161 protein-coding genes, 4 tRNA genes, 1 rRNA gene and 1 pseudogene (1 of these 167 cut by a window edge) are annotated in these 192,871 nt (G+C 61.1%); 83 read left to right on the forward strand and 84 right to left on the reverse strand.

Features of this window, described 5'->3' with window-relative positions; genetic code table 11:
- From QWZ03_RS00560 to QWZ03_RS00570, 3 genes are all read left to right on the forward strand, one after another.
- Positions 1–387, forward strand: the final stretch of a protein-coding gene (locus QWZ03_RS00560; protein ID WP_290330944.1) for a RelA/SpoT family protein. 1,818 nt of this gene lie to the left of the window's left edge; only the last 387 of its 2,205 coding nucleotides appear in the window; its start codon lies off the left edge, out of view; it ends in the stop codon at positions 385–387.
- A 115-nt stretch (positions 388–502) separates the two neighbouring features.
- Positions 503–1,336, forward strand: coding sequence for a substrate-binding periplasmic protein (locus QWZ03_RS00565; RefSeq protein WP_290330945.1), 834 nt, complete (start codon positions 503–505; stop codon positions 1,334–1,336).
- Positions 1,333–1,794 (forward strand): YehS family protein, encoded by a 462-nt coding sequence (locus tag QWZ03_RS00570; protein ID WP_290330946.1) that lies wholly within the window; start codon positions 1,333–1,335, stop codon positions 1,792–1,794. Before QWZ03_RS00565 ends, QWZ03_RS00570 begins: the two co-directional genes overlap by 4 nt.
- A gap of 159 nt (positions 1,795–1,953) precedes the next feature.
- Here QWZ03_RS00570 and QWZ03_RS00575 read toward each other — a convergent pair whose 3' ends face one another.
- On the reverse strand, positions 1,954–3,189 hold the full coding sequence (locus QWZ03_RS00575) for an MFS transporter (RefSeq protein ID WP_290330947.1): 1,236 nt from the start codon (positions 3,187–3,189) through the stop codon (positions 1,954–1,956).
- Positions 3,190–3,416: 227 nt separating this feature from the next.
- Here QWZ03_RS00575 and QWZ03_RS00580 point away from each other — a divergent pair, with 227 nt between their 5' ends.
- On the forward strand, positions 3,417–4,202 hold the full coding sequence (locus QWZ03_RS00580) for a substrate-binding periplasmic protein (RefSeq protein WP_290330948.1): 786 nt from the start codon (positions 3,417–3,419) through the stop codon (positions 4,200–4,202).
- A 77-nt stretch (positions 4,203–4,279) separates the two neighbouring features.
- On the opposite strand, the gene nadC is transcribed toward QWZ03_RS00580, so the two are convergent.
- The 3 genes from nadC to QWZ03_RS00595 all read right to left on the reverse strand — a co-directional run bounded on the left by nadC (position 4,280) and on the right by QWZ03_RS00595 (position 7,172).
- The gene (nadC, locus tag QWZ03_RS00585; RefSeq protein ID WP_290330949.1) at positions 4,280–5,131 is read right to left on the reverse strand and encodes a carboxylating nicotinate-nucleotide diphosphorylase; all 852 of its coding nucleotides are present in this window, start codon (positions 5,129–5,131) and stop codon (positions 4,280–4,282) included.
- 292 nt (positions 5,132–5,423) lie between these two features.
- The gene (gene pstS / locus QWZ03_RS00590; RefSeq protein WP_290330950.1) at positions 5,424–6,458 is read right to left on the reverse strand and encodes a phosphate ABC transporter substrate-binding protein PstS; all 1,035 of its coding nucleotides are present in this window, start codon (positions 6,456–6,458) and stop codon (positions 5,424–5,426) included.
- Positions 6,459–6,803: 345 nt separating this feature from the next.
- Positions 6,804–7,172 carry an Mth938-like domain-containing protein gene (locus tag QWZ03_RS00595; protein WP_284197765.1) on the reverse strand — a complete coding sequence of 123 codons (369 nt, stop codon included), beginning with the start codon at positions 7,170–7,172 and terminating at the stop codon, positions 6,804–6,806.
- Between the two features lie 137 nt (positions 7,173–7,309).
- Between QWZ03_RS00595 and QWZ03_RS00600 the strand changes: the two genes are divergently transcribed.
- The 7 genes from QWZ03_RS00600 to QWZ03_RS00630 all read left to right on the forward strand — a co-directional run bounded on the left by QWZ03_RS00600 (position 7,310) and on the right by QWZ03_RS00630 (position 13,856).
- On the forward strand, positions 7,310–8,557 hold the full coding sequence (locus QWZ03_RS00600) for a pyridoxal phosphate-dependent aminotransferase (RefSeq protein ID WP_290330951.1): 1,248 nt from the start codon (positions 7,310–7,312) through the stop codon (positions 8,555–8,557).
- Entirely contained in the window at positions 8,539–8,985 is a 447-nt protein-coding gene (locus QWZ03_RS00605) for a GNAT family N-acetyltransferase (RefSeq protein ID WP_290330952.1), read from the forward strand. Before QWZ03_RS00600 ends, QWZ03_RS00605 begins: the two co-directional genes overlap by 19 nt.
- 10 nt (positions 8,986–8,995) lie before the next feature.
- Positions 8,996–10,321 carry a homoserine dehydrogenase gene (locus QWZ03_RS00610; protein ID WP_290330953.1) on the forward strand — a complete coding sequence of 442 codons (1,326 nt, stop codon included), beginning with the start codon at positions 8,996–8,998 and terminating at the stop codon, positions 10,319–10,321.
- A 12-nt stretch (positions 10,322–10,333) separates the two neighbouring features.
- Positions 10,334–10,876 carry an MOSC domain-containing protein gene (locus tag QWZ03_RS00615; protein WP_290330954.1) on the forward strand — a complete coding sequence of 181 codons (543 nt, stop codon included), beginning with the start codon at positions 10,334–10,336 and terminating at the stop codon, positions 10,874–10,876.
- Positions 10,877–11,102: 226 nt separating this feature from the next.
- The gene (thrC, locus tag QWZ03_RS00620; RefSeq protein ID WP_290330955.1) at positions 11,103–12,515 is read left to right on the forward strand and encodes a threonine synthase; all 1,413 of its coding nucleotides are present in this window, start codon (positions 11,103–11,105) and stop codon (positions 12,513–12,515) included.
- Between the two features lie 108 nt (positions 12,516–12,623).
- The gene (locus QWZ03_RS00625; RefSeq protein WP_290330956.1) at positions 12,624–13,412 is read left to right on the forward strand and encodes a substrate-binding periplasmic protein; all 789 of its coding nucleotides are present in this window, start codon (positions 12,624–12,626) and stop codon (positions 13,410–13,412) included.
- A gap of 359 nt (positions 13,413–13,771) precedes the next feature.
- Positions 13,772–13,856 (forward strand) — tRNA-Leu (locus QWZ03_RS00630).
- A gap of 185 nt (positions 13,857–14,041) precedes the next feature.
- On the opposite strand, the gene QWZ03_RS00635 is transcribed toward QWZ03_RS00630, so the two are convergent.
- Positions 14,042–14,614: a hypothetical protein gene (locus QWZ03_RS00635; RefSeq protein WP_290330957.1), complete on the reverse strand. Its 573-nt coding sequence runs from the start codon at positions 14,612–14,614 to the stop codon at positions 14,042–14,044.
- 250 nt (positions 14,615–14,864) lie between these two features.
- On the opposite strand from QWZ03_RS00635, the gene QWZ03_RS00640 reads away from it, so the two are divergent.
- On the forward strand, positions 14,865–15,104 hold the full coding sequence (locus QWZ03_RS00640; RefSeq protein WP_290330958.1) for a hypothetical protein: 240 nt from the start codon (positions 14,865–14,867) through the stop codon (positions 15,102–15,104).
- Positions 15,105–15,424: 320 nt separating this feature from the next.
- On the opposite strand, the gene QWZ03_RS00645 is transcribed toward QWZ03_RS00640, so the two are convergent.
- From QWZ03_RS00645 to QWZ03_RS00655, 3 genes are all read right to left on the reverse strand, one after another.
- Positions 15,425–16,192 (reverse strand): SDR family NAD(P)-dependent oxidoreductase, encoded by a 768-nt coding sequence (locus QWZ03_RS00645; RefSeq protein ID WP_290330959.1) that lies wholly within the window; start codon positions 16,190–16,192, stop codon positions 15,425–15,427.
- Between the two features lie 109 nt (positions 16,193–16,301).
- Positions 16,302–17,456, reverse strand: a complete 1,155-nt coding sequence (locus QWZ03_RS00650; RefSeq protein WP_290330960.1) for a hypothetical protein — start codon at positions 17,454–17,456, stop codon at positions 16,302–16,304.
- Positions 17,457–17,608: 152 nt separating this feature from the next.
- Positions 17,609–18,490: an AraC family transcriptional regulator gene (locus QWZ03_RS00655; protein ID WP_290330961.1), complete on the reverse strand. Its 882-nt coding sequence runs from the start codon at positions 18,488–18,490 to the stop codon at positions 17,609–17,611.
- Positions 18,491–18,877: 387 nt separating this feature from the next.
- Here QWZ03_RS00655 and QWZ03_RS00660 point away from each other — a divergent pair, with 387 nt between their 5' ends.
- On the forward strand, positions 18,878–19,747 hold the full coding sequence (locus tag QWZ03_RS00660) for a CheR family methyltransferase (RefSeq protein WP_290330962.1): 870 nt from the start codon (positions 18,878–18,880) through the stop codon (positions 19,745–19,747).
- A 74-nt stretch (positions 19,748–19,821) separates the two neighbouring features.
- Here QWZ03_RS00660 and QWZ03_RS00665 read toward each other — a convergent pair whose 3' ends face one another.
- The 9 genes from QWZ03_RS00665 to QWZ03_RS00705 all read right to left on the reverse strand — a co-directional run bounded on the left by QWZ03_RS00665 (position 19,822) and on the right by QWZ03_RS00705 (position 29,048).
- The gene (locus tag QWZ03_RS00665) at positions 19,822–21,627 is read right to left on the reverse strand and encodes a peptidylprolyl isomerase (protein WP_290330963.1); all 1,806 of its coding nucleotides are present in this window, start codon (positions 21,625–21,627) and stop codon (positions 19,822–19,824) included.
- Positions 21,628–21,713: 86 nt separating this feature from the next.
- Positions 21,714–21,790, reverse strand: a tRNA-Asp gene (locus QWZ03_RS00670).
- Positions 21,791–21,854: 64 nt separating this feature from the next.
- A tRNA-Val gene (locus tag QWZ03_RS00675) sits at positions 21,855–21,930 on the reverse strand.
- A 71-nt stretch (positions 21,931–22,001) separates the two neighbouring features.
- Positions 22,002–22,274 carry an HU family DNA-binding protein gene (locus QWZ03_RS00680; protein ID WP_284197777.1) on the reverse strand — a complete coding sequence of 91 codons (273 nt, stop codon included), beginning with the start codon at positions 22,272–22,274 and terminating at the stop codon, positions 22,002–22,004.
- 455 nt (positions 22,275–22,729) lie between these two features.
- Positions 22,730–25,150, reverse strand: coding sequence for an endopeptidase La (gene lon / locus QWZ03_RS00685; RefSeq protein ID WP_290330964.1), 2,421 nt, complete (start codon positions 25,148–25,150; stop codon positions 22,730–22,732).
- A gap of 306 nt (positions 25,151–25,456) precedes the next feature.
- Positions 25,457–26,734, reverse strand: a complete 1,278-nt coding sequence (gene clpX, locus QWZ03_RS00690; protein WP_284197779.1) for an ATP-dependent Clp protease ATP-binding subunit ClpX — start codon at positions 26,732–26,734, stop codon at positions 25,457–25,459.
- 84 nt (positions 26,735–26,818) lie between these two features.
- Entirely contained in the window at positions 26,819–27,466 is a 648-nt protein-coding gene (gene clpP, locus QWZ03_RS00695) for an ATP-dependent Clp endopeptidase proteolytic subunit ClpP (RefSeq protein ID WP_284197780.1), read from the reverse strand.
- Positions 27,467–27,587: 121 nt separating this feature from the next.
- On the reverse strand, positions 27,588–28,889 hold the full coding sequence (gene tig / locus QWZ03_RS00700) for a trigger factor (protein WP_290330965.1): 1,302 nt from the start codon (positions 28,887–28,889) through the stop codon (positions 27,588–27,590).
- 74 nt (positions 28,890–28,963) lie between these two features.
- Positions 28,964–29,048 (reverse strand) — tRNA-Leu (locus QWZ03_RS00705).
- Positions 29,049–29,332: 284 nt separating this feature from the next.
- Between QWZ03_RS00705 and gspL the strand changes: the two genes are divergently transcribed.
- The 7 genes from gspL to QWZ03_RS00740 all read left to right on the forward strand — a co-directional run bounded on the left by gspL (position 29,333) and on the right by QWZ03_RS00740 (position 38,693).
- Entirely contained in the window at positions 29,333–30,499 is a 1,167-nt protein-coding gene (gene gspL / locus QWZ03_RS00710) for a type II secretion system protein GspL (protein WP_290330966.1), read from the forward strand.
- On the forward strand, positions 30,496–30,963 hold the full coding sequence (locus QWZ03_RS00715) for a type II secretion system protein M (protein ID WP_290330967.1): 468 nt from the start codon (positions 30,496–30,498) through the stop codon (positions 30,961–30,963). Before gspL ends, QWZ03_RS00715 begins: the two co-directional genes overlap by 4 nt.
- Positions 30,960–31,700 carry a type II secretion system protein N gene (gene gspN, locus QWZ03_RS00720; protein ID WP_290330968.1) on the forward strand — a complete coding sequence of 247 codons (741 nt, stop codon included), beginning with the start codon at positions 30,960–30,962 and terminating at the stop codon, positions 31,698–31,700. The genes QWZ03_RS00715 and gspN overlap by 4 nt, the downstream gene beginning before the upstream one ends.
- A gap of 138 nt (positions 31,701–31,838) precedes the next feature.
- Positions 31,839–33,242: a glutamate--tRNA ligase gene (gene gltX / locus QWZ03_RS00725; protein WP_290330969.1), complete on the forward strand. Its 1,404-nt coding sequence runs from the start codon at positions 31,839–31,841 to the stop codon at positions 33,240–33,242.
- 158 nt (positions 33,243–33,400) lie between these two features.
- Positions 33,401–37,357, forward strand: coding sequence for a phosphoribosylformylglycinamidine synthase (gene purL / locus QWZ03_RS00730; protein WP_290330970.1), 3,957 nt, complete (start codon positions 33,401–33,403; stop codon positions 37,355–37,357).
- A gap of 18 nt (positions 37,358–37,375) precedes the next feature.
- The gene (locus tag QWZ03_RS00735; RefSeq protein ID WP_290330971.1) at positions 37,376–37,900 is read left to right on the forward strand and encodes a retropepsin-like aspartic protease family protein; all 525 of its coding nucleotides are present in this window, start codon (positions 37,376–37,378) and stop codon (positions 37,898–37,900) included.
- Between the two features lie 136 nt (positions 37,901–38,036).
- Entirely contained in the window at positions 38,037–38,693 is a 657-nt protein-coding gene (locus QWZ03_RS00740; RefSeq protein ID WP_290330972.1) for a hypothetical protein, read from the forward strand.
- Positions 38,694–38,892: 199 nt separating this feature from the next.
- Here the strand turns inward: QWZ03_RS00740 and QWZ03_RS00745 are convergent, their stop codons facing one another.
- Entirely contained in the window at positions 38,893–39,213 is a 321-nt protein-coding gene (locus QWZ03_RS00745; protein WP_290330973.1) for a hypothetical protein, read from the reverse strand.
- 118 nt (positions 39,214–39,331) lie between these two features.
- Here QWZ03_RS00745 and recQ point away from each other — a divergent pair, with 118 nt between their 5' ends.
- The 3 genes from recQ (at position 39,332) to QWZ03_RS00760 (ending at position 43,169) form a co-directional block, all read left to right on the forward strand.
- Positions 39,332–41,137, forward strand: coding sequence for a DNA helicase RecQ (gene recQ / locus QWZ03_RS00750; protein WP_290330974.1), 1,806 nt, complete (start codon positions 39,332–39,334; stop codon positions 41,135–41,137).
- Positions 41,138–41,376: 239 nt separating this feature from the next.
- Complete coding sequence (locus tag QWZ03_RS00755) at positions 41,377–41,853, forward strand: pyridoxamine 5'-phosphate oxidase family protein (RefSeq protein WP_290330975.1); 477 nt, start codon at positions 41,377–41,379, stop codon at positions 41,851–41,853.
- Positions 41,850–43,169 (forward strand): GAF domain-containing protein, encoded by a 1,320-nt coding sequence (locus QWZ03_RS00760; RefSeq protein WP_290330976.1) that lies wholly within the window; start codon positions 41,850–41,852, stop codon positions 43,167–43,169. The genes QWZ03_RS00755 and QWZ03_RS00760 overlap by 4 nt, the downstream gene beginning before the upstream one ends.
- A 128-nt stretch (positions 43,170–43,297) precedes the next feature.
- On the opposite strand, the gene QWZ03_RS00765 is transcribed toward QWZ03_RS00760, so the two are convergent.
- The 4 genes from QWZ03_RS00765 to QWZ03_RS00780 form a co-directional block, all read right to left on the reverse strand.
- Positions 43,298–43,672, reverse strand: a complete 375-nt coding sequence (locus QWZ03_RS00765; protein ID WP_284197793.1) for a hypothetical protein — start codon at positions 43,670–43,672, stop codon at positions 43,298–43,300.
- A 135-nt stretch (positions 43,673–43,807) separates the two neighbouring features.
- Positions 43,808–44,488: a hemerythrin domain-containing protein gene (locus QWZ03_RS00770; protein WP_290330977.1), complete on the reverse strand. Its 681-nt coding sequence runs from the start codon at positions 44,486–44,488 to the stop codon at positions 43,808–43,810.
- A gap of 181 nt (positions 44,489–44,669) precedes the next feature.
- Positions 44,670–46,016, reverse strand: coding sequence for a hypothetical protein (locus QWZ03_RS00775; RefSeq protein WP_290330978.1), 1,347 nt, complete (start codon positions 46,014–46,016; stop codon positions 44,670–44,672).
- A gap of 84 nt (positions 46,017–46,100) precedes the next feature.
- A complete protein-coding gene (locus QWZ03_RS00780) occupies positions 46,101–46,796 on the reverse strand; it encodes a hypothetical protein (RefSeq protein ID WP_290330979.1) in 696 nt (231 codons plus the stop codon).
- Between the two features lie 308 nt (positions 46,797–47,104).
- On the opposite strand from QWZ03_RS00780, the gene QWZ03_RS00785 reads away from it, so the two are divergent.
- Positions 47,105–47,893: a substrate-binding periplasmic protein gene (locus QWZ03_RS00785; RefSeq protein WP_290330980.1), complete on the forward strand. Its 789-nt coding sequence runs from the start codon at positions 47,105–47,107 to the stop codon at positions 47,891–47,893.
- Between the two features lie 58 nt (positions 47,894–47,951).
- Here QWZ03_RS00785 and QWZ03_RS00790 read toward each other — a convergent pair whose 3' ends face one another.
- Positions 47,952–48,818 carry a DUF4198 domain-containing protein gene (locus tag QWZ03_RS00790; RefSeq protein ID WP_290330981.1) on the reverse strand — a complete coding sequence of 289 codons (867 nt, stop codon included), beginning with the start codon at positions 48,816–48,818 and terminating at the stop codon, positions 47,952–47,954.
- A 207-nt stretch (positions 48,819–49,025) separates the two neighbouring features.
- Between QWZ03_RS00790 and QWZ03_RS00795 the strand changes: the two genes are divergently transcribed.
- The 4 genes from QWZ03_RS00795 (at position 49,026) to QWZ03_RS00810 (ending at position 55,365) form a co-directional block, all read left to right on the forward strand.
- The gene (locus QWZ03_RS00795; RefSeq protein ID WP_290330982.1) at positions 49,026–50,603 is read left to right on the forward strand and encodes a DUF2271 domain-containing protein; all 1,578 of its coding nucleotides are present in this window, start codon (positions 49,026–49,028) and stop codon (positions 50,601–50,603) included.
- A gap of 229 nt (positions 50,604–50,832) precedes the next feature.
- Positions 50,833–51,450 carry a PepSY-associated TM helix domain-containing protein gene (locus tag QWZ03_RS00800; protein WP_290330983.1) on the forward strand — a complete coding sequence of 206 codons (618 nt, stop codon included), beginning with the start codon at positions 50,833–50,835 and terminating at the stop codon, positions 51,448–51,450.
- A 14-nt stretch (positions 51,451–51,464) separates the two neighbouring features.
- On the forward strand, positions 51,465–52,394 hold the full coding sequence (locus QWZ03_RS00805; protein WP_290330984.1) for a hypothetical protein: 930 nt from the start codon (positions 51,465–51,467) through the stop codon (positions 52,392–52,394).
- Positions 52,395–53,154: 760 nt separating this feature from the next.
- Positions 53,155–55,365: a TonB-dependent receptor plug domain-containing protein gene (locus QWZ03_RS00810; RefSeq protein WP_290330985.1), complete on the forward strand. Its 2,211-nt coding sequence runs from the start codon at positions 53,155–53,157 to the stop codon at positions 55,363–55,365.
- A gap of 48 nt (positions 55,366–55,413) precedes the next feature.
- On the opposite strand, the gene QWZ03_RS00815 is transcribed toward QWZ03_RS00810, so the two are convergent.
- The 9 genes from QWZ03_RS00815 to QWZ03_RS00855 all read right to left on the reverse strand — a co-directional run bounded on the left by QWZ03_RS00815 (position 55,414) and on the right by QWZ03_RS00855 (position 68,849).
- On the reverse strand, positions 55,414–56,625 hold the full coding sequence (locus QWZ03_RS00815; protein ID WP_290330986.1) for an AAA family ATPase: 1,212 nt from the start codon (positions 56,623–56,625) through the stop codon (positions 55,414–55,416).
- Positions 56,613–57,482 (reverse strand): RNA ligase family protein, encoded by an 870-nt coding sequence (locus QWZ03_RS00820; RefSeq protein WP_290330987.1) that lies wholly within the window; start codon positions 57,480–57,482, stop codon positions 56,613–56,615. The genes QWZ03_RS00815 and QWZ03_RS00820 overlap by 13 nt, the downstream gene beginning before the upstream one ends.
- Positions 57,483–57,846: 364 nt before the next feature.
- Positions 57,847–59,031, reverse strand: a complete 1,185-nt coding sequence (locus QWZ03_RS00825; RefSeq protein WP_290330988.1) for an esterase/lipase family protein — start codon at positions 59,029–59,031, stop codon at positions 57,847–57,849.
- Positions 59,032–59,275: 244 nt separating this feature from the next.
- On the reverse strand, positions 59,276–59,842 hold the full coding sequence (locus QWZ03_RS00830; protein WP_284197805.1) for a chalcone isomerase family protein: 567 nt from the start codon (positions 59,840–59,842) through the stop codon (positions 59,276–59,278).
- Between the two features lie 202 nt (positions 59,843–60,044).
- Positions 60,045–61,250, reverse strand: coding sequence for an acetyl-CoA C-acyltransferase (locus QWZ03_RS00835; protein ID WP_290330989.1), 1,206 nt, complete (start codon positions 61,248–61,250; stop codon positions 60,045–60,047).
- Between the two features lie 92 nt (positions 61,251–61,342).
- A complete protein-coding gene (locus QWZ03_RS00840) occupies positions 61,343–63,712 on the reverse strand; it encodes a 3-hydroxyacyl-CoA dehydrogenase/enoyl-CoA hydratase family protein (protein WP_284197807.1) in 2,370 nt (789 codons plus the stop codon).
- 298 nt (positions 63,713–64,010) lie between these two features.
- Entirely contained in the window at positions 64,011–65,498 is a 1,488-nt protein-coding gene (locus QWZ03_RS00845; RefSeq protein ID WP_290330990.1) for an OmpP1/FadL family transporter, read from the reverse strand.
- Positions 65,499–65,693: 195 nt separating this feature from the next.
- Positions 65,694–68,147 (reverse strand): acyl-CoA dehydrogenase, encoded by a 2,454-nt coding sequence (locus QWZ03_RS00850; protein WP_290330991.1) that lies wholly within the window; start codon positions 68,145–68,147, stop codon positions 65,694–65,696.
- A gap of 21 nt (positions 68,148–68,168) precedes the next feature.
- On the reverse strand, positions 68,169–68,849 hold the full coding sequence (locus tag QWZ03_RS00855; protein ID WP_290330992.1) for a TetR/AcrR family transcriptional regulator: 681 nt from the start codon (positions 68,847–68,849) through the stop codon (positions 68,169–68,171).
- Between the two features lie 511 nt (positions 68,850–69,360).
- Between QWZ03_RS00855 and QWZ03_RS00860 the strand changes: the two genes are divergently transcribed.
- The 3 genes from QWZ03_RS00860 (at position 69,361) to QWZ03_RS00870 (ending at position 74,348) form a co-directional block, all read left to right on the forward strand.
- Positions 69,361–70,707, forward strand: coding sequence for an SGNH/GDSL hydrolase family protein (locus QWZ03_RS00860; RefSeq protein ID WP_290330994.1), 1,347 nt, complete (start codon positions 69,361–69,363; stop codon positions 70,705–70,707).
- Between the two features lie 271 nt (positions 70,708–70,978).
- Positions 70,979–73,219, forward strand: a complete 2,241-nt coding sequence (locus QWZ03_RS00865) for a M9 family metallopeptidase (protein WP_290330995.1) — start codon at positions 70,979–70,981, stop codon at positions 73,217–73,219.
- Between the two features lie 361 nt (positions 73,220–73,580).
- Positions 73,581–74,348, forward strand: coding sequence for an AraC family transcriptional regulator (locus QWZ03_RS00870; protein WP_290330997.1), 768 nt, complete (start codon positions 73,581–73,583; stop codon positions 74,346–74,348).
- Positions 74,349–74,433: 85 nt separating this feature from the next.
- Here the strand turns inward: QWZ03_RS00870 and typA are convergent, their stop codons facing one another.
- Entirely contained in the window at positions 74,434–76,251 is a 1,818-nt protein-coding gene (gene typA / locus QWZ03_RS00875; protein ID WP_290330998.1) for a translational GTPase TypA, read from the reverse strand.
- Between the two features lie 432 nt (positions 76,252–76,683).
- On the opposite strand from typA, the gene QWZ03_RS00880 reads away from it, so the two are divergent.
- From QWZ03_RS00880 to QWZ03_RS00895, 4 genes are all read left to right on the forward strand, one after another.
- Positions 76,684–78,474 (forward strand): DEAD/DEAH box helicase, encoded by a 1,791-nt coding sequence (locus QWZ03_RS00880; protein WP_290330999.1) that lies wholly within the window; start codon positions 76,684–76,686, stop codon positions 78,472–78,474.
- Positions 78,475–78,696: 222 nt separating this feature from the next.
- Positions 78,697–80,262: a methyl-accepting chemotaxis protein gene (locus QWZ03_RS00885; RefSeq protein ID WP_290331000.1), complete on the forward strand. Its 1,566-nt coding sequence runs from the start codon at positions 78,697–78,699 to the stop codon at positions 80,260–80,262.
- A gap of 169 nt (positions 80,263–80,431) precedes the next feature.
- Positions 80,432–81,049, forward strand: coding sequence for a tetratricopeptide repeat protein (locus tag QWZ03_RS00890; protein ID WP_290331001.1), 618 nt, complete (start codon positions 80,432–80,434; stop codon positions 81,047–81,049).
- Between the two features lie 235 nt (positions 81,050–81,284).
- A complete protein-coding gene (locus QWZ03_RS00895; protein ID WP_290331002.1) occupies positions 81,285–82,904 on the forward strand; it encodes a methyl-accepting chemotaxis protein in 1,620 nt (539 codons plus the stop codon).
- Positions 82,905–82,943: 39 nt separating this feature from the next.
- Here the strand turns inward: QWZ03_RS00895 and QWZ03_RS00900 are convergent, their stop codons facing one another.
- From QWZ03_RS00900 to QWZ03_RS00920, 5 genes are all read right to left on the reverse strand, one after another.
- Positions 82,944–84,395 carry a hypothetical protein gene (locus QWZ03_RS00900; protein ID WP_290331003.1) on the reverse strand — a complete coding sequence of 484 codons (1,452 nt, stop codon included), beginning with the start codon at positions 84,393–84,395 and terminating at the stop codon, positions 82,944–82,946.
- Between the two features lie 66 nt (positions 84,396–84,461).
- Positions 84,462–85,235 carry a substrate-binding periplasmic protein gene (locus QWZ03_RS00905; protein WP_290331004.1) on the reverse strand — a complete coding sequence of 258 codons (774 nt, stop codon included), beginning with the start codon at positions 85,233–85,235 and terminating at the stop codon, positions 84,462–84,464.
- Between the two features lie 8 nt (positions 85,236–85,243).
- The gene (locus QWZ03_RS00910) at positions 85,244–86,095 is read right to left on the reverse strand and encodes an alpha/beta fold hydrolase (RefSeq protein WP_290331005.1); all 852 of its coding nucleotides are present in this window, start codon (positions 86,093–86,095) and stop codon (positions 85,244–85,246) included.
- A gap of 177 nt (positions 86,096–86,272) precedes the next feature.
- Positions 86,273–86,566 carry a hypothetical protein gene (locus tag QWZ03_RS00915; RefSeq protein WP_290331006.1) on the reverse strand — a complete coding sequence of 98 codons (294 nt, stop codon included), beginning with the start codon at positions 86,564–86,566 and terminating at the stop codon, positions 86,273–86,275.
- A 207-nt stretch (positions 86,567–86,773) separates the two neighbouring features.
- A complete protein-coding gene (locus QWZ03_RS00920) occupies positions 86,774–87,880 on the reverse strand; it encodes an NADH:flavin oxidoreductase/NADH oxidase (RefSeq protein WP_290331007.1) in 1,107 nt (368 codons plus the stop codon).
- A gap of 229 nt (positions 87,881–88,109) precedes the next feature.
- On the opposite strand from QWZ03_RS00920, the gene rarD reads away from it, so the two are divergent.
- The gene (gene rarD, locus QWZ03_RS00925; protein ID WP_284197824.1) at positions 88,110–88,988 is read left to right on the forward strand and encodes an EamA family transporter RarD; all 879 of its coding nucleotides are present in this window, start codon (positions 88,110–88,112) and stop codon (positions 88,986–88,988) included.
- Between the two features lie 149 nt (positions 88,989–89,137).
- Here the strand turns inward: rarD and QWZ03_RS00930 are convergent, their stop codons facing one another.
- Positions 89,138–89,986: a substrate-binding periplasmic protein gene (locus tag QWZ03_RS00930; protein ID WP_290331008.1), complete on the reverse strand. Its 849-nt coding sequence runs from the start codon at positions 89,984–89,986 to the stop codon at positions 89,138–89,140.
- Between the two features lie 167 nt (positions 89,987–90,153).
- Between QWZ03_RS00930 and QWZ03_RS00935 the strand changes: the two genes are divergently transcribed.
- From QWZ03_RS00935 to QWZ03_RS00950, 4 genes are all read left to right on the forward strand, one after another.
- Entirely contained in the window at positions 90,154–90,636 is a 483-nt protein-coding gene (locus tag QWZ03_RS00935; RefSeq protein ID WP_290331009.1) for an SRPBCC family protein, read from the forward strand.
- 23 nt (positions 90,637–90,659) lie between these two features.
- A complete protein-coding gene (trxC, locus tag QWZ03_RS00940) occupies positions 90,660–91,091 on the forward strand; it encodes a thioredoxin TrxC (protein WP_290331010.1) in 432 nt (143 codons plus the stop codon).
- Between the two features lie 584 nt (positions 91,092–91,675).
- Positions 91,676–93,070: a DEAD/DEAH box helicase gene (locus tag QWZ03_RS00945; RefSeq protein ID WP_290331012.1), complete on the forward strand. Its 1,395-nt coding sequence runs from the start codon at positions 91,676–91,678 to the stop codon at positions 93,068–93,070.
- 9 nt (positions 93,071–93,079) lie between these two features.
- Complete coding sequence (locus tag QWZ03_RS00950) at positions 93,080–93,241, forward strand: hypothetical protein (protein WP_284197828.1); 162 nt, start codon at positions 93,080–93,082, stop codon at positions 93,239–93,241.
- 137 nt (positions 93,242–93,378) lie between these two features.
- Here the strand turns inward: QWZ03_RS00950 and QWZ03_RS00955 are convergent, their stop codons facing one another.
- Both QWZ03_RS00955 and QWZ03_RS00960 read right to left on the reverse strand, forming a co-directional pair.
- On the reverse strand, positions 93,379–93,582 hold the full coding sequence (locus QWZ03_RS00955) for a cold-shock protein (RefSeq protein WP_284197833.1): 204 nt from the start codon (positions 93,580–93,582) through the stop codon (positions 93,379–93,381).
- A 204-nt stretch (positions 93,583–93,786) separates the two neighbouring features.
- The gene (locus QWZ03_RS00960; RefSeq protein WP_290331013.1) at positions 93,787–94,344 is read right to left on the reverse strand and encodes a DUF1415 domain-containing protein; all 558 of its coding nucleotides are present in this window, start codon (positions 94,342–94,344) and stop codon (positions 93,787–93,789) included.
- Between the two features lie 64 nt (positions 94,345–94,408).
- On the opposite strand from QWZ03_RS00960, the gene QWZ03_RS00965 reads away from it, so the two are divergent.
- The gene (locus QWZ03_RS00965; protein WP_290331014.1) at positions 94,409–95,692 is read left to right on the forward strand and encodes an HD-GYP domain-containing protein; all 1,284 of its coding nucleotides are present in this window, start codon (positions 94,409–94,411) and stop codon (positions 95,690–95,692) included.
- Here QWZ03_RS00965 and QWZ03_RS00970 read toward each other — a convergent pair.
- The 17 genes and pseudogenes from QWZ03_RS00970 to ald form a co-directional block, all read right to left on the reverse strand.
- Positions 95,680–96,015, reverse strand: coding sequence for a hypothetical protein (locus QWZ03_RS00970; RefSeq protein WP_290331015.1), 336 nt, complete (start codon positions 96,013–96,015; stop codon positions 95,680–95,682). The two genes, QWZ03_RS00965 and QWZ03_RS00970, sit on opposite strands and share 13 nt — an antisense overlap.
- Positions 96,016–96,142: 127 nt before the next feature.
- Positions 96,143–98,872 carry a chitinase C-terminal domain-containing protein gene (locus QWZ03_RS00975; RefSeq protein WP_290331016.1) on the reverse strand — a complete coding sequence of 910 codons (2,730 nt, stop codon included), beginning with the start codon at positions 98,870–98,872 and terminating at the stop codon, positions 96,143–96,145.
- 967 nt (positions 98,873–99,839) lie between these two features.
- Entirely contained in the window at positions 99,840–101,783 is a 1,944-nt protein-coding gene (locus QWZ03_RS00980; RefSeq protein WP_290331017.1) for a glycoside hydrolase family 19 protein, read from the reverse strand.
- A 58-nt stretch (positions 101,784–101,841) separates the two neighbouring features.
- On the reverse strand, positions 101,842–102,849 hold the full coding sequence (locus QWZ03_RS00985; RefSeq protein ID WP_290331018.1) for a cupin-like domain-containing protein: 1,008 nt from the start codon (positions 102,847–102,849) through the stop codon (positions 101,842–101,844).
- Between the two features lie 107 nt (positions 102,850–102,956).
- Positions 102,957–104,486, reverse strand: coding sequence for a glycosyl hydrolase family 18 protein (locus QWZ03_RS00990; RefSeq protein WP_290331019.1), 1,530 nt, complete (start codon positions 104,484–104,486; stop codon positions 102,957–102,959).
- Positions 104,437–104,754, reverse strand: coding sequence for a hypothetical protein (locus QWZ03_RS20930; RefSeq protein ID WP_290331021.1), 318 nt, complete (start codon positions 104,752–104,754; stop codon positions 104,437–104,439). The genes QWZ03_RS00990 and QWZ03_RS20930 overlap by 50 nt, the downstream gene beginning before the upstream one ends.
- Positions 104,755–104,810: 56 nt before the next feature.
- Positions 104,811–104,996, reverse strand: a pseudogene (locus tag QWZ03_RS20935) (hypothetical protein); the annotation flags it as partial.
- Between the two features lie 435 nt (positions 104,997–105,431).
- On the reverse strand, positions 105,432–106,589 hold the full coding sequence (locus tag QWZ03_RS01000; RefSeq protein WP_290331022.1) for an ABC transporter substrate-binding protein: 1,158 nt from the start codon (positions 106,587–106,589) through the stop codon (positions 105,432–105,434).
- 105 nt (positions 106,590–106,694) lie between these two features.
- Positions 106,695–106,778 (reverse strand): hypothetical protein, encoded by an 84-nt coding sequence (locus QWZ03_RS20940; protein WP_373322313.1) that lies wholly within the window; start codon positions 106,776–106,778, stop codon positions 106,695–106,697.
- Between the two features lie 278 nt (positions 106,779–107,056).
- Positions 107,057–107,947 (reverse strand): ABC transporter permease subunit, encoded by an 891-nt coding sequence (locus QWZ03_RS01005; protein WP_308447071.1) that lies wholly within the window; start codon positions 107,945–107,947, stop codon positions 107,057–107,059.
- Positions 107,944–108,915: an ABC transporter permease subunit gene (locus tag QWZ03_RS01010; protein WP_284197845.1), complete on the reverse strand. Its 972-nt coding sequence runs from the start codon at positions 108,913–108,915 to the stop codon at positions 107,944–107,946. Before QWZ03_RS01010 ends, QWZ03_RS01005 begins: the two co-directional genes overlap by 4 nt.
- On the reverse strand, positions 108,912–110,033 hold the full coding sequence (locus QWZ03_RS01015; RefSeq protein ID WP_284197846.1) for an ABC transporter ATP-binding protein: 1,122 nt from the start codon (positions 110,031–110,033) through the stop codon (positions 108,912–108,914). The genes QWZ03_RS01010 and QWZ03_RS01015 overlap by 4 nt, the downstream gene beginning before the upstream one ends.
- A 137-nt stretch (positions 110,034–110,170) precedes the next feature.
- A complete protein-coding gene (locus QWZ03_RS01020; protein ID WP_290331023.1) occupies positions 110,171–111,247 on the reverse strand; it encodes a polyamine ABC transporter substrate-binding protein in 1,077 nt (358 codons plus the stop codon).
- 164 nt (positions 111,248–111,411) lie between these two features.
- Positions 111,412–112,845, reverse strand: coding sequence for an aspartate aminotransferase family protein (locus QWZ03_RS01025; protein ID WP_290331024.1), 1,434 nt, complete (start codon positions 112,843–112,845; stop codon positions 111,412–111,414).
- 158 nt (positions 112,846–113,003) lie between these two features.
- Complete coding sequence (locus QWZ03_RS01030) at positions 113,004–114,338, reverse strand: glutamine synthetase family protein (protein WP_284197849.1); 1,335 nt, start codon at positions 114,336–114,338, stop codon at positions 113,004–113,006.
- Positions 114,339–114,458: 120 nt separating this feature from the next.
- Positions 114,459–115,211 (reverse strand): gamma-glutamyl-gamma-aminobutyrate hydrolase family protein, encoded by a 753-nt coding sequence (locus tag QWZ03_RS01035; RefSeq protein ID WP_284197850.1) that lies wholly within the window; start codon positions 115,209–115,211, stop codon positions 114,459–114,461.
- Positions 115,212–115,302: 91 nt separating this feature from the next.
- Positions 115,303–116,418 (reverse strand): alanine dehydrogenase, encoded by a 1,116-nt coding sequence (ald, locus tag QWZ03_RS01040; protein ID WP_284197851.1) that lies wholly within the window; start codon positions 116,416–116,418, stop codon positions 115,303–115,305.
- A gap of 287 nt (positions 116,419–116,705) precedes the next feature.
- Between ald and QWZ03_RS01045 the strand changes: the two genes are divergently transcribed.
- Together QWZ03_RS01045 and QWZ03_RS01050 are read left to right on the forward strand one after the other, a co-directional pair.
- Positions 116,706–117,275 (forward strand): cupin domain-containing protein, encoded by a 570-nt coding sequence (locus QWZ03_RS01045; RefSeq protein WP_284197852.1) that lies wholly within the window; start codon positions 116,706–116,708, stop codon positions 117,273–117,275.
- A gap of 165 nt (positions 117,276–117,440) precedes the next feature.
- Complete coding sequence (locus tag QWZ03_RS01050) at positions 117,441–118,856, forward strand: aldehyde dehydrogenase family protein (RefSeq protein ID WP_290331025.1); 1,416 nt, start codon at positions 117,441–117,443, stop codon at positions 118,854–118,856.
- 121 nt (positions 118,857–118,977) lie between these two features.
- Here the strand turns inward: QWZ03_RS01050 and QWZ03_RS01055 are convergent, their stop codons facing one another.
- Both QWZ03_RS01055 and QWZ03_RS01060 read right to left on the reverse strand, forming a co-directional pair.
- Entirely contained in the window at positions 118,978–119,637 is a 660-nt protein-coding gene (locus QWZ03_RS01055) for a hemerythrin domain-containing protein (RefSeq protein WP_290331026.1), read from the reverse strand.
- Positions 119,612–120,595: a hypothetical protein gene (locus tag QWZ03_RS01060; RefSeq protein WP_290331027.1), complete on the reverse strand. Its 984-nt coding sequence runs from the start codon at positions 120,593–120,595 to the stop codon at positions 119,612–119,614. The genes QWZ03_RS01055 and QWZ03_RS01060 overlap by 26 nt, the downstream gene beginning before the upstream one ends.
- Positions 120,596–121,946: 1,351 nt before the next feature.
- Here QWZ03_RS01060 and QWZ03_RS01065 point away from each other — a divergent pair.
- The 9 genes from QWZ03_RS01065 (at position 121,947) to QWZ03_RS01105 (ending at position 128,830) form a co-directional block, all read left to right on the forward strand.
- Entirely contained in the window at positions 121,947–122,312 is a 366-nt protein-coding gene (locus QWZ03_RS01065; protein ID WP_290331028.1) for an MmcQ/YjbR family DNA-binding protein, read from the forward strand.
- Positions 122,313–122,395: 83 nt separating this feature from the next.
- Positions 122,396–123,286, forward strand: coding sequence for a hypothetical protein (locus QWZ03_RS01070; protein WP_290331030.1), 891 nt, complete (start codon positions 122,396–122,398; stop codon positions 123,284–123,286).
- Positions 123,287–123,321: 35 nt separating this feature from the next.
- Positions 123,322–123,741, forward strand: coding sequence for a hypothetical protein (locus QWZ03_RS01075; RefSeq protein ID WP_290331031.1), 420 nt, complete (start codon positions 123,322–123,324; stop codon positions 123,739–123,741).
- Between the two features lie 16 nt (positions 123,742–123,757).
- Positions 123,758–124,186 carry a hypothetical protein gene (locus QWZ03_RS01080; protein WP_290331032.1) on the forward strand — a complete coding sequence of 143 codons (429 nt, stop codon included), beginning with the start codon at positions 123,758–123,760 and terminating at the stop codon, positions 124,184–124,186.
- A 259-nt stretch (positions 124,187–124,445) separates the two neighbouring features.
- Positions 124,446–125,873, forward strand: coding sequence for a circularly permuted type 2 ATP-grasp protein (locus QWZ03_RS01085; protein ID WP_290331033.1), 1,428 nt, complete (start codon positions 124,446–124,448; stop codon positions 125,871–125,873).
- On the forward strand, positions 125,874–126,452 hold the full coding sequence (locus QWZ03_RS01090) for a GNAT family N-acetyltransferase (protein WP_290331034.1): 579 nt from the start codon (positions 125,874–125,876) through the stop codon (positions 126,450–126,452).
- Complete coding sequence (locus QWZ03_RS01095) at positions 126,453–127,421, forward strand: alpha-E domain-containing protein (protein WP_284197860.1); 969 nt, start codon at positions 126,453–126,455, stop codon at positions 127,419–127,421.
- A gap of 1 nt (position 127,422) precedes the next feature.
- The gene (locus QWZ03_RS01100; RefSeq protein ID WP_290331035.1) at positions 127,423–127,920 is read left to right on the forward strand and encodes an arsinothricin resistance N-acetyltransferase ArsN1 family B; all 498 of its coding nucleotides are present in this window, start codon (positions 127,423–127,425) and stop codon (positions 127,918–127,920) included.
- A gap of 103 nt (positions 127,921–128,023) precedes the next feature.
- A complete protein-coding gene (locus tag QWZ03_RS01105) occupies positions 128,024–128,830 on the forward strand; it encodes a transglutaminase family protein (protein ID WP_284197862.1) in 807 nt (268 codons plus the stop codon).
- Positions 128,831–128,846: 16 nt separating this feature from the next.
- Here the strand turns inward: QWZ03_RS01105 and QWZ03_RS01110 are convergent, their stop codons facing one another.
- Complete coding sequence (locus QWZ03_RS01110; RefSeq protein WP_290331036.1) at positions 128,847–129,359, reverse strand: hypothetical protein; 513 nt, start codon at positions 129,357–129,359, stop codon at positions 128,847–128,849.
- A 96-nt stretch (positions 129,360–129,455) separates the two neighbouring features.
- Here QWZ03_RS01110 and QWZ03_RS01115 point away from each other — a divergent pair, with 96 nt between their 5' ends.
- The 7 genes from QWZ03_RS01115 (at position 129,456) to QWZ03_RS01145 (ending at position 137,712) form a co-directional block, all read left to right on the forward strand.
- A complete protein-coding gene (locus QWZ03_RS01115; protein WP_290331037.1) occupies positions 129,456–130,187 on the forward strand; it encodes a proteasome-type protease in 732 nt (243 codons plus the stop codon).
- A gap of 69 nt (positions 130,188–130,256) precedes the next feature.
- Positions 130,257–131,834, forward strand: a complete 1,578-nt coding sequence (locus QWZ03_RS01120; protein WP_290331038.1) for an ABC transporter substrate-binding protein — start codon at positions 130,257–130,259, stop codon at positions 131,832–131,834.
- 4 nt (positions 131,835–131,838) lie between these two features.
- Complete coding sequence (locus QWZ03_RS01125; protein WP_290331040.1) at positions 131,839–132,318, forward strand: hypothetical protein; 480 nt, start codon at positions 131,839–131,841, stop codon at positions 132,316–132,318.
- A 90-nt stretch (positions 132,319–132,408) separates the two neighbouring features.
- A complete protein-coding gene (locus QWZ03_RS01130) occupies positions 132,409–133,314 on the forward strand; it encodes an alpha/beta hydrolase (RefSeq protein WP_290331041.1) in 906 nt (301 codons plus the stop codon).
- A gap of 138 nt (positions 133,315–133,452) precedes the next feature.
- Positions 133,453–134,238 carry a dioxygenase family protein gene (locus QWZ03_RS01135; RefSeq protein WP_290331042.1) on the forward strand — a complete coding sequence of 262 codons (786 nt, stop codon included), beginning with the start codon at positions 133,453–133,455 and terminating at the stop codon, positions 134,236–134,238.
- A 275-nt stretch (positions 134,239–134,513) separates the two neighbouring features.
- Positions 134,514–136,127 carry a methyl-accepting chemotaxis protein gene (locus QWZ03_RS01140; RefSeq protein WP_290331043.1) on the forward strand — a complete coding sequence of 538 codons (1,614 nt, stop codon included), beginning with the start codon at positions 134,514–134,516 and terminating at the stop codon, positions 136,125–136,127.
- Positions 136,128–136,173: 46 nt separating this feature from the next.
- On the forward strand, positions 136,174–137,712 hold the full coding sequence (locus tag QWZ03_RS01145; RefSeq protein WP_290331044.1) for a methyl-accepting chemotaxis protein: 1,539 nt from the start codon (positions 136,174–136,176) through the stop codon (positions 137,710–137,712).
- Positions 137,713–139,045: 1,333 nt separating this feature from the next.
- Here QWZ03_RS01145 and QWZ03_RS01150 read toward each other — a convergent pair.
- From QWZ03_RS01150 to QWZ03_RS01175, 6 genes are all read right to left on the reverse strand, one after another.
- Positions 139,046–143,494, reverse strand: a complete 4,449-nt coding sequence (locus QWZ03_RS01150) for an EAL domain-containing protein (protein ID WP_290331045.1) — start codon at positions 143,492–143,494, stop codon at positions 139,046–139,048.
- Positions 143,495–143,499: 5 nt separating this feature from the next.
- Positions 143,500–144,579: an ABC transporter substrate binding protein gene (locus tag QWZ03_RS01155; RefSeq protein ID WP_290331046.1), complete on the reverse strand. Its 1,080-nt coding sequence runs from the start codon at positions 144,577–144,579 to the stop codon at positions 143,500–143,502.
- 198 nt (positions 144,580–144,777) lie between these two features.
- A complete protein-coding gene (locus tag QWZ03_RS01160) occupies positions 144,778–146,877 on the reverse strand; it encodes a TonB-dependent receptor plug domain-containing protein (protein WP_290331047.1) in 2,100 nt (699 codons plus the stop codon).
- A 73-nt stretch (positions 146,878–146,950) separates the two neighbouring features.
- The gene (locus QWZ03_RS01165; protein ID WP_290331048.1) at positions 146,951–147,754 is read right to left on the reverse strand and encodes a hypothetical protein; all 804 of its coding nucleotides are present in this window, start codon (positions 147,752–147,754) and stop codon (positions 146,951–146,953) included.
- Positions 147,751–148,554 carry a citrate synthase family protein gene (locus QWZ03_RS01170; RefSeq protein ID WP_290331049.1) on the reverse strand — a complete coding sequence of 268 codons (804 nt, stop codon included), beginning with the start codon at positions 148,552–148,554 and terminating at the stop codon, positions 147,751–147,753. Before QWZ03_RS01170 ends, QWZ03_RS01165 begins: the two co-directional genes overlap by 4 nt.
- Complete coding sequence (locus QWZ03_RS01175; RefSeq protein WP_290331050.1) at positions 148,551–150,350, reverse strand: thiamine pyrophosphate-binding protein; 1,800 nt, start codon at positions 150,348–150,350, stop codon at positions 148,551–148,553. The genes QWZ03_RS01170 and QWZ03_RS01175 overlap by 4 nt, the downstream gene beginning before the upstream one ends.
- Before the next feature lie 271 nt (positions 150,351–150,621).
- Here QWZ03_RS01175 and QWZ03_RS01180 point away from each other — a divergent pair, with 271 nt between their 5' ends.
- The 7 genes from QWZ03_RS01180 (at position 150,622) to QWZ03_RS01210 (ending at position 156,262) form a co-directional block, all read left to right on the forward strand.
- Positions 150,622–151,074, forward strand: a complete 453-nt coding sequence (locus tag QWZ03_RS01180; RefSeq protein ID WP_284197875.1) for a DUF4442 domain-containing protein — start codon at positions 150,622–150,624, stop codon at positions 151,072–151,074.
- 329 nt (positions 151,075–151,403) lie between these two features.
- Positions 151,404–151,814, forward strand: coding sequence for a DUF2141 domain-containing protein (locus tag QWZ03_RS01185; protein ID WP_290331051.1), 411 nt, complete (start codon positions 151,404–151,406; stop codon positions 151,812–151,814).
- A 28-nt stretch (positions 151,815–151,842) separates the two neighbouring features.
- Positions 151,843–152,118, forward strand: a complete 276-nt coding sequence (locus QWZ03_RS01190) for a 2TM domain-containing protein (RefSeq protein WP_290331052.1) — start codon at positions 151,843–151,845, stop codon at positions 152,116–152,118.
- Position 152,119: 1 nt separating this feature from the next.
- Entirely contained in the window at positions 152,120–153,595 is a 1,476-nt protein-coding gene (locus tag QWZ03_RS01195) for a carotenoid oxygenase family protein (protein ID WP_290331053.1), read from the forward strand.
- A gap of 2 nt (positions 153,596–153,597) precedes the next feature.
- Positions 153,598–154,167, forward strand: a complete 570-nt coding sequence (locus tag QWZ03_RS01200; RefSeq protein ID WP_290331054.1) for an NAD(P)H-dependent oxidoreductase — start codon at positions 153,598–153,600, stop codon at positions 154,165–154,167.
- Positions 154,168–154,246: 79 nt separating this feature from the next.
- The gene (locus QWZ03_RS01205) at positions 154,247–155,440 is read left to right on the forward strand and encodes a sensor histidine kinase (protein WP_290331055.1); all 1,194 of its coding nucleotides are present in this window, start codon (positions 154,247–154,249) and stop codon (positions 155,438–155,440) included.
- Positions 155,441–155,476: 36 nt separating this feature from the next.
- Positions 155,477–156,262 (forward strand): LytR/AlgR family response regulator transcription factor, encoded by a 786-nt coding sequence (locus QWZ03_RS01210; protein ID WP_290331056.1) that lies wholly within the window; start codon positions 155,477–155,479, stop codon positions 156,260–156,262.
- Positions 156,263–156,392: 130 nt separating this feature from the next.
- On the opposite strand, the gene QWZ03_RS01215 is transcribed toward QWZ03_RS01210, so the two are convergent.
- Together QWZ03_RS01215 and QWZ03_RS01220 are read right to left on the reverse strand one after the other, a co-directional pair.
- The gene (locus QWZ03_RS01215) at positions 156,393–157,589 is read right to left on the reverse strand and encodes a lytic polysaccharide monooxygenase (RefSeq protein WP_290331057.1); all 1,197 of its coding nucleotides are present in this window, start codon (positions 157,587–157,589) and stop codon (positions 156,393–156,395) included.
- An 81-nt stretch (positions 157,590–157,670) separates the two neighbouring features.
- Positions 157,671–157,889, reverse strand: a complete 219-nt coding sequence (locus QWZ03_RS01220) for a hypothetical protein (RefSeq protein ID WP_290331058.1) — start codon at positions 157,887–157,889, stop codon at positions 157,671–157,673.
- 63 nt (positions 157,890–157,952) lie between these two features.
- On the opposite strand from QWZ03_RS01220, the gene QWZ03_RS01225 reads away from it, so the two are divergent.
- From QWZ03_RS01225 to QWZ03_RS01240, 4 genes are all read left to right on the forward strand, one after another.
- The gene (locus tag QWZ03_RS01225) at positions 157,953–159,374 is read left to right on the forward strand and encodes a sensor histidine kinase (RefSeq protein WP_290331059.1); all 1,422 of its coding nucleotides are present in this window, start codon (positions 157,953–157,955) and stop codon (positions 159,372–159,374) included.
- The gene (locus tag QWZ03_RS01230; protein ID WP_290331060.1) at positions 159,364–159,885 is read left to right on the forward strand and encodes a DUF3450 domain-containing protein; all 522 of its coding nucleotides are present in this window, start codon (positions 159,364–159,366) and stop codon (positions 159,883–159,885) included. The genes QWZ03_RS01225 and QWZ03_RS01230 overlap by 11 nt, the downstream gene beginning before the upstream one ends.
- On the forward strand, positions 159,882–161,240 hold the full coding sequence (locus QWZ03_RS01235; RefSeq protein WP_290331061.1) for a sigma 54-interacting transcriptional regulator: 1,359 nt from the start codon (positions 159,882–159,884) through the stop codon (positions 161,238–161,240). Before QWZ03_RS01230 ends, QWZ03_RS01235 begins: the two co-directional genes overlap by 4 nt.
- A 244-nt stretch (positions 161,241–161,484) precedes the next feature.
- Positions 161,485–161,832, forward strand: coding sequence for a BON domain-containing protein (locus QWZ03_RS01240; RefSeq protein ID WP_290331062.1), 348 nt, complete (start codon positions 161,485–161,487; stop codon positions 161,830–161,832).
- 178 nt (positions 161,833–162,010) lie between these two features.
- Here QWZ03_RS01240 and QWZ03_RS01245 read toward each other — a convergent pair whose 3' ends face one another.
- From QWZ03_RS01245 to QWZ03_RS01275, 7 genes are all read right to left on the reverse strand, one after another.
- Positions 162,011–164,023: a sensor histidine kinase gene (locus QWZ03_RS01245; protein ID WP_290331063.1), complete on the reverse strand. Its 2,013-nt coding sequence runs from the start codon at positions 164,021–164,023 to the stop codon at positions 162,011–162,013.
- Positions 163,989–164,849 carry a transporter substrate-binding domain-containing protein gene (locus tag QWZ03_RS01250; protein ID WP_290331064.1) on the reverse strand — a complete coding sequence of 287 codons (861 nt, stop codon included), beginning with the start codon at positions 164,847–164,849 and terminating at the stop codon, positions 163,989–163,991. Before QWZ03_RS01250 ends, QWZ03_RS01245 begins: the two co-directional genes overlap by 35 nt.
- Before the next feature lie 91 nt (positions 164,850–164,940).
- A complete protein-coding gene (locus QWZ03_RS01255) occupies positions 164,941–165,648 on the reverse strand; it encodes a class I SAM-dependent methyltransferase (RefSeq protein ID WP_290331065.1) in 708 nt (235 codons plus the stop codon).
- Between the two features lie 86 nt (positions 165,649–165,734).
- Entirely contained in the window at positions 165,735–166,052 is a 318-nt protein-coding gene (locus QWZ03_RS01260) for an Hpt domain-containing protein (RefSeq protein ID WP_290331066.1), read from the reverse strand.
- 2 nt (positions 166,053–166,054) lie between these two features.
- Positions 166,055–166,444: a response regulator gene (locus QWZ03_RS01265; RefSeq protein ID WP_290331067.1), complete on the reverse strand. Its 390-nt coding sequence runs from the start codon at positions 166,442–166,444 to the stop codon at positions 166,055–166,057.
- Positions 166,441–169,674, reverse strand: coding sequence for a PAS domain S-box protein (locus QWZ03_RS01270; RefSeq protein WP_290331068.1), 3,234 nt, complete (start codon positions 169,672–169,674; stop codon positions 166,441–166,443). Before QWZ03_RS01270 ends, QWZ03_RS01265 begins: the two co-directional genes overlap by 4 nt.
- Before the next feature lie 66 nt (positions 169,675–169,740).
- The gene (locus tag QWZ03_RS01275) at positions 169,741–170,385 is read right to left on the reverse strand and encodes a response regulator (protein WP_290331070.1); all 645 of its coding nucleotides are present in this window, start codon (positions 170,383–170,385) and stop codon (positions 169,741–169,743) included.
- Between the two features lie 137 nt (positions 170,386–170,522).
- Here QWZ03_RS01275 and QWZ03_RS01280 point away from each other — a divergent pair, with 137 nt between their 5' ends.
- Genes QWZ03_RS01280 through QWZ03_RS01290 form a run of 3 tightly spaced genes read left to right on the forward strand, consistent with a single transcriptional unit; the run spans position 170,523 to position 174,252 of the window.
- Positions 170,523–171,737, forward strand: a complete 1,215-nt coding sequence (locus tag QWZ03_RS01280) for an HD-GYP domain-containing protein (RefSeq protein WP_290331071.1) — start codon at positions 170,523–170,525, stop codon at positions 171,735–171,737.
- Positions 171,738–171,769: 32 nt separating this feature from the next.
- The gene (locus QWZ03_RS01285; protein WP_290331072.1) at positions 171,770–173,806 is read left to right on the forward strand and encodes a methyl-accepting chemotaxis protein; all 2,037 of its coding nucleotides are present in this window, start codon (positions 171,770–171,772) and stop codon (positions 173,804–173,806) included.
- A 2-nt stretch (positions 173,807–173,808) separates the two neighbouring features.
- On the forward strand, positions 173,809–174,252 hold the full coding sequence (locus tag QWZ03_RS01290) for a hypothetical protein (RefSeq protein WP_290331073.1): 444 nt from the start codon (positions 173,809–173,811) through the stop codon (positions 174,250–174,252).
- A 19-nt stretch (positions 174,253–174,271) separates the two neighbouring features.
- Here the strand turns inward: QWZ03_RS01290 and QWZ03_RS01295 are convergent, their stop codons facing one another.
- Positions 174,272–175,744 carry an aminotransferase-like domain-containing protein gene (locus tag QWZ03_RS01295; protein WP_290331074.1) on the reverse strand — a complete coding sequence of 491 codons (1,473 nt, stop codon included), beginning with the start codon at positions 175,742–175,744 and terminating at the stop codon, positions 174,272–174,274.
- Between the two features lie 208 nt (positions 175,745–175,952).
- On the opposite strand from QWZ03_RS01295, the gene QWZ03_RS01300 reads away from it, so the two are divergent.
- The 8 genes from QWZ03_RS01300 (at position 175,953) to QWZ03_RS01335 (ending at position 183,693) form a co-directional block, all read left to right on the forward strand.
- On the forward strand, positions 175,953–176,237 hold the full coding sequence (locus QWZ03_RS01300) for a DUF2917 domain-containing protein (protein WP_290331075.1): 285 nt from the start codon (positions 175,953–175,955) through the stop codon (positions 176,235–176,237).
- A 93-nt stretch (positions 176,238–176,330) separates the two neighbouring features.
- Positions 176,331–176,816 (forward strand): RDD family protein, encoded by a 486-nt coding sequence (locus QWZ03_RS01305; protein ID WP_290331076.1) that lies wholly within the window; start codon positions 176,331–176,333, stop codon positions 176,814–176,816.
- Entirely contained in the window at positions 176,816–177,499 is a 684-nt protein-coding gene (locus QWZ03_RS01310; protein ID WP_290331077.1) for an RDD family protein, read from the forward strand. The genes QWZ03_RS01305 and QWZ03_RS01310 overlap by 1 nt, the downstream gene beginning before the upstream one ends.
- Positions 177,496–178,452 (forward strand): stage II sporulation protein M, encoded by a 957-nt coding sequence (locus QWZ03_RS01315; protein WP_290331078.1) that lies wholly within the window; start codon positions 177,496–177,498, stop codon positions 178,450–178,452. The genes QWZ03_RS01310 and QWZ03_RS01315 overlap by 4 nt, the downstream gene beginning before the upstream one ends.
- The gene (locus QWZ03_RS01320; RefSeq protein ID WP_290331079.1) at positions 178,442–180,031 is read left to right on the forward strand and encodes a hypothetical protein; all 1,590 of its coding nucleotides are present in this window, start codon (positions 178,442–178,444) and stop codon (positions 180,029–180,031) included. Before QWZ03_RS01315 ends, QWZ03_RS01320 begins: the two co-directional genes overlap by 11 nt.
- On the forward strand, positions 180,028–181,419 hold the full coding sequence (locus tag QWZ03_RS01325; protein ID WP_290331080.1) for a DUF4350 domain-containing protein: 1,392 nt from the start codon (positions 180,028–180,030) through the stop codon (positions 181,417–181,419). Before QWZ03_RS01320 ends, QWZ03_RS01325 begins: the two co-directional genes overlap by 4 nt.
- Complete coding sequence (locus tag QWZ03_RS01330) at positions 181,409–182,392, forward strand: AAA family ATPase (protein ID WP_290331081.1); 984 nt, start codon at positions 181,409–181,411, stop codon at positions 182,390–182,392. The genes QWZ03_RS01325 and QWZ03_RS01330 overlap by 11 nt, the downstream gene beginning before the upstream one ends.
- Complete coding sequence (locus QWZ03_RS01335; protein ID WP_284197905.1) at positions 182,389–183,693, forward strand: DUF58 domain-containing protein; 1,305 nt, start codon at positions 182,389–182,391, stop codon at positions 183,691–183,693. The genes QWZ03_RS01330 and QWZ03_RS01335 overlap by 4 nt, the downstream gene beginning before the upstream one ends.
- A gap of 262 nt (positions 183,694–183,955) precedes the next feature.
- Here the strand turns inward: QWZ03_RS01335 and QWZ03_RS01340 are convergent, their stop codons facing one another.
- From QWZ03_RS01340 to QWZ03_RS01365, 6 genes are all read right to left on the reverse strand, one after another.
- Complete coding sequence (locus tag QWZ03_RS01340; RefSeq protein ID WP_290331082.1) at positions 183,956–184,831, reverse strand: HAD family acid phosphatase; 876 nt, start codon at positions 184,829–184,831, stop codon at positions 183,956–183,958.
- Between the two features lie 200 nt (positions 184,832–185,031).
- Complete coding sequence (locus QWZ03_RS01345) at positions 185,032–185,568, reverse strand: GNAT family N-acetyltransferase (RefSeq protein WP_290331083.1); 537 nt, start codon at positions 185,566–185,568, stop codon at positions 185,032–185,034.
- Between the two features lie 269 nt (positions 185,569–185,837).
- Entirely contained in the window at positions 185,838–186,233 is a 396-nt protein-coding gene (locus tag QWZ03_RS01350) for a hypothetical protein (protein ID WP_290331084.1), read from the reverse strand.
- Between the two features lie 205 nt (positions 186,234–186,438).
- Entirely contained in the window at positions 186,439–188,001 is a 1,563-nt protein-coding gene (locus QWZ03_RS01355; protein ID WP_290331085.1) for a SpoVR family protein, read from the reverse strand.
- Positions 187,998–189,269 carry a YeaH/YhbH family protein gene (locus QWZ03_RS01360; protein WP_284197910.1) on the reverse strand — a complete coding sequence of 424 codons (1,272 nt, stop codon included), beginning with the start codon at positions 189,267–189,269 and terminating at the stop codon, positions 187,998–188,000. The genes QWZ03_RS01355 and QWZ03_RS01360 overlap by 4 nt, the downstream gene beginning before the upstream one ends.
- Positions 189,270–189,344: 75 nt before the next feature.
- Positions 189,345–191,267, reverse strand: a complete 1,923-nt coding sequence (locus QWZ03_RS01365) for a PrkA family serine protein kinase (protein ID WP_290331086.1) — start codon at positions 191,265–191,267, stop codon at positions 189,345–189,347.
- A 228-nt stretch (positions 191,268–191,495) separates the two neighbouring features.
- Here QWZ03_RS01365 and QWZ03_RS01370 point away from each other — a divergent pair, with 228 nt between their 5' ends.
- Both QWZ03_RS01370 and QWZ03_RS01375 read left to right on the forward strand, forming a co-directional pair.
- A complete protein-coding gene (locus QWZ03_RS01370; protein WP_284197912.1) occupies positions 191,496–192,083 on the forward strand; it encodes a LexA family protein in 588 nt (195 codons plus the stop codon).
- A 32-nt stretch (positions 192,084–192,115) separates the two neighbouring features.
- Positions 192,116–192,421: a cupin domain-containing protein gene (locus QWZ03_RS01375; protein ID WP_308447496.1), complete on the forward strand. Its 306-nt coding sequence runs from the start codon at positions 192,116–192,118 to the stop codon at positions 192,419–192,421.
- 353 nt (positions 192,422–192,774) lie between these two features.
- Here the strand turns inward: QWZ03_RS01375 and rrf are convergent.
- A 5S ribosomal RNA gene (gene rrf, locus QWZ03_RS21035) occupies positions 192,775–192,871 on the reverse strand; the annotation flags it as partial.

Here is a 192,871-nt window from a genome sequence, read left to right on the forward strand (position 1 = left end):
CCGCCTGATGCAGTGGTCGGCTTTGTCACCAAGGGCCGCGGCATCAGCATACACCGCAGCGATTGCGCCACCCTCAAGCGCCTGTCGGCCAATGCACCCGAGCGCCTTATCACGGCCGACTGGGGCGAGAAACTGCGTGGTGCCCAGCACGGCCAGGTATTCGCCGCCGATGTGGAAGTCGAAGCCCACGACCGCCCCAGCCTGCTGCGCGATATTTCCGACCTGTTCTCGCGCGACAAGATCAACGTGACCGCTGCGCAGACGCTCAGCCGCAACCAGATAGCCCGCATGCGCTTCACCCTGGAGATACGGGATGCCCAGGGCTTGCGCAAGGTGATGGAGCACGTCAAGCAGGTTGCTGGCGTCATTGCCGTGGTCCGGCGCTAAGAGCCTGTGCGCCCACGGTCAGGGCAGCGCACTCGTCCAGCCGGTCTAACATCAATACAGCAGGCCGCTTGCGGCCCCGGTTGCACGGTGCAGCCAGGCGAGAGAGGACAGAGCCATGACCCTACGCGTGTTATGCAGCCTGGTACTGCTGATGGTGCTGTCCGGCGCCAGGACAAGCGCGGCAGACGCGCCCATGCCCCTGCAACTGGCTTATGTCGACGTGGATTCCGCCCCGTTCCAGCTGGGGCGTGGCCCAGAAGTCGCCGACCCACCCGGCATCTCGGTGGAGATGGTCCAGCGCGCCGTCAGCGATGCCGGGCTGAAACTGCAACTGCAACGCCTGCCGCAGCTACGCATGCTGCATCTGCTGGAAACCGGCAAAATTGATGGCGCCTTCATCTTTTCGTACAACGAAGACCGGGCCAAGCGCTTTGCCTACCCCATGCTCGGTGATAAACCTAATGCCAGTCTGCGCGCCACCCATATACGCTATCGCATCTACCGCCGCGTGGGCAGCCCGGTGAACTGGGATGGCCGGCAGTTCGAGCAGCTGGACGGCCCTATTGGCGCCAACAAGGGCTGGGTCATCGTCAGCACCCTGCGCGACATGGGGCTTGCAGTAGACGACGGCGCACCGGATCATCCCGGCAACTTCGCCAAGCTGCGGCTGGGCCGGGTAGCCGCCATGGCGGCGCTGGAACCCTCGGCCGACAGCTATCTGCAGACTGAAGGCATTACCGATGTGGAGAAAGTCGGCCCACCGCTGACCTCCCGCGATTACTTCCTGCTGTTCAGCCGTGCCTTCGTGGCCAGCCACCCGGAGCTGGCCGAGCGCATATGGCAAAAACTGGCACTGATACGGGAACAGAGCGAAACCGCCCTGTACCGCAAGTACCAGACCACCCTACCACCCCGCACGGGTTCGCCCGTGCCAGAGAAGAAACCATGATCCATAACGACGTACTACGCAGCCTGCGCTACAGCCTGAATATCACCGACGGCAAGATTGCCGACATTGCCAAGCTGACCGGCTTTGAGCTGGCCAAGGCCGACGTGATTGCCTACCTGAAAAAGGACGAGGAAGAAGGCTACCTGGATTGCCCCGACGAGGTACTCGCCCATTTTCTGGATGGCCTTATCGTATTCAAGCGTGGCCGCGATGAGAGCCGCCCCCTGCCCCCGGTCACCCTGCCGCTCTACAACAATGTGGTGCTCAAGAAGCTACGCGTCGCCTTCGAGCTCAAGGAAGACGACCTGATGGAGATCATGGACAAGGCTGGCTTCAAGGTTTCCAAGCCCGAGATGAGCGCCCTGTTCCGCAACCCGGACCACAAGAACTACCGCCGCTGCGGCGACCAGTTCCTGCGTAACTTCCTCAAGGGACTGACACTGCGCCTGCGTGGTTGAAACAGGGCGTAGCTGAGGCGCGGCAGCCGTGCAGGCCACATGACTTCGGCGCAGGCCGCCTCCCACGGAGGTGCCTGTCCAACATGGCGCACATCGCCATCCCGCTCCCCTAGCTCAGCCTTCACCCCCGAACGACTAGCAACGCCCAAGGAAGCGGCGCTAAACCACCCGAGCCTCCCGCTCAATCCTACCCACCGCCCAAGCCAGCACCGCCGTTGCGGGTATGCCGGCCAGCAGCACGGCATACCATAGTGCGTCGCCACCCCAGGCGGCGTACAGCCGGCTGCCCACCAGCGGTGCCAGCAAGGTGCTGGTACTCCACATGGCAGACTGCATACCGAAATAGTGCCCACTCCGCCGCCCCTCGGCCCGGTGCATGATGATGACACCCAGCGTGGGCATCCACAGCATCTCGCCCACCGTCCAGATCACCGTAGAGGCCAGCACGCCAGTCAGGCCGCTGACCCAGGGCAGCATGCCCAGGCCCGCCACCATCAGCGCACAGCCCCAGATCACCGGCCCACGCACGCCATAGCGTTGACTCCAGGCCGTAAGGGGCAGCTGGCAAAGCGCCACCAGCAAGCCATTGATACCATGCTGCCAACCCACCCAGGCAGGGCTGAGACCATGGTGCTCCCTTAGGTAGGCGCCATACAGGCCATTGATCTGGTCGTACATCATGCCCAGCGGCAGCGCCGCCAGCAGCAGGCAAAGAAACACCCGGTCGCGATAGGGTGAAGCGCCGGGGGTATCCAATGATGGGGTGCTTTTTGCGGTAGCGGCCGCATCCACCGGCAGTGCTATCCGCGCCAAGGCATAGGCCAGCCAGGCCGCAGCGGCAAAACAGGTGGCCGCATCGGCCCAGAACACATAGCGGTAGTCCCATCCCGCCAGCATGCCGCCAAAGAAGCCCCCTACGGCAACGCCCAGATTGATGGCAACACGGTGCAGCGATTGCGCACGGGGCCGCTCTAAGGGCTCGCAGGCCTCCATGATAAGCCGCTGTACCACCGGTTTGTAGCCGGCGTCTGCCACGCCGCCCACAAACAGAAAGACCGCCAGCCAAGCCACCGAACTGGTCTGCGCCAACAGCAGCAAGCCCAGCCCTGAAGCACACAGACAGGCCACAGCCAAGCGCCTGGGCGAGACATGATCGCTCAGTACACCCAGCCCGTAGGCACCGACCAGCGTACCAGCACCATAACCGGCTAGTAGCAAACCTATAGTAGGAAGAGGCAGATGCAGGGATTCGCGCAAGTAGATGGCCATGAACAACTTGGCCATGGCGCCCATGCGATTGATGAATGCGGTGGCGGCCAGTATCCAGGCCATCGATGGCAGGCTGAACAAACGTGCCACGAGGGGAAAGCGGTGTCGCAGTGTCGTCGTCGCCATGGCTTACCCTGAGGATGTGAGGCGCCATGATGCCTGGGGTGCCTGTGCCTGCACAGGCACAGTTCACATCAAGGCGAGCAGCACAGGCCGTGGGCTGGCAACGGCGCAACCGCCGCTACGCGGCCCTGCCAAAACGTTGACCGATTTTGCAGAAAGCCGTAGGCGCAGAGTGCGGCGCCAGCAGCTATGATGTGACCAAGAACAAAGCGGGATCAGGGGGTATAAGCATGCAGCGCATACTCGGCATGGCCTTGTTGGCCTGGCTAATGCTGGCAGGCCAGGCCCAGGCGGGCCGCATCGTCAAGGTGGGTGTCGTGCTATTCCCGCCCTACATCGTCCTGCAGCAGAATGCCAATGGCTCGACCTTGCGGGTGGAATTACTGGAGCTGATGAATAGCTTCCAGCGGGACTACCGCTTCGTCCCGGTGGTCAGCGGGCCACTACGCCGCTTCCACGATTTCGACCAGGGCATGTACGACCTTTCCTTCTACGACAACCTGGCCTGGGGCTGGAAAGACCGCGCCGTGGACGCCACCAAGGTGTTCCTGCGGGGGGGCGAGGTCTATGTGGCCTTGGCCAGGCACGGCCGTGACGAAAGCTACTTCGCCGACCTGAGCGACAAGCGCATGATAGGCATGCGGGGCTATCACTATGGCTTTGCCGGCTTCAACAACGACCCTGCCTTCCTGCGGGAGCGCTTCCAGATGTCGTTCACCGATGACAACGAGGCCACCCTGCGCCTGTTGCTGATGGAGCGCGGCGATGTCGCCGTAGTGACCGAGGCCTATCTGGCCGGGTATCTGATACGCAATCCGCAGGACAAAGACCGGCTGCTGATCTCCAGGAAGAAGGACCAGCCCTACAGCCACAGCATTATTGTCCGCCGGGGCGCGCGCCCTACGGTGGACGAACTGAATCTGCTATTGGACAAGATGCAGCGAGCCGGCGTGCTCAAGCCGCTGTGGCGGAAGTATGGCGCTGATGCCGAGGGCAACTACCCCGACAAACCTTGATGCCCCTAAGCGCCTGTTCACGATGTTTTCACCACGGCGCCGGGGCGAAAAAATCGTGAACAAGCTCTATGTAAGGCTCAATCTGCAAAAGCAAAGCGCATGGACAGGTCGACGGCGCTGACATCCTTGGTCAGTTTGCCTATCGATATCCGGTCCACACCGGTTTCGGCGATGGCCCGCACGGTCGACATATCCACACCGCCGCTGGCCTCCAACACGGCCTTGCCCGAACTACGGCTTACCGCCTCGGCCATGTCGGCATGGCTCATATTGTCCAGCAATACCGATTGCGCACCGGCGGCCAGTGCCTGATCCAGCTCGGCCAGGGTCTCGACCTCGATCTGTATGCCTACCCCCGCTGGTGCCAGCTTGAAGGCCTCGCGCAATACCGCTGCAATACTGCCGGCGGCGGCAATGTGGTTTTCCTTGATCAGGATGCCATCGTACAAGCCGATGCGCTGGTTCTCGCCCCCACCCACCCTGACTGCGTATTTTTGCGCCAGCCGCAGGCCAGGCAAGGTCTTGCGGGTATCGTGTATGCGGGCGCGGGTACCGGCGATGGCGGCCACATAACGCTGGGTCTCGGTTGCTACTGCAGAGAGCGTCTGCAGAAAATTGAGTGCGCTACGTTCTGCCGTCAGCAAGGCCCGGGCCGGACCGGTGATCTCGCACAGCACCGTATCGGCCACTACCTGCGCGCCCTCGGCCACCTGCCAGCGTATAGACACGCTGGCATCCACCTGCCGAAAGCACTCCTCGAACCAGGCCTGGCCACACACCACCGCCGCCTGCCTGACCCGCACAGTTGCCCTGCCCGGCCGCTCTGCGGCTATCAGCATGGCAGTCCAGTCGGCACAGCCGATATCCTCTGCCAGCGCGGCGGCAACTTGTTGGGCAATCAGATGGGCTGGGGGAGGTGTCAAAATCATGGCAGCAGCAAATCTTGGTTAGGCAACAAGCCGCCATTGTAACCCCTGCAAGAAAAACGCCGGCCATTGCTGGCCGGCGGCAGGCTAGTCTTTCGGTGCCGATGCGGATCGCGCGAGGCAAGACCGACCACAATCAACGCATTTCAGGGGAGATCAACGTTGCAGGGCGGATACTAGTCGGAGCTTCCTGTGCCTACAGCTACCATGCGATAAACCGGCATGGGAGCAGACCAATTGCAGTCTGCCACGATGAACTGACATGCATACGCCCATACCGCGTACGCCGAAAAACTCAGAGCCCGGCCTTGTAGCCGTACTGCCGGCTCCAGGCCTTGCGTACGCCTATCTTCATGCTGTCGCTCAAGGGTACATAGCCCAGCTCGCGACTGGCGGCGTCACCATGCTTGTAGCCCCAGTAGATGAATTCCAGCACCTTTTGCGCCCCCGGCCCCGACTTGGGCACCAGGGTGAAGGTCAGCGTGGCCATGGGCCAGCCGGCATAGGTGTCGTTGTCTGCCAGCACCAGGTAGAAATCCGGGTCGGCGCTATAGAGCATCTTCTCGGCATCGAACTGGGCTGCTGCCAGTATGGCCTCCGGGCTGGCCTTCATATGGACGCCAACACGGTTGGGCAACTGGGCCATATTGAGCTTGTCGCGTAGCGCCCGCCCATACTCGGCATAGGCGATGGCGCCTGGCGTGGCCTTCACGGCCTCCACCACCGCACCGCTACCTTTGGCAGCAGTGCCAGACACCCCTTTCAACTCCTTGCTCACGCCCTGGCTTTTCTTCCAGTCCGGCGAGCGGGCGTTCAGGTAATAGCTGAATGCAAAAGTAGAGCCCGAACTATCAGCCCGGTAAACCGGCTTGATGGCCAGATCCAGCGCCTTGGCCGGTACGCCCTCGTTCAGCGCCAGTATCTCCGTATCGTTCCAGCGCTTGATCCGGCCGGTATAGATCTTGGCCAATACGTCGGCGTTGAGCTTGAGCGAGCCGGCCGGCACGCCGGGCAGATTGACCACCGGCACCACCGCGCCCATGGCGACAGGAAACTGCCGCAGGCCTTTCTCGTCTAGCTCTGCCCGCTTCAGCGGCTCGTCCGAGGCGCCAAAATCCACCTGCTTGGTGGCGATGCGCTTGACCCCCTCGCCCGAGCCGACAGCCTCGTAGTTGACCACCGAGCCGGCGCCGGCCTGCTTCTGGTATTGCTCTGCCCATTTGCGGTAGAGCGGCTCAGCAAAAGTGGAGCCCGCACCAGACAGATTGGCCGCCTGGGCGCTCAGGCCTATCAAGGCCAGCAGAAGTATCTTGAATAAAGGGGTAGGCATCACAGCAGCGCTCCTTTGCAATAACGCTTGAATCCGCTCACCACATTGCTTGGGCGTGGTTGCGCAAACTTGCCGTACTGTTTGAGTACTGCCGATTGCACACATCAATTACCCCCAAGCCAGCAGGGTTTTGTTAGCGGTTCTTTAATACGATAGATGCTGTCGCCGAGATACACGGGACAACGCAAATGAAAAAGCCAGAACCGGACGTAGCACCAATCCTTTATTAATCATGGCTTTAGTTGAGAATGAACAGGTAAACCCACCCTCCAGGGCTACCCACCGCTTGTCGGATTGTTCAAGACAAAGCCAGGTGCGCAGCCCGTTGGCGGCGGTAAATAACCCTTACTCGAAGAGTACGGCGGCAATCACCCGACGGTCTTCCGCCACCAGGATATTGAAGGTGCGGCACATGGCCGAGATATCCATGGCATCCACACCGACCTGCGCCTGCATCAGCGCACGGCTAAGGCGGGGATGCGGAAACTGCAACCGGCTGCCGGTGCCCAGCAGCACCACCTCGGGCTGAAATGCCAGCAAGGCTTCAAAATCAGCCTCGGTCAATTCTGCAAAGCTGGCAGGCCGCCAGGGATCCACGCTGGTGGGGCTGACCACCAGGCTGCCGCTGCGCCGCTGCTCGTTGACGCTGACAAAGTCGGCACCATAGCCAGTAAAGACATTGAGATGGGTAGGTTTGTCGGCGTGCAGTTTCATGGCGGGCTATCAGTCTATCCAGGCCGTATTCTACCCCTGCGGTCGTGGAATAAGTGCTAGGTGCAAAGCGAATATTGCAGGGCAACAAACTTTGCTACTATCGAACGCTCCCCATAACGCCTGCAGCCAAGAACACGATGCGCGCCGTCAAAAAGTCCCAGAAACTCGACAACGTCTGTTACGAAATCCGCGGCCCCGCCTTGGCGCGCGCCAAGCAGATGGAGGACGACGGCCAGCGCATCATCAAGCTCAATATCGGCAATCTGGCGGTTTTCGGATTCGAGCCCCCCGACGAGATCGTCCGTGACGTAATCCACAACCTGCCCCAGGCCGGTGGCTATGCAGACTCCAAGGGTATCTTCCCTGCCCGCAAGGCCGTCATGCACTATGCCCAGCAAAAAGGTATCAAGGGCGTCAGTGTCGAGGACATCTATATCGGCAACGGCGTATCGGAGCTGATCCTACTGAGCATGAACGCGCTGCTCAACAATGGCGACGAAGTGCTGGTGCCCGCACCGGACTACCCGCTGTGGACTGCAGCCGTGTCCTTGTCTGGCGGTACGGCCCGACATTATCTCTGCGACGAGGCCAATGACTGGCTGCCCGATCTGGATGATATCCGCGCCAAGATCACCGACACCACGCGCGCCATTGTGGTGATCAACCCCAACAATCCCACCGGCGCGCTGTACCCCGACGAGATATTGCAGGGCATATTGCAGATAGCCCGCGAACATGACCTGATCGTCTATGCCGATGAGATCTACGACAAGACCCTGTACGACGGCCACACCCATACCAGCATCGCCTCGCTGGCTGACGATGTGTTCTGCGTCACCTATGGCGGCCTGTCCAAGAACTATCGTGCCTGCGGCTATCGCGCCGGCTGGATGATACTGAGCGGCGACAAGCGCCATGCCCAGGACTATATCGACGGCCTCAATATCGTGGCCTCCATGCGCCTGTGCGCCAATGTGCCCAGCCAGCACGCCATCCAGACCGCCCTGGGCGGCTACCAGAGCATCAACGAGCTGGTGGCGCCGACCGGCAGGCTGACTCGCCAGCGCGATCTGGCCTGGGAGCGGCTGACCGCCATCCCCGGTGTCAGCTGTGTCAAACCCAAGGGGGCGCTGTACCTGTTCCCGCGGCTGGATCCCAAGGTCTACCCGATTGCGGATGACCAGGCCTTTATCACCGAACTGCTGGAAGAAGAAAAAGTGCTGCTGGTGCAGGGCACCGGTTTCAACTGGCACTCGCCCGACCACCTGCGGGTGGTGTTCCTGCCCCATATGGACGAGCTGGAAGAGGCCCTTGATCGCATCGAGCGCTTTTTGGCGGCCTACCGAAAACGTCACGAAAGCCATGCATGCGCGCCCTCCGCCTGACCGACGACAACCGCCAACTGATCGAACCCGCCTGGCTGGCCCGGGCGGAAGCAGTACACCGCGAACTGCGCCCGCAACTGGCGGCAGACTACGCCGCACAAATGGCCGGCATCTTTGCCGACGGTGGTGAAATGGTCGTCGCCATAGAAGGCGAGACCGTGGTGGGCGTCGCCGTCTACCGCTGCTACCGCGATACCTTTTCTGGCACCAAATTCTATGTGGATGACCTGGTCACCACCGAGGCCCAGCGCTCTCGCGGGGCCGGCAAGCTGCTGCTGGACTGGCTGCAGCAAGATGCCTGCCGCCGTGGCGCCAGCAATTTCATACTCGACTCAGGTACGCAACGTGAACGAGCCCATCGCTTTTATTTCCGCGAAGGCCTGGGCATCGCCTGTTTCAATTTCCGCAAACCTCTCTCAAACGACTAGGCAAACCCGTATGAAACCCATCCAAGTAGGCCTGTTGGGCTTCGGCACGGTCGGCTCCGGCGTCGCCAAGGTACTGGCCCGCAATGCTGAGGAAATCGGCCGTCGCGCCGGCCGCGCCATCGAAGTGAAACGTGTCGCTGTCCGCAATATTGAAAAGGCCCGTGCCGTTGCACCGGCTGCCGTGGTCGAGGGGCTGGCCTTCGGCAACGATTTCCACGCCGTGGTCGACGACCCGGAAATCAGCATCATCTGCGAACTGATAGGCGGCACCACCCTGGCCAAAGAGCTGGTACTGCGTGCCATCGCCAACGGCAAGCATGTGGTCACCGCCAACAAGGCGCTGCTGGCGCTGCATGGCAACGAGATCTTCGCCGCAGCCCAGGCGCGCGGCGTCACCGTGGCCTTTGAGGCGGCGGTAGCCGGTGGTATCCCCATCATCAAGGCGCTACGTGAGGGCCTCACCGCCAACCGTATCGAATGGATAGCCGGCATCATCAATGGCACTTCCAACTTTATCCTGACCGAGATGCGCGACAAGGGTGCCGCCTTTGCCGATGTGCTGGCCGAAGCACAGCAACTGGGCTATGCCGAAGCCGACCCGACCTTCGATATCGAAGGCCATGATGCCGCCCACAAGCTGACCATACTGTCGGCCCTGGCCTTCGGCATACCCATGCAGTTCGACAAGGCCTATCTGGAAGGCATATCCAGACTGACCCAGGAAGACATCGCCTACGCCGAACAGCTGGGCTACCGCATCAAGCTGCTGGGCATTACCCGGCGCAAGGCCAATGGCGTGGAGCTGCGGGTACACCCCACCCTGATCCCGGCCAAGCGCATCATCGCCAATGTGGACGGTGTCATGAACGCCGTGGTGGTACAGGGCGATGCCGTGGGCCAGACCCTCTACTGCGGCCGTGGCGCCGGCTCCGAGCCCACGGCGTCGGCCGTGGTGGCTGATCTGGTCGACGTGACCCGCCTGCTGACAGCCGACCCGGAACACCGCGTGCCGCACCTGGCTTTCCAGCCAGACCGGTTGGTCGACCTGCCCATCCTGCCCATCGATGCCGTGGAAACCAGCTATTACCTGCGGCTCAAGGCGCACGACAAGGCCGGCGTGATGGCGGATGTCACCCGTATCCTGGCCGACGCCGATATCTCCATCGATGCCATGATGCAGAAGGAACCGGCCGAAGGCGTGAAGGTGGTGGACATCATCATCCTCACCCATATTGCGCTGGAACGCCGGGTGGATGAGGCCATTGCCCGTATCGAAGGCCTGGCCACCATAGCCGGCAGCGTCACCAAGCTGCGCCTGGAAAACCTGGACAAGTAAGCGGGCCCGCACATGCAAGGCGAGGTGCTGGCCGTCTGCCGCCATCCGGAGCATGGCTTCAGCAAGCCATGCACGGCGCAGATCACCCTGCTGGCGGGCTTGGGCGTGGAGGGCGATGCCCATATGGGCACCACCGTGCAGCACCGCTCGCGGGTACGGCAGAATCCCGATCAACCCAATCTGCGGCAGGTACACCTGCTTGCGGCAGAACTGCTCGACGAACTGCAGCAGCAAGGGTTTGCCGTGGCGCCGGGCGCACTGGGCGAGAACCTGACCACCCGTGGGCTGGATTTGCTACACCTGCCGCGCGGTACCGTGCTGCATCTGGGTGCGCAAGCCGAAGTGGAAATCACCGGCCTGCGCAATCCCTGCACCCAGATTGAGGCCTTCCAGCCAGGCCTGCTGGCCGCCGTGCTTGGCCGGGATGAAGCAGGCAACCTGGTGCGCAAGGCGGGCATCATGGGGATAGTCCGGGCTGGCGGCGTGGTACGGCCAGGCGATACCATCCGGCTGACCTTGCCGCCCCTGCCCTACCATAAGCTGGAGCGTGTCTAGGAAACAGCCGCCAACCACAGTTTCATGGGGTGTGACCCACGCCCCGGCAACCGCACCAAAACGCAACAAAGCCCTGCCCAGCAGGTGTGATGCATGACAAGGACGCGAACAGCCAGGTCCAGCCAGAAGCGCTACCCAGGCCTATTGCGACAAGCCGGCCCACGACGCCGAAGTGATGAAACACCCAGCAAACCACTGGCAGCACAGGCACTCACAGGAAACCGACATGCAATACATCAGCACCCGCGGCGGCATGGCCCCGCAAGCCTTCAGCGACATCCTGCTCGGCGGCCTGGCACCCGATGGTGGCTTGGTCGTCCCCGATGTGTACCCCCAGGTGGACAATGCCACGCTGCAGGCCTGGCGCAGCCTGAGCTACCCGCAACTGGCCTATGAGATCGTCTCGCGCTTTGCCACCGATATCCCGGCTGCCGATGTACGGCGCCTGGTGGAAGCGGCCTATACCCGCGATGCCTTTGGCAGCGATGAGATCACCCCACTGACCGAGCTGGAACCCGGCCTGCACCTGCTGCACCTGTCCAACGGCCCCACGCTGGCCTTCAAGGACATTGCCATGCAGCTGCTGGGCCAGTTGTTCGAGTACGTCCTGGCCCGCCGTGGCGAATCGGTCAACATCGTCGGCGCAACTTCGGGCGATACCGGCTCCGCTGCCGAATACGCCATGCGCGGCAAGCAGGGCGTCAACGTCTTCATGCTCAGCCCTCATGGCCGCATGAGCCCCTTCCAGCGGGCGCAGATGTTCAGCCTGCAGGATGCCAACATCCACAACCTGGCAGTGGAAGGCACCTTTGACGACTGCCAGGATATCGTCAAGGCCATCAACAACGATGCCAGCTTCAAGGCTGGCTACAAGATCAGCGCCGTCAACTCCATCAACTGGGGCCGCATCGTTGCCCAAGTGGTGTATTACTTCCGTGCCTACCTCAAGGTAGTCGGCAAGATAGGCGACCCAGTGGACTTCGTGGTGCCCTCGGGCAACTTCGGCAATATCTGCGCCGGCCATATCGCCCGCCAGATGGGCCTGCCCATAGGCAAGCTGGTGGTCGCCACCAACGAGAACGATGTGCTGGACGAGTTCTTCAAGACCGGCCGCTACACCGTGCGCGGCTCCGCCGCCACCCATGCTACCTCCAGCCCCTCCATGGACATCTCCAAGGCCTCCAATCTGGAACGCTTTGTATTTGACCTGATAGACCGCGACAGTGCCGCGCTGGCCGGCCTGTGGCGCGAAGTGGATAGCACCGGCGGCTTCGACTTTGGCAAGACGCCCTCGTTTGCCCGCATGGTGGGCGAGTTTGGCTTCAGCTCTGGCAAGAGCACCCATGCCGACCGTATCGCCACCATACGCAGCGCCAAATCGCGCTGGAACGTGGTACTCGACCCGCACACGGCAGATGGCGTCAAGGTCGCACTGGAAAGCCGTCGTCCTGGCGTACCCATGGTCACCCTGGAAACCGCCCTGCCCGCCAAGTTCGAGGCCACCATCCTCGAAGCTCTGGGCGAACAGCCCCCGCGCCCCGCCGAGCTGGCCGATCTGGAAAGCCGCCCCCAGCGCAGCAGCGTGATGCCCAACGACGCGGATGCCATCAAGCAGTACCTGATCAGCACCTTGGGCTGATACGCCCATGCAAGAGGTAGCCGCCATCCGGCGGTTATCTCCTTGCATGCCAGCAGGCCGGCATGACAAGCACTATGCTTGAGGCAGTCCCCGTGCTGCACCTAGCCCATGCGATTGCTGCCTCTGATCCTTTCCCTGCTTGCCCCTGCCGCGCTGGCTGCCAGCCCCGCCGGTACCGAGACCCTGCGCATCTGCGATGACGGCGGCGGTTGGCCGCCCTATATCTGGCAGGATGGCAGCACGGCCGATGGCACCCCCATCCTGAAAGGCTACTCTGTCGATGTACTCAAGCGGATTGCCGACGATGCCGGGCTGGATTTCAAGATCGACATGCTGCCCTGGGAGCGTTGCCAGGCGCTGCTGAAACGCGGTATGTACGAGTTGGCCCTGGGCGCCTCCCTCAATCCCGAACGGGAACGGGATTACATGCTCAGCCACGCCTACTACCAGACCACCAGCGTCTATTTCTACAGCCGCCAGCGCTACCCCAAGGGCCTGGCTGTACAACAGCTACCCGACCTGAAAAAGTATCGCGTTTGCGGCCTGCACGGCTACAACTACGAAACCTATGGCCTGGGGCCCAAGGACGTGGATCGGGGGACCTCGCAGTTCCCGCAGCTGATTGCCAAGCTGCATGCCGGGCATTGCGACCTGTTTATCGAGAAGCGCGAAGTCATGGTGGGCTTTAGCCTGACCGACGCCAAGATGAAGCGACTGCTGAACGACACCCGCCTGGCCAGCGCTCCCGTACCCGGTGTCACCGCCACCAGCTTCCATATGATGCTATCCCGCGCCACCCCCCGCAGCCGCGCCTTACTGACCCTGCTCAACGCCGGCATCGATGCCATGGCAGAAAATGGCGAACTGGCGAAGCTGCAGAAGCGCTACTTACCCTGATGGTTAGGGTGAGGGATGGGAGCACAAGGCCGAAGTGCAGGTGATACCGCATGGGCCGGTTCGGAGCGTGCTGCGCCAGCCAGGCGACAGGGCGCTGAACGCCCCTACTACGGGTCAAATGCGCGCTCACTGATCGTGTCGGACTTACCTAAGCGACCTCCCGAAAATACAGCTGGCCTGATATACTGCGGCCCGCACAAAGTTTCAGGGGTACGCTGCTGAAAAGGTAGGAAGCTTGGAGCGCGCAGTGAGGATTTTCGCAAGTCGTTGATATCGTTAACGACGATGCAGACCGCCAATCCCGCTACATCGGTTCGATTCTTGACCCGCCTCCACAACCACCAGCAGCTTGCCTCACCGCCCGGATGGTGAAACTGGTAGACACAAGGGACTTAAAATCCCTCGGCGCAAGCCGTGCCGGTTCGATTCCGGCTCCGGGCACCAGAATACAGTCCGAGTAGTTCCAAGGAATTCCAGAAAACCCGTATCGTTGCTAGCGATGCGGGTTTTTTGTTGTCCTTGTGTGTCCATGAAGGTGTGTCCAGATCCAAGTTTTTGAGTACCTTTCTGTGTACCTACAAGCAGGCCCAAAGTACACAATCTGGTGACATCACATCCCGCTGACTGATCTAGCCATCCGGCGTTAGTGTTCGGCCAGCTTGCGTATCTCGATGCCACTGGCGGCAAGCGCTGCCTGTACCGCTGCCGTTTCGACGGCAAGCTGGTATAGCTCGCCCTGGGACGTTACCCACCGTATCCTTCTCTGCGGCCTGTGAGTGTCTATCGGTACTTGTATTCACTACTTCCTTCTGAATCCATTGGACTATATTGGTTTTCGGTTGCCGGCAAGTCTGTAGGTCGGACGAAACCAGGCAACTAGTTGATACCACAAGCAAAATGGCCGGAGGAATCAGATGAACCGAGGAGGAAGAGGCGGTGGCGGGCGTGGTGGCCGTGGTGGCGGCCCGGGCCGCGGGAATCAGGGCAATGTAGGCGATCGCCACGAGTTGCAACGGCGAGGCCAGCAGGCGGGTCAACAAGCCCAGGCCGCTGCCGATAGAGGCGATCATCGTGGTGCAGCGGCTGCTGCACAGGCTGCGGTCGACAACCTGCAGGGTGCGCGCAGAGCCCGTATTGCAGATGGCGTGCGGTATGCTGGTGTGGGAGCCGGTCAGCTTGATGCGGCTCAGGATGATGGTCATCGCGGCGCACGCCAGCACGTGAATCAAGCTCTCCGGGAGGCACGCGATCAGTTGGCAGAAGCCCAGGCCGCAGTAGCCGCCGCTCCACCTCCTAGGCCGGCTGGCCCACCGCCACCCAACGCGTGGCAACAGCGCGCCGAGCGCGAAGCGGGTCGCCAGGAAGTGATCGCCGCATTCGCCCACCCGGTCAACGCTCAGCCCGTCCAGCTACAAGGTGCATGGGGGCAACGTCATAACCTCGGCGGGGGACGTGGAGCTCCAGCTGCCGCGCCAGCGCAACACCAAGCGCCCCCTGCACCTCAGCAGGCTGGTCCCGCACAGCGCCATGCTCACGCTGCCCCCGCGCCCGCTCAACCGGCGCCACAACAAAACGGCCAGCACCAGCAGCCAGGGCCACAAGGCCAACCAGGGCCAGGCGCACCACAGAGAGGCGGTAGAGGACGGGGTCGAGGGCGTGGCTGAGCACTTCCTTCAGCTTGATGCCAGGTAGGCGGGGGAGGCATGCCCCGTTCAGGCGGTTATCGCGCGGACGCTGATGGATTGAACCAGGTGCGCACTATCTCGCAAGATGACATGGCGACCAGCCTGGCTGCTGCCCAAACCACGTTCGTCCGTCCCGGGGAAGGCGGCACCAAAACCTTACGCATGCACCTCAATGCGCTCCGCATTGTCCTTTATACGCAGAACCCAGGCGCACGTGATAGTGGCCCGGTAAGCAACAGCCCAGCGTTTCTGGCTAGGCAAGCACCACAGGCAAACAAGGGCGAGGCAAGCCCCCACAACAACGTCTGAGGGATGTTGTAAACGGCGCTAAGCCTGCAGGCCGCCATCCACCACCAAACTGTGGCCCACGACATAAGATGATTCCGGTGAGCTTAGCCACAGGATGGCGTTGGCGATTTCCTCGGCCTGGGCCAACCTGCCTATGGGGATGGCTTGGGCCAGTTGCTCTTGGTGTGCCAGCAGCGCGGTGGCGTCGAGGTGCGCGGTACGGCGTGTGCGGCGTGGCGTTTCTGTGGCCCCTGGGCAGACGGCGTTGATGCGTATGCCACGCGAGATGTATTCCTTGGCCGTGGAGCGGGTAAGGCCGATGACCGCATGCTTACCTGCGCTATACATGGCTGCAGTGGGTGCACCGGACAAGCCGTTGATGGAAGAGACATTGACGATGGTGCCACCGCCCTGACGGAGCATGGCCTCGATCTGGTATTTCATGCAGTTGAAGACACCCAGCACGTCGGTCGAGGTACTGCGGCAGGCCTCGTCGAATGCCATTTCGTGGGTGTCCATGGCTTGTACGTCGCAGGCGGCGCTATTGACTGCACAGTCCAGCTTGCCAAAACGGTCCAGGGTAAAGGCCACGAGCGCAGCGACGGAGAGTGGGTCGGTAACATCGCAGGGGTGATAAGCGGCCTCGCCCTGCGTGCGCAGCATCGACACTGCGGCCTCGCCCTGCTCCCGATTGCGTGCTGCCACGACCACCTTAGCGCCCCTGGCAATGAAGGCCTGTGCCGTTGCCAAGCCTATGCCTGTGGTGCCACCGGTAATCAGCGCTACGCTGCCTTGTAGACTATGCATGGGTTTTCCAGCCGAAAGATGAAAGAGTGCCCTGCCCCGCCACAGACCGATGGTGGCCGTGTCAGCGCTCTAATACTGTCCTCTTGATGTGGCCCGGCGCGCAGGCCCGTCAGGCCCGGCCGCTCAAACGCAGCCACGCTACCCAGGCCTGGTCTTCTATCTCGTACGCGCCGCGTGACTCCTTCCAGATGATATCGCGCTCGCGCAGGGCATCAATGGCGTTCTGGACGGTGGCGGTGCTCAGCGGCACGGTGTCGGGCAGCAGGGCCTTGTAAGCGCTCATTGAGGCCTCTCCAAAGGGGGAGAACTGCCCTTCCTTGCTGGCCATGACGCGCACCACGGCCTGCTGCAGCGGTGTCAGCGATTCGAAGTCGCTCTTGACCTCCTGCCACACCCGGTCTTGCACCAAGTAGGCATCAGCCCTCAGCCGCATACTGAGATTGGGCGACTCCTGTGCCAGGGCAATATCGGCCACCAGGCTGCGCAGTAGTTCGGGGCGATTGCCCACCATCTCGAAGGCCTCGAACACAGCGACCGGGTCGAGCTGGTTATCGGCCGCCAGTGCACGGTTGACACTGGTGGTGTACTCGTCGGTGAACTCACGCCCCAGCAAGGGGAATGGCGTCACACGGGAGCCATAGAACGGCATCTTGGCGCTCATTACCAGATGGGCCAGCTTGTCGCGGCTGGAACCGGTGAACACCAGCATCAGGTCTGGGGCATCGCCAGAGCGGTTCATGGCATCGCGGGCAGCCTTGAGTGCATACATGGCTTGCAGGCCGCTGGGTGTCGTCAGGGCATGCTGGGCTTCATCCACCACCAGCATGACGGGGCGTTTGGCGATGCCATGCAGCAGCTCCAACGCCTGATGCAGGGTCACTCCGGCTGGCAGGCCGGGAACGGTCAGGTCCAGCGAGAGGGAGCCGGCAATCGTGATCTTGGACAGGCCTATGGCCTTGGCGGCTTTGCTGACCAGACCATGGAACTCGGCGATCTTCTGCTTGATGGCATCGGCAATCAGTTCGGCCGGATCGCTGGCCCTATCCGACCACAAGTCCACGTAGACAGTGGCCCAGCCACGCGCCTCGGCGGTGGGGATAAGATCCTCCCGCAGGAAGGTGGATTTGCCCACACGGCGCTGTGCCGCCAGGAACAAGCCTGAACGGGCATCGAGCAGCCCCTCGCCTGATAAGGCTTCACAAAAGCCCACGGCCAGGCTGGGTCGTCTGAAGGTATATCTTGCAGACGCAGCAGAGACAGACACGGTTTACTCCATCCATCGGCGTTTATCTGGAATTATTCTATCAAGATAAATTATCAATACAAGATAAATATCGATAAATGCCGATGGCCGGTATCGATATCCTGCATGCCACCGCCCCGCACCTACAGGCGGGCAGCGCGTACACCTCTGCCCTATAGCAATGGCAGGAAGATATCGGTGATGGCCTCATGCTCTGCCACATCAGGAAAGAAACGGACACGCTGGCAATACAGCGGAAAATCCCGCAGCGTCTCACCACTCTGCGGTAGCCATACAGCGTAGAGATAGTGCACGCTGGCGGCCAGAGTGTCGTCAGAGCCGATATGCCGCAATACCGCACAGCGGCCTGCCGGCAAGATGATTTCAAACAAGCCCTCGCCATTGCCCGCGACTGATAACTCGGTGGCGACACCGATATCCATACGGAAATCGGCAGGTGGCGATTCTGCAGGGTCGGTATAGAGCACGTTGAAGGTGGCGTGACGATGTGGCGGCAACTGCTTGCCCTTGCGCCAGGCGATAAAGCGCCGCACGGTATTACCGATCAGGGCTGGATGTCCCTGGTGCGCCATGGCCACCAAGCGCGTTGCTGGGAACTCGATCAAGCTGACGGCTTCCTGCGGTATCAAATGCTGCATATGTCTGGCCTCCGATGCCATTATGGGGTGGTAGGCCTCGTGCCACGCCCACCATTGCGGCAAGCGCCGAAAGCCCGATGGTGTCTGACCCAGGCAACGCTTGAACGCTCGCGAGAACGCCTCGGGGCTATCGTAGCCATTGGCGATGGCGATGTCGGTAATGGGCTGCTCCAGCCGGAACGCCAGCTGAAACGCCGCCCGCTTCATACGCCGGAGCTGGATGTAGCGGTAGACGCCTATACCCAGCAGGGCCGAGAACTGCCGGTGGAAATGGTATTTGGACAAGGCCGCCACCTCGCTCAGGTGTGCCGCGGTCAATTCATCCGCCAGATGCGTATCTATGTGTCGCAGTACCTTGCGCAGCCTTGTGTAGTACGCCGCCATCCTTGTCGCCATGTCGCCTTGTCCTGATTAGCCACGCGCAGCATACCCATCCTGTGCCTGGCTGGCCTTGCAGAAGTTGCTCAAGACAGCCCTTCCCCCAGACCAACGCTGCATCAGCAACTATCGGCTGTATCGCTGTGCTCGGTGCCAACGGGGCTTTGCATCCCCAACCGGGCTGCCAAGCGCCTGTTCACGATCTTTTCGCCCCGGCGTTCCGGGCTGTGCCGGATGGCGGACAAGGCATAAGCCGTGCCGCAGTACGGGTACCGCAAGCAGCTGGTAACGCCGGTCGCTGCCGCGGCGGTCGCTACCGCGGCGGTCGCCACCGGCAATGCCCGGAACCTGGCGGGCCGGCGTCGGGGTGAAAAAATCATGAACAGGCTCTAAGATAAGAAGACGATGAAAGATACCCGCACCAGCCCTCCGCCCTTCGTCATACCGGCCATGAGTACCCCCGCCGTGCGGGAGTTCAAGTTCACCCAGCAGGATTTTGATCGGGTGAAGAAATTGATATACGACTATGCCGGCATCGCACTCAACGACAGCAAGCATGACATGGTCTATGGTCGCCTGGCCAAGCGCTTGCGGGCGCATGGTTTTGGCACCTTTCAGGAATACCTGGTACTACTGGAGAAAGGCGACGAGGCCGAGTGGGAAGCGTTCATCAACTCGCTGACTACCAACCTCACATCCTTCTTCCGCGAGACCCACCACTTCCCGGTGCTACTGGAACACCTCAAGGCCAACCGTAGTGTCGGCACCCAGCATATCTGGTGCTCAGCCGCCTCTACCGGTGAAGAACCCTGGTCACTGGCCATCACGGCAGCCGAAGCATTTGATAGCCTCAGGCCACCCGTCAAGATCATTGCCACCGATCTGGACACCAGCGTACTCAAGATTGCCCAGGCCGGCGTGTATAGCGCGGACAAGGTAGACAAACTGACACCGCAGCAACTGGGGCGTTTCTTCAACAAGCGGGCCGACGGCCATTACGAAATCAAGGCCGAGCTGCGTGAGATGATGACTTTTCGCCGGCAGAACCTGATAGACCCGCTCTGGTCAGTGCGTGGCCCATTCGACGCCATGTTCTGCCGTAACGTGATGATCTATTTCGACCGCGCTACCCAACTCAAGATACTGGAACGATTCGCCCCACTACTTAGGCCCAATGGCCTGCTGTTCGTAGGCCACTCAGAAAACCTCTATCACGCCGCGCATCTGTTCAAGCTGCGCGGCAAGACGGTGTACGAGCTGGAGAAGCCTCGCTAGCCGCCAGGCGACAGGCAACAAAAAAGCGCCCTGCAAAGACAGGGCGCTTTTCTTGGTAAGCACGGCCAGCGCGCTTACTTGGGCTGGGCGATCTCCACCTTCTGCTTTCTACGCAGTTCGGCGATATAAGCCTCTACCGTCTGGCGACCGGTCACCTGCTCCAGCGAACCCACCAGATTCTGGCGCATGGCTGGGTCCATAGGCGCAGCGGTCGCGGCGCTCACCTTGAAGACGATATAGCTGTCCTTGTTCTCTACACCAGCATAGCCAGGCAGCTTGGCGGAGAAGATGGCATTGATGGCGGGCTTGTCCAGGCCTTCGCTACGCAGGCGGCTTATGGGGCGCGACGGCGTCCATTCCAGTGCAACCGGCGTACCGGCTTGCAACGCTGCCAGGGTCTTCTTGCCTTCTGCCTGTGCCAGCTTGACTGCCTTCTCGCGCTTGAGCAGATCGCTGATCTTGCCAGCCACCTCAGTCAGCGGAGGGACGCGTGCCTTTTCATGGGCAGCCACGCGTGCCACCAGCAGCGTACCCTTGCTCACTTCAATGGCTTCGGAATTGTGCTTCTTGTTCAGCACATCATCGCCAAACACGGCTTCACGTACCTTGTCATTCAGCATCGGGTCGGCACTGGCCTCGCGGCTCACCCAGTCGCTCTGAACCAGCGGCAGCTTATAGGCATCCACCAGGGGCTGCAGACTGTTGGCCTGCTGGTAAGCCATGTCCGTGAACTTCTCGGTTTCCGCATCAAAACGCTTCTGGGCCAGCTCGGCGCGCAGCGACTGCTCAATGCCGGGCTTGAGCTCGTCGAAGCTCTTGCTCCGCACGTCCTGCAGTTGCAGGATGTGATAGCCGTATTCAGTCTCAACCACGCCACTCAGCTCGCCCTTGGCCAGCTTGAATGCAGCATCGTCAAAAGCCTTTACCATCACACCCTTGCGGTTGTATCCCAGATCACCACCCTGCACGGCCGAACCCGGATCTTCCGAATTCTGCTTGGCCAGGTCGGCAAAGCGGGCCGGGTTTTGCTTCAGCTCAGCCAGGAGCTTCTCGGCCTTTTGCTTGGCGGCCGCCTTGGCCTCCTTGCTGGCAGCGGCATCGGCCTTGATCAGGATATGACGAACCTGGCGCTCTTCCTGAGCCAGCTCAGCCTTATTCTTCTCGAAGTGTTCCTGCAACTGCTGCGGTGTCACTACCGTGGTCGGTAGCAAGGCATCGCGCGAAAACACCACATAAGACAGCTTTACCCGCTCTGGCAGGCGGTAGTCCGCCTGGTGGCTGTCGTAGTATTGCTTGACCTCGGCGTCGCTCACGACAGCCTGGGGCATGAACTTATCTGCACCAAACACCAGTGCCGTCACTTCGCGCGGCTGGGTCACCGCAGTGACCAGGCGTTCAGCAGCCAGGCGCGAGCTAAATCCGCTCGAGCCCAGGCTGTCCACCAGTGTCTGCATCCGCATGTCTTCGCCCAACAGCTGCTCGAACTGGGCCACGGTCATATTGCGGCTAGCGAGCATGCTCTTGTAGCGCTCTATGCTGAACTTGCCGTCTTCGCCCTTGAAGGCGTCGATCTTGCCGATCTGCTCGCGCAGTTGCGCATCCGCAGCCAGCACGTTCAGTTCCTTGGCCTGGTTCATCATCAACTGGCGCTGTACCAATTGTTCGACCATCTTGGGCTTTTCAGCCTCGGGCACTTGCTGGCCGCCTGCCAATGTCTGCAGATCACGCTCTGTGACCTCCACCCCATCGACCTTGGCCAGGGTGCCGGCACCGCCGTCCCCCATCAAGGTGGCGGAGCCGCCGGTCATCATCAAGCCAAGAATCACCAGGCCAAAGGCCACACCCACGAACCCACGGTGCTTTTGTACGAACTCGAACATCGGTAGACATCTCCACACCCTGCTAGGGCGATGGTTCAATGACAGGCAATAAAAAAGGGCGAACTTGCGTTCACCCTTTTTTGATTTGGCGGAGCGGACGGGACTCGAACCCGCGACCCCCGGCGTGACAGGCCGGTATTCTAACCAACTGAACTACCGCTCCAAGTTCCACTTGGCCAAGTCAGTCAGTAAAAAGCGCTGCTTGAATCAACCAAAGGCAAAAAAACTGGTGGGTGGTGACGGGGTCGAACCGCCGACATTCTGCGTGTAAGGCAGACGCTCTACCAACTGAGCTAACCACCCCTGAACCTACCAACAAACTACTCAGCAGGCCTCGTCCAAGAGAACTTCAGGGTTTGGACTAAGTAAGCCAGCTATTGTACGGAATCTTTTAGCGATTTACCAGCACGAAATTTAGGTTGTTTCGCTGCCTTGATTTTGATGGTCGCGCCGGTGCGTGGATTACGGCCACTACGGGCGCTGCGCTCCCCTACATAGAAGGTGCCAAAACCCACCAGCGTCACCATATCTCCGCCCTTGAGCGCAGCAGTCACCGAGGCGATGGTTGCATCCAGTGCTTTCCCTGCTGCGGCTTTGGATATCCCCGCTTCGGCCGCAATAGCGTCAATCAGTTCCGACTTATTCACTATATGTCCCCTTTCAGTTGGTAGGATGGAGCAACAGCAATACAGGTCAAACACAGCGATAGGCGCTGAACACGCATCAAGCTCGATACATGGGTACGGCGCCTGGCAGAGCAGATCATTTCGCGCAAAAGGCAGCAACAGCTCACACTGCCTCATTCCACCCCTGCCATTGCCGCGCCATGGCATGCTGCGGGGCATTGGATTTTGGGGGGCTCACCCCATGGCGCAATGGCACGGTCTTGCCATCTCGCACGCAGGGGCGCACGCAGGGATTCCCTAGACTTTATAGCAAGCGGATTTTTCGTGTGTCAAGCGCAAAGCCGCGTCATTGCTGGATTTGCGGGCATCCAGGCAATATAGCCGCCCCGCCAGCACCCACTCAGGTAGGCAACGCTGCCGATTCCGTGCCCACATAACAAAAAGGCTGCCTATACAGGCAGCCTCTTGTCCCAACCTTAATGCTTGGTCGGCGTGTTGCTGGGCACCGCCACCGGGGCCGCAGCGGCGGCCTCTGCCGGCGCTTCAGGCTCAATCACGCGCGGCGTGGGCTGCCTTTCCAGCGCCAAGGCCAGCACCTGGTCTATCCACTTCACCGGGTGAATCTCCAGCTTTTGCTTGATATTGTCCGGAATCTCCACCAGATCCTTGGTGTTGCCATCCGGTATCAGCACATGCTTGATGCCGCCACGGTGTGCCGCCAGCAGCTTCTCCTTCAAGCCACCAATGGGCAACACTTCGCCGCGTAGGGTGATCTCGCCGGTCATGGCCACGTCAGCGCGTACCGGTATGCCGGTCAGGATGGAAACCATGGCGGTGGTAATGGCGATACCCGCCGACGGGCCGTCCTTGGGTGTCGCGCCCTCGGGCAAGTGGATATGGATATCGTGCTTCTGGTAGAAGTCCGGATCCACCCCCAGGCTTTCGGCCCGGCTACGCACCACCGACAGCGCCGCCTGTATAGATTCCTGCATGACTTCACCCAGGGTGCCGGTGGTGATCATCTTGCCCTTGCCCGCCAACGACACCGCCTCGATGGTCAGCAATTCGCCGCCCACCTCAGTCCATGCCAGACCAGTAACCTGTCCTACCTGGTTGCTTTCCTCGGCCAGGCCATAGGTGAACTTGCGCACGCCCAGATACTTGTCCAGATTCTTGGCGTTGACCGTCACCTTCTTGTCCGATGGCTTGAGCAGCAAAGCCTTGACCACCTTGCGGCAGATGCGTGCCACTTCGCGATCCAGGCTACGCACGCCCGCTTCGCGAGTATAGAAGCGAACGATATCGCGCAGCGCCGATTCCTGAATGATCAGCTCGTTTTCCTTGAGCCCGTTGGCAGTCATCTGCTTGGGCACCAGGTACTTCTCGGCGATATTGACCTTCTCATCCTCGGTGTAACCCGCCAGGCGGATGATTTCCATCCGGTCCAGCAGGGGGGCCGGGATATTCAGCGAGTTGGCCGTCGCCACGAACATCACATCAGAGAGGTCGTAATCCACTTCCAGGTAGTGATCACTGAAAGCGTGGTTCTGCGCCGGGTCCAGCACTTCGAGCAGGGCCGAGGAAGGGTCGCCGCGGAAATCCGCCCCCATCTTGTCCACTTCGTCGAGCAGGAAAAGCGGGTTCTTCACCCCGGCCTTGCTCATGCTCTGCAATATCTTGCCGGGCATGGAGCCAATATAGGTACGGCGATGGCCGCGGATCTCGGCCTCGTCACGCACGCCGCCCAGCGCCATGCGCACGAACTTGCGGTTGGTGGCGCGGGCGATGCTCTCGCCCAGCGAGGTCTTGCCTACGCCGGGTGGGCCGACCAGGCAAAGGATAGGGGCCTTGAGCTTCTCGACCCGCTGCTGCACGGCAAGATACTCGACGATGCGTTCCTTGACCTTGTCGAGGCCATAATGATCGCTATCCAGTATCTTGTCGGCCTCGGCCAGATCCTTGCTGATCTTGGTCTTTTTCTTCCACGGCAGGCCGATCAGGGTATCGATGTAGTTGCGCACCACGGTGGCCTCGGCCGACATGGGCGACATCATCTTCAGCTTCTTCAGCTCGGCATCCGCCTTGGTCTTGGCATCCTTGGGCAGGCCTGCAGCCTTGATACGCTTCTCCAGCTCATCCAGCTCGGCGCCTTCTTCGATCTCGCCCAGCTCCTTCTGGATAGCCTTGACCTGCTCGTTCAGATAGTACTCGCGCTGGCTTTTCTCCATCTGCCGTTTCACACGGCCACGGATGCGCTTTTCCACCTGCAGGATGTCAATTTCGGCTTCCAGCTGCTTGAGCAGGTGCTCCAGCCGCTCGCCGACCTTGAACATCTCCAGAATGTCCTGTTTCTGCTCCAGCTTCAGCGGCAGATGGGCAGCAATGGTGTCGGCCAGGCGTCCGGCGCGTTCGATGCCGGACAAGGAGGTCAGCACCTCGGGGGGGATCTTCTTGTTCAGTTTGACGAACTGGTCAAACTGGCCCAACAACGCGCGACGCATGGCTTCCGTCTCGGTGTCCTCGACCGCATCCATGGGGACGGGTTGGGCAGTCACGGTAAAGTGGCCATCGTCCTCGGTGATGGTCTCCACCAGCGCGCGCTGGCTGCCCTCGACCAACACCTTGACGGTGCCGTCAGGCAGCTTGAGCATCTGCAGTATGGTGGCAACGGTGCCGACGTCGTACATATCGGTCGCTACCGGTTCGTCCTTGGACGCGTTCTTCTGAGCCAGCAGCAGTATCTGCTTGCCTGCCTCCATGGCGGCTTCCAGCGCACGTATGGATTTGGGCCGGCCGACAAACAACGGTATGACCATGAAAGGGAACACTACCACGTCGCGCAAGGGCAACAGTGGCATGTCAATAGAGTGGGCTGGCAGTTCAGTGTGCTGGGACATGGGGTATCCAGTGCGAGAGTCTATGTCTGGAAGATGGGGCGCAGAACGCAGATTTCAACGTGGTGCAAGTCCATCTTGACTGATAAAAGCCCGGCTCGGCAACCACCCGCCACAAAAAGAAACCGCCCCTAAGGGCGGTTTCTTTTGCTTTGAACGACTTAGCGCCTGCACATCAGCCTGCAACATCAGCATGATAGGGATGAAGCTGCGGCAGGAAATCCCAAAAAAACAGCGTTCATATGGATTTTCTTACCGGGCTTCGTCCAACAAGCGACCGCCAGCGATATATCGCGCAGCGGCTTGGGCTCAGGCAGCCTGCGCCTGTGACTTATCCTTGTCGCCATGCACCAGCAAGGGCTGCCCGGCGTGATCAATCACATTCTCGTCGATCACTACCTTCTGCACATCGTGTTGCGACGGCAGTTCGTACATGGTGTCGAGCAGCGCACCTTCCAGGATGGAACGCAGGCCCCGCGCACCGGTCTTGCGCGCCAGTGCCTTGCGGGCAATGGCGTTCAGCGCTTCCGGGCGCACTTCCAGCTCGGCACCTTCCAGTTCGAACAGCTTCTGGTACTGCTTGATCAGCGAGTTCTTGGGCTCGGTCAGAATGGTGATCAAGGCAGCCTCATCCAGCTCGTCCAGGGTCGCCACCACAGGCAGGCGGCCCACGAACTCGGGAATCAGGCCGAACTTGATCAAGTCTTCCGGCTCAGTCTCACGCAGGGTCTTGCCTACATCCTTGCTGGCGTCCTTGGAGTGCACCGAGGCAGCAAAACCGATACCGCCCTTCTGCGAACGCTGGCGTATCACATTGGTCAGGCCATCAAAAGCGCCACCGCAGATGAACAGGATGTTGGTGGTATCAACCTGCAGGAATTCCTGATTCGGGTGCTTGCGGCCACCCGACGGCGGTATCGACGCCACCGTACCTTCGATCAGCTTCAGCAAGGCCTGCTGCACGCCCTCACCCGAGACATCGCGGGTAATGGACGGGTTGTCGGACTTGCGCGAAATCTTGTCGATTTCATCGATATAGATAATGCCGCGCTGGGCCTTCTCGATATCCCAATCGCACTTCTGCAGCAGCTTGGCGATGATGTTTTCGACATCCTCGCCCACATAGCCGGCCTCGGTCAGCGTGGTGGCGTCCGCCATCACGAAGGGGACATCCAGCAGGCGCGCCAGGGTCTGTGCCAGCAAGGTCTTGCCCGAACCGGTGGGCCCGATCAGCAAAATATTGGACTTGGCCAGCTCGACGTCGCCGGTCTTGGCAGCCGGATTGGCCAGCCGCTTGTAGTGGTTGTACACCGCTACCGCCAGCGATTTTTTGGCCTTGTCCTGCCCGATCACATACTGGTCCAGCGAGGCACGGATTTCGGCCGGTGCTGGCAGCTTGCCGGCAGCGCCAGTCTTGGCCGCACCGGTCACTGCTGTGCCGCTCTGCAGTTCTTCACGGATGATGTCATTGCACAACTCGATACATTCGTCACAGATGAAAACCTGTGGACCAGCGATCAGTTTGCGCACTTCGTGCTGGCTCTTGCCGCAGAAGGAGCAGTAAAGGAGTTTTTCTTTTTCGGTCATGGCAACCTCGCCATCGCAAGTGGCCGCCAGGCGGCCACGTTCTATCTAATAAGGCAACCGGGAGCGAACTCCCGGCTGTCGGGTTCAGGCCAGCGCCTGGCGCGAGGAGATCACCTGGTCGACCAGGCCATAGGCCTGGGCTTCCGTCGCGGTCATGAAGTTGTCACGGTCGCTGTCACGGGTAATTTCTTCAATGCTGCGGCCAGTGTGCTGGGCCATCAGGGCATTCAATTTCTCACGCAGGCTCAGGATGTACTTGGCATGGATCTCGATATCGGTCGCCTGGCCCTGGAAACCACCCAGGGGCTGGTGAATCATCACCGTGGAGTTAGGCAGGGCAAAACGCTTACCCTTGGCACCCGCCTGCAACAGGAAGGCGCCCATGCTGGCAGCCATACCCACGCACAGTGTGGAGACATCGGGCTTGATGAACTGCATGGTGTCGTAGATGGACATGCCAGCAGAGATCGAACCGCCGGGGCTGTTGATGTAGAGGAAGATATCCTTGTCCGGATTCTCCGACTCCAGGAACAGCATCTGCGCCACAACCAGGTTGGCGGTCGCATCGTTGACCGGCCCCACCAGGAAGATCACGCGTTCCTTCAAGAGGCGCGAATAGATATCGTAGGCACGCTCGCCACGGCCGCTTTGCTCGATGACCATGGGAACATAGCCCAAGCCCTGCGGTTCGGTGTGGGTGTTGCGCCAATCGGCGGGATTGAAGTTGCTCATGCTGTCCTTCTTGTCGGCAAGTCGTATAGGGGGCCGGATAAGCCGGATAAAAAAGGGCCCGGCCGGCACTTACCTATAAAGGTAAGGCGGACGAGCCCGATTTCAAGCGTAGAACGCAAACTTAGGCTTGTTGACCCATCAGTTCGTCAAACGCCAGTTGCTTCTCAACCGTCTTGGCCTTGGAGTAGACGAACTCAACCACGTTGTCTTCCAGCGCCAGCGCCTCCGGGCCTTCGAGGCGATCACTGCTGGCATAGTACCACTTGACCACTTCTTCCGGATGCTCGTAGCTCTCGGCGAATTCAGCCACGATGGTCTGAATCTGCTCAGGCTTGGCTTGCAGATTGTTGGCGCGCACCACTTCAGCCAGGATCAGACCCAGGCTGACGCGACGCTTGGCCTGCTCTTCGAACAGCTCAGGCGGGAAAGGCATTTCCTTGGGATCGAAGCCCCGTTGCTGCATTTCCTGACGGGCGTTCTCGATCAGGCGGCCGATTTCCTGGCCAACCAGTGCACGCGGCAGTTCCAGCGGGCTGACGTCCAGCAGGGCCTGCATCACGGCTTCCTTGCCGCGAGCGGTCAGACGACGCTTCACTTCGCGCTCGACATTCTTGCGGATTTCAGCACGCAGGGCATCGATGCTGCCATCTTCCACACCCAGGGTCTTGGCAAAGGCAGCATCCAGCTCGGGCATGGTCGCACCAGCCACGTTCTTGACGGTCACTTCGAACTGGGCGGTCTTGCCGGCCACGTCCTTGCCTTGATAATCAGCCGGGAAGGCCAGGTCGAAGGTCTTGGTGTCGCCTTCCTTCATACCGACCACGGCGCTGTCGAACTCAGGCAGCATCTGGCCTTCGCCAGCCAGGAAGGCGTAGTTCTCACTGGAACCGCCAGCAAATGCCACGCCGTCGATGGTGCCCTTGAAGTCGACGATCACGCGATCGCCCTTCTCGGCAGCGCGTTCGACGCGGTCAAAACGGGTGCGCTGCTTGCGCAGGATTTCGATGGTCTTGTCTACTTCGGCGTCGGTCACGCTCAGTACCGGACGCTCCACTTCAACAGCGGTCAGGTCGCCCACGACCACTTCGGGGTAGATTTCGAAGGTGGCGCTGAACTTGAATGCATCGCCTTCGGCAGGCTTGCCTTCAAAACGGGGGAAACCCGCAACGCGCAGCTTCTGGTCTTGCACAGCGCTGGCGAAAGCGGTTTGTACCTGTTCGCCCAAGACTTCTTCGCGAACTTGCAGGCCGTAGTTGGCAGCCACGATCTTCATCGGGGCCTTGCCAGGACGGAAGCCTTGAATACGAGCGGTGCGAGCCACGCGCTTCAGGCGGGCATCCACGGCGGTTTCGATGTCGGCAGACGGGATAGCGAAGTCGAGACGACGCTCCAGTTGGCCCAGCGTTTCCAGTTGTGCTTGCATGTCAGTAATCCTGTATTGCGTGTAGACAGTTCTGTTTCAATCAATACCGACCAAGCGTCGGCGTCAGCGTATCCTGGTGCGAGAGGGGGGACTCGAACCCCCACACCTTACGGCGCTGGAACCTAAATCCAGTGCGTCTACCAATTCCGCCACTCTCGCTTCCCGGCGCTGCGTCTTTAGGTCGGACCATGCACTGGACACGACACGCGGCGCGTAACGAATCGAGGATTATAGGCGAGAGATTGGGTAAATAACAAACCCGGTCATCAAGCGGCCGTCCAGACACCCGCCGCAACCCCATCCCTCACCGCCCTCGACGGCCCTGCAGCGCGCCGTGCAAGCTGTCTGTACGCCGCCACGGTGCATACTGGCGGCGCCAACAATTCGAAACGCTGTGTCATACTCGCGCACACTTTATACAACACTCCCTACGGCCCACTGTCGTGACCACGCTACGACTCTTCTTCACCGAAGCCGCTTTACCTGCCTCGCCCGCCACCGAAGTGGAATGGCGCACCCTCAACGGCCCGCAATCCGGCCACGGCCGTTCTGCGCTAAGCGCCCTGCCAGCAGCCAGCCGGGTGGAGTTGTTCCTGCCACCGGCCCGCGTGCTGCGCACCACGGCCAGCCTGCCCAAAGGCGCAGGTAAACAGGCGAGCAAATTGCTGCCGTTTGCCTTGGATCAGGTACTACTGGCCGAGCCCACCGAGCAACACCTGGCCCACCAGCTGGTAGGCGAGCAATGCCGTGTAGCCGCAGTCCAGCGGGAGCTGCTGGCCGAACTGATGAACACCCTGACCCAAGTCGGTCGCCGCCCACGCGCCGCCTGGGCGTCCGACGCCCTGGTAGCTGCCGATGGCAGCGTATTGCTCTGGTGCGGCAACGGCTGGGCCCGCCGTACCGGCGAAACATCGCAGTGGTTTGACGCCGTCAGCCCTGCAGACCCGCCTCCGCTGCTGGTCGCCCTGCTGGGCGATGTGCCTCAGCTTGAGCTGGCCGCACCCAAGACCGCCCAGGCCGAGATTGCACTGGATCGCTGGACCGCTGCGCTCGGCCGTCCCGTTCAACTCGCCGACGGCGATGCCTACAGCAACGCCGTAGCCGGCGATGCCGTAGAGCTGCTGCAAGGCGAATTCGCCGCCGGCACCCAGTTCGATGTGGACTGGAATCGCCTCAGGCCCACCGCCTGGCTGGCTGGCAGCGCCGTGCTGCTGGCACTCCTGGTGACCACTGGCCAATGGCTGTCCTGGCGTAGCGAAGAGCAACGCCTGCGACAAGGCATAGATACGGCCTACACCAAGGCCTATCCCAAGGAACCGCTGGTGGATGCCCGCCTGCAGCTGCAAGCCAAGCTGGCCAGCAACGCCACCCCGGCACTCGCCCCGCAAGCAGGCAGTCTGGCACCGCTACTCAAGGTAGCGCCCCAGTTGCAGGCCTCCGGCGTACCGCTGGTCACGCTGGATTACCTGGAAGGCCGGGTCGAAGCGGAATACCAGGCCGCCCCAGATCAACTCGGCAACCTCGTACAGGCTCTCAGCGCCAACGGCAAGGTAGAGGTACGCCCCTCCGGCACCGATCGCACCCGGCTCATACTGACACCTCAATCATGAACAACGTCCTCGCCCAGCTCACACTATTCTGGAAGCAGCGCAATGCCCGCGAAAGAGCCATCCTGGCAGCGGGCGGCAGCATTCTGCTACTGGTCCTGATCTATAGCGCCATCGTCGCCCCCCTGCTCAGCGAGCACAGCCGCCTGCAACGCACCTTGCCGACCTTGCGCGCTGATGCCGCCCGCTTCGAGCGCGATCTGGCCCAGGCCACCGGTGGCCCCGCCGGCCCCACTGTCGCCGCTGACATCGGCGCACTGGCAGCCACAGCGGGCCTGAGCGGCGACAACGTCAGCATCAGCCGCGCCGACAACCAACGCAGCAGCCTCAGCGCCAAGGCTGTCGCCTGGAGCGCCGTCACCGCCCTGCTCGCCAGCAGCCAGGCACAGGGCTGGTCGCTCAGCAAGCTATCGGTGCGCAGCGTCGAAGGTGGCAATGTCGATGCCGACGTGGAGTGGACGCGATGAAACGCCTCTCCTGGCATTGGTGGCTGTTGCTGACCTTGCTGACTACGGCCTTCCTGGTATTGCGGCTCCCCGCCACGGTTATGGGCAGCATCATTGCGGCCCAGACCAAGGACAAGCTGCAACTGGCCGGCGCCCAAGGCAGCCTCTGGCAAGGCTCGGCCCAGCCCCTGCTACAAGGGACAGCCCTGGGCGAACGACTGGACTGGGTCTGGCAACCCAAGGCACTGCTCAAGGGCAGGCTCGCCTACCAGATCACGCTGGACGGCGGTCAAGGCCTTGTTTCCATCGGCTGGGGCGGCCTGGCCATACAGGAAGTCAACCTGGCCGTGGCCGCCGCACCCGTGTTTCAGCTCGATAAGGGTGTCAAACCCTATGGCCTGAGCGGCCAGCTGCGGCTGGCCAGCCCCGAACTACGCTACCAGGCGGGCAAGCCCACCGGCACCCTGACGCTGGACTGGCTGGGCGCCAACTCCAGCCTGGCCCCCATGGTCTCTCCCCTGGGCGACTATCGCCTGACCCTGAGCCCCGCTGGCGAGGGCCTGCGCATCCAGCTGGCCACCCTGGGTGGCCGCCTGCAACTGAACGGTGGCGGTCACTGGGAGGCGAGCCAAGGCCTGGCGGCCGAAGTTGGCCTGCAAGCCAGCCCTGGCTCCGAGGCCGTACTCAGCCCATTCCTCAATCAGGTAGGCCAGGGCAATCCTGGCGGCGAGCGCATGCTGCGCTTCAACTACCGCTAGCACCACCCATGCGCGCGCCTCGGCAGGGGCGCGCGACACCCTGGCCAGCCCCCCCGCCAACCTCGGCCGCCATAGCCGATTCGCCACCCCTCTCGTCACCGGGTAAAATGTGCGCTTTTCTCGCACACCCGGCCCATCATGACCGTCCGCACCCGCTTCGCCCCCTCGCCCACCGGCCTCCTGCATATCGGTGGCGTCCGCACCGCCCTGTTTTCCTGGGCCTACGCCCGCAAGCAGCAAGGCGTGTTCGTACTGCGCATAGAGGACACCGACCTGGAACGGTCCACCCCCGAATCCGTCAAGGCCATCATGGATGGCATGCACTGGGTGGGCCTGGACTATGACGAGGGCCCGTTCTACCAGATGCAGCGCATGGATCGCTACAAGGTGGTGATACAGGACATGCTGGCCGCAGGCACCGCCTACTATTGCTATTCCTCCAAGGAAGAGCTGGATCAGATGCGTGCCGAGGCCGAAGCGCGTGGCGAGAAGCCCCGCTACGATCGCACCTGGCGCCCCGAACGCGGCAAGACCCTACCGCCGGTACCGGAAGGCGTACAACCCGTGGTGCGCTTTCGCAACCCCATAGATGGCGTGGTGGCCTGGGACGATGCCGTCAAGGGCCGCATCGAGATCGGCAATGTGGAGCTGGACGATCTGATCATCGCCCGGCCTGACGGCACCCCCACCTATAACTTCTGCGTAGTGGTCGATGACTGGGACATGGGCATCACCCACGTTATCCGCGGCGACGACCATGTCAACAATACCCCGCGCCAGATCAATATCCTGGCAGCACTCGGCGCCCCGCTGCCGGTGTATGGCCACCTGCCCATGATCCTGAATGCCAACGGCCAGAAGATGAGCAAGCGGCGCGACGCGGTCAGCGTGGTCGATTACAGCGAGCAGGGCATCCTGCCTGAGGCCCTGCTGAACTACCTGGCCAGGCTGGGCTGGGGCCATGGTGACGAAGAGTTCTTCACCATGACCCAGTTCGTCGAGTGGTTCGACCTGAAGAACGTCAGCCCCAGCCCCTCGCGCTTCGACCGCGACAAGATGCTGTGGATCAACCAGCAGCACATGAAGGCAGCCGACAACCAGCGGCTGGCGGAGCTGACCGCACCCTTCCTGACCAAGCTGGGCTACGACAGCACCCAGGGGCCTGCACTGGCCGAGGTGATCGGCCTGCTGAAGGAACGCGTCACCAACCTGGTGGATCTGGCAGCGCAAGCCACCTATTTCTATCGTCACGATGCCGCGCCAGCCGAACTGGCCGCCCAGCATCTGAACGAGGAAGCCCGCGCCCGCCTGGCACGCTTTCACAAGGCGCTGGCCGATACCGCCTGGGATGCCCCCACCCTCTCTGCCGCCATCAAGACCTTTGTGGCCGCCGAAGGGGTAAAGATGCCCCTGGTCGGCATGCCGCTACGTGCCGCTCTTTGCGGCACCACCCAGACTCCATCAGTGGATCTGGTACTGGCCCTGCTGGGCAAGGATGAGGTGCTCAAGCGCCTGAGCCACACACTCCAGACGGCCGCCTGAGCCAGCAATACCCTGGCAGCATCAGCAAAAACGGACGAGCAATCGTCCGTTTTTGCTTTTAAATCCGCATCTTCTTCTGCCCAACGGCTCCAAGCCGCGCCACTTTTCCGGTAAAATTCGCCGCCTCATCCCCGATCAAACGGACCGGTTCGCTCCTTATGCCCACCCTCCTCAAGCTTCGCGGCGGTATCGCCCTCTCCGCTTTCCGTCTCGAAAAACTGATCAATGGCCTGAAGGACGCCGGCATCACCGGCCTGGCGCCCTATGCCGAGTTCTGGCATTTCGCCGAGCTGAGCGCAGACCTGGACGCCGACGAGGCGCATAAACTGGACCGCATCCTGTCTGATGACAATGCCGCTGACGCCAGCCGCGCCAAGGGCAGCATGGTCCTGATCACCCCCCGACTGGGCACCATATCGCCGTGGTCATCCAAGGCCACCGACATCATCGGCCTGTGCGGCCTGGAAAAAGTCATCCGCATCGAGCGTGGCATGGCGCTGTATGCCGGTCGCGACCTCGGCCCCGCCGAGCTGGCCAAGCTCACCGAACTGGCACATGACCGCATGACCGAAACCGTCTGGCCGGACTTCGACGGCATTGCCGGCCTTTTCCGCCACGTCGAACCCCAACCACTGGCCAGCGTGGACATCCTCGGTGGCGGCCGGCCGGCACTTGAAGCCGCCAACCGCGACATGGGCCTAGCGCTGTCGGCCGATGAGATCGACTACCTGGTAGAAAACTTCCAGAAACTGGGCCGCAATCCGAACGACATCGAGCTGATGATGTTCGCCCAGGCAAACTCCGAGCATTGCCGCCACAAGATATTCAATGCCGACTTCGTCATCGACGGCGAAGCCCAGGCCAAGTCCCTGTTCGGCATGATACGCGACACCCACAAGGCCCACCCGGAAGGCACCGTGGTAGCTTACTCCGACAACTCCTCGGTGATCGAAGGCGCTGGCATCCTGCGTTTCTACCCCCAGCCGGGCAGCCAGGAATATCGCTACAACGCACGCCCCACCCATATCCTGATGAAGGTGGAAACACACAACCACCCCACCGCCATCTCCCCCTTCGCTGGCGCCTCCACCGGTGCCGGCGGCGAGATACGCGACGAGGGCGCCACCGGTCGTGGCTCCCGCCCCAAGGCAGGGTTGACCGGCTTCACCGTGTCCAACCTCAATATCCCCGGGTTCAAGCAACCCTGGGAAGTGCACTCCGACACCCAGCTCGAATATGGCAAGCCCGCCCGCATCGTCTCTGCCCTGCAGATCATGCTGGACGGACCTATCGGCGGTGCGGCCTTCAATAACGAGTTCGGCCGCCCCAACCTCACCGGCTACTTCCGTACCTACGAAGAAAGCCACCTGGGTGAGATGCGCGGCTACCACAAGCCCATCATGATCGCTGGCGGCCTGGGCAATATCGACGGCGATCATGTCGGCAAGCACGATATCCCAGCCGGCGCCCTCATCATCGTGCTGGGTGGCCCTGGCATGCTCATCGGCCTCGGTGGCGGCGCCGCCTCCTCCATGGATACCGGTGCCAACGCAGCCGACCTGGACTTCGATTCTGTACAGCGTGGCAACCCCGAAATCGAGCGCCGCGCCCAGGAGGTCATCGACCGCTGCTGGCAGCTCGGCGACAAGAACCCCATCCTCAGCATTCACGATGTGGGCGCAGGCGGCCTGTCCAATGCCCTGCCCGAGCTGGTACATGGCTCGGATCGCGGCGCCCAGTTCAAGCTGCGCGATATCCATATCGAAGAAAGGGGCATGTCCCCGCTGCAGATCTGGTGCAACGAATCGCAGGAGCGGTACGTCCTGGCCATTGCAGCAGCCGACCTGCCCGCCTTCAAGGCCATGGCCGACCGCGAGCGCTGCCCCTTCGCCGTGGTGGGAACCGCCACCCTGGAAAAGCAGCTGGAACTGGCCGACAGCCACTTCGGCAACAAGCCGGTCGACATGCCGATGGACGTGCTGCTGGGCAAGCCGCCCAAGATGACGCGCGATGTACAGCGGCTCAACCCCGACCTGCCCATGTTCGACTCCAGCGGCCTGGACCTGCACGATGCCACCTACCGTGTGTTGCGCTTGCCTGCCGTCGCCGACAAGAGCTTCCTGATCACCATAGGCGACCGTTCGGTCGGTGGCATGACCGCCCGTGACCAGATGGTCGGCCCCTGGCAAGTACCGGTGGCCGATGTGGCCGTGACCACCATGGGTTACGAGACCTGCCTGGGTGAAGCCATGTCCATGGGCGAGCGTACCCCGCTGGCACTGATCTCGGCCCCCGCATCGGGCCGCATGGCGCTGGGTGAAGCCATCACCAATCTGGCAGCCGCACCGGTGGCCAAGCTGGGCGACGTCAAGCTGTCGGCCAACTGGATGGCCGCCGCCGGCCACCCCGGTGAGGATGCCCGCCTGTATGACACCGTCGAGGCCGTACGTGATCTCAGCATCGCCCTGGGTGTCAGCATACCGGTGGGCAAGGACAGTCTGTCCATGAAGACCGTATGGCAGGACAAGGGCGAGAACAAGGCCGTGGTTGCGCCACTGTCGCTGATCGTCTCCGCCTTTGCCCCAGTCAGTGACGTACGCCGCACGCTAACCCCGCAGCTGAAAACCGATCAGGGCGATACCGACCTGATCCTGATCGACCTTGGCAACGGCAAGTGCCGCCTGTCCGGCTCTGCCCTGGCCCAGGTCTACAAACAGGTAGGCAACCACGCACCAGACCTGGAAGACCCGCAGGCCCTGGCCGCCTTCTTTGGGGTAGTCCAGCAACTCAATGCCCAGGGCAAGCTGCTGGCCTACCACGACCGTGGTGATGGCGGCCTGCTGGCCACGGTGGCCGAGATGATGTTTGCCGGCCATGTCGGTGTGACGCTGGATGTGGACGAGTTGTGCATAGAGCGCCGCCGCAACGAGCGTGAATACGGCGAGATCAACCCCGAATCGGTGGCACGTGCCGAGAACGGCCGCCTGATGGGCGTGCTATTCAACGAGGAACTGGGCGCCGTGCTGCAGGTACGCCGCAGCGACACCCACGCTGTCATGGCGGCCTTCTTTGCCGTGGGCATCCGTAGCCAGCTGCACGTGATCGGTTCGCCCAACGACGACGACAAGCTCAAGATCAAGAAGCGCAATCGCCTGGTGTTCAGCGAAAGCCGTGCCGATCTGCACAAGGCCTGGTCGCAGACCAGCTGGCAGTTGCAGCGCCTGCGCGACAACCCGGCCTGTGCAGACAGCGAGTACGCCCGCCTGGACGACAAGCATGCCCGTGGCCTCTACGCCGACCTGAATTTCGATCCCAGCGAGGATGTGGCCGCACCCTATATCGCCAAGGGCATCAAGCCACGCATCGCCATCCTGCGCGAGCAAGGCGTCAACGGCCATCTCGAAATGGCTGCCGCATTCGACCGCGCCGGCTTTACAGCGCTGGATGTGCATATGTCCGACATCCTCAGCGGCCGGCTCTCGCTCCAGGATTTCCAGGGCTTTGCCGCCTGCGGTGGCTTCAGCTACGGCGATGTGCTGGGCGCGGGCGAAGGCTGGGCCAAGTCCATCCTGTTCAACAGCCTGGGCCGCGAAGAGTTCAGCCGCTTCTTCGGACGCAGCGACACCTTTGCCCTGGGCGTCTGCAATGGCTGCCAGATGATGTCCAACCTGGCCGAGATAATCCCCGGTGCGCAGGATTGGCCCAAGTTCCGTCGCAATGCATCCGAGCAGTTCGAGGCACGGCTGGTCATGGCCGAAGTCGCTAAGAGCCCCAGCCTGTTCTTTGAGGGCATGCAGGGTGCACGCATGCCGGTCGTGGTCTCGCATGGCGAAGGCCGGGCCGTATTCGCCGAAGCCAGCCAGCGCAAGCAGGTCATCACCGCGCTGCGCTACGTCGATGATCGTGGCCAGGCCACCGAGACCTACCCGCAAAACCCCAATGGATCGCCCGACGGCATTGCCGGCGTCACCACCGGCGACGGCCGTTTCAGCATCATGATGCCGCACCCCGAGCGTACCTTCCGCACGGCGACGCTCAGCTGGCATCCGGAAAGCTGGGGCGAGGATAGCGGCTGGATGCGCATGTTCCGCAATGCCCGCAAGTGGCTGGGCTGATAGGCGGATGGCGCGCGCATGCTAAGCCGGCAATGGTGGCAGCACTGGGGGCCTAATATCGGGCTCTGGCTGCTTGTCCTGGCCATGCTGTTTCTTGGCATGCGCAGCCTGCTTGAGCAGCAAGAGGTGCCTAACCGCATCAGCAACCTGTCGGGCAGAGTGCTGGAACTGCAGCGCGCCCGCGACGGCCACTATCGGCTGGAAGGCCAGATCAACGGCCAGGTCGTCAAACTGATGCTGGATACCGGCGCCACCGGCGTGGCCATGGACATGCGCCTGGCCCAGAAGCTGGGCCTGCAGCCTGGGCGCGCCATTGCCATTTCCACCGCCAATGGCGAGGTGGAGGGCTACCTCACCCGCATCGCCGAACTGCGGTTGGGAGACATCATCCTGCGCGACATCCCCGCCAATATGAGCCCCAACTTTGGCGACCCGGATGAGGTACTGCTGGGCATGAGCGCCCTCAAGCACCTGGCAGTCACCATGCAGGGGGATCGTATGCAGATCAGCGTACCAGAACAGACACAGAGCCCGTCCGAATAATCCACTGTCGCAAAAAAACCGAACCGTTCGCATTACCCCCTAACAGCCCGTCATCACGGGCTGTTTTTTATATATCCTGAGGAACCCACACCACGCATCCTGCTCTGATCGTTACGCCAACCTAGCCCAGGACACCATGAAATCCCTACTCGCCCTGCTTAGCCTGCTGTTTGCCGCCAACGCCGCCGCCAATCCCGCGCAGGATGCCCTGGCCGAACTGAAAAAACACGATAGCTATCAGTGGCATTACCGCGTGCAGGAGTCGGGGGATAGCAATCGTCTGATACGGCATGACCCGGACAACGTCGGCAAGGAATGGCTGCTGGAGCTGATAGACGGCAAGCCCGCCACGGCCGAGCAACAGGCCAGCTATCAGGAGCGCCGCAAGAAGAACAGCCGCACCCTGCGCTTTCGCGACCTGGTTGATGCCGCCTCGTTGACGCCGCTGGATGCTGGCCCCAAGCCGCTGCGCTATCGCTTCAATGTCAAACCCAATGACAGCCTCACCGAGGTCGACCCCGAGCTACTGGCAGGCACCTTGACCCTGGCACCGACCGGCGAAATAGCCAGCATCCTGCTCTACAACCCCGAGCCGTTCCGGGCCAAGCTGGTCGCCAAAATAGAGAAATTCAGTATACAGGTGGATTTCAGCCGCCACGCCAGCGGCGCCCTGCTACCTGCCCGCGCCCAGACCATACTGCAAGGCAATATAGGTGGGGTGAAGGAGCTGAAGCAGAACCTGATACAGACCTACAGCGATTACCGGCCGAGCAAACAGCTGGCCAGCCGTTGATAGCCTGTCATGGATGCAGGTCGTCGATGGTTGATGACGAACAGATCAGACGCCAGGGAGACCCTGGCGCTAAAGATGAAGGCAGCCTGATACATGGGGCTCTACCCTGATTTACCCCACTCCCCCCGCCCGCGCCGCCGCGCGGGGGCCTCGCTGAGGCTCGTTATCCCGTTGAACTGACTCCAGCGCCTGGCATGAACTAGCCGGTCAGCGTGGCGTAGAGCACCATGCCACCGATCACCAAGGCAAAGGCCAGTACTACCACCATCAGCCCCAACACACCCCGCTGCCATCCCTCCAGGCTGTCCCATGCCTCGGCAGCCTTGGTAAAAGGCAGGCCGCTCACCAGTTCAAACAAACCAACCAGTGCAAATGCACCAGGGGCGCCCATGGCTATCAAGGCAATGGGGCCGGCATGGCTGCTGCCCAAGGATTTGTGCTGCAGCACGGCATAAAAGACACCCGCAAAAGCCAATCCACTACCGGCCAGCTTCGCTCCACCGCGCTGACGTATCGACATGCCGCCCTCCCTCCGATTGAACTGCCCAGTATTGTCACCAGAATCAAACCGGTACGACAACAGGGAATGTAAGTCAGGCAACCGGTATAATCGACGCTTGCCTCCATCTGTCAGTGCCGTGTCCGCCTCTTCTGCCCTTTCCCTGCTGCAAACCATCTTCGGCTACGACCGCTTCCGTGGCCGCCAGGCCGAGATTGTCGAGCATGTTGCCCAAGGCGGCGATGCGCTGGTACTGATGCCTACCGGCGGCGGCAAGTCGCTGTGCTATCAGATTCCCGCGCTGATGCGCCCCGGCTGCGCCGTGGTGGTCTCCCCCCTGATCGCACTGATGCAGGATCAGGTCGAGGGCCTGCACCAGTTGGGGGTGGAAGCCGCCTTCCTGAATTCCACCCTGGACAACAATGCCGCCCGTGAGGTGGAGCAACGCTATCTGCGCGGCGAACTCAAGCTACTTTATGTCGCACCCGAGCGCCTGCTGACTCCCCGATTCCTGGCCTTGCTGGAGCATACGCCAGCCGCACTGTTTGCCATTGACGAGGCGCACTGCGTCAGCCAGTGGGGCCACGATTTCCGACCTGAGTACATCGGCCTCTCGCTGCTGCACGAGCGCTATCCGGCTGTACCGCGCATTGCCCTGACTGCCACGGCCGATGCGGCTACCCGGCGTGAGATCGTGCAAAGGCTGGCACTGGAAGATGCCGCCCAGTTCGTCTCCAGTTTCGACCGCCCGAATATCCGCTATCGCATTGTCGAAAAGGACAATGCCCGCAAGCAACTACTGGCCTTTATCGAACGCGAGCACGATGGCGATGCCGGTATTGTCTACTGCCTTTCGCGCAAACGGGTAGAGGAGACGGCCCAGTTCCTCTGCGCCAACGGCATCACCGCCCTGCCCTACCATGCCGGCATGAATGCCGAGCTGCGCGCCCGCAACCAGACGCGCTTCCTGCGTGAGGAAGGTATCGTCATGGTGGCCACCATTGCCTTTGGCATGGGCATAGACAAGCCGGATGTACGCTTCGTTGCCCATATCGACTTGCCCAAGAGCCTGGAAGGCTACTACCAGGAAACCGGTCGTGCCGGCCGCGACGGCCTGCCCTCCAGCGCCTGGCTGGCCTATGGCTTGAACGATGTGATGCAGCTGAAGGAAATGATAGAAAGTGGCCAGGCACCCGAAGCGCAAAAGCAGGTTGAGCGGCAAAAGCTCAATGCCATGCTGGGCCTGGCCGAGACTGTTGCCTGCCGGCGCCAGGTCATACTGGCCTATTTTGGCGAGCAATCCGCCGACTGCGGCAACTGCGACAACTGCCTGAACCCACCCACCACCTGGGATGCCACCGAAGCCGCCCGCAAGGCGCTCAGCTGCGTGTTCCGTACCGGTCAACGCTTCGGCGCGGGCCATGTGATCGACGTGCTACTGGGCAAGGCCACCGACAAGGTCAAGCAGCACTTCCATGACCGCGTCACCACCTTTGGCATAGGCACCGACATGCCCGAGGCTGGCTGGCGCTCGGTCCTGCGCCAGTTGCTGGCAGCAGGCTACCTGCAGACCGAACCCGAATTCGGCGGCCTGCAGCTGACCGACACCGCCCGGCCCTTGCTGCGCGGCGAGCAGGCATTGCGGCTACGCGGCCTGCCAGATAAGAAGCGTGACAAGACCGAGCGCGACAAGAAACGCAGTGCCGCCAGCCAGGACATTGCCCCGCAGGATGAAGCGCTGTGGCAGCGGTTGCGACAGAAGCGGCGCGAGCTGGCCGACGAGCAAAGCGTACCGGCCTACCTGATCTTTACCGACGCCACCCTCAAAGCCATGCTGGATGCCAAGCCCGGCACCCTGGCCGACATGGCCCACATCTCCGGTGTAGGCGCGCAAAAGCTGGAGCGTTACGGTCTCGCCTTTCTTGAAGCACTGCACGCCGAATGACCCCGTAGTGCTTGTCGCGTTTTTGCCGCAGGGAGGTCATCCGGCAAGGACCGCGCACCTGCGCTCACATACCTCGCCAGTACCGCCATGCTGGGTATAGTTGACGACAGCAAGCCAGATGCGCCGACCGTATGGGCTGGTTTTTCCGGCTGGCGGATCGTGCGCACCGCCAACTGTCATAGGCGGAATATACATTAGCGGTTTCGCTGCAAGCCCGCCCCCGCTATCATCCGCACGCCATGTCTGCCCACGCTACGCTCACCGACGAACTGATCGCCTTCCTGCAAGGCGGCCGCCTGCTTGCCCTGGCATCCTGCGACGCCTTCCTCTCGCCCACCATCGCACCTGCGTTGGCCTGCCTGGTCGCGGCCGACAAATGCACCGTGACAGTGCTGTTGTCGCGCAAACAGGCCGGCCGCTTGCTGGCTGATATTGCTGGCAACCCACATATCGCCTTGCTGGCCAGCCAGCCGGGGCAACCACAAAAGCTGCAACTGAAGGGCCGCGATGCCCAGGAAGTCGCCCTGCCGGACAACGCCCAAGCCTGTATAGAAGCGCAGCGGGAGGCAGTAGCCGCGGAGCTGCTGCCGCTAGGCTTCGGCACCCGTTACAGCTATGCCTTGTGCGACGATCAGCAAGATCTGGTTGGCGTGCGCTTCACCCTGGCGGAGCTGATACGCCCACTGGCCGGCATGCTGCAAAGGAGCGCAGCATGAGCCGGCTCGACGCAGAACAGGTACGTGCCTGCCTGGAAGGCAGCCTACCCGCCCAACTGGCCACCAGCTCGGCCACGGGCGTGCCCGATATCTGTGAGCTGGCGCAATTGCACTTTGTTGACGCCTACCATATCGCCCTACCTTATTGCTATACCACCACGCTACGCGAAAACCTGCTGGGTAATCCGCGCGCTGCCGCCACCGTGGTGCATCCCGATACCGCAGCACGCTACCGGCTGGCCATCGAATACCTGCGTACCGAGTCGGACGGTCCGGTCTATACCGCCATGCAGGCGCGGCTCAATGGCGTGGCCCAAGGCGTGCCCCTGCTGGGTGCCGACATCTGCCGGGTGCTCACGGTTGAAGCCCTGCCCGGTCCGCAATTGCCGCTGCCGCCCGCCCCCTGCAATCGCCTGGCGGCAGTACGGCTGCTGTCGCAGAAACTGGCCGCTGCCGATGAACTCTCGCAGGCGTTCGATCTGGTGCTGAACAGCCTGGCCGAACTGATGGGCATGGATCACGCACTGGTGCTCTGCGTGGATGAATCGGGCCGCTGGCTGTATACCGTGGCCAGCCGAGGCTACGCCCAGTCTGGCGTGGGATCGGAAGTGGAGATAGGCCGTGGCATGATAGGCAGCGTTGCCCAGTTGCGCATGCCCATACGGATCAGTGGCCTGGCCAACGATTACAATCTGCCGGCACTACAGCGCATGCCCCCCTTGCTGGGCATGGAAATCCCCATCCCCGCCCTGCATCACCCACACAGCCGCCTGGCCGTACCGATAGAGGCCGGTAGCTGGCTGGCGGGCGTACTGTATGTGGAAAGCGCCGAATCGCGCCGTTTCGATTTCGAAGACGAAGACGCCCTGGTCGCCATCGCCCAGCAACTGGGCCTAGCCATGCGCTGGCTTACGCGGCCCACCGAGATCGCCGAGCCCCTCCCCGAGCCGCCTCGCAGTGCGCCGGTTGCCATTGGTCCCACGGTCACCATACGGTATTTTGGTGCCACCCAAAGCGTCTTCCTGGACGATGACTACCTGATCAAGGGGGTGGCGGGCGCCGTGCTTTGGCTGCTGCTCAACGATCACCAGCGCGAGGGTCGCAGTGAATCCAGCAACCGTGCCCTTCGCTTGGACCCACGCCTGCGCCTGCCCGACTTCGACGACAATCTGGAAACCCGCCTGCTGCTGCTGCAGCGTCGGCTGGCAGAGCGTTGCGACTGGCTGGGCCTGGAAAAACTCGGCCGCGGCCGTTTCCGCCTGCGACTGGAACGACCGGTGCGCCTGGTAGACGGAGAAGTGACCAGCGACGCCTGAAAACCTGTTCAAGATGTGAGCGCCGGTTGTGGATGCCTACGGTTGAGCGACAGGGTCACGCGTACCGGCACAGGTAGCACTGACGTCCAACGCCAGGCTTGCCCTGGCGGCCCCGCACCGCGCGCGCACTACCCCCGGTGCCGCAGCACATTGAATACAAACAGCACCACCGCCAGCAACACCATGACGCTACCGATGGCAATCACCGGCTGAGCCGCGCCTTGGCCCCGAGCAAACAAAGCCAGGGCCACCAGCATCAAGGGTGTGCCGCTGTTGTAGAGCCAGAAATGCACATGTGCCATGCGGCTTTGCCCTGCATGGGGAAAGAAATGGTAGACCAGCCCTGTCAGCGTCAACGACACCCAACCCAGCAGATGGACATGGGTATGGACAGAGCGCAGGGCGTAATCCTGGCTTACTCCCATCTGTACCCCCAGGAAGATAGCTACCAGAAAGTAGACCAGCGCCAGGTAGACCCAGGTTTTGGCATGTGCGTGCATCACGATCGGTCCCTACAAAAGGCAGACAAAAAAATAGGCCGCAGTTGCGGCCATAAAAAACCAACCCGGTTTCTCGGCTTACGCCGGATTGGTGTTCCGCCTCGACAGGGGAGCGAGGCAGAATACGGAGCAATCGGCTCAGTTGTTGCTCAGCGCCACCGTCAGGCGGCCCCAGTCCTTGGGGGGCAACAGGGCGCGCAGCATGGCCAGCACGCCATCAAACACTTCAGCAGGGGCGCCATGCCGCAGCATTTCGCCCAGCATCAGGGCACGCTCATCGGGGGCTAGGTTGGGTACTGTCCAGCGCAGCAGGGGCAACATGCGGTCAGCCGGAACCGCCGCCATCACCTCACGCTCCAGTGCCACAATCTCGGCGTCGCTATGGGTTTCCCACAGCACCCGGTTGTTCACGCTTTCCTCAATCGCCATATGTTCAAAGTTGTCCGCCACGAACATGGCCAACTCGCGGTACAACCACTCGCCTGCACTCTCCAGGTTGTAGTTGTTGGCCGACTCCACTGTGGTCGCCACATCGTAAAGCTGCTCAATGGCATGCATATGGGCTGCAAAGTTGACTTGAGCCTGGCGGGTTGAACCCGGCTGGCGCGATTCCATGGCGGTATGGATCAGGGCATTTTCCTGTTCCAGATGGGCCGAGCAGACACCCAGCAACTCGCGCACCGCCATCAGGCTGGCACTGCGGTTGGCGATATCGCGCCAGTCGGTACGGCCAACCTCGAGCAACACATGGCTCAGGTAAGCGCGCAGCCCCTTGTGCATCAGGGCATAGATGTCGTAACGGCGATAATTGGCTTGCATGCTCTGTTCTCCCATCCCGGCTTAGGTGCCGAGTAAGTGAGATGAAGTGTGCATGCTGGGCGTCTAGCGCTTTGCTAAATCGCCGCTAATTAAGGCTTAAGAATTCCCTAAGAGCCTAACTTGAATACAGGTCATTGCTGGGGCCAAAGGGGCTGGGCATGCGCCGGGGCCTACACCCCAGTCAAGCCATGCAGTCCCCACTCTGCCGAGCCTGTAACGGTGGCGCCTGGCCAGGCAGCGCCATCGCATAGTGCAGTGACAGCAGCTGCCAGCCTTGCGGCCCCAGCTGCCACTGGCTGCTGTTGACCCCCACGCCATCTGCTTGCACCTGATCTGCGCGGCGTCGGCTTTCAACCACGCTATAGACTTCGGCATGGGCGCCATAGCGGCGAATCTCGCGGTGTACCTCGCACTCATAGAGTGCCTCTAGGGCAGGCGTTTTCAGCATGGCCAGAAACTCGCTGCCAGACCAGGCCTTGATATCAAGGTTGGCCGTGCGCAGGCTCTGCCCCCAGACTTGGGCCTGCGGGTGCAGCAATGAGCCCAGCAGCCCGATATCAGATGCCTCGCCCGCCTTGTGGCTGATCGCCCGCCACAAGGCGCTGTGCTTTTGCTCCAGCTCCAACTGGCTATGTGCCTCGACTTGCGGGCCTAGCGCCTTGAGCAGAGCGGGCCAGCTAACCCGATAGAGCTGCGACAAGCCGGCAGCTTGCGTACCCGGTCGGGTAGAGGCAAACATCAGCCACTGGCCATCGCTGCTGACAGAGGGGGTGAATTCAAAGCCTGGGCCATTGATCGGCTCAGGCAGGCGGATAGCAGGCCCAAAGCCCGCACCGACACGCTCAGCCATGAAAATATCCGCATCACCACGGTTAGCGCCGGCATGGCGGTCACTCCACCACAATGCATAGCGGCCATCAGGCGTCAGCGTAAAATCACTGTTGGATGGCCCCTCGTTCACAGGTGCCGGGAGTGCAAGCGGGGCGCCATAGCCACCATCGGCCAGCCTATCACTACGGTATACCGACAGTTTGCCCGGGCCGGCTGGACGGTAGGAGGCAAAATACAGCCTATCGCCATAGCGCTCCGGCCCCAGCTCATAAGCCTTGCTTTGCAGCGACTCGCTCAGGCGCTGTGGCACACTCCATTGCCCCTCGGACAAGGTCGATTCATACAGGTCCAACTGCCCCAGGGCTTGCTCCCCCGCCGCTGGTCGGTCAGAGATAAAGGTCAGCGTCTTGCCACTGCCGCCCAGATGCGGGTCTGAATCACGCCAACGGGCATCAGTAAACGGCATGGGCAGGGGCGCTTGCCACTGCCCATCGACCCGCTGCTGCCAAAATAGCCTGGATTGCTTGAAGCCCGCCGCAGAGCGCGCAAAAACGCGCACATCGCGCAGCTCCTGCAAGTTATAGCTTTGTGTAGCCGGGTCGCTCGGCCCCAGTTGCATGAGTTCCACAGGTAGTGCAGCAGCCTGTGCCCATCCGCAAAGGCTCAGCAGCAAGGCCCGCGTCAAGCTTGATTGCATATTAGATGCCTCCACATAGGCGGGTTTTGACAGGGCTAGACCGCGTAAGACACGCGAAACAGGCGCGGTTTCCGGCAGTTGCAATCAGTAATACACCTGCAGCTCGGTTCGCCCCTCAACGATCCAGCTCATCAGCGCCACCTTCTGGTGCCCGTAGCCTTTCTGCACACGTGACAGGCACTGCATGGCCGTATGGAACTGCCCCAGCTCCCGATTGATCTCGGCCGCCAGCAATTGCTGCAGTTCTCCGCCTATCACCAGCAGGCTCAACAAGCGCTGGGCATTGATCAGGAACAAGGGCTCTATGCGCAACCATTCACGGCCAGGCTCGGCCCGCCGCAAGTCGTTGTGGTGGCGCCATTGCTGCAGGCGTAGGTCCATTTCATCGTCGGGAACACCCTCTGCCATGGTGGCCAGCGCCGCTTCGACCTGGTCCGCCGGCAGCTCTTCGGCCAGCGGCGCCGCCATAAAGCGCTCCAGCTGTGCCAGCTCCCGCGCCTTGCCAAATCGCGGTAGCAGCCGCCAGCCATCGTTCACCTTGAAATCCAGTGCCTCTATGCTCGAAGGCAGCACGCCCACCTCGACAGCGTCGCGGCGCCGGAACAGCTCCCGGCAGACAGGGCAGGCAACGATGTCCACGGGGGTGGACCAGAAGGCGTGCCGCACGCGCAGGTCAGACCAGACCTCCGCCGACTGCCTTACTGCCAGATCCAAAGCTTGGCAGCGCAGCCAGGCACGGCAATGCGTACACGCAACAACCTTGGTGGAACCAGGCCGCATTTTTCCCCCTGAAACTGTTTTTATGGTGGCCTGCAATAAGGCACTGGCACAGCCTTGCCATCTCACTCTACGACGCACACCGTGGTGTGCCCCCTACCGATTGATGACAGCCGATAGCGCCATGAAAGAGGCCAATACTAGCCGAATCGCCCGCATCGACCCTCCCCCAAATGGATGAAAGCTCGCGAACTATTGCACGATAGTGCAAGTATCAAATACCCCCCCCCGTATCGACCAGCGGTGCTGCGCTACCCGCCAAGTTCACGCGCAACTTCTATGCTTGCAAAGGGAATAGCCAGGAGGCCCCCATGTCCAAGCTCGCCGTCATCCTGTTGCTGCTGCCGCTGCTTGCCCAGGCCGCGCAGCCCATACGGCTGGCAACCGGTGAATGGCCGCCTTATGCCGGCGCCACCCTGCCTCATGGGGGTCTGGCCGAGCAAATCATCACTAGCGCATTTGCGGCCTCCGGCCAGTCAGTCAGCTATCTGCGCCTGTCCTGGAAGCGCGGCCTGGAGATGGCACGGCAGGGCAAGGCCGACGGTGCCATCCTGTGGAGTTGCCGGGATGAAGCCTCCCAGCCCGATTACCTGGTCAGCCAGCCCGTCATCCGCAGCGAGGTCGTCCTGCTGCGGCGGGTGGGCCGGGTGCTGGATCTGAAACACCCCGACAAAGCACGTGGCTTCCGGCTTGCATACCCCGATATGTATGCCTATGAAGGCATTCCCGCCTATGCCCAGCTGCTGAAGGCCAGCGGTGTCCCGCCCCTGGTATTGAGCAGCGACCAGGCCGGCATACAAGCCCTGCTCAACGACCGCATCGACGCCTACCCGGTAGACCGGCAGGTTGGCCTGTACCTGTTGCGTCAGGCAGCGCCCGCCGTCTGGCAGGACATGGTCACCCAGCTTGCCCAGCCCCTGAGCCAGCACGATCTATGTGTATTGCTGCATCGTCGCCACCCCGACGCCGCCAACTGGCTGGCCGCCTTGAACCGGGGCCTGGCAAGGCTCAGGTCCAGCGGCCAGATTGACCGCTGGCAGGCCGAACTGGCCGCCCCACGTAATACTGCCCCGCCTGGTCATACCAGTACGGGGCAGTAGACACGGTCAGGCAACTGCCAGCGCGGCTGGAAAAGGCGCCAGGCTGGCCTTGCTGCAATCAGCGATTCACTTCGAACGTCAGCGTATAGCTATAGCTGCGGGCGGGCGGCGCCTCGCTGCGGTCGCGCTGCGGTGCCGGATAGTTGGTCAGCAGTACGTACACACCCGGTTTGTCAAAGCTCACCTTGGCACGCCCATTGGCGTCCGTCTTCAGCTCGGCGTATTCCTTCTTCTCGTCATAGAAATTACCGGCGCGGGCAATCTCCACGGCGACATTAGGCAGCGGCTTGCCATCCTCCAGCAGCTCAAACTCAAATCCCTGATCCAGATACAGGTCATTGGGGTGATTAAGCGGGCGTAGTTCAAAACCCTGGCCACTGGGCTTGGTGGTGGCCTCGCTGGGCGCACCCTTGCTGACATACACCTCGGCACGGCTGAGATTACGCACTTCGGTGATCTTGGCATCCTTGGGCACGGCAGCCTCTTCCACAAAGCGCGGCGGACGGGGCGGCTGGGCCGGCGTAGCAGGTGCCGCCGCAGGCGCGGCAGCGGGCGCAGCCGGACGCGGTGTAGCCGCATTGTTGCCCATATTGGCCGGGCGTATCACCCGCCAATTACCCTCAATCAAGGCATAGCGGCTGACTCGGGCATGCTCATCCCCCAGGGTGATCTTGTAGGTCCCTTTCTCGGTTACCGGCGCCTCTATCACGCTGTAATCCTTGAGGGTAGTCACCGTATCCAGCTTCTGGCGGGTGCCCGCAGGGCTGACCGAGTAAAAGCTCGCGCCCCGTATCGGGCCGGTAGGCACAAAAAACACCTCGTTGCCTATGGCGCCCTGTATCGATACATAGTCCCGCTTCACTTCAAAACTGGTCGGCAACAGGTAGGGGCCGCCATGCGCCAACACCGTCGGAGCCGACAGCATCGCCAACACCCCAGCCCAAACTGCCGATTGCCTGATCTGCCCGCCTGCTCGCTTCATCACGATGGTGCCCTTTCCAGATACCCGGTTTGCATTAAATTATGCATGAATGATATTGAAACGAATTCTCATTTGCAAGACAATCACGCCCTGTCGCCATTCCAAATCAGCCCAAGCCAGCGGGCATCGTCCTACAGGGAGAAACCACTCATGCAGCGCACCCCATGGCCTCTACGCCTTTCCTTGGGCAGCAAGCTCCTGGCCGCCGCCGGCCTGCTCCTGCCCCAGGCCAGCCAGGCCGCCTCCCTGCCAGCCATGCCCGCAGCCACCCCCGCCACGGCCAGCCAAACCCAGGTCGCCCCGCATTGGCGCTTTCACCGCGATCACGTACTGGGCACCTCGCTGGATCTGATCACCGTAGGCGGCAACGAGGCCACCGGCCGTGAAGCCCTGGCCGTGGCACAGGCAGAGATAGACAGGCTGGATCGGGTGCTGAGCCGCTACCGCGCCGATAGTGAACTGGCCGCGCTCAACCAGTGCGACCAGATGCAGGTATCCGAAGCCTTGTATGAGGTGGTGGCCGCCTGCGAGCAATGGCGTACCCGTACCCAGGGCGCCTTCAGCGCCCGCCTGGGTGTGGCGCTGGCGCTATGGCAGGATGCCGGCTTCAGCGGCAAGCTCGATACCGACGCCATTGTCCGCGCCGTGGCAGCCGCCGAAGCTGCAGAGGTGAAGCTGAACCCCACCAGCCGCACCATCACGCGCCCCGCTGACGTCGTGTTCGCACCAGATGCCCTGGCCAAGGGCTATATCATTGACCGCGCCCTGCAAGCCGTGCGCAACCAGGTCGAAGGCCTGGATGGCCTGCTGATCGACATCGGCGGCGACATCCGCAGCTGGGGCCGCGCACCCCAGGCCAGCGGCTGGCAACTGGGTGTAGCACAGGCAAACCAGCCACAGGACAACGCCCCACTGGTCGCCACCCTGCAACTGGGCAGCAAGGCCGTCGCCACCAGTGGCCGTGGCCAGCGCGATATTGAGATCAATGGCATGGCCCATGCCCATATCGTCTCCCCACAAACCGGCGCCGCCATCACCGAGGTCAGCAGCGTCACCGTGGTCGCCGACCGCGCCGCCGATGCCGACGCCCTGTCCACCGCCTTTGCTGTCATGCCTGCGGCGCAAAGCCTGGCCCTGGCAGACCGCCTGCCCGGCGTGGCCACCCTGCTGCAACTGGCCGATGGCAGCCAGCTGCAATCCGCCGCTTGGCAAGGCATGTCCGAAGCGCGCAGCAGCCTGGCCCCCCGCTTCATCCACACGGCCGACGCCGCAACTGCCCCATGGCCAGCCGGTTTTACTGCCATCATTGACTACGAAGTCCCCAAGATAGAAGCCGAGAACTACAAGGCCCCCTTCGTCGCCATCTGGATCACCGACCAGAATCGCGCCATCGTTCGCAACCTGACCCACCTGGGCAACCAGGAAAAGTGGATAGATTCCAACTATGTCTGGTGGCGCCGCTATGGCCGCAAGATAGAAAAGCTCGACACCGTCACCAAGCCCACGCGCAAGCCCGGCAAATACTCGCTGGCCTGGGATGGCACGGACGAAGCCGGCCGCAAGGTGGGCCAGGGTAAATACCTGGTACATATCGAGGCGGCGCGCGAACACGGCGGCCATACCTACCAGACCTTCGAAATCGAACTGGGCAGCAAGCCGCTGAGCCTGCCGCAAGCAGCCAAGGACGAACTCGGTGGCGTGGTACTACGCTACGGCAAGTCCGCCTGAATTCCTCAGAGACGCAACCCTGCCTTGCACTGCCAGGTGGCCCCCAACGCCAACCAAGCCAGACGTGCCTGGCAGAAGTCCATGCCAGCTGAGGCCGACATCATCGCCCCCGGCGGCCGCCTTACCCCTTTGCCCCACTCCTGGCGCAAAGGACTTCGGTAAGGTAGCCGCCAGCCCCCTGCTACAAGGCCATGTCCCAAGCTGGCCACTGCTTCCCTTCCCGCCCATCATGACCGACACACCTTCCCGCCCCCGCCTGGACAAAAGCTGGCTCTACCGCCAGTCGCGCATGCTGCATGCCTATCTGTCCGCCTTCGCCTTTATCGCGCTGATGCTGTTCTCACTCTCTGGCCTGTTGCTGAACCACCCGGACTGGTTCAAGGGCAAAGCAGACAGCCAAGAGCACACGCTTACCCTCACACCGGCCGAGTTGGCCGAGGCCCAGCGCAGCGACGACCCAATACGGGCCGCCGCCGCCATCGTGGCCGAACGCCTGCCGCTCAAAGGCGAATACAAAAGCGGCGAACTGATGGATAGCGAAGCCCAGGTGCGCTTCGAAGGCGTCAGCGGCAAATCCGACCTGTTCATCAACCTGCAGGATGGCCAGGTAGAAGCCACCATAGAAGCCGCCACACTGACCACCATGCTGCACGACCTGCACCGCGGCAAGAACAGCGGCGCCGCCTGGAGCTGGGTGATAGACCTGACCGCCATCCTGACGCTGCTGTTTTCGCTGCTGGGCTACGTGCTGTTCTTCAGCCTGCGCTTTCGCCTGGCCACCAGCCTTAAGCTGACGGCGGTGAGTCTGGTGATATTGGGCGGGATTATTGTGGTGTTTGTGCCTTGAGGCAGGCAGCCTATATGATGCTGCCGCTCAGTGACTGGCGCGAAAAATCACAAGGTAGCGGAGCAAAGATGGGACATTATTGGTTTTATGGCATGGTCTGGTTCGGTCTGAGCGCGTGTCTGCCCTTGCAGGCTAGTGGGCAGTCAGTACCGCCACGGCACGAAGGGGTATCGACAGCGACGCCAGTGGTTTTGATTTATGCCGGCCCGCCGGTGTGCCGGGATTGCGAAATGCCGATCCTGCAAATACTGCAGCAGCCCCAAACCCCGGCACTGAAAGCCTTGGCCCCCAAGGCACGCGTGCTGAGAAGCTGGGCGGATATTCCCCAGGCTCTGAAAACCTTGCCGCCGCGCTCGGTGCTGTTGATTCCCGGCACAGATGATGATCTGCGCGCTTGGGCGAGCGGGCCGCAACAGATGAGCCGGCCAACCATCGTAGCTATCCAACGCTGGTTGCGTGCAGGTGGCCGTTATGTCGGCATCTGTGGCGGCGCCATCGTTGCGCAGGCTGAATACGAGGACGGCCTATCCTCCTTTAAGGCGCTAAATATCGCCCCAATCACAGCTGACAATTTCGCTGATGAAGACGCCGTCGAACGGATCGAAAAGGTACGCTGGTTGCCAACAGGGCAAATCATCGGCGCCTACTTCCAGGCAGGATCGGTTTTGCAATTGTTGCCAAGTCAGGAAAGAGTAGAAGTTCTTGGCCACTACCTGCCCTCCACTGGCAAAGTCGCCCATCACGGCGGCATTGCGGCGGCACAGTTTAGTTATGGCCAGGGCAAGGTGTTTATCACTGGCGTACACCTGGAAGCGAAGCACGATTTCTGGGATAAGCCGCCTGCCGATTTTGTGCCACACACAGAGCTGCTAGAAGCGGTTTTGGTGGACTTAATCTCTCAGGGCGGCGCCATTGAGAGAGGTGGTTTGAACGACCCTGACTAAGGGATGGAGGCGCCAACTAGTGTGATAAATGGCAGCCCAGACGGGTAGAGCTAGAAGATCAGCCGCCCAAGAGGCGCCCAAAAGCAACAGCGGCAGGATAGGCTTGAGCACCGCATAGGCATAAGCGCGGTGAATGAGGTGCTCCGCGGGTGTCGTCTGCATCGCCTGTGTGGCTAGGCTTGCCAAAGTGTAGAGGAGAGCCGTCGCTGGCGACCAGGCGCAAGCCACGCCATCCCGGTATCAGCGGATCGGAGCGCCGAATGAGTCTGTCGTTGAGTTGTAGGAGTGCGTCGGCGGACAGTATAGCGCGCCCTTTTCTAACAAGGGCTTGCTCGGAGACGTGGCGTAACAGTGCAGCTTGCGTGAGCCGGTGAAGGCGGGGGGATATTCGGCTTGCCGAGCGCCATCGCGGAAGGCGTCGGAATACAGGTGTGCGGCTAGGTCGAAAAACAGCGCCTGCAGCGAGGCGGGAATCTACAATTACATTATTAATATCAATTATTTAGATTAAATATCTCACCATGAATCTGGCTTAAGTTGGGTGAGTTGCTTCGAGCACCCTCTGGGGGCCTTTCGCCCCGAGCTTTAAGGCAGCTGGAATTTACCTGCGCATCTCCCCTACGCTAGCGATGCGATACGGCGCAATATGCCCCGTATCCCCGGCCACCCACGCAGTTTTTACAAACTGTAACCTTTTGCCCAAGGTAGCCCGCCACGGCTTGAGCGATACTGGCGATGAATTCTCATTCCCATTCGAGCCATGTATACCGCACAGTCCCAGCACGCCAGCTTCGCGCTGCAACTCGCCACCCTGACCCTGGCCTGCCTAGGCGCCTGGGCAGAGGAAACCCCTCGCCCTTCTGCCGCCGCCAATGCCCAGCCCACCCCGGTGGCCGAGGAGATCAAGGTCACCGGCAAGGTCGCCAATGAGGGCGATATTCGTCGCAATCAGCCTGCCAGCAAGATCATCGTCGGCCGTGATGAACTGGATAAATACGGCGACAGCACCGTGGCCGAAGTATTGAAACGCCTGCCTGGTGTCAGTGTCGGCGGCGGGCCGGGCCGTGGTGGTGGCATACGCATGCGCGGCATGAGTGAGGGCTATACCCAGATATTGATCAACGGCGAAGCGGCTGCCCGTGGCTTCTCGTTTGACTCGCTGTCGCCCGATGCCATAGAACGCATCGAGGTCATGCGCGCGCCGACGGCCGAGCACAGTGCCCGCGCCATTGCCGGCACCATCAATATCGTCCTGCGCGAGGACTACAAGGCCAAGCAGCCCAGCCAGCTGCGCATGGCGGTGAGCGAAGAGGATGGCCGCCTGCAGGGCAGGCTGGACGTGCAGTGGGGCGCCCAGGTGGATGCGCTTAACTACAATATCGGCGGTGGCTACAACCGCAACAGCCGCAGCAACGACAGCAGCGGTAGCCGACAGGGCACGGATGGCCGGACAGGACTAGGCTACGACGAGGTCACCGCCAGCCAAAGCAGCGGTAGCGGCTACCACCTGAACTTTTCGCCCAGGCTGACCTGGCGTATCGAGCCGGGCAACACCGTCAGCCTGCAAACCTTTCTGATGCGCAATCAAAGCAGCAGCGACAGCCTCTCTACCATTACCCGGCTGAGCGGCCCGGCGGCCGATTACGCCCGCGCCGAATCCCACGGCGAATCGGAATCAACCATGTTGCGTGGCTTTGGCAACTGGAAGCGCAATCTCAGTGAAGGGGCCAAGCTCGATGTACGCTTCGGCTTCAATAGCAGCCGCTCAGATAGCGAAAACCAGCGGCAGGAGTTCCTGGGCGATGGCAGCCGCAAGGAAATCCGGCTGGACGACAGCGAGATACAGGAAACAGGCTTCAGCACCGGCGGCAAATGGTCACGCCCGCTGGGCGAGGACCATAGCATGGCCATGGGTTGGGATCTGGAACAAAGCCGCCGCGAGGAACACCGGGTAAAGCTGGTCAACGGCCTGCCCGAGGTGGCTGACGCGGGCGACCTGGTGGTGGCCCGCGTACGCAAGCTGGCGGTCTTTGCCCAGGATGAATGGAACCTGGGGCCGCAATGGTCGGCCTATGCCGGCATACGCTGGGAAGGCATCCGCACCGAGAGTGAAGACGCCCTGGGCACCACCAGCAGCAACAGCAGCGTCTGGAGCCCCATGCTGCATGCCGTCTACCGTTTACCCGGCAGCAGCAAGAATCAGTTGCGCGCCAGCCTGACCCGAAGCTACAAGGCGCCCAATACCCGCGATCTGATTACCCGCCCGGTACTGTCGGACGAAGAAAACAGCCGCAGCGACCCCGACCGCGCCGGCAACCCCAACCTGAAGCCGGAACTGGCCTGGGGCCTGGACCTCGCCTATGAACACTACTTCAGCCAAGGCGGGCTGGTCAGTGCCAGCCTGTTCAGCCGTCAGATAGAAGGATTGATACGGCGCGAGACCCAGTTCGAAACGGCGGGCAGTGGCCGCTGGGTATCCCGCCCCCGCAATGTGGGCGAAGCCACCAGCTACGGCATAGAACTGGAGGCCAAGCTGCGGCTGGCCGAGATCATGGGTGATGCCCCCCCCATCGACCTGCGCGCCAACTACAGCCGCTATTGGTCGCGGGTAGACAACATACCCGGCCCTGACAACCGCCTGGATGAGCAGGTGCCGCAGCTGTTCAACCTGGGGCTGGACTACCGCTTCAAGGCCATGCCTCTCACGGTGGGCGCCAGCCTCAACCTGGTGCCGGCCTATACCAACCGCACCGACGTCGATGAATGGCGGGACATCGATGCCAAGCGCCAGGTTGATATCTACGCCCAGTGGCGCTTCAGCCCAGCCGTCCAGCTCCGGCTGGCCGGCAACAACCTGCTGCACCAGGATTACGAGACCCGCAGCCGCCAGACGGGCACAGGTGCAGTGCAGAGCCGCAGCACGACGCCCACCTATACCCAATGGACCATGATGCTGGAACTCAAGTTCTAGCCCGGCAAGCAGCATGGCCCAAGCCCCGGAAGGGAGCTTGGGCCGGCCTCACACCGCCGTCAGGTAACGCACGCTATGCGCCTCGCTGGGCAATACCACCTCCCAGCGGTGCAGCATGCGCAGCAAGCCAGCATTGCTGAGGCTGCTGTCTCGCCGCCGGTTGCGCTCAAGCAGCGTACGCTCGGCTTGCTCCAGATAGATCACCTCTACCGTGGCGCCATAGGCAAACAGCAGGTCCAAGGTCTTGGCTCGCATCTGCCGCGACAGATGGGTGGCATTCCAGACAAAATCGCTGCGCGCACGCAGCAGGGCCTTGGCCTTGTCCACTGCATGATGCACGGCACGCCCATCGTTCTCGCCATATTTCAGGCCCAGCTCTTCCCGCGCATCGTCAAACCCCACCAGCGGCAAATCCTTGCAGTGCTGTGCCAGCCAGGTGCTCTTGCCGGTCGCGGGCAAACCGCACATCACGGTGACCCGCGATCCTGGCTCGCGGTGATAGGCATAGTCCGGATGGACATCGTCGCCATTGAAGTAGCGCATGCGGGTATGGCTGTCGGCAAAGGCCCGTGCCTGGGTGTAGCAACCCTCTTCCCGCGCTAACTCGCGGAACAGCTCGATATACAGCAGCACCTCATCCGCATCGGCGCAGTAGCGGCCGCGCATGTCGGCCTCCGCCAGGGCGGCCAGCTCAGCAATGCAGAGCTCGTGCGACAACTTGCGCACGATGAACTCGGCAGTCTGGCCGGAGCGGCTACCGCGCAAGGCGTAGAACGGTAACTGGTGTACGGCAATCAGTCGGCAAATGGCCTCGCGCAGTGCAAACGGCACGCCGCTGCGCCAGAGCAGGATGCGTGCATCCACCGCTCCCCGGCCCGAGTGCCCCGGCTGCCCTATATGGCCAGTGACAGCATCCACCGTGGTGGTCGCCGGCTTGGCCATATCGTGCAGCAAGGCCGCGTAGAACAACACGAAGCGTCGCTCGGCATCGGCCTGGGCATAGTCCTCGCCGGCACACAATGCCTGCACCACCATGCGGGTATGCGTCCACACATCGCCCTCGCCATGGTAACGAGGGTCTTGCGGGGTGCGGGCCAATGGCAGCAAACAGGGCAAGGCAGCCAATACGGCCTGCCAGTCCGGCTCGGCCCCAGCCTGTGCCACCAGTTGCAGCAGCTCGGCATAAGCCGGCCCACGCAGACTTACAGGCTGCTTGAGTGCGACCAGGTTGTCCGCCTGTATCAAGGTCAGCAAGTCCATACGGCCTCCAGTTGCCCTGCCCAGCCATGGCTTAGTTGGGGCGCGAACAGATCCACACCCGGCGCCAGCCGATTGGCAATATAGGGTTGCTCGGCATGATGGCGGCCCGAGTCCAGTATTGTCTGCACAAAATCGCGGCGTACCCATTTGTAGCGCGCCACGGTGCGCCCATCTTCCTCGACCTTGATGTAAAGCCCTTCTGCCAGATCGGAACGATCGGTCTGCCGCCAGGCCAGTGGCAGATCCAGCCCACCCAGGCGAACGTCGGCCTCGAAGGCCATACGCCAGTCCGCCGTGCGCGCCAGCGAGGGCTGCAGCAAATCCAGCAAGGTATCCAGCCTCCTTGGTGCCTCACCCGCGTACAGCACCGGCACCGGCAGCACAGGCATGCCCGCCAGCAGGGCATGGCGCTCCGCCGTAGCCAGGAAGCACTGCCGGGACCAGTCCCAGATATCAAACTCGCAAAAGTAGTGCGGCAGGCAGTCGTAGAACACTGAATGCTTTTTATGCAGCCACTCGCCGAACATCAGGTAGCGGTCTTCCAGGCCTGCCAGCAAACTTTGCTCGTGGGCTGTCGCCCAGCGCTTATAGAGATTGAATTGGCGTTCACGGCCGCCGCCGCTCAGGTAATGGCCACGGCTTTGCAGCAACAGCTCGCCACCGGCCGAGAAACTCAGGCCGGCATTGCCGCCATCGAGTTTTTCTTCCACCACGATATAGCGGCCCGCCAGCGCACTGTAGGGCACCTGGTCATGGCCTTCATCCCCGGCCTGCAGGCGCGAGCCTTGCAGATGGGGTGTACGGGGGTATTTCAGTAGGTCGAGGTTGCGTACATCGAACAGGGATTGAGTCGTCATGATCGTCTCCGTAACAAGTATCGGAGCCGACGACTGGCGCACAGGGCAATCCACTCAGGCCGGAGCCTGGCAGCGAGTGCGCGGGTTTAGCAGAGGGGAAAGAAGCTTTCCGCAGGCACAGCAGGGCGATTACGCGTAGGCGCCATCGTCACACTGCTATGCAGGGTGTCGTCGGCATCAGGCAATGATGTTGGACGTGCGGGGCACTTCGTTCTCCTTGATGGAAGGGGGTTGCGTGGTGAATGCGGTCTGTCACCGCATCAGTGCCGCGCATGGTAGCGGCATTGGCCAGCACTGCCAAGCCCTTTGGCACTGCGGCAAACCCAAAGCGTTAGGTTCGAGGGCTTACCTTCCCCCTATAGCCCTACTCCGTTAGCCACTGCCGCAGCAAGCCATAGACGCGCTCATCGTGCAGCAGGCCCATATGCCCCACCGCCCCCAGGCGTACCCGGGCAATATCGCCATGCAGACCGGTTTCGGTGGCGCTGCCCAAGGTGACCAAGCCATCACCCAGCAGGTGGCCAAGCAGATGGTTGGGATTGGTGTGCAGATTCCCGGCGATAAAGCGATAGGCGATGCCCTCCAGCAAGGGAGGGGTCTTACCCTGCCAGGCGGGGCTACGCAAGCCCTGCCCCAGGTTTTTGATGCCTATGCTGCGCGTTTGCGCTATGCGCCCCAAGGGTGCGGTAATGGGTATGGCATTGAGTGCCAAGGTAGCCAGCCTGCCCAGTTGCTCCAGCCGGGCACCTTGGTGCGGTGATCCCAGGCAGATAACCTTGCTGACCTTGGGCAACCAGGCCAGTTGCTGTTCGTGTGCATGCTGGCACGCCGCGCGCGCCAGCAAGCCCCCCATGCTGTGCCCCAGCAGCACGATCTCGTCCAGCCCGCCGGGCCAGCTAAGGCTCAGCATGGTCAGCAGCGCGGCCAGGCGCTGGCTGTTGTCATCTATCGCCAAACCGCTGTTGTAACGTACATACAAGGGAGCATAACCGAGGTCCGCCTCAAGCCGGTTGCCATAGCCCGCCGCCATGGCCGGGCCAGGCGACCAGCAAGATTCATCACAGCTGAGGCCATGTATCAACAGACACACCCGCCTGGGTGGCTTGGGCCACAAGGCGGTCAGTTCATTGGGTGCCACCGATATCGGCCTGCCATCGGCAAACAGCCCCATCTGGTAGCCCAGGCGGCTATCGCTGTCGGCCAGATGGTCACCGAACACCCCATTGACGGCACTGCGCACCCCCACGGCCAGGCGCCCGGCAGGCCCGTCGGGTGCAGGCAGCAGCCTGTCTGAGGCCAGAATGGCGCGGCTCCCTAGGCTGGCGACTGCGCCATAGACCTTGCCCGCAATGCCGTCATGCACCACCTGTACCAAGCGGGATGGCAGAGCCAGAAAAGGTATCCTGGCCAGCACCGAGAACGGTACTCGGGCAATGGCATGGTGCATTTCCGCCACTCTGGCCGTAGTCTCAGTCAAGGCCTGTGCAAGCAAGGGGGCGTAGCCGCTATCGTCTGGCTGCGAAGGCGCTTCGGCGTGGGTATTGGGCATGATCACCTTCCGGAGAGAAATTCGCGTACCCTCAAGGCATCGGTACGCAGCAGCTAATTGCGGCCAATCAGCACAACAATGGCCAGACAGTTCTTGTTCGCCGCTATTGGCACCACGCTACGCGCTTTCCAGTCCAATGCAACAAGCTTTTTTTGGGGCGATACCGATACCGCCACCACTTGCCGACCAGAGCAATAAAAAAGCTGCCCTCAGTGAAGGCAGCTCTTGTTATCGCAGGTAGCGCTTACTTGGCGCCCAGCAATTGCTTCTTCAGATCGCCGCTGACAGGATCGCTACCCAGCCAGATCTTGAGCAGCGCACTGGCGAAATCATCGCCAGCAATGACATCCTTCACTTGGCCCTTGACGGTGATCTGGGTGCCCTTGCCCGGAATGAAGTCGAGGGCGATCACGTCACCGGTATTGACCTTCTTCACAGCCTGGAAAATCGCGTTCATTTCCTGGATACGCGGCTTGAACTTGGCAAACTCGGCGCTGCTGGTATTGTCTTCCAGGCCGTCGATAAAGGACGCGTGCAGGTCTTCTGCATCCACATTTCGCAGCATGGTAATTTGCATGCGGCGCGGGGTGGCCGCGTTGATCACGGCATTGGCGTCGCCGGACTTCTGCGCCAGGTAGAGCGCGCCGACGTAGACCTTGGCCACGCCATACTTGACCCGTACCCCGCCGCCATTGAGCGCCAGGTCGCTATTGGCCACCTTGACGCCATCATCCACCTTCACGCCACCGATTTCGGCAGCGCCTACGGCCATGCTGGCCGCCATCAACATTACTGCAACCGCTTTTTTCATATTTTCTCGCTCCGTTTCGGTTTGTGCGGACTATGCCGCCAGAAGGGTGTACTGGATAGCCGTGGCAAGCACATGCTGCAATACCTGCAGACCACCCGATGGCCCTGAAAAGCGTGCCCCGTATCATAGCCGATACAGCGCGGCTGTAAAAAAGGCCGGATGGGATTATCCCGTCCGGCCCTGATTCTGGCTCAAGCTGGCTTTACAGCGCCTGAATGATGCCTGCGGCGCCCATGCCGGTGCCGATACACATGGTCACCATGCCGTACTTGCCTTGCTGGCCATGGCGACGCATGCCGTGCACCAGGGTAGCGGTACGAATTGCGCCGGTGGCGCCCAGCGGGTGGCCCAGGGCAATGGCGCCGCCCAGCGGGTTGACCTTGCTGGTATCGAGACCCAGGTCGCGAATCACGGCCAGCGCCTGTGCGGCGAAGGCTTCGTTCAGCTCCATCCAGGCAATGTCGTCCTGTTTGAGACCGGCTACCTTCAGTGCAGCGGGAATCGCTTCCTTGGGGCCGATACCCATGATCTCGGGCGGCACACCCTTGACGGCAAAGCCCACATAGCGAGCCAGCGGTACCAGGTTGAACTGCTTGAGTATCTTCTCAGACACGATCACCACGGCGGCGGCGCCATCGGACATCTGCGAGCTGTTGCCGGCAGTGACCGAACCCTTGGCGGCAAACACCGTCTTGAGCTTGGCCAGGCCTTCCATATTGGTGCCGGCACGCGGGCCCTCGTCGGTGTCGAGTATCTTCTTGATGATCTCGACTTCGCCGGTGCTCAGGTTGGGATTGCGGTAGATGGCTTCGATCGGGCTGATTTCCTGCTTGAACTCGCCACCTTCGATAGCCGCAATGGCGCGGCGGTTGGATTCCACCGCGAAGGCATCCTGATCGTCACGGCTCACCTGCCACTGCTCGGCCACCTTTTCGGCGGTCAGGCCCATGCCATAGGCAATGCCCAGATTCTCATCCCGTGCAAAGATCTCGGGGTTGAGCGACACCTTGTTGCCCATCATGGGCACCAGCGACATCGATTCGGCACCACCGGCGATCACTACATCGGCCTCACCCATGCGGATGCGGTCTGCGGCAATCTGCACGGCATTGATGCCGGACGAGCAGTAACGGTTGATGGTCAGGCCGCCGGTAGTGTGTGGCAGGCCAGCCAAGAGGGCCGAGATACGGGCCATGTTGAGGCCTTGCTCAGCCTCGGGGAAGGCACAGCCGGCGATCACGTCTTCCACCAGGGCCGGGTCCAGCGTCGGCACTTGGGCCATGGCTTCGCGGATGGTGTGAGCCAACATGTCGTCGGGGCGGATAAAGCGCATCATGCCGCGCGGGGCTTTGCCAACCGGCGTGCGCGTGGCAGCGACGATATAGGCTTCTTGAACTTGCTTGGTCATGTCAGTTCTCCAAATCTGGTACGACTCTCTGGAGAGAGAGGGCCTGCGACTGGCGCAGGCCACCCTCCCCCGTTTCGAGGGGAAGGGTCGAATTAGTTACGCAGCGGCTTGTTGTACTGGAGCATGTAGGCAATACGCTCCTGGGTCTTCTCGTTCTTGAGCAGGGACAGGAAGCCCTTGCGTTCCAGATCGAGTATCCACTGCTCGTCAACCAGCGTACCGGCTTCGACATCACCACCGGTGATGATGTCGGCGATCAGCGCGCCGATATGGTAGTCGTGCTTGGAGATAAAGCCGCCTTCCATCATGTTGATCAGCTGGCCCTTGATCGAAGCCGCGCCTGAGCGGCCTGCAACTGGGAAGCCCTTGACCTTCAGGGGGGCACGGTAGCCGGATTCGGCCATGGACAATGCCTGTTGCTTGGCCACGTGCAGCAGCTCGTACTGGTTGAACACGATCACATCCGAGTCACGGAAGAAGCCCAGATGCTTGGCCTCCTCAGCGCTCTTGGCCACATTGGCGGTGGCGATGGTCATGTAACGATCCTTCAGTGCGGCGAACACGTCACCACGGGCCTCTTGTGCGGCGCGCAGGGCGAATTCCTTGGTGCCGCCGGCGCCAGGCAGCAGGCCCACGCCCACTTCGACCAGGCCAACATAGCTTTCCAGGTGTGCCACCACGCGGTCAGAGTGCAACGCCACTTCACAGCCGCCGCCAAACACATAGCCACGGGTTGCCGACACCACCGGAATCTGGCTGTAGCGCAGACGCATGGTCATGGCCTGGAAGTCACTCAGCATCTTCTCGATGCTGGCCCAGTCACCCGCCATGAAGGCAGGCAGCATGGACGACAGATCGGCGCCGACCGAGAACGGCTCTTCCGGATGCCACACCACCACGCCCTTGAACTGGGCTTCGGCAATGTCGATGGACTTGTTGATGCCTTCCAGCACGGCCGGACCAATGGCATGGGCCTTGCTCAGGAAGGAGATCACCAGCACGCCGTCGCCCGAGGTCCAGGCACGCACGCCCTCGTTCTCGAACACGGTTTCGCCGTACACCGGTGCGGCTTCGCCGACCAGTTGCGCGGGGAACAGCTGACGCTGGTAGACATCCAGCTTGGAGCGCGGCACCAGCGCGTTCTTGCTGGCGCTGAACGAACCCTCAGGCTGATGCACGCCATCGCGCTCAAACACCCAGGCAGGCAGGGGCGAGCTGTTGATGGTCTTGCCGGCTTCGATATCGGCCTTCACCCATTCAGCAACCTGTTTCCAGCCAGCGGCCTGCCAGGTCTCGAACGGGCCTTCGTTCCAGCCAAAGCCCCAGCGTATGGCCAGGTCAACGTCGCGGGCATTGTCAGCCACGGTGTCGAGATGGAAGGCAATGTAGTGGAACACATCGCGGAAGCAGGCCCACAGGAACTGGGCTTCTGGATGCGCGGATTCGCGCAGCTTGAGCAGACGCTTGCCCGGATCCTTGATCTTCATCAGTTCCTTGACCGCGTCGTCGCCCTTCTTGTTGGCTTCGACATAGGCACCGGCAGCAGGATCCAGCACCAGCTTGGTCTTGCCTTCACGCTTGTAGATACCGACCTTGGTCTTGGCACCCAGCGCGCCTGCTTCGATCAGCTTGGCCAGCCATTGCGGCGACTGGAACAGGCTGTGCCAGGGGTCGTTGGGCAAGGTGTCCTGCATGGTCTTGACCACATGGGCGAAGGTATCCAGGCCCACCACGTCGGCAGTACGGAAGGTCGCCGACTTCGGGCGGCCCAGGCGCGGGCCGGTCAGGTCGTCAACGATGTCGAAGCGGATGCCGAACTTCTCGGCATTGTGGATAGCCGCCAGCATGGAATACACGCCGATGCGGTTGGCCACGAAATTGGGGGTATCCTTGGCGCGGATCACGCCCTTGCCCAGAGTGGTAGCCAGGAAGGCTTCCAGTTGATCCAGCATCTCGGCATCGCTGGTCACGCAGGGGATGATCTCCACCAGGTGCATGTAGCGGGGCGGGTTGAAGAAGTGGATGCCGCAGAAGCGCGCGCGCATGCTTTCAGGGCAGCCCTCGGCCAGCTTGTTGATGCTGAGGCCGGAGGTATTGGTTGCAAAAATGGTCTGTGCACCCAGGTGCGGAGCAACCTTCTCGTACAGGCCCAGCTTCCAGTCCATGCGCTCGGCGATGGCTTCGATGACCAGATCGCAATCCTTCAGCAGGTGCAGGTGCTCATCATAGTTGGCCGGGGTGATGAAATCGGCGCGGCCCTTGGAGGACAACGGCGCCGGGTTCTGCTTCTTCAAGGCTTCGATGGCCTTGAGCGCGATACCGTTCTTGGGGCCTTCCTTGGCCGGGAGGTCGAACAAGATGGCCTCCACATTGGCATTGGCGAGGTGGGCAGCGATCTGCGCGCCCATCACGCCGGCGCCGAGTACGGCCACCTTGCGGACGATGAATTTGGATTGGGACATGGTATTCCTCGATTTTGGGGAGTCGATCGGGGGCTCGCAAAATTCAACCGCGATGTTCTTGGGGGCAAAAACACCCGCCTCAGAGCCTATCCAGTTTGCTTAGTGTAGACATTAATGCAAACGTTCGTTTCTGCCAAGCGCTTGCTCGATAATTCGACAAACTTGGGCGATTGAATTTTCCCAGCCATCCGTTACAACAGGTTACACCCGGCCAGTTGGCGAGCCGGTTGGCAAGCCAGTCGGCGGGCAAAAAACACCCGCACGGGCCAACTGGCCCGTGCGGGTGTGATCATAATGCTTAGAACGCCAGGTTGTACTGAATACCCAGGATGTGCGAGTACACATCGTAGCGACCCTTGACGGTTGCGCAGCTCGAGGTGTTCTTGGTGCTGTCGCAAACGCCGGGGGCCAGGCCACCGTTATCGTAGTTGTTGATGGCCGGCTCGCCGACATGGACATAGGAATAGGCCAGGTCGAAGGAGCTGTGCTTGCTCACCGCCCAGTTGGCACCGACCGAGAACCACTTGCGATCCATGTCAGGAATGGAAGGCGTACGGTTATTGTCATTGACCGGCGATTCGTCGTAGGCCAGGCCGGCACGCAGCAACCAGCTATCATTGAGCTTGTAGCTGCCACCGAACGAGACCTTGGTGGTGTCTTTCCAATCTTCCGGCGTATTGGACGGCGCCAGACCCGTGGTGAAGTTCACGGTCAGGTCCTGGAAGCGCGAGTGACGGGTACGGGTAATGTCGCCCATCAGCGCCAGGCGGTCACCGATCTTCTTGTAGCCGGAAATGGAGATCGACTCCGGCGTATCCACCGCCAGGTTGGCTGCGCCGTTGACATAGCCACGGGCAATCAGGCCGTTGTATACGGTGCTGCCAACAGCCGGCAAGGCCTTGAGGTTGGCTTCCGGCAGCGTCCACTCAGCCGTACCGGTGAGCTTGTGCGAAATCTTGGAACGATAGGCCAGGCCAACACGGGTGCCTTCGTCGATATTGAACATCACACCCATGTTCCAGCCAAAGCCCCAGTCATCGCCCTTGATCTTGACGCGACCATCGTACTCAGGGTTACCGGGCAGCGGCCCCTTGCCCACGCCAACATTGCCCAACAGTTGCAGCATGGAGGCAGGCACTTGGCCTGCCTGCACGGCGGGCACCAACGCAGCGATGGCGCCGGTACCGAAATCAGCTGCCTTGATCAGCTTGCCTTCGATATGCTGGGCGGTGATACCTGCACCGAACGAGACCTTTTCGTTGACTTTGAGCGAGAACGATGGGTTCAGGGCTATGGTCTTGAGCTCGGTCTTGATGATGTTGTAGCGGCCTACCCAGTTGTCTTCGTATTCGGTCTTGGAACCGAACGGCACGAACAGGCCGAAGCCCAGGGTGGCGCGATCGCTGAGCTGATGCGACATATAGGCGTGGGGCACGCCGGTGGGCTCGACAAAGTCGCCACCGTTGTTGTTCTTTTGCCCATTGGCGGTGCTGCGGCCACCCTGCACCACACCCGGTATCGGGTTGGTGTGCGAGCCATCGTCGGTGAACTTGCCATTTGGCACTACCACGTTCAACACGCCCGTCATGGTCGTGCCCTTGAGGTTGCTCAGGCCGGCGGGGTTGTAGAACAGGGTGGAGGCATCTTCTGCCGCCGCACCGGAGGCATTGGCCGTGCCCTGGGCGCTGACCGACTGGGTACCGAAGTGATACCCCGAGGCGTAGGCTTGGTGGGCGAAAGCAGCGCCAACCAGCAGCGCGGTAACACGAAGTGCGTGCATCGTCATTTGTTGTCTCCGTTGTGGTAGGTAAAACAGCTCTTCGGCCGATTCAGCCAATTCATTCAAGCGCTCGGCCGAGAATGTGGCGAGCATAGCACAGCACCTGTGCGTAATTTGCTGAAAAGCCGCACCAGACTGGGCTGACGCGGCTTTTCGACTACAGTTTTCGTTGGTTTTTCACACCCACGAATAAGCTAGGTATTACACCGGAATCCGGGCACTGATTTCGGTATCGTGCTGATCCAGCATCTTGTCGAAATCATCGACCATGATGACTTCGCGCTTGAGCCGGCGGGCACGGGTCACAATCTCATGCTCGGCCTGGGTAATCTGGCCGCTGGCCAATGCTTCATCCAGGCGGCCCTGGGCATTCAGCGCCTTCAGCTTGCCGTCGCGCTGGGCGCGACGCAGCTTGCCTTCGGTGCTTTCGGCCTCGATATGGGCACTCAATGCATAGTTGAGCACACCAACGGCATCAGCCTCATTCTTGGGCACATACACATCGCGGGTCAGGCGGTCGCGGGCAGCACCAGGCTGCATCAACAGGCGGGCGATCTTGGTGCCCAGGCGGTCACGCGGCGTAGTGAAGTGGCGACCCAGCGGGAAGATGATCCACTTCAGCACGAAGGCCAGCGGACGATTGGGCAGGTTGGCCAGGAAACCGGTCAGCGCTTCCTGTGCGTCATGCAGCGCCTGCAGCACAGCCCACTTCAGCAGCGGCAGGTCTTCCTTGGGGCTACCGTCATCCGCAAAGCGCTTCAGCGACGAGGTGGCAATGTACAGGTTAGACAGCACATCACCCAGGCGCGCCGAGATCTTCTCGCGGAACTTGAGCGAGCCACCCATGCTGAACATGGCCATATCGGAGGCCAGGGCAAAGGCCGCCGACAGACGCTCGATGTCCTTGTAGTACTGGGCCAGATCACCACCCACCGGGGCGGAATTGAGCTTGGAGCCGGTCACGCCCATCACGAAGCTGCGGATGGCGTTATCGAACACGAAACCGATATGGCCGCTGAAGGCCTTGTCGAACTCGGCGCCATTGTTGGCCATGGCAGCCTTCATTTCACGCAGCACAAAAGGATGGCAGCGGATGGCGCCCTGGCCGTAGATGATCATGGAACGGGTCAGGATATTGGCACCTTCCACGGTAATGCCGACCGGAATGGTCTGGTAGGCATTGCCCAGGTAGTTGCGTGGCCCCAGCACCACTGCCTTGCCGCCGTGGATATCCATGGCATCGTTCAGCACCTTACGCATGCGCTCGGTGTTGTGATACTTCAGGATGGCGGAAATCACCGACGGCTTCTCGCCGCTGTCCAGGCCGGCCAAAGCCAGGCGCTGGGCCGAATCCATCTGGTAGGTATAACCACCGATGCGGGCCAGTGCTTCATCCACCCCCTCGAACTTGCCGATGGAGAGGCCAAACTGCTCACGCACCCGGGCATATGCACCGGTCACAAAGCTGGCGAACTTGCCCGAGGCCACCGACATGGCGGGCAGGGAAATGGCGCGGCCTACCGACAGGCACTCGACCAGCATGCGCCAGCCCTGACCGGCGTAGTCCTTGCCACCGATGATCCACTCCAGAGGAATGAACACATCCTTGCCCATGGTCGGGCCATTCATGAAGGCCGAACCCGGTGGCGCATGGCGACGACCGATCTGCACACCCTCGTGCTCGGTTGGAATCAGCGCACAGGTGATACCGATGTCTTCCTTGTCGCCCAGGATATGCTCAGGGTCATACAGCTTGAAAGCCATGCCCAGCACGGTGGCGATGGGCGCCAGGGTAATCCAGCGCTTTTCCCAGCTCAGGCGGATACCCACCACGTTTTCATGGCGCTGGCCGGTACGCGGATCGGTATACGAGCCACGGGTCACCACGCCAAAGTCGGGGATGGCACCCGCATCGGAACCGGCATAGGGGCTGGTCAGGGCAAAGCAGGGAATATCCAGGCCCTTGGCCAGGCGAGGCAGGTAGTAGTCCTTCTGCGCCTCGGTGCCATAGTGCTGCAGCAGCTCGCCCGGTCCGAGGGAGTTCGGCACCATCACCGAAACAGCGGCCGTACCACCACGGGTAGCAATCTTGGTCACAATACGGGCATGCGCGTAGTTGGAGAACTCCACGCCACCGTATTTCTTCTTGATGATCATGCCCAGGAAGCCATTGTCCTTGATGAACTGCCACACTTCGGGCGGCAGATCCTTCAGCTCATGGGTGATCTTCCAATCGTCGATCATGCTGCACAGCTGCTCGGTCGGGCCATCCAGGAAGGCCTGCTCCTCGGCACTCAGCTTGGGCGCGTTGTAGCCATGCAGTTTCTTGAAATCAGGCTTGCCCGAGAACAGCTCGGCATCCCACCAGACAGTACCGGCATTGATGGCCTCTTGCTCGGTCTGCGACATGGCAGGGGTAATCTTCTTGAAGATGCCGAAGATAGGGCCAGTCAGCAGTGCACGACGCAGCGGAACAATATTGAATATCGCTGCAATCACGCCCGCGCCGATCAGCCAGCCCAAATGCAGGCCACAGCCGCCGTATACGCCGTAAGCGATGCCGGCCAATGCCGCAATGGTCCAGGCGATCAGCGGCGCGCGCAGATAGCCTAGCGCCAGTATCGCAACGATGACGATCAGGATGGTGAGTGCCATGAGGTCTTCCTTCCCAGGAGGTTAAAAGCTTGAACCCGCACCCTTTGCAGTGACCGGCGCTGTCAGGCCGGCCACGACGAAGGGCACGAGATAAGTGGCGATCAGGCGCGGATCCCGCGCGTTGACCACCGGATCGATAACAAACAGCCGCAGAATGTTATTGCCAGCAAACGCATTGAAAATCGCCGAAAAAGCGAAATTGAGCCGCCATTGCAGCTCTATGGCATCCAGCTCAGGCAGAGCCTTGGCGGTCGCCTTGGCATAGCGCGCAACCAGTTCTTCGTAGTGCCGGGGCAGGCTCTCGCGTAGTACTGGATGCGCCTCGATAAAGGTACGGCTGAGCAGGCGCACGAAAATCACCCCGCCCCGCTTGGGGTCATGGGCGATATCGAGCGCCGCGTCCATAAAGGCACGCATGATGCGCTCCACCGACACAGGCTCACCCTGGGCCGCGGCTTCCAGCCTGTCCAGGTTCTGCACTGCCAGCTGCGTCAGCGGTGTCAGCCGACGGGTGAACACCCCCTGGAACAAGGCATCCTTACTGCCAAAGTGGTAGTTCACCGCAGCCAGGTTCACCTCGGCGCGCTGTGTGATCATGCGCATCGAAGTGGCCTCGAATCCATGCTCCACAAACAGTGCCTCGGCCGCATCGAGAATGCGTGTCGCGGTATCGAGCTGCCGTGTTTCGCCTATGCCATTCATTGTTTTTGCCGTGTTGTTCTGCGCCGCCGATTTCGCGGCTGTGTCGGGTCTGGTTTACCCATAAGCATAGCCGATTCAATCAAACGGTTGTTTGAAACATACGTCCCAGTGATTTTTTAGTCAAGCAAGCGCTCGATTGTGCGACGCAGCATGTCTCACTGCCGCATCGGCTCCGGCCTGTCCTTTGGCGCACCAGCACGGTGCATTGCACACCCGTACTGCTTTGGCGCAGCCGCCACAACCTGCAATACCTGCTTGATTTTTTGATCAACATCAAACAGTTGCAGCCATGCGACAAAATTAGAGCAATCGCTCAACAGGTAAAGTCACGCGCTATGATCCGCACCTGCCCAAGTGCTTGCTCGAATCACGCGGTACGCAACACTCGGGCACGGAGGCGGCGGTTCGCCTCCAGCCGTCACCCCCATCGGTACGACAGCTTGGCCCCGTGTTGCGACGGGTGTCGTCCCGCTATCGGGCTGGTGATTCCCCCCAGAACGAGGAGACAACAATGAAAAACAAAACCCTGCTGCTTGGCGCCCTGCTGCTGTCCTCATGGGCCCACGCATCCACCCCCACCAACGCGGCCGACATCCGCCCCGACCCCATCCTGGGCAGCTACCTGTCCCCCCACGGCCCTGCCTCCGCCGAGTCCCTGTACAAGCTCAAGCGCAACAAGCTGAGCCAGGACGGCATGACCATACGGGCATCAGGCAGCACCTATACCTATCTGCGCTGCTACTACGCCACGGGCACCAAGCTTCGGCCGACCACCAACTATGTGTGGGCGCTCAATACCGGCAACAGCGACTACTACCGTATCTACGGTAGCTGGTGGTCCAGCAGCATGCTGGCCTGGAAGAACATGTTCTACAGCGATACCAGCCAGGACACCCTCAAGTCCGTGTGCCAGAGCACACTCAGCCGCAAGGGCCTGGGTTCCAATGTGGCCATGTGGGCTGCAGCCGACAATTCGCTGTCGTTCAACTACACCGTCTGGAGCCAGGACAGTGCAGCCCAGCTGGGCGGCATCAACCGCATCGTGGCCTTTGGCGACAGCCTTTCCGACACCCAGAACATGTACAACGCCTCGCAATGGCTGCTGCCCAACCGCAATAGCTGGTTCCTGGGCCGCTTCAGCAACGGCAACAACTGGGTTGAATACCTGGCCGACAGCCTGCGCCTGCCGCTCTATAACTGGGCCGTGGGTGGTGCCGGGGTCAATACCGAGAAATATGTCATTGCCGGCGTAACCGATCAGGTGCAGTCGTATAAGGAGTACATGCAGAAGGCCGCGGCCTACCGGCCGGAGAAAACCCTGTTCACGGTCTTGATAGGTGGCAATGACTTCGTCAACTATGACCGTAGCGTGGATCAGGTCATTGCTGGCGAAACCAGCGCCCTGCAGAATCTGCTCAATACCGGTGCCCGCAATGTGCTGCTGCTGAAGCTGCCCGATGTCTCCAAGGCACCGGTGTTCAAGATCAAGGGCAACCCTGCCCAGGTGGCCGCCAAGGTGCTGGACTACAACAACCGCCTGGACAGCATGGTCGCCAGCCTGCGTGCGCAGTACGGCAGCAGCCTGAACATACGGGTATTTGATACCTATACCCTGTTCAACAGCGTGCTGAACAGCCCGGCCAGCTATGGCATGACCAACACCACCACCTCCTGCCTCAATATCAACAGCGACAGCAGCCTCAGCTACCTGAGCAGCCAGTCGCCGCGCAGCGAGTGCAGCAACCCCGACACCTTCGTGTTCTGGGACACCCTGCATCCGACCACGCGTACCCACAAGCTGCTTAGCGAGAACGTGGCGCCGTTTGTGCGGGCGGCCTACCCGGTACCCGTGTTCTAAGAGGCAGCAACAGTCTCAGCAATAGCGATCACGACTGCAGTCTCAGCAGGACCATGCCCACACAGGCCTGGTCCTGTTTTCATTTCCCCTCCCTGGCTGACTTGGTAAATATCGCTGCAGCCACAGCGCGCCAGCACAAGATTCCCCATTGCCCCTCCGCCATAGTTCGGCCTGCAACAACACGCGCCAGACAACCCGCGCAGGCCGGCCGCCAGCCGTTACTGCAAAGCAGGTGCCAAGGCTATCGTCTACGGAAAATAGGGAATGTGAGATGAATACAAAACTGCGTTGCCCACTACTGGCAGCCCTGCTGCTGGGGTGCCTGAGCCCACTGGCACAGGCTGATACCGATACCACCGAGCGCACGCTGCCCATGCCCCAGGTCAGGCAGAATCTGCCGCCCAGCACCGAGCAGAAACTGTACAACCTGAGCGAAACCCGCCGGGCCCGTACCGACCTGCGCCTGCCCAAGCAGCGTGATACCCGATTCAGCGGCCAGGTCAGCGCGCTGGCGACCACGGCGGAATGCGAGGACATGAACCGGCTGGCCAGCCATAGCGGCAATGACCTGGCAAACTACCTGGTCAGCCTGCCCGACTATGAGTGCCACTACGGCCTGTTTTCGCTCAACAGTACCCTGGCCAGCCAGATCTACAGCCCGGCCAACATGAACGCCGTGGCCAGCCGCTTTGCACAGGAAGCCGCCGCCTACAATGCCAGCAACCGCAACCTGATCAATCTGATCATCTACCTGCGCGCCGGGTACTACCTGGCAGGCTCCAACACCATACCAGAGCCTTCCAGCAGTCTGCTGGGCACGCTGCGCCCCGCCATCAAGCAACTACTGGCTTCGCCGCTGCTGTTCCAGAACAATGCGGTGGCCTCGCCCACAGCTGGCGAAACCATGAAGCTGATCACCAACCTGCATGATGAGGCCTACTACCTCAGCGATATGCAAAGCCTGGTGACCCGCTACACCAATACCGCCAGCAACCCCAATGCCGCCCAGGCACTGCTGGTACGGTCGGCAAGCGACGGTTATACCGGCGTGCTGACCGTCTATTACTATGCCAACTTCCGTCCCGAAGGCCTCGCCATACTCCGGAACGACGCCAGCCATGCCACCGCGCTCAACCAGTTCGTGCTGGCGAACAAGGCAACGCTGCTCAATACCAACTACAGCTACCAGCTGACCGACAGCGCCAACGAAGCTTTCCGCATGTTCGGTCTGCCGGAGCTGAAGCCCACCATCAAGCCCATGATCAAGCACATGCTGGCCACCACCAGCATGACCGGGCCGGACATGGGCCTGTGGCTGAAAGCCGCGCAGGCGGTGAAGTATTACGACAATGCCAACTGCGCCGAATACGGCACCTGCAATTTCGAGCAGCAACTGGCCAATGCCGCCTTGCCCATCAGCCACAACTGCAGCGCCACTATCCGCATCCGCGCCCAGGACATGACGGCAGCGCAGCTGCAGGAATCGTGCACCACCTTGCAAAGCGGCGAGACCTACTTCCACAACATGCTGCAAACCAACCGTACACCGGTCGCCAATGACCACAACACGGCACTGGAAGTCGTGGTATTCGATGACTACGCCAACTACAGCAAGTACGCTTCTGCCATCTATGATATCGACACCAACAACGGTGGCATGTACCTAGAAGGCAACCCTGCCGCGGTCGGCAACCAGGCCCGTTTCATCGCCCACGAAGCCTCCTGGATGCGCCCCAGCTTCAAGATATGGAACCTGGAGCATGAGTATGTGCACTACCTAGATGGCCGCTTCAACATGTATGGCGACTTTGGCGCAGGCACGGCCAAGCCTACGGTATGGTGGATAGAGGGCATAGGTGAGTACCTATCGCTGCGCAATAACAACCAGGCCAGCATCGATGCCGCCCGCACCGGCCAGTACAAGCTCAGCCAGATCTTCGGCAACACCTACTCCATGGGCGACTACACCAACCGGGCCTACCGCTGGGGCTATATGGCCACCCGCTTCATGATGGAACGTCATCGCAGCGATGTGGACACCGTACTGGCACGCTTCCGGGCAGGGGATTACAACGGCTACCAGAGCTATATGAGCCAGATCGGCACCCGCTATGACAGCGAGTTCGCCAGTTGGGCACAGACGGCCACTACCGCAGGCGAGCCACCCATGCCCGGCGGCATCATCCTCCCCAGTTGTAACCATCCCTATTACCTGGGCAAGGGTTGCTCCATCAGTGGCTTTGCCTCCAGCACCCGCAGCTATGCCTACATTCACCTGCCGGCAAGCGCCCGCAACCTCAAGATATGGACGACGGCTGGCAGCGGTGATGTCGATCTCTACGCGGGTTTCAACCGCTATCCGACCACCGGTAGCTATGATGCAGCTTCGATACACCCTGGTAACAATGAGAGTATCAGCCTGGCCACCCCGCCCACCGGGCAGTGGATTTACTTCCTGATGCAGGCCAAGCAACCGTTTAGCGGCGTTGCCATCAACGCCAGCTACGACTAGGCAGGTCGCCGCCCCGCTCTGAAAGCGTGAAAAGCCACTGGGTACGCCCAGTGGCTTTTCCTGTTGTTTGCTACAAAAGCAATGCGGGCGGTTCGCCCGTATTGATCAAAATATGCAAATAGCATATTTTAGAGCATTTGCACCATGCAGGGTACTACCAGAAACCATTGCCACCAAGGTTGGCGGGCGATATGGGCGCAATACCGTGGGCATCCCAAGCCCCGTACCACGTCCGCCCTCGTTTGCCAGGGCATGGTGGCGGTGACTGGCATTGCCTCGTTTGGCTGGCAAGCCCACGCCTGCGCTGCACGGACACCTGATACCGCTCGCGGCCGATCATTCGGCCCCAGGGAGTTGCCCCATGTTTGCAACCAGTACTTTGGCCGCACAACGGCCCTACATCGTCCAGCAACTGAGCGATGTACTGTTCGTCGAGTCCTTGTTCGAGCGCCTCCCCGACGTGGTGTTCTCGGTCAAGGACACACAAGGCCGCTATCTCGCCATGAGTAGCGCCTGCGTGGCGCGCTGCCGCTTGCGGCATAAGCAGGATGCCATAGGCCGCACCGCTCACGACCTGTTCCCCAGCCACATGGCCCAGCGCTATTGCGAGCAGGACGCTGTTGTCTTTGCGGCAGGCAGACCCATCGTCGACAGCCTGGACCTGACGCTCTACAACGATGGCAAGAGCGGCTGGTGCATCTCCAACAAACAACCCATACACAACGCCAGCGGCACCCTGCTGGGCCTGGTCTGCATCTCCAAGGACCTCACCGAGCTAAGCCGTGATGGTTTGATAGACGCAGGCTTTGCCCGCGTGGTGGACTACATCCAGGCGCACTACGCCCGCCATCTCAATCTGCAGGAACTGGCCGATGTGGCCGGCTTGTCCATAGCCCAGCTGGACAGGCGGATGAAACGGGTATTCCAGACCAGCACCGGTGAGTTTGTCCGCCGTACCCGGCTGGAAGCCGCCCTGTACGCCATCCGCGAAACCACCATACCGATTGCCGATATTGCCGTGGATACCGGCTTCTTCGACCAAAGCGCCCTGCACAAGCAATGCAAGCTGGCCACGGGGCTCAGCCCCAGGCAACTTAGGCTGCAACACTGCCGCGACAGCGCCGACTGAAGCAGCATCTCAAGAACTTGTTCAAAAGACGCAAGACATAAAAAAACGGCAACCCTCAGGTTGCCGTTTTTTTGCTCTGCTGCAATCAGCCTTCCGAAGCACGCTGGGCGCGCTTGCGATCATGCTCATTCAGGTGGCGCTTGCGGATACGAATGCTCACCGGGGTGATTTCCACCAGTTCGTCGTCGTCGATGAACTCCACGGCCGATTCCAGCGTCAGCTTGATCGGGGTGGTCAGGCGCACAGCCTCATCGGTACCCGAGGCACGCACGTTGGTCAGCTGCTTGCCCTTGATCGGGTTCACGATCAGATCGTTGTCGCGGCTATGGATGCCGATGATCATGCCTTCATACAGCTTGTCGCCAGGGCTCACGAACATGCGGCCGCGGTCTTCCAGCTTCCACAGTGCATAGGCCACGGCTTCGCCGTCATCCTGCGAGATCAGAACGCCATTGTGACGGCCAGGCATATCAGGCTTGGTCGGAGCGTAGTCGTCAAACACGTGGCTCATCAGGCCGGTACCACGGGTCATGGTCATGAAGTCGGACTGGAAGCCGATCAGGCCACGGGCAGGAATATGGTATTCCAGGCGGGTACGACCCTGGCCATCGCTTTCCATATTGGTCAGTTCGCCACGGCGACGACCGATTTCTTCCATGATGCCGCCCTGGTGGCTGTCTTCCAGGTCGATGGTCAGGTTTTCATACGGCTCGCACTTCACGCCGTTGATTTCCTTGTACACCACGCGCGGCTTGGCCACGGCCATTTCGAAGCCTTCGCGACGCATGCTTTCCAGCAGGATGGTCAGGTGCAGTTCGCCGCGACCGGAGACACGGAAGATATCCGCATCGCTGGTGTCTTCAACACGCAGCGCCACATTGGTCAGCAGTTCCTTGTTCAGGCGGTCGCGAATCTGGCGGCTGGTCACGAACTTGCCTTCAGTGCCGGCCAACGGCGAGGTATTCACCATGAAGTCCATGGTCAGGGTGGGCTCGTCCACACCCAGGACCGGCAGACCTACCGGGGATTCCTTGTCACAGATGGTGACGCCAATACCGATATCGTCCAGACCGGAGATGATAATGATGTCGCCAGCCTCGGCCGACTCCACAGGCACCCGCTCCAGGCCCTGGAAACCCAGCACTTGGTTGATGCGGCCGGAAGCCACCTGCTCTTCATGGTTCATCACCACGACTTGCTGGCCCGGCTTGATGCGGCCGTTGATCACGCGTCCTACGCCCAGGCGACCGGTATAGGTGGAGTAATCCAGTGCGGCCAGCTGCAGTTGCAGCGGTGCATCAGGGTTGCCCGGCGGGGTGGGCACGTGCTTGAGCACGGTCTCGAACAGGGGGCGCATATTGTCCGAGGTTTCATCCAGGTTCAGCTTGGCGAAACCGTTCAGGCCCGACGCGTAGATGATGGGGAAGTCGAGCTGCTCGTCGGTCGCACCCAGGCGGTCGAACAGGTCGAAGGTCTGGTCCAGCACCCAATCAGGGCGCGCACCGGGACGGTCCACCTTATTGATCACCACGATGGGGCGCAGGCCCAGGGCCAATGCCTTCTTGGTCACGAAGCGGGTTTGCGGCATGGGGCCTTCGACGGCATCCACCAGCAGCAGTACGCCGTCCACCATGCCCAGCACCCGCTCAACCTCGCCACCGAAGTCGGCGTGGCCGGGGGTGTCGACGATATTGATATGCGTGCCTTCGAAATCGATGGCAGTGTTCTTGGCCAGAATCGTGATGCCGCGCTCTTTTTCAAGATCGTTGCTGTCCATCACGCGTTCGTCGACCTGCTGGTTTTCACGGAAGGTGCCCGATTGGCGCAGCAATTGGTCCACCAGCGTGGTCTTGCCATGGTCAACGTGGGCGATGATAGCGATGTTACGTAATGCGCGGCTCATAAGAGAAACCTGTCAATTTCGATTCTGGAAACGAAGCATTTTAGCATGCCGATCTTTCTGCAACGCACAAAGTATTTGATTTTTTCTTTTGTTTTCAGCATACTGCGCCCCGTTGCATCAAAACACGGTGCACGATCATCGATACCTGACCTCCGCGCCGTTGCAGTTTCAACGTTTTGGCGCTCTTTCGGTTAGCGTCGATGTGGCGCTGCCGATCCGCATATCAGCCTAAGTTCGGGCCCTGCCGATCTCAGCTTTGTCAGCCTGGAAAACCAGGCTAGTAAACCAATTACGAATCTACGCGCATGCCGCGCCGGACGGGTTTTAGCCTGTCGGCCCATAATACGGGGCTTGTTTAGTCGTGGCGTCTGTGCTCGGGTTCGTTCGCTTTCCGATTAATTGTTATCGGCAAGCACCACCTAGGAAACCGCTTTGACACAAGTCACCTTCGCCGACCTCGGCCTTGCCCAGCCTATTCTTGACACCCTCGTTACCTCTGGCTACACCGAACCCACGCCAGTCCAAGCAGCTGCCATTCCCCTGCTGCTGCAACGTCGCGATGTCATGGCTTCGGCAGCCACCGGCACAGGCAAGACCGCAGCCTTCATGCTGCCTGCACTGAACTTCCTGACCGAAAAAACCGAACGCCCCGGCAAGGGCCCACGCATTCTGGTGCTGTCGCCCACCCGTGAACTGGCTGCCCAGATCAAGAGCGCTGCCGAAACCTATGGCAAGCAGATCCGCCACGCCAAGGTTGTCAGCGTCGTGGGCGGCATGCCTTACCCGCTGCAGATCAAGCTGCTGTCCAGCCCCGTCGAAATCCTGGTCGCCACCCCTGGCCGCCTGATCGACCTGATGGACCGTGGCCGTATCGACCTGGGCCGTCTTGAAATGCTGGTACTGGACGAAGCCGACCGCATGCTGGATCTGGGCTTCCGCGACGATATCGCCCATATCGCCACCAAGCTGCCCAAGGAGCGCGTCACCGCCCTGTTCTCGGCCACGCTGGATGGCGATATCGCCACCATCGCCCAGTCTTTGCTGACCGACCCACAGCGCATTGAAATTGCCCCGCCGCCCAAGCGCCAGGAACAGATCGTCGAAAAGCTGCACTACGCTGACGACATCACCCACAAGGCCAAGCTGCTGGACCGCATCCTGGAAGACGAAGCCGTCGGCCAGGCCATCATCTTCATCGCCACCAAGCTGGATGCCGCTGACCTTGCCGACCGCCTGCTGGGCCAAGGCAAGAAGGCCGCCGCCCTGCACGGCGACATGCCGCAGCGCGAGCGTACCCGTACCCTGGCCCGCCTGAAGAAGGGCGAGATCGATGTGCTGGTCGCCACCGACGTCGCCGCCCGTGGTATTGACGTGGCCGGCATCACCCACGTGGTGAACTTCGACCTGCCCAAGTTTGCCGAAGACTACGTCCACCGTATTGGCCGTACCGGCCGCGCTGGCCGTGACGGTATTGCCATCTCCTTCGCTGCCAAGCACGAAGTGCCTGCCCTGCGTCGCATCGAGAAGTTTGTTGGCCGCAAGTTCAATCCGTATCAGTTGGAAGGCCTCGAAGCCCGCTTCGAGCCACGCCCCAGCAACGGTGGCAGCCGCTTCGGCAGCCGTGATGGCGCCGGTGCCCGCAACAAGTTCAGCGACAAGCCGCGTGATGGTGGCAAGCGCTTTGACGAGCGCAAGCCCGCCGGCGAAGGCCGCAGCTACGGCGATCGCAAGCCTTTCGGCGAAAAGACCTACGGCGAGCGCAAGGCCTACGGCGACCGCCCTGCCGGTGATCGTCCCGCTGGTGACCGCAAGCCCTACGGCGATCGCCCCGCTGGTGATCGCAAGCCTTTCGGTGACCGCCCTGCCGGTGATCGCGACAGCTACGGCAACCGCAAGCCTGCTGGCGAAGGCCGCAGCTTCAGCGACCGCAAGCCTTACGGCGACCGTGACAACATCGGCAACCGTGACAACGCTGGCAATCGCGCCCCCCGCACCAGCCGTGCAGACTTCAAGGGCCTGGAAACCGATGCCACCGTGTACTCGGAACAACCCCGCCTGACCCTGCACAGCCCGCTGGATGGTGGCAACCGCAAGCCGGGCAACCGCGGTGGCAATGGCAACGGCAAGCCATCGTTCAACCGTGGCGGTGGTGACAACCGTGGCAATGTTGCACCCAAGCGCCCCGGTGGTCGTCCGTCCTTCAGCAACCGCGACTTCGACTAAGTCGTCGCCTTGCGCCAAGTAAAAAAACCGCTCTCAGGAGCGGTTTTTTTACGCCCACGCACCGCAACTCAGCGGGCCGTGCACTATGCTGATTCAAGTACTTACAAAAGGTGGCGGCGCCTCCAGGCTCGCCCACCGAATCTGCGTCCAGGGCGCAGGGTGCCCATGCCATGCATACCAGGCAGCAGTCGGGACAACCTTGCTCTGGTGCAAGGGGGAAGCATGGATGCGATCGCCGTACAGCAGCAGGCCCATCTGGCCATGCCGGGCAAGGCTCATCAACGCAGATGGGGGCTCAAGCAGGGTCTCTACCTGTTCTTTGCGGTCCTGATACTCGGTCAGAGCGCGCTGGCCTGGCTAGCCTGGCATAGTGCCAGCCGGCTGATGATAGGCGGCACCAGCTACCAACAGATCATCAACGCCAAGGATCTGGTGGCCGATATCCTGCCGCCGCCGGCTTACCTGATCGAGGTGCATATGCTGGCACATGATCTGGCAGCCAACCCCAGCCCTGTGACGCAACAGCGGTTACGGCGGGAGATGGCGCGCTATGTCGACCGCATGCGCCACTGGCGCAATAGTCCTCTGCCGCCCGAGGTACTGCACACCTTGCTGACTCAGGCTGAGCCCGCAGGCCATCATTACCTGACGCAACTGGAATCCCGCTACCTGCCCGCCCTTGCCAGCCAGGATGCCACCCTGATTGCCAGCAGCCGGGCTGCGCTGGACAGGCTGTTCCTGATACATCGTGCAGGCATAGACGCCCAGGTGAATGCCGCCCGGAACTATCTGCAGACACAGGAGCAGTCTGCCGCAGCCGGCATACAACAGGGCAAGCTGCGAATACTGCTGCTGTACGGACTCAGCATGCTGATCCTGCTTGCGGCTGCATGGTTGGGCTGGCGACGGTTGGAACAGCTGCTGGGCGGCGAGCCCAATGCAGCCCGTCAGGCCATACGGCGGCTGGCGCGTGGTGATCTGGCGCAGGCGACCGCCATCAAGCCACACGACAGTAGCAGCCTGCTGGCCGAGCAGGAGCACATGCGCCAGCATCTGCTGGTGGTGCTTAAGGAGATACAGCAAGGCAGCCTGGCCCTGGAAGCGCATGCTGCCGAGATCGCCAGCAGCACCGAAGCCATGCGCCAGCAAAGTGACAGGTTGGCACAGGGCATAGGCCAGACACACGCGTCACTGGAACAAATACGCTTTGGCATCAGCCACACCCGCCAGAGCGCGGTGGCCAGCGCCAACCTGACCGAGGCAGCCCGCCTGCGTACCCGCCATGGCATAGAGCTGGCCATGACCGCCAGCAGTGAAATGCGCCAGATCGCACAATTGCTGAAGCTGGTGGATGACATTGCCTACCAGACCAATATGCTGGCGCTCAACGCCACCATCGAAGCTGCCCGTGCCGGCCTGCATGGCCGTGGCTTTGCCGTGGTTGCCAACGAGGTGCGCAAGCTGGCCCAGCGTAGCCAGACAGCTGCCTCCGAGGTAAGCGGCATTACCGATCGCATACAGAAAATAGCCGACGAAGCCGTAGAGGAGTTCGGCGAACTGGATCGCGCCGTGGATGAAGCCGCCCTGCGGGCCAGCGAGGTGGCGCAGGCCACCGAGCTGCAGGCAGCAGGTACGCGCCATATCGATGAGGCGCTCACGGGCTTTGCACAAGCCGCCCAAGGCGACAGCGCGGCGGCCGAAGAGCTGGCTACCACAGCCGAGGAAATGAGCAGGCTGGCCGAAAGCCTGCGCCAGCGCTTGGCTTACTTCCGCCTACCGGCAGGCTGACCCGGCACACGCCGCTTGCACCGCGTCAGAATCAGGCTGTATGAACGACCCAGGTTTGCGACGAAACCACGCTTAGCGTCTGTTCAGGCGTGCGCAGCCGGCAGGGGGCTTATCCCCGGCGCCAGATAGCGCGGGCCGTCCACCGCGCGCTGACTATGCGAGGTTGTCCATGACACATTTTAGGCTTGCACTGTACTTGCTCAGCGCCACCACCCTGGCAGACCCCATAGACGAGGCCTATGCCGCTTATGCACGCGGCGACAAGCCTGTCGCCCTGCAGCGCTACCGCCAATTGGCTGAGCAGGGCCACGCCCTGGCACAGTTCAACTACGCCATGATGCTGCGGCGGGGTGAGGCCGGGCAAACCCAGGAGGACTGGCTGGTCTGGTTAGAGAAGGCGGCCACCGGCGGCGTGATGAATGCCAACTATGTATTGGGTCTGGCCTATGAGCGTGGCGATGGCGTGCCGGTATCGCAAGTACTGGCGACGCGCTGGTTCAAGCTGGCGGCCGAGCAAGGCCATACCGAGGCGCAACTCGACCTGGGCACCCAGTACTTCCTGGGGCGTGGCGCACCCAAGGATTACACCGAGGCAGCACGCTGGTATGAGAAAGCCGCAGAGGGCGGCAATATGGGCGCGCAGTACCTGATTGCCTCCATGTACGAGCATGGCGACGGCAAGCCGGTCGATATCGCCCAGGCCTTGATGTGGTACACCGCTGCCGCGCGCCAGGGCGACCCTGCCGCCAAACTCAAGGCCGAGGTGCTGGCCCGCAGCCGTCCCTGACTGCCCTACCCACCACACCAGCAAGTCCCAGCGGCCCAGATGCGGGCACTGCCCGCAACGTCTGCATGGCACCGCCACGGTGGCCAACATGCCCGGCGAGCCGGTATCGCCACCTGGAGACATGGATTAAATTCCATGACAAGGATATATTGTTTAGAAAGCTAGCACGCATAAGGCTTAGCGGATCGGGAGGAAACCCTGACGTACAAGACAGACAAACAACAGGAGTACCACCATGACCCTGCGAGCCAAGCTGATTGTTCTTGTCACCGGACTTCTGGTCATGATGCTGGGTTTGGGCATCAACAACCTCACCCGGCTGGCCAGCACCAATGCCGCCTTTGCCACCACCTATAAAGACCGCGTCGTCCCACTGGATCAGCTCAAGGTGGTTGCCGACATGTATGCGGTCAATATCGTGGATACCACCCACAAAGCCAATCACCAGACCATCACCGCAGCAGCTGCGCGTACTGCCGTCGCCGAAGCCAACAAGCAGATTAGGGCAAACTGGCAGGCCTACGCCGCGACCGAGCTCACTGCGGAAGAAAAGCAGCTGGTCGCCGAGGCTGAAACCGCCATGAAGGCTGCCGACATGGCAGTGGCCAAGCTCGATCAGCTGCTGGCTGCGGGCGACACCACCGGGCTTGATGCCTTCGCACGCACCGACCTCTATCCGGCCATAGACCCGATATCAGGTAGCATATCCAAGCTGGTTGAGCTGCAATTGAAAGAGGCACGCAAGAACTTTAGCTCTGCCCAGGACGACTACGCCCAGACACGGATGGTGACCTGGATTACCTTGCTGGCCGCCATGGTGATTGCAGGGGGTGTTTCGGCCTGGTTACTGAATGGCATGAACCGCAAGATCGGCACGCTGCGTGAAACCCTGCGGCAGGCTCGCGACAAGCGCGACCTGACCTTACGGGTACCGGTAACCGCCAACGACGAGATAGACAGCATCGCCCGCGCCTACAACACCCTGGCCGACAATATGCAAACCCTGGTGCAGGCCGTGGCCAAGGCGGTGGACACCGTCAATCACGAAGCCGAACAACTGGCCAACACCACCCAGCAGGTGGCCCTGGCATCCAACGCAGGTTCCGAGGCCACCAGCGCCATGGCCGCGGCGGTGGAGCAGGTCACCGTCAGCATTGCCCATGTGGCGGACAACGCCCACGAGGCCCATGAGCTGGGTGCCACCAGCCGGCAGCAAGCAGCTAGCGGCGCAGACCAGATACGTGCCACAGTAAGCCATATGCAGGCAATAGACCGCGCCGTGGCCGAGGCCGCAGGCAAGGTGACCACCCTGGGTCAGGACGCCCAGCGCATCACCTCGGTCGTCAGCGTCATCAAGGATGTGGCCGACCAAACCAACCTGCTGGCGCTCAACGCCGCCATCGAAGCCGCCCGAGCCGGCGAGCAAGGGCGTGGCTTTGCCGTGGTGGCCGATGAAGTGCGCAAACTGGCCGAGCGCACAGCCAATGCCACCATCGATATCCAGCAGATGGTGACCCAGATAGGCGGTAACAGCGAACAGGCTGTCGGCGCAATGAACACCACGGTGGAGCGGGCCCATGAATGTGCCGAACTGGCCAGCCGCGCCGGGCTGTCCATCGCCGCCATCACCGAGGGGGTGGATGCCAGCGAACAGGCTGTCGCCAACATTGCCGAGTCGCTGAACGAGCACAAGGCCGGTACCCAGCAGATAGCGCAACAGGTGGAGAAGGTCGCTCAGATCAGCGAAGAAAACACCGCCGCCGTGGCCGCCATGAACCAAACGGCCAGCATGCTAGGCCGGCTGACCCATGAGCTCTGCGGCGAGGTCAACCAGTTCCGCTACGATGCCCGCTGAAGACCTGCGGCGCACTGGAAACGGGAAGCCGGGGGCCTGCTACACCTGTCGGCAACGGTAGCACCAGAGCGCCGGCCCCAGTGGCTCCGGGGCGGCGGGCACCAGAGTCAGGCTACTCTCCCCCAGTTCGGCCTGGCATGGCAGGTCGGTGGCCAGCCAGTCGTGATCAAGCAGCACGATGGCCTCGTAACCATTGGCTGGTCCCGGTTGCAGATAGAGCGCCCGCTGGCCATCGCCCGTTACCGGAATCAACCGTATGGCCTGTGCCTCCTGCCCTAGCCAGCGCGCCGTGACAAACAACAAGCCGTCGGCCTGGGGCAGGCTGCGTACCGGCCGCGCCAGCCACCACCCTCGCCCTGGCATCTGCAGGGCCAGCAAGCCAGAGGCCAGCAGCGCGGCACTATCACTGGGCAACAACAGGCCCACACCGTTCTCGTCTATGTCCTCCACCTGGGCGCGGCGCAGGTAAGGGTCGTTCTCCAGCATGCGCTCGTTCTTCTGGCCCAACAGGCCACGTATGCGCAGGAAATCAAAGGCAGTCTGCAACTGTCCCAAGCGGGAGGCGACAATATTGGGACAACGCCCGCTACGCGCCACCCAGCCATGCACCAGTTTGTCGAACACCTCGGGCTGGGCATTGGTGGGCAGCCAATCGAGCAGGCCGCCCGTCTGCAGCACCGACTGTGCATAACGCGCCTGCTGCGCCACCGCCTCCAGCCCAAAGCACAGTGCGGGTGATGCTGCACTGGGCCCACCCCAACCCACCAGGCGGCTGGCCTCATTGGCATCAGGGTCCATGACCAGGGGCGTGGAGCGGTGAAAATCCGGGGCAACAAAGACATGGCCGGCGAGCTGCCGGCAACAACGCGCAGCCAATGCCACCTCATGGCCGTCCACCACGGCAAAGGCATCATGGCTCAGCAGCAGATAGGCCAGGGCACGGGCCGGTTCATCCTTGCTGTCGCCGATATGGCTGCCCAATACCCCGTGCCGCACCAGCGCCAGATAGATGTCCACCGGTCCCGCCCAGATCACTGCCGCCTGTTGCGGGTCGTACAGCGCCCTGGCCGTGTGGGCCAGACCCAACCAATGCAGATATCCGGCAGCCCAGTCACGCAGGTCACCGATACGTCCGGTGCCCTTCTGCAATTGCACCGTCTCGCGTACCGCCTCGATATAGCTGGCATTGGCCAGTTGGTCGGCCAGCAAGGCCAGGCGCTTGCCGGTCATGTCGCGTCGTACCGGATTGTCCTTGTTGGTCGCCAGTTCCTCCAGTGCCTGATCAGCCCATTGCCGTGCCGTAGGATCCAGCGCGTCTATCAACTTGCGGGCCGCCGGGCCGCTGGGGGATGCCGCCATACCCTCGCGCAAGGCTTCCGCCAGGCCATCCAGCGCCGCAATCACGGGCTGGCCTGGCAAGCGCTCCAGAATCAGGCGCAACTCACGTATGGGTGTGTCGGTCTGGAAAATCGGTAGCAGGCGGTCAAACATGGGGCAAGTCTACTCAGGGATGGATAGTATTCTCAGGCTTGGACGCCTTCAGGTACAGGGTAGTTATCAACAACGGCGGGCTTTTTTGCAGGCCGCCAGAAAAGCCGTTTCATAGCGTTCCAGAATAGCCTTTGTTTCGCCAGCGTCCACCATGGCAGCAAGTGCCTGCTCCAGGCGGCCGCGCTCATCCTGCCACGGCGAGGTCCGTGACATCGAGACATAGCGCATGACCTTGTTGGGCCGCACCCACTCCGCCGCTTTGACCCGGCCGGCAAACTGTGGGTTCTGCAGGAAGGTGGCGGCGACATTGGCGCCGGCCGGTACCACATCCACCCGGCCAGCCACCAGCTTGCGGAAATTGGTCATCAGGTCAGGTGCTTCATCCTTCTTGAGCTTGTTGTCGCCATCGAATTCATCAAAGTAATGCAGCCCCCGTATCACGCCCAGGCGCAGGGGATACAGATCCTCGTACTTCCTTACCTTGCGCTTGTCATCACGGCGCAGAAAGAAATAGGTGGGCGACCCCGCCGCATAGGGTGGCTCCAGCAGCACCATCATGGGTTCACGCTCTGCCGTCATGGCCAGGCCCATGGTGACATCAGCCGTCCCTTCCTGCAGCATGCGCAGGCAACGCACCAAGGGGCACTCTACGATCTCCAGCTTGACCTTGAGGCGCTCGGCCAAGCGCGCCATGATCTCCACATGGGAGCCGGCATAGCCCGTCGGTGTCACTTCCATATAAGGGGGTAGCGGGCGCAGGGCAAATATCAGCTTGTCCGGCGCAGCCCAGGTGGTAGCCGGTCCCAGCAAACACAGCAGCGCTACCCATAGGCGCGACATCGCCAGCCCTATTCTGCCTTCAAGAAACTGCTTGCCACGGCAATCTGGTCTTCCTGCAGAAAGGTGGGGGCATGCCCTACCCCTTCAAAATCCACCCACGCCGCCTTCGGCCCCCGCTCGCTCATGGCACAGGCAGTATCCACGCTGAGTAGATCCGACTGGGCCCCACGGGTCAGCAGAACAGGGCAGCGGATATTGTCATACAACGGCCAGAGATTGACGTCATCGCCAGCCGCCTTCTGAAACGGTATGGCGATACCGGGGTCGTAGTTCAAGCGCCAACCGTTGCCGTCCGGCTTTAGCATCACCTCGGTAAGAAAAGCCCACTGCGCGTCGCTGTGCGGGCCAAAAGGCGCCGATACCGCACGTATATACGCCTCTGCCGCCGCCCGCGAGGGCATGGCCGGCGCCTTGCCGACGTATTCGCCGATGCGCGCCAGGGCGCTTGCCGCCAGCACCGGGCCCACATCATTGAGCAGCAGCCGGCGTATGGGCGTACCCGGCATGGCCGCCAGTATCATGCCTATCAACCCGCCCATGGAGGTGCCCACCCAATGCACGGTAGCTACATTGAGCCGGGCTATCAGCACCAGCATGTCCTGCACATAGAGCGGCACCTGGTAGCCCATGGGGTCTCGCAACCAATCGCTTTCCCCCCTGCCCACCACATCGGGTGCCACCACCCGAAAATCGCCAGCCAGCGCATTGGCCAGGCTTTCAAAATCCCGCCCATTGCGGGTCAAGCCGTGTGCGCAGACCACCACCCGTGGATTGGCCGCATCACCCCACTCCCGATAGGCCATACGGTATACGCCCGTTTCGCGGCCAACCAGCACATGGGCAAGTCGAGGTGCTGACATGCGTGTCTCCTGCGAGTCATCTGTATGGGGGATACTCAGTTATAGGCTGGAGACACGGCCCTGCGGGGAAATAATGGCCGTGAGGAATGCACAGGATAGGCACGCCAAGCGGTGTGCGGCGATAGGCGCCACGGCGACCCGTCGTGGCCGGCTCTCCCGCTGGCGAGGCGGCGGGTTTTAGCTACGCATGGCCCTGATGGCAAAGGCTATCGCAGCAATCAGCCCTATCAGGTAGGCATTGCTGAGCTTGAAACGCCGGTCGAGCAGCTTGAGCACCAACCCACCGGCCACACACCATGCCGGCACCATCACAAACTGCTGGAACAGGCCGTAAGCCGCAGCCTGCAGCAGCTCGCCGGAGAACCCGCCAAACAGGGGCTTGAGCGCCAGTGCTAGATTGATCAGCACCAAGCCTATCACCACGGCACGCGGCACTGGCATATCCAGCGCTGGCTTATCCTCTGCCTGCATCAATGCCCCCTCGCTATCTGACCATCCCGCCGTAGCCCTGCTTGGACAATATTGCCCAGGGAGCCCGTCAGCCGCTTGTCTGCAACGTCCTGCGTGATCTGATGCAACGCAGGTACGTCCTCTCGGCATAGGTGGTACAGCACGGCACGCGTGCCGGGATCGGGGGTCTGGTGCATAAGCGGCAACTCTCTGGGCAAGGCCGCCATTCTACCCCTGCGCGTAGTCGGCCGTGGCACGGGCCGTGCTGCCCTGCGGCGCAGCGCGCAAGTATTGGGCAGGCCACGCTGCAGGCAAGCCCAGACTGGCCGCTGCGTGCAAGGGCCAATACGGATCACGCAGCAGTTGCCGCCCCAACAACACCAGATCAGCCCGCCCCTGCGCCAATATGGCCTCTGCCTGGGCTGCGTCGGTAATCATGCCGACCGCGCCGCTGGTCAAGCCCGCCTCACGCCGTACCCGTGCCGCAAAGTCCACCTGGTAGCCCGGCCCTACCGGTATCTGCGGTGCCAATGCACTGCCGCCCGACGATACGTCGAGCATATCCACGCCCAGGTGTTTCAGCCTGGCAGCCAGGGCCACAGTCTCATCGGCGCTCCAGCCACCCTCCACCCAGTCGGTGGCAGAAACCCGCACCAGCAGGGGCAAACCATCGGGCCAGACACCCCGCACCGCCTCCACCGTCTCCAGCAGCAAGCGAATCCGGTTTTCGAAGCGGCCACCGTAGCCATCGATACGGTGGTTGCTCAATGGCGACAGGAACTGGTGCAGCAGGTAGCCATGGGCCGCATGCACCTCGGCCACCTGGAAGCCAGCCGCCAGGGCGCGTCGGGCAGCATCGGCAAAGGCCTGGGGAATGGCAGCCAACCCTGCTGCATCAAGTGCCTGGGGTTGCGGATAGTTATCTGCAAAGGCCAGCTCGCTTGGCCCTACGACGGTCCACCCGCCTTGATCCAGCGGTACGGCACCGCTGCCCGACCAGGGCCGGTAGCAGCTCGCCTTGCGCCCCGCATGTGCCAGCTGTATGCCAGCCACCGCCCCTTGCGAGCGGATAAATCGGGTAATCCGCGCCAGCGGCGCGATATGGTCATCCGACCAGATGCCAAGATCCTGCGGACTGATACGCCCTTCCGGCAGCACGGCAGTGGCCTCGCTGATGATCAGACCGGCGCCGCCAGCAGCATAGGTTCCCAGATGCACCAGATGCCAATCATTGGCCATGCCCTCATGGGCCGAATACTGGCACATGGGCGATACGGCAATGCGGTTGGGCAGGGTCAGTTCGCGCAGGGTCAATGGTTGAAACAGACAGGACATGGATACGCTCCGGTGTGGATAGAGGTGATGCGCCGCATTCTGCGCGGCGCCCGATCAAGACTCAATCGAGGTTTTCTCGGCCACCATTGAATCTGGCTCAGCAATCGCACTGTCAACAATTGGCAGGGCGCAGCCACCATGACAGTGCACAAGGGTGTCACCTGGCTGTCACGTGTAGGCAGCAGCCATAGGGCGCATCATTCCGCCTCACACTGGGGAGTTTCATTCCATGCAGACCGGCATACTCTACGCCGCCGCAGCCTATTTCATCTGGGGCTTGCTGCCGCTCTACCTCAAGGCCATCAAGCATGTGCCTGCAATGGAAATCCTCATGCACCGCATGGTCTGGTCGCTGGTGTTCCTTGCCATCGTGCTGGCTGTCCGCAAGCACTGGAGCTGGCTCAAGCCCGCCCTGCAGGACAAGCGCGTGGTCGGTCGCTTCATCGCCAGCGCTGCCATACTTTCCATCAACTGGTTCATCTATATCTGGGCGGTGAATGACGGCCGCGTGGTGGATGCCAGCCTGGGCTATTTCATCAACCCGCTGGTCAACGTGATGTTGGGCTATTTTCTGCTGCATGAACGGCTGCGGCCAGGCCAATGGGGCGCCATTGCCGTGGCGGCCGCGGGTGTGGTGTGGCTGACAGTACAGGCCGGACAGTTGCCCTGGATAGGCCTGCTGCTGGCCGCCAGCTTCGGTACCTATGGCCTGCTGCGCAAGACGGCCCCCTTGGGCGCACTGGAAGGACTGTCGCTGGAAACCCTGCTACTGACACCGTTTGCACTGGCCTGGCTGGGTTGGCTGGCATCACAGGGGCAGAGCGGCTTCGTCAATGGCGATAGCAGCACCCATGCCCTGCTGCTGGCGGCCGGCCCCATCACCGCCATACCGCTGCTGCTTTTCGCCGCCGGCGCTCGCCGTATTCCCCTGTCGCTGCTGGGGCTGCTGCAGTACATAGGCCCTACCCTGCAGATGGCTCTAGGCGTCTTCCTCTGGCACGAACCGTTCGGCACCGGCAAGTTGATCGGTTTTGCCGTGATCTGGTCGGCACTGGCGCTCTATACGCTGGAAGGCTACTGGAACAGCCGGCAGGTGCGCCTGGCTTGAGGGCTTGAGCCTACCTTGAAGTAGCAAGCGATATCGTAAAGGCACGTGCTACCCAGGCACCCGGGGAACCCGGGTGCTAACCCTTGCGGCAGCTCAAGCAGCGGCTCCACCTTGATCGATTCCCACCCCTACCCCCGCTATTCGCCCACTCAGTTATCGCCAGGCCGATACCACAGTTCTGGCCGGTCCAGCGGCGTCTCTTTGGGCAACAAGGGGTTTGCCAGCTCCACCACCTGCCGGTTCGCGACATTAAGCTCCAGCAGCAAAGGGGCGTAGTAGCGCTGGAACAGCGCCTGCAATTTCCCTTCACGCACGGCTTTCTCCAGCCCCCGTTCCAGGTCTAGCGCCAGCTTTTGCCTATCCCGGCTGACAAAGAAGTACAAAGCCGTGGGGTAGCGGATCAGCAAACGTGGCTCAATGGCCAGCCCCATGCCAGGATGGCTGCGCAGCTCATCGCGTATCTCGATCACCGAGCGGGGAAAGTAGTCGAAGCGCCCGGCCGCCAGCATCCTGAACAGCCCCTCGTACTGGTCGCTAGCCTCAACCGGCAGGCCATTGTGGCGCAGGATGGCCGTATCCGGCCAATCATGCATCTGGCCGGCACTGAACTGCCGCAGATCGCCCAGGTCGCGCACACCCGACAGCAGCTTCAGCCTGTCCTGCTTGAGCAAGGCGATACGCCAGCCTATCAAACCCCGATCAACCGGTATCCGTATGGGTAGGAGCTCGCGTTCGCGCTCCGCGCTGGTCATGGTCCAGACCAGGTCCAAGAGGCCAGAGTTGCGCCGTATTTCGTCCAGCGCCCGGCTTTGCACCATATGCATCTTGCTGGGCTGCACCTGATAACGACTACCACTCTCCACTATGGCCAGCTTCAACACCGCCACCATATAGCGCAGATGCGGGTCCTCCTCGCCCTGGTGCCGCAGGTACACCAGCGGCTGGGCACAGGCCACGCCCAGCCAGCACAATAGCGCCGCCAGCATGTACCGTCGCATGGTCTGCCTCCTTGGGGTGATTTGATAGCACTATAGCCATGGGGCGGCAGCAACCCGCTGCCAATGCGACCGGCGTCAGACTGGGCACAGGCGCCGGTCACTACCATCGCCCTGACGCAACTGGAAGTTGCCCTATAATCGGGCATCCATCTGCCGGGCAGCACACCATGCATTACGAACATATCGTCCAGATCAACGACGCCAACGACCCCTTACTCTCGGTCATCAGCCGCAACCAGCTTTGGCGAGGCCTGCTGCGCCGGGTAGAAAAACCGGAAGAGTTTCTGGTCGGGGTCGAATCGGTAACCATCACGGCACGTGGCGACGGCTGGCTCAAGCGCGATATGCAGCTGGGGCCGCTACGGGTAGAGGATCACATCACACTGGAAAACGAAGTCCGTATCCATTTCGATACCGCGCCCAGTGCGCAGCATCAAGGCGGCAGCTTTACCATGACCATAGAGGAGCCCAATCCGGGCGCCCTGTTCGTGCGCTTCAGCTACCAGACTGCGCTGCCCGAAACTGGCCCGCAGGATACCGATGCCGGCGACGCCTACTTTGCCGACTATGTGAAGTCGGCCTATCGTGATACCGATATCGATGCCATACGCTGGATACGGGAGCTGGTCGAGACAGGCCAGTTGGATTGATTGACGCCAAGGGAGAACACAATATGCATCTAGCCTGCCCGTATTGCGGCGCCACCAACCGTATACCCGATGAGCGCCTGGACGATGGCCCCAGTTGCGGCAAATGCAAACAGCCGCTGATGGCGGCCGAGCCCGTGGACATCAGTGATGCCAACCTGCCGGGGTTTCTGGCCAACACCGAGCTGCCCGTGCTGATCGACTTCTGGGCCGCCTGGTGTGGCCCATGCCAGATGATGGCGCCCCATTTTGAAGAAGCTGCACGGCAGCAGCCACGCATACGCTTTGCCAAGGTGGACAGCGATGCGGCCCCTGCCGCCAGCCGCTATTTCGGCATACGCAGCATCCCCACCTTGCTGTTGATGTATCAGGGCCAGGAGATCGCCCGCCAAAGCGGCGTGATGAGCGCGCCACAACTGCTGGCCTGGGTGGATAGCCAACTGGCAAACAAGCCGTAGAGGGCAGCGCCAGGCGCGCGGCGAAAAGACATTGAACAGGCTCTCAGCCCATATAAAAAAGCCGCGCGGTACGCACCGTCGCGGCTTTTTTGTCGGAACCCCTGCTGACGCAGGACACGACGCCCTGATGGGATGGACCCAATCGGGCTTAACGTCGGAATAGGTAGATTAACCAACCCATAATAACGCTCCTTTCACTTTCGGCATCCCGTCACAAGTCGTGAGACCTGGGCGGTAGCTGTACGCGGGCGGTTGCAACCCTTGCCTTATTTCACTGACAACCACCGGCCACAGGCACATAGCTAATGTGAAACTTCGCCTGCTCCGGCCCACGGCACCCCAACGGCGCCGCGCTTTGATTATGCCTTGTCAAGCATAACAAACTGATTTTACAGGATTGTTGCAAAACAGCAAAGTGCAGATTGTACCAAGCTGGTATACTGGCGCCGCCGGATACGCTCCAGTCTTCGTATCCGCTCAGGTCTTCACCGCTCTTGGTGCCCTGCACTCCCGCTGTATACCCTTCGTCATCCGCCGCAGACTGGCGCTCCATCGCGGAGCCAGGCCGATGCCCCGGAGTTTCCATGTCTTTTGCTGATCTCGGCCTGTCCGACGATATCGTTCGCGCCGTTACCGAACTCGGTTACACCGAGCCCACCCCCATCCAGCTGCAGGCCATCCCTGCCGTACTGACAGGCCGTGACCTGCTGGCAGGCGCCCAGACTGGCACCGGCAAGACCGCCGGCTTTACCCTACCCATCCTGCACCGCTTGGCCAACCGCGCCGCCAAGGGCCCTTCCACTGGCCGCCCACCGGTACGCGCACTGATACTGACTCCCACCCGCGAGCTGGCAGCACAGGTGGAAGAGTCCGTGCGTAACTACGGCAAATACCTCAAGCTAACGTCCATGACCATGTTCGGGGGCGTCAGCATCAACCCGCAGATCAAGCAGCTCCGCAGCCGGGTCGACATCCTGGTCGCCACGCCTGGCCGACTGCTGGACCACGTGCAGCAAGGTACGCTGGATCTCTCCAAGGTCGAGATCCTGGTACTGGATGAAGCCGACCGCATGCTGGACATGGGCTTTATCCGCGATATCAAGAAGATACTGTCGCTGCTGCCGCGCGAACGGCAGAACCTGCTGTTCTCGGCCACCTTCTCCGACGAGATCAAGGCACTGGCAGACAGCCTGCTGCAATCGCCAGAGCTGATCGAGGTGGCGCGCCGCAACGCCACCGCCGATACCATCGCGCAGAAGATCTACCCCGTAGACCGCGACAAGAAGCGCCAGTTGCTGGCGCACCTGATCAAGGAACACAACTGGTTCCAGGTGCTGGTCTTCACCCGCACCAAGCATGGCGCCAACCGCCTGGCAGAGCAGCTGGACAAGGATGGCATCAGCGCCCTGGCCATCCACGGCAACAAGAGCCAGGGTGCACGCACCCGTGCGCTCAGTGAATTCAAGGATGGCACCCTGCAGGTGCTGGTGGCCACCGATATCGCCGCCCGCGGCATCGATATCGATCAGCTACCCCATGTGGTGAACTACGAGCTGCCCAACGTGCCCGAAGACTATGTGCACCGCATCGGCCGCACCGGCCGTGCCGGCGCCGAGGGCGAGGCCGTGTCGCTGGTCTGCGTGGATGAGAAGAAGCTGCTGGCCGATATCGAGCGTGTGATCAAGCGCGAGATACCGCGCGAGATCGTACCGGGTTTCGAGCCCGATCCCCATGCCAAGCCCGAACCCATCCAGCAGCGCTCCGGCGGCGGTGGCCGTCAGGGTCAAGGCCAGGGGCGCGGCCGCAGTGGTGGTGGTGGTGGCGGTCAACCACGCCAGCCCCAAGGCAGTGGCAGCGGCAAGCCCGCTGGCAGCCAAGGCCAGGGCAAGACCCAGTCGCGCCAACCGGTAGCCCAGGCGGGCAACCATAATAGCCGGGGGCCAGGCGTAGGCCGCCGCCCTACCGGCCGTCATCACTGAGGATAAAGCATGAAGAAAGTTGAACTGGAAAAGCTGCGCGGCTTGAAGATCAACACCAAGCTGGCCAAGAGCGACGTACCCGATCGTTTCGGCAAGGCCTCGGGCGGCCAGGCGGCTGCCCCAGAACCCAAGGGCCTGCTGGGTGCACTACTGAAGAAGGCGCCCAAGTAGGCTGCACGCGGCAAAGCAGAAAGCCGGCACCTTGTGCCGGCTTTTTTGCGTCCTGACGCCACATTGACCAGGGCATCAGGCAATAAAAAACCCGGCTTGCGCCGGGTTTTCGCTACCACTCAAACAGGTCTAATGAATTAGACGGGCTTGATGTTGGAAGCTTGCTTGCCCTTAGGGCCAGTGGTCACGTCGAACGAGACCTTTTGGTTCTCAGCCAGCGACTTGAAGCCGTTGGATTGAATTTGCGAGAAGTGAGCGAACAGGTCGTCGCCGCCTTCGTCAGGGGTGATGAAGCCGAAGCCCTTGGAGTCATTGAACCACTTAACGGTACCGGTTGCCATGATGCTTTTCCTTGTTGGAAATAATGTAAAGAGTGCGGACGATCAAACAAAGGAGGGCGAATCGGAATACCGCGAGGGTATGAGAACTGCCTGGAACCTACGACTTGAACTGCCTGCAGCGTGCGTTGTACGCGAATCAAACCCGCTTGGCAAAGCATTTCGTCAAATACCTGCCAAAAACGCGCCAAACGGTCGATTCCGCCCCTATTTCGATGCCTTTGTCATGCCCAGAGCGTCCCAACCGGTCTGCCCCAGCTCGCGCAAGGTGGCGATGTTCTTCTCGAAGATATCGGCCGCATCAGGGAAGGCCGCCACAGCCCTGTCTATGCTGTCCTCGCGCAGCAAATGCAGGGTGGGATAGGGTGAGCGGTTGCTGTAGTTGCTGATATCGTCCGGCTCGGTATCCGCAAACTGGTACTTCGGGTGAAAACTGGCGATCTGTATCACCCCTTCGAGCTCATGCTCGGCCACCACCCCGTCGGCCACATCGAGAAACTCGTTGTAATCGAGGAAGTCATTTAGGATGTAGGGGTGGATCAACAAGGTGGTATCAAGTTCTTCTGGGTCAGCCTCAGCCAGCCTGTCCAGCTCACGGTCCAGGTCTTCCAGCAGGGCATCCAGGTTGCGGGCTTCGCTCACCACCAGGCGCACCTGTTGTTTGACGTAGACCGCCTTGGCGAAGGGGCAGAGATTCAGCCCTATGACGGCTTTTTCCAGCCAGTCGCGGGTGGCAGTAATGACGGATTCGTGCTCGTTTGTCATGGCGCAATAGGGGAAGCGGATCAGGCTTGCTATTCTACTGCTTAAGTCCACCGGCATCGCCACCATGACAGACACCAGCACCAGCCAACCTACGTATATCGTTCCTGCGCAATTGCGGCTTGGCCTGTATGTCAGGTTGGAGCTCGACTGGCTGTCGCATCCATTTACCTTCAACCAGTTCAAGATCACCAAGCAGGAGCAGATCGACACATTGCGCTCCTTGGGGCTGGAGCGCATACGCATCGACGTCAAACGCAGCGATGTGCAACCCCTGCCCGCCCCGACCGAACCCGAACCGGCCGTTCCCGCTGCCCAGCGAGAGGCCCAGGACGCTGCCATCGTCGCCAAGCGGGTCAGGGTGGAAAAACTCACCCAGCACCGCACCGCCCTCAATGAATGCGAACGCAAATTCCAGGGGGCCGCACGGGCACTCAAGACCATTACCCGCAACCTGTTCGCCCGCCCAGGCGAATCCATGGCAGAAGCCGCCGAGCTGATCAGCAGCCTGGTGGATTCCATGCTCACCGATCGCGATATCGCCATCCACCTGATGAACGACAAGCTGGGCGGCGAGGAAGTGTATTTCCACCAGCTCAATGTCGCCGTACTGGCCATGATGCTGGGCAAGCAGCTGCACATGGACAGGGAGCAACTGACCGAGATCGGCATGGGGGCGCTGTTCCACGATATCGGCAAGATGGAGCTACCCAGCCAGTTGCTGCAGAAGACCGATGCGCTCAGCCCCAGCGAGCAGGATCTGATGATGCGGCATACCCATTACGGACTGGAGATAGGCAAGAAGCTGGGCCTGACGCCAGAGGCCCTGGCCATCGTGTTCCAGCACCATGAATGCGTGGACGGCAGCGGCTACCCCCATGCCTTGCGCGGCGAAGGCATATTGCCGTTGTCGCGCCTGGTGGCCATCGTCAATGAGTATGACAACCTCTGCAACCGCCCCAATCCCCGCGACTCGCTCACGCCCTATGAAGCGCTGGCCACCATGTTCGGCCAGCAGCGTGCTCGTTTCGAGGCACAGGCCCTGGGCATCTTCATCCGCTGCATGGGCGTTTACCCGCCCGGTACCCTGGTGCAGCTCTCCAATAATGCGCTGGGGCTGGTCATGGCGGTGAACTCCAGCAAACCGCTCAAACCCACGGTGCTGATCTACGACCCCAGCGTACCCAAGCACGAGGCCATCATCCTCGATCTGGAGAGCGAGGCCGAGCTCACCATCATCAAGAGCATACGCCCGGGGCAGTTGCCCCAGCAGGTGTTTACCTACCTCAATCCGCGCAAGCGCATGACCTACTACTGCGATACCGTACCCGGCCCTACTCAGGGCGCCTGATCACCGACCTCCGCATCGGAATCACACCCCTGCCCCGCCGCGATGCGCCGGGCAAACCAACGGCGGGCCAGGCCGTGCAAGGGCGTGGGCAGATAAGGCAGATACTGGCCTGGTTGCAGCAACAGGCCACATCCATAACGGCCTGCTTGCGCCTGCCAGACCAAGGCCGGGCAAGCCCCCTGCCGCATACCAAACATGCGCTGCCCCACCGGGCAGGGCTCGGCCGCGCAACAGACGCCACAGCCGTTGCAAGGCTCGCCCCAGGCCGGTTTGGCGGGGGCGGCAGCATGCAGATGAATGACTTGATAAACCGAATGAGGCATGGCCCCAGTTTAGAGCCTGTTCAAAGCCTTTTCGCCCTCTCGCGCCCGCCGGGTTAGCCATCTTGCGGGTTGAAGGAAAAAGCACAGCAGGCCTGATGGCCCGCTGTGCTGTCAGGTCAGCACACGATCAAGGCAGATTGCCCACCGGCAGGTTGGGATACTCCTGCTTGATGGCAAAACGCTTGCTACCCACCGTGATGACATAGTTGGACGGCCCGGTGATGGGCAGGTAGTAGTTCAGGGTGATGTCCACCGACTGCCCAGGTGCCACCGACTGCCAGGCGGGCAGCTTGAACTGCGCCGTATGGAAATCGCCCTTGAAACCTCCCACATTGCTGCCGGTATGCTCCGATGCCACCACCTTGAGCCCAGCCCCCGACTGATCGGCCATATTGTTGGGCGCGGCCACCGGGTATTGGAACTCGATCTGGGCACCGCCCGGCAAGGCTGCGCTACCCTTGTTGGTGATACGCAGCTTGGGGTTGAGCGGGTAGTTCTGGTCACCCAGCTTGAAGTCCACCACATCGAACTGCAGGTTCAGCGCCTCGGCTGGCACGGTCTGCTTGGCGCGTTTGTTGCCATAGGCCGTTGCCGACTTGAAGCTGTTGTGCAAGGTGGACGTGAGTGTCTGGCCGATGTAGTACTCCTTCTTGATGCCATCGTAGGCATAGTCGCCCGCCAGCTCCCAGAACATCGCCCCGCCTATGCCGTTGTCGACTATCCACTGTGCCTTGCGAGCCATTGATTGCTCGTCCTCGGTCGACAGGAACACCTTCTTCTGGGCATTCCACAGCCACGGCGCCACCAGGGTGGCATCGTAGTGGCGGCTGTAGCTGCCCACCAGATCGCTGCCGCTGAGGCCGTAGACGCCAAGATAGCTGCCGGCGATGCCGTTCTCCAGGTTCTTGGCGTGCCACATGGGGTTGGAGCCCGCGCCCATCTCGCGGCCTTGTGCGTCCAGATCGTGCCAGAGGTTGTCGATGCCCGTGGCGCCGGTACCGCACTCGGTCAGGCCTGGGCCACAGTTGCTGGACTTGGGCGAAGTGCCCCACAGACCATTGCTGCCGCCAGTGACACCCTTCCAGCCTCGGGTGTAGTAAGGCACCCCGACATTGATGCGGCCAGCCGGCAAGGCGCCACGGAAGTAACGGTAGGCCCAGTCGGTGTTGAGATAGCCTATGCCGCCGTACTGGCTGGCGGTGTAGACGCCCCACTTGGCCAGTTCGGCATCCTTGCCATCGTCAAACAGCGCGGCATTGGGGCCGACAAACTCGTTCCAGGCACCGTGCAGGTCATAGGTCATCATGTTGACGAAATCGAGATACTGCACGCCCTGGAAGGTTTCCATGCCGCGTAGCAGATAGCCGGACGAGGGTGAGGCAATGGTCAGCTGATAGTACCTGCCGTCCGCTGCCGAAGCCTCGTCGAGCTTCTTGCGCAGCACCTTGAGCAACTCGCGGTAGGACGCCTGCAGGCCCTTCAGCCTGGGCTCCGAAATGCCCCAGTCCAGCGGGTTGCCGGCCTTGCTCATGGTGGTGGGGTACTCGTAATCGATATCCGCCCCATCAAAGCCATACTTGCGCAGAAAGCCCACCACCGAGTCGGCAAAGGTATTGATACCAGCCGTATTGATGCTGCCATCGGCATGGGTGGTCATGCTGTAGAAGCCGCCCGAGGCAACGCGGTTGCCATCGCTGCCAAAGTAGCCGCCAGTCTCGGCCCAGCCGCCTATCGACACCAGGGTCTTCACACCGGGGTTGAGCTTCTTGTACTTGGTCAGCAGGTTGAGATGCCCCTTGTAGCTCAGCGAGCTATCCATCTCAGCACCTGCCACACCGGGCCATTCCATGCCGGTTGCTTCGTTGCCTGCCACCGTCTCGTTGACCGAGACCTTGTTGCTGCCATCGACATGGGCAAAGGCGTAGTTGATATGGGTCAGCTTGGTCCAGGGAATATCCTTGGCCAGATAGGCCGCCTGGCCGTTCTTGCCGGTACGCCAGCTGGTGAAGTAGCCGATGATGCGCCGCTTGTTGCCATTGGCCAGTTTTTCCCGGCCTTGGTTGTCGTACGCCAGGCAGTAGGGCACGTTCACCTGCGCCACCCGTACCAGTCCATCGGGGCGGCAGGCCTCATCCGGGAAGGTGGGTGTGGGTGTGGGTGTGGGTGTGGGTGTGGGTGTGGGTGTCGGCGTTGGTGTCGGTGTCGGCGTTGGCGTTGGCGTTGGCGTTGGCGTTGGCGTGGGAGTTGGGGTCGGTGTCGGTGTCGGGGTTCCGCAGGCGCTCAGGTCAGTCCATGGCTTGCCGGCCCCGGTATTGGACGCGGGCACCTCGCCCATGGTCCACCACTTGGCCTCGTAGTTGCGCCCGGCATAGGTCACCCGCTGGCCGCCGGTATAGGCCACCCCGGCACTCCAGGCGATGTAGCAGGTCTCGGGCGTTGGTGTTGGTGTTGGTGTTGGTGTTGGTGTTGGTGTTGGTGTTGGTGTTGGTGTTGGTGTTGGTGTCGGTGTCGGTGTCGGTGTCGGTGTCGGTGTCGGTGTCGGTGTCGGTGTCGGTGTCGGTGTCGGTGTCGGCGTTGGTGTCGGCGTACTGCTGCAGTTCTCTACAAAACCCCACAGGGTAGGCGTCGATGCCGGGTTCCAGTTGGCGCCCACATGGGCCGTATGGGTCTGCAGTGCCTTGTAGTTCTTGCTCAGGTAAGAGGCCGGCGTGTTCACCATATAGGTGCTGCCCTCGGCCCATGCTGTGGCGCAATTGGCCGCCATGGCCTGGGGGGCATACAGCAGGCCTGCCGTAGCGAGGCTAAGACTGACAGCGCGCAAGGCATAGCGCCGGTTTGGCTTGCAAAGGGATTGCATGGTGTTGTTTGCTCCGTGCTTGATGTTGGAAACAAAGTGGGCAGGTAAACCCATTCGACCTCGCCACTCCTTATGCAAAGGACGCTACCCTTTCTGCCTGAATCGCTACGCTGGCTACTCAGGCCCAGACCGAGGCCGCCATCATGCTATGACAAATACAAAATGTTTTATCTCTCCATTTAAAATAAAAAACCTATAAATGTAGTGCAGAAAAAATGACTACAAATTGATGCAAAGCAGCAATTCAACCATTAATCCCATACCTGACTGCATGCATTGCCGCAAACGCCAAAGTGGTATTGACACCCAACAAAATCCAAGCAAGAAAACCCTCACAATCCCGGTTTAAATCCCGCTGTAACTGCTTATATTTACAGCACTTCCACCATAGAAAAACACATCATTAACCGATGCTAATCCAACTTGTATTCTCAGGCCATTCACACACCCAAATAGGGTAAGAAATTTAAATGATCAACTCATGAAACCTCATAGCTTTTCATGATGAAATTTATGTAGCGCAGACATTGCAACGCCCTTAAACTACGGCAGGCGGCCGATAGAAAATCCAAATAAATCAATATCATGCTGCCAATCTGCAACAACATGACTGCATACACCAACCCAGTGCAGAGAATTTTATGCACCAACTCCACAGCGTATAGCTGGTTTGGCACACCCACAAAGACGATGAATACGGTGACACAACGCCAGCCGATCGGCATATTCAGTTCGTCACGCCAGGACGAAACTGCCATTGCACGCCTGAAGGATCAACCGGGTTTCAGGCAGGGGATCGAGGGATTCTCAATAGCAACCTACCCCCTGGACGTCAGCCATTGGAATGAAGGCTTTGGCTTAGACGAGCCACCCTAGCGGCACTATTGCAATATGACGCTATCCGCCATCAGAACAAAAAAATGGCATGCCACCAGGCATGCCATTTCAGCTCACAGTACCGCTGATTTCAGCGGGTATTGTCTATCACCTTGGTACCATTCCAGAATACCTGCCCTCGGAACATATAATCTACGCATTGCTTATAGTCACCTGCATTAGCCAGGCTGAAGGGCATCTGGTAATCCACCAGCTTGCAGGCCCAGCTGACCCCGCCCGGGTTGTTGGGGTTATAGCCCCAATCCTTGTCGAGATAGGTCTTGGTCGCAGCGGCCGAGCCTGCCTGGAAACCACGCATGGCAGCGCAGCCCAGCGGCTCCTCGGCGGGGATGGCTACACCCAGCTCACGGGCAAACTCACGGTAGGCGGCGATACGGTTGACCACCTGCTGCTTCTCGGCACCGCCACCGCCGCACTCGATACCGCCATTGATGATGAAGACCGTGGCACCAAATCCCGGTTTCATATTGTTGGCCAGGTCCACTGCGTTGGGCACCCAGGTGCCATCAACCACCCAGGTCATGGGCGGCTTGGGTGATTGCGGGTAGACCGCGAACCAGATGGCGGAAGCAAAGTTCAGCCAGCTATCCGCCACACGCCCTGGATTATCGAGCAGCACATCGGCATCGCCGTAGAGCGACTTGCTGAATGGCCCGTAGTTATAGTTCCACGAAAGCTGCTTGGAACCTCGGCCAAAGTAGTCAATGTTGCGGTTCTGCGCATCCTGCGCGCAGGGGTAGAAGATGGAGAAAATGGAGCTGCCCGCGCCTCGGAAGCAATCCTGGTAAGCGCCCACTGCCGACCCTTCGCTATAGCCCGACTCTCGCAGATACCACAGTGCCTGCTTATAGGTGGGTATGGCTTCGTTCTGTGGCATTGCGGCCAATACCGGGTTGTTGTGCTCGCTATAGGTCCGGGCTGTTGCCGGGGTCAGCGCTGGCCAGTTGGCGCCGGTCTCCTGGGTAAAATGGGCAAACGAGGTCGCCAGCAGCTTGCGGCAGATGGCATCGGCATTGCGGCCATCGCTGTAGTTGTCGCAATAGGCGGGGAACTTGGCCGCCCCACGCAGGAAATTCGTATAGGTGTAGTTGATATGGCGTACCGGGAACAACTGGTCAAACCGCGCCTGGCCCAGTAGCTGCTCTATCCGTTTCACATTATCGGGGTTGGCCGCACGGCCGGGCACCACCAGGTTCACCTCGCTGTCCGCCCTGACCCTGAGCGCCGCTCGGATACGGGCAAGCGCCTGCGCATCAGCGCCCGCCTGGCCGGCAAGTGCCTGCTCGGCAGCGCCAAACTGCGCTTCGGTGGGATACGCTGACGGGGCAGCAATCAAGCGGACCTGTGGCTTGTAGGCGGCCGGGGTGGGCGTTGGCGTTGGCGTTGGCGTTGGCGTTGGCGTTGGCGTTGGCGTTGGCGTTGGCGTTGGCGTTGGCGTCGGCGTCGGCGTCGGTGTCGGGGTGGGCGTCGGTGTCCCACAAGCACTAAGGTCTGCCCAGGGCTTGCCGCTGCCCGTATTGGCGGCCGGCGCCTCCCCCATGGTCCACCACTTGGCTTCGTAGTTACGCCCACCATAGGTCACACGCTGACCGTTAGTATAGGCTGTCGCGGCACTCCAGGCCGCATGGCAGCCCACCGGTGTTGGTGTTGGTGTTGGTGTTGGTGTTGGTGTTGGTGTTGGTGTTGGCGTCGGTGTCGGTGTCGGTGTCGGTGTCGGCGTCGGCGTCGGCGTCGGCGTCGGCGTTGGCGTACTGTTGCAGTTCTCGTTGAACCGCCACAGGGTCGGCGATGCCGCCGGGTTCCAGTTGGCGCCCACAAAGGCAGTATGGGTCTGCAGTGCGGTGTAGTTCCTGCCCTGATAGCTGGCTTGGCTGTTGGCCGCATAAGTATTGCCCTCAACCCAGCCGGCAGCGCAGCTCGCAGCCCACGCCGCAGGCGCGTGCAGCAGGCCGGCTGCAGCCAAGCCCAGGGTGACGGCATTCATGCCGAAGAAAGGCTTACGGGGTGTTGTCATGGTCACGCTCCGTCTTAATGTAATGAAGCCCGCCTTGCCTGGCGAGCGACAGCCGGGCTCAAACGCCGTGGTAGCTGTCGTAGAAACTGGAGAAATCGTTGTCCCAGCGGAAATTGGTAAACGACATGGTGATGCTGGGGCTCAGGCCTTCGACGTAATGCCAGCAGCCCACCGGCAGGAACAAAATCTCGCCGGGCGCCAGCTCCACATCCAGTACCTGGGCATCGCGCATCAACGGAAAGCGCTGGTAATCGATATCGGCGCCATCAACCGGGGTATAGCAATGCAGGTCGTTGTAGATCTGCCCCAGCTCCACTGCGGGCACCAGCCGTATGCGCTTGCGCCCCATCACCTGTGCCATGAAGTTGTTGGTGAGATCATGATGGAAAGGCGTGCGGGTACCGCGCGGGCCAAACCAGAAAAAGCCATTGCCTGGCTTGCCATCCAGGTAAGCGGGCAGTTGCACCACGTCATCCCATAGCTCAGCCAGGGCTTCCTTGTTACGGCCGCTATTGTTGGCGGTCATGTAGAAATCATTGGTCTGGCCGCTGTTCTGCACCAAGTCCACATAATCGGCAAAGCGCATACTGCGCTTGTGTTTGGGCTGGTTCACTTCGTAATTGGCGTCCTGATTGCGCCCAAACTGCACCTCCACCTCGCGTTCGCCAAAGCGCTCGCGCAGATAGCCAAAATGCCAGCGCGACATGGCGGGCCAGTCGTCCATCATGCCGGTGATGATGACGGGACGATTGAGCGCGTAGAACTCCTTGAAGAAGGCATCGCCGCTGATCTGGTGTCGACGGGGTACCTCGTGGGTGCGGCTGTCCAAGCTATTGAGCTTGCGCTGTATGTCCAGCGGCCAGGTGCGCTTTTTCAGACGGTTGCGCAGGCGGGCAGCACCCGCCAGATAGGGGCTGCTGATGGCCGCCTCCAGTTCGCGGCCTGCCTCCTCGGGGCTGATCCCGTTGTCCACCATGGTCTGCAGCAGCACGGCCGGGCTGCTCTCCAGCAACAGGTTTTCCGCTATCCAGCGGCGCCATTCGTGGTCTACGCGTCGTACTTCCATTTCGTCCTCGCTTGCCATCCTACCCAGGTTCTAAGGGTGCATACCGCCAGATGGGGCGGAGCACCGTGCTCCTTGCAGCAACGGTGCCCCGCCCTATCCAGCCAGCCTTACCTGACTGTGCTCATCTTGGTCATCAGTTCACCATTGGCTGTATCCCCATCCAGCGACCAGCTCATCATGCCGCCCAAACCCTTGGCCTTGACGTAGTCGATCTTGGTCTGGATGACATCAGGGGTGTCGTAGGACCAGAAGTTGGTACCGTCAAACTTCCACGACTGCTTGGTCACCGGGTGGACATAGACATTACCGGGTGCGTTCTTCAGCACCTTGTAGTCCTCTATACCCGCCTCGTAGGTACCACGTGCCGCACCGGTAGCCGCTTGGTAGAGGCCGTTGTTGGCATTGGTCACGCCGGTCCAGCCCCGGCCATAGAACGGGATGCCAATCACGATCTTGCCCGCAGGCGCACCTGCAGCGAGCAGGCTGTTCACCGCCCCCTCGATGTTGTAGCTGGCACCCAGGGTAGTCTGTGCATTGGGGCTGGCCGGGTCATTGCTCAGGTGAGAATGGAAGTCCGTCGGTCCCTTGGCATCCCAGCCGCCGTGGAAGTCGTAGGACATCAGGTTGATCCAGTCCAGATGCTGGCTGTAGAGGGCCGGCTCGGTCATGTCTATCTTGTCCTTGCCTGCACCTATGGCCACCGTCAGCTTGTACGGCTTGCCGGTAGTGGCCGTCAGCGCATTCAGCTGGGTACGGAACTCCTTCAGCAGCAAGGTGAAGTTCTGCTTGTCGGCCGGGCTGACGGTGTTGTAGCCAAAGCCCTGCACGCCCGGGAATTCCCAATCGATATCGATGCCATCAAACAGCCCGGCTGCTACACCCGTACCGCCCGCACCGTCATAGACCGGCAGATTGCCCTTGATGTAGACGTCCACACAGCTCTTCACCAGTTGCTTGCGCAGCGTATCGTTGGCCGATGCTGCCGAGAACCACTTGGACCACGACCAGCCACCTAGCGAGATAAAGGCCTTGATACCGGGATACTTGGCCTTGAGCCGCTTGATCTGGCCAAAGTTGCCCCGCAGCGGGCTATCCCATTTGTCGGCAACACCATCAACCGAGGTAGCGGCGTCGAAGGACTTGCTGTAATCGGCAAATGGATCGCCGCCATCCCCATTGCCCGACTCGGTGCGGTACTGGATATCGCACTCGTAACCACCGTTCTTCTGGTAGACATTGCCGAAGGCATAGTTGAGGAAGGTCAGCTTGGCTGCCGAGCCCGAGGTCTCGATATTCTTGACCTGGTAGTTACGCCCATAGATACCCCATTGCGCAAAATACGACCCGACCTGACGTGCGGTGGGGGTTGGCGTCGGGGTTGGCGTTGGGGTTGGCGTTGGGGTTGGCGTTGGGGTTGGCGTCGGGGTTGGCGTCGGGGTTGGCGTCGGGGTTGGCGTCGGGGTCGGTGTCGGTGTCGGCGTTGGCGTCGGCGTTGGCGTCGGGGTGGGCGTTGGCGTCGGGGTGGGCGTGGTGCAAGCGTTCAGGTCTGTCCAGGGCTTGCCACTGCCGGTATTGGCAGACGGTGCCTCACCCATGGTCCACCACTTGGCCTCGTAGTTGCGGCCGTTGTAAGTCACGCGCTGGCCGGTGGTGTAGGCCGTGCTGGCATTCCAGGCGACAAAGCAACTTACCGGTGTCGGTGTAGGAGTCGGTGTAGGAGTCGGTGTAGGAGTCGGTGTGGGGGTCGGCGTTGGAGTTGGAGTTGGAGTTGGAGTTGGAGTTGGAGTTGGAGTTGGAGTTGGAGTTGGAGTTGGAGTTGGAGTTGGAGTTGGAGTTGGAGTTGGAGTTGGAGTTGGGGTAGGTGTCGGCGTAGGGGTGCCGCTGCAGTTCTCGACGAAGCCCCACAGGGTCGGCGTCGAGGCAGGATTCCAGTTGGCGCCCACGTGGGCGGTATGGGTCTGCAGCGCCTTGTAATTCTTGCTGGTATACGAGGCCAGGGTATTGGTGGCGTAGGTATTGCCTTCGGCCCATGGAGCGGCGCAGGTAGCAGCCAGCACATTCGGGGCATACAGCAACCCGGCGGTAGCCAGGCTGACGGTGACAGAACGCAACGCGAAGCGACGGGCCAAGCTTTGGGTACGGTTCATGCGGTTAACTCCATCCGAGAGTTGGAAGTAAGGTGAGGTAACCGGATGCTTCGCCCGGCTCGGTTATCGTTTGCCATCGCCCCTCACCGCCAGGCAATGCAAAGTACAGCCATACCACCACATAAGACCGGTATTACTCAAACATCTCAAATTGGTCGCTTGTGGTTCTAATCTGGTATTCACGAAAATATGACGTAGTTATGAAGAATGTCAATCCGATTTTCTATATTCCAAGCCGATGCAGCCGGATGGCATAAATAGAACAAAAAATAAGCAAGCCTGATACAGCAAGGCTTACAGGGTCATGGAACGGGGGAGTACAGATGCCAGCGTGGTGGCAAAGAGAAGTGGTCTGTTGCGGTTCAGCTACGCAAACGGCCAGTAGGTGCGGGGATTGAATTAGTACGCAATGTATTGCTACTGGAACATAACCACTTACTGACCACGATCATGGCGTACTTCGTGGCCGGAGGATGGTGTCGGAACGGGAACATGCCTCACCACTGGGGAGTCTTCACGCCTTCGGCTACGCATGGCTTGGTCTGACATGGCCTTCATCAAGTTGTCCGACAACTTGGCATAAGGAGGCCAGAAGCGGTCCTGCCGGAAGAAATCTGGGTTGCCATCCAGCAAGGGATTCTTCACTGTCTTTGTCACCGCCACCATACTAAGTCGCTCAACCACACCGCGTTGCACCGCATCTGACAACATGTAGTCGATGAAGACATAGGCCGCTTCCAGCTTGGCGCCAGAGACTTCGCGCGCGATGTTCATGGTATCCAACCAGACAGTATTGCCTTCCTCGAACGGTACCAGAACCCAATGCCTGCCTAGGCTACGCTGACGGGCGATCTCGGGCCCATAGCTTGCCACCAGCAGATCTTGCGCCGAAAACTGCGGTGCAACAGTCCAGAATGTACTCACCTGCTGGTAGAGCGCATCCAGGAAACGTTTAGCCGGGCTGTCCAGTAGTTGCAGCTTTGCTTGGTGCCTGCTGTTGGACTGCACCAAGCTGTCCAGCAGAAAAGGGGGCTCGCCGACAGCCATATAGGCCAGCGCAACATTCGGTTGCACCTGACCACTGGTCAGCGAGATCTTGCCTCTCCAGCGCTCATCCAAGAGCTCGTTCAGGCGACGAGGCAACTCTTCTGGCTTGAGCTTGTCCATATTGGCCCAGATGCCGTATGCCCCGCCGCCAAAAGGCACATACAACAACTTTTCGCCTGCCTTTCCCATGGGCAAGTCAGCCAGTTCGGGTCTTACACGAGCGAAGTTAGGTATGCGACGTGTATCAATAGCTTGAAGCAGACGGGCTCCTCGCCCTTCCTGCATCTGAATGTAGTTAAGCGTGAAGAAACTAAGGTCAGCTTGATGCCAGCGCATGACTTCAAACATCTGCTCTGGGCCCACCGCAAAAGGCTGGATGATCTCTGCGCGCACATCCAGGTTTCGCTCCTGCAGCAGCCGATTAACCTGGGCCAGGTCATCTACTGTCACATAGCCTTGCCACGTAAAGATACGCAACACTTCCCCTGCCTGCACGGTACCTGCCAGGCAAAGCCAGGCCCAAACAACGATAACCATGCGGTGCATGCAGATACCTCCCAGCTGCTGTTGCCGCCGAGTCACAGGCCACACCTAGCTTCCTAAATAGGGGAAGCCACCCGTTGAATCCGGCCAGCGTATAGTACAGCGTAGTCACAAAAGGCCATAAGGCAACCCATTCGGCCATTTAGCTTGACCTGAACCGTCCATTCGGCCCCGCGCCCATTGGCCTTCCATAGCCTTGCACTTGCCGCTCTCGATAACGGCAACCAAGCGTTGCGCATCGGCTACTAACCTAGGTACACACTACGCCTTGCTCAGGCGGGCCTATGCATGGATTTAGCTTTGTGCAGCGGTTTTGTGCGTGGCTCCCAGCAAAAAAATGCCAGTCAGCGTTCACTGACTGGCATTGGTCTTAAGGGGCGGCACGCTTGCAGGGAAGCAAGCTAAGGCCGGGCACCGAGCCTGTTCAAGGTCTTTTTGCCGCAATCAGCCCTTGAATGGTTCTAGCGGCTTTACTCCGTCTTACCAGCAAACGCCGCCTGCATGGCGCGATCACGCTTGGCCTGGGCTGATAGCATCAAGCGGTTGGAGATCACCACAAAGACGGTGACGATGACAATCACCACGGTAGCCAGCGCATTCACTTCCGGTGTGGGGCCGATACGCACCGAGGAGAAGATCCACTGCGGCAAGGTGGTCGAACCAGGGCCCGACAGGAAGGCCGTCAGCACATAGTCATCCAGCGACAGGGTGAAACTCAGCAACCAACCGGACACCAGGGCCGGCGCAATCACCGGTATGGTGATGACGAAGAACACCTTGAACGGGTGGCAACCGAGGTCCATTGCGGCGTCTTCCAGCGAGCGATCCAGCTCCTTCAGTCGTGCCTGCACCAGTACCGCCACATAGGCCATGCACAGCGTGGTATGGCCTATCCAGATAGTGATCATCCCCCGCTCGCCAAACGCCCAGCAACCCAGGCGAGTGAACAGGCCACCCGGATCATCGGCCGAGCAGCCCAGGCTGGACTGCAGGGAGACGAACAGCAGCAGCATGGACAAACCCACGATCACTTCGGGCATCACCATCGGTGCGGTAGTCAGGCCAGCAAACAACGAGTGCCCGCGGAAGGCGCCGAAACGAGCCAGTACAAAGCCAGCCACCGTGCCCAGCACCACCGCCAGGGTGGCGGCAAGGAAGGCAATCTTGAAGCTCAGGCCTGCAGCCGCGAGCAGGTCGTCGTTGTTGAACATCTCGCCATACCACTTGAGCGAGAAGCCACCCCACACCGTGACCAGGCGTGATTCGTTGAAGGAGTAGATGATCAGGCTGGCGATGGGCGCATACAGAAAGAAAAAGCCCAGCAGCATGAATAGCTTGTTGGCAGTTGGCATCTTGTTCATTGCGCAGCCTCCTGCTGTTTCTGCTCAAAGCGATGGAACCAGATGATGGGTGCGATCAGCAGCGCCAGCATCACCACGGCCACGGCGGCGGCCTGCGGCCAGTCCAGGTTGGCGCCGAAGTCATCCATCAGCTTGTTGCCGATGAAGACCACATCACCGCCCCCCAACAGCGCCGGAATCACATATTCACCCACGGCTGGGATGAACACCATCATGCAGCCGGCGATGATACCGGCCTTGGACAGCGGCAAGGTGATGCGGAAGAAGGTAGTGACCTTGCTCGCCCCCAGATCGGCAGCCGCTTCGAACAGGCGGCCATCCAGCTTCACCAGGGTGGAGTACAGCGGCAATATCATGAACGGCAGGTAGTTGTAGACCATGCCTATCACCACCGAGAACGGTGTGTAGAGCATTTCCAGCGGTGCATCGATCAGCCCCATGGACATCAGCACATTGTTGATGACGCCATTGGGCTTGAGTATGCCTATCCAGGCATAGACCCGCAGCAGGAAGGAGGTCCAGAACGGAATCATCACCAGCATCAGCAAGGTGTTGCGGGTGGCCTCGTTGGCGCGGGCGATGTTATAGGCCAATGGGTAGCCTATCAGCAGCGTCAGCAGCATGGTGTAGAGCGCCAGCTTGATGGCATTGCCATAGGCCACCACGTACTGGCTCTCTTCCTTCGCTTGCTCCCAGGTGGTTTCCGGGTCGAACAGCGAGTGATAGAACGCCTTGCCCTCGTCCAGGATGGTGCTGTACTTGGTGGTATCCAGCACGATGGTGGTGGTGTTTTCCTCCTGGGTCACCAGGGGGGTGTAGGGCGGTTGCGCAATATCGGGCTGGGCGAAGCTGATCTTCAGCACAAAGAAGAACGGCAGCGCAAAGAAGAACAGCAGCCAGAAATACGGTAGCGCAATCACGCCGGTGCGGCCCGAGGGCAGCCAGCGATGCAAGAGGGATTTGATCATGATGTCAGCACCACACCTGCGTCATCCCCCCACTTCACCACCACGTCTTCGTTCCAGGTAGCCGGTTTTTCGCTGCCCCAGACATTGGACGGCACATTGGCCATGACGATGCGGCCGGAGGCCAGCTTGACGTGGTAGACCGAGTGGGAGCCCAGATACGCCACATCGTGTACCTTGCCCTCAGCCCAGTTGTATTGCGCATCCGGTTTTTCCCGGCACAGCACGACGTCTTCCGGGCGGACCGAATACCACACAGTCATGCCCTTGGGGCCGGTAATGCCGTGGTCCACATAGATGCCGCGTGCCAGCTCAGGGCTTTCGATGACGATATGGTCGGGCTCGTCTACCGACAGCCGGCCTTCGAAGATATTGGTGGAGCCAATGAACTCGGCGGTAAAGCGGCAGCTCGGGTATTCGTAGATCTCACGCGGGCCGCCCACCTGCATCAGCTTGCCTTCGCTCATGATGGCGATACGGCTGGCCATGGTCATGGCCTCTTCCTGGTCGTGGGTCACCATGATGCAGGTCACGCCTACGGTCTCGATCACATTGACCAGTTCGAACTGGGTCTGTACCCGCAGTTTCTTGTCCAGGGCACCCAAGGGCTCATCCAGTAGCAGCAGCTTGGGCCGCTTGGCCAGCGAACGGGCCAGTGCCACCCGTTGCTGCTGGCCGCCCGACAGCTGGTGCGGCTTGCGCTTGGCGTACTTGCGCATCTGCACCAGGTCCAGCATCTTGCCTACCCGGTCAATGATCTCATCCTTGGGCAGCTTGTCCTGCTTGAGGCCAAAGGCAATGTTCTGCTCCACCGTCATGTGCGGAAACAGCGCATAGCTCTGGAACATCATATTCACTGGCCGCACATAGGGCTGCAGGTCAGTGATGTCCTGGCCATCTAGGATGATGCGGCCTTCGGTGGGATGCTCCATGCCCGCCAGCATCCGCAGCAGGGTGGACTTGCCTGAGCCCGAGCTACCCAGCAGGGCAAATATCTCGTTCTTGGGGATGACCAGATCCACATCGTCAACCGCATAGAAATCACCGAATTTCTTGGTGACGCCCTTGATCTCAAGGTAGTGCTGCTTGTTGTCGCCTGCTGCGACTTCCGTTACCGCCACGATAGAAACTCCATACAAGGTTTGGTCATTGCCAAATCAAACGCGCAACGCCATCGGCACGTGCGTTTGATTTGGAAACGAGGGCATATCTTCGCAAAAAAGGCCGACCTTTTGTGATCGGCCCTTCGATTGTCAGCCTATTTGGCCGATTTGAACTGGTTGAAATACTTGGTGATCAGCTTCTGGGCAGCGGGCTCGATGGGCTTTTTGGCCTGTAGCTTGCTGAGTGCTTCCTGGTTCATGAAGATCTTGGGGTCGCTGGCGATCTTCTTGTCCACGAACGGCGCCGACTTGGTATTCGGGTTCGCGTAATTCACGTAGTTCGATATCTCTGCCACCACCTTGGGATCCAGGATGTAGTTGATCCAGGCCAGGGCGTTGGCGGCATTCTTGCTGTCCTTGGGGATAGCCATATTGTCTATCCACAGTATGGTGCCCTTCTTGGGTACCACATACTCGATCTTCTGGTTGTTCTTGGCCTCGACCGCCCTATCCTTGGCGATATAGGTATCACCGTTGAACGACATGGCAACGCAGACGTCGCCATTGGCCAGCAGGTCTATGGGCGAGGAGTTGAACACGCGCACATCCTTGCGCACCTTTTTCAATACTTCGGTGGCCGCCTTCAGGGTGGCGTCGGAATGGTCGTTGGCATCCTTGCCGAGGTAGATATTGACCATGGAATACACATCGCTGCCGGTATCCATAAACGAGATGCCGCAGGATTTCAGCTTGTTGGTGTATTTGGGATTGAAGATCAGTTCCCACTCATCCGCCGGCATGGGTTCGCTACCCAGCGCCTTCTTGACCTTGTCCACATTGATGCCAAAGGCGGTGGTGCCCCACATATATGGCACCAGGAACTTGTTGCCCGGGTCGGCTACTTCCGCCTTCTTCAGTATCTCGGGGTTCAGGTTGGCGTAATTCGGTATCTTGGATTTATCCAGCGGCAGGTAGATATTCGACTGGATCTGCTTGGCAGCGAACTCCAGCGAGGGCACCACGATATCGTAGCCCGACTTGCCGGTCAGCAGCTTGGCTTGCAGTGTTTCATTGCTGTCATAGACGTCGTACTTGATCTTGACGCTATTGGCCTTCTCGAAATTCGGCACCGTCTGCTCGCCGATATAGTCGTTCCAGTTGTAGATATTCAACTGGCCGGCGGCCTGAGCCTGAGCCGCCACACCCAACAGGGTGGCCGCTAATACGGTCATCGCAAACTGCTTCCTAACCATCGAATTTCTCCTGAGCGTTGAAATAATGCGGGGAAGGACTGCCGAAACGAATCTGCACGACATCCAGGGGTAAGCCCCTGGACGCGCTGAACAAAGCAGTGTCATGCAACACGGCAGCCAGGCCGCCGTGTTGCAAGCATGAATTACACCATACCAAGCTCGCGTGCCGTAAGGCCTATGCACAAGGCGGCTTTCTCGACCAGCTCGTCTATCTCCGACTTGTTCATCACCAAGGGCGGGCTCAACAGCATACGGTCACCAGTGGCGCGCATGATGAGGTTGTTCTTGAAGCAGTAATCGCGGCACTTGAGGCCGATCTCGTAGCCGTTGGCAAAGCGCTTGCGGCTGGCCTTGTCTTCAGTCAGCTGCATACCTGCCACCAGGCCGGCGCCATCGATCTGCCCCACCAGCGGCGAGGCATCCAGCGCTTCGCGCAGTGCCTTCTGGAAGTACGGACCGGTCTCAGTCTTGACCCGCTCGATGATGCCGCCATCACGCAACAGCTTGATATTGGCCACGGCCACTGCAGCGGCAACCGGGTGGCCGGAGTAAGTCAGGCCGTGGTTGAAATCACCGCCAGCAATCAAGGGTTCGGCGATACGCTTGTGGATAGCCACGGCGCCCATGGGCACGTAGCCGCTGGTCAGGCCCTTGGCCAGGGTCATGGTGTCCGGCTCAAAGCCGAAATGCTGGTGGGCAAACCATTCGCCGGTACGGCCAAAGCCGCCGATGACTTCGTCGGCGCACAGCAGCACATCGTACTTGCGGCAGATACGCTGGATTTCTGGCCAGTAGGTTTCTGGCGGGAAAATCACCCCGCCGGCACCCTGGAAGGGCTCGCCGATAAAGGCGGCGACATTGTCTGCACCCAGCTCGAGGATCTTTTCTTCTAGCTGGCGGGCACACTTGAGGCCGAATTCGGCCGGGCTCAGATCGCTGCCCTCGCCAAACCAGAATGGCTGGTCGATATGGGCGATATTGGGGACCTGCGAAGGCATCTGCTCGTGCATATAGCCCATGCCACCCAGCGAGCCACCGGCGATGGTGGAGCCGTGGTAGCCGTTCTTGCGCGAGATGATGTGTTTCTTGGCAGGTTTGCCCACCGATGCCCAATACTGGTGCACGATGCGCAGCACGGTATCGTTGCCCTCAGAGCCCGAGTTGCAATAGAAGAAATGCTCGAAGCCAGCCGGCGTCACTTCGCTGAGCAGCTGTGACAGCTCAATGATGGGCGGGTGGGTGGTCTTGAAGAAGGTGTTGTAGAACGGCAGTTCCATCATCTGCTTGTAAGCCACTTCGGCAATCTCGCGGCGACCGTAGCCCACGTTCACGCACCACAGGCCGGCCATGCCGTCGATGATCTTGTTGCCATCGCTATCCCACAGATAGACACCCTCGGCACGCGTGATCACACGGCTGCCCTGCTTATTCAGCGAACCCATGTCGCTGAACGGGTGCAGATGGTGTGCTGCATCCATCTGCTGCCATTCCTGGGTGCTGCGGGCTGCAAACACGCTGCCGCTCGGCTTGTGGGCCTCGGCGTGAATGGCCGGGCGGGTGTCGAAGGGATTGCTCATTGGTTTCTCCAGTATTGACTTACCGCTCCCGGCGGGGGAGCGGGTTGGGGTGGGGAGTCGCCGCCTTGCCGGCTGGCTGATGGTCGCAAGACCGACTCCTGCACCGCGGCCCCGTTTCCGGTAGAAAAACGTGGCCGCATCTTGCGCCAGGGACGGCGTTATACATTAAGCAGCAGGTGGCTGCGCTCCCACGAGCTGATCACGCGGAAGAAAGTGTCGTATTCCTTCTCCTTCACCGCGCAGAAGGCATTGACGAAGTCGGCACCAAACACCTCGGCGATATCGGCCGAATCGCGCATCAGTTCGATGGCGTCTTCCAGGTGGCGTGGCAGTTCGTAGTCCAGATCGTAGCCACTGGTGGTCATGGGGTCGGAGGGCTTCAAACCCTTGATCATGCCCAGGTAGCCGCAGGCCAGGGTAGCGGCCATGGCCAGGTAGGGGTTGACGTCCACGCCCGGCACCCGGTTTTCCACCCGGCGTGCCTCGGGGCCGGAATTGGGCACCCGTATGCCCACGGTGCGGTTGTCGTAACCCCACTGCAGGTTGATGGGGGCTGCGGTAAAGCGGCTCAGGCGGCGGTAGCTGTTCACGAACGGCGCCATGATGGGCATCACGGCCGGCATATAGCGTTGCAGGCCGGCGATATAGCTGAGGAACAGATCAGACGGGCTGCCATCGGCATTGGAGAACACATTGTTGCCGTCACGCCCCACCACGCTCTGGTGGATATGCATGGCGCTGCCGGGCTCCTCCTGCATGGGCTTGGCCATGAAGGTGGCGTAGATGTTGTGGCGCAGCGCCGTCTCGCGTACCACCCGCTTGAACAGGAACACACGGTCGGCCAGGTCCAGGGCATCGCCGTGGACGAAGTTGATCTCCATCTGGCCGGCGCCCACCTCATGAATCAGGGTGTCCACGTCCAGCCGCATGGCGTCGCTGTATTCGTAGACGTCCTCGAAATAGGGGTCGAACTCGTTCACCGCGTCGATGCTATAGCTCATGCGGCCGGTCTCGGCCCGGCCAGTGCGGCCTACTGGTGGCTTGAGCGGAATATCGGGATCAATATTGCGCTCGACCAGATAGAACTCCAGCTCAGGCGCCACCACCGGCTTCCAGCCCTTGTCCTCGAACAGCTTGAGCACCTTGCGCAGTACATAGCGGGGCGAGATATCGACCGGCGAACCGTCGAAATGCACGCAGTCATGGATCACCAGGGCCGTGGGGTCTGGCGCCCAGGGCACCAGCCTGACCGTATTGAAGTCGGGTACGCAGACCACATCCGGGTCGGTAGGGCCGGTGATATTGTCATCATCGGGCCAGTCGCCGGTCACGGTCTGAATCAGTACCGCCTTGGGCAGGCGCATATTGGCCGAATTGAACTGGCTCTTGGGCAGAATCTTGCCGCGTGCCACGCCCGTCATATCGGGGACGACGCACTCGACTTCGGTAATGCCGTATTCGCGGAAAAAGTCCTGGAATTGGTTCTGTGCCATGCTAGTTTTTCGCCGCTGTGCGGCGAACCTCCGGTTGTTGGCAAGCCGGCAAACATTGGAAAGCGCGGCGGGGGGGATTCCCCGTCGCTTTCCGACGTTTCCCTCAACGGTGGTACACCGTCAACGGCTCGCTTGGTAGCGCCGGCAATCCTCACCAAACGCCTTGAACAGGCTGGTCGAGAGTGGATTGTCAGCGTATTTCCACTCGGGGTGCCATTGCACCGCAAGTGCAAATCCTTTTGCATCCTTCACCGAGAAGGCTTCCACCAGGCCGTCCGGCGCCAGGGCCTCGGCCTGCAGGCCGGCGCCCAGGCGTTCCACGCCCTGGTTGTGTATGGAGTTGACGCTGTATTCGCTCAGGCCGCTGGTGCGCTGTATCAGGCCACCCTCGGTAAATTGCACCGGGTGCGCCGGGCCGTACTGCACTTCCAGTTCGGCCGCGCTGTCCTCGCGGTGATCCATCATGCCTGGCATTTCGTGCACTTTTTGCAGCAGCGAGCCGCCATGCACCACGTTCATTTCCTGAAAACCACGGCAGATGGCAAACACTGGCATGCCGCGCTCGATAGCCAGCGCCATCAGCGGCATGGCGGTCTGATCCCGCGCGGTATCGAGATGCTGCCCTTCCGGCAGGCTGGGGCCGTTGTAGCGTTGCGGGTCCACCATGGAAACACTGCCGGTAAACAAGAAACCGTCCACCATATCGAGCAAGGCACCGAAGTCCTGCATCTCCCCCAGGGCGGGGATCACGATAGCCAGGCAATCCGCCCCGCCGATCACGGCGGTGATGTACTTCTCACCCACGCAGTGGAAAGGATGCAGGCCAAGCTGCTTGCGGTCTGCGACGATGCCTACGACAGGTTTGCGTTTCATATCCATGGTCTTGCGCTGTGCCCGGCAAACCAGCCGGGCGGGGTTACATACACGGGCGGCGGGTGGTCACCCACCGCCCTCTGCCTTGCTATCAGTTCAATACGCTGTCGGCCGATACATATTCATAAGCCAGATCGCGGGCAACTGCGGCATAAGTCACCTTGCCTTCGCAAACATTGAGGCCGTTGCGCAGATGGATATCATCCTTCAGCGCCTTCTTCCAGCCCTTGTTGGCAATGGCCACGGCATGCACCAGCGTGGCATTGGTCAGTGCCATGGTTGAGGTACGCGCCACACCGCCCGGCATATTGGCCACGCAATAATGGGTCACGCCATCCACCACATAGGTGGGTTCCTGATGGGTGGTCGCACGCGAGGTCTCAAAGCAGCCGCCCTGGTCGATGGCCACATCCACCAGCACCGAGCCCGGCTTCATCAGCTTGAGCATGTCCTTGGTCACCAGCTTGGGTGCTGCGGCACCGGGGATCAGCACGGCGCCGATCACGGCATCGGCTACCTTGAGTTCGTTCTCGATGGCATCCTGGGTGGAGTAGAGGGTCTTGATACGACCACCAAAAGCTTCGTCAATTTCCTTCAGGCGCGGCAGCGAGCGATCCAGCAAGGTGACATCCGCCCCCAGGCCAGCCGCCATGCGGGCTGCGTGGGTACCTACCACACCACCACCGATCACGGTGACATGGCCAGGAGCCACACCAGGCACGCCCCCCAGCAGCACACCCGAACCGCCAGCCGATTTTTCCAAGGCCCGCGCCGCCGCCTGGATGGCCATGCGGCCCGCCACTTCCGACATGGGCGCCAGCAGGGGCAAACCGCCACGGCCGTCGGTCACCGTCTCATAGGCGATGGCCACGCAACCGGACTTCACCAGTGCGGCAGTCTGCTCAGGATCCGGCGCCAGATGCAGGTAGGTATAGAGTATCTGCCCGGCACGCAGCATGGCGCACTCCACAGGCTGAGGCTCCTTGACCTTGATGATCATGTCGGCGCGCTTGAAGATTTCCTCGGCCGCCGTCACGATCTGCGCCCCGGCTTCTATGTACTGCTCATCCGGAAAGCCGATAGCCGTCCCCGCGTTGGTCTGCACCAGCACATCGTGGCCGTTGCGCTTGAGTTCCTTGACACCGGCAGGCGTCAGGCCCACGCGGTATTCATGGTTCTTAATTTCCTTGGGTACGCCGATCAGCATGATGAGTCTCTCCGTTTATTGATTTGTAGGCTTGTGACCTGCCATCGCTCACCCGCTTGGTGCGTCAAACATTCTCAACGCACCGCCGAGATGCGATGTCAAACATATTAAACACCAGCCCCCAAACACGACACAAGCGCCATCGGTTGTGCGCCGCAATAAACGCTATATCAATGACTTTGCTGCAAAACAGTACTTGTCAGCCGGCCTAAGGCCGTATAATTTCCCACATCGAAGTGTTCACTATATTGGACACTTTACCATTACTCGATAGCAAGGAAGATGCCATGTCACTGGAAGTCAGCACCCGGCTCAAGCTGGTTCGCGAAAAGCATGCCTTGTCGCAGCGCGAACTCGCCAAGCGTGCCGGCGTGACCAACAGCACGATTTCCCTGATCGAGCAGAACCGCGTCAGCCCGTCCATTTCCTCGCTGAAGAAGGTGCTGGATGGCGTGCCCATGAGCCTGGCCGAGTTCTTTACCTTTGATATAGAAGAGCCCGCCCGGCCCTCGCCATTTTTCGAGCCGGGCCAGATGCCCGACATCGGCGGCGAAGGCGTCAACCTCTTCCTGGTGGGCCACGGTGTACAGAACCGTCATATCACCATGCTGCGCGAAGTGTATTGCGCAGGCGCCGATACCGGCGCCGAGATGCTGAGCCACGCCGGGCAGGAGGTCGGCATCGTGGTCAAGGGCGAGATCGAGCTGACCGTGGCAGACCAGAGCCGGGTACTCAAGCCGGGCGAAGGCTATTATTTTGATTCCACCCTGCCCCACCGTTTTCGCAACCTGGGTGGCGACGATGCCGAACTGGTCAGCGCCAGCCTGGTCAGCCCGAATTCGCCGCCCAGTTTTTAGGTTTTAGAGGAATGCTTACCGTTACCGAACAGGCGCCTGGGCCTTAACACAGCAGACCGCATCCTTACCCGCCGCCATCCGCCTGCGGCCAAGCACACAGGCAGTGCTTGCCCCGGCTGGGTCGGCCCTATCATCAACATGCTATCCCCATCGAGAGATCAACCCATGAAACACTACGACAAACTGTTTATCAATGGCGAATGGGTCGCCCCCCATGGCAGCGGTACCACCACGGTCTACAACCCGGCCACCGAAGAAGCCTTCGCCGAAGTCTGCAACGCCGACCTCGACGACGTGAACAGCGCCTTTGCCGCCGCCCGCGCCGCCTTCCCGGCCTGGTCGCGCACCACCGCAGCCGAGCGTGCCGACTACATCCGCAAGCTGCATGCCGCGCTGGAAAAGCGCAAGGACGCATTGGCGCTGGCCATCTCCCAATCGATGGGCTGCCCGCTGGAAATCGCCAAGATCATCCAGGTGAACTGCGTGAAGGCCTTTGAGAAGTTTGCCGACCGCGCCCATGAGATGGAAGTGGAAAAACAGGTCAACAACTCGCTGGTCGTGCGCGAACCCGTAGGTGTCTGCGCCTTCATCACACCCTGGAACTACCCGCTGTACCAGCTGATCGGCAAAGTGGCGCCCGCCCTGGCTACCGGCTGCACCATGGTGCTCAAGCCTTCCTCGGTCACGCCCCTGCAGGACATCATCTTTGCCGAAGCGGTTGCCGAAATCGGCCTGCCCAAGGGCGTATTCAATCTGATCACCGGCCGCGGCGGCGTGCTGGGTGATGCCTTGGTGACGCACCCGGAAGCCGATATGGTCTCGTTCACCGGCTCCACCGCTACCGGCCGCCGCATCCAGCAGCTGGCCGCCGAGAGCATCAAGCGTGTCTGCCTGGAGCTGGGTGGCAAGTCGCCCTTCATCATTACCGAGGACGCACCGCTGGAGCAGGCTGTCACCTTCGGCGTGAAGGATGTGATGATCAACACCGGCCAGACCTGCATCGCCCTTACCCGCATGCTGGTGCCCGCCTCGCGCTATGAGGAAGCCACCCAGATCGCAAAGCGCGTAGCCGAAAGCCTCAAGGTGGGCGACCCCATGGACAAGGACACCTTCATGGGCCCCATGAGCTCCATGGGCCAGCGCGAGACCGTGCTCAAGTACATCCAGAAGGGTCTGGACGAAGGCGCCAAGCTGGTCACCGGCGGCCTGGAGCGACCTGAAGGTCTGGACCGGGGTGCCTATGTACGGCCCACCATCTTCCGCGACGTGCACAACAAGATGACCATCGCCCAGGAAGAAATCTTCGGGCCGGTCATCTGCATGATTCCCTACACCAACCTGGCCGAGGCCATCGCCATCGCTAATGACAGCGTCTACGGCCTGTCGTCTGGCGTGTGGGCCGCCACCAAGGAAGAAGGCATCCGCATCGCCCGCGAAATACGCACCGGCGGCTGCTATGTGAACGGCGGCGACTTTAACTACGACGCACCACTGGGGGGCTACAAGCAGTCCGGCAACGGGCGCGAGTGGGGCGACTTCGGCATACACGAGTTCTACGAGATCAAGTCCATGCAGCTGTAAGTCTTGGATTGCTTGTTCATAGCAAACAGCCCCGGTTTAAACCGGGGCTGTTGCATAGCTGGCGAAGCGTAGGAAAGGCGACTCCGTAAGGGCCGAGCCAGACTTAAGCGGTAAATACATCCTAGCTGCGTTGCGCAAACAGGGCTTTCTTGCGCTCGGCAATCTCGGCTCCCAGCTCAGCCATATCTATGTCGGTTGCCTTGGCTTTGGGAAACATCTCGTTTTGTTCTTCCTTGACGTGATGCTTCACGTATTCCCCCAGTACCTTCATCTTGGCATCGAACATTTCGCCAGTCGGTTCCACACCTTCTACCTCAGCGATCAGCGCCTTCAAGGTAGCATGCTCGACTGTGGCTTCAGGAACCAGTTCCTTATCATGTAAAGCACGCTTGACCGCAGGGTAGAATATCTCCTCCTCCACCTGAGCATGCACGCTTAGTTCGGCGCATATCTGCGCTACCAGTTGCCGCTTCTTTGCCAGTGAGGGTTTCTTTTCGTATTCGTCAAACAGCCCACCCACCAAGGTATGGTCTGCCCGCAGGAGCACCGTGGCGTCCTGAGCCTTTTTCAGGCTGTTGAGTTTGCTCGTGTTGCTGATCGTAGTAGTCATGGTCTTGTCCAGTGAGTTGAGTTGCAGGTCGCCGCGGTTAGCTAGAGAAACAGGGCTATCAGGATAATGATGGGGATGGGAATACCCAGGAAAAGCAACAATAGCGAACGCATGGCAACCTCCTGTTTGTATGGGTAGACGAGGCTCAGTGATCGCGCTGACGGCCGCCATAGGTAGCAGCCAAGCTGGCGACAAACGCCCCGACCAGTAAGGAAATAAACAGCCATAAAGTGGCGTTGGCAGACGCTTTACGAGCTTGGTCAGCGGCCTCCCTGGCTGTGGTTTCAGCCGCCACCAGCGCGGCCTGCAGGCGTGCGAAAGTTTCACCCACCCGCTTTTCAGCCTCTTGCTGATTCAAACCCGTGCGTAGCGCAACCACTTGACCGACGTAGTTGAGGTCTTCCGGTGCCAAACTGCCTGCCTGAAGGGCGGTCATCAAGATACGGGTTACTTCATAGGAGGAAGTTGCTGCAGTTGGTTCCAGCCCGGGCGTGGAAGGCACACCATTGCTGTTGGTCACGCCTGCCTCCAAAGCTGCGTTACCGTCTTTACGAAACAAGGAATCGACGAAATAAGGCAGAGCCCCACTCTCACCGCCTGATCGAGTCGCCACCGCTCCCAATGGTGCACTAGCACCAAGGGTGGTAGTCATCACGGTAGACGCCATGCCATTGGTCAATGCCGCACCCGCCTGGGCGCCGCCACTGACCACCGCACCTACTGCGGAAGCCAACAGTGAAGCCGTTACCAGCGAGGCAATCGCCCAAGCCAGAAAGCCATGCGCGGTGTCACGGAAATAGACTTCATCGGTATTTATGTCCACCCAGCTGTCTCTTAATCTACCCGCCAGATAGCCTCCAAGGCCCGATGCCAGGAGCTGGGTGACCGTCAACCAGAGAATGGTGGAAGTCCCCAGGGTCGTAGCGCTAATGCCGCTGCTAGCCCACGGAGAGACCGACGACAGACCTAGGCCAACGCCCAATAGTAGTAAAATCAACGATAAAGATGCTGCTGCCGTAGCACCCGCCAATATCGCCCCCCAAGACATGGCACTGCCAGTCAGGTGTACTGCATCCAACGTATCGACGGGCGTGCTGTAAGGTACGCTTAGTTCACCGGGTTTGTTCATGATCACCTCCGAGAGAGACCTGTAGCCAAGGACACAGGCTTGTAAGCTGACTATCCCCCGCGGCACCGTGGTGAAGCGGGGGCAAGGAACTACTTGGCGTGCGGCTTGACGGCAGGTTTGGGATCGGGTTTGACGCTGGTCGCCGTGCGCTTGACTGAATCTGGCCTTGAATCTGACTTGGGGTTAGGCGCAGCCGCTTTTCCGGCACCGGCCGAGTTGTTTTTGGGGGTAGACATAATCAGGAGACCTCCTGGAGATTCCCGCCCTCCGCAGGATGCGGCGTGTCAGGATGGGTACGACACGACGACAATGGGCGCGATTGGAATGGCTGTCCGTACGCTATCGAACTGATGGAGAGCCTTGCGATGACTGCCTAGCCAATGCCCAATCCGGCGAGACACAATGAGAAACCCCGCAACTTACCTCCCCCACACCAGAGTGGGGAGGGTGAGATGACGGGGCATTCCGCTGCACCTGTATGCGGCAACTAAACTATTGCTGTTGAGTTAAGTGTGCTTGTCCTATACGCGCGTACCAGAGCGTAAACTATCAGTCCTTGAGCGCTGAGGGTGGGGCAATGCCGATGCTTGGCGTGCGGGACTATCGTTATCCTCGTGCTCACTACCGGCACTGATACCCTCCTCTCGAAATGCATCAAGATAGGCATTGACTGCATGGCAATAGCGCTGGGTGCTGCGCTCGATTGTGGAGAAGTAGCGCTGCATCACGTCAGTGGCCGCCATGCTGATGGCCTCCGAGTAACCAAGAAACTGTTGGGCCTCCTGTTTAATGGCCCGAGTGGATCGGGCCACTTCTTGCTTTGTAGCCGCTGTTACCGTCACTTCTTTCGCGGGGCCTTGATCAGGCGGGGTAGAGGTCGGTTCCCGCTGAGGACGCGTGGGACCTGATTCCGACCCTGGCTCATGACGAACGCGTGAGGGCTCGTTGTCGCCGGTTTTTGGATCGATACCATCGGTTTTTCCGGTAGTGTGACTGATAGATTCGCTAGGCTTATTCATGGTGACCTCTGAGTAAATCCTGCCGCCTGCGACATTGCAGGGTGGTCGGATCTGGAGACATGAACCTTGAGCGAGAACGAAACAGGTGTCCGTACGCTACCCCTCTTTGTATTGGAGTAGCACTGACGGTCTATCAGAGTGTATGACCCAGGTAGGGTGTGCTTGTCTTCAAACTGCATGGCTTACAGCGGCAATGAGGCCGCAACCCGACAAAAGCACTGATTCGCCTTACCTGAGCTTGGTTAGGGCACGAAAAAGTACTACGCCTTTATCTCAATGTATCCTGCCCCAGCCCCAACCAGTCCATGCAGGATCCCCCTTTGAGGCACCCCATGAACACCAGCGAACTACAGCACTATTGCAGCCAGTTCCCCGGCGCGGAGCACCAGCTTGTCGGCCCGCCGGGCAATGTGCTGGTGTACGGTGTGGGCGACAAGCAGTTCGCCTATTTCAAGCTGTCCGACCCAGAAAAATGGCGCTTCAGCATCCGCACCACGCCAGAGCGCTTCCTGGAGCTGACCGATATGCCGGGCATCAAGCCGGCCCGCTACCTAGGGCGTTTTCATTGGGTCACCATCGTCGATGTACGCAGCATGCCGCCGGACTATCTGCAGGAGCTGGTGAGCTGGTCATATAACAAGGCCTTGGCTTCGCTATCGAAAACCAGGCAGGCGCAGCTGCTGCGGCCATCCGCCTAGGCGCCCCCCAATTTGGAGGATGCACTGGCGACACAATTACGGTAGCGTGCGACGGCAAACAATCAAAAATGCAGGAGGAAAACATGAACAGGCTCTCCCTGGCGGCGACCCTCAAACCGGCATTGCTGTGCGGTAGCCTGCTGCTTGGCGGCTGCGCCAACCTGACGGCAGTCAACAGCTATGCCAGTGACACCCACCGCCTGACCACCGCATTCGAACCCATGCTGGCAGGCTCGTCCCATAGTTGCACCGCCAAGTACCTGCGCAAGAAGGCCATTACTGCGCGCGATTTCGATGCGGCCGCAGCCGAGAAGGCGGCCGCTACGCTGTGCGGGCCTATCGAAGCCGACAACAAGGTGATGACCGAGCTTAACGGCCTGCTGGGCCAATACGCCGATACGCTGACTGCCCTGGCCGATGAGCAGCTGCCCAGCTACAAGGGCGAGTTCGGCGGCCTGAAGGACTCCCTTGCCACCGTCAAACGCAAAGGCAGCGACGAGCCATTGTTTGACGATGGCAAACTCAGCGCGATTACCGGGCTGGCAGCCCATCTGAGCCGCATTGCCACTCAGCGCGCGCAGAGGGCTGCGATACGCGACCTGCTGGACCACGAGGTGGCCGTACTGGCGATCACCAATGCGCTGAACGACTACGCCCAGCACAACTACCGTGGGTGGCAGAAGGACGAGCAAAGAGAACTCGTTCTATTGCGTGAGGCGCTGGACAACGCTGGCAAGACCGAACCGCTGGCTGCCAACTACCTCAAGACCCAGCTCTTGGCGGAAGAGAAGCAGATTGCCGCCCGCGAGCAGGCGGTGGAAGCGTTCAGCGCCTCCATACGCGAGATGCAGCAAGCGCATGCACTGATCAAGCAGAAATACGATCAACCTGACGACAAGGCACTGGCAGCCCAACTCAAGCAGTTTGCCCTGGCCATTGCAAAACTGGACCGGCAGGCCAAAGCCGCCTTCTAGTGCAGCCTGGACTTGCAGCAAGGAGGAAACCCACCATGGCACTTACCATTAAGCTGACCGACAAGCATGCCTACCAGATAGCCGACACCTTTGCCCAGGCATCGGCCCGCATACTGGACTTCCGTATCGCCCATAGCGCGGCGCTGTCTGACGAGGAAGCCACCGAACTGGAAAAAGCCGAGGACAGGCTGGACCAGGCCGTAGTCCTGTTCCGTGGCTATGGCATACAGCTGCGGGGCGCGCAGGCCGAGGAGGCTGCCAGCGAGCTGCAGAGCGCCATCCACACCGCCCGGGACACCATCGCCACCATCGATAGCGTCAAGCAGGTGATCAGCACCGGCACTGCCCTGGTGGACCTGACGGTGGCCATGCTGGACAGGGACGCCAAGGGCGCGCTGGCGGCCAGTCGGCGTATCAGTGCAGCCATCAAGGGTGACGTTAGCGATGCTGCCTGAAGGGCGTGCTTGGCCTATGGCGCGCTTGCTCAAGCTGATCTCCGCCTTCGCACTGATGGCCAGTTTCTTTATGCCGCTCAGCCAGTGCACGCAGAAAGGCCCAGCAGAGGGGCCGCATGTACAAAGTGCAGCAACGAGCTATGAATGGCCCAGCACAGGCAGCCTTGTGCTGCTGCTGATGTTCGGCTGGCCGCTGGCGGGCCAAGTGCTGTCCCTACGGCAGCGCCAGCCCACCTGGCAACGCCGGTACCTGACTGTCATGGCGGAAGTGCTGCTTTCGGCAGCCACGCTGGCGACCATACTGTTCCTGCTGCTGTGGGCTAATGAGGTGCGCTATGGTGCCTATATCGCCATCGCCGCCGTACTGAGCTACCTGCTGCTTGCGGTCTGGCTGGGCTATCAGGGGCTGAAGCGGCAGGTGTCCCTGCCAGCAGCGGCTACTTAGGGCCTATTCACGATCTATTCGCCACGTGGTGAAAAAATCGTCAACGGGCTCTGAGCCATCGCAGCAGTCGGACAACGCGCCCAGCTCACACTGCCGACACGCTCATCCCCCTGCACCCGTCGTAGCGCGCACGCACCAAGACGGTGCACCCACTACACACCCCTCGCCCTCCCCCTAGGCTAAGCCCTTGGCGTATAAAGGCAGATCACACCCGGCACAACCCTTGCGTAAGGTGGATGAGACCATCCAGGGAGCCCATATGCACGCCCTTACCCTCCCCGCACCATCGCACTACGATGAGATGCTGCTGCCCAGTGGGGCTATCCGCCCGCACTATCAGCCTTTTGCCAATTGGCTGCACGCGCAGACACCCGAAGCGCTGGCCAAGAAGCGGGCCGAGGCCGATCTGTTATTCCACAAGGTGGGTATTACCTTCGCCGTATACGGCGACGAAGCCGGTGCCGAGCGCCTGATACCGTTTGATACGGTGCCGCGCATCGTGCCGGCCAGCGAGTGGCAGATGCTGGAAGCGGGCCTGCGACAACGGGTTAGCGCACTCAATCGCTTTCTGTGGGACATCTATCACGACCACGAGATCATCAAGGCCGGCCTGGTGCCGGCGGAGCAGGTATTTGCCAATGCGCAGTATCAGCCGGCCATGCAGGGGCTGGATCTACCCCATGGCATCTACGCCCATATCACGGGGGTAGACCTGATACGCCATGCCGACGGCGGCTACTACGTATTGGAGGACAATCTGCGGGTGCCATCGGGCGTCAGCTATATGCTGGAAAACCGCAAGATGATGATGCGGCTGTTTCCCGAGCTGTTTGCCCAGTACCCGGTGGCGCCCGTAGCGCACTACCCCACCTTGCTGCTGAATACCCTGCGCCACGCCAGCGTAGCTGACAGCCCTACCGTGGTGGTGCTGACGCCCGGCCCGTTCAACTCGGCCTATTTCGAGCATGCCTTCCTGGCCCAGCAGATGGGTGTGGAGTTGGTGGAGGGGCAGGATTTGTTCGTCAAGGACGACTACCTGTATATGCGCACCACCGTCGGCCCCCGCCGGGTGGACGTCATCTACCGCCGCATAGACGATGCCTTTCTGGACCCGCTGGCCTTCCGCGCCGATTCCATGCTGGGTGTGCCGGGGCTGCTGTCGGTCTACAAGCAGGGCAATCTGATCCTGGCCAACGCCATCGGCACAGGAGTGGCCGACGACAAGTCCATCTACCCCTATGTGCCGGAAATGATCCGCTTCTATCTGGGTGAGGAACCAATACTGCACAACGTGCCGACCTGGCAGTGCCGCAAGCCGGCCGAACTGGACCATGTGCTGACCCATATGGCCGAGCTGGTGGTCAAGGAGGTACACGGCGCAGGGGGCTACGGCATGCTGGTCGGGCCGGCCTCGACGGCGGCCGAGGTGGAGGACTTCCGTCTGCGGGTGCGGGCCAACCCCGCCAACTATATCGCCCAGCCCACCCTGTGCCTGTCCAGCTGTCCCACTTTTGTGGAAAGCGGCATTGCGCCGCGCCATATCGACCTGCGCCCGTTTGTGCTGACCGGCCGCGAAACCACCATGGTGGCCGGCGGCTTGACCCGCGTAGCACTCAAGGCCGGCTCGCTGGTGGTCAATTCGTCACAAGGCGGCGGTACAAAAGACACCTGGGTATTGGAGGCCTGAATGAACGCGCACATCGATATCAAGATAGAACGCATCAGCCCCGCCATGGCATCGGGCCTGTTGCCCGACCTTACCGGCTTGCTGATGGATACCGTCAACCACGGCGCCAGCATCGGCTTTCTGGCCCCGCTGGAGCTGGCGCGGGCCCATGCTTACTGGCTGGGTGTGCTGGCCAATATGGGTGATAGCGCCACCCTGCTGTGGGTAGCCCGCGCCGGCGAGCAGGTGGTTGGCACCGTGCAGTTGCATACCTGCCCCCGTGCCAATGGCCGCAACCGGGCCGAGGTCTGCAAGCTGATGGTACACAGCCGCTGGCGTGGCCAGGGCATTGCCAGCCTGTTGATGGCCGCGCTGGAGGGCATGGCCCGCAAGCTGGAGCGCGGCATGCTTTACCTCGATACCGAGGCGGGCTCCGGCGCCGAGGGCCTATACCACTCGCTGGGCTACACCCGTGTGGGAGAGATACCGGACTACGCCGCCAGCCCGGATGGCACGCTGCACCCCACGGCCATCTATTACAAACAGTTGATAGACCGTAGCCTGGTGCCGCTGGCCGTGGCGGCAGAGAGCGAGGCCTGAATGCTGTCACGCACTGCCTCTCAGCTGTACTGGATGAGCCGCTATCTGGAGCGCGCCGAAAACCTGGTCCGCATGCTGGATGTGACCCACTCGCTGTCGCTGCTGCCGCAATCGCGCGGCGCCCTGACCGAGCTGGCCGCGCCGCTCGCTGTCACCGGCTCGCTGGATGCCTTCCACGCCCGCCACAGCAGGCTCGATTCGGAGCAGTTGTTCAACTTCATGGCGCTGGATCAGGACAACCCGGCCTCGGTGCTGAGCTGCCTGCGCTTTGCCCGCGAGAACGCCCATGCCGTACGCGGCCAGATCACGGCCGAGATGTGGGAGGCCATCAACGCCAGCTGGCTGGAAGCCAAGGAGATGCCGCGTCGCGGCATACCCAGCGTGTCGGCGTTTTTCGACTGGGTGAAGGAGCGCTCGCACCTGTTCCGTGGCGCCACCTATGGCACCTTGCAACGCAATGACGCCTATTGCTTTATCCGCCTCGGCACGTTCATCGAGCGGGCCGACAATACCGCCCGCCTGCTGGATGTGAAGTCCCAGTTGATTGCCCCCGCCCAGGCCAACCTGATGCCGGTTGATGCGCCCGCAGAGAGCGCCCCCGACTTCTACGCCTGGAGCGCGTTGCTGCGCTCGCTCTCGGCCTTCGAGGCCTATCACGCGGCCTATCGCGACAGCCTGGATGGCCGCCGGGTGACCGAGCTGCTGATACTGCGGCCCGACGTGCCGCGCTCGCTGCGCGCCTGCTGCGACGAGATACGGGCCATCCTGCCGCAGATAGAAGCCGCCGAAGGCGCACTGGATGCCGGCCGGCATGTCAAACAACTGGCTGGCAAGCTGGCCGTGCAGTTGGAGTACGGCTCTGTGGACGAAATCATGGCCCTCGGCCTGCATGACTGGCTTACCGGCTTTCTGACCCGCTCGGCCCGATTAGGCGAGGCCATACGGGCCGCTTACCTGGAGGCAAATTGAGATGGAAGTGGTAATACGTGATGCCAGCGAGGCCGATGCCAAGGTCTTGGCGGCGATCTATTCGGTCTATGTGATGGAGACCACCATTTCGTTTGAGGAGGCCCCCGTCCCGCCCGAGGAAATGGCGCGGCGGGTAGCCGAAGTGCAGGCCGGCGGTCTGCCCTGGCTGGTGGCAGAGCAGGGAGGACGCTTGCTGGGTTATGCCTACGCCACCAAGTGGCGCGCCCGCTCGGCCTACCGCTTTGCCGTGGAGAGCTCGGTCTATCTGGCACCCGACGCCAGTGGCCGAGGCGTGGGTACGCGCCTGTACCAGGCGCTGCTGGCACGGCTCAGGGAGGCAGGCCTGCGCACCGTAATCGGCGGGGTAGCGCTACCCAACCCGGCCAGCGTGGCCCTGCACGAGAAACTGGGATTCAAGCCCGTAGCCTGCTTCGAGCGCGTGGGCCTGAAGCATGACCGCTGGATAGATGTGGCCTACTGGCAGCTACAGCTGGAATAGGCCCGCACACCAAAGCGCACCATCCCTTGCCACCATCCATCTGTTCGCACGCGATAGGTGGCCTGATAGGGATGTCGGCGCCCCTTTAGCAGGAGGAAACCCCATGCACCTGGCCATAGATCACGAGACACTGTACCGCTACGACAGCCCGGTGGCCCGCAGCACCCAGTACCTGCGGCTGACGCCACGGCCATCCGATCGCCTGCGCGTCATCGAGTGGCAACTTACCCTGCCCGCACAGGCGGCGCGCGGCCTGGATGCCTACGGCAACGTGCTGCATGTGCTGACGCTGGACAAACCGCACAGCGAGATCCGCCTGCATGCCACCGGGGTGGTCGAGACATCGGATGCGGCGCCCTCCCCCATGCGCGACGATAGTCTGCCGCCACAGTTGTTCCTGCGCGATTCGCCATTGACCCATGCCGATGCCGCCCTGCAGGACTTTGCCCAGCAGCACCACGCGGCCGTGGTAGCAAACCGGCTGGCTGGCCTGGGTGCACTGATGCAGGCCGTGGGAGAACGCATGCCTTACACCCCCGGCAGCACGGATGTCGCCACCGCTGCGGCCGATGCCTTTGCCCAGGCGCGCGGGGTGTGCCAGGACCATGCCCATGTCTATGCCACCTGCTGCCGCCTGCTGGGCATACCGGCCCGCTACGTCAGTGGCTACCTGGCGGCCGACGCAGAGCATGTGGCCAGCCACGCCTGGGTAGAGGCCTGGCTGGAGGAAGGCTGGCTGGGGTTCGACGTCAGCAACCAATGCCTGGCCGGCAACCGCCATGTTCCATTGGCCGTGGGGCTCGATTATCTGGACGCCTGTCCGGTAAGGGGAATGCGGCAGGGTGGCGGAGGCGAAAGCCTCCATGCAGTGGCACGAGTAATGCAGGCCGCGCCATGGCAGGATCAGTGATGACGCCAGGTCGCTGTCAGTTGTGGACGGCTCGCATCAAGCCATCGAAGTCGTAGGGCTTGCCTCGCGCGCTCGATTCGACATAGGCGATATAGGAGAAAAAGTTTCGGCAGCGCAGCAGGATACGATCACGCCCGAGCTCATCGTTATATTTCGCCGCGTCCTGCGCGACCCGGCTAAGCAAGGTCGCTTTCACCAGCGCGGCAGACTGGGGCGACTCTACCTTCAGCTCACTAGCGATATAGAGATCCAACTGCTTGTAGGGATGCACGAACACATCATATCGCCCACCGGTCCACGATTCGTATTGCGATAGGGCGCGGGCGTCATAGCGTTTCTGGCAGCGCTTCGCCATGTCGCGCCCCCGGGCATCTGCGATGATGGGGATCATCATCTTGCGGAAATAGGCATTATCCTCATCTATCGAGCCTGCTGCGCAGGCCAGGGGCGACAACGCTGAGGCCAGCAGACCAAAAACAGCCATGCGCGCGCCAGCCATAGACACGACACAGTGTTGCCACATAGACATATTGCCTTCCCGCTGAGGTGGGATGTGCGCGGGTCTTGCCCACAGCGCTACGCATCCCGTTAAACTGCCTGCCATTCTACTGACTTCCGCCACGCCATGACCTATTGCGTCGCCATGCGGCTGGATACCGGCCTGCTGTTCGCCTCCGACTCCCGCACCAATGCCGGGGTCGACCATATCGCCACCTTCCGCAAGATGCATGTGTTCGAGCAGCCCGGCAAAAGGCTGATTGTGCTGCTGAGCGCCGGCAACCTGGCCACCACCCAGAGCGTGGTGAGCTTGCTGCGGCAGCGGCTGGATGACGATGCGGTCAATCTGCACAACGTCGCCACCTTGTATGACGCAGCCGCCCTGGTAGGCAACACGGTCAAGGAAGTGGTGGCCCGCTACGCCAGCGAAGGCACTCTGGGACAGGGGGTGGATTTTGGCGCCAACTTTATCGTGGGCGGGCAGATACGGGGCGAGACGACGCGACTGTTCCAGGTCTACCCACAGGGCAATTTCATCGAGACCTGCGAGGACACCCCCTACTTCCAGATTGGGGAATCCAAGTACGGCAAGCCCATCATAGACAGGGTGGTGCGCAGTGATACACCGCTGCCCGAGGCCGCCAAATGCACGCTGATCTCGTTTGATTCCACCATACGCAGCAATCTGTCGGTGGGCTTGCCCATAGACATGCTGCTTTACGGTGCCGATACCTTTGTGCCGGCCGCACCGCACCGCATCGATGGCGATGATCCCTATTTCAACAAGCTGCGGCGCGGTTGGGGAGAAGGGCTGCGGCGGGTGTTTGCCAAGCTGCCCGATGCGGACTGGTTTGAATGATGGAGTCCTCGGCCGTACCGTATTGACGCCCAGAGGCACACATACCAATAAAACGAGAGAGGAAGAACCATGCACACCATCCGACTGGCCCTGTTGGCCCTTGCCACTGTCAGCGCACTTGCCGCCAAGCCCTTGGTCATCTGTGCCGATGCCGACCCGGATGGGTTCGATCCGGCCCAGAGCGCCAATACCACTACCCATGCGGCCTCTGCAGCCAAGCTCTACAACAACCTGATCGAATACCTGCCCGGCCCCTTCAAGTTCACCCCCAGCCTGGCAGCCCAGTGGGATATCTCGGCCGATGGCTTGGTCTACACTTTCAAGCTGCGGCGTGGTGTGAAGTGGCATAGCACCGACAGCTTCAAACCCAGCCGCGATTTCAACGCCGACGATGTGCTGTGGACACTGCAGCGGCAGATCGACCCCAGCCACCCCGGCGCCAAGGCCGCGCCCGCAGGTTTCCCCTATGCCAACTCCGGCGACTGGAAGAACCTGTTCAAGAGCGTGGAAAAAATCGACGACCACACCGTCAAGCTGACGCTCACTAAGCCCTATGCCCCCTTGCTGGAGCGCTTTGCCCACCCTGCCCTGGCCATCGTCTCGGCCGAATACGGCAAGCAGCTCGACAAAGCCGCCACCCCGCTGCTGATCAGCAGCCACCCGGTAGGCACCGGGCCTTATCAGTTGAAGAAGTTCGACAAGGGCGCCCAGGCGCGGTACGACGCCAACCCACGTTACTGGCGGCAAAAGCCGGCCATCGATAAATTGATCATCGCCACCGTCAGCGACCCGGCAGTGCGGGCGCAAAAGCTGCTGGCCGGCGAATGCCATCTCGCCGACACCATCAAGCCGCAAGACCTGCCGCGTTTTGACGGCAATGCCCAGTTCGCAGTCACCCCCCTGCGCATCCAATCCAGCAGCCAGCTGTTTTTCAATGTGGGCCGCAAACCATTCGACGACAAGCGGGTACGCCAGGCACTGGCCTCGGTCATAGACCGTGCCGCCCTCGTCAAAAGCGTGTACGACGGCCGGGCCGAGACCGCCGCGACGCCTTACTCGCCGCGCAGCCTATGGGGCGTGGAGGCAGTCAGACCTGCTGCGCCCGACTTTAACCGTGCCCGCAAGCTCCTGGCCGAGGCAGGCTACCCCCAAGGTTTTGAAGCTGAAATGTGGGTGCGGCCGGGGGGTTCCGGCACCAATCCCAACTTCAAGCTGACCGCCGAGCTGATACAGGCCGACTGGGCCAAGCTGGGTGTCAGGCTCAACCTGGTGAACGTGGAGTGGACTGAACTGGTCAAGAAAGCCCGCGCCGGCGAAGCACCCAGCCTGCTCAGTGGCTGGAGTGGCGCACTCGACCCCGATGGCTTCTACAGCAACCTGGCTAGCTGCGATGCCGCCGGCAATGGCTACAATTTCGCCCAATGGTGCAGCCCGCAGGTCGATGCCGCCCTGGATGCCGCACGTGTCGCCACCAAGCAGGCCGATCGGGCCAAGCGCTACGTGGATGTGCAGAAAATACTGGCCGATGAAGTCCCTTTTACCACCCTGACCTACCCCTTGCAGGTGGTGATACACGACCGCAAGCTGCTGGGGGTGGAGCCCACGGCCGGCGAGAGCTTCAAGGTGGAACAAGTACGCTGGAAGTAAGGTCATGCAGCCTGCCGCCAGGACTCGTGCACCCAACCGCTATCTGATTGCAGCTGGCATTGCCGCGCTGGCGGCTAGCCTGCTGCACCTCGCCATCCCCCTTGGCGGGCCCAGCTGGTATGCCTTTTTTGGGGCGCCGGATGGGCTCGTCGCCATGGCCAGTGCCGGCCACTGGTACCCAGTGGTCTGCTGCCTCGTCATCGCCCTGGCCTTGCTGCTGGCCGCCGCCTATGCCTTCTCTGGGGCTGGCATGTTGCGCCGCCTACCGTGGCAGCGCACCGTGCTGCTGGGTATCGCAGCCGTGCTGGTGCTGCGTGGCATCGGGTTCATACCGCTGATGCTGTGGCAGCCCGAGCGCCTGGTCGATATCTGCAACTGCCAGGGTGTAGATACCTTCCTCGTCATCACCTCCTTGCTTTGCCTGACCATGGGCATGGCCTACGCCCTGGGCACTCGACAACTCTGGCGCCAGCCCGACTGCTAACGACTGCCCCAGCACCATCCAGCGCCCCGCCACAGGCACGCCTGCCTACACAAGCTCATCTGGCTTTACCGATACAACCAAGAAAGTACCATGCTGAACCGCGCCACCACGCCTTTGCTGATCGCTCTCGGCCTGCTGATCCAGGCCACCACACTGGCCAGTACCGCCGCCCGTCCCTACACCCTGGAGCACACCGAGGTCCGCAGTGTTCCGTCCAGGATACTGCCGCGCGACTACGAGATTTTCGTCAGCCTGCCCGAGTCCTACAACAAGACGCAGAAACGCTACCCGGTGCTGTTCATGACCGACGCCAACTACGCCTTCCCGCTGGTGCGCAGCATCAACCGGCGGGTCAACGACTATGGCCGCAATCTCGATGAGGTCATCCTGGTTGGCTTGTCCTATGCCAGGGGCGACAGCCCGATCACCAGCCGCAACCGTGACTACACCCCAACCGATATCGTGCTCAAGAAGACACGCCGACCCGGCCAGGGCGATGGTCCCTATGGCCAGGCCGAACCCTACGGCCGCTTTATCAGCGAGGAAGTCCTTCCCTTCGTGGCCCAGCACTACCGTGCCGACATGAGCAAGAAAATCTACGTCGGCCACTCCTACGGCTCGCTGCTGGGGCTGCACCTGCTGTTCCGCAAGCCCGACACCTTTGACTATTATGTCCTGGGCAGCCCCTCGCTCTGGTACGACCGCTACCATATGCTGGATGTAGAGCGCCAATACGCCGCCAGCAACAAGAACCTCTCCGCCCGCGTCCTGATGGTGGCCGGCGCCTTCGAGGCAGTACAGCCAGGCTCGGACAACCCCCGCTATGCCAAGGAGACCGACATGGTGAAGGACATGCAGCACTTCGAGCAGCAATTGAAGGGGCGCGGCTATCCAGGCTTGTCGATACGCTCGGAAGTCATCAAGGACGAAGATCACCTGACAGTGTTCCCCGCCCTGATTACCCGCGGGCTGCTGTGGGCCTTGCCCAAGCGCTGAGCGGCGCTAAGTGCTTGACCGCAGCGAGGCAGGCGCAGGCATCCATCAAATTTTCCGACCTAGAAGTTGATTTCTTTCCGCTATCACCCCAATCGGGCACTGCTGATAATGGATTCAACTCATTGAAGGAATTCGATCATGTCTCGCCTGCCCAGCCTGTTCATCTCCCATGGTTCGCCCATGCTGGCCCTGGATGCCGGCCCCACCGGCGCAGCCTGGGCCAGGATAGCCCAATCGCTGCCCCGGCCCCGTGCCGTACTCGTCGCCTCGGCGCATTGGCTGACCAGCCTGCCGGCTGTCAGCACCACCGCCAGCCCCGCCACCATCCATGATTTCCACGGCTTCCCCGAGCCTTTGTTCCAACTCCAGTACACCCCACCCGGCGCCCCCGCCGTGGCTGAGCGCGCCGCCGCCTTGCTGGCAGCCGCCGGACTACAAGTGGGTATCGACCCTGGCCGTGGCCTTGATCACGGTGCCTGGGTGCCACTCAAGAACATGTACCCCACCGCCGATATACCGGTGTTTCAGCTCACCATACAGCCCCGCGAGCATCCGGCCCATCACCTGCGTGTTGGTCATGCATTGGCCGCACTGCGGGACGAAGGTGTGCTGATCATCGGCTCGGGTAGCATTACCCATAATCTGCGCGAACTGGAATGGGACGCCCCCGCAGACACCGCCATCAACGAGTATGTGCCGGCATTCCAGCAATGGGTGTACGACAAGCTGCTGGCGGGTGACCAGGCCGCACTGCTGGACTACCGCAAACAGGCTCCCGGCGCACAGCGCGCCCACCCGACCGAGGAGCACTACCTGCCGCTCTATGTCGCACTTGGTGCGGCAGGGCCCGATGCAAAGGCCGAACGACTGCACACCGGCCTGACCAACGGTGGCTTGGCCATGGATGTTTACGCCTTCCACTAGACGGACGGAAAGCACAAAAACCCCTTCTATATCAGTGCATTAGATAGAAAAGGCACGTTATTCTCCACCTGGAGAAGGCTAGCGCTTGCATAGCCTGCTCTTGCCGACTACACCGGTTGGAGGAACTCAAGGAAATCTCGCTTCCGTCACCCTGCAGCCTTGCATCAGCCCAGTCTGTCTCAGCCATGCCGCACCGGCTGAGTCGAAACGGCAAGCTTGCGCCTGGTGGCAAGGTCTCCGAGGGCCCCTACCTGTCCCTACTCCCGGAGCCCGTCATGCGTATCTCTCAAAAACTTGCCCTGGCATTTGGCGCCCTTGTTGTGTTTGTCGCCGTGATGGGGGCCATGGGCATCTATTCGTTGACGGCGCTTGATAGCGCACTGGTAGGGGTCACCGACGATGCCTTGCCTGGGGTGCGCTATACCGGCGCCATCCGCGCGGAGGCCATCGACTTCCGCAATCGTGAAACCCAGTTGCTGATCGCCAAAAATGCCGAGGAAATTACCGAGACGCTAGGCCGCCAGAAGAAGAACCTCGAGGCTTTGCAACAATACGAAACCGAATACGCCCGGCATTTGGCTGACGACACAGAAAAATCCCTGTTTGCCGAGTACCAGAAGCAGCAGAAAGCCTACCTGGATTCGCACGCAGCATTCCGCAAGATCGTGGAAGCCGGTGACGCCGAAGGCGCCCTTGCCTACTTCCGTGGCGACGGCCGCAAAGCCTTCCGAAGCTTCCTGCCTGCGGTGGACAAACTGGTGGAATTCAATACCAAGTCTGCGGATGTACTGACCAAGACTGCCCACGATGACTACGCCACAGGCAGGAACTGGCTGATCGCATTTGCCATCGTGGTCAGTATCCTGGCATTGGCCCTGTCTGTCTGGATCGTGCGTAGCATCACCGGGCAGTTGGTGCGCCTGTCGACAACCATACGCGAGATAGAGCGCGATCTGGATTTCACCCGCCGGGTACCGGTAACGGGCCGCGACGAAATTGCCGACACGGCCATGGCCTTCAACTCATTGGCCAACAATGTGCAAGGCGTGCTCAAGAACGCAGGCGAGGCCAGCACCAAGCTGATGGAGATGGTATCGCAGCTGGGCAGTTCCGCCAGCGAAGTGTCGGCCGGCTCGCGCAAGCAGAGCGATGCCTCCAATGGCATGGCAGCCGCCATAGAGCAGCTGTCCACCAGTATCAGCCAACTATCCGACAGTGCCCGCGAAGCCATGCAGCACTCGCTGAACGCCGACCAGAATGCCGAGAGCGGCGGCAAGGTCATTGCCCGCACCGTGATCGAGATGCATGGCATTGCCGAATCCATAGACCAGGTTGCCGCCAGCATACGCGAGCTGGGTGAACGCTCGCAGGAGATAGGCGGCATCGTGCAGGTGATACGGGAAGTCGCGGAACAGACCAACCTGCTGGCGCTCAACGCGGCCATCGAGGCTGCGAGGGCAGGTGAACAAGGACGCGGCTTTGCCGTGGTGGCAGACGAGGTACGCAAACTGGCCGAGCGGACGACGGAAGCCACCCGCGACATAGGCGACAAGATAGGCGCAATACAGGGCTCCTCCAGTGAGGCCAGTGGTGCCATGCAGCAAGCACAGAGCCGGGTTGCCGGCGGGGTGGCGCTGGCAGGGCAGATAGGCGACACCGTACGCACCATCACCGAGGATGCCAAACTGGTGGAATACGAGGTCCAGACCATCTCCACCGCCCTGAAGGAGCAGGATCAGGCCGGCCACCAGATCGCCCAGCATGTGGAGCAGATTGCCAATATGGTGGAGCGCAACAGTGTGGCGGCATCACTGACCACACGGCTGTCTGGCGAGCTGGAGAGCATCGCCGCCAATATGCGCCTGGAGATTGCACGTTTCAGGGCTTGAGCCGGCAGACACAGAGTGGCGCCAAGCCACCCGTGCAGGAGGAAACATGATAATCCGCTTGAGCCTGCGCCAGCGCCTGGCGCTGGCCTTTGGCGCCGTACTCTTGCTACTGGGCGCCCTGGCTGCGACGGCGCTGTATCGGCTGGAAACCACCCAGCAGCAGTTGCGCAGCATCGTCCAGCAAGACATGCAGGCCATGCAGGATGCGCAGGCCATCTTTACCGCCGTGCGCGATATTTCGGTGGCTGTCCGCAACATTGCCCTGTTCAGCGAACCAACTGAGGTACGCCGGGAGATAGCCCGTATTGAAGAAAACCGCCGCCTCTACCAGCGACGGCATGCTCACCTGGCGGCCCTGATAGCAGCCAATACCCAATCCCTGCCGGCCGAGCGAGCCATCCTGGCCAAACTGCCAGCACTGGAACGGGCGACTCAGCTGGCCATAGACGATGCCATCGCCATGGCGACCAGCCCCGACAGTACCCAGCTGGGGCGTGCGTTGCTCAAACAGGTACGCCCTCATCAAAGCCGCTGGCTGGCCGAGTTGGATGCGCTGGTGCAATTACAGTACCGCAAGAGCGAACGCGCCTACCTGGCAGCTGAATCACGCTATGCCAGCACCCGCCTGCAGGTGCTGCTGCTCAGCCTGCTCGCCGTACTGATCAGCCTGGCTACCGCCTGGCTATTCAGCCACCGCCTGCTCCGGCAACTGGGTGGCGAGCCCGACTATGCCGCCGAGGTAGCGCAAAGAGTCGCAGCAGGCGAGCTGTGCCTGCAGATAGAGACGGCCAGCAACGACCGCAGCAGCCTGCTTTACGCCATACGGCAGATGGTGGAGCGCCTGCATCGCATCATCACCGAGATCAATGCCGCCGCTGGTGTCCTCAACCTGGCATCCCAGCAGGTAAGCTGCACCGCCCAGGGGCTGCAGCAAAGCGCCACCGAACAAGCCGCCAGCCTGGAAGAAACCGCCGCCTCCATCGAACAGTTCAGTGCCTCCATTGCCCACAACCACGAGAACGCCCGCCACACCGATACCGTCGCCAGCCTCGCCGCCACCGAAGCCCAGGCCAGCGGCAGCGCCATGGCCGCCACCGTGGATGCCATGGCAGGCATCACCGCCAGGATAGGGTTGATAGAGGATATCGCCCATCGCACCAACCTGCTGGCCCTGAACGCTGCCATCGAAGCTGCCCGAGCCGGCCAGCAAGGCAAGGGGTTTGCCGTGGTCGCCAGCGAGATACGCAAGCTGGCAGAGCGCAGCCAGTTGGCCGCGCACGAGATCATCGATGTATCGAGCACCAGCATGGCGCGTGCCCATCAGGCCGGCGAGCTGGTCAAGACCATGGTGCCCAATATAGAGCACACCTCGCACCTAATCCGCGAGATCGCGCTCAACTCAGACGACCAAGCTGAAGGGGTGCAGCAGGTCAATACCGTGGTCAGCGAACTGAATATCGTCACCCAGCTCACCGCCTCCACGGCCGAAGAACTGGCCGCAACGGCAGAGGAACTCAGCCAGCAGGCCGAGCAGTTGCTACGGATGATAGGTTACTTCAGCATACAGGCAAGGGAGCCCTTATAGGTTTGGCGGCGCTCACGGAGCCCCGCGTAGCGGCTCTGGTCAGGCGTGCGATTGCTGACAGTAGATGGACAACAACGCCAGACGGGTTTTGTTAGCCGCTCTTAGCGGCTCCAAATACGATTGTATCCCTTATACCCACTACCAAATAGCGTCGTGAAAAAGAGACTGGTCGACGCCAAATCCAGCAGCAATTGAGCTGACTACGTCAGTGCATCGCCCCAATCTTGACAGCAAATGGCATGGCCCATAGAATGAAAATTGGGTTGACTTAGCCATAAAGTTTTTATCCATACTTCATCTCGATACAAGCTGCCCAGCGCCTCCTCAATCAATGTTTATTGAAAAACACTCGAACAAGCCACGATTTATTTTCATCATCCCGCAACAAATTCCGGCCCCAACCATCAATACATCACACAGTAAATAGTGGGTTACAAACTCAATATGCTAACACGCCTAGAGATCTTATCCTTTCACATAGCGGCACTTATCATTGCCAGCATCTTATTACTGCCACTAGCATCGGAAATTTACACATCCGTACTGCAGGCCATACTTTCCGCAAGAGCCGACAGCGGTGAAGATATTTTGCAGCGCTTTAACTTGGTGTATATTATCACCGCCGCAATCTACCTTGGCCTACTAATTGCCAGCGTTTGTGTCATGGCTCTCATGACCGGCTCTCACCATGTGCAACTCTGGAAGAAATCCGACGTACACATACCGTCATTGTTAGTTCTAATTGGGCATTTAAGCATTATCGCAATAATCTTCACAATTAACCGCACATACAAACCCGACTATCTATTTCCAATGCTACTAAAAATCCTATTGAACATAAGCCCCTTTGCCATACTAGGCGGAACCATGTACGCAACAGGTATCATAAAAATCATGCGCCGAATTTCCAGCGCACGACAACAGCTTAGGAACAATTCACAATAAAGCGATTAACGTATCACGCAGATACATTGTTAGGCGAGCGGCCAGACTAGCGTCAGGTTGAGTTCACCCCTCAAAGTACATACGTTGCACACCGATTCACCCAGTGTATGGCAATGAGTGGCGACGTATCAAAACAGACCTGATGGCTTGGTGAATAGGTATCGCCAGCAGTATGGTGAGAAACTCTTGGCGCGGTCAGTCAAGTGGAAGTCCGATGAGTTCCACACCAGTCTGATAGGCCGCCGAGATTTTATTACCCCGCCCAAGACCGGCTAACAAAAACCAGCGTAGCGGTTCTGGCTAGGCAAGCGAGCGATTGTGCGCGTAGCACAAAGTACGTGGGTACAGCAGGCTCGCACAACAACGCCAGAAGGGTTTGTTAACCGCTCTAAACCAGTGAAGACGGTGCCCCCTGCCATGCCAGTTGCGGGTAGCGTGGGGCCAGGATGGTGCTTTCGAACTGCTCGGCTGGCACAGGGCGGCTCAGGTAATAGCCCTGCATGTAGTCGCAGCCCAACTGCCCCAGAAAATCTCGCTGCTCCGGTGTCTCCACGCCCTCGGCCACCACTTGCAGGCGCAGGCTGTGGGCCAGGGCCACGATGCCGGTGACGATGGCGGCGGCGTCGGGGTCGGTGGTGACATCCTGAGTAAAGGAATAATCGACCTTGAGCGCATTGACCGGAAAACGCTTGAGGTAGCTGAGCGAGGAATAGCCGGTGCCGAAGTCGTCGATCGCCAGGTTCAGCCCCAGCGCCTTCAGCGCGTGCAGGCTGGATACAGCGTCGTGAGCCCGTTCCATCAGCACGCTCTCGGTGATCTCCAGCGTCAGGCAGTGTGGCGGCAGGCCGGTCTCGGTCAATATCCTGTCTACCAGTTCCACAAAGTTGGGTTGGGCCAGTTGCACACCAGAGAGGTTGACCGCCATCTGCAGACGCGGCACACCGGCTGCCAGCCAGCGCTGAGCCTGTATGCAGGCGGTGCGTAGCACCCACTCCCCTATGGGTACGATCAGACCGGTTTCCTCGGCCAGCGGAATGAACTCGGCCGGCGAGATCATGCCCCGGTTGGGGTGGTTCCAGCGCAGCAGGGCTTCCATGCCAAACAGGTGGCCACTGATGGTCTCGACTTCGGGCTGGTAATGAACCAGCAGCTCCTCGCGCTCCAGCGCCCGGCGCAGGGCACTCTCCAGCCGGAGATGCTCGGACACCGAGGCATCCATGCCGGCTTCGTAGAACTGGAATCCGCCATTGGCCCGCTTGGCCCGATACATGGCGGTATCGGCATGGCGCAACAGGGTACTGGCGTTGTTGCCATCCACCGGAAACAAGGAGATGCCGATACTGGTGGAGATAAAGATATCGTGCCCTTCTATCTCAAAGGGGCTACCCAGGGCGCGTTCTATCTTCTGTGCGGCATTGGCCGCTGCCGCTGGGTCCGGCAGCTCATCGAGCAACACGGTGAACTCGTCCCCCCCCAGCCGCGCCACGCTGTCGCTGCTGCGCACGCAATGGCGTATGCGCTGCCCCACCAGCTTGAGCAGCCGGTCGCCTATCTCGTGGCCCAGGGTGTCGTTGACGAACTTGAAGCGGTCCAGATCCAGGAACAACAACGCCAGGGCATGGTCGGTGCGCTCTGCCCGCTCTATGGCCTGCTTAAGCTCCTCGGAGAACTGCGCCCGGTTGGGCAGGTCGGTCACGGTATCGTGATAGGCTAGGTGGCGCACATGGCGCGAGGTGCGCGTGGCATCCACCACTCGCCGCACGCGCTGCTGCACCACAGCCAGGTGGATGGGCTTGGTCAGGTAGTCGCTGGCGCCAACGGCAAAAGCCTGCTCTATCGACTGGTTGTCGTCCAGCGCGGTAATCATCAGCACCGGGATATCGCGGTACTCCGGCATTTCCTGCAGGCGGGCACAGGCAGTGAAGCCGTCCATGCCGGGCATCAGGCCATCCATCAGTATCACATCAGGTGCGCACTGGCCCAGCAAGGCCAGCGCCTCGTTGCCATCGCCGGCCTCCACCACCTGGAAGCCGCCGCGCTCCAGCGCATGGCGCAAGGCCGAGCGGGTGCTGCGGTCGTCGTCCACCACCAGCACCAGGCCCGCATCGCCGGTACTTTCCAGCAACGAGGCCTGCGCGCCTTTCAGCTCCTGCAGCAAGGCCTGCTTGGTCAGCGCATACTCGGCATGCAGGCGGCTGAGCAAGGATTCAGCGTTTTCGGTCTGCCCCACTTCGGCCAGCGCCTCGATCTCGCGTGCCAGGCTGGCGACGGCGCCAGCACCCAGGGTGCTGCTGGCGCCCTTGATGGCGTGCGCAGTCTGGCGCAGGCGTGCTGCATCCTGGGCGGTGGCAGACTGTGCCAGGGCCTCCAGGTAAACCGGCATATCCTCCAGGTAGGGTTCCACCGCCTGATTGATACGCTCGCCCAGCGCCTCGCGCAGCTTGCCGAACGCCACGGCATCCAGCGGTTCGCGATTCTCGGCCGCCGCCGGCTCCGCTGGCACAGTGCCATCGTTGGGTACCACCACCGGCAGCTTGGCCCACTGGCCTATCATGCCCCCTACGGCTCCCAGGGTCAGCGGCTTGGGCAGATGGTCATCCATGCCCGCCGCCAGGCATTTTTCTATATCTCCGCGCTGGATATTGGCCGTCATGGCCACAATGGGCACGCGGCCGCCGCCTTCGGCCTCCATCGCCCGGATCGCCGCCGTCGCCTGGTAGCCATCCATATGCGGCATATTGCAATCCATCAATACCAGATCGTACCGTTGCCGCTTGAACGCCCGTAGGGCCTCGTGGCCATCGCCCACGATCTCGACCTGGCATCCCAGCATGGCCAGCATGCTTTCGGCGATAGCCTGGTTGGTACGATTATCCTCGGCCACCAGCACCCGGCAGCGCCCAGCCAGGCGAGGCGCTTCCACCACCAGTGGCAGTGCAGCCTGCTGATCCTGCTCGGCTATGCAGGCCAGCAGCTTTTCCATCCGCAGGGGCTTGCTCAACAGGGCATCCACGCCCTGCTGCGCCGCAGGGGCCACGCCCAGCCGATTCATGGCGATGATGTAGGTGTCGCGCAGTGCCTCGTCGGCGCGTATCTGCTGCGGCAGGTTGCCGCCCTCGGGGCTGGCGAAGTCGCTATCTAGTATCACTAAGCTGCATGCCGTGCCGGCTGCAGCCTGTGCCTTGAGCCAGTCCAGTGCCTCCGCGCTGCCTTGGGCCGCCGTACAGACAAAGCCCCAGTTAGCCAGCGACTGCTCCAGAAAATGCCGTACCGCCGCACTTTCTTCCACCAGCAGCACGCTACGCCCCTGCCAACCCGGTTGGCGCTCCGGCACGCTGGGTATCTCGCTGGCGGCCTGCAGTGGCAGAGTGAACCAGAAACGGCTGCCCTTGCCGTCCACGCTTTCCACATTGATCTCGCCGCCCATCAAGCCCACCAATTGGCGGCAGATGGACAAACCCAGGCCGGAGCCACCAAAGCGCCGGGTTGTCGAGGTATCACCCTGGGTAAATGAGTCGAAGATGCGTGACTGGGCCTGCTCGCTCATGCCTATGCCGGTGTCCACCACCTCAAAGCGCAAGGTGTCGGTATCGGCCAGCGCCACCCTCACTACCACCTCACCGTGCTCGGTGAACTTGATGGCATTGCCGACCAGATTGGTCAGCACCTGGCGGATGCGTGTCGGGTCGCCCTTGACCTTGACGGGCACGTCCGGCGCTGCCAGGTAGGCCAGGTCCAGGCCCTTCTGATGGGCTTGCGGCGCTAACAGCTCGATCACATCCTCGCTCAAGCGGCGGGGGTTGTAGTCAGTCAATTCCAGTTCCAGCTTGCCAGCTTCCAGCCGCGAGAAATCCAGGATGTTGTTGACCAGATCCAGCAGGTATTGCGAGGAATCCCAGGCCATCTGCACAAACTGGCGCTGCTTGGCCGGCATGGGGGTAGAGATCAGAATATCCAGCGTGCCAATCACGCCATTGAGGGGAGTACGTATCTCGTGGCTGACGGTGGCAGCAAACTCGGCCTTGAGCGTGGCAAAGCGCATTGCCTCGTCACGCGCCTCGCGCAGCTCCTGTTCGCGCGCCTCCAGCACGGCAATCATGCTGTTGAAGGCCTGGGCCATCTCGGCAATATCGTGGGGGCCTGCCAGATCGGCCCGCACCCCCGTCTGCCCCTGCTCAGCCTGTGCCATGCGCTGCGCCAGTTGCGCCAGCGGACGGCTGAGCCTGCGGGTAAGCAGCCGTATCAGGAACAACAGCACGAAGGCCGCCAGAAAGCCGGTGGCGAAGTTGACCACGAAGACTTCAGTCACCATGCGCTTGAGTGTAGCCTTGCTCTGCACCACCCGCACATAGCCTATGCGTTCGCTCTTTTGCTCCTCCACCGCAAAGGGCGAGGCCTCGCCGCCTTCCTTGCCCATGACCGGCGCGATGAAACGCCAGGCTTCATCGGTCTCGCCCTCCAGCATGACCTGGCCGGCCTTGACAGCCATTTCATCAGCCAGTTGCACCACCCTGCCGTCCCTGTCCCTGGCCAGCAGTAGCCGGCCATTGGCATGGCGTATCTCCACCCGGCTGACGTCAGGAAAATCCAGCGCCACCTCAACTGCCGCATTGGCATTCTCGGCAGCGTCGTACAGCAGGGCCAGCTTGCTTTGGCGTGCCAGGCTCTCGGTCACCCCCTCGCCCTGGCCGCGAAGCAATTGCCGTATCTGGCTGCTGCCCTGCCAGGAGCTGGCCATGGACGACAGCAAGGCCAGGCACAGCACCCCAGCGGTCACCGAGATGCTGATCTGTTGCCGGAAATCGGCGTTATGCAGGAATTTGTCGACTAGCTTCATTGCAATCAAGGCTCAGGAAAAACCAGGTCGAAATTTTGCTGAGGCTTGTTGCCAAGATTCAGTCCCAGGTGGCTGGCGGTACGCAGATTGACCGCCACCAGTACGTCCTTCAGTGGTACCAAGCCGCTGGCGCCATCGGCATTGGCGAGCGCGACCTGTGCCAGGTTACGGCCCAGGCCCATATTGTCGGGGTACAAAGAGAACAGCACCCCCCGCTTGACGTGGCTCAGGCTGCTGGAGAACACCGCGATATTGCGGTTCCAGGCCTCTTGCAGCACCAGCGGCAGCACAGCCGATTCCTCGACGGTGGTGCTGTCCTGCGGTAGCCATACCGTATCGTGGCGTGCATCACTGCTGCTGAAGATACTCTGGTAGTGCTGCATGGCCGTCTTGAGGTCGGTTGCCTCGCGCACCTGCAGCTCCAAGCCCTGTGCCTTGGCCGCCGTGCGGGCCAACTGCATCAGCCAGGCGTTCTGCCTGGGGTCGCACACTACATAGATGCGCCGCGCCTGTGGCACCAGCAGCTTGAGCCGGGCAAACATCAGTTCGGGGTCGGGCGCCAGGCTATGCACGGCCACGCCACGGGCCTCGCTCTCGGGCACCGCCAGCACCCCGCCGGCGACAATGCTCAGATTGCTGCCCTCCAGGGCGTTGGCCGCCCGCAGGCCATTGCGGCCCAGGGCAATCACGGCCCGCACATTCTGGCGCTTGAGCTCGCCAGCCAGCTCCTGGGCATTCAGTTTATTGCCGACGGCATAGCTGGCTACCCGAACACGGGCCTTGTCCTCTATGCCCTCGATAATCTTGGTGAACACACTGCGATACGGTTCGCCGATATCAGGATACAGCACCGCAATCTGGCTGCCGCTCAGCGCAGCCAGCCGCATCAGGCTGCTTTGCTGCGGCCCGGCAGCCATGGCGACCAGCTCGGCTTTCTGGCCGTTGAAGGCGACGCGGAAGAGGGCGACGTCGGTGGGGACAGCCACCCCGTATGCCAGGAGCGCAGCATCGGGACGGTAAGTGAACAAGCCAGCAATATCCACCACCTGTGCAGCGAAAACAGGGGGGCTGAAGATCAACAGCACGCAAGCAACCAAGCCACGGCACGCTTGCGCGAAACCGCTGACAAGTAAGGACTGATTGCCTGTAAGGCTGCTCCTGAAAGCCGCTGCTATGATCATGGCCTGGGTTACGCCGCTACATTTGCGGCTTGTTGGTCTTGTTCTCAAGCAGACTATATGTCGAGTTGCCAGCAAACGAAACAGGCGTTTGCCCAGGCATCCTCACATGCGGTAGCTGGCTTGCAACATCCAGTTCCGCCCAGGTTGCGGTAAATCCTTGGCTATCAAGCCCGGCGAGACACTGGGCTCACGTATATCGGCATCAAACAAGTTGCCGATAGCTAGCGTCAGATCCCACTTTCCCTTGCCTTGCTTGCTGGTAATTGCAACATCTACATTGGTGTAGTCTGCCACCGGTGTACGGGTATCACCTGCAACCCGCTTGCGTCCTGCAACACGGCTGATCTGGCTGCTCAGCAACCAACCATCATCAATACGCCACTCTGCGCTGCCATAGGCGAGGTGATGGGGAGCGTTGCCTGCGTCCTTGTTGGTCAATTTATCGATAGTGCGCTGACGTGCATAGTTAAACGCCAGTTTTAGATCACGCGCCACATCCCATGCCGCCTCAAGCTCAAGGCCACGACCAGTCTGCTGACCGATGTTGTTGTAGGTAAGGCCAGTCCCTGCTACCGCATTGGGCGATGTCCTGATCAGGTCACGGGCATCATAGCGATAGGCGCTCAGGTTCAGATGGACATCCCGTCGTGGCTGCCAGGCCACGGCAGCCTCAGTTGTCCGCACCGTCTCAGGCTTTAGGTTGATATTGCCGCGTATGGTTGGATTGTTGGCACTGTAAAACTCTCCAAACGACGGCGCCCGGAAAGCCCGGCCATAGAGCAGCTTCGCAGTCAGGTTATATCGTGCGTCCCACACCAGTGCCAGACGCGGGTTGGTGGTTGAACCAAAATCGTTGTAGCGATCATGCCTAACCCCAGCCGTCAGTGCCCAATCCTTTGCCAGCGTCCATTCATCCTGTACGTACGCATAGTTCACGGTACGCTTTTGCGGCAGCAAATAAGGCGCGATATTGGTGTAGTCCTTCACAGGCCCTGCTGGAACCGGCAGGCCGCTGGCCGTAAACGTAAAGTTCTTCAACTCCCTTATACGGTAGAGATCGACACTGTCGTGGCCCATCCCAAACCGTAAAGCATGGCCCACCCAGCCGTTATAAGTAAGAAAGCCAGAAAAACGGATTTGCCGCTCCCAGAACTCCGGCGACCCGATCATCCCATCCGGAAACAGCCCCGATGGAAAACGCATACCTGCCGGATAGAGTATCAATGGCGATGGTATGGTCTGGCGATAGTAAAGGTAGCTGGCACTGAAACCCGCACCGGTATTGGGTAGCACCTGCGCATCCAGCCAGGATAAATCGGAATTCATGCGGCGGCTCTGCGTCTTGCCTGTGGGGTCCAATGCCGAGGTAATCCCGGCACCGGTCCCCACATCGTCACGTAGCTTGTAGCCGCTACGCCAGCGCCATTTGCCGTAAGACAAATCAAGACTGGCATCCACTGCCTTGTAGTCCACATTGATCGTGCCTGGTGCCCGCGAAACCTTGGTGCCAAATGCCGCATCATTGCGCGTCTGTGCGTCGGAATCGATGACCTCCTTGCTGCCGTCGGTCTTGCCCGCATGCAGATAGGCGGCTACCGATATAGGCCCGACCTGGCCGCCGTGAAGTACCCAGGCGTCCTGGCTGGAAAACGACCCGAGGCGCACGCCAACCTGGGTACCTTCGCTTTCTGCCGCTGTCTTGGTCACGATATTGATTACGCCGGAATAGGCATCAGCACCATAGAGTGCCGACCCCGGGCCACGTATGACCTCGATCCGCGCAATGTTCTCTATTGGCAACTTGCCCCAGATATTGCCCCGATTGCCGGTAAATAGAATGGTCATCGGTATCCCATTCTGCAGCATCAGTGTCTGTGGATTGAGCAGGCTGTTCACCCCTCTGATCACGTAAAGAGGGCTATAGCTGTTGGCCGAGCGCGAAACGTGCAGGCCAGGTACTGCCTTGAGCACCGTGTCCAGATCGGTTGCACCCATCGCCTCGATGTCGGCGGCAGTAATGACCGACGCCACCGACGGTGCGCGACGCAAGCTCTGCTGGCTACCCGTGGCAATCGTGATCGTCGTCTGATCGCCATATGCCTGTGCCAGGTCCTCTTCAAGCACTGGTTCATCGGCTTGCGCCCATGTTGCCAGGCCAGCGAATAGCAAAGAGGTCACCAGGGTGGTGTGCTTGATATGCATCGTATCGCTCCATCAGGGCCGCTGCGGTAGGGAGTCAACTGCGCTCTCCCTTTGAATATATATTGCTGGTTCGCTATTCAGCCACCCAGGTGCGCTTTTCGCGTCCTTCGTAGCAAATATCGTCACATTTGAGCGGCAGCAGTGTTCCTTCCACGGCTTCAGACGCCTCCACGTAGCATGGCACGATGCCAGCCATAAAGACGGGCATACGCAGTACATGGTACTCAGGAACCGACAAACCCATATCCGCAGCAAAAGCAGCATGCAGGGCGGCGTAGTTCATCTTCAGCTGGGGCCGATAGGTCAACAATATGCGCTCTATCTCAAATGCGATCAGGATATGCCTGCCCTGATCCAGACCCAATTGCCTAGCCTTGGCCATCACCCAGGGAATGCGTTCATCAGTTGAGTTGATAGGCCGCCCATAGCCATAGACCGTATGGTCACGTGCCTCGGCAAGCACACAGTCAGCCAAGGATGCACCAGCATCCACAGCCGCCAACATACGTTTGAAGAAAGCCATGGCCCATAAGCCCGGTTGTCCGCCATAAACCATGGCATCGGATACCGCCATGGCGGCCGTCATACCCAGCGAAACCGGGCTGCGTGCCGAAGCGGCCAGTGCCGCAACCCGGTTGTTCCAAAGCCGGGCATCCGGATAGCTGGTATTGACCCAGATCGCATGCAGCAAGCGTAGCTGTGCTGCACTCAGGCGCCTGCCTGTAATACCGTAGTGGTACAGGTCGAGGTAATCCAGATCGCCCAGCTCCGCATGCAGATCCTGCCCGCGGAATACAGCCCTCGTGCCGGGAAAGGCCGCACCCACGCGCGTACGCAACCGGCCATGCGCCTCTGCTAGCAAGCGGTATCCACTCATGCGCTCACCTTGCCAGCAGGATCATCGGTCAGCTCAACCGGAAAGAAAGGAAAGCGCTTGAAGCCATAGCGCCACTGCTCCAATGCATGCACGGCAGCACCGGGTAGCCTGAGCAGCAGCACCAGCATTTCTCCCTGCTCTGCGGTAAAGCCCAAAACATGCAAAGTTGCTGCCACCGGCAACAACATACCCATAGGCAAGCCGGCATCGGCTTCCAGCGCTATCCGCTGCTGCTGCAGCCAGGCAAGCTCAGGGGCGTGGCGGGCAAGATGCGCCAATAGCTGTCGTACGGGCAAAGTTGCTTGCACCCCATGCGGCGCAAAGCCTGCCGGATGCGCCATCTCAGGCCAGATGTCCACACCCGGCTGTGGCGGCCTGGATAAATACCCGTGCCACAATGCCAGGTCGGTTCCACATGACTCCCACGCCTGCATGGCGAGCCACACCTCTCTGGCACCGCCATTCTGGCCTGCTCCCACGGCCAAGGCCGCCATCAGGCTGGCCGCGGCTGTAGAACCCGCCACGCCACCACACATGGCTGCATGCACCATGGGGTCACGCGGGCCGGGATTGGCCAGGGCCACTGCCAATGCCTCCAGCAACGCCGCCTGCTGCGCCGAGGGGCGCTCGCCGCGAAACAGCAGGTAGAGCATCTCTATCCAGCCCGCCTTGCCCAGCATATCGCCATAGACATCGTAGCCATGGCAGCGGGCCACCCGCGTGGCAAAGGGGTTGTCGGGCTCGGCTTCTTCCTGCCAGATACGGGTATGCACTACCTCCTTGCGTGGGGCTGCGCTCATCGCTCGCTCCCCAAGGTCTTCATGCGCAGGCTCATGGGCGGCACCTCCTCGCCGTCTATGCGCACATCCAGCAGCGTGGGGCCTTTACGGCGCAATATGGCCTCGATATCGATCTGCTCGAAGTCCTCGGGCGAACGGATCACGAATCCCGGCACCCCCAGCGATTCGGCCAGCAGCCGATAATCCACGGTCGGCAACTCGAAAGCTGTGCGCTCGGCACCTGCCAGGCGCTGGCCATGCTTGACCATGCCCAACGCACCATCGTTGAGTATCACGAACAGCACCGAGAGCTTCTCTGCCGCCGCCACAGTGATTTCCTGTCCATTCATCAGGTAGCTGCCATCGCCGGTAATGCAGACACAAGGGCAGTCGGGGTTGCCGCGTGCACCGCCCACAGCCGCCCCTATGGCCCAGCCCATGGGGGCAAAATCCATGATGACCCGGAGCCAGCCCGCATGATCCTGCCTGCGCTCACCCACATCGGCGTGGGTGCGGCCAAAATCGTGCTGGTGCCCAATGCGGCGATCTCGCGGTTGCAGGTAATGGATGGCCCAGGCCGTACTATTGCCGGCATCGGCATAGAAGCGGGTGGTGGGCGGGCAGCGGCGCGACAGCTCCCGCATCAATCGCTGCGGCTTGATGGGCACGGCCGGAGATTCGTACTTTTCCGGCTCGCGCAGCATGCCCTCCACACTGCGCAGGCTGATCTTGCCTGCGCGCTCCTGCGCCCTTTGCTCGTCGCCTCGCAGCGATTCCACCAGCAGCTCGCAGACGGCGCTGATACGACCTCGCACATGCAGCCGTGCCATGGGCGAGCGCATCAGATGCTCGTCATCCACATCGATATGTACCAGCCGGTTGTTCAGCACGGTCTCGCACCAGGCCGCGCTGGTCCATTCGCCCAGGCTGACGCCGAATGCCAGCACCAGATCCGGGTCGTCCAGCAGCACGGCATTGGCGGTGTAGTGGCCGGCAAAGCCAAACACGCCTCGGTAGAGCTGGTGGCGTGGGTTAACCAGCCCCTTGCCATCGGGCGTGGTCACAAACAGGGCATGGGTGCGCTCAGCCAGTTCCAGGATAGCTTCGATGGCTTCGCCACAAGTGCTGCCTATGATGATGGCAATCTTGTCGGCCTTGTGGATATCGGCTGCCAACTGGCGCACGACGGCAATATCCACCAATGAAGGCTTCTCAATCAGGTTGCGTAAATCGTAGTTAAGCCAGGAACCCGGTGCAGGCGCCCGCAGGATATCGACCGGAAACGACAGGTGTGCCGGCCCATAGGGTGCCCGGTGGGTGCGCATGATGGCACTGACCAGCTTGCTTTCCACCTGCTCTGGGTGGGAAACCAGCGAGTTGTAGCGGGTGCAGTGACGAAACATGCCCAGGGTATTCACGCCAGTACAGGCGGACTCCTGCAGCGCGCCACGGCCAAACGAGGGCAGCGATGGCTGGCCGGTAATGGCCAGCATGGGGATGCTGTTATCGTAGGCATTCGCCACCCCCGTCAGCAGGTTGGTGGCGCCAGGGCCCGATGTGGCTATGCAGACCCCCACCTTGCCGGTCTCACGGGTATAGCCCTCTGCCATAAAGGCGGCACCGGCCTCGTGTCTGGCCACCACGGCCCGTGGGCCACCAAGGCGAGCACTGCGGGCCAGCGCGTTGTAGATAGGCTCTACCGCACCACCCGGTACACCAAACACATATTCCACCCCAATGGCTTCCAGGTAGCGCACCACTACCTCTGCTACATCGGTCGGTTCTGGTAAGCCCGCTGTCGCCATCTGTTCCGCCATCACACCCATCCTTGTCTGTGATCCAGGCCGGGCTGCCCCGGCCATCGCCATGCCACACTGATCAGCTTGCCCTGGCCACCCACGGCAGGCCGCCAGCTCTATCAGCCAACAATGATTGTTATAGGCGGCAGGAGGCCAAGAAACCATGCCAGCTTGCCTGGGCGGTGCCTCATCCCGGCCTGATCGCCAGGCCTTCATGGTCACATGGATATTTGACAAGCAAGCGCTTGACAGGCAATCTTTCGGTCAATCCCACAAGGAGTAAAATCGCTTGAAAGCCAATACCTTGCGGCGTCTGATCAACCTGTGGCCGCCCTTTCTGTTTACCGGCATCCATGCCACACGGATATCGCCGGACTACCGCGAAGTCGATTGCCAGCTCAGCTTGCGCTGGTACAACCGCAACTATGTCGGCACCCACTTCGGTGGCAGCCTGTTTGCCATGACCGACCCCTGGTACATGCTCATGCTCATGCCCTTGCTGGGGCGCGACTATTTTGTCTGGGATCAGCAGGCCGGTATCGAATTCATTGCTCCCGGCCGTGGCAAGGTCACCGCCCGCTTCCGTATCGATGACGCCACGCTGGCAGACATCCGCGAGCGGACAGCCAGCGGCGAGAAATACCTGCCCCAGTTCGTCATTGATATCGTGGACGAGCAGAACGAGCTGATCGCCCGCGTCACCAAAACACTGTACGTGCGCAAGAAGCCGACCAAGCGCTGATGCAAGGGCACGTCGCCCCGTCGCTGCAAGCGTACGGGGTAGACGCGTGCCAGAAGTCCACACGCAGTCGCAGGGGCCGCTTTGGCGCACCCCGCACCACCAGACCAGCCCGGCACAGCCGGGCTGTTTGCTGTCCGGCTTACCGAGTGTGGGCCTAGCCAGACCACGCGCCACCCCAGGCTCATCTCGCGCCCACGCCAGGTGATTCGCGCCGGATGAATGCAACTGGCGACCAGTCCCCGTCGATTCATCGCAAGCGCCAGCGGCTCGACACAGGCTCCGCCAGGATGCAACCCATCGCACTACCGCGAGCCACGAGGAGCCACAACATGCACATCCGCCACATCCTGCCGCTGATCTTGCTGACTGCCGGTGCCGCTCAGGCAGCCGACCTGACCATCACCGTCAACGGTCTGGCCAGCGCCGAGGGCAAGGTCCTGCTTGCCGCCTACGACAGTGCCGACACCTTCCTCAAGCGCCCTGTCGGCATCAGCATGGCCGATGCCCAGGCTGGCAGCGTCAAGGCTGTGATCAGCAACCTGAAGGCTGGCGACTACGCGATTTCGCTGTACCAGGACAAGAACGCCAACAAGAAGCTCGATAGCAACCTAGTAGGCATGCCTACCGAACCCTATGGTTTCTCCCGCGATGCCGCAGGCAGCTTTGGCCCGCCCAGCTTCGAGCAAGCCCGCATCAGCGTGCCGGACAGCGGCGCCGAAATTACCGTCACCCTACGTTAACCACGCCCGCGTTATTCAGGAGACCACCATGCCAGCACACGACGCCCTGCTCGCCCGCGCAAAACGCCGCGCCCGGCAGAAAACCGGCTTCTACAGCCATGCCATCATTTATCTGCTGGTCATCGGCGGTCTGCTGCTGATAGACCTGCTGCAAGGCGGGGGCATCAATTGGGCCTATTGGTCGGCCATGGGCTGGGGCTTGGGCCTGCTGTCACACGGCGCCGTCACTTTCTTCAATGGGGCCGGCCTGTACGAGAGGGTACTGGCGCACGAGTTGAAGAAACTGCAAGAGCAGGAGCGCTGAGATGCAACGCCGCGACTTTCTCCTCAAGAGCCTGGCCGGTGGCCTGGCAGCATGCCTGCCGGCGAGCGCCTTGGCCGGTGCCGATACCTACCAGGCTTACCGTGCCGGTTTGGCCCGCCATCCACGGCTGGCCATGCTGGCTGGCACCCAAAACGAGATGCTGGCTGGCGAAGCCAGCATCAGCGGAAGCTGGCCGCAGGCCCTGGCGGGGGTGTTTTACCGCAATGGCCCAGCCAGGCTGGAGCGTGGCGGCGAGCGTTACGAGCACTGGTTCGATGGCGACGGCATGGTGCATGCCTGGCGCATGGCCCATGGCCGCGTCAGTCATCTGGCCCGCATGGTGCGCACCCACAAATACCGCGAAGAAGCTGCTGCCGACCAGCTGCTCTATCCTGGTTTCGGCACCGCCATTGCCCGCCGGCCGGTAGGCAACAACGACAGCGTCAATGCAGCCAATACCAGCGCGCTCCCGCATGCCGGCAAGCTGTACGCCATGTGGGAGGGCGGCTCGGCCACCGAGCTGGACCCGCAAACGTTGGCCACCCGTGGCCTCAAGACCTGGCGCGACGATCTGACCGCCCTGCCCTTCTCGGCGCACCCCAAGGTGGAGCCGGATGGCACTCTGTGGAATATCGGCGCCGTGCCTGGCGTCAACAAGCTGGTGCTTTGGCATATCCGCCCCGATGGCAACCTGGCACGGGTGCAGTTGCTGAACGTGGCCGATATTGCCCTGGTGCATGATTTTGTCGTGACCGAGCGGCATATCGTCTTGCTGCTGCCCCCCTTCAGCCTCAACCGCGCCCCTGGTATCAGCTACCTGGCCATGCACCAATGGCAAGGGCAGCGTGCCATGCGGGTGCTGGTCATAGACAAGGCCGACCTGACACTGAAACACACGCTGGAAATGCCGGCACGCATGGTATTTCACTTTGGTAACGCGTTTGACGATGGCGACAGCATCCGGCTGGATGCCACCCTCTATCAGGACGACCAGGTGCTGCAGGAGATGGCCGCCGCCATGCGCGGGGTGGTGTGGGACAAGGGCGTCCCTTCGGTCACCAGCCAGCTGACGCTGGATCTGCGCCGAGGCCAGGTACGGGAGGAGCGCCTGCTAGATGCGAGTGAGTTCCCCCGCGTTGCCGATGCGCTCGTGGGGCGCCGCCATGGTGCGCTCTTTACCCTGATTGAGGACAAGCAACACGGTATGGGCATGGGGGGCGTGGCACGCATCGACCTGGATGGCGGCAAGATCGATCGCTTTGCCTTTGGTCCGGACTGGGTCGTAGAGGAACACGTCCCGATCGCCCGGCCCGATGGTCGCGGACTCTGGCTGGTCGGCCCAGCACTGGATCTACGCCGCAGGCAGACCGTGCTGAATGTGTTCGATGCCGCCAATCTGGCACAGGGCCCGCTGGCCCAGGCCAGGCTGCCCTATGCCGCCCCGCTGTGTTTTCACGGCAACTTCCAGAGTACCTGACCATGCGCATACTGATTATTGTTGGCCACCCCGATGAAGATAGCTTCTGCGCCGCCCTGGCCGACCGCTACCAGCAAACCGCCAGCCAGGCCGGCCACGAGGTGGCCCGGCTCAATCTCGGCGAACTGGCCTTCGACCCGATACTGCGCAAGGGTTACAAAGGCAGGCAGACGCTGGAGCCTGATTTGCAAGCCGCCCAGCAGGCCATCCAGCACGCGGAGCGCCTGGTTTTCGTTTACCCCTATTGGTGGGCCAGCATGCCCGCCCTGCTGAAAGGCTTTATCGACCGGGTGTTTCTGCCTGGCTTTGCTTTTAAATACCTGGCCAACAAGGCCATGCCCAGCAAGCTGCTGCAGGGGCGGGAGGCCCAGATACTGGTGACCAGCGATACTCCACCATGGTACAACCGGCTGGTCTACCGGCGTGCCGGGCTCAGGGCGCTGCGCGTGAATGTGCTGGAGTTTTGCGGCATACGGGTAAGGGATGAACTTGAAATCGGGCCGATACGTGGCAGTGCCGAACAGCACCGGGTGCGGTGGCTGGACAAGGCTGCGCAACTTGCCATGCGCTAAGCGCCGCCAAGAATTGGGTATGACAGTCCGTCACCACCCAGCCGTAAACTGAGCACATAGCAGGCTCCCAGGAATCGCCATGAGCAGCAAGACTCACACCACAGCAAGCAGTTGCAACAGCCTGGAGACCGGCATCAACTGGCATCCGCTGGAGCTGATCCCCTACTTCAAGCGCTGGCCGCATGGCACAGCCCGGGATCTGCTCTACACCTTTATCTGGAACAGCCTGATCGGCTGCACCTTGATGAGCGTGGGGCTGATGTTCTCCATGCCCAGCAATCCGTGGCGCTATTTTTACGTCAATTTTGTGCTGACCCAGACCATAGGCTTCACCATCCATGGTCTGTTCGATCTGTCTGGCATGCTGCTGGGCAGCATGCTGAACAAGCTACCCACCTGGCTGCGCTACCTCTACTTCATGCTGATCCCGGTACTGGGCGTATTCCTGGGCTATGCCATCGGCCTGGCCGTGCTCGATATGGATGCGGCCCGCCGCTATATCTTCAGCGCTCAGGGTGTCAGGACCATACTGGTTTTCTCGCTAGGCATGTCAGCCATCCTGTGCGCCTTGTTCGTGGCACGTGACCGGCAGGTAAAGGCCGAAATGGCACTTGCCGAACAGACACAGAAAGCCCTGGACGCAGAACGCAGGGCACTGGAAGCGCAACTGCGCATGTTGCAGGCCCAGATCGAGCCGCATTTCCTCTATAACACCCTCGCCAATGCAGTCGGCTTGATTGCACCCGCGCCTGACAAAGCCCGCCTGCTGCTGGAACGCCTGATCGATTACCTGCGGACCAGCCTATCGGCCAGCCGCGAAGCCGAGACCCGGCTCGATCATGAGCTGGAGACGGTGCGCGCCTACCTGGATTTGATGCAGGTACGCATGGGCCAGCGTCTGAGCTACCAAGTACAGTGCCCACCCGAGCTAGGCGCCATCGCCATCCCGCCCATGTTGCTGCAGCCCCTGGTGGAGAACGCCATACAGCACGGCCTGGAGCCGCGCATCGCGGGTGGCAGCATCACGCTCACCGTCACGCAGGAAGACGACACCCTGCTGATCGAGGTTGCCGATGATGGCGAGGGCTTCAACCCCGCTGCCAAGCCACGTATTGGCGGCGGTGTAGGCCTGGCCAATCTGCGCGAGCGGCTGGCGACGCTGTATGGCACGGCAGGCGGTATTACCCTGGCCGACCAGCAACCCAGCGGGGTTCGCGCCACACTGCGCCTGCCATTGGACGGCAGTAAGGGCAAGAGCGGGCCGCAGCCATAGTAAGATTGAAAAACAGACCACGCCACGCACCCTGCCATGCCCACCGCCCTGATCGCCGACGACGAAATTGCCCTGGCCGAATTCCTCAAGACCGAGCTGGCCGAGCTGTGGCCCGAGCTCAAGATCGTGGCCTTGGCGTACAACGGTGTGGATGCGCTGAGGCTGATAGACGATATCGCGCCCGATATTGCTTTCCTGGATATCCGCATGCCCGGCCTGAGCGGCCTGGAGGTAGCGAGCCGGCTGGTGGATGCCGACGCGGCCCCGCATATGGTGTTTGTCACGGCCTACGACCAGTACGCCGTTGACGCATTCGAGCGAGAGGCAGTGGACTACCTGCTCAAGCCTCCCAGCCGTGAGCGCCTGGGCAAAACGCTGGACAAACTCAAACGCCAGTTGGGCGACGAAAGACATACCGGCAGCCCCATGGCCGGCCCCGATCCCGAGCTGCTGGCCAAGTTGGCAGCCCTGCTGGGCCAGCCCACCCCCAGCAGCCCGCGGCTGGAATGGATACGGGCGGCCCACGGCAACGAGACACGCCTGATCGCGGTGGATGAGGTGGTGTATTTCGAAGCGCGCGACAAATACGTCAGCGTCTTTACCGCCGACGGGGAGTCATTGATACGCACCCCGCTGCGTGAACTGCTGGATGGACTGGACCCCGCCCGTTTCTGGCAGGTACACCGTGGCACCATTGTCGCAGTCAGGCATATTGCGGGGACTGTGCGTGATTTTCGCGGCCGTACCCTGGTCAAGCTCAAGACCCGCGCCGACCAACTGGTGGTCAGCCGCGCCTACCTGCATCTGTTCAAGCAGATGTAAGCGCCTGTTCAAGATCTTTTCGCCACTATGCAAGCAGAGCGGCCTGTTCACTTCCGTGATCAGGCCGCTCTGTTGATGACTGGAGGCCAAGCACACAGTCGCCACGGCAGCTGCGGTTACCTCATCATGCTTACTTCATCAAGGTCCAGGCATCCTGCCAATGCGACCCTGCAGGCGGGCCGTAATGTGGCGGCGACTGGGTGCACCAGCCCGAATAGGGGAAAGGCTTGCACTGGTAGCGCTTGCCGTCACTGCCTTGCACCACGGTGCCGGCCTTGTAGTTGGCGATACCGGCCGGATAGACGTAATCCACCGGTCCGGTGCCGCCACCATCGCCACCGGTACTGATGTCGATCTCGAAGCTATAGTCCTGGGTAACGGTGCTGCGCTCGTAGACACGGTTTTCCATGCTGCTTTGCACCGGCGCGATATTGCCGCCGTTACCCAGCACGCCCACCTTCACATACTGCGATGCAGCGTTGACCTTCTGGGCCAGATGATAGGGCCACTGGCTGGCTCCCGTCATGCCACTGGCCAGGGTGATGCTGTGGCTTTCCAGATCTTTGAACGCCGGATCGAACAGGCGGAAGGTGACCTTGGTGTTCACTGCCAGATCCTGCTGTGCCCTTACCTGGCCGATTTCCTTCCAGGTGGATGGCGTGGTGGCGCCACCGAAGTTCACGTCCATGCAGGAGTAGAAAGCCTCGGTGCTGTCGGCACGTTGCCAAATGCTGTAGATCACATGGCGGCCCGACTTGCCCTGGGGCAGGGTACAGCTCATCTTGTAATGACCATTTACCAGGGTGGTATTGGTAATGTTACAAAATGGCTGGCTCTCCAGATCAGACCACTTCAGCGCCATGCCGGGGTTGTAGCCCGATTTAGTGACAAAGAACTTGAACGACTTGGTGGCGTGCGGCGCGGTGGCCTTGTAGAGGAAATCGAACTGACCGTTGGCATTGGGGGCGATATTGGTGGCGGGCCAGTCATCACGCGCCAGATTGAAGCCCTTGTAGACATCCTTGCCTGCACCGCACAGCTTGCCATCAGGGATCAGGGCCTGGTGCTGATCGTTGGCATTGGCCTGGTTCACACCGTTCCAGTCATAGAAGGCCTGGGTGCCGCCGACTGACTTGGCGGCTTTGCAGGCTGCCGACCTTGGGCTTTCCGGCCCTTCCTGGAAACAGTTGTAGACCCGGTCCACCGGCACCGCCATGGCGCCGTGTGCCAGGGCCGCCTGGCTGACCAAGCTGGCGCAGAATGGTGCGGCCATTGCCGCCAGGGCGGAGCCCAGCCCGGCACGGCTGAGTAGGGGAGTTGCCTGCATGATGCCTCCTGATTGGTTTTTCATTGGTATCTCAAATTGACAGAAAAATGCGGCAAATAAATCACCAACACCCAACTGGTGTTATTTGCCAATACCACAATAGAACCAGATAATGGGCGCATTCAAAGCCTGCCGATAACCGGCAGCAGCCCCAAGCGCATTCTGCTTACCCAAGTACCTGGTCAAAGTGGTCTCGCTGACCGCAATATGACATAAGCATAAAAACTGTTCAAGCATAGCGCACAAAGCGCACGCCGCATCGCCGCTCTCCATGGGCAGTTGCAGGGCTAGAGCAGACATGGCATTTCCCCTCCCGCGCCGAAGCAGGCATCATCCTGCTGGCCATGCCATCTACATAAACTCATGCTTGCTCGCCTACGCCCCTCTTTTCGCCAACTGCTACTGCTGGCCTTCCTGCTCTTGGCCGGCTTGCTGGGCGCCGCCTCCCTGAGCGCGCTGCTCACACTGGAATCTCTGGTCAAGCAAAGCCGGGGGGGTGCTGCGCACGCCGTGCAACTGAGTGCCGACGCGCAGCTGCTGGCAGAACGCAGCGTCACCATGGAACGGGCAGCACGGCAATTCCTGGTGCTGGACGACCCCAATATCCGCCTGCGCTATGACGAAGCGCTGCGCGACAGCCTGGCTGCGCTACAACGGCTGGAAGCCGGGCTGGCAGACCAGGAGGTAGCAAACCGCTGGCGCCAGCAGCAAGCGCGCATTGCCGACTATCTGGCCAAGCCGACCAAGCCTACCCGCCGGCATGAGGCCTTGCTATCCACCGAATTCAAGGCACTGGCCCAACTCAACAGCCAACTGGCAAGCGCTGTGCGTAATGACCTCGAACACCGCAATGCCGACCTGCTCAGCGGCCTCGAGGAGGGCAGGCTACAGCTCAGCGGGCAATTGCTGGCCGCCCTGCTGCTGGCCATCCTGCTGGCCCTGATATTCGGCCTATGGCTGGCGCGGCCCTTGCGCCAACTGGAAGGCGCCATACTGAGCCTGGGTGAAAACCAACTGGACCGCGCCATCGATATCCGTGGCCCCGCCGACCTGCGCCGGCTGGGACAAAGACTGGACTGGCTGCGCTTGCGGCTAGCAGAGCTGGACGCTGACAAAACACGCTTCCTGCGCCATATCTCGCACGAACTGAAGACCCCTTTGGCGGCCCTGCGTGAGGGCGTGGCGCTGCTAGAGGACGAAATCGCCGGGCCCTTGACCGAGCAACAGCGCGAGGTATCCGGCATCCTGGCGCAGAATGTGGTGGCCCTGCAGCAACAGATAGAAGACCTGCTGCGTTTTCATGCCGCCGCGTTCGAGGCCCGCCAGCTCAACCTGGCGCCTTGCGATTTGCGGGCCTTGCTGGAGAAGGTGGTAGATACCCAGCGCCTGCAATGGCAGGCCCGCCAGCTCAAACCCGAGATAGACGGCCCCACGCTGAGCGCACGGATAGACGCCGACAAGCTGGCCATCGCCCTCGGCAACCTGCTCTCCAACGCCATACGCTTCAGCCCCCAGGGCGGCAGTATCGGGCTCTCGCTCCGGCGCAGCGGCAAGCACATACAGATCGATATCAGCGACCAAGGCCCCGGCATTGCCGAGCAGGATCGCCCCCGCATCTTTGAGCCCTTCTACCAGGGCCAGCACCAGCCGCCGGCTGCACGTCACGGCAGCGGCATAGGCCTTTCCATCGTCCAGGAATACCTGCAGGCCCACGGCGGTCAGGTATTCCTGCTGCCGCATGAACCCGGCACCTGTTTCAGAATCGAACTACCCGATGAAAACTAAACATGTTTGCTCAATCCTGAGCTGCCTTGCCCTGGCGGCCTGTGCCCTGCCGGTCAAGGAAGTACGCATACCCGTGCGCGAACTCGACCCCGCCAGCCAGGCCGTACGCCTGGCAGTGGGTTATCACGACAACCTGCGGCAGTACAACGCCGCTGAACTGGCCAAGGAAGCAGCGCGCCTGGGCGTGGCGCCCGCCAGCCCGGCCACCAGCATGGAGCTGGCACTGCTGCTGCTGCACAACCGCAACGGCAACGATGCCGCCCGCGCCACCACGCTGTTGGAGGCACTGCTTCGCGACAGCCGTGCCGAGGCGCAGGCACTGCAGCCCCTGGCCAGATTGTTGCTAAGCCAGTTGAGCGAACAGCGCAAGCAGGAGGAACAATTGGACAAGCAACTGCAATTGCAGCGCGAGCAACAGAAGAAACTCGATCAATTGAACGAGAAACTGGAAGCCCTCAAGGCCATCGAGCGCAGCCTGACGCCAGCGCCACGCCAAGGAGCCCGGCCATGAACGCCCATATCCTGCTGGTGGATGACGATACCGACCTGCTCAAGCTGCTATCGATGCGCCTGACTGCCGCGGGCTACCGGGTGACCACCGCGACCACCGCCGAAGGCGCACTGACCCGCCTGGCAGTGGAACTGCCACAGCTGGTGCTGAGCGACGTACGCCTGCCTGACCGGGACGGCTTGAGCCTGTTTGGCGATATCCATGCCCGCCACCCTACCCTGCCGGTCATCCTGTTGACCGCCCACGGAACCATCCCGGATGCGGTGGCCGCCACCGAGCGTGGCGTATTCGGCTATCTGACCAAGCCGTTTGACGGCAAGCTCTTGCTGGCCAAGATCGCCCAGGCACTGAGCATCGCCACGCCAGGCGGCCAGGCTGGCCAGAACGACGACGAGTGGCGCGCCCCCATTGTCAGCCGCTCCAGCCTGATGGCCGAGTTGCTGGCCGAAGCCAGGCTGGTGGCCGGCACCGATGCCAGCGTATTGATACGGGGTGACAGCGGTAGCGGCAAGGAGCTGCTGGCCCAGGCCATACACCGCGCCAGCCCCCGCGCCCAAAAACCCTTTGTGGCGGTGAATTGTGGCGCCATACCCGAGCAACTGCTGGAGTCCGAATTGTTCGGCCACATCAAGGGGGCCTTTACCGGGGCGGTGAGCAACCATCGCGGCCTGTTCCAGGCGGCCGACGGTGGCACTTTGTTCCTGGACGAAATCGGCGACATGCCGCTGCCCCTGCAGGTCAAGCTGCTGCGGGTGCTGCAGGAGCGCTCGGTGCGGCCTGTCGGCGCCAGCCAGCCGGTGCCCATAGACGTGCGCGTATTGTCTGCCACCCACCGCGATCTGGAAGCCGCCATGGCGGCCGGACAGTTCCGCGAGGACCTCTACTACCGGCTCAACGTCGTCAGCCTGCAGCTACCCAATCTGGCCGAGCGGCGCGAGGACATACCGCTACTGGCCAACTACTTCCTGACCCGGCTGGCCGACAAGTACCAGAAGCAGCTCAACAGCTTCGCCCCAGAAGCCTTGGAAGCCCTGGCTACCGCCCCCTGGCCAGGCAATGTGCGACAACTCTATAACGTGGTGGAACAGGTCTGCGCCCTGGCCACCGCCCCACTGATACCCCTCTCGCTGGTACAGCGTGCCTTGCGCGCAGCAGCGGTGGAAGTCCTGAGCTACGCCGAGGCCCGCCAGCGATTCGAGCTGGATTACCTGGTCAAGCTGCTCAAGCTCACCGACGGCAACGTGGCCGATGCGGCGCGCCTGGCCGATCGCAACCGTACGGAGTTCTATCGCCTGCTGCAAAAGCATGATCTGAGCCCCGGTATGTTCCGCAGCACACCCGGCGTCGCCGATTAGCGACAGGCCAGGCACCCGTGTTTTCAGGCATTTGGATTATCGCCGCCAGGAAGCGTCGCCTATCAGCGACAAAAAAGGTTAGCCAGGCCGGCCAGATTACCCACAGATCGGCCAGCCATACCAAAACACAAGCGCAAGCAATTGAAATGTAAGAAAAAATAAAACCTGGCACGGCCATTGCAATAGTGGACTACGTAACGCCAAGTCAGCGTTGCCTTTCCCAACACCTCGAAAGGATTCCACCATGCAAAACCGTCATCTGCTGCCAGGCCTGCTTGCCGCCATGCTGATCGCTGGCCCCGCTATCGCTGCCGATGTAGCTGCAGCACCAGCCCCCCAAGGTGGCCCCGCCGCTGAAGCCGGTCAGTACGTGGACGATGCCACCATCACCACCAAGGTGAAGGCCGCCATCATGGGCGAAAAGAGCCTGTCGGCCCTGGACGTCAAGGTCACCACCGTACAGGGCGTAGTCACCCTGACCGGCACCGTCGACAAGGTTGAAGCCGCCGACAAGGCCATGCAGGTTGCCTCGGCCATCGCCGGTGTGAAGCGCGTCGACAGCAAGCTGCAACTGAAGTCGGCCACCAACTGATTGATGTAGTACATGGCGCAAGCCATGGGTAGTAACGAGTTCAACTGAACTCCTTTGCGCGCAGTACGCCGGGTCTGGGGCGACCCAGCCCGGCACCTCTCCCTGGAGATCGTGAGCGCCCGTCTCTCGGTCTGCATTCCGGGCCGGCCTGACCGCCGGCCCATTTTTTTGCCCAGACCTAACCCACGCCCTGTTTCGGCAGCCGCAGCGTAAACACGGTGCCGATCACCGTATCGCTGGTGCAGGTAATCTCTCCTTGCATCGCATGCGCCATCGCCTGGCTGATGGACAGACCCAGGCCCGTACCATAATGCTGGCGGCCATCGCGGCGATCACCTTGGCTAAAGGGTTGGAACAGGCGCTGCTGCATCTCCACCGAGATAGGCTCGCCGCCATTGCCTACCCGCCAGTACACATCACTCGCGTCTTCATACAGCGCAACGCTAACCACCCCGTGCTGCAGCGAGAACTTGGCTGCGTTGGAGAGCAGATTGGTCATGATCTGCATCACGCGACCGGCATCCGCCAGCGCCAACAGGGGGGCCCTGCCACTGTCCACCTCGAAACGGACTTCGAACCCGGCGGCATAGGGCTGCAACTCGCGTACCACCGCCAATGTCAGCGCCCGCATATCCACACTGGTCAGTTGCACCTCCAGCTTGCCCAGCCTGATCTTCTCGAAATCCAATATGGTCTGAATCAGCTGCGTCAATCGCCTGCTGTTGAGGCGGGCAATTTCCAGCAGGTCTGCCGCTTGCGCCGGCAATGCCTCTGCCTGGGTGTAGGCCAGCATCTCGAGCGCACCATGCAAGGCAGTCAGCGGCGTACGCAACTCATGGCTGGTGGCAGAAACAAAGTGGCTCTTGAGCTCATCCAGCTCTCGCTGCGCTGTAATATCCTGCACCACGCCCCACAAGCGATAGACGCCATCCGCGCTCCAACGCCCCTGGCCTATATGCCGCAGCTGCACCCTGCGCCCCCCCTGCCCCAGATAGGTCAGTTCGATATCCCACGGCCGCTGCTGGGTACGTGCCTCCAGCAGCGCCTGCTGTAATAGCGTGGCACTCTCGGGCTCGAACCGTGGCAGCAACTGTTCCCAGCCTGGTGGGGCTTTATCCGACTGATCAAGCAAGCTAAACAGTGCCCTGGACCAGTGGTACTGTCCATCGCCGCTCTCCTCCCAAGCACCCAGCAATGCCAGCCGGCTTGCTTCGTCGAGCAGTTGCTGGTGCTGTTCAAGCCGCAAGTTCGACGCGTGTGCCGCCGACTCGGCCCTGACCAGCGCCATTTGCCGAAGGCTGTTCTGGCGAGTTGCGGATGCCAGTATCAGGGGCACAATAAAGGTGAGTGCCAAGGTGGCGTACACCAGCAGCAGCTGCCATTCTGCAGTGAGCGGTGGCAAGGGCATCACGCCTAGCCCCATCAATAGCGACTGGGTGATCGCGCAGACTGCCACCACAAACGCCATGCTGCCGAATGGCAGATAGACCGCAGCAATGACCAGGGGCGCCAGCAATGCCACCAAGGGGTAAGGCATCTTGAGCTGCACCAGCACCTGAAAACTCAGGCAGGCAAACAGCCAGGCCAGTGTCGGCCTGGATACCACCTCCGCCCGCAAGAAAGGCAGCCCGGTAAAACGCAGTTGCAGGCAAAAGGGCAGCACGGTCATCGCCCCCACCAGCGAGCTTACGTACCAGGTCGACCACACTTTCGCCAGCGGCCCGATATCATTGGCCAGCAGCACCAGTGCCCCCGCGCTGGCGCCGAACAGGCCTGGTATGACGCCGCATGCCAGAAAGCAACGTAGCAGGCTGGTAGGGTTATCAGACCACCCCCCGGACTGCACATGACGCTGAAACAGGTAGACCGCCACGCCGATTTCCAGCAGGTTGGCAGGCGCAAAACAGAGCGCCTGCAACCAGCTGCTGCCCATCAGTAAATTGGCCAGGGCGATGACCAGGCCAAGCGCCAGCAGACGCACTGGCCACTCGGCCAAAGGCCGCTGCAACAGGCTGGCAATGGCAACGGCGTTGGCAAACCACAAGCTAGCCACCCCACCACCATGCCTCGATAGATAGAGAGACAGCCAGGCCAGCACCCCACACGCCAGACTCCATAGCAGGATGCTGCAAGCCAGGCGCGAGCCGTGCGTCAAGCTAGCCACCGGATGGCTTTCGCACTGCAATGGCATGCCATCCGCCCAAGATCACCGCCAGCAGAAAGAACACCCCGCCAGCGTAGTAGAGCATCGGGTTCAGATCGACCTGGTCTGGCGTCGGCGCTTCGCCTATCCAGCGCCGGTATATCTGCTCGCGCTCGCTGGGCGTAATCTGCCCCAGGCCGCGCTCCAATAGCCTGCCCAGTTCCGGCATATCCTTGCGATAAGCCATGCTCAAGGGGTAATCGAACCCCACTGATGGCCCCACCACCAGCTCAGCGAAACCGTGCTGCGCCTGCAGGTGCCGGATACTGGCAATGTCCGCCACCACGCCACTCACCTCGCCTCGCTGCATGGCCCGCAGTGCTTGGTGATCGTCCGGCATCCCCAACCACTGCACGGCAGGAAACTGCCGCCGAACATAGGCTTCCACGGCATAGCCCGTACCCACCGCCACCTTTTGTCCCGCCATCTGCGCAAGGCCATCGGGCAGGCTGCGGTTTCCTGGCACCACCAATACGGCAGGCACCGACACATAGGATGGTGTAAACAGCAGGAATTCGCCCCGTTCAGGGGTGGGCCTCAAGGAGGTGAGAATATCCGCCTGACCTTGCCTGGCCAGTGCCAGGTTGGCACTCAGCGATGCGGCAGGCAGGGTTTCGATACGCAGGCCGCCGCGTTCGGCGATCAGGTTCAGGTAATCGACCGACAAGCCCTTGACGACGCCGTCCCTATCCTGGAACACAAAGGGGCCATAGTCTGACTCCGGCGCAAACCGATAGGTGCTGGCTGCAGTGGCATCAGCCAGACCTGGCAGTGCCAGCCCCAACAGACAGACAAACAGGATATGTCGCAACATGCCACCCACTCCGTTCTTGATAGCCGCTATAAAACCTGCTGGTGTGGTGCAGGTGCCAAGCGCGCTACGCCACCTTATGGCGCGGCGCTGATCACGCCCGCTTGTACGCGACGATGGCCGACAAACCCAAGGCCTGCCAGTAGCAAGCGCCCGCTGTCAGCCCAGCTTGCGCCAGCAGCGTCGCGCGACGCTGGGCCGATACTGGGTAGACATGCTGGTCCAGGTGCGAGAAATCCAGCGCCACCTGATCTGGCCGGTCGCGCGTTGCGTCTTGCTGCCTGCGCCACACCCTGAACATCGCCTCGCATTCGGCCTCGCCGCGCTGCCCTACCCAATCCGCCAACAACAGCACACCGCCTGGCCGCAAGGCCATGGCCAGCGCGTGCAGATAGCGATCCTTGCTGCCATCGTCGGGCAGGAAGTGCATCACCAGCAAAGACGTGACCGCATCGTAGCCCTCAGCCAAGGCCATACTATCGGGGCGCCCCTGCAGCAGCTTGATGCGCTGCGCTATGCCTGCGTCGCGGCATTTGGTCAGCGCCACGGCATGCATCTCTTCGCTCGGGTCCAGCCCATCGATCAGCCAATCCGCCCTCATCTGGGCGTAACGCAGTATTTCCTCACCACTGCCGCTACCTGAAACCAGAATATGCGCCTGCGCAGGCAGTTGCTCGGCCAACACATGGGCCGACAGCATATGCAAGGCTTCGTAGCCAGGGATCAACTGCCGTATCTTGCGGTCGTAGGCGGCAGCATGGCGTGCGTCGTAACGCACGCCTTGTTCACTCGGGGTATTCATACAATACAGCTCATCAAGGCCAGGATGCCCACAGTGTGCCAGATAGACCGAGCGCTGCATCACTCCGCCAAGCAATGCTCGCATGGCTATTCAGTCGCCATCTGGCCCAGTTTCAACAGGGCCAGCCTAGCCGCCGGCAATTGCAGCTGCCAATCATCGGGCAGCTTGCACAAGAGTTGCTCCAGCGCCCTTGCCGCCACCGTCACATCGTGCCGGCCAAACAAGCTACCCGAGCCCGCCAGGCCGTGGGCCAATGCTATCGCTGCGCCCAGCGCCGCTTCATCGCCGGCCTGCCAACGCAGCAGTTGGGCATCCACCTTGGCCACCTCGGCGGCCAGGTTCTGCACAAACTGCAGACGCAGGGTGTGCAGTGCCGATTCCAGCTTCTGCCTTTCAGGTGTCATGCTCATTGCGGTTGCCCCGACCAGAGCCGCTCCAGCTCGCCGCCCAGCGTCATGGGGTCGAACGGTTTGGCTATCACCCCCAAGGCGCCCTGAGACTTGAGCACCGCCACCTCGGCAGGCTGCACCTTGGCGGTCATGAAAATCGCCGGCAGCCGTTCAAATCCGAATTGCTCGCGCAAGTGCTGCAAGGTGGTCGGGCCATCCATGCCGGGCATCATGACATCCAGCAGTGCCAGTTGTGGACGAAAGCGCTGCAGTGCCGCCACGGCCGCCCTGCCCGAGTCACAGACTTCCACCTGATAGCCCCCCACCAGTTCCAGCGCCAGCTTGACGACGGTCTGGATGGAAGGGTCATCCTCCACGTACAGGATGCGCTGCAAGGGCATGTTCATGGTGTGTCTTCCTGCCCACGGCGCTGCCGCAGTTTCTGATTGATCAAGTCGGCCATGGCTTCCACGCTGCCATCCTTGGGTAAGCGCTGCAGCGCTCCCGTCAGGCCGGTATCCAGCGCCGCCTCTGAAGTGTGCAAGATAATCTCCGGGCGCAGTGGCAAGCCATACAACAGAGGCAGCAAGGCCAGTCCATCGCCATCCGGCAATGCCGGGTCCAGCAGCACCAGGTCATAATCACGGCAGCACAGCATATGGCGTGCTGCCGTCAGGGTATCGGCACCGTCCAAAGCCACACCCTGCGGCAAGACTGCACCCAACTGGGTTTGCAGTGCCCTATCATGGTCAATCAGCAATACCTGGGCCGAGCGCAAACCCACCAGCACACGACGCAGGCTCGCCAATAACTGTTGGGGTTCCAAGGGCCAGGGCAAGCGGGCATCTACTGGCATTGCCGTTGGGGTATCACCAAGCAACAGAATGGCCCTGGCCTGATGGTCTCGGGACATGATCTGCTCCAGCCGCCCCTCGCCGCCGCTAACCGCACGCGGTCCCACCAAGGCCACGCCAAAGCGTCCGCTTTCCCAACGCAGTAGCGCCTCGTTGGCCTCGTACACCAGTTCCACCGGGAAGCCCGCCTCCACCAGCGGTCGCGCCAGTTGCGCGGCGCAGCTTTCATCCTGTTCCAACAGCAGTATCCGGGGCGCCAGCGAGGGCGGTCGCATATCCGCCGGCCCAGTCGGCAAGCCCTGCAAAGGCAAGCTCAGCCAGAAACAACTGCCCGCCCCTTCACTGCTGTCGCAGCCGATTTCTCCATGCATCTGCGCCATCAGCGACTTGCATATCGCCAACCCAAGGCCCGTGCCGTCGCGACGGCGGGCGTCGGTGGAATCCGCCTGACTGAAGCGCTCAAACAACTTGTCTCGAAACGCTGGCGCAATGCCTGGGCCGTGGTCGCAGACCTCGATACGCAAGCGCGTGCCATCGCGCATGACGGAGACTTCCACCCCGCCGCCAGAGTGCGAGAACTTGATGGCATTCGATAGCAGATTGGCCATCACCTGGCCAAAGCGATCGACATCAACCTCCACCAGCGCACCATTGACCTGGCCAAAGCACTGCAGGCGTACACCATGGTGGTCGGCGTAGCCCTGATTATCGGCCAGCGCCTGCTCCAGCAGCGGCATGACCTCGGTGCATTGCGCGCGCAGGGTCAACTGGCCGGCATCGATGCGCTCTATGTCCAGGATATCGTTGATCAACCGCACCAGCCGCTCGGCATTCTGCAGGGCGATCCTGACCAGTTCATTGGCCCGCTCCGGTAACGCACCGCCTATCCCGCCTGCCACCAGGCCCAACGAACCGCGGATGGAGGTGAGTGGCGTACGCAGTTCATGGCTGACGATGGAGACAAACTCGCGCTTGAGCTTGTCCACCTTGCGAAATTCCGAGAGATCATGCGCCACACCCAGGTAGCCATTGATCTCCCCTAGCTCATCGCGCAGCGGCGTCACCGAGAGCAGCACCGGAATGCGCCGGCCATCCTTGCGGATATAGCTCCACTCACGCTCCTCCACGCCTTCAAGACGGGCCTTGGTCACGAATACTTCAAACCCCACCGGGATGGGCTCGCCCAACTCAACCGACAGCACAGCCGCCCGGGCCACTACCTCCTGCAGATCATGAAACCGTGCTGGCGTCGCCTTACCCACCATTTCTGCTGCCGTGAAGCCCAGCATCTGCTCGGCGCCCCGGTTGAAACTGCGTATCAAGCCACTACGGTCAGTGGAAATAATGGAATAGGCCGTGCCATCCAGCACGGCATTCTGCAGGGACAGCGCCTCGCGCAGTAGCTGCTCCCGCTCACGCCGCGCAGTAATGTCCTCTATCGACCCCACAAAGCCGCCACGTCCCTCTGATGCCGCCGTCAGCTCGGCGCGATTGCTGACCCAGAGCAAACGGCCATCAGGGCAAAGATAGCGGTACTCCATGGCGAAAGATTCACCCCGCCCGACGGCTTGCAGCCAGGCTCGGCTGACAGCCTCGCGGTCATCGGGATGCAGCAGCGTGATCCAGGCCTGACTCAGTAAACGTACCGCCGGTACGCCAAGCAATTGAGTGTAGGCAGGATTTACATAGCTGAGCTGACCTGTGGCGTCGGCCACATAAAGCCCTACTGGCGATGCCAGATCGATCAACCGAAGACGCTGGGCCGTCCCCGTCAACTCATCCTCGGCCGACCGCCGCCTGGTCTCCTGGCTAGCCAGGCGCAGCATCAGCCAACTAGTACACAGCAAAAGCAGCAATGTCGCACCGGCAAGTACGGTGGCGTAGCGCCGCCAGTCTGCAAATGTCGCAACGTCGGTGCGGGATGCCGCAATCACAAACGGATACTCACCGACACGCTGGGCAAACAATAGTCGCCGCTGATTGTCCACCGTGCTGTCCAGCACGGCAAAACCTTGCTCCTTATTGCTCAGCAATTGGGTGAAAATCTCATCGTTGCTGTAGGAGAGCCCGATGGAATTGGCCACCTGCGGCCAACGCGCCAGCAAGGTGCCGTCTGCACGAAACAGGGAGACGGCAGTACCCTCGCCCAGATCGATGGACCGGTAAAACTGCTGTACGACGTTGGGATCGATGGCTGCCCCGACGATACCATCGAACTGCCCATGTTCATCTTCCATACGCAGGGACAAGGCTACCCCCCACTGCCCGTCGATGCGGGACTGCCGGGGTTCAGCCACATGCAGCTTGTTAGAGTCGTGTAGCAAGTGGGCGCGAAAGCTGGAGGTATCCGAGATGGCCAAGCGGGGTGTAGGGGTCAGCGAATGGCCGATGATTTCAGAGCTGGCATTGGTCAACACCATGGACCGTATCTGCGGTACGCCAGCTATGCGCTGGCGGAAATGTTCATGCAAATAGGCCGGGGTCTGCACTTCACCCGCCTGCTTGGCACGCATCAGCCCTTCCCTGGTATCACGCAATACGATATCGACACTCCGTATCATGTCGCGTGTCTGCCCGGCCAGCAGATGGCCCAGGTTCGCCAATTCGCGCTCTGACTGCCCCAAGGCTTGTTGCCGCATCAGGTAAAGCACCGCGGCGAGACCTGTCAGTGCCGTGAATGCCAACAAGCAGTACACAAGCAGGAACCGCCGAGCCACCGGGTGGCGCCACACACTGCCAGAGCTAGCCGACTGCAGCATATTGGGAAGGATGAGTTCGTTCATCTGTACAGGCTGCGGCAAAACAAGCTGGATGTCAGCTAGGCAAGCACCTAGTTGCCCGCTTGTCGATCAACGTCCGCCCACCAGCCCCATCCTGGCAGCGTAGCGCGCCAAGCCCGGAATATCCCTGATCCCCAGGCGCTCGCTGAGCTTGGCGCGGTGAAATTCCACAGTCTTGGGGCTCACTTCCATGGCTCGTGCGATCTGCTTGAGCGTCAAACCATCGGCCAGGCCCCGCAACACTTCGATCTGCCTGGCCGTCAGCAAGGGTTCCTCACTGCCCTCCAGTGCTTGATGTATGGCTTCCGGCAGGCCTGGGCTCAGGTAACGCTCGCCCCGCATGACGGTTTGCAAGGCGCCCGCCAGGTCATCCAGCAGAAAATCCTTGAGCAAATAGCCATCAGCCCCCGCCCGCAACGCCTCGACCACCGCATCCTTGTCCGACAGGCCAGAGAGATACAGCAGGCGCACTCCCGGCAGGCTGCCCGCTACCCGCAGCACCACCTCGATGCCCGACAGGCCGGGCATGGCGATATCCACCAGCGCCAGATCCGGCTCCAGCGCCAGGACGGCAGCCACCGCTGCTATCCCCTCGTCCGCCTCGGCCACTACCTCGTGGCCTAGCTCCTCCACCAAGGCGCGTATGCCTTTGCGTACCAGCAAGTGGTCATCGGCGATCACCACCCTGTATCGCGGCGATTTGGCTTCCTGCATAGCCACCTTATTGGTTCGTCATAAACCAGATGCACGCGCACTAGGCATCGACCTAGTTACCCCGTCCCATGGTGCCGCGCAGAATGCACCGCATGCACCCCCTCATCAAATCCCGCCGCAAAGCATCGGAGCAATCCATGATCAAGCATGTCCCCTGTCAGGAGCTGAAAGTCGGCATGTATGTCCATGATCTGGGCGTGGATTGGTCAGCTCATCCCTTTATGCGCTCGCAGTTCAGGCTGGAGAGCGAGCACGACATACAGACCATATTAGCCTGTGGAATCCGCACTGTTGCCATAGATACCGAACTGGGGCTGGACGCCCCCCATGCGCAAACCGACGAAGAGCTGCAGCGGCAGCTGGACAAGGAGATGCTGGCCGTGGCGCAGGCCAAGCCCATCGTCGTGCAGCAGGTATCGCTACAAGAAGAGATAGGCCGCGCCCGCAACCTGCGCGGCCAGGCCACCCGGCTGGTCAAGAACGTGATGCGCGATGCCCGCCTGGGCCACGCCATACGGCTGGAAGAAGTCGAACCCATGGTGACTGCGCTGACAGAATCCATGCTGCGTAACCCAGGCGCCCTGATTGGGCTCTCGCATATCAAGAACAAGGACGAATACACCTTCCTGCACTCGGTCAGCGTGGGCACGCTGATGATCGCCTTTACCCTGTCGGCAGGCTTTGACATCCAGACCGTGCACCAGGCGGGCCTCGGTGGACTGCTGCACGATACCGGCAAGGCCTTGGTGCCGGACGAGATACTGAACAAGCCCGGTCGACTCACCGACGAGGAGTTCACCATCATCAAACGCCATCCCATGGATGGCTTTGAGCTGCTGCGGCAAAGTGAAGGGATAGATGAAATCCCGCTGGATATCACCTTGCACCATCACGAGCGCATTGATGGATCGGGCTATCCCCACAGGCTGACCGCCGACAACATCAGCACCCTGGCGCGCATGGCCGCCATAGTCGACGTCTACGACGCCATCACTGCTGACCGTTGCTACCACAAGGGCATGCCCCCCACCGAGGCGCTGCGCAAGATATTCGAGTGGAGCAAGACTCACCTGGACCCCGATCTGGTCAAGGCCTTCACCCGCTGCATCGGCATCTACCCGGTCGGCACCCTGGTGCTGCTGGAAAGCGGCCGGCTGGGCATCGTGGTGGAACACCACCCCGACAGCCTGCTGCAGCCCAAGCTCAAGGTGTTCTACGACACCCAGAAACGGCACTACCTCACCCCGCAGATCGTCGACCTGTCGCGCCCCATGGGCCGCGGTGGCGCCGACGCCATTACCGGACACGAAAAAGCAGAGAAGTGGGGCATCGACCTCGCCAAGTTCAACTGACACTCCTCCCGAGAAGCAACAAGGAAGCCATCATGTTCTCCACACTGCTACGCCCTGCCATCAAACTGTCACGAGCGCTCAGTTATCGGCGCAAATTCCTGCTGATCTTTCTGGTTTCGGTGCTGCCCGGCTTGTTCCTACTGATCAATGCCGCCATACACAGCTATGCCGACATACAGCGAGACCAGGCTGAGCTGGCAGGCGCCGAATATGTCAAGACGCTCACGCCCCTCGCTAACGCCATAGCCAGCCACCGTGGCGCAACCACAACCTATCTGAATGGCGACAACTCGCTCGAAAGCGTGGCGCGTGAATCTGCAGCAGAGGCCGACAGCGTGCTAGCCAAATTGGCCGCGCAGGAAAAACTCATGCATGCCGACCAATGGAGGGACAAGGTCAACGCCATCACCAGCAACTGGCAGCAACTCAAGGTGGATTGGCGCAGCAAGAGCGCCGCCGAGAACTTTGAAGCCCATACCCGCCTGATTGCCCTGATCAACGAGTATCGCCACCATGTCGCAGGTGACACGGGGCTGTTGCTGGACCCACAGGCCGATGCCTACTACCTGATAGTGACCATGGTGGACCAGATACCCCGCCTTCGTGAGCGGCTGGCACAAACCCGTGGCTTGCTTGCTGCCATGGCCGCCAAGGGGGTAGACGAACGCACTCTGGGCAAGCTGGATGCCTTGCTGAATCACGAAGTGGTTTCGAACATCGATCGCATCGACAACGATATCGAGCTGATTGAGGACTTTCACCCCGAGCTGAGCACCAAGCTCAATGCAGAATGGGAACCCGCCAAGCAAGCCATTACCGCGTTGCGGGAGGAATTAAGCAAGCAAGTGCTGCAAACCGGCACCTTGGGTCAGGATGCATCGGGCTACTTCAGGCAGATCAGTACCACGCTGGCTGGGCTGGATAGCTTCTACAACCTGATGTACGAGCATGTCGTCCATGATGGCCTGTCGAAACGGCTTGCCCAGGAGAAAAGGATGCTCATCGCCCAGATTTCAGTGGCCCTGACCGTGCTGCTGCTGGTTGGCTGGCTTATCGCGGGTTTCGCCCGCGACCTGACCCTGCGAGCCGAGGCGCTCGAGGCAGACATGGCACGCCTGTCAGATGGCGACTTCACTGCACTGCCAGCGGTCAAGGGCAACGACGAAATGAGCCATATCGCCCACAGTGCCGGCAAGCTGGCGGCGAAGCTGGGCAGCACCATGCGCGATATCCAGGCCAATGCCCGCGAACTGATGGCGGCGGCCAGCAATGTGGCCAGCATCAGCACCCAGGTAGCCAGCTCGACCAGCGAACAGAGCAATGCGGCAGCGGCCATGGCCGCGGCGGTAGAGGAGTTGACAGTCAGCATCAGCCATATGTCGGACAATGCAGACGATGCCCACCGGCTCTCCACCGATTCGGGCAAGGCCTCCAGCGAAGGCGGCTCGGTTATCAACCAGACAGTAGAGAGCATGGAGCAGATTGCGCAAGCCGTGCGCAGTGCCTCCAGCAATGTCAGTGCCTTGGGCAAGGACGCCGAGGCCATCAGCGGCATCGTGGGCGTCATCAAGGAAATCGCCGACCAGACCAATCTGTTGGCACTGAATGCCGCCATCGAGGCCGCTCGCGCTGGTGAAACCGGCCGTGGCTTTGCGGTGGTGGCCGACGAGGTACGCAAACTGGCTGAACGCACCACCGCGTCCACCAAGCAGATAGGCGAGATGGTGGCCCGCATCCAGCAAGGCACACAGGGCGTGGTGGATGGCATGGGCGAGGGTGTCGAACAGGTGGAAAGCGGAGTGGATCTGGCCAGCCAGGCGGGATCGGCCATCGCCCAGATACGCGAGGGCTCGGCCCGCGTGGTGGAGGTGGTCAGCGAGATTACCGCTTCGCTGAAAGAGCAATCGTCGGTTGCGCATGAAGTAGCCGGCAAGGTCGAGACCATCGCCCAGATGTCTGAGCAGAATACCCAGGCAGCAGAATCGTCTGCAGCAACAGCCGAGCAATTGCGCGGCCTGGCCATGGGCTTGGAACAAAAAGTCTCGACCTTCCGTTTCAATGAGGCCTGACCATGCGCCACGAACACTATGCCGATACCGCGCCAGCCGACGCTACGGCGGTCGATACTGCGGCAGCCGATGCTGCGGCAGCCATGACAGCGTCGGAAGCCCCCATCACGTCGGAGGAGGCCATACACAAACTCAATACCCTGGTCTATGAGCTGGCTGAAATGAACAAGCAATTGTCCATCGACATGCTGATGCTAAGGCGCGAGGCCGATGCCGACCTCGCCATCATCAGTGCCCTGATACTGACGCACCCTGACGCCGAGAACCTGACCCGCGCTTGGGGGCAGTTCACCTCTGTCACCCGTGCCGAGAGCCTGATCTTCTCGGCACGGCACCCGCGCGGTGCCCATGAATACGTACAACTGGCCGGCAAGGCCTTTGAGGGCCGTATCCGCTACTGGCGCTGCGTACTCGATGCCCGCACTGGGCTGGATCAAGACGCCTGATCTGCATGGAGTTAAGCCATCAGCCCAGCTCGAACAAGGCATGGCTATCACTGTTCGATCGTACCGATGCGGCATCCAGCTGCCGGTGCACCAGTTCCCCTAGTCGCCGGAGTCTGGCCTCGACCTGGTCCGACCACGGCTCGCCCGCGCAAAGGCGCAGATAGTTGCGGTAGGCATGGCGGGCCGAGAACAACGGGCCCGGAGCAAAACTGATACCTTCGTCCGCCGACTGCCGCAGCAAGGCCGTGCTATCTGCGCCCTGGGGTAGCTCCACCCAGCACAGGTAGCCGCCCTTGGGCTGGGTCCAGCGGGTGCCTGCCGGGAAATACCTGTCCAGCCCGTCATTCAACCTGGCCAGCTGGTTATTGCACAGCTTGCGCAAGCGCCGCATATGGTGATCGTAGCCGCCGCTTTCCAGAAAACGCGCCAGCGTGGCCTGGGTAATGGCAGGGGTGGAGAAGGTATTGATGTACTTCAGTATTTCTACCCTGGAGCGGTAACGGCCAGGGGCTATCCAGCCCACCCGCATGCCGGGCGCCACCAGCTTGGTATAGCTGGCCACGTACAGCACATTGCCGGTTTCATCAAAGGCCTTAGCCGGCCTGGGTCGTTCGCGCCCTTGGTAAAACTCGCCATAGATATCGTCCTCGATCAGCGGCACCTGCCGCTCGGCCAGCAGGCGTACCAACTGCTGCTTGGCCGTATCGCTCATCAGGCTGCCGGTGGGGTTGCTGAAGTTGGGCATCAGCACGCAGGCCGCCACACCGCCATCACGGGTCGCCAGCTCCAGCGCCGGCAAGGAGATGCCATGCTCGGGATCGGTGGGTATCTCCAGGGCCTTGAGCCCCATGGACTCGAACAACTGCAGCAGCCCGAAATAGGTGGGCGACTCCACCGCCACCACATCACCCGGCTGAGTGGTGGCCCGTAGCGCCAGATTGAGCGCCTCTATGCCGCCCGCCGTGATCTGCACGTCATCGGCGCTGAGCCGTCCACCCCACTCCATGGCATGCCGTGCCACCTGCCGCCGCAGCACCTCCAGCCCCCGGGTGCCACCGTACTCCGACAGCAAGGTGGGCGACTGCCGCAATGCCTCGTTCATCAGCTTCTGCAACTGGCTGTTGGGAAAGCACTCCGGTGCCATCACCGCATAGCAAAAGCCATGCTGCTTGCCGCGCGTCAGTTGCAGGTAGTCCCACAGGCGCCGGTTGACCGTCACGGCGGCAGGTTCGGTAGAGGGGCGTGAGGTAGGCGGCGGTTCGACCAGCTTGTGCCGCACAAAAAAGCCAGATTGCGGCCTTGCCTCGATCAGCCCCCGGTCTTCCAGCAGGCGAAAAGCCTCGGTGACGGTCGACAGGCTGACGCCACGCTTGTCGCGTAGCTCCCGCAGGCTGGGGAGCTTGTCACCGGCACGCAAGGTGCCCGTCGCCATCTGCGCAGCAATTTCGTCTGCCAGGGCGACATAGAGGGTTGCGGCTCGCTCGTTGGACATGGCGCGCATCCTTGGATGGTGGAGAAGCATATTGCACCGCAGCATCCCAACCGCCAAGAAACAGTTGCCACCGAAATACACCATGACAGTTGGCGACTGCCCGGTACTGACACGGCAAAAACCAGCACAGTCTGGCTCTAAAAAGACTTGCCCAGGCGGCGTACGCTGGCCTCACCTGGCAAAGGCCGGGTTAAACCGGAGAACCATCATGTCGCAACACCATACTTTACAAGCTGATTCGCTATTGACCCTGCCTGCCCGCCGCGGCGCCTGCCTGTGGGTGGAGAGCGGCACCGTCTGGTTCACCGCTGACGGTGCCGATGTGGTGCTGGCGGCAGGACAACGCTACTGGATAGAAGAAGACGAACCGCTGCTGCTGCAAGCCATGCGCCCTAGCCGTGTACGCTTGACCGAGCCCCTGCGAGCCGCCCCCGCCATCAGCGGCCTGGAAAGATTGCGCCGTTACCTGCAAAATGTATTAAGTCAAGGCTGAATCTTGCCACTGTCATTTTTTGCTGCTGCCCGGCTAGAATGAGGGTTGTCTGCAATCATGCTGGACAACATCTACCTAACCAGGGAGGAAGTAATGGATCAATCGAATCCGTATGCAGCCAGCACGGTTGCTTTGGACACCCCAGCCGGCCAGCAGGTTCTGGCCGACCGCGGCGCCCGCCTTGTCGCCGTCCTCATTGATGGTTTTGCCGTTCTGGCCTGCATGCTGCCTTTTGGCTTGGCGTTTATGGTTGGCGACGGCACCGGTGCTGTGGCTGGCATCGCCGGCGGCATCTCCGGCCTGGCCGTCATCGGCCTAGTGATCTACCAACTGATGATGTTGCATCGCCAGGGCCAGACCATAGGCAAGCGCGCCATGAAGGTTCGCATCGTGCGCACCGATGGCAGCCATTGCGGTATTGGCCGACTGATTGCACTGCGCTGGTTGGTTCCCGCCCTTATCGGCGCCATCCCTCTGGTTGGTGGCCTGTTCAGCCTGCTGGACCCACTGATGATCTTCCGCGAAAACCGTCTGTGCCTGCACGACAACATCGCTGACACCAAGGTAGTACAAGCCTGATGCTGGATGGGCGTCTTGCCCTGCTGACACCAGAGGGCATACGCCTTTCGCTCACGCCTGCCGGGCCGGTCAGGCGTGCTTTCGCCTGGACGATTGATTTCGTGCTGTGGCTGATCGCCGTGATCGTGATCGCGATCGCCATACGGTTTGCCATGGGCGATAGCAATCTGGGCGAAGGCTTGTTTCTGGTGGTGCTGTTCCTCAGCTACTGGGGCTACCCGATACTGTGCGAAGTCTATGCAGGCGGCAAAACCCTGGGCAAGCGCTGGATGGGGCTGGAAGTCGTCCGTGAGGACGGCCTGCCGGTAGGCTGGCGCGAATCCTCGCTGCGCAACCTGCTGCTGGTCGCCGATTTCCTGCCCATGATGTATGCCACCGGCCTGCTCTGCATGCTGTTTGACCACCGGTTCCGCCGCCTCGGCGATCTGGTTGCCGGCACGTTGGTGATCTACAGCCCCAAGACCCGCGCCCGCAAGGCTGCGCAGTCTGGTGAGGCGCATCCGCTGCCCTTCCCCCTGACACCCGAACAACAACGCGCCCTGATCGACCTGGTCGAGCGTGCCGAGCACTTGCCGCCTTCGCGCTGTCTTGAGCTGGCCGACCTGGCAGAGCCCCTTACCGGCCTGCGCGGCGAAGCCTCTCTGGCCCGCCTGCGCGCCTATGTTGCTGGATTGACCCGATGAAGCAGGCCCTGTTCGAAGCCCAGCACGAAGCCTTGTGGCAGCGTGTCGCCACCCTGCTGGCAGACAAGCAGCCCAGCAACGAGACCCAGCTGCCTGCACTCTACCGCCAGCTCTGCCAGAGCATGGCTCTGGCCAGGCAGCGCGGCTACTCGCCCCTGCTGACCGAACACCTGCATGGCCTGGTACTGGCCATGCATCGCAAACTCTACGGCACGCCGCTGGAGCGACCCATGACCCTGCGCCGCTGGCTGGGCGTGGAGTTCCCCCGCCGCGTGCGGCAGGAATGGCGGCTCGTACTGCTGGTCTGCCTGGCCTTCTGGGGCGTTGCCGCAGCGGTAGGGCTGCTGGTCTGGTTCCAGCCGCATTGGGCCTATAGCTGGATGGATTGGCAAGAGCTAACTCGCTACGAATCCATGTACAGCCCGAGCAAGGAGCACATCGGCCGCGATGGCAGCGACGACGATGTGATGATGTTCGGCTTCTATATCTGGAACAATGTCTCCATCTGCTTCCGCACCTTTGCCGGCGGCCTGTTCGGCGGCATACCCGCGTTGTTCAGCCTGGTATTCAATGGCATGCATTTTGGCGTGATCGCCGCCTGGCTCAGCCGCGACCCGGCGGTGGCCGAGGTGTTCTGGTCCTTTGTCATCACCCATGCCAGCTTCGAGATCACCGGCCTGCTGCTATCCGGCGTGGCCGGCCTGCGGCTGGGCCTGACCCTGATACGCCCAGGCCGCCTGAGCCGCCGCCACGCGCTGATCAGCGCCAGCCGGCATATTTTCCCGGTACTGGTGGGTGCCGCCTTGCTGACGGCCCTGGCAGCCTTCTTCGAAGGCTTCTGGTCAGCCTCCAGCCTGATTCCCCCCACGACCAAATTCATTGTCGGCGGTATCTGCTGGGCCCTGGTCATTGGCTTCTTCGTGTTTGCCGGACGGGGGCAGCATGAGGCTTGATCGACTGCAGCTTGATCTGCGGCCTCGCTCGCACAGCCAGGCGCTGGACCTGGGCGTGGCATTGCTGCGGCAATCGTATTTCACCTGCTACGCCACCTGGCTGGCCTTATGGCTGCCCTTGAACCTGCTCTGTGGCCTGCTGGCCTGGCAGTATCAGGATTGGGCTTTTTTCTTTCTGGTCATCCCATGGTGGCTGCGCCCCCTGCTGGAGCGTGTCATCGTCTTGGTGCTGTCGCGTGCCGTATTCGGCCAGCAACTGAGCTGGTGGCAGGCCCTGCGCGCCTGGCCCAAGGAGTTAGGCGGTGGCTGGTTCCGCGTGCTGACCTGGTGGCGGCTCTTTATGCCGGGTCGTGGCCTATACCAACCCATCTGGCAGTTGGAGCAAGCCCGTGGCCGCTTTGCCGCTGATCGCCGGCGCGTACTGGGCCGCGATGGCGCCGGCCCTGCCGCCTACTGGTTTGGCATCGCCTGCGTTCACTTTGAGGCTGTGCTCCAGATAGGCCTGATCTCGCTGATCGGCCTGTTTACCGCACCGCCCGATGCCATGAACCCGCTGTGGATGCTGTTCGATCAGGAAATCGCCCAGTCGCAGCCGGTTTTCCTGATGAGCCTGGCCTGCTATGCCATCGCGGTCGGCATCATGGCGCCCATCTATACGGCCTGCTGCTTCACGCTCTACCTGAACCGCCGGGCCGAACTCGAAGCCTGGGATATCGAAATCATCCTGCGCCGCCTGGCACAGGAGCGCCAGGGCAGCAAATCACTCAAGCTACCCACAGTAGGCCATACCCTGGCCGTGCTGCTGGCGGTCATGCTTATCCTGCCGCAGGCCGTGCAGGCCGCACCGCAGTGCGAACCGCCCGAAGACAAAAAGGTGGAAGCCGACCTGATAGCCAGGCAGCGCACTCCCGCGCAATCCACCGAACAACAGGCGATACGTGCGGAACTGGACAAGGTTTATGCCCACGACGACCTGCGCGGCTACCGCTGTGTGCAAACCTGGACGGCCAAGAACAAGACGCCCAAGGAACCGGAAAAGGAAGACAAGGACGAGGAGGACAAGGGCAAGCGCAGTGAGAAGGTGCCCGACTGGGCTTCCGACCTGACCAAGGCCATCCTCATACTCGGCGCTATCGCCCTGGTCGCCTGGCTGCTCTACCGCTACCGCGACCGCATAGTCGGTGCCTTCCAGCAGGCAGAGACCCGCAAGCTGCCCGGCGAGGTGGCCGGCATGGACATACGGCCGGAATCCCTGCCCGATGACATTCCTACTGCCGTCAGGAAACTGTGGGCAGAAGGACAGCAACGCAACGCGCTGGGCCTGCTCTACCGTGCCACCTTGTCGCGGCTGGTACACCAATACGCACTGGCACTGACCCAGGGCGCCACCGAGGGCGACTGCGTGAAGCTGGCACAGCAAGCCCATCAGCAAGGCGAACTACCCGCCGATACCCTGGCCCTGACCCAGGACATCACCCGCATCTGGCTGGCTGCAGCCTATGCGCAGCAATGGCCATCCGATGCCGCGCTTGATAGCAGCTGTAGCCGCTGGCAACAAACGTTTGGCGGTGCCGCATGAACGCCCCACAACGCAATCAGGTCTTGCTGACCGTGCTATCGCTGATGCTCTGCGCCGTCAGCGTCTGGGCCTGGTTTCACTATATGGAACGCACCTGGCAGAGCAGCCACTATCGCAGCGAAGCGGCCCTCAGCAACCCCATGCTGGCCGCTGAGCGTCTGCTTACCGCCAGGGGCCAGAAGGTGGTGGTGCACAACAACCTGACTGGCGCCCTGCGCCGGACTCCGGACGCAGGCGTCATCCTGGTGGCCAACAACGTCAATGTGATGACGCCCACCCAGGCCCAACAACTGCTGGCATGGGTGGCCAAGGGTGGCGTGCTGATCAACACGGCGGACACACGGGCCAACTCCGAAGCCAATGCCAGCGAGGTCGCACCGCTGAGCACGCAGTTTGATACCTGGCTGGAATTCACCGATAGCGGCGATGAAGACGCCGCCCAGGCAGCGGAGCCCACCGAGGCAGACAGCGCGGCCGAAACGACAGCGGAGACGCCAGCCGAGGCCGCCCCCAGCGATGATGGCGAAACCGGTGAGCCGGCCATAACGGATGACGCTGCCGCACCGCCCGAGGCGGCGCCTGACACCGCAGAGCCCGCCACAGACGGCACCGAGCCCGCCCCGGAAGAGGCCGAAGCACCCGCACCAGCCCCTGCGCCCAAAGCCAAGCTGCCCCGCAATATGGTGGAGCTGCAGCTGCCCAGCTTGCCCTACCCACTCCGCCTGTTCCGCCAGGGTGGTTATCTGGACTGGGGTGGTGATGCCCCCGAGCCCGAATGGGGCGATACCGACGGCGAACATGTACGGGCCTACCGCCACGGCAAGGGGCAGGTGATCTTGCTCAGCCATATGCCGTTTGATAACGACAACCTGCGTGAGGCCGACCACGGCGAACTGCTGGTGGCGCTGGCCGGCCATGGCAACGCCGACAAGCCGTTCTGGATTGTGCAGGGCCTGGACATGCCCACCTGGCAGGAAGCCCTGTGGGCCTACGTGCCGCTGGGCCTGGTCAGCCTGGGGCTGGCCCTGTTGCTATGGCTGTGGTCTGCCGTCATGCGGTTCGGCCCGCTGCTGCCCGACCCACAGACTGACCGCCGTGCGCTGATGGAACATATCGACGCCAGCGGCCGCTGGCTATGGCATGCCCGCAATGGCCGCATCACCCTGCTACAGGCCATGCGCAACGCCACGCTGGCCCAGCTGCTGCGCCGCTCGCCCGATCTGCAGCGGCTGCAGCCTGATGCGCTGGCGCAGCACCTGGCCGAACGCCATAAACTGCCATTGGAACTGGTGGAGCTGGCCCTGCACAAGGCCCCGGCGAACCACCCCATGGATTTCTTCCGACAAATTCAAACCCTGCAAACCTTGAGAACCAGCCATGAGCGATAGCGCCCCCGCATCCGACCGTTTCACCCAGGCCGTCGAGATCGTCCGCCGCCTCCGCGAGGAGATCAGCCATGCCGTGATCGGCCAGCAGGCCGTTGTAGACCAGATACTGGCCTGCTTCCTCGCCGGTGGCCATGTGCTGCTGGAAGGCGTGCCTGGCCTGGGCAAGACCCTGCTGGTGCGCGCACTGGCCAAGACCTTCTCCGGCGACTTCTCGCGCATCCAGTTCACGCCCGATCTGATGCCAGCCGACGTCATGGGCCACGCCGTGTTCGATCTGAAGAACCAGACCTTCAGCATACGTCGCGGCCCGGTGTTTACCAGCCTGTTGCTGGCCGATGAAATCAACCGTGCCCCGGCCAAGACCCAATCCGCCCTGCTGGAAGTCATGCAGGAACGCCAGGTCACCATCGAAGGCGAGTCGCATACCCTGGCAGCCCCCTTCATGGTGCTGGCCACTCAGAACCCACTGGAGCAGGAAGGCACCTATCCGCTGCCGGAAGCCCAGCTGGACCGCTTCCTGATCAAGATCCTGATCGCCTACCCCAGCGAGACCGAAGAACTGACCATGCTGCGCGCCGTCACCCAGGGCCGCCTGGGCGACAGCCTGGACGTGGCCAACGTCGCCACCCTGATCAAGGCCGACACGGTGGTGGCCCTGCAGCAGCTGGTAGCGCAGATCCGGGTGGATGATGCCGTCGCTGAGTACGCCGTGCGCATCGTGCGCGCCAGCCGCGACTGGCCAGGCCTCGCCATTGGTGCCGGCCCGCGTGGCAGCATCGCGCTGATACGGGTGGCGCGCGCCATGGCCGTGATGGCCGGCCGCGACTTTGTCACCCCCGACGATGTGAAGACCGCAGCCCTGCCGGTATTGCGGCATCGCGTTGCGCTGGCGCCCGAAAGCGAACTGGAAGGCCTGAGCGCCGACCAGTTGCTGGCGAGCCTGTTGGAACAAACACCCGCCCCCCGCGCATGACACCCAGCCGTCTATTGATCTGGCTGGTCATAGGCTGGGCCGCACTGGGCCTGGCGGCCGGCCCCTTGCCGCAACTGGCGCTGGTCTGGTGGATAGCCGGCGGCGCCCTGTGCCTGGCGGCGCTGCTCGACGCCATCCTGGGCTGGCGCCCACCCCAGTTGCGGCTGGAGCGGCTGACCAAGCCCATCTGGCCGGTAGGCCATTGGGGCGAGGTCGCCCTGGTACTGCACCACGAAGGCGGCCGCAGCGCCCGGCTAACACTGTTCGACGGCTACCCAGCCGGCTGGGAGCTGGTGGGCTTGCCCCACCCCACCCGTTTAAGGGCAGGCCGGTTTGTCCGCTTCGTCTACCAACTGCGAGCGCCAGAACGCGGCGAGGCGCAGTTTGCACCGGCCCATGTCCAGCTGACCTCACCGCTGTCGCTATGGCAGCGTCGCCTGCGCTTGGGCGAAGCCAGCACTATCAAGGTCTTCCCTGATTTCTCCAAGATCATGGGCCACACCCTGACCGCCACCGACCAGCGCCTGCCCCAGCTGGGCAGCATACGCAAACGGCGGCGCGGCGAAGGCACCGATTTCCGCCAGCTACGCGAATACCGCCAAGGCGACAGCATGCGCGCCATAGACTGGAAGGCCACCGCCCGCCAGCTCAAGCCCATCAGCCGGGAATACCAGGAGGAGCGCGACCAGCAGGTGGTCTTTCTGCTCGACAGCGGCCGGCGCATGCTGGCCCGCGACGGCGACACCTCGCATTTTGACCATGCCCTCAATGCCGTCCTGACCCTATCGTGGGTGGCCCAAAAACAGGGCGACGCCATCGGCCTGATGAGCTTTGGCCAGGAGGAACGCTGGATGGCCCCCCAGAAGGGCCGTGGCGGCCTGGACAGGCTGATCTCGGGCGTATATGACCTACATGCCGGCGAAGTGGCGCCCGATTACCTGCAGGCCGCGCAACGCCTGCTGGACAGGCTGAAGAAGCGCGCCTTCGTGGTACTGATCACCAATCTGCGCGACGAAGACGACAACGCCATGCGCGAGGCACACCGCCTGCTCTCAGGCAAGCATCTGGTCATGTGTGCCAGCCTGCGCGAAGCCTCGCTGGACGACACCCAGGCCGCCGCGGTGCCGGATTTCAACGGTGCACTCAGGTTGGCAGCCACCGAGCACTACCTGGCAGAGCGGCGCGAAGCCATCAAGCGCCTGCGCATGCCCGCCCACAGCCTGATCGATGTGACGCCACAAAGGCTGGCCGCCTCGTTGGTGGATCGCTATCTGGCGATCAAGGAGAGTGGGCAGTTGTAGTGGGGATAAGGCCGGCGTTGCTGGCCGCTTCCTGGCTTGGCAGATATGGCTTACGGCAAGCTATGCAGCCTGTTACCAAGGCAGCCGAAGCAATTTCCGCTCGCGCAGCGTTACCCGGATACCCCCTATCCATCACACTAGCCAGCGACAACTGGCACGCCAGTCAACGAGCACTGTGGTTTCTACCAAGGGGCTCCCGTAACGCTGCGAAAGCATGATTACGGGAGCCCTTCATGTAGTTGCCCATCCAGCCCCGCAATAATCAGGGATTCACCACCGCTGGCTCAGCCACCTTGGCCGGTGCCCACTGCCAAGGCTTCAGCGAACCATAGCGCTTGCCCAGATTGTTACCCAGAGCGCGGAGCGACGAGCCATACATGGGGTTGCTCAGCACAAACCAGCTACGGCCCCAGTTGGCGGCATGTTGTTCGGGCTGGTAGGTGGTGCGGTCGATAAAGTCATTCAGGTCATCGCCCACCAACATGGCGATACGATAGCGATTTGCCAGCAGCTGACGGCGCACGCCCTTGCCATCCCATTCGGCACGCTGGTGCTTGAGCAGCATGTCGGCATTGTCGGGCCGGTAGCCTAGTTCGGCTTCCAGGTTGTCCAGGGTAGCCTGCAGTTGTGGGCAGGTCTTGGCCCACCCCTGTGCATCGTAGCCGCCCTGCTTCTCGCAGTTGCGGTTGGTCACATACAGCACCTTGAACCCCATGCGGCGGGCGGCGCTGATGAATGCTTTGGCCCCAGGCACGGCGGTGGCCTTGCGCTCAGCCACCCAGGCATCCCACGACGGTTCGGAGTACGGCAGCCCGCTGGCAACCTGCCAGGCGTTGTAAGGGCTGTTGTCGAGTACGGTCTCGTCGATATCCAGTATCACCGCTGGCGGCAAGCGCTTGTAACCGGCTACTGCCAGTTGTTCAGGCAAGGCGGTGATGGCCTTGTTGCGCTTGAGCCGGGCCAATTGGTCCGTTGCTGCACGGTAGGTCTGTTCGCCATTGGCTTGCGACTCCGCTGCAGCCTGGTACCACACCACGGCGTTCAGTTGCTCCCGTTCCGCCATCGGTGGCTCGGCAGCCTGCAGCGACAACGACGACATAAGGGCGATGGCGCCACACGATAGATACCGGGTCCGCATGTAATGCTCCAAGAAAAGCGGCTAAGCAAGCCGTCCGGTATTAATCGGGCCGGCTTCGCAGCATGAGTGTGAAAAGGGGCGCAGTATAGCCGAAGCTTCTGGCGCATTCAGCACGGCGATGACAGTTGGCGGCGCATCCGGCCATCTGATCTGGCCAGGTGCGGCCAAGGCCACTAAATCCTTGATACCAAGCCGTATTTTCAGCCCCAGGCGCCATCGCCTGGCGGCTGTAGCCAATGCCGCATCAGCAAGCCGTCGTAATAGCGGCCATCCATCTGCGTATCCCGCTCCAGCACCGCCAGGCAGGTAAAGCCGGCTGCTTCGTAGAGCTTCACTGCGGCGGTATTGTCGGCCCGTACCATCAGGTAGGCGATCTCCAGCAAGCCCTGCGCTCGTGCGGCCTGCAAGGTCGCTGCCAGCAGCAGCCTACCCACGCCCTTGCCGCGTGCAGCGGGATGCACCCCCATATTCAGGTCTGCCGTATGGTGCAGCCTGGCTTGCTGCCGGGGCATCAACAGTATGTAGCCCAGCAGTGTATCCGCTTCATGGGCCACCAGCGCCACGGCGCCCGGCATGGCCAGCCAGTCCTGCCGCTGCTGTACAAAGGCCTCGAAGTCCGGGAATTTGTCCTCGAATGTCTCACTCATGGCATCCGACGTGGCATAGACCTCGCGCATCAGTGCATGAACGGCTGTTGCAGGCCAGTTAGCCAAGGGGGAGGTGATGATGGCCGTCATGGTGACTCCGGATTCAGGCAGGCAAGCCGCCAAGCACTCATTGCCCACGCCACCTGCCGCTTACCTATCGCCTGATAATGTTGAGCACACGGGATAGATGGCAATAGGGCTGCCTCACGACATCAAGCGATCCCCGTCCCCAAGCCATACACCGGCTTGCGCTGGCGATGACCGTGATGACAACCGGCCGGTGAACCAAGACCCTGTATGCGCGAACACCTACACCGTCGTCCGATCTTGGCTCAGCCAGTCGAATGACACGGCTTGCCCTAGATACGCTTTTTCGCCCCAAGCAGACCGACTTGATAGCCTGCCGCTCTCAGCGCCTTGGTCGCCCGCATGCTCAAGGTAATCATGATGATCAAACTGACGAGGGGAAGTAGCATGGCAATCGCGTAGACAATTCTTGAGAACAGCGAGCCGCCCAAGCCTTTATCCACGCGCACTGCGCCATAGATCGAGACTGCCGCAATCGCGAGGGCCACTACCAACGACAGGACAGGATCCACCTGTGCGCGTAACACTCCCGTCAATAGGGCCGCTATAAACATGTAGATCAAGATCCGCTGCCCGGACGCAACAGCATCCATGCGTTCATAGTCTATCGAATCAGGGGCTATCGAATTGGTGATCTGGGACTTGGGTGCGGCGTAGGGATTAGTCATCGGGAAGTATCAGCCTAAGGGTACGGCGCGCGGCAACCACGACCAGCCAACGGGGCGGGCAAAGCAGCCGCCCCCTCTGCTAGCGGCGCAAAAGAGCCTAATTATACCGATACCCGTACAGCATACTGCGTAGATCAGAATGGCCCATACCCGCGCCCGCCAGGCTGGCGAGGTGTCTCGACGAGGGAGCCTCAATTAGCGCCCCTCATCCCCCATGGCGCTTCTCCAACTTGCACTCATAGGTCAGTATCACCTTGCCCTCGGGATCGCAGCTTTCCAGCTTCACCGAAAAGCCCCACAGCCTGGCGATATGCTTGAGTACCTCGTGTACCGTATTGGCCAAGGGCCGGCGGTGGTTCTGCACATGCCGCAGCGTCAGCGCACGGTCGCCCCGTACATTGACTTCCCACACCTGGATATTCGGCTCGCGATTACCCAAGTTGTACTGATCGGCCAGCTTGCGCCGTATATCGCGATAACCGTCTTCATTGTGGATGGCGCTGACTTCCAGCTGCGCCTCCTGGTCGTCGTCCTTCACCGCAAACAGGCGAAAGTCGCGTATCAGCTTGGGCGAGAGGTATTGCGCGATAAAGCTCTCGTCCTTGAAGTTCTTCATGGCGAACTCCAGCGCGGGCCGCCATGCAGTCCCGGCCAGGTCGGGGAACCAATGCCTGTCTTCCTCGGTGGGCTGCTCGCAGATACGCTTGATATCGGTGTACATGGCAAACCCCAGTGCATAGGGATTGATGCCCGAGTAGTAACGACTGGTCACCGGTGGCTGATAGACCACATTGGTATGCGAGTGCAGGAACTCCATGATGGCGCCATCGCTGAGCAGGCCTTCATCATATAGCCGGTTCATGATGGTGTAATGCCAGAAGGTGGCCCAGCCCTCATTCATGACCTGGGTCTGCCGCTGTGGATAGAAATACTGTGCCACCTTGCGCACAATGCGAACCACTTCACGCTGCCAGGGCTCCAGCAAGGGGGCGTACTTCTCGATAAAGTACAGCAGGTTTTCCTGCGGCTCGGACGGGAAGCGCCGTTGTTCGGTCTTCTCGGCCTCTTCGGCACGGCGCGGCAAGGTACGCCACAGATCGTTCACCTGGCTCTGCAGATACGACTCGCGCTCGCTCTGGCGTATCCGCTCTTCCTCCACCGATAGCTTGGGCGGCCGTTTGTAACGGTCCACGCCATAGTTCATCAGGGCATGGCAGCTATCCAGCAGCTCTTCCACAGCATCCACGCCATAGCGCTCCTCGCACTGGCGGATATAGTGCCGGGCAAACACCAGGTAATCGATGATGGCACTGGCGTCGGTCCAGGCCCGGAACAGGTAGTTACCCTTGAAGAAACTGTTGTGGCCAAAGGCTGCATGGGCAATCACCAGGGCCTGCATGGTGATGGAGTTCTCCTCCATTAGATAGGAGATGCAGGGATTGGAGTTGATGACGATCTCGTAGGCCAGCCCCATCTGGCCTCGCTTGTAGCCCTTCTCGGTCTGCAGGAAGTGTTTACCGTAACTCCAGTGGTGATACATCACCGGCATACCGACCGAAGCATAGGCATCCATCATCTGCTCGGCCGTGATGATTTCCAGCTGGTTGGGATAGGTATCCAGCTCGAAGTCCTCCGCCACCCGGCGTATCTCGCTGTAGTACTTGTCTATCAGCTCGAAAGTCCATTCCGACCCGGTGGACAGCGGTCCCTTGGGCCGCTTGGCGCGTTTGCGCTTGGCACTGCTGGGAGAGGCTATGGTGTCAGTCATGCGGCCGCCGTATTCTTCTTGAACAGGTCGCGAAACACCGGGTAGATATCCGCCGGTGACTGGATCTTGCGCATGGCAAACTGCGCGCACGCATCTCTTACCTTTTCGTACTCCATCCACAGGTTCTGCGGCTCACCCTCCGTAATTTCGATATAGGCGTAGTACTGCACCATGGGCAGGATGTGCCCCAGCAGCAAATCCTTGCACACCAGCGAGTCGCTATCCCAGTTGTCACCATCGCTGGCCTGAGCGACATAGATATTCCAGTCGTTGGTGGGATAGCGCTCGGTAATGATCTGGTCCACCAGCTTGAGCGCCGAGCTGACCACCGTGCCACCGGTATCGCGGGCGTGAAAGAAATCGTGCTCATTCACCTCCTGCGCCTGGGTGTGGTGGCGCACAAACACCACCTCTATCTTCTCGTAGGCGCGGGTCAGGAAGAGATACAGCAGGATGAAGAAGCGCTTGGCCGTATCCTTCTTCTGCTCATCCATCGAGCCCGATACGTCCATCACGCAGAACATCACCGCCTGGGTATGCGGCCGTGGTTGTTTCACCCGGTTGCTGTAGCGCAAGTCAAACGGGTCGATGAAGGGAATGCCAATGATGCGGGTCTTGAGCGAGTGGATTTCGTCCCTCAGGGCGCGCACTGCCGGGTCGTCCTCGTCGCTGCGTTCCAGCAAGACGTCCAATTCTTCCCGTGCCTCATTGAGCCTGGCCATGGGCCCCGCTGTCAGGGCAATACGCCGCCCCAGTGCCCCTTTGAGTGAACGCACCACATCGATATTGGAAGGCGTACCGTCGGTACTGTAGCCCGCCCGTACGTTCTTGAACGCCTGGGTGGCGGTCAGCTGGGTCTTGACCAGGTTGGGCAGCTCCAGGTCGTCAAAGAAAAAGTTGAGAAACTCCTCACGGCTCAGTTCGAAGACGAAATCATCTTCGCCCTCACCATCCTGCGAAGCCTTGCCTGAACCACTACCGCCACCGCCCTCTTCCGGCCGGTCTATATGGTCGCCCTGCAGGTACTCCTTGTTGCCGGGGTGTACCGTCTCCCACACTCCGCCTCGGGCATGGCCAAATACCGGTTCCGATACATCCTTGACCGGGATGGATACCTTCTCGCCGCTGTCGATATCAGTGATGGAGCGGCCCTTGACCGCCCGAGTCACCGCTTCCTTGATCTGCCCCTTGAAGCGCCGCAAGAAGCGCTCCCGGTTGATGGCAGACTTGTTCTTGCCATTGAGTCTTCGATCTATCAGGTGAACCATACCGTGCTCCCTCCTGGCGGGGTTGCAACGCCAAGGCGGGGATTGCGCCCGCCTCGCCCTTTGCACCTCACCGCATCAGGAAGACTTCCTTACACGCAGATACCAATCGCACAGCAGGCGCACCTGTTTGGCGGTATAGCCCTTGGCCACCATGCGATTGACGAAGTCCTCATGCTTCTTGGCATCCTCGTTGCTGCCCTTGGCATTGAACGAGATCACCGGCAGCAGCTCCTCGGTGTTCGAGAACATCTTCTTCTCGATCACGGCCCGCAGCTTCTCATAGCTGGTCCAGGTCGGGTTCTTGCCACCGTTGTTCGCCCTGGCCCGCAACACGAAATTGACGATCTCGTTGCGGAAGTCCTTGGGGTTGCTGATACCGGCCGGCTTCTCTATCTTCTCCAGCTCATTGTTGAGCGCATTGCGGTCAAAACTCTCGCCGGTATCCGGGTCACGGTATTCCTGATCCTGTATCCAGAAATCGGCAAAGGTCACATAGCGGTCAAAGATATTCTGGCCATACTCGGAGTAGCTCTCCAGATACGCGGTCTGAATCTCCTTACCAATGAACTCCACATAGCGTCCGGCCAGGTATTCCTTGATATAGGCCAGGTACTTCTGCTCGGTCTCCGGCGCAAACTGTTCGCGCTCCACCTGCTGCTCCAGCACATACAGCAGATGCACCGGGTTGGCCGCCACCTCGGAGTGATCGAAATTGAATACCTTGGACAGTATCTTGAAAGCCCAGCGGGTAGAGAGGCCATCCATGCCCTCGTCCACCCCGGCAAAGTCGCGATACTCCTGAATGGATTTGGCCTTGGGATCGGTATCCTTGAGGTTCTCGCCGTCGTAGACCTGCATCTTGGAAAAGACGCTGGAGTTCTCCGGGTCCTTGAGTCGGGAGAGTATGGAAAACTGCGACATCATCTTGAGCGTGCCGGGAGCGCAGGGCGCATTGTGCAATGAGGAGTTGCGCACCAGCTTCTCGTAGATCTTCACCTCTTCGCTGACACGGAGGCAGTAAGGCACCTTGACGATGTAGATACGATCAAGGAAAGCCTCATTGTTCTTGTTGTTCTTGAACTGCTTCCATTCCGATTCATTGGAGTGGGCCAACACTATGCCGTCAAACGGTATCGCCCCAAAGCCCTCAGTACCCTTGAAATTGCCCTCCTGGGTAGCCGTCAGCAAGGGGTGCAGCACCTTGATGGGTGCCTTGAACATTTCCACAAACTCCAGCAGGCCCTGGTTGGCCAGGCACAGCCCGCCCGAGTAGCTGTAGGCGTCCGGGTCATCCTGCGCATACTTCTCCAGCTTGCGGATATCCACCTTACCGGTCAGCGACGAAATGTCCTGGTTGTTCTCATCTCCCGGCTCAGTCTTGGCCACGGCGATCTGCTTGAGTACCGAGGGGTAACGTTTGACCACGCGGAACTGGTCCACGTCGCCATTGAACTCCTGTAGCCGCTTCACTGCCCATGGGCTGGGTATGCACTTGATATAGCGGCGCGGTATGCCGTACTGTTCTTCCAGAATGGGGCCGTCTTCAGCCTCATTGAACAAGCCCAGCGGCGACTCGTTCACCGGGCTGCCCTTGATGCAGTAGAACGGCACCCGCTCCATCAACTCCTTCAGCTTCTCGGCGATGGAAGACTTGCCGCCCCCCACCGGCCCCAACAGATACAGTATCTGCTTGCGCTCTTCCAAGCCCTGCGCCGCATGGCGGAAATAGGCCACCACCTGCTCTATGACTTCCTCCATGCCGTAGAACTCACGGAAGGCGGGGTAGACCCGTATCATCTTGTTGGCGAACACGCGCGACAGACGGGAGTCGTTGCGGGTGTCGACCATTTCCGGCTCACCTATGGCCATCAGCATGCGCTCGGCAGCCGTGGCATAGGCTGCATGGTCGCGCTTGCACATTTCCAGGTACTCGCGCAGGCTCATTTCCTCCTCGCGGGTACGGTCATAACGGCTGCTGAAGTTGGCGAAGATATCCATTGCTACCCCTCTCGTTCAGGCATGTCTGGCATCGACATAGGTTTTGGAACGGTGCGCGGGCAAAAGTTCGCGCGAGGAATCGTGATTTGGTTTTATTGTTCTAAGCGGCGTCGGGCCTTGGTTTTGGTATAGCACATGCCAGCCGCTTGCCATGACATCACGCAGTACTTGCCAAGAGAACGTACGTTCTCTACAGTTGGCGAACATCCGTTCTCCAAGGCTAAATCCATGAATGAATTCGAACGCGACCTCGACTATCTCGGTCGGATGCAGGACTACTACGCCGACGAACGTTGCCTTCCGTCTTACGCACGGCTGATGAGCCTGCTCGGCTTTGCCAGCAAATCAGCCGTCTCCAAGCTGCTGTCACGGCTACAGCTGCAGGGCTTTCTGTCGCGCAGCAGCGACGGCGACTGGGTACCCACCGACCGCTTCTTCGAGCGCACGCTGTCCACCCAACCCGTGCCCGCCGGCATGCCCGTCGCCGCACGCGATGTCGGGGCCGACGCCTTCGTACTTGATCAGTACCTGATCAACCGGCCATCCCACACCCAGCTTATTCCGGTCAAGGGCGACTCCATGATCGATGCCGGCATCCATTCAGGCGACCTGGCGGTGATAGAACGGCGCAATGTGGCCAATGTAGGCGATATCGTCGTCGCCATCGTCGACAACGAATTCACGCTCAAGACCCTGGCCAAGGAAGGCGGCAAATACATCTTGCAACCCGCCAACCCCGCTTACCCCACCATACGGCCACAGGGCAATCTGGAAATCTTTGGCGTGATGGTGGGCCTAGTGCGTAAATACCGCTGAACTGACACTACTTGAAAGAACTGCAAACCCTTATGCCCATCCCGATGAATCTGATCAATCTGCTGGGCTGTGCAGACAGCCTGCCGCAGGCATGGCAATCCAGCATCATGGGGCGCGTTGGCGGCGCCAATATCAAGGTGCTGCGCATGGATGACATGGCCTACCCGGCAGAGACTCATGACTACGCAGAAGCGCTACTGGTACTGGAGGGGCAGATGCGCTTGAGTGTGGACGACGCACTCGTCGAAGTAGGCGCCGGCCAGCTTTACCTGGTACCAGCGGGCCTGCCACATGCAGTAGCGCCCGGCAGCCAGGGCACGCTAGTCATTATCGATTGAGGCCTTGGGCCCACCCATTTCAATAAGAGATAGTGCCATGTGGTGCCCAAGATGCGATCAAGGTGACATTGCGAAAGCAGTGATTAGGAAAACGGGACAGGTTATTTTTGTTTGCCAAGAATGTGAGGCTACTTGGTTTTCCTCTGAAGACATTAAGGCGACGGGGTTTGTTGATTTCGGTACTTACATGGAAAGTATCGGTTTGCCCCCCTTTGGGGCGAACTAGATGTTGGAAAGTCGTAACTTGGTCAGCATATCCAAGATCCGACAGGTCCTACGCCCCTGCCATCCCCAAACCCAAACCCCCAAAGCAAAAGCCCCAGACTCTGCTGAGTCTGGGGCTTTTAAGGGGAGCCTGGCGGTGACCTACTTTCACACGGGTAGTCCGCACTATCATCGGCGCTGCCTCGTTTCACGGTCCTGTTCGAGATGGGAAGGCGTGGGTCCAAG

Origin of the sequence: Chitinimonas viridis (assembly GCF_030409555.1) — a bacterium.
In the GTDB taxonomy this organism is placed as follows: Bacteria; Pseudomonadota; Gammaproteobacteria; order Burkholderiales; family Chitinimonadaceae; genus Chitinimonas; species Chitinimonas viridis.

Coding starts and splice junctions, on each gene's coding strand:
- QWZ03_RS01075 (WP_290331031.1), top strand. CDS start 123,322: ATGGCACTTACCATTAAGCTGACCGACAAGCATGCCTACCAGATAGCC.
- QWZ03_RS00615 (WP_290330954.1), top strand. CDS start 10,334: ATGCAAGGCGAGGTGCTGGCCGTCTGCCGCCATCCGGAGCATGGCTTC.
- QWZ03_RS00945 (WP_290331012.1), top strand. CDS start 91,676: ATGTCTTTTGCTGATCTCGGCCTGTCCGACGATATCGTTCGCGCCGTT.
- QWZ03_RS01175 (WP_290331050.1), bottom strand. CDS start 150,350: ATGGCGGAACAGATGGCGACAGCGGGCTTACCAGAACCGACCGATGTA.
- QWZ03_RS00930 (WP_290331008.1), bottom strand. CDS start 89,986: ATGCGACGGTACATGCTGGCGGCGCTATTGTGCTGGCTGGGCGTGGCC.
- QWZ03_RS00950 (WP_284197828.1), top strand. CDS start 93,080: ATGAAGAAAGTTGAACTGGAAAAGCTGCGCGGCTTGAAGATCAACACC.
- QWZ03_RS01265 (WP_290331067.1), bottom strand. CDS start 166,444: ATGAACATGCCCTTGCAGCGCATCCTGTACGTGGAGGATGACCCTTCC.
- thrC (WP_290330955.1), top strand. CDS start 11,103: ATGCAATACATCAGCACCCGCGGCGGCATGGCCCCGCAAGCCTTCAGC.
- QWZ03_RS01240 (WP_290331062.1), top strand. CDS start 161,485: ATGCAAAACCGTCATCTGCTGCCAGGCCTGCTTGCCGCCATGCTGATC.
- QWZ03_RS20940 (WP_373322313.1), bottom strand. CDS start 106,778: ATGGAAGGCCAATGGGCGCGGGGCCGAATGGACGGTTCAGGTCAAGCT.
- QWZ03_RS00805 (WP_290330984.1), top strand. CDS start 51,465: ATGATGCTGCCGCTCAGTGACTGGCGCGAAAAATCACAAGGTAGCGGA.
- QWZ03_RS01045 (WP_284197852.1), top strand. CDS start 116,706: ATGTCACTGGAAGTCAGCACCCGGCTCAAGCTGGTTCGCGAAAAGCAT.
- QWZ03_RS01095 (WP_284197860.1), top strand. CDS start 126,453: ATGCTGTCACGCACTGCCTCTCAGCTGTACTGGATGAGCCGCTATCTG.
- QWZ03_RS01200 (WP_290331054.1), top strand. CDS start 153,598: ATGCGCATACTGATTATTGTTGGCCACCCCGATGAAGATAGCTTCTGC.
- QWZ03_RS01250 (WP_290331064.1), bottom strand. CDS start 164,849: ATGTTGCGACATATCCTGTTTGTCTGTCTGTTGGGGCTGGCACTGCCA.
- QWZ03_RS01310 (WP_290331077.1), top strand. CDS start 176,816: ATGCTGGATGGGCGTCTTGCCCTGCTGACACCAGAGGGCATACGCCTT.
- QWZ03_RS00780 (WP_290330979.1), bottom strand. CDS start 46,796: ATGCGGCCTGGTTCCACCAAGGTTGTTGCGTGTACGCATTGCCGTGCC.
- QWZ03_RS01120 (WP_290331038.1), top strand. CDS start 130,257: ATGCACACCATCCGACTGGCCCTGTTGGCCCTTGCCACTGTCAGCGCA.
- QWZ03_RS00840 (WP_284197807.1), bottom strand. CDS start 63,712: ATGTCCCAATCCAAATTCATCGTCCGCAAGGTGGCCGTACTCGGCGCC.
- QWZ03_RS00850 (WP_290330991.1), bottom strand. CDS start 68,147: ATGGCACTCACCATCCTGATCGTCATCGTTGCGATACTGGCGCTAGGC.
- QWZ03_RS01030 (WP_284197849.1), bottom strand. CDS start 114,338: ATGGCACAGAACCAATTCCAGGACTTTTTCCGCGAATACGGCATTACC.
- QWZ03_RS00795 (WP_290330982.1), top strand. CDS start 49,026: ATGCAGCGCACCCCATGGCCTCTACGCCTTTCCTTGGGCAGCAAGCTC.
- QWZ03_RS00865 (WP_290330995.1), top strand. CDS start 70,979: ATGAATACAAAACTGCGTTGCCCACTACTGGCAGCCCTGCTGCTGGGG.
- QWZ03_RS01115 (WP_290331037.1), top strand. CDS start 129,456: ATGACCTATTGCGTCGCCATGCGGCTGGATACCGGCCTGCTGTTCGCC.
- QWZ03_RS01275 (WP_290331070.1), bottom strand. CDS start 170,385: ATGCAGGAAGCCAAATCGCCGCGATACAGGGTGGTGATCGCCGATGAC.
- QWZ03_RS00610 (WP_290330953.1), top strand. CDS start 8,996: ATGAAACCCATCCAAGTAGGCCTGTTGGGCTTCGGCACGGTCGGCTCC.
- QWZ03_RS01035 (WP_284197850.1), bottom strand. CDS start 115,211: ATGAAACGCAAACCTGTCGTAGGCATCGTCGCAGACCGCAAGCAGCTT.
- QWZ03_RS01220 (WP_290331058.1), bottom strand. CDS start 157,889: ATGTCTGCTCTAGCCCTGCAACTGCCCATGGAGAGCGGCGATGCGGCG.
- QWZ03_RS01330 (WP_290331081.1), top strand. CDS start 181,409: ATGAGCGATAGCGCCCCCGCATCCGACCGTTTCACCCAGGCCGTCGAG.
- QWZ03_RS00935 (WP_290331009.1), top strand. CDS start 90,154: ATGCATTACGAACATATCGTCCAGATCAACGACGCCAACGACCCCTTA.
- QWZ03_RS00910 (WP_290331005.1), bottom strand. CDS start 86,095: ATGTCAGCACCTCGACTTGCCCATGTGCTGGTTGGCCGCGAAACGGGC.
- QWZ03_RS01285 (WP_290331072.1), top strand. CDS start 171,770: ATGTTCTCCACACTGCTACGCCCTGCCATCAAACTGTCACGAGCGCTC.
- tig (WP_290330965.1), bottom strand. CDS start 28,889: ATGCAAGCACAACTGGAAACGCTGGGCCAACTGGAGCGTCGTCTCGAC.
- gltX (WP_290330969.1), top strand. CDS start 31,839: ATGACCGTCCGCACCCGCTTCGCCCCCTCGCCCACCGGCCTCCTGCAT.
- QWZ03_RS01000 (WP_290331022.1), bottom strand. CDS start 106,589: ATGCACCGCATGGTTATCGTTGTTTGGGCCTGGCTTTGCCTGGCAGGT.
- QWZ03_RS01055 (WP_290331026.1), bottom strand. CDS start 119,637: ATGGCGGCCGTCAGCGCGATCACTGAGCCTCGTCTACCCATACAAACA.
- QWZ03_RS00825 (WP_290330988.1), bottom strand. CDS start 59,031: ATGCCCAATACCCACGCCGAAGCGCCTTCGCAGCCAGACGATAGCGGC.
- QWZ03_RS01195 (WP_290331053.1), top strand. CDS start 152,120: ATGCAACGCCGCGACTTTCTCCTCAAGAGCCTGGCCGGTGGCCTGGCA.
- QWZ03_RS01050 (WP_290331025.1), top strand. CDS start 117,441: ATGAAACACTACGACAAACTGTTTATCAATGGCGAATGGGTCGCCCCC.
- QWZ03_RS00735 (WP_290330971.1), top strand. CDS start 37,376: ATGCTAAGCCGGCAATGGTGGCAGCACTGGGGGCCTAATATCGGGCTC.
- QWZ03_RS00660 (WP_290330962.1), top strand. CDS start 18,878: ATGAAAGATACCCGCACCAGCCCTCCGCCCTTCGTCATACCGGCCATG.
- QWZ03_RS01190 (WP_290331052.1), top strand. CDS start 151,843: ATGCCAGCACACGACGCCCTGCTCGCCCGCGCAAAACGCCGCGCCCGG.
- QWZ03_RS01215 (WP_290331057.1), bottom strand. CDS start 157,589: ATGCAGGCAACTCCCCTACTCAGCCGTGCCGGGCTGGGCTCCGCCCTG.
- pstS (WP_290330950.1), bottom strand. CDS start 6,458: ATGCCTACCCCTTTATTCAAGATACTTCTGCTGGCCTTGATAGGCCTG.
- QWZ03_RS00800 (WP_290330983.1), top strand. CDS start 50,833: ATGACCGACACACCTTCCCGCCCCCGCCTGGACAAAAGCTGGCTCTAC.
- QWZ03_RS01315 (WP_290331078.1), top strand. CDS start 177,496: ATGAAGCAGGCCCTGTTCGAAGCCCAGCACGAAGCCTTGTGGCAGCGT.
- QWZ03_RS00625 (WP_290330956.1), top strand. CDS start 12,624: ATGCGATTGCTGCCTCTGATCCTTTCCCTGCTTGCCCCTGCCGCGCTG.
- QWZ03_RS01185 (WP_290331051.1), top strand. CDS start 151,404: ATGCACATCCGCCACATCCTGCCGCTGATCTTGCTGACTGCCGGTGCC.
- purL (WP_290330970.1), top strand. CDS start 33,401: ATGCCCACCCTCCTCAAGCTTCGCGGCGGTATCGCCCTCTCCGCTTTC.
- QWZ03_RS00565 (WP_290330945.1), top strand. CDS start 503: ATGACCCTACGCGTGTTATGCAGCCTGGTACTGCTGATGGTGCTGTCC.
- QWZ03_RS00665 (WP_290330963.1), bottom strand. CDS start 21,627: ATGTTCGAGTTCGTACAAAAGCACCGTGGGTTCGTGGGTGTGGCCTTT.
- QWZ03_RS00815 (WP_290330986.1), bottom strand. CDS start 56,625: ATGGACTTGCTGACCTTGATACAGGCGGACAACCTGGTCGCACTCAAG.
- QWZ03_RS00980 (WP_290331017.1), bottom strand. CDS start 101,783: ATGACAACACCCCGTAAGCCTTTCTTCGGCATGAATGCCGTCACCCTG.
- QWZ03_RS01255 (WP_290331065.1), bottom strand. CDS start 165,648: ATGAATACCCCGAGTGAACAAGGCGTGCGTTACGACGCACGCCATGCT.
- QWZ03_RS01355 (WP_290331085.1), bottom strand. CDS start 188,001: ATGACTGACACCATAGCCTCTCCCAGCAGTGCCAAGCGCAAACGCGCC.
- QWZ03_RS00895 (WP_290331002.1), top strand. CDS start 81,285: ATGACCCTGCGAGCCAAGCTGATTGTTCTTGTCACCGGACTTCTGGTC.
- lon (WP_290330964.1), bottom strand. CDS start 25,150: ATGTCCCAGCACACTGAACTGCCAGCCCACTCTATTGACATGCCACTG.
- QWZ03_RS01335 (WP_284197905.1), top strand. CDS start 182,389: ATGACACCCAGCCGTCTATTGATCTGGCTGGTCATAGGCTGGGCCGCA.
- QWZ03_RS00885 (WP_290331000.1), top strand. CDS start 78,697: ATGGATGCGATCGCCGTACAGCAGCAGGCCCATCTGGCCATGCCGGGC.
- QWZ03_RS01025 (WP_290331024.1), bottom strand. CDS start 112,845: ATGAGCAATCCCTTCGACACCCGCCCGGCCATTCACGCCGAGGCCCAC.
- QWZ03_RS00655 (WP_290330961.1), bottom strand. CDS start 18,490: ATGGCGACAAGGATGGCGGCGTACTACACAAGGCTGCGCAAGGTACTG.
- QWZ03_RS00915 (WP_290331006.1), bottom strand. CDS start 86,566: ATGCAGGCAGAGGATAAGCCAGCGCTGGATATGCCAGTGCCGCGTGCC.
- QWZ03_RS01325 (WP_290331080.1), top strand. CDS start 180,028: ATGAACGCCCCACAACGCAATCAGGTCTTGCTGACCGTGCTATCGCTG.
- QWZ03_RS01125 (WP_290331040.1), top strand. CDS start 131,839: ATGCAGCCTGCCGCCAGGACTCGTGCACCCAACCGCTATCTGATTGCA.
- QWZ03_RS01290 (WP_290331073.1), top strand. CDS start 173,809: ATGCGCCACGAACACTATGCCGATACCGCGCCAGCCGACGCTACGGCG.
- clpP (WP_284197780.1), bottom strand. CDS start 27,466: ATGAGCAACTTCAATCCCGCCGATTGGCGCAACACCCACACCGAACCG.
- QWZ03_RS01345 (WP_290331083.1), bottom strand. CDS start 185,568: ATGACGGCCATCATCACCTCCCCCTTGGCTAACTGGCCTGCAACAGCC.
- QWZ03_RS00605 (WP_290330952.1), top strand. CDS start 8,539: ATGCGCGCCCTCCGCCTGACCGACGACAACCGCCAACTGATCGAACCC.
- QWZ03_RS00900 (WP_290331003.1), bottom strand. CDS start 84,395: ATGTTTGACCGCCTGCTACCGATTTTCCAGACCGACACACCCATACGT.
- QWZ03_RS01110 (WP_290331036.1), bottom strand. CDS start 129,359: ATGTCTATGTGGCAACACTGTGTCGTGTCTATGGCTGGCGCGCGCATG.
- QWZ03_RS00905 (WP_290331004.1), bottom strand. CDS start 85,235: ATGTCGCGCCTATGGGTAGCGCTGCTGTGTTTGCTGGGACCGGCTACC.
- QWZ03_RS01320 (WP_290331079.1), top strand. CDS start 178,442: ATGAGGCTTGATCGACTGCAGCTTGATCTGCGGCCTCGCTCGCACAGC.
- QWZ03_RS01130 (WP_290331041.1), top strand. CDS start 132,409: ATGCTGAACCGCGCCACCACGCCTTTGCTGATCGCTCTCGGCCTGCTG.
- QWZ03_RS01360 (WP_284197910.1), bottom strand. CDS start 189,269: ATGGTTCACCTGATAGATCGAAGACTCAATGGCAAGAACAAGTCTGCC.
- QWZ03_RS00890 (WP_290331001.1), top strand. CDS start 80,432: ATGACACATTTTAGGCTTGCACTGTACTTGCTCAGCGCCACCACCCTG.
- typA (WP_290330998.1), bottom strand. CDS start 76,251: ATGAGCCGCGCATTACGTAACATCGCTATCATCGCCCACGTTGACCAT.
- trxC (WP_290331010.1), top strand. CDS start 90,660: ATGCATCTAGCCTGCCCGTATTGCGGCGCCACCAACCGTATACCCGAT.
- QWZ03_RS00760 (WP_290330976.1), top strand. CDS start 41,850: ATGAGCCGGCTCGACGCAGAACAGGTACGTGCCTGCCTGGAAGGCAGC.
- QWZ03_RS01205 (WP_290331055.1), top strand. CDS start 154,247: ATGAGCAGCAAGACTCACACCACAGCAAGCAGTTGCAACAGCCTGGAG.
- QWZ03_RS01210 (WP_290331056.1), top strand. CDS start 155,477: ATGCCCACCGCCCTGATCGCCGACGACGAAATTGCCCTGGCCGAATTC.
- QWZ03_RS01070 (WP_290331030.1), top strand. CDS start 122,396: ATGAACAGGCTCTCCCTGGCGGCGACCCTCAAACCGGCATTGCTGTGC.
- QWZ03_RS01230 (WP_290331060.1), top strand. CDS start 159,364: ATGAAAACTAAACATGTTTGCTCAATCCTGAGCTGCCTTGCCCTGGCG.
- QWZ03_RS01090 (WP_290331034.1), top strand. CDS start 125,874: ATGAACGCGCACATCGATATCAAGATAGAACGCATCAGCCCCGCCATG.
- QWZ03_RS01135 (WP_290331042.1), top strand. CDS start 133,453: ATGTCTCGCCTGCCCAGCCTGTTCATCTCCCATGGTTCGCCCATGCTG.
- clpX (WP_284197779.1), bottom strand. CDS start 26,734: ATGACCGAAAAAGAAAAACTCCTTTACTGCTCCTTCTGCGGCAAGAGC.
- QWZ03_RS01085 (WP_290331033.1), top strand. CDS start 124,446: ATGCACGCCCTTACCCTCCCCGCACCATCGCACTACGATGAGATGCTG.
- QWZ03_RS00635 (WP_290330957.1), bottom strand. CDS start 14,614: ATGACCATCATCCTGAGCCGCATCAAGCTGACCGGCTCCCACACCAGC.
- QWZ03_RS00820 (WP_290330987.1), bottom strand. CDS start 57,482: ATGACGACTCAATCCCTGTTCGATGTACGCAACCTCGACCTACTGAAA.
- QWZ03_RS00645 (WP_290330959.1), bottom strand. CDS start 16,192: ATGCATAGTCTACAAGGCAGCGTAGCGCTGATTACCGGTGGCACCACA.
- QWZ03_RS00740 (WP_290330972.1), top strand. CDS start 38,037: ATGAAATCCCTACTCGCCCTGCTTAGCCTGCTGTTTGCCGCCAACGCC.
- QWZ03_RS00785 (WP_290330980.1), top strand. CDS start 47,105: ATGTCCAAGCTCGCCGTCATCCTGTTGCTGCTGCCGCTGCTTGCCCAG.
- QWZ03_RS00960 (WP_290331013.1), bottom strand. CDS start 94,344: ATGACAAACGAGCACGAATCCGTCATTACTGCCACCCGCGACTGGCTG.
- QWZ03_RS00745 (WP_290330973.1), bottom strand. CDS start 39,213: ATGTCGATACGTCAGCGCGGTGGAGCGAAGCTGGCCGGTAGTGGATTG.
- nadC (WP_290330949.1), bottom strand. CDS start 5,131: ATGATTTTGACACCTCCCCCAGCCCATCTGATTGCCCAACAAGTTGCC.
- QWZ03_RS01170 (WP_290331049.1), bottom strand. CDS start 148,554: ATGAGCGCAGCCCCACGCAAGGAGGTAGTGCATACCCGTATCTGGCAG.
- QWZ03_RS00790 (WP_290330981.1), bottom strand. CDS start 48,818: ATGCTGTCGGCTCCGACGGTGTTGGCGCATGGCGGCCCCTACCTGTTG.
- QWZ03_RS00845 (WP_290330990.1), bottom strand. CDS start 65,498: ATGACGATGCACGCACTTCGTGTTACCGCGCTGCTGGTTGGCGCTGCT.
- QWZ03_RS00755 (WP_290330975.1), top strand. CDS start 41,377: ATGTCTGCCCACGCTACGCTCACCGACGAACTGATCGCCTTCCTGCAA.
- QWZ03_RS00570 (WP_290330946.1), top strand. CDS start 1,333: ATGATCCATAACGACGTACTACGCAGCCTGCGCTACAGCCTGAATATC.
- QWZ03_RS01245 (WP_290331063.1), bottom strand. CDS start 164,023: ATGCCATTGCAGTGCGAAAGCCATCCGGTGGCTAGCTTGACGCACGGC.
- QWZ03_RS00810 (WP_290330985.1), top strand. CDS start 53,155: ATGTATACCGCACAGTCCCAGCACGCCAGCTTCGCGCTGCAACTCGCC.
- QWZ03_RS01340 (WP_290331082.1), bottom strand. CDS start 184,831: ATGCGGACCCGGTATCTATCGTGTGGCGCCATCGCCCTTATGTCGTCG.
- QWZ03_RS01370 (WP_284197912.1), top strand. CDS start 191,496: ATGAATGAATTCGAACGCGACCTCGACTATCTCGGTCGGATGCAGGAC.
- QWZ03_RS00575 (WP_290330947.1), bottom strand. CDS start 3,189: ATGGCGACGACGACACTGCGACACCGCTTTCCCCTCGTGGCACGTTTG.
- QWZ03_RS00830 (WP_284197805.1), bottom strand. CDS start 59,842: ATGAAAAAAGCGGTTGCAGTAATGTTGATGGCGGCCAGCATGGCCGTA.
- QWZ03_RS01080 (WP_290331032.1), top strand. CDS start 123,758: ATGGCGCGCTTGCTCAAGCTGATCTCCGCCTTCGCACTGATGGCCAGT.
- QWZ03_RS00955 (WP_284197833.1), bottom strand. CDS start 93,582: ATGGCAACCGGTACCGTTAAGTGGTTCAATGACTCCAAGGGCTTCGGC.
- QWZ03_RS01140 (WP_290331043.1), top strand. CDS start 134,514: ATGCGTATCTCTCAAAAACTTGCCCTGGCATTTGGCGCCCTTGTTGTG.
- QWZ03_RS00965 (WP_290331014.1), top strand. CDS start 94,409: ATGACAGACACCAGCACCAGCCAACCTACGTATATCGTTCCTGCGCAA.
- gspN (WP_290330968.1), top strand. CDS start 30,960: ATGAAACGCCTCTCCTGGCATTGGTGGCTGTTGCTGACCTTGCTGACT.
- QWZ03_RS00775 (WP_290330978.1), bottom strand. CDS start 46,016: ATGCAATCAAGCTTGACGCGGGCCTTGCTGCTGAGCCTTTGCGGATGG.
- QWZ03_RS01145 (WP_290331044.1), top strand. CDS start 136,174: ATGATAATCCGCTTGAGCCTGCGCCAGCGCCTGGCGCTGGCCTTTGGC.
- QWZ03_RS01225 (WP_290331059.1), top strand. CDS start 157,953: ATGCTTGCTCGCCTACGCCCCTCTTTTCGCCAACTGCTACTGCTGGCC.
- QWZ03_RS00595 (WP_284197765.1), bottom strand. CDS start 7,172: ATGAAACTGCACGCCGACAAACCTACCCATCTCAATGTCTTTACTGGC.
- rarD (WP_284197824.1), top strand. CDS start 88,110: ATGCAGACCGGCATACTCTACGCCGCCGCAGCCTATTTCATCTGGGGC.
- QWZ03_RS01100 (WP_290331035.1), top strand. CDS start 127,423: ATGGAAGTGGTAATACGTGATGCCAGCGAGGCCGATGCCAAGGTCTTG.
- QWZ03_RS01060 (WP_290331027.1), bottom strand. CDS start 120,595: ATGAACAAACCCGGTGAACTAAGCGTACCTTACAGCACGCCCGTCGAT.
- QWZ03_RS01260 (WP_290331066.1), bottom strand. CDS start 166,052: ATGACACCTGAAAGGCAGAAGCTGGAATCGGCACTGCACACCCTGCGT.
- QWZ03_RS01005 (WP_308447071.1), bottom strand. CDS start 107,947: ATGAACAAGATGCCAACTGCCAACAAGCTATTCATGCTGCTGGGCTTT.
- QWZ03_RS01105 (WP_284197862.1), top strand. CDS start 128,024: ATGCACCTGGCCATAGATCACGAGACACTGTACCGCTACGACAGCCCG.
- QWZ03_RS00975 (WP_290331016.1), bottom strand. CDS start 98,872: ATGCAATCCCTTTGCAAGCCAAACCGGCGCTATGCCTTGCGCGCTGTC.
- QWZ03_RS01350 (WP_290331084.1), bottom strand. CDS start 186,233: ATGACTAATCCCTACGCCGCACCCAAGTCCCAGATCACCAATTCGATA.
- QWZ03_RS01270 (WP_290331068.1), bottom strand. CDS start 169,674: ATGAACGAACTCATCCTTCCCAATATGCTGCAGTCGGCTAGCTCTGGC.
- QWZ03_RS01150 (WP_290331045.1), bottom strand. CDS start 143,494: ATGAAGCTAGTCGACAAATTCCTGCATAACGCCGATTTCCGGCAACAG.
- QWZ03_RS00835 (WP_290330989.1), bottom strand. CDS start 61,250: ATGACCAAGCAAGTTCAAGAAGCCTATATCGTCGCTGCCACGCGCACG.
- QWZ03_RS01300 (WP_290331075.1), top strand. CDS start 175,953: ATGTCGCAACACCATACTTTACAAGCTGATTCGCTATTGACCCTGCCT.
- QWZ03_RS00600 (WP_290330951.1), top strand. CDS start 7,310: ATGCGCGCCGTCAAAAAGTCCCAGAAACTCGACAACGTCTGTTACGAA.
- QWZ03_RS01160 (WP_290331047.1), bottom strand. CDS start 146,877: ATGCATATCAAGCACACCACCCTGGTGACCTCTTTGCTATTCGCTGGC.
- QWZ03_RS00580 (WP_290330948.1), top strand. CDS start 3,417: ATGCAGCGCATACTCGGCATGGCCTTGTTGGCCTGGCTAATGCTGGCA.
- QWZ03_RS01375 (WP_308447496.1), top strand. CDS start 192,116: ATGCCCATCCCGATGAATCTGATCAATCTGCTGGGCTGTGCAGACAGC.
- QWZ03_RS01065 (WP_290331028.1), top strand. CDS start 121,947: ATGAACACCAGCGAACTACAGCACTATTGCAGCCAGTTCCCCGGCGCG.
- QWZ03_RS01365 (WP_290331086.1), bottom strand. CDS start 191,267: ATGGATATCTTCGCCAACTTCAGCAGCCGTTATGACCGTACCCGCGAG.
- QWZ03_RS00715 (WP_290330967.1), top strand. CDS start 30,496: ATGAACAACGTCCTCGCCCAGCTCACACTATTCTGGAAGCAGCGCAAT.
- QWZ03_RS01165 (WP_290331048.1), bottom strand. CDS start 147,754: ATGAGTGGATACCGCTTGCTAGCAGAGGCGCATGGCCGGTTGCGTACG.
- QWZ03_RS00920 (WP_290331007.1), bottom strand. CDS start 87,880: ATGTCCTGTCTGTTTCAACCATTGACCCTGCGCGAACTGACCCTGCCC.
- QWZ03_RS00985 (WP_290331018.1), bottom strand. CDS start 102,849: ATGGAAGTACGACGCGTAGACCACGAATGGCGCCGCTGGATAGCGGAA.
- QWZ03_RS01295 (WP_290331074.1), bottom strand. CDS start 175,744: ATGTCCAACGAGCGAGCCGCAACCCTCTATGTCGCCCTGGCAGACGAA.
- QWZ03_RS01235 (WP_290331061.1), top strand. CDS start 159,882: ATGAACGCCCATATCCTGCTGGTGGATGACGATACCGACCTGCTCAAG.
- QWZ03_RS01305 (WP_290331076.1), top strand. CDS start 176,331: ATGGATCAATCGAATCCGTATGCAGCCAGCACGGTTGCTTTGGACACC.
- QWZ03_RS01010 (WP_284197845.1), bottom strand. CDS start 108,915: ATGATCAAATCCCTCTTGCATCGCTGGCTGCCCTCGGGCCGCACCGGC.
- QWZ03_RS00970 (WP_290331015.1), bottom strand. CDS start 96,015: ATGCCTCATTCGGTTTATCAAGTCATTCATCTGCATGCTGCCGCCCCC.
- QWZ03_RS00870 (WP_290330997.1), top strand. CDS start 73,581: ATGTTTGCAACCAGTACTTTGGCCGCACAACGGCCCTACATCGTCCAG.
- QWZ03_RS00770 (WP_290330977.1), bottom strand. CDS start 44,488: ATGCAAGCCAATTATCGCCGTTACGACATCTATGCCCTGATGCACAAG.
- QWZ03_RS00860 (WP_290330994.1), top strand. CDS start 69,361: ATGAAAAACAAAACCCTGCTGCTTGGCGCCCTGCTGCTGTCCTCATGG.
- QWZ03_RS00855 (WP_290330992.1), bottom strand. CDS start 68,849: ATGAATGGCATAGGCGAAACACGGCAGCTCGATACCGCGACACGCATT.
- QWZ03_RS01020 (WP_290331023.1), bottom strand. CDS start 111,247: ATGACCGTATTAGCGGCCACCCTGTTGGGTGTGGCGGCTCAGGCTCAG.
- QWZ03_RS01280 (WP_290331071.1), top strand. CDS start 170,523: ATGATCAAGCATGTCCCCTGTCAGGAGCTGAAAGTCGGCATGTATGTC.
- ald (WP_284197851.1), bottom strand. CDS start 116,418: ATGCTGATCGGCGTACCCAAGGAAATTAAGAACCATGAATACCGCGTG.